The 230,686-nt window shown below is 48.4% G+C and carries 205 protein-coding genes, 2 pseudogenes and 2 riboswitches (2 of these 209 only partly in view); of the genes and pseudogenes, 158 read left to right on the plus strand and 49 right to left on the minus strand.

Features of this window, described 5'->3' with window-relative positions; all coding sequences use genetic code 11:
* The 4 genes from GCU39_RS01065 to GCU39_RS31295 form a co-directional block, all read left to right on the plus strand.
* Positions 1 to 30, plus strand: the 3' portion of a protein-coding gene (locus GCU39_RS01065; RefSeq protein WP_152391803.1) for an iron-containing alcohol dehydrogenase. The gene continues 1,134 nt to the left of window position 1, outside the view; 30 of the gene's 1,164 nt are visible here — the last part of the coding sequence; its start codon lies off the left edge, out of view; its stop codon occupies positions 28 to 30.
* Positions 31 to 182: 152 nt separating this feature from the next.
* Entirely contained in the window at positions 183 to 701 is a 519-nt protein-coding gene (locus tag GCU39_RS01070; protein ID WP_152391804.1) for an NfeD family membrane protein, read from the plus strand.
* Between the two features lie 15 nt (positions 702 to 716).
* Positions 717 to 2,282 (plus strand): flotillin lipid rafts scaffold protein FloT, encoded by a 1,566-nt coding sequence (locus GCU39_RS01075; protein WP_152391805.1) that lies wholly within the window; start codon positions 717 to 719, stop codon positions 2,280 to 2,282.
* 42 nt (positions 2,283 to 2,324) lie between these two features.
* Positions 2,325 to 2,462 carry a hypothetical protein gene (locus GCU39_RS31295; protein WP_193726717.1) on the plus strand — a complete coding sequence of 46 codons (138 nt, stop codon included), beginning with the start codon at positions 2,325 to 2,327 and terminating at the stop codon, positions 2,460 to 2,462.
* Between the two features lie 419 nt (positions 2,463 to 2,881).
* Here the strand turns inward: GCU39_RS31295 and GCU39_RS01080 are convergent, their stop codons facing one another.
* A complete protein-coding gene (locus GCU39_RS01080) occupies positions 2,882 to 4,105 on the minus strand; it encodes an MFS transporter (RefSeq protein WP_227793402.1) in 1,224 nt (407 codons plus the stop codon).
* A 190-nt stretch (positions 4,106 to 4,295) separates the two neighbouring features.
* Here GCU39_RS01080 and iolD point away from each other — a divergent pair, with 190 nt between their 5' ends.
* From iolD to GCU39_RS01145, 13 genes are all read left to right on the plus strand, one after another.
* Positions 4,296 to 6,161 carry a 3D-(3,5/4)-trihydroxycyclohexane-1,2-dione acylhydrolase (decyclizing) gene (iolD, locus tag GCU39_RS01085; RefSeq protein ID WP_152391806.1) on the plus strand — a complete coding sequence of 622 codons (1,866 nt, stop codon included), beginning with the start codon at positions 4,296 to 4,298 and terminating at the stop codon, positions 6,159 to 6,161.
* A gap of 17 nt (positions 6,162 to 6,178) precedes the next feature.
* Positions 6,179 to 7,024: a 5-deoxy-glucuronate isomerase gene (gene iolB, locus GCU39_RS01090; RefSeq protein ID WP_152391807.1), complete on the plus strand. Its 846-nt coding sequence runs from the start codon at positions 6,179 to 6,181 to the stop codon at positions 7,022 to 7,024.
* Positions 6,999 to 8,000 carry a 5-dehydro-2-deoxygluconokinase gene (gene iolC / locus GCU39_RS01095; protein WP_152391808.1) on the plus strand — a complete coding sequence of 334 codons (1,002 nt, stop codon included), beginning with the start codon at positions 6,999 to 7,001 and terminating at the stop codon, positions 7,998 to 8,000. Before iolB ends, iolC begins: the two co-directional genes overlap by 26 nt.
* A gap of 14 nt (positions 8,001 to 8,014) precedes the next feature.
* Positions 8,015 to 8,725, plus strand: a complete 711-nt coding sequence (locus GCU39_RS01100; protein WP_152391809.1) for a glycerophosphodiester phosphodiesterase — start codon at positions 8,015 to 8,017, stop codon at positions 8,723 to 8,725.
* 256 nt (positions 8,726 to 8,981) lie between these two features.
* On the plus strand, positions 8,982 to 9,929 hold the full coding sequence (locus GCU39_RS01105; RefSeq protein WP_152391810.1) for an ABC transporter permease: 948 nt from the start codon (positions 8,982 to 8,984) through the stop codon (positions 9,927 to 9,929).
* 45 nt (positions 9,930 to 9,974) lie between these two features.
* A complete protein-coding gene (locus tag GCU39_RS01110; RefSeq protein ID WP_152391811.1) occupies positions 9,975 to 11,723 on the plus strand; it encodes an extracellular solute-binding protein in 1,749 nt (582 codons plus the stop codon).
* Positions 11,724 to 11,819: 96 nt separating this feature from the next.
* On the plus strand, positions 11,820 to 12,728 hold the full coding sequence (locus GCU39_RS01115) for a carbohydrate ABC transporter permease (protein WP_152391812.1): 909 nt from the start codon (positions 11,820 to 11,822) through the stop codon (positions 12,726 to 12,728).
* A 25-nt stretch (positions 12,729 to 12,753) separates the two neighbouring features.
* On the plus strand, positions 12,754 to 13,644 hold the full coding sequence (locus tag GCU39_RS01120) for a CehA/McbA family metallohydrolase (protein ID WP_152391813.1): 891 nt from the start codon (positions 12,754 to 12,756) through the stop codon (positions 13,642 to 13,644).
* A gap of 12 nt (positions 13,645 to 13,656) precedes the next feature.
* Positions 13,657 to 14,667 carry a LacI family DNA-binding transcriptional regulator gene (locus GCU39_RS01125; RefSeq protein ID WP_152391814.1) on the plus strand — a complete coding sequence of 337 codons (1,011 nt, stop codon included), beginning with the start codon at positions 13,657 to 13,659 and terminating at the stop codon, positions 14,665 to 14,667.
* 45 nt (positions 14,668 to 14,712) lie between these two features.
* Complete coding sequence (locus GCU39_RS01130) at positions 14,713 to 15,666, plus strand: carbohydrate kinase family protein (protein ID WP_152391815.1); 954 nt, start codon at positions 14,713 to 14,715, stop codon at positions 15,664 to 15,666.
* On the plus strand, positions 15,663 to 17,153 hold the full coding sequence (locus GCU39_RS01135) for a leucyl aminopeptidase family protein (protein WP_152391816.1): 1,491 nt from the start codon (positions 15,663 to 15,665) through the stop codon (positions 17,151 to 17,153). The genes GCU39_RS01130 and GCU39_RS01135 overlap by 4 nt, the downstream gene beginning before the upstream one ends.
* Entirely contained in the window at positions 17,134 to 18,105 is a 972-nt protein-coding gene (locus tag GCU39_RS01140) for an aldo/keto reductase (RefSeq protein ID WP_152397033.1), read from the plus strand. Before GCU39_RS01135 ends, GCU39_RS01140 begins: the two co-directional genes overlap by 20 nt.
* Positions 18,095 to 18,856 (plus strand): sugar phosphate isomerase/epimerase family protein, encoded by a 762-nt coding sequence (locus tag GCU39_RS01145; RefSeq protein WP_152391817.1) that lies wholly within the window; start codon positions 18,095 to 18,097, stop codon positions 18,854 to 18,856. The genes GCU39_RS01140 and GCU39_RS01145 overlap by 11 nt, the downstream gene beginning before the upstream one ends.
* A 59-nt stretch (positions 18,857 to 18,915) precedes the next feature.
* Here the strand turns inward: GCU39_RS01145 and GCU39_RS01150 are convergent, their stop codons facing one another.
* Together GCU39_RS01150 and GCU39_RS01155 are read right to left on the minus strand one after the other, a co-directional pair.
* The gene (locus GCU39_RS01150) at positions 18,916 to 19,368 is read right to left on the minus strand and encodes a DUF441 domain-containing protein (protein WP_152397034.1); all 453 of its coding nucleotides are present in this window, start codon (positions 19,366 to 19,368) and stop codon (positions 18,916 to 18,918) included.
* Positions 19,369 to 19,491: 123 nt separating this feature from the next.
* Entirely contained in the window at positions 19,492 to 20,334 is an 843-nt protein-coding gene (locus GCU39_RS01155; RefSeq protein WP_152391818.1) for a helix-turn-helix domain-containing protein, read from the minus strand.
* Positions 20,335 to 20,464: 130 nt separating this feature from the next.
* Here GCU39_RS01155 and GCU39_RS01160 point away from each other — a divergent pair, with 130 nt between their 5' ends.
* The 3 genes from GCU39_RS01160 to GCU39_RS01170 are packed head-to-tail and all read left to right on the plus strand — an operon-like array spanning position 20,465 to position 23,352.
* Positions 20,465 to 21,223 (plus strand): sugar phosphate isomerase/epimerase family protein, encoded by a 759-nt coding sequence (locus GCU39_RS01160; protein WP_152391819.1) that lies wholly within the window; start codon positions 20,465 to 20,467, stop codon positions 21,221 to 21,223.
* Between the two features lie 53 nt (positions 21,224 to 21,276).
* Entirely contained in the window at positions 21,277 to 22,362 is a 1,086-nt protein-coding gene (locus GCU39_RS01165) for a Gfo/Idh/MocA family protein (RefSeq protein ID WP_152391820.1), read from the plus strand.
* A gap of 21 nt (positions 22,363 to 22,383) precedes the next feature.
* Positions 22,384 to 23,352, plus strand: coding sequence for a sugar phosphate isomerase/epimerase family protein (locus GCU39_RS01170; RefSeq protein ID WP_152391821.1), 969 nt, complete (start codon positions 22,384 to 22,386; stop codon positions 23,350 to 23,352).
* Between the two features lie 116 nt (positions 23,353 to 23,468).
* Here GCU39_RS01170 and GCU39_RS01175 read toward each other — a convergent pair whose 3' ends face one another.
* Positions 23,469 to 24,560, minus strand: coding sequence for a M24 family metallopeptidase (locus GCU39_RS01175; protein WP_152391822.1), 1,092 nt, complete (start codon positions 24,558 to 24,560; stop codon positions 23,469 to 23,471).
* A gap of 187 nt (positions 24,561 to 24,747) precedes the next feature.
* Here GCU39_RS01175 and GCU39_RS01180 point away from each other — a divergent pair, with 187 nt between their 5' ends.
* Both GCU39_RS01180 and GCU39_RS01185 read left to right on the plus strand, forming a co-directional pair.
* Complete coding sequence (locus GCU39_RS01180) at positions 24,748 to 25,494, plus strand: sugar isomerase domain-containing protein (protein WP_152391823.1); 747 nt, start codon at positions 24,748 to 24,750, stop codon at positions 25,492 to 25,494.
* A gap of 453 nt (positions 25,495 to 25,947) precedes the next feature.
* Entirely contained in the window at positions 25,948 to 26,316 is a 369-nt protein-coding gene (locus GCU39_RS01185) for a VOC family protein (RefSeq protein WP_265333528.1), read from the plus strand.
* Between the two features lie 93 nt (positions 26,317 to 26,409).
* Here the strand turns inward: GCU39_RS01185 and GCU39_RS01190 are convergent, their stop codons facing one another.
* The 4 genes from GCU39_RS01190 to GCU39_RS01205 form a co-directional block, all read right to left on the minus strand.
* Positions 26,410 to 26,652, minus strand: coding sequence for a hypothetical protein (locus GCU39_RS01190; RefSeq protein ID WP_152391825.1), 243 nt, complete (start codon positions 26,650 to 26,652; stop codon positions 26,410 to 26,412).
* A 24-nt stretch (positions 26,653 to 26,676) separates the two neighbouring features.
* A complete protein-coding gene (locus tag GCU39_RS01195) occupies positions 26,677 to 28,107 on the minus strand; it encodes a hypothetical protein (RefSeq protein WP_407671624.1) in 1,431 nt (476 codons plus the stop codon).
* 135 nt (positions 28,108 to 28,242) lie between these two features.
* A complete protein-coding gene (gene queF, locus GCU39_RS01200; RefSeq protein WP_152391827.1) occupies positions 28,243 to 28,746 on the minus strand; it encodes a preQ(1) synthase in 504 nt (167 codons plus the stop codon).
* On the minus strand, positions 28,730 to 29,422 hold the full coding sequence (locus GCU39_RS01205) for a queuosine precursor transporter (protein WP_152391828.1): 693 nt from the start codon (positions 29,420 to 29,422) through the stop codon (positions 28,730 to 28,732). Before GCU39_RS01205 ends, queF begins: the two co-directional genes overlap by 17 nt.
* A gap of 319 nt (positions 29,423 to 29,741) precedes the next feature.
* Here GCU39_RS01205 and GCU39_RS01210 point away from each other — a divergent pair, with 319 nt between their 5' ends.
* Genes GCU39_RS01210 through GCU39_RS01225 form a run of 4 tightly spaced genes read left to right on the plus strand, consistent with a single transcriptional unit; the run spans position 29,742 to position 33,450 of the window.
* Positions 29,742 to 30,473: a (Fe-S)-binding protein gene (locus GCU39_RS01210; RefSeq protein WP_152391829.1), complete on the plus strand. Its 732-nt coding sequence runs from the start codon at positions 29,742 to 29,744 to the stop codon at positions 30,471 to 30,473.
* Positions 30,470 to 31,981 carry a LutB/LldF family L-lactate oxidation iron-sulfur protein gene (locus tag GCU39_RS01215; protein WP_152391830.1) on the plus strand — a complete coding sequence of 504 codons (1,512 nt, stop codon included), beginning with the start codon at positions 30,470 to 30,472 and terminating at the stop codon, positions 31,979 to 31,981. The genes GCU39_RS01210 and GCU39_RS01215 overlap by 4 nt, the downstream gene beginning before the upstream one ends.
* Positions 31,974 to 32,699, plus strand: a complete 726-nt coding sequence (locus GCU39_RS01220; protein WP_152391831.1) for a LutC/YkgG family protein — start codon at positions 31,974 to 31,976, stop codon at positions 32,697 to 32,699. The genes GCU39_RS01215 and GCU39_RS01220 overlap by 8 nt, the downstream gene beginning before the upstream one ends.
* Before the next feature lie 43 nt (positions 32,700 to 32,742).
* A complete protein-coding gene (locus GCU39_RS01225) occupies positions 32,743 to 33,450 on the plus strand; it encodes a FadR/GntR family transcriptional regulator (protein WP_152397035.1) in 708 nt (235 codons plus the stop codon).
* Between the two features lie 88 nt (positions 33,451 to 33,538).
* On the opposite strand, the gene GCU39_RS01230 is transcribed toward GCU39_RS01225, so the two are convergent.
* Positions 33,539 to 34,465 (minus strand): AraC family transcriptional regulator, encoded by a 927-nt coding sequence (locus tag GCU39_RS01230; protein WP_152391832.1) that lies wholly within the window; start codon positions 34,463 to 34,465, stop codon positions 33,539 to 33,541.
* Between the two features lie 168 nt (positions 34,466 to 34,633).
* On the opposite strand from GCU39_RS01230, the gene GCU39_RS01235 reads away from it, so the two are divergent.
* Both GCU39_RS01235 and GCU39_RS01240 read left to right on the plus strand, forming a co-directional pair.
* A complete protein-coding gene (locus GCU39_RS01235; protein WP_152391833.1) occupies positions 34,634 to 35,788 on the plus strand; it encodes a Gfo/Idh/MocA family protein in 1,155 nt (384 codons plus the stop codon).
* 32 nt (positions 35,789 to 35,820) lie between these two features.
* A complete protein-coding gene (locus GCU39_RS01240; protein ID WP_152391834.1) occupies positions 35,821 to 37,494 on the plus strand; it encodes a DUF4091 domain-containing protein in 1,674 nt (557 codons plus the stop codon).
* 61 nt (positions 37,495 to 37,555) lie between these two features.
* Here GCU39_RS01240 and GCU39_RS01245 read toward each other — a convergent pair whose 3' ends face one another.
* Complete coding sequence (locus GCU39_RS01245) at positions 37,556 to 38,419, minus strand: glycoside hydrolase family 43 protein (protein ID WP_152391835.1); 864 nt, start codon at positions 38,417 to 38,419, stop codon at positions 37,556 to 37,558.
* Between the two features lie 222 nt (positions 38,420 to 38,641).
* Here GCU39_RS01245 and GCU39_RS01250 point away from each other — a divergent pair, with 222 nt between their 5' ends.
* From GCU39_RS01250 to GCU39_RS01365, 25 genes are all read left to right on the plus strand, one after another.
* Positions 38,642 to 40,138, plus strand: a complete 1,497-nt coding sequence (locus GCU39_RS01250) for a methyl-accepting chemotaxis protein (RefSeq protein WP_152391836.1) — start codon at positions 38,642 to 38,644, stop codon at positions 40,136 to 40,138.
* 121 nt (positions 40,139 to 40,259) lie between these two features.
* Complete coding sequence (locus GCU39_RS01255; RefSeq protein ID WP_193726951.1) at positions 40,260 to 40,778, plus strand: DinB family protein; 519 nt, start codon at positions 40,260 to 40,262, stop codon at positions 40,776 to 40,778.
* A 202-nt stretch (positions 40,779 to 40,980) separates the two neighbouring features.
* A complete protein-coding gene (locus tag GCU39_RS01260; RefSeq protein WP_152391838.1) occupies positions 40,981 to 41,586 on the plus strand; it encodes an Ntn hydrolase family protein in 606 nt (201 codons plus the stop codon).
* A 495-nt stretch (positions 41,587 to 42,081) separates the two neighbouring features.
* Complete coding sequence (locus GCU39_RS01265; protein WP_152391839.1) at positions 42,082 to 43,035, plus strand: hypothetical protein; 954 nt, start codon at positions 42,082 to 42,084, stop codon at positions 43,033 to 43,035.
* Between the two features lie 79 nt (positions 43,036 to 43,114).
* Positions 43,115 to 43,366: a hypothetical protein gene (locus tag GCU39_RS01270; RefSeq protein ID WP_152391840.1), complete on the plus strand. Its 252-nt coding sequence runs from the start codon at positions 43,115 to 43,117 to the stop codon at positions 43,364 to 43,366.
* A gap of 118 nt (positions 43,367 to 43,484) precedes the next feature.
* Positions 43,485 to 43,811, plus strand: a complete 327-nt coding sequence (locus tag GCU39_RS01275; protein ID WP_152391841.1) for a hypothetical protein — start codon at positions 43,485 to 43,487, stop codon at positions 43,809 to 43,811.
* 69 nt (positions 43,812 to 43,880) lie between these two features.
* Positions 43,881 to 43,976: a competence inhibitor ComI gene (comI, locus tag GCU39_RS31710; protein WP_019639195.1), complete on the plus strand. Its 96-nt coding sequence runs from the start codon at positions 43,881 to 43,883 to the stop codon at positions 43,974 to 43,976.
* A gap of 329 nt (positions 43,977 to 44,305) precedes the next feature.
* Positions 44,306 to 44,938: a lysozyme inhibitor LprI family protein gene (locus GCU39_RS01280; RefSeq protein ID WP_152391842.1), complete on the plus strand. Its 633-nt coding sequence runs from the start codon at positions 44,306 to 44,308 to the stop codon at positions 44,936 to 44,938.
* 77 nt (positions 44,939 to 45,015) lie between these two features.
* Entirely contained in the window at positions 45,016 to 45,531 is a 516-nt protein-coding gene (locus GCU39_RS01285) for a hypothetical protein (RefSeq protein WP_152391843.1), read from the plus strand.
* A gap of 82 nt (positions 45,532 to 45,613) precedes the next feature.
* A complete protein-coding gene (locus GCU39_RS01290; RefSeq protein ID WP_152391844.1) occupies positions 45,614 to 46,009 on the plus strand; it encodes a VOC family protein in 396 nt (131 codons plus the stop codon).
* Positions 46,010 to 46,058: 49 nt separating this feature from the next.
* Positions 46,059 to 46,412 carry an acylphosphatase gene (locus GCU39_RS01295; RefSeq protein ID WP_152391845.1) on the plus strand — a complete coding sequence of 118 codons (354 nt, stop codon included), beginning with the start codon at positions 46,059 to 46,061 and terminating at the stop codon, positions 46,410 to 46,412.
* Positions 46,413 to 46,489: 77 nt separating this feature from the next.
* Positions 46,490 to 46,939 (plus strand): GNAT family N-acetyltransferase, encoded by a 450-nt coding sequence (locus tag GCU39_RS01300; RefSeq protein WP_152391846.1) that lies wholly within the window; start codon positions 46,490 to 46,492, stop codon positions 46,937 to 46,939.
* Between the two features lie 32 nt (positions 46,940 to 46,971).
* Positions 46,972 to 47,721, plus strand: a complete 750-nt coding sequence (locus tag GCU39_RS01305; RefSeq protein WP_227793593.1) for a class I SAM-dependent methyltransferase — start codon at positions 46,972 to 46,974, stop codon at positions 47,719 to 47,721.
* A 36-nt stretch (positions 47,722 to 47,757) separates the two neighbouring features.
* Positions 47,758 to 48,375, plus strand: coding sequence for an HAD family hydrolase (locus GCU39_RS01310; RefSeq protein ID WP_152391848.1), 618 nt, complete (start codon positions 47,758 to 47,760; stop codon positions 48,373 to 48,375).
* 46 nt (positions 48,376 to 48,421) lie between these two features.
* The gene (locus GCU39_RS01315; protein WP_152391849.1) at positions 48,422 to 48,856 is read left to right on the plus strand and encodes a hypothetical protein; all 435 of its coding nucleotides are present in this window, start codon (positions 48,422 to 48,424) and stop codon (positions 48,854 to 48,856) included.
* A gap of 38 nt (positions 48,857 to 48,894) precedes the next feature.
* Positions 48,895 to 49,419: a GrpB family protein gene (locus tag GCU39_RS01320; protein ID WP_152391850.1), complete on the plus strand. Its 525-nt coding sequence runs from the start codon at positions 48,895 to 48,897 to the stop codon at positions 49,417 to 49,419.
* A gap of 16 nt (positions 49,420 to 49,435) precedes the next feature.
* A complete protein-coding gene (gene fosB / locus GCU39_RS01325; protein WP_152391851.1) occupies positions 49,436 to 49,855 on the plus strand; it encodes a metallothiol transferase FosB in 420 nt (139 codons plus the stop codon).
* Between the two features lie 130 nt (positions 49,856 to 49,985).
* Positions 49,986 to 50,369 (plus strand): VOC family protein, encoded by a 384-nt coding sequence (locus tag GCU39_RS01330; RefSeq protein ID WP_152391852.1) that lies wholly within the window; start codon positions 49,986 to 49,988, stop codon positions 50,367 to 50,369.
* A gap of 237 nt (positions 50,370 to 50,606) precedes the next feature.
* Positions 50,607 to 51,176 (plus strand): GNAT family N-acetyltransferase, encoded by a 570-nt coding sequence (locus tag GCU39_RS01335; RefSeq protein ID WP_152391853.1) that lies wholly within the window; start codon positions 50,607 to 50,609, stop codon positions 51,174 to 51,176.
* 33 nt (positions 51,177 to 51,209) lie between these two features.
* A complete protein-coding gene (locus tag GCU39_RS01340) occupies positions 51,210 to 51,773 on the plus strand; it encodes a YdcF family protein (RefSeq protein ID WP_152391854.1) in 564 nt (187 codons plus the stop codon).
* A gap of 41 nt (positions 51,774 to 51,814) precedes the next feature.
* Positions 51,815 to 52,270 carry an 8-oxo-dGTP diphosphatase gene (locus tag GCU39_RS01345; protein WP_152391855.1) on the plus strand — a complete coding sequence of 152 codons (456 nt, stop codon included), beginning with the start codon at positions 51,815 to 51,817 and terminating at the stop codon, positions 52,268 to 52,270.
* Between the two features lie 49 nt (positions 52,271 to 52,319).
* Complete coding sequence (locus GCU39_RS01350) at positions 52,320 to 52,862, plus strand: GNAT family N-acetyltransferase (RefSeq protein ID WP_152391856.1); 543 nt, start codon at positions 52,320 to 52,322, stop codon at positions 52,860 to 52,862.
* Between the two features lie 77 nt (positions 52,863 to 52,939).
* Positions 52,940 to 53,398, plus strand: a complete 459-nt coding sequence (locus tag GCU39_RS01355) for a putative immunity protein (RefSeq protein WP_152391857.1) — start codon at positions 52,940 to 52,942, stop codon at positions 53,396 to 53,398.
* Between the two features lie 64 nt (positions 53,399 to 53,462).
* Complete coding sequence (locus tag GCU39_RS01360; protein WP_152391858.1) at positions 53,463 to 54,071, plus strand: dienelactone hydrolase family protein; 609 nt, start codon at positions 53,463 to 53,465, stop codon at positions 54,069 to 54,071.
* Complete coding sequence (locus GCU39_RS01365; RefSeq protein ID WP_152391859.1) at positions 54,052 to 55,101, plus strand: hypothetical protein; 1,050 nt, start codon at positions 54,052 to 54,054, stop codon at positions 55,099 to 55,101. Before GCU39_RS01360 ends, GCU39_RS01365 begins: the two co-directional genes overlap by 20 nt.
* 83 nt (positions 55,102 to 55,184) lie before the next feature.
* Here the strand turns inward: GCU39_RS01365 and GCU39_RS01370 are convergent, their stop codons facing one another.
* The 4 genes from GCU39_RS01370 to GCU39_RS01385 form a co-directional block, all read right to left on the minus strand.
* Positions 55,185 to 55,961: a sporulation protein gene (locus GCU39_RS01370; protein WP_152391860.1), complete on the minus strand. Its 777-nt coding sequence runs from the start codon at positions 55,959 to 55,961 to the stop codon at positions 55,185 to 55,187.
* Positions 55,962 to 56,122: 161 nt separating this feature from the next.
* Positions 56,123 to 56,878, minus strand: a complete 756-nt coding sequence (locus GCU39_RS31300) for a hypothetical protein (RefSeq protein ID WP_193726719.1) — start codon at positions 56,876 to 56,878, stop codon at positions 56,123 to 56,125.
* Positions 56,879 to 57,109: 231 nt separating this feature from the next.
* Positions 57,110 to 58,249 (minus strand): glycosyltransferase family 4 protein, encoded by a 1,140-nt coding sequence (locus GCU39_RS01380; protein WP_152391861.1) that lies wholly within the window; start codon positions 58,247 to 58,249, stop codon positions 57,110 to 57,112.
* Between the two features lie 104 nt (positions 58,250 to 58,353).
* Positions 58,354 to 60,165, minus strand: a complete 1,812-nt coding sequence (locus GCU39_RS01385; protein WP_152391862.1) for a CotS family spore coat protein — start codon at positions 60,163 to 60,165, stop codon at positions 58,354 to 58,356.
* Between the two features lie 287 nt (positions 60,166 to 60,452).
* Between GCU39_RS01385 and GCU39_RS01390 the strand changes: the two genes are divergently transcribed.
* The 9 genes from GCU39_RS01390 to GCU39_RS32175 all read left to right on the plus strand — a co-directional run bounded on the left by GCU39_RS01390 (position 60,453) and on the right by GCU39_RS32175 (position 68,399).
* Positions 60,453 to 61,412, plus strand: a complete 960-nt coding sequence (locus GCU39_RS01390; protein ID WP_152391863.1) for a sugar phosphate nucleotidyltransferase — start codon at positions 60,453 to 60,455, stop codon at positions 61,410 to 61,412.
* A gap of 12 nt (positions 61,413 to 61,424) precedes the next feature.
* The gene (locus tag GCU39_RS01395) at positions 61,425 to 62,717 is read left to right on the plus strand and encodes a UDP-glucose dehydrogenase family protein (RefSeq protein WP_152391864.1); all 1,293 of its coding nucleotides are present in this window, start codon (positions 61,425 to 61,427) and stop codon (positions 62,715 to 62,717) included.
* Positions 62,718 to 62,723: 6 nt separating this feature from the next.
* A complete protein-coding gene (locus GCU39_RS01400) occupies positions 62,724 to 63,671 on the plus strand; it encodes an NAD-dependent epimerase/dehydratase family protein (RefSeq protein WP_152391865.1) in 948 nt (315 codons plus the stop codon).
* 180 nt (positions 63,672 to 63,851) lie between these two features.
* A complete protein-coding gene (locus tag GCU39_RS01405) occupies positions 63,852 to 64,460 on the plus strand; it encodes a class I SAM-dependent methyltransferase (RefSeq protein ID WP_152391866.1) in 609 nt (202 codons plus the stop codon).
* Between the two features lie 311 nt (positions 64,461 to 64,771).
* The gene (locus GCU39_RS01410; protein ID WP_152391867.1) at positions 64,772 to 65,038 is read left to right on the plus strand and encodes a CD3324 family protein; all 267 of its coding nucleotides are present in this window, start codon (positions 64,772 to 64,774) and stop codon (positions 65,036 to 65,038) included.
* Between the two features lie 172 nt (positions 65,039 to 65,210).
* Positions 65,211 to 66,257: a phosphotransferase enzyme family protein gene (locus GCU39_RS01415; protein ID WP_152391868.1), complete on the plus strand. Its 1,047-nt coding sequence runs from the start codon at positions 65,211 to 65,213 to the stop codon at positions 66,255 to 66,257.
* A gap of 20 nt (positions 66,258 to 66,277) precedes the next feature.
* Positions 66,278 to 67,255: a GNAT family N-acetyltransferase gene (locus GCU39_RS01420; RefSeq protein ID WP_152391869.1), complete on the plus strand. Its 978-nt coding sequence runs from the start codon at positions 66,278 to 66,280 to the stop codon at positions 67,253 to 67,255.
* 251 nt (positions 67,256 to 67,506) lie between these two features.
* Positions 67,507 to 67,902, plus strand: a complete 396-nt coding sequence (locus tag GCU39_RS32170) for a GerAB/ArcD/ProY family transporter (protein WP_193726720.1) — start codon at positions 67,507 to 67,509, stop codon at positions 67,900 to 67,902.
* On the plus strand, positions 67,899 to 68,399 hold the full coding sequence (locus tag GCU39_RS32175) for a GerAB/ArcD/ProY family transporter (RefSeq protein ID WP_152391871.1): 501 nt from the start codon (positions 67,899 to 67,901) through the stop codon (positions 68,397 to 68,399). Before GCU39_RS32170 ends, GCU39_RS32175 begins: the two co-directional genes overlap by 4 nt.
* On the opposite strand, the gene GCU39_RS01435 is transcribed toward GCU39_RS32175, so the two are convergent.
* Positions 68,396 to 68,611: a hypothetical protein gene (locus GCU39_RS01435; protein ID WP_152391872.1), complete on the minus strand. Its 216-nt coding sequence runs from the start codon at positions 68,609 to 68,611 to the stop codon at positions 68,396 to 68,398. The two genes, GCU39_RS32175 and GCU39_RS01435, sit on opposite strands and share 4 nt — an antisense overlap.
* 268 nt (positions 68,612 to 68,879) lie before the next feature.
* Between GCU39_RS01435 and GCU39_RS01440 the strand changes: the two genes are divergently transcribed.
* The 22 genes from GCU39_RS01440 (at position 68,880) to GCU39_RS01535 (ending at position 80,665) form a co-directional block, all read left to right on the plus strand.
* Entirely contained in the window at positions 68,880 to 69,113 is a 234-nt protein-coding gene (locus tag GCU39_RS01440) for a hypothetical protein (RefSeq protein WP_152391873.1), read from the plus strand.
* A gap of 39 nt (positions 69,114 to 69,152) precedes the next feature.
* Positions 69,153 to 69,539, plus strand: coding sequence for a hypothetical protein (locus tag GCU39_RS01445; protein ID WP_152391874.1), 387 nt, complete (start codon positions 69,153 to 69,155; stop codon positions 69,537 to 69,539).
* Between the two features lie 27 nt (positions 69,540 to 69,566).
* Entirely contained in the window at positions 69,567 to 70,019 is a 453-nt protein-coding gene (locus GCU39_RS01450) for an NUDIX hydrolase (RefSeq protein ID WP_152391875.1), read from the plus strand.
* Between the two features lie 98 nt (positions 70,020 to 70,117).
* Entirely contained in the window at positions 70,118 to 70,645 is a 528-nt protein-coding gene (locus GCU39_RS01455; RefSeq protein ID WP_152391876.1) for a DNA topology modulation protein, read from the plus strand.
* A gap of 45 nt (positions 70,646 to 70,690) precedes the next feature.
* Positions 70,691 to 71,275, plus strand: a complete 585-nt coding sequence (locus GCU39_RS01460) for an O-methyltransferase (RefSeq protein WP_152391877.1) — start codon at positions 70,691 to 70,693, stop codon at positions 71,273 to 71,275.
* Positions 71,276 to 71,329: 54 nt separating this feature from the next.
* A complete protein-coding gene (yqeK, locus tag GCU39_RS01465; protein ID WP_152391878.1) occupies positions 71,330 to 71,968 on the plus strand; it encodes a bis(5'-nucleosyl)-tetraphosphatase (symmetrical) YqeK in 639 nt (212 codons plus the stop codon).
* Positions 71,965 to 72,888 (plus strand): NUDIX hydrolase, encoded by a 924-nt coding sequence (locus GCU39_RS31305; protein WP_193726721.1) that lies wholly within the window; start codon positions 71,965 to 71,967, stop codon positions 72,886 to 72,888. Before yqeK ends, GCU39_RS31305 begins: the two co-directional genes overlap by 4 nt.
* Before the next feature lie 15 nt (positions 72,889 to 72,903).
* Positions 72,904 to 73,521 carry an NUDIX hydrolase gene (locus GCU39_RS01475; protein ID WP_152391879.1) on the plus strand — a complete coding sequence of 206 codons (618 nt, stop codon included), beginning with the start codon at positions 72,904 to 72,906 and terminating at the stop codon, positions 73,519 to 73,521.
* 45 nt (positions 73,522 to 73,566) lie between these two features.
* The gene (locus tag GCU39_RS31310) at positions 73,567 to 73,707 is read left to right on the plus strand and encodes a hypothetical protein (RefSeq protein WP_193726722.1); all 141 of its coding nucleotides are present in this window, start codon (positions 73,567 to 73,569) and stop codon (positions 73,705 to 73,707) included.
* 21 nt (positions 73,708 to 73,728) lie between these two features.
* Positions 73,729 to 74,265, plus strand: a complete 537-nt coding sequence (locus GCU39_RS01480) for a YfiT family bacillithiol transferase (RefSeq protein WP_152391880.1) — start codon at positions 73,729 to 73,731, stop codon at positions 74,263 to 74,265.
* A gap of 63 nt (positions 74,266 to 74,328) precedes the next feature.
* Complete coding sequence (locus GCU39_RS01485) at positions 74,329 to 74,856, plus strand: cysteine hydrolase family protein (protein WP_152391881.1); 528 nt, start codon at positions 74,329 to 74,331, stop codon at positions 74,854 to 74,856.
* 30 nt (positions 74,857 to 74,886) lie between these two features.
* Positions 74,887 to 75,393 carry a GNAT family N-acetyltransferase gene (locus GCU39_RS01490; RefSeq protein WP_152391882.1) on the plus strand — a complete coding sequence of 169 codons (507 nt, stop codon included), beginning with the start codon at positions 74,887 to 74,889 and terminating at the stop codon, positions 75,391 to 75,393.
* Between the two features lie 34 nt (positions 75,394 to 75,427).
* Positions 75,428 to 75,583, plus strand: a complete 156-nt coding sequence (locus tag GCU39_RS31315; protein ID WP_193726723.1) for a hypothetical protein — start codon at positions 75,428 to 75,430, stop codon at positions 75,581 to 75,583.
* A complete protein-coding gene (locus GCU39_RS01495) occupies positions 75,573 to 76,001 on the plus strand; it encodes an NUDIX domain-containing protein (RefSeq protein ID WP_152391883.1) in 429 nt (142 codons plus the stop codon). The genes GCU39_RS31315 and GCU39_RS01495 overlap by 11 nt, the downstream gene beginning before the upstream one ends.
* Positions 76,002 to 76,018: 17 nt before the next feature.
* Positions 76,019 to 76,228: a helix-hairpin-helix domain-containing protein gene (locus tag GCU39_RS01500; protein WP_152391884.1), complete on the plus strand. Its 210-nt coding sequence runs from the start codon at positions 76,019 to 76,021 to the stop codon at positions 76,226 to 76,228.
* A 21-nt stretch (positions 76,229 to 76,249) separates the two neighbouring features.
* On the plus strand, positions 76,250 to 76,849 hold the full coding sequence (locus tag GCU39_RS01505) for a GNAT family N-acetyltransferase (RefSeq protein ID WP_152391885.1): 600 nt from the start codon (positions 76,250 to 76,252) through the stop codon (positions 76,847 to 76,849).
* Positions 76,846 to 77,049: a cupin domain-containing protein gene (locus tag GCU39_RS01510; RefSeq protein WP_152391886.1), complete on the plus strand. Its 204-nt coding sequence runs from the start codon at positions 76,846 to 76,848 to the stop codon at positions 77,047 to 77,049. The genes GCU39_RS01505 and GCU39_RS01510 overlap by 4 nt, the downstream gene beginning before the upstream one ends.
* Positions 77,050 to 77,154: 105 nt before the next feature.
* Positions 77,155 to 77,871: a hypothetical protein gene (locus GCU39_RS01515; protein WP_152391887.1), complete on the plus strand. Its 717-nt coding sequence runs from the start codon at positions 77,155 to 77,157 to the stop codon at positions 77,869 to 77,871.
* 35 nt (positions 77,872 to 77,906) lie between these two features.
* Positions 77,907 to 78,554 carry an HD domain-containing protein gene (locus GCU39_RS01520; RefSeq protein WP_152391888.1) on the plus strand — a complete coding sequence of 216 codons (648 nt, stop codon included), beginning with the start codon at positions 77,907 to 77,909 and terminating at the stop codon, positions 78,552 to 78,554.
* The gene (locus tag GCU39_RS01525) at positions 78,544 to 79,551 is read left to right on the plus strand and encodes a phosphotransferase enzyme family protein (RefSeq protein WP_152391889.1); all 1,008 of its coding nucleotides are present in this window, start codon (positions 78,544 to 78,546) and stop codon (positions 79,549 to 79,551) included. The genes GCU39_RS01520 and GCU39_RS01525 overlap by 11 nt, the downstream gene beginning before the upstream one ends.
* Before the next feature lie 58 nt (positions 79,552 to 79,609).
* The gene (locus tag GCU39_RS01530; protein ID WP_193726724.1) at positions 79,610 to 80,089 is read left to right on the plus strand and encodes a DinB family protein; all 480 of its coding nucleotides are present in this window, start codon (positions 79,610 to 79,612) and stop codon (positions 80,087 to 80,089) included.
* 9 nt (positions 80,090 to 80,098) lie between these two features.
* A complete protein-coding gene (locus GCU39_RS01535; RefSeq protein ID WP_227793403.1) occupies positions 80,099 to 80,665 on the plus strand; it encodes a histidine phosphatase family protein in 567 nt (188 codons plus the stop codon).
* A gap of 67 nt (positions 80,666 to 80,732) precedes the next feature.
* On the opposite strand, the gene GCU39_RS01540 is transcribed toward GCU39_RS01535, so the two are convergent.
* The 3 genes from GCU39_RS01540 to GCU39_RS01550 form a co-directional block, all read right to left on the minus strand.
* Positions 80,733 to 81,479 carry an amino acid ABC transporter ATP-binding protein gene (locus GCU39_RS01540; RefSeq protein WP_152397037.1) on the minus strand — a complete coding sequence of 249 codons (747 nt, stop codon included), beginning with the start codon at positions 81,477 to 81,479 and terminating at the stop codon, positions 80,733 to 80,735.
* A gap of 16 nt (positions 81,480 to 81,495) precedes the next feature.
* A complete protein-coding gene (locus GCU39_RS01545; protein ID WP_152391891.1) occupies positions 81,496 to 82,155 on the minus strand; it encodes an amino acid ABC transporter permease in 660 nt (219 codons plus the stop codon).
* 97 nt (positions 82,156 to 82,252) lie between these two features.
* Entirely contained in the window at positions 82,253 to 83,020 is a 768-nt protein-coding gene (locus tag GCU39_RS01550; protein ID WP_152391892.1) for an amino acid ABC transporter substrate-binding protein, read from the minus strand.
* 650 nt (positions 83,021 to 83,670) lie between these two features.
* Between GCU39_RS01550 and GCU39_RS01555 the strand changes: the two genes are divergently transcribed.
* Positions 83,671 to 84,732: an AI-2E family transporter gene (locus GCU39_RS01555; protein ID WP_152391893.1), complete on the plus strand. Its 1,062-nt coding sequence runs from the start codon at positions 83,671 to 83,673 to the stop codon at positions 84,730 to 84,732.
* Between the two features lie 309 nt (positions 84,733 to 85,041).
* Here GCU39_RS01555 and GCU39_RS01560 read toward each other — a convergent pair whose 3' ends face one another.
* Together GCU39_RS01560 and GCU39_RS01565 are read right to left on the minus strand one after the other, a co-directional pair.
* Complete coding sequence (locus tag GCU39_RS01560; RefSeq protein ID WP_152391894.1) at positions 85,042 to 86,790, minus strand: SulP family inorganic anion transporter; 1,749 nt, start codon at positions 86,788 to 86,790, stop codon at positions 85,042 to 85,044.
* Positions 86,791 to 86,971: 181 nt separating this feature from the next.
* Positions 86,972 to 87,298: an ArsR/SmtB family transcription factor gene (locus GCU39_RS01565; RefSeq protein WP_152391895.1), complete on the minus strand. Its 327-nt coding sequence runs from the start codon at positions 87,296 to 87,298 to the stop codon at positions 86,972 to 86,974.
* Between the two features lie 109 nt (positions 87,299 to 87,407).
* Here GCU39_RS01565 and GCU39_RS01570 point away from each other — a divergent pair, with 109 nt between their 5' ends.
* The 12 genes from GCU39_RS01570 to GCU39_RS01615 all read left to right on the plus strand — a co-directional run bounded on the left by GCU39_RS01570 (position 87,408) and on the right by GCU39_RS01615 (position 102,906).
* Positions 87,408 to 87,965, plus strand: coding sequence for an SLOG family protein (locus GCU39_RS01570; protein ID WP_152391896.1), 558 nt, complete (start codon positions 87,408 to 87,410; stop codon positions 87,963 to 87,965).
* Positions 87,966 to 88,101: 136 nt separating this feature from the next.
* The gene (locus tag GCU39_RS01575; protein ID WP_152391897.1) at positions 88,102 to 89,652 is read left to right on the plus strand and encodes a helix-turn-helix domain-containing protein; all 1,551 of its coding nucleotides are present in this window, start codon (positions 88,102 to 88,104) and stop codon (positions 89,650 to 89,652) included.
* Positions 89,649 to 91,352, plus strand: a complete 1,704-nt coding sequence (locus tag GCU39_RS01580; protein WP_152391898.1) for a sensor histidine kinase — start codon at positions 89,649 to 89,651, stop codon at positions 91,350 to 91,352. Before GCU39_RS01575 ends, GCU39_RS01580 begins: the two co-directional genes overlap by 4 nt.
* A gap of 205 nt (positions 91,353 to 91,557) precedes the next feature.
* Positions 91,558 to 92,487, plus strand: coding sequence for an ABC transporter permease (locus GCU39_RS01585; protein ID WP_227793404.1), 930 nt, complete (start codon positions 91,558 to 91,560; stop codon positions 92,485 to 92,487).
* 30 nt (positions 92,488 to 92,517) lie between these two features.
* The gene (locus GCU39_RS01590) at positions 92,518 to 93,414 is read left to right on the plus strand and encodes a carbohydrate ABC transporter permease (RefSeq protein WP_152391900.1); all 897 of its coding nucleotides are present in this window, start codon (positions 92,518 to 92,520) and stop codon (positions 93,412 to 93,414) included.
* 38 nt (positions 93,415 to 93,452) lie between these two features.
* A complete protein-coding gene (locus GCU39_RS01595) occupies positions 93,453 to 95,039 on the plus strand; it encodes an extracellular solute-binding protein (RefSeq protein WP_152391901.1) in 1,587 nt (528 codons plus the stop codon).
* A gap of 46 nt (positions 95,040 to 95,085) precedes the next feature.
* A complete protein-coding gene (locus GCU39_RS01600; RefSeq protein ID WP_193726725.1) occupies positions 95,086 to 97,518 on the plus strand; it encodes a hypothetical protein in 2,433 nt (810 codons plus the stop codon).
* Between the two features lie 108 nt (positions 97,519 to 97,626).
* Positions 97,627 to 97,773 carry a hypothetical protein gene (locus tag GCU39_RS31320; RefSeq protein WP_193726726.1) on the plus strand — a complete coding sequence of 49 codons (147 nt, stop codon included), beginning with the start codon at positions 97,627 to 97,629 and terminating at the stop codon, positions 97,771 to 97,773.
* Positions 97,774 to 97,779: 6 nt separating this feature from the next.
* Positions 97,780 to 99,915, plus strand: a complete 2,136-nt coding sequence (locus tag GCU39_RS01605; protein ID WP_152391903.1) for an alpha-galactosidase — start codon at positions 97,780 to 97,782, stop codon at positions 99,913 to 99,915.
* Positions 99,916 to 100,098: 183 nt separating this feature from the next.
* Complete coding sequence (locus tag GCU39_RS32180; RefSeq protein WP_265333438.1) at positions 100,099 to 100,227, plus strand: hypothetical protein; 129 nt, start codon at positions 100,099 to 100,101, stop codon at positions 100,225 to 100,227.
* 42 nt (positions 100,228 to 100,269) lie between these two features.
* Entirely contained in the window at positions 100,270 to 100,761 is a 492-nt protein-coding gene (locus GCU39_RS01610; RefSeq protein ID WP_227793405.1) for a type 2 periplasmic-binding domain-containing protein, read from the plus strand.
* A gap of 39 nt (positions 100,762 to 100,800) precedes the next feature.
* Positions 100,801 to 102,906 (plus strand): alpha-galactosidase, encoded by a 2,106-nt coding sequence (locus GCU39_RS01615; RefSeq protein WP_152391904.1) that lies wholly within the window; start codon positions 100,801 to 100,803, stop codon positions 102,904 to 102,906.
* 37 nt (positions 102,907 to 102,943) lie between these two features.
* On the opposite strand, the gene GCU39_RS01620 is transcribed toward GCU39_RS01615, so the two are convergent.
* Positions 102,944 to 103,837 (minus strand): AraC family transcriptional regulator, encoded by an 894-nt coding sequence (locus tag GCU39_RS01620; protein ID WP_152391905.1) that lies wholly within the window; start codon positions 103,835 to 103,837, stop codon positions 102,944 to 102,946.
* 164 nt (positions 103,838 to 104,001) lie between these two features.
* Between GCU39_RS01620 and GCU39_RS01625 the strand changes: the two genes are divergently transcribed.
* Entirely contained in the window at positions 104,002 to 107,331 is a 3,330-nt protein-coding gene (locus GCU39_RS01625) for a DUF5107 domain-containing protein (protein WP_152391906.1), read from the plus strand.
* Between the two features lie 15 nt (positions 107,332 to 107,346).
* Positions 107,347 to 108,288, plus strand: a complete 942-nt coding sequence (locus GCU39_RS01630; RefSeq protein ID WP_152391907.1) for an aldose epimerase family protein — start codon at positions 107,347 to 107,349, stop codon at positions 108,286 to 108,288.
* Positions 108,289 to 108,820: 532 nt separating this feature from the next.
* On the opposite strand, the gene GCU39_RS01635 is transcribed toward GCU39_RS01630, so the two are convergent.
* The 4 genes from GCU39_RS01635 to GCU39_RS01645 all read right to left on the minus strand — a co-directional run bounded on the left by GCU39_RS01635 (position 108,821) and on the right by GCU39_RS01645 (position 113,389).
* Positions 108,821 to 110,992, minus strand: a complete 2,172-nt coding sequence (locus GCU39_RS01635) for a hypothetical protein (RefSeq protein ID WP_152391908.1) — start codon at positions 110,990 to 110,992, stop codon at positions 108,821 to 108,823.
* Between the two features lie 363 nt (positions 110,993 to 111,355).
* Positions 111,356 to 111,571 carry a hypothetical protein gene (locus GCU39_RS01640; RefSeq protein ID WP_152391909.1) on the minus strand — a complete coding sequence of 72 codons (216 nt, stop codon included), beginning with the start codon at positions 111,569 to 111,571 and terminating at the stop codon, positions 111,356 to 111,358.
* Positions 111,571 to 111,726: a hypothetical protein gene (locus GCU39_RS31325; RefSeq protein ID WP_193726727.1), complete on the minus strand. Its 156-nt coding sequence runs from the start codon at positions 111,724 to 111,726 to the stop codon at positions 111,571 to 111,573. The genes GCU39_RS01640 and GCU39_RS31325 overlap by 1 nt, the downstream gene beginning before the upstream one ends.
* Before the next feature lie 778 nt (positions 111,727 to 112,504).
* Positions 112,505 to 113,389 (minus strand): AraC family transcriptional regulator, encoded by an 885-nt coding sequence (locus GCU39_RS01645; RefSeq protein WP_152391910.1) that lies wholly within the window; start codon positions 113,387 to 113,389, stop codon positions 112,505 to 112,507.
* A gap of 214 nt (positions 113,390 to 113,603) precedes the next feature.
* Here GCU39_RS01645 and GCU39_RS01650 point away from each other — a divergent pair, with 214 nt between their 5' ends.
* Together GCU39_RS01650 and GCU39_RS01655 are read left to right on the plus strand one after the other, a co-directional pair.
* Positions 113,604 to 114,335, plus strand: a complete 732-nt coding sequence (locus GCU39_RS01650) for a ThuA domain-containing protein (protein WP_152391911.1) — start codon at positions 113,604 to 113,606, stop codon at positions 114,333 to 114,335.
* 279 nt (positions 114,336 to 114,614) lie between these two features.
* A complete protein-coding gene (locus GCU39_RS01655) occupies positions 114,615 to 115,805 on the plus strand; it encodes a Gfo/Idh/MocA family protein (protein ID WP_152391912.1) in 1,191 nt (396 codons plus the stop codon).
* Between the two features lie 117 nt (positions 115,806 to 115,922).
* Here the strand turns inward: GCU39_RS01655 and GCU39_RS01660 are convergent, their stop codons facing one another.
* On the minus strand, positions 115,923 to 116,654 hold the full coding sequence (locus GCU39_RS01660) for a helix-turn-helix transcriptional regulator (RefSeq protein ID WP_265333439.1): 732 nt from the start codon (positions 116,652 to 116,654) through the stop codon (positions 115,923 to 115,925).
* A 182-nt stretch (positions 116,655 to 116,836) separates the two neighbouring features.
* Between GCU39_RS01660 and GCU39_RS01665 the strand changes: the two genes are divergently transcribed.
* From GCU39_RS01665 to sigK (GCU39_RS01740), 16 genes are all read left to right on the plus strand, one after another.
* Positions 116,837 to 117,955 carry a BMP family ABC transporter substrate-binding protein gene (locus GCU39_RS01665; protein WP_152391913.1) on the plus strand — a complete coding sequence of 373 codons (1,119 nt, stop codon included), beginning with the start codon at positions 116,837 to 116,839 and terminating at the stop codon, positions 117,953 to 117,955.
* Positions 117,956 to 118,035: 80 nt separating this feature from the next.
* Entirely contained in the window at positions 118,036 to 119,592 is a 1,557-nt protein-coding gene (locus tag GCU39_RS01670) for an ABC transporter ATP-binding protein (protein ID WP_152391914.1), read from the plus strand.
* On the plus strand, positions 119,585 to 120,634 hold the full coding sequence (locus tag GCU39_RS01675; protein ID WP_152391915.1) for an ABC transporter permease: 1,050 nt from the start codon (positions 119,585 to 119,587) through the stop codon (positions 120,632 to 120,634). The genes GCU39_RS01670 and GCU39_RS01675 overlap by 8 nt, the downstream gene beginning before the upstream one ends.
* Positions 120,627 to 121,571, plus strand: coding sequence for an ABC transporter permease (locus tag GCU39_RS01680; protein WP_152391916.1), 945 nt, complete (start codon positions 120,627 to 120,629; stop codon positions 121,569 to 121,571). Before GCU39_RS01675 ends, GCU39_RS01680 begins: the two co-directional genes overlap by 8 nt.
* Complete coding sequence (add, locus tag GCU39_RS01685) at positions 121,568 to 122,605, plus strand: adenosine deaminase (protein WP_152391917.1); 1,038 nt, start codon at positions 121,568 to 121,570, stop codon at positions 122,603 to 122,605. Before GCU39_RS01680 ends, add (GCU39_RS01685) begins: the two co-directional genes overlap by 4 nt.
* Before the next feature lie 23 nt (positions 122,606 to 122,628).
* Positions 122,629 to 123,549, plus strand: coding sequence for a nucleoside hydrolase (locus GCU39_RS01690; RefSeq protein ID WP_227793406.1), 921 nt, complete (start codon positions 122,629 to 122,631; stop codon positions 123,547 to 123,549).
* Positions 123,546 to 124,484, plus strand: a complete 939-nt coding sequence (gene rbsK / locus GCU39_RS01695; protein ID WP_152391918.1) for a ribokinase — start codon at positions 123,546 to 123,548, stop codon at positions 124,482 to 124,484. Before GCU39_RS01690 ends, rbsK begins: the two co-directional genes overlap by 4 nt.
* 326 nt (positions 124,485 to 124,810) lie before the next feature.
* Positions 124,811 to 126,037, plus strand: a complete 1,227-nt coding sequence (locus GCU39_RS01700; protein ID WP_152391919.1) for an MFS transporter — start codon at positions 124,811 to 124,813, stop codon at positions 126,035 to 126,037.
* 165 nt (positions 126,038 to 126,202) lie between these two features.
* Positions 126,203 to 127,120, plus strand: a complete 918-nt coding sequence (locus GCU39_RS01705) for a TetR/AcrR family transcriptional regulator (RefSeq protein WP_227793408.1) — start codon at positions 126,203 to 126,205, stop codon at positions 127,118 to 127,120.
* A 106-nt stretch (positions 127,121 to 127,226) separates the two neighbouring features.
* Complete coding sequence (locus tag GCU39_RS01710) at positions 127,227 to 128,303, plus strand: lactonase family protein (protein ID WP_152391920.1); 1,077 nt, start codon at positions 127,227 to 127,229, stop codon at positions 128,301 to 128,303.
* Positions 128,304 to 128,767: 464 nt separating this feature from the next.
* Positions 128,768 to 129,469, plus strand: a complete 702-nt coding sequence (gene sigK / locus GCU39_RS01715; RefSeq protein WP_018757275.1) for an RNA polymerase sporulation sigma factor SigK — start codon at positions 128,768 to 128,770, stop codon at positions 129,467 to 129,469.
* A gap of 142 nt (positions 129,470 to 129,611) precedes the next feature.
* Complete coding sequence (locus GCU39_RS01720; RefSeq protein WP_152391921.1) at positions 129,612 to 129,791, plus strand: hypothetical protein; 180 nt, start codon at positions 129,612 to 129,614, stop codon at positions 129,789 to 129,791.
* Positions 129,784 to 130,389: an ATPase gene (locus GCU39_RS01725; RefSeq protein ID WP_152391922.1), complete on the plus strand. Its 606-nt coding sequence runs from the start codon at positions 129,784 to 129,786 to the stop codon at positions 130,387 to 130,389. Before GCU39_RS01720 ends, GCU39_RS01725 begins: the two co-directional genes overlap by 8 nt.
* Before the next feature lie 370 nt (positions 130,390 to 130,759).
* Entirely contained in the window at positions 130,760 to 130,942 is a 183-nt protein-coding gene (locus GCU39_RS01730) for a hypothetical protein (protein ID WP_152391923.1), read from the plus strand.
* A 354-nt stretch (positions 130,943 to 131,296) separates the two neighbouring features.
* Positions 131,297 to 132,973, plus strand: coding sequence for a restriction endonuclease (locus GCU39_RS01735; RefSeq protein WP_152391924.1), 1,677 nt, complete (start codon positions 131,297 to 131,299; stop codon positions 132,971 to 132,973).
* A 57-nt stretch (positions 132,974 to 133,030) separates the two neighbouring features.
* On the plus strand, positions 133,031 to 133,561 hold the full coding sequence (gene sigK, locus GCU39_RS01740; RefSeq protein WP_152391925.1) for an RNA polymerase sporulation sigma factor SigK: 531 nt from the start codon (positions 133,031 to 133,033) through the stop codon (positions 133,559 to 133,561).
* Positions 133,562 to 134,013: 452 nt separating this feature from the next.
* Here the strand turns inward: sigK (GCU39_RS01740) and GCU39_RS01745 are convergent, their stop codons facing one another.
* Positions 134,014 to 134,400 (minus strand): YmaF family protein, encoded by a 387-nt coding sequence (locus GCU39_RS01745; RefSeq protein WP_152391926.1) that lies wholly within the window; start codon positions 134,398 to 134,400, stop codon positions 134,014 to 134,016.
* Between the two features lie 684 nt (positions 134,401 to 135,084).
* Here GCU39_RS01745 and GCU39_RS01750 point away from each other — a divergent pair.
* The 12 genes from GCU39_RS01750 to GCU39_RS01805 all read left to right on the plus strand — a co-directional run bounded on the left by GCU39_RS01750 (position 135,085) and on the right by GCU39_RS01805 (position 163,021).
* On the plus strand, positions 135,085 to 138,975 hold the full coding sequence (locus GCU39_RS01750) for a X2-like carbohydrate binding domain-containing protein (protein ID WP_152391927.1): 3,891 nt from the start codon (positions 135,085 to 135,087) through the stop codon (positions 138,973 to 138,975).
* Positions 138,976 to 139,372: 397 nt separating this feature from the next.
* Entirely contained in the window at positions 139,373 to 141,619 is a 2,247-nt protein-coding gene (locus GCU39_RS01755; protein ID WP_227793409.1) for a helix-turn-helix domain-containing protein, read from the plus strand.
* Between the two features lie 362 nt (positions 141,620 to 141,981).
* Positions 141,982 to 142,836 (plus strand): ABC transporter permease, encoded by an 855-nt coding sequence (locus GCU39_RS01760; RefSeq protein WP_152397041.1) that lies wholly within the window; start codon positions 141,982 to 141,984, stop codon positions 142,834 to 142,836.
* A gap of 15 nt (positions 142,837 to 142,851) precedes the next feature.
* Positions 142,852 to 143,751, plus strand: a complete 900-nt coding sequence (locus tag GCU39_RS01765) for a carbohydrate ABC transporter permease (protein WP_152391929.1) — start codon at positions 142,852 to 142,854, stop codon at positions 143,749 to 143,751.
* Positions 143,752 to 143,846: 95 nt separating this feature from the next.
* Entirely contained in the window at positions 143,847 to 145,511 is a 1,665-nt protein-coding gene (locus tag GCU39_RS01770; RefSeq protein WP_152391930.1) for an extracellular solute-binding protein, read from the plus strand.
* A gap of 109 nt (positions 145,512 to 145,620) precedes the next feature.
* Positions 145,621 to 146,757: an SGNH/GDSL hydrolase family protein gene (locus tag GCU39_RS01775; RefSeq protein WP_152391931.1), complete on the plus strand. Its 1,137-nt coding sequence runs from the start codon at positions 145,621 to 145,623 to the stop codon at positions 146,755 to 146,757.
* A 168-nt stretch (positions 146,758 to 146,925) separates the two neighbouring features.
* Entirely contained in the window at positions 146,926 to 148,527 is a 1,602-nt protein-coding gene (locus tag GCU39_RS01780; protein ID WP_152391932.1) for a right-handed parallel beta-helix repeat-containing protein, read from the plus strand.
* A 63-nt stretch (positions 148,528 to 148,590) separates the two neighbouring features.
* Entirely contained in the window at positions 148,591 to 150,969 is a 2,379-nt protein-coding gene (locus GCU39_RS01785; RefSeq protein ID WP_152391933.1) for a glycoside hydrolase family 95 protein, read from the plus strand.
* Positions 150,970 to 151,372: 403 nt separating this feature from the next.
* Positions 151,373 to 153,421, plus strand: a complete 2,049-nt coding sequence (locus GCU39_RS01790; protein ID WP_152391934.1) for an alpha-galactosidase — start codon at positions 151,373 to 151,375, stop codon at positions 153,419 to 153,421.
* Between the two features lie 120 nt (positions 153,422 to 153,541).
* Positions 153,542 to 155,887, plus strand: coding sequence for a glycoside hydrolase family 95 protein (locus tag GCU39_RS01795; protein WP_152391935.1), 2,346 nt, complete (start codon positions 153,542 to 153,544; stop codon positions 155,885 to 155,887).
* Positions 155,888 to 155,980: 93 nt separating this feature from the next.
* Positions 155,981 to 157,732, plus strand: coding sequence for a response regulator (locus GCU39_RS01800; protein ID WP_227793411.1), 1,752 nt, complete (start codon positions 155,981 to 155,983; stop codon positions 157,730 to 157,732).
* Between the two features lie 438 nt (positions 157,733 to 158,170).
* Positions 158,171 to 163,021, plus strand: a complete 4,851-nt coding sequence (locus tag GCU39_RS01805; protein ID WP_152391936.1) for an S-layer homology domain-containing protein — start codon at positions 158,171 to 158,173, stop codon at positions 163,019 to 163,021.
* Between the two features lie 231 nt (positions 163,022 to 163,252).
* Here GCU39_RS01805 and GCU39_RS01810 read toward each other — a convergent pair whose 3' ends face one another.
* Positions 163,253 to 165,004: a sensor histidine kinase gene (locus GCU39_RS01810; protein ID WP_152391937.1), complete on the minus strand. Its 1,752-nt coding sequence runs from the start codon at positions 165,002 to 165,004 to the stop codon at positions 163,253 to 163,255.
* A gap of 229 nt (positions 165,005 to 165,233) precedes the next feature.
* Between GCU39_RS01810 and GCU39_RS01815 the strand changes: the two genes are divergently transcribed.
* From GCU39_RS01815 to GCU39_RS32440, 4 genes and pseudogenes are all read left to right on the plus strand, one after another.
* On the plus strand, positions 165,234 to 166,190 hold the full coding sequence (locus GCU39_RS01815) for an ABC transporter permease (protein ID WP_152391938.1): 957 nt from the start codon (positions 165,234 to 165,236) through the stop codon (positions 166,188 to 166,190).
* A gap of 26 nt (positions 166,191 to 166,216) precedes the next feature.
* The gene (locus GCU39_RS01820; protein WP_152391939.1) at positions 166,217 to 167,107 is read left to right on the plus strand and encodes a carbohydrate ABC transporter permease; all 891 of its coding nucleotides are present in this window, start codon (positions 166,217 to 166,219) and stop codon (positions 167,105 to 167,107) included.
* Positions 167,108 to 167,236: 129 nt separating this feature from the next.
* A complete protein-coding gene (locus tag GCU39_RS01825) occupies positions 167,237 to 168,856 on the plus strand; it encodes an extracellular solute-binding protein (protein ID WP_227793412.1) in 1,620 nt (539 codons plus the stop codon).
* Between the two features lie 237 nt (positions 168,857 to 169,093).
* Positions 169,094 to 169,177: pseudogene (locus tag GCU39_RS32440) on the plus strand (flagellar biosynthesis protein FliA); the annotation flags it as partial.
* Between the two features lie 211 nt (positions 169,178 to 169,388).
* Here the strand turns inward: GCU39_RS32440 and GCU39_RS01835 are convergent.
* The 4 genes from GCU39_RS01835 to GCU39_RS01850 all read right to left on the minus strand — a co-directional run bounded on the left by GCU39_RS01835 (position 169,389) and on the right by GCU39_RS01850 (position 174,050).
* Entirely contained in the window at positions 169,389 to 169,781 is a 393-nt protein-coding gene (locus GCU39_RS01835) for a carboxymuconolactone decarboxylase family protein (RefSeq protein WP_152391940.1), read from the minus strand.
* Between the two features lie 2 nt (positions 169,782 to 169,783).
* Positions 169,784 to 171,412, minus strand: coding sequence for a thiamine pyrophosphate-binding protein (locus GCU39_RS01840; protein WP_152391941.1), 1,629 nt, complete (start codon positions 171,410 to 171,412; stop codon positions 169,784 to 169,786).
* 17 nt (positions 171,413 to 171,429) lie between these two features.
* Positions 171,430 to 173,712, minus strand: a complete 2,283-nt coding sequence (locus GCU39_RS01845) for an EAL domain-containing protein (protein WP_321575617.1) — start codon at positions 173,710 to 173,712, stop codon at positions 171,430 to 171,432.
* Positions 173,713 to 173,903: 191 nt separating this feature from the next.
* The gene (locus tag GCU39_RS01850) at positions 173,904 to 174,050 is read right to left on the minus strand and encodes a helix-turn-helix domain-containing protein (RefSeq protein ID WP_227793595.1); all 147 of its coding nucleotides are present in this window, start codon (positions 174,048 to 174,050) and stop codon (positions 173,904 to 173,906) included.
* 151 nt (positions 174,051 to 174,201) lie between these two features.
* On the opposite strand from GCU39_RS01850, the pseudogene GCU39_RS31720 reads away from it, so the two are divergent.
* The 9 genes and pseudogenes from GCU39_RS31720 to GCU39_RS01900 all read left to right on the plus strand — a co-directional run.
* Positions 174,202 to 174,276, plus strand: a pseudogene (locus tag GCU39_RS31720) (bifunctional 2-keto-4-hydroxyglutarate aldolase/2-keto-3-deoxy-6-phosphogluconate aldolase); the annotation flags it as partial.
* A 228-nt stretch (positions 174,277 to 174,504) separates the two neighbouring features.
* Positions 174,505 to 174,723, plus strand: coding sequence for a hypothetical protein (locus GCU39_RS01865; RefSeq protein ID WP_152391943.1), 219 nt, complete (start codon positions 174,505 to 174,507; stop codon positions 174,721 to 174,723).
* Between the two features lie 377 nt (positions 174,724 to 175,100).
* On the plus strand, positions 175,101 to 176,624 hold the full coding sequence (locus GCU39_RS01870) for an extracellular solute-binding protein (protein ID WP_152391944.1): 1,524 nt from the start codon (positions 175,101 to 175,103) through the stop codon (positions 176,622 to 176,624).
* Positions 176,621 to 178,498 carry a cache domain-containing sensor histidine kinase gene (locus GCU39_RS01875; protein WP_152391945.1) on the plus strand — a complete coding sequence of 626 codons (1,878 nt, stop codon included), beginning with the start codon at positions 176,621 to 176,623 and terminating at the stop codon, positions 178,496 to 178,498. The genes GCU39_RS01870 and GCU39_RS01875 overlap by 4 nt, the downstream gene beginning before the upstream one ends.
* On the plus strand, positions 178,495 to 180,105 hold the full coding sequence (locus tag GCU39_RS01880) for a response regulator (protein WP_152391946.1): 1,611 nt from the start codon (positions 178,495 to 178,497) through the stop codon (positions 180,103 to 180,105). Before GCU39_RS01875 ends, GCU39_RS01880 begins: the two co-directional genes overlap by 4 nt.
* A gap of 206 nt (positions 180,106 to 180,311) precedes the next feature.
* Positions 180,312 to 181,271 carry an ABC transporter permease gene (locus tag GCU39_RS01885; protein WP_152391947.1) on the plus strand — a complete coding sequence of 320 codons (960 nt, stop codon included), beginning with the start codon at positions 180,312 to 180,314 and terminating at the stop codon, positions 181,269 to 181,271.
* A gap of 14 nt (positions 181,272 to 181,285) precedes the next feature.
* Positions 181,286 to 182,209 (plus strand): carbohydrate ABC transporter permease, encoded by a 924-nt coding sequence (locus tag GCU39_RS01890; protein WP_152391948.1) that lies wholly within the window; start codon positions 181,286 to 181,288, stop codon positions 182,207 to 182,209.
* Between the two features lie 349 nt (positions 182,210 to 182,558).
* Entirely contained in the window at positions 182,559 to 184,049 is a 1,491-nt protein-coding gene (locus tag GCU39_RS01895; RefSeq protein ID WP_152391949.1) for an extracellular solute-binding protein, read from the plus strand.
* A 74-nt stretch (positions 184,050 to 184,123) separates the two neighbouring features.
* Positions 184,124 to 188,773, plus strand: coding sequence for an S-layer homology domain-containing protein (locus GCU39_RS01900; RefSeq protein ID WP_152391950.1), 4,650 nt, complete (start codon positions 184,124 to 184,126; stop codon positions 188,771 to 188,773).
* A 132-nt stretch (positions 188,774 to 188,905) separates the two neighbouring features.
* Here the strand turns inward: GCU39_RS01900 and GCU39_RS01905 are convergent, their stop codons facing one another.
* Complete coding sequence (locus GCU39_RS01905) at positions 188,906 to 190,480, minus strand: FAD-dependent oxidoreductase (protein ID WP_152391951.1); 1,575 nt, start codon at positions 190,478 to 190,480, stop codon at positions 188,906 to 188,908.
* Positions 190,481 to 190,732: 252 nt separating this feature from the next.
* Positions 190,733 to 190,831, plus strand: a riboswitch (purine riboswitch).
* Between the two features lie 68 nt (positions 190,832 to 190,899).
* Between GCU39_RS01905 and add (GCU39_RS01910) the strand changes: the two genes are divergently transcribed.
* Complete coding sequence (gene add, locus GCU39_RS01910; protein ID WP_152391952.1) at positions 190,900 to 191,892, plus strand: adenosine deaminase; 993 nt, start codon at positions 190,900 to 190,902, stop codon at positions 191,890 to 191,892.
* A 92-nt stretch (positions 191,893 to 191,984) separates the two neighbouring features.
* Here add (GCU39_RS01910) and GCU39_RS01915 read toward each other — a convergent pair whose 3' ends face one another.
* The 11 genes from GCU39_RS01915 to GCU39_RS01965 all read right to left on the minus strand — a co-directional run bounded on the left by GCU39_RS01915 (position 191,985) and on the right by GCU39_RS01965 (position 202,400).
* Entirely contained in the window at positions 191,985 to 193,763 is a 1,779-nt protein-coding gene (locus GCU39_RS01915) for a stalk domain-containing protein (protein WP_152391953.1), read from the minus strand.
* 77 nt (positions 193,764 to 193,840) lie between these two features.
* The gene (locus GCU39_RS01920; protein ID WP_321575618.1) at positions 193,841 to 194,167 is read right to left on the minus strand and encodes an EamA family transporter; all 327 of its coding nucleotides are present in this window, start codon (positions 194,165 to 194,167) and stop codon (positions 193,841 to 193,843) included.
* Between the two features lie 19 nt (positions 194,168 to 194,186).
* Positions 194,187 to 194,591 carry a DUF2304 domain-containing protein gene (locus tag GCU39_RS01925; RefSeq protein ID WP_152391955.1) on the minus strand — a complete coding sequence of 135 codons (405 nt, stop codon included), beginning with the start codon at positions 194,589 to 194,591 and terminating at the stop codon, positions 194,187 to 194,189.
* Positions 194,581 to 195,333, minus strand: a complete 753-nt coding sequence (locus GCU39_RS01930; RefSeq protein ID WP_152391956.1) for a glycosyltransferase family 2 protein — start codon at positions 195,331 to 195,333, stop codon at positions 194,581 to 194,583. Before GCU39_RS01930 ends, GCU39_RS01925 begins: the two co-directional genes overlap by 11 nt.
* Complete coding sequence (locus tag GCU39_RS01935) at positions 195,317 to 196,597, minus strand: ArnT family glycosyltransferase (RefSeq protein WP_152391957.1); 1,281 nt, start codon at positions 196,595 to 196,597, stop codon at positions 195,317 to 195,319. Before GCU39_RS01935 ends, GCU39_RS01930 begins: the two co-directional genes overlap by 17 nt.
* Positions 196,598 to 196,847: 250 nt before the next feature.
* Positions 196,848 to 198,083, minus strand: a complete 1,236-nt coding sequence (locus tag GCU39_RS01940) for a sensor histidine kinase (protein ID WP_152391958.1) — start codon at positions 198,081 to 198,083, stop codon at positions 196,848 to 196,850.
* A gap of 5 nt (positions 198,084 to 198,088) precedes the next feature.
* Positions 198,089 to 198,796 carry a response regulator transcription factor gene (locus tag GCU39_RS01945; RefSeq protein WP_152391959.1) on the minus strand — a complete coding sequence of 236 codons (708 nt, stop codon included), beginning with the start codon at positions 198,794 to 198,796 and terminating at the stop codon, positions 198,089 to 198,091.
* A 173-nt stretch (positions 198,797 to 198,969) separates the two neighbouring features.
* On the minus strand, positions 198,970 to 199,149 hold the full coding sequence (locus GCU39_RS01950; RefSeq protein WP_152391960.1) for a DUF6903 family protein: 180 nt from the start codon (positions 199,147 to 199,149) through the stop codon (positions 198,970 to 198,972).
* Between the two features lie 9 nt (positions 199,150 to 199,158).
* Positions 199,159 to 200,049, minus strand: coding sequence for a carbohydrate ABC transporter permease (locus GCU39_RS01955; protein ID WP_152391961.1), 891 nt, complete (start codon positions 200,047 to 200,049; stop codon positions 199,159 to 199,161).
* A 12-nt stretch (positions 200,050 to 200,061) separates the two neighbouring features.
* Positions 200,062 to 200,955 carry a carbohydrate ABC transporter permease gene (locus tag GCU39_RS01960; RefSeq protein WP_152391962.1) on the minus strand — a complete coding sequence of 298 codons (894 nt, stop codon included), beginning with the start codon at positions 200,953 to 200,955 and terminating at the stop codon, positions 200,062 to 200,064.
* Positions 200,956 to 201,047: 92 nt separating this feature from the next.
* A complete protein-coding gene (locus GCU39_RS01965) occupies positions 201,048 to 202,400 on the minus strand; it encodes a carbohydrate ABC transporter substrate-binding protein (RefSeq protein ID WP_152391963.1) in 1,353 nt (450 codons plus the stop codon).
* Between the two features lie 261 nt (positions 202,401 to 202,661).
* Here GCU39_RS01965 and GCU39_RS01970 point away from each other — a divergent pair, with 261 nt between their 5' ends.
* On the plus strand, positions 202,662 to 204,095 hold the full coding sequence (locus GCU39_RS01970; RefSeq protein WP_152391964.1) for a carbohydrate ABC transporter substrate-binding protein: 1,434 nt from the start codon (positions 202,662 to 202,664) through the stop codon (positions 204,093 to 204,095).
* 23 nt (positions 204,096 to 204,118) lie between these two features.
* On the opposite strand, the gene GCU39_RS01975 is transcribed toward GCU39_RS01970, so the two are convergent.
* Entirely contained in the window at positions 204,119 to 205,726 is a 1,608-nt protein-coding gene (locus tag GCU39_RS01975; RefSeq protein ID WP_152391965.1) for a response regulator transcription factor, read from the minus strand.
* Between the two features lie 23 nt (positions 205,727 to 205,749).
* Positions 205,750 to 207,486: a sensor histidine kinase gene (locus GCU39_RS01980; RefSeq protein ID WP_193726729.1), complete on the minus strand. Its 1,737-nt coding sequence runs from the start codon at positions 207,484 to 207,486 to the stop codon at positions 205,750 to 205,752.
* Positions 207,487 to 207,666: 180 nt separating this feature from the next.
* Positions 207,667 to 207,765, plus strand: a riboswitch (purine riboswitch).
* 135 nt (positions 207,766 to 207,900) lie between these two features.
* Here GCU39_RS01980 and GCU39_RS01985 point away from each other — a divergent pair.
* Both GCU39_RS01985 and GCU39_RS01990 read left to right on the plus strand, forming a co-directional pair.
* Entirely contained in the window at positions 207,901 to 210,159 is a 2,259-nt protein-coding gene (locus GCU39_RS01985) for a 5'-nucleotidase C-terminal domain-containing protein (protein WP_152391967.1), read from the plus strand.
* 196 nt (positions 210,160 to 210,355) lie between these two features.
* Positions 210,356 to 212,980 carry a glycoside hydrolase family 3 protein gene (locus GCU39_RS01990; RefSeq protein ID WP_152391968.1) on the plus strand — a complete coding sequence of 875 codons (2,625 nt, stop codon included), beginning with the start codon at positions 210,356 to 210,358 and terminating at the stop codon, positions 212,978 to 212,980.
* Positions 212,981 to 213,173: 193 nt separating this feature from the next.
* On the opposite strand, the gene GCU39_RS01995 is transcribed toward GCU39_RS01990, so the two are convergent.
* Entirely contained in the window at positions 213,174 to 214,688 is a 1,515-nt protein-coding gene (locus GCU39_RS01995; RefSeq protein ID WP_152391969.1) for a thiol-activated cytolysin family protein, read from the minus strand.
* Positions 214,689 to 215,054: 366 nt separating this feature from the next.
* Between GCU39_RS01995 and GCU39_RS02000 the strand changes: the two genes are divergently transcribed.
* The 8 genes from GCU39_RS02000 to GCU39_RS02035 are packed head-to-tail and all read left to right on the plus strand — an operon-like array spanning position 215,055 to position 225,503.
* Entirely contained in the window at positions 215,055 to 215,930 is an 876-nt protein-coding gene (locus GCU39_RS02000; RefSeq protein ID WP_152391970.1) for a MurR/RpiR family transcriptional regulator, read from the plus strand.
* Positions 215,931 to 215,943: 13 nt separating this feature from the next.
* Complete coding sequence (locus GCU39_RS02005; RefSeq protein ID WP_152391971.1) at positions 215,944 to 216,621, plus strand: N-acetylmannosamine-6-phosphate 2-epimerase; 678 nt, start codon at positions 215,944 to 215,946, stop codon at positions 216,619 to 216,621.
* 26 nt (positions 216,622 to 216,647) lie between these two features.
* Positions 216,648 to 217,622: an N-acetylglucosamine kinase gene (locus GCU39_RS02010; RefSeq protein WP_152391972.1), complete on the plus strand. Its 975-nt coding sequence runs from the start codon at positions 216,648 to 216,650 to the stop codon at positions 217,620 to 217,622.
* The gene (locus tag GCU39_RS02015) at positions 217,619 to 218,365 is read left to right on the plus strand and encodes a sugar isomerase domain-containing protein (RefSeq protein WP_152391973.1); all 747 of its coding nucleotides are present in this window, start codon (positions 217,619 to 217,621) and stop codon (positions 218,363 to 218,365) included. The genes GCU39_RS02010 and GCU39_RS02015 overlap by 4 nt, the downstream gene beginning before the upstream one ends.
* A gap of 33 nt (positions 218,366 to 218,398) precedes the next feature.
* Positions 218,399 to 219,766 (plus strand): ABC transporter substrate-binding protein, encoded by a 1,368-nt coding sequence (locus GCU39_RS02020; RefSeq protein WP_152391974.1) that lies wholly within the window; start codon positions 218,399 to 218,401, stop codon positions 219,764 to 219,766.
* A 59-nt stretch (positions 219,767 to 219,825) separates the two neighbouring features.
* Positions 219,826 to 220,743: a carbohydrate ABC transporter permease gene (locus GCU39_RS02025; protein ID WP_152391975.1), complete on the plus strand. Its 918-nt coding sequence runs from the start codon at positions 219,826 to 219,828 to the stop codon at positions 220,741 to 220,743.
* Between the two features lie 14 nt (positions 220,744 to 220,757).
* Entirely contained in the window at positions 220,758 to 221,594 is an 837-nt protein-coding gene (locus tag GCU39_RS02030) for a carbohydrate ABC transporter permease (protein ID WP_152391976.1), read from the plus strand.
* A gap of 12 nt (positions 221,595 to 221,606) precedes the next feature.
* Positions 221,607 to 225,503, plus strand: a complete 3,897-nt coding sequence (locus GCU39_RS02035; RefSeq protein ID WP_152391977.1) for an S-layer homology domain-containing protein — start codon at positions 221,607 to 221,609, stop codon at positions 225,501 to 225,503.
* Between the two features lie 62 nt (positions 225,504 to 225,565).
* Here the strand turns inward: GCU39_RS02035 and GCU39_RS02040 are convergent, their stop codons facing one another.
* Positions 225,566 to 226,486, minus strand: a complete 921-nt coding sequence (locus tag GCU39_RS02040) for an AraC family transcriptional regulator (RefSeq protein ID WP_152391978.1) — start codon at positions 226,484 to 226,486, stop codon at positions 225,566 to 225,568.
* 123 nt (positions 226,487 to 226,609) lie between these two features.
* Here GCU39_RS02040 and GCU39_RS02045 point away from each other — a divergent pair, with 123 nt between their 5' ends.
* Positions 226,610 to 227,506 carry a sugar phosphate isomerase/epimerase family protein gene (locus tag GCU39_RS02045; RefSeq protein WP_152391979.1) on the plus strand — a complete coding sequence of 299 codons (897 nt, stop codon included), beginning with the start codon at positions 226,610 to 226,612 and terminating at the stop codon, positions 227,504 to 227,506.
* 18 nt (positions 227,507 to 227,524) lie between these two features.
* Complete coding sequence (locus GCU39_RS02050; RefSeq protein ID WP_152391980.1) at positions 227,525 to 228,550, plus strand: Gfo/Idh/MocA family protein; 1,026 nt, start codon at positions 227,525 to 227,527, stop codon at positions 228,548 to 228,550.
* Positions 228,551 to 228,613: 63 nt separating this feature from the next.
* On the opposite strand, the gene GCU39_RS02055 is transcribed toward GCU39_RS02050, so the two are convergent.
* Positions 228,614 to 229,357: a phytanoyl-CoA dioxygenase family protein gene (locus GCU39_RS02055; protein ID WP_152391981.1), complete on the minus strand. Its 744-nt coding sequence runs from the start codon at positions 229,355 to 229,357 to the stop codon at positions 228,614 to 228,616.
* A gap of 155 nt (positions 229,358 to 229,512) precedes the next feature.
* On the opposite strand from GCU39_RS02055, the gene GCU39_RS02060 reads away from it, so the two are divergent.
* Positions 229,513 to 230,316 (plus strand): AraC family transcriptional regulator, encoded by an 804-nt coding sequence (locus tag GCU39_RS02060; RefSeq protein WP_152391982.1) that lies wholly within the window; start codon positions 229,513 to 229,515, stop codon positions 230,314 to 230,316.
* Between the two features lie 76 nt (positions 230,317 to 230,392).
* Positions 230,393 to 230,686 carry the 5' portion of a Gfo/Idh/MocA family protein gene (locus tag GCU39_RS02065; RefSeq protein ID WP_152391983.1) on the plus strand. It continues 696 nt past the right edge of the window, so 294 of the gene's 990 nt are visible here — the first part of the coding sequence; it begins with the start codon at positions 230,393 to 230,395; the stop codon falls past the right edge of the window.

Genomic DNA, 230,686 nt, shown 5'->3' on the forward strand with positions numbered 1-230,686 from the left:
GTGCTTGCGATTTACCGCGCATCTTTGTAGGATCGTGTGAGCTTGTCAGGAAATGAAGAGATGAAGACGCAGTGCACGGGGGTGTCCCCGTGCACTGCGTTTTTTCACATTTTATGAAACAATTTCCTATTATTTGCGTAATACATATATATCGGATCCGATCCGGATGAAGGAGGTGTGAAATGGTCGCATTTTATTGGGGCTGTCTAGCATTTGGCGCGTTATTTGCACTCATAAGTGTTGTCTTGGGGGATATTCTTAGCAGTGCGTTTGATGGCTTGCTTGACTTCTTATCGATTGACTTCTTACAGCCGATGGTGATCGCTACGGCGATAACGACCCTTGGTGGTGCGGGAATTCTACTCACGAAGTATTCAACATTTTCGGCTCTAATCTGTCTAGGATTGGCTATCGTGATCGCATTATTGTTAGCGGTTGCCGTATTCTTCGCATATGTGAAGCCGATGCAGAACAGTGAGAATTCAACAGGTTTCTCGATTCAAGATTTACAGGGTAAGATCGGTCAAGTCACAGTCGCCATCCCATCCAGCGGATTTGGTGAAGTATTAGTCCGAATCGGAGCAGGGCATACGAATCAGATTGCAGCGAGCTTCGATGCGGTGAACATTGCGGATGGCAGCCAGGTGGTTGTGGTCGAAATCCGTGAAGGTGTTGCTTATGTATCCCCACTAACCCTCTAAGATAGGAGAGATTACATGTCAGAAATTCCAGATTTCCTCGTCATTCCAGGTATTGTGATTGCTGTCATTATTGTTCTTGGTCTAGCTTTCTGGGCGCGTTACAAAACGGTAGGTCCGGACAAAGCCATGCTCGTTACAGGTTCTTTTCTAGGCGGTGGGTCTACGATCTCGGTGGATGAATCCGGCCGCAAAATCAAAATCGTTCGCGGCGGCGGCGCATTTATTTGGCCGATTTTCCAACAGTCTCAATACATATCCTTACTCTCGCATAAGCTCGATGTCTCCACACCGGAAGTCTATACCGAGCAAGGGGTTCCGGTCATTGCAGACGGGGTTGCGATTATTAAAGTCGGCGGTACGGTCGAAGACGTAGCGACGGCAGCGGAGCAGTTCATCGGCAAGCCGATTGAAGCGTTGAAAGGTGAAGCGCAAGAGGTGCTCGAAGGCCATCTGCGTGCGATCCTTGGTTCGATGACGGTCGAAGAGGTATATCGTAACCGCGATAAGTTCGCACAGGAAGTGCAGGGCGTCGCGGCGCGTGATTTGAAGAAGATGGGTCTGCAGATCGTGTCGTTCACCATTAAGGATGTACGCGATAAGCAAGGGTACCTGGATGCGCTAGGGAAACCTAGAATTGCAGCGGTGAAGCGGGATGCGGAGATCGCTGAAGCGGAAGCGGTCAGGGATGCGCGGATTCAGAAAGCAAAAGCTGAAGAAGAAGGACAGAAAGCCGAGCTTATTCGGGATACAAATATTGCGGAAGCCGGGAAAGAAAAAGAGCTGAAAGTGGCATCCTTTAAGAAGGAGCAGGATACAGCGAAGGCGGAGGCCGACCAAGCGTATCAGATTCAAGAAGCCAAAGCGAAGCAGCTGATGGTAGAGGAGCAGATGAAAGTCGAGCTCGTGCGGAAAGATCGAGAAATCGATCTGCAAGAGAAGGAAATCCTCGTTCGGCAGAAGCAATATGATGCAGAAGTGAAGAAGAAAGCCGATGCCGATAAATATGCGGTAGAACAAGCGGCGGAAGCGGATAAGGCGCGTAAAATGCGTGAAGCGGAGGCGTTGCAGTATTCGATCGAGGCGCAAGCGAAGGCGAATGCCGAGCAGAAGCGTCTGGAAGGGTTGGCAATTGCGGATGCGGAACGTGCGAAAGGTACAGCGGATGCTGAAGTAATTCGTCTTCGCGGTCTTGCTGAGGCGGAAGCAAAAGAGAAGCTGGCAGAAGCGTTCCAAAAATTCGGTGAGGCGGCTGTCCTCGATATAATCGTGAAAATGCTCCCTGAGCTCGCTGGTAAAATCGCTGAGCCGATCTCGTCGATCGATAAGCTTACGGTTGTGGATACGGGGAATGGCGATGGCGCTGCACGTGTGAGCAACTATGTGACGCAGCTGATGGCGACTGCGCCGGAAATGCTCAAGAGCGTATCCGGCATTGATGTGGAATCACTCATCAAAGGCATGACCTCGAAGGTTGGTCAACAGAAGGTATCGAATGAAATCGCCGCGACGTCATCAGCACCAGATGCTCTAGCTGCACTGGTTGCCGGGCAGAAGCCAAAAGTGCAAGAATCGAATGAGTAATTCCTGGATGAATTGACATCCTATGGTGAGGAGGTGATTTCCTTGCCACATAACAAATCGCAGAAAATCAACAATCAGAACAACAAGTCGCGCATGAAGGAAGAAGCCGTGACACCAAGCACAGAGAAGACGTCTCATCGTTCCCCGAGCTTGAACAACATATCCAAGCAGGACTCTTAAATGAACAGAGCCATCTCCAACGGGAGATGGCTTTGTTGTGTTTGGTGAGGTGGGCGGCGTAGAGTGCGTATGCGGAGGCGTGAGCGAGAAATGATGTGTGTAGGCGGAACTGTCGCACGTTGCGGAAGGTGGGCGAGATCATGGGCCGCCGCCCCCCGTCTTACGAATCGTGGAACGCTTATTTAGGCGAAAATGCGAATATTTTTGCGCTAACGAATCGTAGCATCGCTATTCGTGCTCATTTGTACGAAATCAGATGATTTGAGAGCAAATAGCGTTCGTGAAGTTCGTTAGAAAATAAAATCGCTTTATTTCGAGCAAATAAGGCTTGCTGGGTTCGTTAGCGAGGCGCGGGTTGATGAGGTTGAGCTGCGAACTATACGCTGTGTTCGGCTATCGAGTCGCCCCGTTTGCCCATGTCACGAGCGCTTTCCCGCAAGACGTTTCTGTCTATCCTTCGTATTCCAAGCGAGCACGGTGCTGACGAGCAAAATTGCGATCAGAAGATACACAGCGGGGAGCCAAGAGGCGCCGTCACCCTTGATCCATTGCATCGCCGCGATGACGAGTACGCCGCCCAGATTGCCAGCCAGCATCATCAGCCCCGTCGCTTCGCCGGCATGCTGCTCCCCTGCAATCTCTTCGGTCATCGACAGGAGCAGAGCGTACCCCGGCAGGAACATGAAGCCAAGGAAGCCGCTGACCAATAGCAGGGCCCCCATGTTCCCTGTTGTACATAGCGGATACGTCAGCAGCAGCGCTACCGCGCAGCAGACAATGAGCAAGGGCTTGCGCCGTCGATAGCGATCCGAGAGGGCGGGAATGATCGCAGCGCCGATCATCCCGCAGATAATGAGCATGCCGCCGACGAGTCCGGCTTGTTCCGCGTCCACGCCATACGGCTTCAAGATCGGCTCGAGCCAAGACGTAACGCCGTTGAAGAAGCCGAGCGCGAGGAAGGCGATGATGCAGACGAGCAGCAGCTGCCGATTGCGAAGCAGCGGGAGAAGGTCTCTCCAGCGCACGGCACTCACCGCTTGCTGTTGATTCCCCTTAGGATTCGGATGCGCGACGAGCCAGAAGAAGAACGCAGCCAATACCGTGAGCCCAGCGAAGATGATCATCGCAACTTGCAGATTCGTTGCTGTCACGAGGATCGGCGTAGCAGCGAGCGCGATTGCCATGCCTGCGAACATGCCTACCGTTCCGAGTCCCGTCGCCATGGCTTGGCGATCGCGCGGGAACCAGTCTGCGACCAGCTTGGTGATCCCATTCATGACATACGGCTGACCGATCGCAATACCAATATGCCCGATGACGAGGAAGATGAACTGCTGGTCGAATACCCGAACGCAGGCGAAGATCGCCATCAGCCATCCACCGAGTCCAACCCCGAATCGATAGCCCCTTCGGTCGATGATAATCCCCGCATGAACAGATAAGAGAACATAGAGCAGCGGGAAAACCATTAATAATAAGTTCATGCTGTCTTCCGATACGTGGTAGCGTTCCTCCAGCGTCGTGATGAGCGGCGCGAAGTTCAGCCACAGCAACTGACTCATGCCGGCTAGCAGTGTGAAGCTGAGCAGAACCGTCCAACGATTGGTGATAGTTCGCCCTCCCTGATGATCCCCTCGTTTCAAAACGCATTCCTCCTTCGATACGAGATTCGCGCACAATGCTATACACGCACGATTATATTAATTTTTCCGATGGCTTATTCCTCGCGTGGACCAACATTCTCTCATAGCCTGCTAGAATTCGGCATATAAGATGGGAGCGGGTTGTTTCATACTAGCCCAGTTCAATCATCGAACGAAAGGGTGAAGTGCGATGAGTGTGCTTCGATTAACGATGGCACAGGCGTTGCTCAAGTTCCTCGATCAGCAGTACGTGGAGCGCGACGGGCAAGAGAGGAAATTTGTAAGAGGCGTGATGGGCATCTTCGGTCACGGGAACGTGCTTGGCCTAGGCGAGGCGTTAGAGCAGGAGGTGAGAGATCTTCAATTCATCCAAGGCAAAAATGAGCAAGGCATGGCGCATGCCGCGATCGCCTATGCGAAGCAGAAGAATCGGCTCGAAATCTTCGCTTGTACATCATCCATTGGCCCGGGTGCGTTGAACATGGTGACGGCTGCGGCGACGGCAACGGTGAATCGGATTCCGGTGCTGCTGCTACCAGGGGATATCTTTGCTTGCCGGCAACCAGATCCCGTGCTGCAGCAGATTGAGCATCCAATGGACTACACGATATCGGCGAACGATGCATTCAAGCCGGTCAGCAAGTATTGGGATCGGATCACGCGGCCGGAGCAATTGATGAGCGCAATGATGCAGGCCATGCGCGTGTTGACCGACCCCGCGGAGACAGGAGCCGTTACGATCTGCTTGCCGCAGGATGTACAGACGGAAGCTTACGACTATCCGGAGCATTTTTTCGCAAAAAGAGTGCACGTGGTCGATCGGACGCCGCCAAGCCGAACGGCTTGCGATAAGGCAGTGCAAGTCATCGCGCGGAAAAAGAAGCCGATGATCATCGCAGGCGGCGGTGTTCACTACGCTGAGGCTTATCAGCCATTGTTGCAATTCGCGGAGAGCTTCGGCATTCCGATCGCCGAGACACAAGCCGGTAAAAGCGCCGTTCCATGGCACCATCCGCTCTACCTTGGTGGGATTGGAACGACGGGATCGCTGGCTGCGAATCGATATGCGAAGGAAGCGGATGTCATCATCTGTGTCGGAACACGATTAGGCGATTTCGCGACGGCGTCCAAGTCAGCATTTCAGCATCCAGACGTGGAATGGGTGCATCTTAATATCAACAATTTCGACGCAGATAAGATACATGGCGTCAAAGTGGTAGCCGATGCGGCAGAAGCGCTGACAGCTCTTACTGTATCTCTTACCTCTATCGGCTACGAGGCTGCTTGCGATATGACTGCGTTATCGGACCTAAAAGAGGAATGGGAGCGGGAAGTAGACCGCCTCTATGCACAGGAATTGACACAAGGCCTATCCCAGACGCGAGTACTCGGTGAGATCAACCGATTCATGGACGGCAGCGAAGTGATCGTAGCGGCGGCAGGCAGTCTGCCGGGAGATTTGCATCGATTATGGCGCGCCGAACGTCCAAAATCCTATCATATGGAATACGGCTTCTCCTGTATGGGGTATGAAGTCGCAGGTGCGTTCGGGGCGAAGCTGGCGGCGCCGGATCAAGAGGTGTATGCCATCATCGGTGACGGCAGTTATCTCATGCTCCATTCGGAGCTCGTGACGAGTCTGCAAGAAGGCGTGAAGATAACCGTAATTCTGTTGGACAATCACGGATTCCAGTGCATTCACAATTTGCAGAAGGAGCACGGCAGCGATGGATTCGGCAATGAGTTCCGGTATCGGAACAACGAGACAGGCAGGCTCACGGGCGATTACGTAGCGATTGATTACGCTGCCCATGCAAGAAGTATGGGTGTTGCAGCATACAGTGCCGAGAATATCGATCAGCTGAGGGAAGCGCTCCAACAAGCCAAGCAAGAGAAGCGATCAACCCTCATCGCGGTTCAAGTGGTGCCGGGCACAAACTCAGGCGGCTATGAATCGTGGTGGAGAGTCGATGTGCCGGAGGTTTCGTCGAGCGAGAAGGTCCAGCACGCACACCAACTGATGCGAGAAAGAACGGATCGCGCATTAAAAATCTAAGGAGAGGGGCAAATGACATGCCTAATTTACTCCAACGAGGCAGCCAGCCAAATGCCTCAGGGAATACGTTGACGATTACACCGCAGTCGGCGGGCTGGCAGTATGTCGGATTTCAAGTTTATCAGCTAAGCGCGGAGCAGACTTTGAGCCAAGAGACCGGGGAGAACGAGATATGTATTGTCGTGTTGAGCGGCATCGCGAATGTCCTTACACGGGAGCAGCAATACCACCGGATCGGCCGCCGGATGAGCGTGTTTGAGCAGATTCCGCCTTATGCCGTCTATGTGCCGGCAAGCGATCTGGTTCAGTTTGAAGCGTTGACGGAGCTCGTCATCGCGATTTGTTCTGCGCCTGCCGAAGGAAGATTGCCAGCACGCCTGATTACCCCGGATCAGATTGGAGTTGAAGCGAGAGGGAATGGGACGACGGCACGCACGATCCATAATATTCTACCGGAGCAGGAGGAAGCGGAACGATTGCTCGTCGTCGAAGTGTTCACCCCGGCCGGACACTGGTCCAGCTATCCGCCGCATAAGCATGATCAGGATCGTCTGCCCTACGAATCGCAGCTGGAGGAGACGTATTATTACAACATTGCGCCAGTCGATGGGTTCGCCATACAGCGCGTATACACAGACGATCTGTCGCTCAATGAGACCCTCGTCGTGCATGATGGCGATGCAGTCTTGGTGCCGCGCGGGTATCACCCGGTTGCAGCGCCCCCGGGGTATGACGTCTATTATTTGAATGTGATGGCGGGGCCAGTACGTACTTGGAGGTTCCATAATGATCCGAAGCATGCATGGCTCATGAAACCTAGCAAGGAGGTGCCGACGAATGCGTCTAATATCATTCCAGAATGACAGATCGCTGGATATGATCGGCTTAGGTCGATTGTGCATCGACTTGAATGCGAACGAGATTCACCGTCCGCTGGAGGAGACGGTCACCTTCACGAAATATGTCGGGGGTTCACCGGCGAACATTACGATTGCGATGGCGCGGCTCGGGATGAATACCGGATTTATCGGCAAAGTCTCGGATGATGCCCATGGACGTTTTATCGTCCACTATTTGCAGAAGAACAAGATAAACACCGACGGTATTACCGTGGATCAGACCGGCGCCGTGACGGGGCTGGCCTTTACCGAGATTAAGTCGCCGACGGACTGCAGCATCCTCATGTATCGTGACCATGCAGCAGATTTGAAGCTGGCGCCAGCGGATGTGAGCGAAGCGTATATTCGTGAGGCCAAAGCCTTGCTCGTCTCCGGGACCGCGCTGGCGCAGAGTCCTTCGCGCGAAGCGGTGTTCAAGGCGATCCACTTCGCCCAGAAGCACGACGTCGTCATCATCTTCGATATCGATTACCGTCCCTACACGTGGACTTCGAAGGAGGAGACGGGGATCTATTACCGGCTTGTTGCGGAGAAATCGAATGTCATCATCGGCGGACGCGATGAATTTGACCTGATCGAAGCACTCGATGGCCCGCTGCGCCAAGATGACCAAGCGACTGCAAACCAGTGGTTCGAACATCAAGCGCAGATCGTCGTCGTCAAACGGGGGGGAGACGGTTCCATCGCATGGACTGCAGACGGGGACGTGTCGGAAGGCGTCGTCTTCCCAGCGCAGGTGTTCAAGACGTTCGGCGCAGGCGATTCCTTCGCTGGTGCGTTTATCTACGGTCTGATGCAAGGCTGGGACATCGGCCGATGCCAGCAGTTCGGCAGCGCAGCTGCTTCGATCGTCGTATCGAGCCACAGTTGTTCCGATGCGATGCCGACGGCGGAGCAGATTCAAGCCCGCATTGATCGCTATATGCAGCAGGGAATATAAGGGGGAGAAGCGATATGAGTCAATCAACATTTTTGATAGCAGCGCATACTGGCTCGGGCAGTGCACCGGACAACACGATGGCATCCTTCTTGGAAGGCATTCGCTGCGGTGCCGATATTGTCGAAGTCGATGTTCGTGCGACGAAGGACGGCATGGCGATATTGCTTCATGATGATTCACCGCTGCTTCAGGCGTATTCTTACGAGCAGTTGAACACGCCGGCGATACGTATGCAGCTGGATGCCATCTATGCTCACCATGAGATCGTCCGGCTGGAAGAGATCTTTGCCATAGCAAAGCAGTATCCGGTGCGATTGAATCTGGATCTGAAGGACCAGCGCAGCCTGGAGCCGGCTTTTGCCGCGATCGAGCGCGCGCAAGCTTTTGACCGCGTATATTTGACAGGTTGTACAGAAGGGATGACCCAGCGCCACCCGCAACTTGGCGTGTTGATGAATACGCCGGATTTTTTGACAGAGGAAGAAGTGGAGAATTATGACGTATTTGCTGATGAGATCTGTGCGAGAGCACGGGAGGAAGGGTACACGGGGCTGAACATGGCATTCTACACCTGCCGAGAGGCAATGGTGGAACGCGCGCATGCGTGTGGGCTCGTGGTCTGGGTGTATACGGTGAACGACCCTTACGAGATGGCGGAATATATCGCCATGGGCGTCGATGCGATCACGACGAGGAACGTCTCTTCACTGCTAGGCCTCAAATGAAGGCGCTTTAAATTTTTTTCGTCAAATATGGTATCGATTCCAGAAAAACTGAATATGGCTTAATAAGCAGGTTGTTTGGCCTCCAAACACCTCAAGAGATGTTGTCCTTACAAAACATTAAGTCATACTTGACGCTGCGTTAATACTTCGTCGGTATCATTAGCATCAAACCGCACGGAAGGAGTTGAACTGGCAGGCTTCGAATCAGGCCCATTGTATACCATCCACTAACTCATGAGAAGGTGATTGATCATCCATGGAGACACACGTGACCCCATCGGTTAACACTTCGAAGAGATCCAGACTATGGCGTAACATCCTACTGCACAAGTACCTCTACCTCATGCTGCTGCCTTGCCTCGTATTTTTTATAATATTTTCCTACATTCCGATGACCGGCATCATACTGGCATTCAAAGAATACAAGTTCAACGCGGGGATCCTCGGAAGCCCATGGGCGGGCTTCAAATATTTCGAACGGTTCTTCAATGACTATCAGAGCGGCATGCTCATCAAGAACACCCTCATTATCTCCTGCATGAAGCTCTTCATCGGTCTGCCGTTCCCCATCCTTCTCGCGCTGATGTTCAACGAAGTGAAGAACCGCTACTTCCGCAATATCGCACAGAGCATCTCGTATTTGCCTCATTTCTTATCCTGGGTCGTCGTTGTCGGATTGACGCAGCGCCTCTTGGCACCGGATAACGGCCTATTGAATCAGATCGTCGGTTTCTTCGGCGGCGACAGCAGCGTCTTCTACATGATGGAACCCCATTATTTCTACCAAATCATGTTCGGCAGTCACATCTGGAAGTCCGTCGGGTGGGATTCGATTATCTATCTGGCAGCGATTGCAGGCGTGAACCCGGATATGTATGAAGCGGCGAAAATGGATGGGGCGAGCAGAACCCGCGAAATATGGCATATCACACTTCCTTCGATCCAGCCAACCATTCTCATTCTGTTTATTTTATCACTCGGAAATATCTTATCTGCGGGGTTCGATCAACTGTATCTCTTGCGAACACCGGGGAACATGCATCTAGCCGAGATTCTGGATACGTACGTCATTCGGGTCGGACTGCAAGGCGGGCAATATGGATATGCGACAGCCGTCGGTCTTATGCAAGGGTTGATCGGATTAATACTCGTCGTAGCAGCAAATCGGATTTCTAAGAAGGTATCAGACACGTCATTATGGTAGCGATTCCAGACGGAAGACTAAACCAATGAAAAGAGGGATGATGAAATGCTTAGAAAGAACACATGGGTTCGCTTGCTAACGATTCCGCTCATCTTGACGCTGCTCCTCGCGGGTTGTACGGGGAATGACAAAGGCACGGACAACAAGACGGCACAACCTGAAAGCAACCAGACGGATCAAGGAACGAATAACGGATCAACCGACAGCGGCAAACCTGCGACATGGATCGCGGACCGCAAGGTGAAAGGGCTTGTCTTCATGGGTACGGACGATTACACGGAAGATATGAACCCGGAGATCAAGGCGAAGTTGAAGGAACTGACAGGTATTGACCTTGAGGTTGAGATTATGGTCGCGGACCACTCCATCGACGGGCTCATCGCGGGGCTGGCCTCGAATGACCTACCGGATTTCATTACGTTCTACCTGAACAACAGCGGACGTCCGGAAATGCCCGTCATTTTAAAAGCAGCCCGGGAAGAGATGTTCACGGATCTGGCGCCGCTGATGAAGGATACGAAGGTGTACAGCAAATATTTGCAGGACGACTATCTGCCGCTCGATACGAGATACGGGGTTATGTTCCGGCCTGAATTCAACGGCTCGACGTATTTCATCCATATGAACGTCGCTCGGCAAGGCGGTTATGCGACGCGGAAATATGCGGGCGGACCGTACATTCGTAAAGATATCGCGGATGCGCTCGGCGTAGATCCTCGTACGATCAATACAACGGAGAAGCTATATGAGCTGGCGAAGAAGATCAAGGCCGGCAACTTCAAGGATAACAACGGCAAAGATGTCGTGCCGATCGGGCCGAACTATTGGGGTGGGCAAGAGATCGGCGTCCTCTTCAATGATCTGGAATGGGGCAGCGACGACCAACGGATCAAGAAGGATGCTTCCGGCACCATTTTGCATGAGAGCCAGACTCCGTATGCGCTTAAAAAAGTGGAGTACATCCAAAAGCTGCTCAAGGAAAAGCTTATCCATCCGGAGTTCTTCACCATGGACGAAAGCCGTGCAACGGAAGGGGCATTGAACGGAACATGGGCGATTATCGGCAATGCGCACAACTACCAAGAATTTAACCGCGATATGCATTACTTGCCGCTAGGACCAATCGACTTCGTCGATCGTCCGTATCAGATGCAGGTGGATTTCAAATCCGGTTATTCCGGCTGGGCGATTCCAACCACGACAAAGAATCCAGAAGACATTATGAAGTTGGCGGATTTCCTGGCAAGCCGCGAAGGCAAGCTGCTATGGCAGTATGGACTCGAAGGTCGCGATTATACGCTGGATGCGAAGGGCAATCCGCTTGCGAAGAAGGAAGTTATCGATCTGAAAGTCAGCAATCCGGAAGAAGCCAAGAAGCTGGGATTCGCTGGCGTAGGCAACTCGTGGGGTGAACTGCTCGGTGGTACGGATACCGATCGGATGGCGGACTTCGGAGAGATGGAGTACGGCGATGCTGTTGCGCCTGAAGTGAACGCTGGAGCGCTCAAGATTGCCGATTACTGGGGTTGGGAAGAGAAGCGCAAGAACGCTAAGATCGTCGACGGCTATACCCCGCTGTCCTTCATCGGCGAGTTCGAGCACGGCACTGAATTGAAGGCAGCGTTTGAAAATTACGATGACAGTCTCATTCGGGCGTACTATGCGAAGAACATGGACGAAGCGAAGAAAATCCTCGATTCAGCCTCCAAACAACTAGAAGCAACTGGCTTACAGCAATTTTTGGAATTGCTCAAGACCAAAGATGCGGATCCGAAGACACATGTGAAGTTATAATCCATTTGGCAGCTAAAGGGGTCGGCTTGAACCCGTTTCTAATGCACCGAACCGGCCCCATTCTTTTCACCTCTCAAGTAAAGGAGGAGACCGAGGTTGAGGACGTTCTACAAGACATCCTTCGGGGAAAAAGTATTCAAAGTCTTGATCTATCTATGCATCACGGCACTGTGTCTATCGATTATCCTTCCTTTCTTAAACATATTGGCCCTGTCCTTCAATGCGGGAAAAGACGCGGAGCGCGGCGGAATCTACTTCTGGCCGCGGGTCTGGTCGCTTCAAAACTTCGCGGAGGTGCTGACCTCCGCCAATATGCTCTCTGCGTTCGGTATTTCGCTGTTCCGGACGATCCTCGGAACGCTGGCGAGCGTATTCCTGACCGCACTGGCGGCCTATACCCTGAAGAGCAAGACGATGCCGGGCGTGCGATTCTTCACGATCCTCATCTTCTTCACGATGCTGTTCAGCGGCGGCATTATTCCCTATTACATGCTGCTGAAATCCTTGCATTTGACGAATACGATCTGGGTGTATGTGATCCCTTCGCTGTATAGCGCATGGAACCTGATCATCATGCGGACGTTCTTTCAGCAAATCCACGTTAGTCTAGAGGAGTCGGCGCGGATCGACGGGTATAATGATTTCTCAATTTTCATGCGGGTCATCATGCCGCTGAGCAAACCAGTCATCGCGGTCATTACGCTCTTCAATGCTGTCGGCCATTGGAATGATTGGTTCACGGGCGCCTTCTACGTCAGATCGGGCGATCTTCGGCCGCTCTCTACCCTGTTGCAAGAAATGCTAACGCGGGCGGAAGCGATGCGGAGCAAGCTGGAATCGGCTGCGGGGACGACGCAATATGAGATGCTCGACAAGATGCAAGTCACGGGCGATTCGATGAAAATGGCGACGATTATTATCGTGGTTGCGCCGATTATTCTCATTTATCCGTTCATTCAGAAGTATTTTGCGCAAGGCGTGATGATTGGTTCGATCAAGGAATAGGAACAAGGCAGAGGAGGGGAACGGCATGCGGATTGACAATCCATACGATAAGCCTGGCAAGTGGCTGCGGGGCAGCTTCCACAATCATACGAACAACAGCGACGGGTGGTTCCCGCTCGAGACGGTCTACAAGATGTATGCGGATTATGACTTTCTCGCCATATCCGATCATGACAAGATGACGAATCTGGATGCGCCATGCCGTATTCCTACCGTCTTCGAGGCGATTGAAGTGAGCAGTACGAAGCCGCATATGCTGCTCGTTCAGCCGCCGCATACGATCCTGGAAGGTTATAGCAACGAATTTACGATCGAAAATTACCAGCGGCTCGCGGATGCAGCGCTCAATCATGGCGGGATTTGCGTACTGGTGCACCCGAATCGGTACTTCTCGAACTTCTGGACGCTCGAAGACATGCTGCAGATGGAGCGGTATACCGGCGTGGAGATCTATAACGGGGATGGTAATGTGGAATACGATATCGCTTTTGACAAATGGGATGCGCTGCTCTCGGCGGGACGCAAAGTATGGGGCTTCGGCAATGACGACTCCCATGTCTATGGGCAAGAAAAACAGGCGTGGAATATGGTGCTCGCCGAAGAGCATTCGCATGAGGGGATTCTGTCGGCTATTCGGCGCGGCAGCTTCTACGTATCGACGGGTTATGGGTTCGAATCGATTCGGGTGGAAGGTCATAAGGTGATCATCGAGCTGAGATCGAACAACCTCCTTGATCGAATGTATAAATACGTTACGTTGTTCGGAAAACACGGCCGAGTGCTGCACGAAGCGACAGGACGAATCCATCGCGTCGAATACCAGTGTCAAGGCGATGAAGGATATGTGCGGGTTAGCGCTTATATTGAGGGAGGGTATGCGGCGTTCTCCCAGCCCCTATTTATTATGAAGGATTAGGATGAGGATGACATGAGTGTGAAGATCAAAGATGTTGCGCTTCGGGCAGGGGTATCCACGACGACGGTCTCGCGGGTGCTGAACGGGGAGAAGTACGTGAAGGACGAATTGAAACGGCGGGTCACTGCTGCAATTGATGAGCTGGGGTATGCGCCAAGTCATATCGCACGCAGCTTGGTTCGCAACAAGACGGATTTGATCGGCGTCATCGTGCCGGATCTCACGTCCAGCTTTTACTCGACGATCCTGAGCTCTATTGAGCAGACGGCTGCTTCGAATGGCTACAACCTGCTCGTATGCAATATTAGCGAAGATATTGAGAAGGAAATGAAGTATTTGAAAATTTTTAAGGAGATGCGGGTAGAAGGTATCATCATCATGCACGAGAAGATCAATGAAGAGATTCGCGGGTTCATTAACGGTCTGCAGATTCCAGTCATCTTCTCCAGCGTGAAGCCGATGGACCAGTCCTTCATCTCGGTCATCGTCGACGATTATACGGCTGCGTATGACGCGACACGGTATCTGATCGAGCTTGGTCATGAGCGGATTGCATTCATTGGCGGCGATATGCGGGACATTACGTCGGGGCAGAACCGGTATGTTGGCTATTGCAACGCCCTGAGGGACCATGGGCTCAAGATTGTCCATGACCGGATTCGATTTGGTGATTATAAGGTGCAGAGTGGCTACGAGCGTATGGGCGAGCTGTTGCGACACGAGCAACGGCCGACGGCCGTGTTCGCAGTGAGTGACGATATGGCGATCGGCGCGGTCAACTGCATTATCGATCATGGCATGCGTGTGCCGGACGATATTTCGGTCATGGGCTTCGACGGAAGCCAGATGACGGAGCTGGTTCGGCCAAGAATTACGTCGATGGAACAACCGATTCATCAGATGGGGGTCGTGACCGTCGAGACGTTACTCCAGCTCATTCGAGGCGAGATCGAACAGGATGAAGATATCATCTTAGGCCATCGATTGGAAGTTCGAGATAGCTGCAGACAGCGATCGAATTGATGGGAGCGTATCGTTTCGGCAGGAAGGGACGAGGAGAGGGAGCAGTTGAAGACATATGATGCTTTGGTCATTGGTGACGCGAACGTGGATTTGGTCGTGGTGGGATGCAACGCCCTGCCGCTTCCCGGACAAGAAATATTCGTAGAGGACATGTCGCTGCATGTCGGCGGCGGCGCGGCAATATTCGGCCTAACCCTTGCCAAGCTGGGCAAGGCGGTCGCTTTCAAAGGCGTTGTAGGGCAAGATTACTACGGCCAATATGTTCTGGATCAATTCCGACAGGCTGGTATTGATACCAGCTACGTGAAACGGAGTGATCTGGGTGCGACAGGACTATCGATTGCGATTAATCCGGAGCGGGACCGCTCCTTTATTTCATACGCAGGGACGAATGCGGAATTGCAAATCGATCCATTCATCGATCTGGATGCGGTGCCAGCAAGACACGTACATCTGACGGGGTATCGCGGGAGTCGGAACCATACGCAATTCATGCGCATCGTACGAAGGCTGAAGGAATCGGGCGTCACAGTGTCTCTCGACGTCGGATGGGATGATACCGGGGAATGGTATCCGGGGGTATTCGATCTGATGGAGGAGATCGACGTATTCTTCATGAACGAGACGGAGGCTTTGCATTATACGGGGTGTACAGTGATGGAAGAGAGTATTGAACAGCTGCGGGAGCGACGGAAAAACGTTGTGGTGAAACAGGGAGCTGGAGGCGCAACGGCCATTATCAACGGCACGGTGACGCATCAAGCTGGGTATGCCGTGAACGTCGTGGATACGACGGGGGCGGGGGATTCTTTTAACGCGGGATATATCGATGGGTACCTGAGTGGTCTATCTGTGGAGGAATGCCTTGCGTACGGCAATGCTTGCGGCGCGCTGTCGGTTCAGGATTATGGAGGCAGTACGGGAGCGGTGGACCTTCCTCGGCTCACCACATTTATCGAGGCGCATCGTGTCATAGATAACGGAGGGAATGCGAAATGACGGGAATCATCGGGCGGTCGGAGGACGCGAAAGTGTTGATTCTGCCGATCAGTAAGGAGGACGTCGCGAATGGGTGCGTGTCGGTAGGAGTAGGTTCGGTCTCGTTATCGCTTCGTCCGTCAGCAGGTGATCCGGATTCGCTTACTTGGGTGAGCGGTCCGCCGGGGGGACCTAGCATGCTGTTCGTTGGACTCGGCGAACGGGCGCGCGTGAATGCGGAATGTATACGGAAAGCCGCAGGGCATGCAGGAAGAGCATTGATACGCGATCAGTTGGCCGCGGTGCAAGTTTCTTTCGAATGGCTGGCGGTGATGCCATTGAAGGCCTGTGAAGCAGCAGGGGCTTGGATGGAAGGATGGACGCTTGGGACTTATGCTTTTGAGCGGTACAAAGCGACGGTGAAGGAGCGGGTTGTTCCTCCGGTGTATTTGGACATTGAAGGAACGTTCGAGGCGGAGGAGCAGGTGCGGCTCGCGCGTATTCGTGCGGAAGGGACAATGCTCGCGCGCGACCTCGCAAATGAACCGCCAAATGCGCTGCGTCCGGAGACGTTCGCAAGGCGAGTGCAGAAGCATTTTGCCGATACGCTCGTACGGGTTGAGGTACTACCGGCGAGCAGTTTGGAGCTGCAAGGGATGGTTGGGGTGCTCGCCGTCGGGCGCGGGAGCGTGCATCCGCCGGTGATGATCAAACTGACGTATTGCACTGACCCGGCACAGCCGCTCATTGCCCTGGTCGGGAAAGGCATTACCTTCGATACGGGCGGGATCTCGCTCAAGAAAGATTACAACATTAGCGACATGCGGATGGATATGGCCGGCGGGGCGGCTGTGGTCGGCGCGATGGAGATCTTGTCACGCAGCGACGCTTCGGTGAATGTCGTTGCCTTGATTCCGGCGGCGGAGAACATGCCAGGCGGCAATGCGTTAATGCCGGGCGAAATCTTGACGTATGCGAACGGATTGACGGTACAAGTCGGCAATACCGATGCCGAAGGGCGGCTGGTGCTTGCGGATGCGCTCCTCTATGCCCATCGTCTTGGTGCGGCGGAAGTCACGGATATCGCGACGTTGACCTATTCCTGTACAGGGGCGCTGGGCTCGAAGTACGCCGGCGTCTTTGGTGATCAGCATCTGGTGGATGCGATAAGGGAGGCTGGTGAACGCGTAGGGGAGAAGGTGTGGCAGCTGCCGTTAGCCGAAGAGTATGACAGATACTTGGACAGTGATTGCGCGGATCTATGCAACGTGAGCAGTGTTCCAGAAGCGGGGGCGATTACCGCAGCGTTGTTCTTGCGAAGGTTCGTCCACCCGTCGATGAAGTGGGTGCATCTCGACATGGCAGGTCTGAAGGAAGTTTCGTCGGCCGCGGGGTACCACGCGCCAGGAGCGACGGGATATGGGACGCGCATGCTCGCGGAATGGGTGATGCGTCGTGCAACGTTGCATGCGGGAAGGAGAAGGTGTGATGAAGACGATTGCGATTGAAGCGATGTTGGAAGGCCGTCCTATCAGGCATCTCGTCGCTCAATTGATTATGGGATCAGGCAATTTCTTGCGGCGAGATGATGCTGAGCACATTGATCTGATGTTCGATACCTTCCTTCGCGTAGGCGGCAATCTGATCGATACGGCGCATCAATATGGGCGCTGTGAGCGCAAGATCGGCGAGTGGATTGATCGCTCCGGTAGACGCAGCGAATTGAAGATCCTCACGAAGGGAGCTCATCATGACGATGGGGAGCCTGGGCCGCGCGTGAATCCAAAGGCGATCACGAAGGATCTGCTCGAGAGCTTGGAACGCCTCCGGACCGATCATGTGGAACTCTACGCGCTGCATCGTGATGATCCATCGGTTGAAGTTGCCCCGATTATGGAGGTCTTGAATGAACATCTAGAAGCCGGACGCATCCATGCTATAGGCGCATCGAATTGGACGCATGAGCGGATCCAGGAGGCGAATGACTATGCGGCTACGCATGGACTCATCGGGTTCACGTTCAACAGCCCGAACCTGAGCTTAGCCAAATGCCGGGTCCCACGCTGGGAAGGCTGCGTCTCGGCTGGCCGCGACATGTGCGAGTGGCATACGCGTAACCAGCTGCCGTTGTTGTCTTGGTCCTCGCAGGCAGGCGGGTTTTTCACGGGCCGCTTCACGCCGGATGTGCAGGACGATGCCGAGATGGTGAAAGTGTACTATACGAAGGACAATTGGGAGCGGTATGCGCGAGCGGATCAGCTCGCGCAGGGGAAAGGCGTCAGCCGGATGCAGATTGCGCTCTCCTACGTGCTGCATCAACCGTTTCCGACGGCGGCGCTGGTTGGGATGGAGACGGTGGACGAAGTGTTGTCTTCCGCTGCGGGGCTTATGGTGACGTTAACGGAGCACGAAGTTCGATGGCTGGATTTGCTCAAAGGAGGCGAAGGGGATGCGGAATAAGTTCGCTGCGCAGTTATTTACGCTGCGAGAAGCTTGCAAGCAAGATTTCTACGGAACGTTGCGTACGCTGAAGGATATAGGCTGGCTTGCGGTGCAGATTGACGGATTACACGGTTATCCGGCTGAAGAGATCGCTTCAGTGCTGAGGGAGACGGGGTTGTCCGTAGCGGGGATGCACGTTAGTCTCGCGCGAATGAATCATGAACTGGAGGCGGTGATCCGCGAAGCGGAGTTGTTCGCGACACCTTACATCTACTGCAATTCGGTTCCGGGTGCGTTACAGAACGAAGAAGGGTATCGACAATTGAAACGGGAACTGCTGACGGTAGCGGGGAAGGTTCACGAGAAGGGTCTTTATATCGGACATCACAATCATGACTTCGAATTCCATACGGTTGTCGACGGGAAGGCAGCAATGGATTATGTGTTGGATCCGGAAGAGCAAGGAGCCTTGCTGCCGGAATTCGATACGTACTGGATTCAGAAGGCGGGTCTTGATCCGCTTACCTATATTTCAACGTACGCAGGTCGACGGCTCCCAATTTTGCATTTCAAAGATATGACTTCGGATGAGCGGCAATATTTTACGGAAATTGGCGCGGGATGCATCGATTTCGAACCCATTCTCACATGGGGCGAGGCGAATGGCGTCGAATATTACGCGATCGAACAGGATTATTGCCCGGGTAATCCTTTTGACAGCTTGGCACAGTCGTTAGATTATTTGTTGCGGCTTACGCGCGGGAAATAAAATGCATAGCGCCCCTCACGCGGATGAGGGGCGCTATATTGGCGCATGCAGAGCTTAAGCTACATTTTGCCGATTAATAAAGATAAGATTCCTGCGGCAATGAGCGGTCCGACAGGAACGCCGCCGAAGATCGCTACGCCGAGTACGGTTCCGATGAGCAGGCCTGCGACAAGCGTAGGCTGGTTGCCCATTAGTGTGACGCCGCGTCCGCCAAGGTAGGAGACGAGAACCCCAATTAGGATCGCGAGGATCGACTTCCAATTCAGGAAGGAATGGAGCATCGTGTCGAGGCTCATCTTGCCGCTCGCAATCGGAGCCATGACGCCGATCGTTAAGATGATGATCCCGATCGTGAGGCCGTATTTCTCTATCCATGGGAAAATTTGGTCCATATGCGTAACACGCAATAGCAGCAGAACGACCATGGCTATCGTGACGGTAGAGTTGCCGCTGAATAGACCGAGCGCCGCGAATAGCAATAAGATTAGGGAAGGTGTGTCAATGTTGGCCATCATATGAATTCCTCTTTCTCTTGTTGCAATTGACTTATGATAAGTCAATAAGTTGGATTATTGTTCCTCTCACGATAGCATATTCGCCCGCGAATTCAAAATGAACGGCGCCATACCGCAGAGTTATTTGAGTGTATTCAGTTCGCGGTATTCGCTTGGGCTAAGGCCTGTCCGCGTCTTGAAGGTCCGGTGGAAATACGTATAGCTCTGGAATCCGCACAGCTCGGCGATCTGCTCGAGCGTCATTTTGCTGAATTCGATCCGTTCCCTGGCGGTCGAGATTCGCACCTCGATGGCGTAGTCCATGATCGTCTGTCCGAAAACCTCTTTGAATAGGTGCCCTGCACGAGATACACTGAGCTTTGCATGATCCGCAACGTCCTGCAATGTGATCGATTCGGCGGCATGCTGTTCGATGTAGTCTTTCATATGGTTGCAGATCGGAACGTATTTGGATTTGGCGATCGAGACGTTGGATTCTTCCAACAGACGGTCGAGCATCAAAAAGAAAGATTTGGTGAAATACTGCACAATTTCTTCCATTGAATCATGAAAGCGGCGCTTCTCCTGAATCATCTGACGCCAGAGCGTGATGAGACGATCATCCAATCGAATCCTTGTCTTCGGCTTGCGCTCGCGTTGGTTCCACCACTCTTCCACCCAGCTGCCGCGAATCATGAGGAAGTAGTCCATGCTATTGATCTTCGGCAGAACCTCGTTCGAGGCTGGGTGCTGGAATCCGATCTTGAGCTCATAGATATCGCCTTCTCGATACAGGAGGAGGTCGCCGGGTTCGACTAACTCGAAATGATCATTCACCCATACGTGTGCTGAACCTTCGGTCTGAAGACGAATCAGGTAGTGCGGCAGACGGCTGCGTTCCCGGTTATCATAGGGTCGATAATGTTTGGCGTAGTCCACGAGCAATACTTCGAGCGTGCCTTCGCTTGTTTCGGTAACAGTCATTTTTCATCATCCTTTATGATTAAGTGTAGCAAAATAGTTCAGGATTAGGTCATATCATTCATTCCCATTATATCGATAATTTGACTAGAATAGAAGCGTAGGAAAACCTTTTCATAGGAGTTGGATTGCAATGATGAAGATTGGGCTACAGTTATATACGTTACGTGAGGAGACAAGTCGTGATTTTGTAGGAACTTTGCGTAAAGTTGCAGAAATCGGCTATGAAGGTGTCGAATTTGCAGGGTATGGCGGCATGGCTGCCGAAGAGTTAAAGGCATTGTTAGATGAATTGAACCTTGTGTCGATCGGTGCGCATGTGGGCTTGGATCGCGTTCGCAATCATTTGGATGAAGAGATCGCCTTCCATAAGGTTCTTGGAAGTGAATATATTGCTTGCCCGTACTTGTCCGCTGAGGAGCGTGGGTCGCTTAGTTCTTTGATGGAAATTACGAAGATTTTCAAAGACGCAACCCGCAAGTGTGCGGAGCATGGTCTTCAATTTGGTTATCATAATCATGATTTTGAATTCACGGAGCAAATCGGGAATAAGACGGTGTTCGATTCGATCTTCGAATTAACCGCTCCCGCGCCGATGTTCGTTGAACTTGACGCTTGCTGGGTTCACCATGCAGGGTTTGATCCGTCCGAATATATGATGAAATATGCCGGCCGCGTGCCTCTCGTTCATTTGAAAGATTTGGTGACGAACGAGGATGGCTCCGCGAAGACGGTGATTCTCGGAACAGGCGAGATGGAACTGGATGAAGTGATCGCGACGGCGAAGCTGACTGGTGTCGAATGGTTGATCGTTGAACAGGATATGTGCCAGATTGACCCGATCGAGAGCGTAACGCAGAGCATGCAATGGGCGCGTGCGCACCGCAAATAAGGTTGTTCTTTTCTTTTTATATATAACTATTAATCTATTGGAGGAATTGGATCATGTCTAAAATTTACCGTATTGCAATTATCGGCTGTGGTGGGATCGCGAACGGCAAACATATGCCAAGTCTTAAAAAATTGAAAAATATCGAGATGGTAGCTTTCTGCGATATCATTCCTGAGCGTGCAGAAAAAGCGGCAAAAGAGTATGGTTCTGAGGATGCGAAAGTCTATACCGACTACAATGAAGTATTCGCGGACAAAACAATCGACGTCGTACACGTATGTACGCCAAATGATTCCCATGCTGAGATTTCGATCGCGGCGATGGAAGCAGACAAACACGTTATGTGTGAGAAGCCAATGGCAAAGACCGCTGCTGATGCGCGCCGTATGGTTGAAGTTGCGAAATCGACTGGCAAAAAGCTTACAGTGGGATACAACAACCGTTTCCGTACAGACAGCCGTTATTTGAAAGAAGTATGTGAAGCAGGAGACCTAGGTGAAATTTACTTTGCGAAGGCTCACGCGATTCGTCGTCGTGCAGTACCAACGTGGGGCGTATTCTTGGATGAAGAGAAACAAGGCGGCGGACCACTTATCGATATCGGTACACATGCGCTTGACTTGACACTATGGATGATGAACAACTACAAGCCAAAAGCAGTTCTTGGTACTGCATTCCATAAACTATCGAGCCGTGAAAATGCAGCTAACGCATGGGGCCCATGGGATCCATCGAAATTTACTGTAGAAGATTCCGCATTCGGGATGATCACGATGGAGAATGGTGCAACGATTATGCTCGAGTCCAGCTGGGCACTTAACGTAGTGAAATCCGGTGAGGCAATCTGTACGCTATGCGGAACAGAGGGCGGCGCTGACATGTGGGATGGTCTTACAATTAACGGCGAGAAACACAGCAAATTGTATGATCAGAAGATCCAACTTGGCGCAAGCGGCGTAGCGTTCTATGATGGCGCTTCGGAAGATGCTCCAGATGTGGAAATGCGTCTATGGATCGATGCAATCGAGCAGGATAAAGATCCTGTCGTAACGGCTGAGCAAGCTTGCGTGGTATCCGAGATTCTTGAAGCGATCTATGAGTCTTCCAAAACAGGCAAAGCGATCTACTTCAACAACTAATCAGCAAAGGAGCTTATCACGATGAAATTAGGCGTATTCGCTGTATTATTTGCTCAAAAGCCGCTTGAAGAAGCGCTTGACTATATTCAAAGCAAAGGCTTGCAAGCCGTCGAGATCGGTACAGGAGGCTACCCGGGGAACAGTCACTGCAAACCGGAAGAGCTGCTCGCTGACGCGGGCAAACTAAAAGCGTTCAAGCAAGCATTCGATTCCCGTGGGTTAACGATCAGTGCGCTTAGCTGCCATGGCAATGCATTGCATCCGCAGAAGGATATCGCAAAGCCGTTCCATGATGATTTCATGCGCACGGTCGAGCTTGCGGAGCGTCTAGAAGTGCCTGTAGTGAACGGATTCTCTGGCTGCCCTGGCGATCATGAGGGTGCGAAGTATCCGAACTGGCCGGTTGCGCCTTGGCCGGGAGACTACCAAGAAATTCTCGACTGGCAATGGTCGAACAAAGTAATTCCTTATTGGACAGAGACAGGGAAATACGCTTCAGACCGTGGCGTCAAAATCGCGCTGGAATTGCACGGCGGATTCTCCGTGCACACACCTGCGAACCTGCTTCGCCTTCGTGAAGCGGTTGGTGAAGTGATCGGCGCGAACCTGGATCCGAGCCATATGTGGTGGCAAGGTATTGATCCGGTGCAAGCGATCCATATCTTGGGCCGCGAGAACGCAATTCACCACTTCCATGCGAAAGACACGTCGATCGATCCGATCAACGTGAACAAACATGGTGTGACGGATATGCAATCCTATGCGCTAATGCTGGATCGTGCTTGGCAGTTCCGTACGGTAGGTTATGGTCATGACATGAAGGTATGGGCGGACATCATGAGTGCGCTTCGCCTTGTGGGCTATGACTATGTCGTAAGTATTGAACACGAAGATGGCTTGATGTCGGTGGATGAGGGCTTCACGAAAGCCGTCGAGAACTTGAATCAAGTCTTGATTAGAGAGCCGTTAGGCGAAATGTGGTGGGTGTAAGACCTTAACCTGACCCGTCGAAGCATAAAGAAAAGCCCCGTTCTCCCCATCGATACGATGGGAGGAGCGGGGCTCTTTGGCGTGCTATTGAATAAAGATGAACGACGGTTTCGTGTCTATCCGCCGATGACCGTTAGTTCTTTCGGATAGGTCGTCAGAATTTCGATGCCGTCTGCCGTCACGACGACATCGTCTTCGATCCGGACGCCGCCGCGGTTAGGCAGGTAAATGCCTGGTTCAATCGTGAAAACGACGCCTTCCTGTAGCAGGTCTTCGTTGTTCGCGTGAACGCCAGGATATTCGTGTACATCCATACCGAGGCCATGACCGAGGCGGTGCATGAAGTACGGGCCATAGCCTTTGTCTTCGATCACTTGACGCGCAGCGCGGTCAATGGAGGCGTAGGTCACGCCTGGACGTACGGCTGCAATCGCCGCGAGATTCGCTTGCAGCGTCGTATTGTAGATCTCCTTCAGTTGATCATCAATCTCGCCTACAGCGAACGTTCGCGTAATGTCGGATGCGTAGCCGTTGGCATAGACGCCAAGGTCGAACAGCAGCAGCTCGTTCGCTTGGATCTTGCGCGTGCCTGGGTTACCATGCGGCAATGCAGATTTCTCACCTGCGAGCACCATCGTATCGAAGGAAGGACCTTCGGCGCCGAGCTTCTTCATCTGATACTCGAGCTCTGCCACGAGTTCGATCTCGGTCACGCCGATTTTCACTTGGCTGACTACGTTATGCAGTGCAGCTTCAACGAGTCGTACCGCTTCCTTCATCCGAGTAATCTCATCTGCGGACTTGCGCATGCGCAAGCTGCGGAGCATGTCACCTGCATCGATATACGTATTCGCTTGGACAACGGCGCTCAAGGCTTCGTAACGAACAACCGACAGGTGTTCCTTCTCGATACCTAGCGATTGGATCGAGGCAGGTAGGTGCTGCTTCAAGATCGCGTACGGGTTGTCCGTATCCGTGTGTGTCGCAATACGCTTCACGGAGGAAGATTGTGATGCAGCTTCTTCATCTAGCGCTGGCACGATAAGCACAGGCTCTTGTTCGGTCGAGACGATCAAGCCGAGGAAGCGTTCGTGCGGATCGCATGCGAAGCCCGTGAAGTAGTAGACATGCTTTGGTTCCGTAATTAATAGGGTGGACATGCCACTTGTTTGCATTAGTTTATAGAGTTGCTCGATGCGGTTCACCATCGTGGATTTCATCCTTTCGCTAACTAGAGTTTCTATATAGCGACGATACCACTTTTTGCGCGGGAATGCCAATGAAGTTGGTTGGATAAAATTTTCTAATATATTTAAGAGTAAAATGAGAACTTCTCCCATACATATAAATAGGAAGAGTAGAACAAATCTATTGATTTGAGGGAGGGGTTATGCAATGAAATTAGGTGCTAATGTCATCATGGGCACGATCTTGGAGGTCGTGCAGCAAATGCAAGAGACACAAGTTAAGGCGATTCAAGAAGCTTCGAAGCTATTAGAAGAACGGCTGCGGCAAGGCGGCATTATCCACGTGTTCGGGGCGGGGCATTCGCGGGCCTTCGGCATGGAGATGTGTGGCCGAGCAGGCGGGCTCGTCCCGATGAAGCTGGTCGCGCTAGAGGATATTGCACTGGTAGAAGGAACGCCAGGCATTAACCTGACGGAGCTCGAACGGTCGCCGGAGACGGCGCATCGTTTGATGGACATTCACCAAGTGCAGGGTGAGGATGCGTTCATCATTGTATCGAACTCGGGGCGGAATGGATCGGCTGTCGAGTTGGCCACGATCTGCAGGGAACGCGGACTGCCGATCATTGCCGTCACTTCGCTGCAGCATTCGACGAATACGGATAGCAGGCATCCGTGTGGCAAGAAGCTGTATGAGTTGGCCGATATCGTTATCGATAACTGCTGTCCATACGGGGATGTGCTGCTGGAGATCCCGAACATGGCGGAGCGTACGGGCTCGGCTTCGTCGATCGTTGGGGGCTTGATCGCGCAAGCGTTGACGAATGAGATCATCCGTCTCTCGGTGGAGCACGGGGAGCTGCCTCCTGTCTATCGCAGCGCGAACTTAGATGGCGGGGATGAGCATAATCGGCAGATTGTAGCACGGTACGCGCATCGCAATATTACATATTAAATGGGTAAGAGCCTTTCCTTCGGGAGAGGCTCTTTTTTCATCGTAGTTATTTCGCTCATTCTGGAGCTCTTCATTCAAATAGCTGCTTTTTTGCAGTTATTTTGCGTACGCGCACTGCTTTCGCACCTATTTAACTGTCTTTTATCAGTTAAATTCACGCATTCGAGTCACTCCTAGCCCAATAACTGCATTTTTGCAGTTATTTTGCTCAAGTGCATCGTTTCATTCCTATTTAACTGACTTTTTGCAGTTATTTCGCTCACCCGAGCCAATTTCCAGCCAAATAACTGCTTTTAGCAGTTATTCAACCCGCGCACACATTCCCCCATCACCACTTATGCGCAAGCCCGGTATGGTGTACACTTGAAATAGGTACATTACAACCATCTATTCTATGGAATTAAGGAGAGGATCCAATTGTCGCAGAATAAGTCAAAGGTTACTCCATTTTTGATGTTTCAAGGACAAGCCGAAGAAGCGATCAACTTGTATACGTCGACGTTCGACCAGTCTGAGCTAATCCATATCGTGCGCTATGGTCCAGAGGGACCGGGAGCTGAAGGAAGCGTGATGAAGGCTTCGTTCTCGTTGCACGGACAGGTGTTCATGGCGATTGACAGCAATATTCAGCATAACTTCACCTTCACCCCGTCGATCTCGATGTATGTCACATGCGACACGGAGGAAGAAATCGATCGCGTGTATGAGGTGCTATCGGAAGGTGGAAGTGTCATGATGCCGATGCAAGCGTATCCGTTCAGCAAGAAGTTCACGTGGTTCGCGGACCGGTTCGGCGTATCCTGGCAATTGAGCTTGGCGTAAAGGCGGCAGGTCTTCGCCTCCGAAATCGCGCCAAGCAACAACAAAACCCTGTTGATTCCAGTCAGGAACAACAGGGTTTCTTCATATTATCCATTAATACATCGACTGATGCCACGAACCGGCAGGCCATGCACAACCTGGGAAGGGATGGACCGCTTGAATCTGACTGAGCGGGTAATGCTTTGTGGCGAATTGCGTGTGGTAGAGATATTCCATCAGGTAGATATCGTCGTGCTGAACGCTGCACAGGACGCCGGTGACGCCCGTACCGTCCATCATGGAGACACCGACGGGCTTGCCGATCAGTCCATATAGGCTTTGAGCGGACACAGGCATGACAGCTTACACCTCCAATCGCGATTAGATGAGGAACATGGCGACGATCGTCGTCACGACGAGGCCGATGATCACAGGCTTCAGATTGCGCCGCGCAAGTTCGAACGGGCTGATGCCGCAGATCGCTGCTGCCGGGATTAACGCCCACGGGATAATCGTACCGCCGCCAACCCAGATGGCTGCGATCTGACCGAGCGCGGTTAAGGTTGCGACGCCGCTCTGAATGGCCGTGCCGAAGAGGCTCGCGATGGAGCCGGCGAGCGATATGCCGGAGAATCCCGAACCGTCGAGACCGGTAATCGCACCGACCGTCGTTAAGGTTGCGGCGCTGACGGCCGTATTGACGGGTACGGTATGTGCAAGGGCGAGACCGAGATCATTCACGATGCCGTGGGAGCCCGCAGGAAGCGTCTTGCCGAAGACTTCAATGAAAGCGCTGTCACCCAAATAGAAGAATGCGGCAATCGGGATCACCGGACCGAAGACGCGGAACCCGAATAAGAAGCCGTCGACCATGTCTGTTGTCGATTGCTCTAGACCTCGGTTGCCGTGGGCGAAGAGGCAAATGAGCAGCAGGAGTAAGAGTGCAGTACCACCGATGAGCGCTGTGGCATCGCCGCCTTGGAGCTTGAAATAGATCATGGCAGCGACATCGGTGAGGAAGAAGAGCGGGACGAGAATCGCGAACACGATGCGCGTATTCCGAGGCATGAGCGAAGGAGAGGAACTCTCCGAAGGGGGGACAGTACCGTCGTCGCCGCTAGTCGACGTAGCGGAACCAACGCTCGCGAGTCCGGTCGAGAAGGTGAGCGTTCCTCGCTTCATATCACGGCGCAGGAACCAGAAGGCGGCCACGGTGGTGACGAAGCCCATCACCAAGACGAGCGGCACGCTGGCGGAGACAACGTCGCCGACCGGAATCCCTGCGGCGTCTGCGGTGAGCTTCGGGGCGGCTTGGATGATGAAGTCGCTTGACAGTGCAATCCCATGGCCGAACAGGTTCATCGAGACGGCTACGCCAAGCGCTGGCAGCCCGGCACGAATCGCGACAGGGAGCAGGACGGCGCCGATCAGCGCTACCGCTGGCGAAGGCCAGAAGAACCAGGAGATGATCATCATGACGATCCCGATCGTCCAATAGGCGAGGCTGGGCGTCCGGATGAGCTTCGTGAACGGACTCACCATCATCTCATTGATGCCGGTTCGCGCGAGCACACGGCTTAAGGCGACGATGACAGAGATGATCAGGATGGTACCGAGCAACTCTTTTAACGCATAGATGAAGCTAGAGAAGATGCCGCTGACCGATGCCGTGAGTGATCCGGTTGCGACGAGGCCTAGCACGAAGATGCCTGCGATGCAGAGCAGCGTCGTGTCTCTTTTGCGCACCATGAACCCGATGATAAGCACGATGCAGGCCACATAAATCCAGTGCAGAGCTGATAATTGAACCATAATTACCCCTCCAGTAAGCCTAACAGATTGACTTGCTATACAGTATGCGCTCGCCTAGAATGGGTGCGACCGTGTGCATGTCCGTGCATAAAAAAACCTCCACCCTTCGCAAGCGAAGAATAGAGGTTCGAATCCTTAGCGGTTATCGATCTTCTCTGGATACATGTCATGTTGGAATAGACGCTGGCGCGCGACCTCTTCCCAAGCCGTCCCTGGCTTGCCATAGTTGCAATAGGGATCGATGCTGATGCCGCCTCGCGGGGTGAATTTACCCCACACTTCAATATATTTAGGCTTCATTAGTGCAATGAGGTCATCCATGATCGTATTGACGCAGGTCTCATGGAAATCGCCATGATTACGATAGGAGAACAGGTATAGCTTCAACGACTTGCTCTCGACCATTAATACGTCCGGCACATAGCTGATATAAATCGTTGCAAAGTCTGGCTGGCCCGTCATCGGGCACAGGCTCGTGAACTCCGGACAATTGAACTTGACGAAATAGTCGCGGTCCTGTTTCTTGTTCTCGAACGTCTCTAGTAGCTTCGGATCATATTCATACGTATATTCGGTGTTCTGATTCCCGAGTAAAGTTAATCCTTCGATCGATTGCTGTGCATTATGCTGCGTGGTCATGATGAATTCCCTCCTGTATTGAATTGCTGCGTGCCCATGCGACGAGTGCATAGACGAGCGGTGTTAGAATGATGCATAGGACAATCTTGATCCCATATTCTGTGCCGATGATTTTGCCGATTTCGCTGCCTGGCACACGTCCGATGAATGCGATACACGTGAAAATCGCCGTATCGATCAACTGACTCACCATCGTGCTGACGTTGTTGCGCAGCCAGAGATGCCGTCCATGCGTCCGCTTCCGAAGACCGAGGAACATATAAATGTCCAAGTTCTGCGAGATCGCATAGGCTATCACGGAGGCGAGGACGATGCGAGGTACGCCGAGCAGCACCGTCTCAAAGGCTGCTTGCCCTTCATAGAATGCGGCTCCCGGCAATTTCACGGCAATCGTGAACAGCGTGACCATGATGACATTGGCGGCCAGTCCGAGCCAGACCATGCGCTGGGCGACATGTTTGCCCCAGACTTCGGAGACCGTGTCGGCAATGACATACGTAAAGGGATAGAACAGGATGGCGACCGTCGCGGAGGTGAAGCCGAAGGTGACGATCTTGGTCGCGACGATATTGGCTATCATCACGCAGCAGATAAAGAGGCCTGACAACAGCAGCAGCTTTTTCGAGCTGGGGTCGACAGGAATGAACGGGGGTAATGCTTGTTTTTTCTGTGGCATACTTGTGCCCTCCTAGTTTTGTTTTAACAGAGGCGGAGATTGCGAACTCTGTCTTATGAGATTACGGCTTGCCGAGTCGGCAGCCTGAAACATTATAGCATGGCACCCCGCATCGGTCGAGCGATAAAAATTAGTAGAATCCCATTGACGCCGCGGCGGCGACGGGCTTATCATGAAGGAAAAGGTATGATTTTCCTCACACCTTTGGGTGCGAGCCAAGAAGAGCTTAGCGTGATGGCGTTAAGTTGTTTTTATCCCTAACATGTCTGACAACCTGACAATAAGATGAATAATGATCACAATCAAAGAGGTGTAGAAGATGAAGGTTTCTTTGTTTATTACCTGCTTAAGCGATGCCATTTACCCGCGTGTTGGTGAAGCAATGGTTCGATTGCTGGCGAGGTACGGTGTGCAAGTGGAGTTCCCGAAGGCGCAGACGTGTTGCGGACAGCCGGCGTTCAACAGCGGATATTGGGAGGAAGCGCGAGAGTCTGCGAGAACACTGCTGGCGGCATTTGAGGACAGCGATTTCGTCATCTCGCCATCCGGTTCTTGTACCGGAATGATCCAGCACTATTATCCGAAGTTGTTCGAGCACGACCCCGTGATGCTGCAGAAGGCGAAGCAGTTGCAGGAGAAGACGTACGAATTCACGCAATTTCTGGTACAGGTGCTCGGCGTCAAGGATGTCGGCGCGGTATTCCCGCATAAAGTCACGTATCATCCGTCCTGTCACGGCAGTCGGTTATTAGGCATCAAGGAGGAGCCGATGACGCTGATGGAGCATGTCCAAGGCATGGAATTGATACCGCTTCCATTTGCGGAGGATTGCTGTGGATTCGGCGGAACGTTTGCGGTGAAAATGTCCGAGATCTCAGCTGCCATGGTATCGGAGAAAGCGCAGCATGTGCTCGAGACGGAAGCGGAAGTGCTCGTCGGACTTGATATGGGCTGCATGATGAATATTTCCGGCAATCTGATGTATCAGGGCAAGCCGATTCGTGTGATGCATCTGGCCGAATTGCTATATGAAGGGGTGAAGCAGGCATGAGTCACGGACAGCAGGCAGGGACGGTGAAGGAGCGTTCGCATATTGCGCTGAACAATGAATTCCTGCGCAAAGCTGTGAAGTTCACGACAGAGCGGCTTCGGAATGGAAAGAAGAAGGCGACGGCGGAACATGGCAACTGGGAAGAGTGGCGGGAACGCGGGCGGCAAATTCGGCTCCATACAATAGCGCATTTGGATTATTATCTGAACCAATTCGTTGAAAATGCGAGAGCGAACGGCGTTCATGTGCACTTCGCTGCGGATGGAAAGGAAGCGGTCGAGCTGTCGATGAAGATTGCCGCTTCGAAGCAAGCGCGCTCGGTTGTGAAGTCGAAATCGATGGTCTCGGAGGAACTGCATATCAATGCGGCGCTGGAGAACATGGGGATCGAAGCGGTCGAGACCGACCTCGGCGAATATATTATTCAGCTTGCGGGGGAGACACCATCGCATATTATCATCCCAGCGATTCACAAGAACCGCTATCAAATCGCGGAGCTGCTCTCGAAGGAAGCTGGTGAGACACTGCCGGCTGACACGTCCATCCTCGCGGGCTTCGTTCGTCGGAAATTAAGAGAGAAGTTCCTCGATGCGGAGATCGGCATGACGGGCTGCAACTTCGCGATTGCGGAGACGGGATCGATGGTTCTCTTCGAAAATGAGGGCAATGCGCGTATGGTCTCGACGGTGCCAAAGACGCAGATTACACTGATGGGGATGGAGCGGATCATCCCGACTTTCGCGGATCTTGAAGTCATGGCGACGCTGCTGCCGCGTTCGGCGACTGGGCAGAAGCTGACGGTGTACATGTCGGCGATTTCCGGCCCGAAGCGGTCAGCGGATGCGGACGGACCAGACGAGATGCATATCATTATCGTGGATAATGGGCGGTCACTCCAGCTTGGGGATCCCGAATTCCAAGAGCTGCTTAACTGTATTCGCTGCGGCGCTTGTCTGAATGCGTGCCCGGTCTATCGTCACATTGGCGGTCATGCCTACGGCGGCACATACAGCGGACCGATCGGAGCGGTACTGACGCCGGCATTGCAGAGCAATGTCGCGGAGTGGGACGATATCGCGAATGCGTCGAGCCTCTGCGGGGCGTGTTATGAAGCATGTCCGGTCAAGATTCCGCTGCACGACATGCTCGTCTATTTGCGTAATCGCAAGGTAGAGAAGGGCTATGGGCAGACGGCGGAGAAAATCGGCATGAAAGGCTTCGCGGCGATCATGTCCAATTCCAAGCGGATGCGCAGCGTGATTAAGATGGGGCAGATCGGGCAAAAGTTGGTTGCTCGCCAAGGGATGATCAAGACGAAGATTGGCCCGTTAAAGGGATGGAATAGCGTACGTCATCTACCGAGCTTGCCGAACCAGTCTTTCCGTGAACGGTGGGAGACGCTGGAGCAAGAGGTGCAGGCTTCTAACCCGTCGATGAGCGACGAGGTTCGCGAGCGGATGGAGCAGGCGTTAGAACAGCGGAAGAACGGAGGAAGACATCATGGCTGATCAAGAATTGTCACTGCTCGAGCAGTTAGAGAAGGAATCGCGGGCGAAACAGGTGGAATTCATCGGCGGCATCGCGGCGAAGCTGGGACGCAAGGAAATTGCGCAGAAGCCTGTGCATCCATTCCGCGGCGCGCCGGATTTCTGGACCCAGCTGAACTGGTCGAAGGAAGAGAAGATCGAGCGGTTCATGGACAACTGGCAGAGTGTTGGCGGTCATACCGCACGCTTCCAGACGATGGAGGAAGCAAAGCAGTTCATTGTAGAGCGGGCGACTGAGCTCGGCGCACGCCATGTGATTCGACAGAATCAACCGACGCTGAATGAACTTGGGCTGGAAGAGGCGCTGCCGACAGCCGAGGTCCGCGTCTGGAACAGCGAACCTGCGGCGAATTGGCGAGCCCATGCGGCAGGCGCAGATATCGGGATCGCGGTCGTGGATCATGCGATTGCATATACGGGGACGATTACCGTATTGTCTTCGCCGGAGCAAGGGCGCTCTGTCACGCTGCTGCCAACGGTGATGATGGCGATCATTCCCGTCGAGCGGCTTAAGACACGGATGGGCGAAGTGATGGAGCGAATCGACGGCATGCGTAGAGAGGACTTGCCTGCGGGGATTCACTTTATTACGGGACCTAGCCGTTCCTCGGATATCGAGAATGACCTGACGATCGGTGTCCATGGTCCGGGGATTGTCTATGCGCTAATTGTAGGGTAATCTAGGACGTGGATAGGTTGTACGATTGGAGCGGATGGAAGGCATGGAAATTACGCGATTGGCCAAACGGAATCACTATGAAGAAATTATCGAGCAGCTGAAACGGCTGATCTTGGACGGTCGTGTGAAGGTCGGCGAGAAGCTGCCGTCGACGAAGGAGCTGTCGGAGCGGTTCGGCGTCGGACGTTCCACGATGCGCGAAGCCCTAAGCGCGCTTAAGGCGATGGGACTCATCGAGATTCGGCAGGGCGGCGGCTGTACGGTCATCTCCTCATCCGTGATGGAGATCGAAATGCCGGAATTAAGTTCGCTGCGGATGAATCGCAGTACCGTGCTCGAGCTGATCGAGGCACGGAAGGCGCTCGAGGTCTCGAACGCGGCGCTAGCGGCCGAGAAGGCGACGGATGAGGATAAACGGAAGCTGCGGGCGATTGTTGCGGAAATGGAGCAGACGATCGGTGATGACCAGGCGGGAGAACGGACAGATCTGGAATTTCATCTGATGTTGGCACAGGCGACGCATAACTCGGTTCTGCTGCGATTGTTCGAGTCGATTGCGGAGCAAATGGAGCGGGCGATCCAACAGACGCGGCGGGTGGAACTCTATGCGAATCGATCGGTCTCAGCTCGGCTCTATGAGGAGCATCTCTCGATCTGTGAGGCGATCCAGCAAGGGCAGCCAGCGGAGGCGGAACAGGCGATGCGAGCGCATCTCCAGCATGTCGAGAGCATTCTGACGAAATATATTTAAGCTAAAACATAGAAATGACGTACCTCTACACCGCGTGATGGCGGAGTGAGCCGTACGTCATTTTTTTGCATTCATTTATAACAATCTGTTAGTTGCGAATTCTTGCCTTCACCGTTCTCGCATATTCCGTCGGGCTCATGCGTGTCTTCTTCTTGAAGCTTTTTGAGAAATAATGAACGCTGCTGAATCCAAGTCGTGTGGCGATCTCTGTCATGTTAGCGGTCTCTTCACGCATGATCATTTTGGCATGCTCCATTCGCAGGTGCATCATGTATTCCATCACCGTATGGCCTGTCTGCTGCTTGAAGAGGTCCTTCAGCCGCGTCTTCGAGATGAGGAACCTCTGGCTAAGCGATTCAAGCGAATGCATATCAGCGAGATGCTCTTCCAGGTAGAACGTAATTCGTTTGACGAGATCGTCACTAATGTTCTCCCGGGCTGCAGAGGACAGCGACTTGGGCGATACAGGCTGAGCAATCAGATGTTTGCGCAGAAGTCGAATCAGAAACGCCTCTAGATAACACTTGATGAGCTGCTCTCCGCCAATCGGCGCGTTGGCCTGACGGATGATCGGGTGACCGCAAGGGATTTGGAACGCCTGGCGTCCTTCCTCAACGATCATCGCGAGTAGATTTCGTTCCTCGTTCGCGAGCGAGATGACTTGATCCTCGAAATGCTTCATTGCTTCAGAATGGCAATCGAAGGTCATGACAATCAGGTTCGGTGCTTTGCCTTGGAGCGCGCAGAAGCTGTGGTATTCATTCGGTTTGTGAAAAATAATCTCGCCTTGCGCAAGCGTATGGGTGGTATGATCCACCGTCACGTTCACCGTACCGCGATCGACATAGAGAAACTCCCAGAAATCATGGCGCTCTCCGGTAAATTCATAGTCTTTGCTGAATTCAAAATAATGGAACGTAATCAAATTATGAATTTCAATGAGCTGCTGCAGCGTGGTGCGGGTAAAGACATATTCTTCGACCGGCCGGGTCTCGGGTTGTTCGTCGGTGCTCATGTCGGAAGGACTCCTTTCCGTGAAATTCGCGTTAGCTTGTTTATCTATTATATCAATTCTCCCCTTCGAAAAGTACCAAAAAACGGGCTTCGAGGACAAAGAATCCTGCGCAGCTTGGACTTATACTAGAGTTGCATTGAGCGGATAGAACGAGGAGGTTTTTAACATATGAAACTGGGTGTTATTGGCTATGGAAGCCGGATAAGTTATGTCATATCGGAAATGATCAATCAAGATGCGCGGTGCCATATTGCGGCGATCGTCGACGTGCGCAAGGATGAGATTCGTCAGACATTGGCCGAACAAGGAAATACGGACGTACGGTTCTATGATACGGCGGAAGAAATGCTGGCATCTGAAACGTTGGATGGCGTGGTGATTGGTACGCGTTGTTCGCTCCATACGGAGATGGCGGTTAAGGTACTCGCGACAGGACTGCCATTATATCTGGAGAAGCCGGTCTCGACGACCATGGAGGATCTCTATCGGCTCAAAGCGGCATATGAGGCATCGAGCTCGCAGGTGATCGTTTCTTTCCCGCTGCGTCATTCGGAGATCGTGAAGCAGGTGAAGGAGATCATCAACTCGGGCAAACTTGGCACGATCGAGCATGTCCAAGCGGTGAACAACGTGCCTTACGGCAACGTCTATTTTCAGAACTGGTACCGCGACGAGGAAGAGACGGGCGGATTATTCCTCCAGAAAGCGACGCATGACCTGGATTACCTCAATGACGTGCTTCAGTTGAAGCCGGTGAGCGTGTGCGCGATGACGTCGAAACAGATTTTCAAAGGAACGAAGCCGGCCGGCCTCAAATGCAAAGATTGCGAAGAGAACCGGACTTGTGCGGAGAGTACGGCATTCAAGACCGATGGTACGGAGCTGTGGGAGTATTGCGCCTTCGCGGAGGATACAGGCAATGAGGATTCGGGCAGCTGTATCGTACGGTACGAGACGGGCATGCATCTGACGTATTCACAGAACTTCTTCGCACGGCGCGGAGCGCAAGCACGCGGGGCCAGGTTCCTGGGCTACAAAGGCACGGTCGAGTTCGATTTCTACACCGGCATCGTCAAAGTCCACATGCACCATACCCCACGGGTGGAGACTTATGATTTCTCGCTCGGCGGCGGGCATTTTGGCGGAGATACGGATTTGGCAAAAAATTTCGTCGAGCTGATGCAAGGGACGGCGGAATCCCGGTATTCGCTTGAGGACGGGCTACTTAGCGCATTGATGTGCCTCAAGGCGAGAGAATCGGCGATGACGGATACGTTCCAATCGCTGGCGTGGAGCGATGTTCAGGAAGCAGTGTACGTTTAGAAAAATACAGACGAGAGAAGGGATCGAACGATATGGAACAATCCAATCTTTTTCAATCGATAACATTGCACGCATTAACCAAAGTATTCGCGGACGAGAAACCGCTTGGTGAGGCCTATACCCAAGGTTCGGCGCTAAATGGGGAGACATTCGCTTTCCAAGTGGCCTATACGTCAGAACGCTTGCTCAAAAATTTGAAAGTCGAAGTCGAATCGTCGATCGGACTGCCTGTCCATGTGAGAGCGGTAGGGTTAGTGCCTTCGGAAATGCCTTGCTATTTCGACCATGATGCAGACGTGCTCCGGACGACGGCTGGATTGTACCCTGACCCATTGTACGAATTGGAAAATACCCCAGTTCATGCGCTGCCAGATCAGTGGCGTTCGCTCTGGATTCATGTGGATCTGGACGAGACAGTGCAGCCGGGCGATCATGAGGTGAAGGTAACGATCACATCGGTGGAAGGGGAGCTGCTCGCGACGAATACGTTCGTGCTGAATGTCATTCCAGCGCAGCTGCCGAAGCAGCGGCTAATCCATACGGAATGGTTCCATACGGATTGCATTGCGACGCAATATGGTGTGGATGTGTTCAGTGAAGCGCATTGGGCGCTGCTCGAGAAGTTCATCGGAACGGCCGTAAAGCATGGCATGAACATGATTCTAACGCCGTTATTCACGCCGCCGCTTGATACGGCGATTGGTGGACAACGTCCAACGGTTCAGTTGGTCGATGTGGAAGTGCTGGGGGACGGGGCGTATTCCTTCGGCTTCGATCGATTGACGCGTTGGGTAGCGATGTGCCGGAACGTGGGCGTGGAATATTTCGAATTCTCGCACTTGTTCACGCAGTGGGGGGCGAAGCATGCACCGAAGATCATCGCCAAGGTGAACGGCGCGGAACAGCAAATTTTCGGCTGGAATACGATCTCGACATCTGCGGAATATCGCAGCTTCATTGATCAGTTCTTGCCGGCATTGGATGCCTACATTCAGGTCAATGGGCTGAGCGGGCAAAGCTGGTTCCATATCTCGGATGAGCCGAGTCAGGATCATCTAGAGACGTATATGGCCGCAAGCGAAATGGTGCGGAAGCATCTATCTGCTTACCCGATTATGGATGCATTGTCATCGCTGGAGTTCTACGAGCAGGGACTCGTGCAGCGTCCGATTCCAGCGAACGACCATATTGAACCGTTCCTCCGTGCTGAGGTACCGGATCTCTGGACCTACTATTGCTGCTCGCAGGATGACCAAGTCTCGAATCGTTATTTCAATATGCCTTCGGCGCGCAACCGCGTGCTGGGCTTCCAATTGTATAAGTTCGGTCTGCAAGGGTTCCTGCATTGGGGATATAACTTCTGGTATACCCAGTATTCATTGGATCAGCAGATCGATCCTTATCGGACGACGGATGCCGGTTGCGCGTTCCCGTCAGGCGACGCTTACCTGGTCTACCCAGGTGAAGCGGGACCGGTTGAGTCGGTTCGCTTGGAAGTGCTGCATCAAGGATTGCAGGATTTGCGCGCTCTAGAGCTGCTAGAGTCCTGGATCGGCAAAGCCAAGACGGTTGCGTTGATCGAAGAAGGACTTGCGACGCCGATCACGTTCTCGGAATACCCGCGCGGTAATGGTGAATGGCTCTTAGCTGCAAGGGAGCGAATTAATCAAGCGATTGCGGAACATTGCTGTCTGACGAATGGATAGATAGAGTAAAACCTGCCGAGCGAGGACTCGGCAGGTTTTTTTGTGTGCTGCTTCTAGGGGACTATTTGATCTCTAGAGATTCGGCAGACTCTTCGACGCGTAGAATGGTCGGTCGCTCATTTGGTTGATGGTTCGGCGCATGGATAGCGAGCAGCAGATTGTTATACCAATCGCGGAATAACATGCCGTGTCCGCCATCTTCGACAGCGAGCGGCAGTTCCTCTTGTACCCAAGGGCCTATAATTCTACCGCTCACGGAACGTGCAATTCCCGTTGTGAAGCCTTGTTCGCCTTGACTAGACCAGAGCAAGAGCAGGCGGCCGTTATCCATGCGATGGAGGAAAGGACCGTCCGTTACGAAGCCTCCGTCGGTGTTCGGTTTCACCCATGGCGCTTCGGAGGCGCGGAACAATAATTGCGGCTCGCTAACGATGCGGTCGAGGGTATCGGCTAACTTGGCTGCGTAGACCTCTCCATCCGTCACTTGCAGCCAGTCCCGGCAGAAGACAAGCCAAGGCGTGCCGTCGTTTTCCATGTAGAGGGTACCGTCCAGGCATTCCCAGGCTTTGGGTGTGATCGGGCCTAGACTGTGCTGCTCGAAGGGTCCTAACGGATGATTCGCGACGAGCACTTGAACTGCACGTGACATGCCTTTCGCTTTGAATGAGGCGAACATATAGAATCGGTCTTGGACATGGTGCACTTCGGGAGCCCAATAGTGATCGGACCAGAATCCCGGATCAGGTCGGAATACGGGGATAGGTCCTTCCCAATTTAATAAATCGCAGCTGCGGTATACGTCAAATCCATCGGGCTTACCATCCCAAGCAGTGGTGCCTTGGGTGCCATACATATAATAAGTATTCTCCATCGGAACAGGAAGAATAAAGGGGTCTCGGAAGTGAATATCGGTTAAGCGTATCAAAAAATAATCCTCCTTCGAATCATTTACTCTAGCAAATAGATTAGCACGAATTGGTATAATGCTCCAGAGGAATGAAGCTGCGAAGGATGAAATTATAGCGAAAAATGAAATTTTATGTCATATCTTGTCTGTAAATCGCATGCCATGTATACTTTGGATAGGTTTGCCAAGGACTTGCGTCCTATTGCTATAGCCTGAGAACATTTGCATTGGGGGAGAATCATGTTAAGCGTTAAAAATATCATACAGCGGAAATTAGATCACCTGTCCTTGCACGAGCAGGATATGGTTCGCCGTAATTCGGTCGTGTTCGCTGCGCTCGTATTTATTGCCTTTATGGCCTTAAGCGGTGGATTGATTACCGGGCTAAGCTCGAGTGGCATTTTGGTTCCGGTGATCATTCAAGTGCTACTTGCGGTCGTGTTCGGGTATTTGCATTTTACGAGTCGATGGATTCCGCAATTGCGTTATCTGGCGGTGGGTGGATCGATCCTCACGAATGCGATTGTCGTTACGACGACAGATGCGATCTCGAATAATCTATCGATCTATCTCATGCTGGTGCTCACCGTGATCTACATGGATCTAAAGCTGATCTTAACCAGTATTGTCGTGGGACTTGGGATGACGATTTACGTCTTCTATGGACACTCGCTATCGGAAGAGATGCATATGCTTGCGCCAGGATTCATCATCTACTACGTGATTATTTCGGGTCTTCTCTTCGCGCTGCTGCGGGTGTCGAATCATATGTCGCGCGGCGAAGCGCGTGCGAAGCAGGAGACGGATGAGCTGCTGCATCAGCAGAAGGAGCAGAAGGAGTCGCTGATCGGCAATGTGCGAGAGGTTCGCTCCCATATGGCGATGATCTCGGCGGCAAGCGATGAGAATATGACTTCGTTCGGAGAGATGAGCGTTGCTTTCCAAGAGATTTCCAAAGGCTCCATGGAACAAGTCGATGCGACACTCGCGATTAACCAAGAGCTGCAAGGGATGAACGAACTTGTTCGTGAGATGACGGCATCGCTTCAGACCTTGACGGGGACGACGAAACATTCGGCCGAGTTATCGAATGAAGGCTCGGTAAAGATGGACTCGCTCTCGCATACGATGCAAGATTTCAAGGACGTGATCGATACGATCGCACAGGAAATCTCGCAACTCGTAGTACGTCTTGAAGAGACGAATCGCTTCAGTACGACGATCCAAGAGATTGCGAACCAGACGAATTTACTCTCACTGAATGCGAGTATTGAAGCAGCGCGCGCAGGAGAGCAGGGACGAGGTTTTGCCGTCGTTGCAGGGGAGATTCGCAAATTGGCTGAGCTGACGACGTCGGCGGCCGTGCAGATCTCGCAGCAGTTGCAAGTTTTCTTCAAGCAATCGGAGCAGATGTTATCTAGCATGAACCGCGCTGCCGAGCAGATGGGAAGAAGCCAATCCGTAACGGAAGAGATGAAGGATACGTTCACGTCGATCGCCGCTTCCATTACGCAATTGAATCAGTTATCGGATGACTATGCCGTCGTGATGGATAAGGTCAACAACTCTTCGGATCGGATCACCGATTCGACCGCGCAGCTGTCTTCAATCAGTGAGCAGTCTTCTGCGACGCTGCAGCAGCTGTCAGCATCGATCGATACGCTGCTCGGGAATAACAAGTTAGGGCTAGATCGGATGAAGGATGCGGAGCGAGAGCTGGGTAAGATCGTATCATAAGGTTTTAATTGTACATAACTTTAAATGTAGAACGTAAAATCTCTGATCCTCGCTCGCGAGGGTTAGAGATTTTTGGTATGAAGACGTGCTATAATCTGGAATAAAAAGGAGAGTGGTTATGATGATAACGAAACCGCAGACGACGGAGTATGGAGAACATTTTTCAACCTATGTACGCTTGGTCCCAGAAGGGGATATTCGCGAGATGCTGACCGCGCAGCTGCAGGCGACGACGGATTTGTTCGCGAATCTATCAGACGAGCAAGGGAACTTCCGGTACGCAGAAGGCAAATGGACGGTGAAGGAAGTGCTCGGGCACATCGCGGATACGGAGCGCGTCATGGCGTATCGCTTACTGACCGTCGCGAGAGGGGATAAGACCCCGCTGCCGGGATTTGATGAGAACGTGTTCGTCGAAGGCGCGAACTTTGCTGCGATGCCGATGTCCGAGTTGATCGAGGACTACCAGGCTGTCCGCCGTGCGACGTTGACGCTGCTGCGCGGACTTACTGACGAAGCGTTGCTGAGAATGGGGATTTCCAATCAATTGACCATCTCCGCACGAGCGTTGGTACACATCATCGTTGGGCACGAATTGCATCATCTGAACGTGTTGAAGGAGAAATACGGGATTCAATAAGCACTATATAGGCGGATAGGCGTGCGCCAAAAGCATCGGAGCGTGCCAAGTTCTTAGGAACTTGGTGCGCTTTTTTTCATGTTCATAGGAGAGAAGGCTTGGTATAATTGTTGGAAGGGTTGTTGAATTATGGATGTGGATGTCGGAATAGCTCGTCGGTTGAGGGATTTTCAGAACCAAAATGCAAAGGTGGAATTTTTACATGAGTTTTTTATCTACAGTGGTAACAGAAAATTATCTTACAGTTATGGCAGATCGAAGAGCAACACAACTTCTTCCTGATGGATCTTACGGAGATATTCTTGATGAAGATGCTAATAAAATAATTGAAGTGTCTAAATATTCATTTCTCTCTTTTGTAGGTGCCGTTGAGACTGCTCAATCATTTATGCAAGTCACTAAATTTGAAGAAACAATTTTTACTAGACGTGGAATTATTAATGAAGCCAAGTTACAAGCTTGGCATTTAGAGAACCAGGAAATACTTCAACAAGTACCAAGCTCATTCCAACTCATCTTTGGTGGCTTAACTACGCGCGATACGTACAAGGTATATTCCTTAGATAGCAAGGAGGGATCACTTAGTTTCATTGAAAGGGAAGTTGGGAAACTCAATTACACGTTATACCCAAGTTCTTTCTTCAAGAAAGAAGAACTAGCCGCTGAATGGTTTGAGGATCTAGTCAATAGTAGCACTATAAATTCACTAGAGGATATGATACGAATACAAGCATTACTTAATGATAAAATTGCTGCTCATGACAGATCAGTAAACACAAAAAAAACAATATTTACTATTAACTTTTAGAAAACTAGCTTATTGAATAGATTTACAATTAAAGTAATAACCGAAAATAAGGATATAATTAATATATTTTAGTACAAAGGAACATATTATTTGGTGCTATTTTAATAACTTGCTCTGGTCCGGCGAAGTGCTAGATCAATTAATAGACATTTATAAAGAGCGCTATCTTGCCTTAGAAAGTATCGTAACATGTGCAATAAAATCAGATGAAAAAAATTTAATCAAATATACACATTGGAAAGTTTAATTTAAAGGAATTTATAAAGCAAATTGAAAGATGGAAGCAGAGAAATGGTGTGAATTAAGCAACGAATGCAGGGACATCTTATAACATAATGTTCACGCATCGGTCATACGCTCTCGGTCCTGCACAAGAAGTTAAGAGAAGTAGGAAGCAGTCGGACACCCAGCATTTCGCTGGGTGTCGTGAATACAGAGACGTTAAATTAAAGTCAAAGAGCATAGATAAGATAGAATCCATTAGAGGTGATTATATTGAGTGAACCTAAAATTCCAGAAGCTTATAGTATTGAATTCGAAGATATTATAGATGCTGAAAAAGCATATGAACTTTATTGGGATGGTGAGATAAGTGATAAAAGAGCCTTTGAATGTAAAAATGAAAATTGTGAAGCTCTTATAACCTGCGCTAATATAGATAAAGAGCGTGTTCTAATGAAGAAAAAGCCTTATTTCTTATTAGTTGGAGAACACACTTGTACCCCCGTAAGTAAAATAGAGGAGAATAAGGTATTAGTTTCGGATGAGCACGCTGAAAGCAGGAAGTATATAGATGATGGGAATGATATCTTATTAACAATTGAAGAAAGAAAAGAAAAGGAAAACAGAGAGAAGCAAATTAAAACTGCTGATATTGACAATGCTGATAGAAAAAGAAAGAAAAAATCAGAGAGTTCATCTAAAGGGAAAAGATATTCGGAGTATAAAACAATTGCTCCAATTGTTTCTAAATATTTGAATTATTCAGATAATAATTTGCTGCATACGAAAAAAATAATTACAAATAGCGAAAAAATATTGTACGGAGACTTTTTTGTCGAATTGGATGGTTATAATTGTGATTACTTTATAAATGATAGTCGTATTTATTTTGGTGACGGTGTTGTTAAAAGAGCACCCAAGGACCCCAATGAATATATAGTTGAGTTTAATAATGTAAATTTCAGAGGATTAGTTAGGCGTCCATCAATTTATATAGGTAGTAGTTTGCTTGATGATAAGTCACGAAAAATCAATTGGAGTAAGAAGTTGAAATTATACTCAGAAAATGATATAGAAATCAAAGTTTTTGTTTATGGTAAATTAAAGTTAAAAGAAAAATTATACTATGAAGAAGATAAAAAGACGATAAAGAATAAATATTATAGTATAAATATTTTTCTTGACAAAAATGATTTGAGGTTTTGGGATATTAGAGAAGTTGAATAATTGATTCATTAATTTGTAAACTGTACTTAGACCTTCAGATAACACAGTAGTTCCCGCCATTTTACGGATGGAAGTGAACATGCCACAACTAAATCAAGGAGAGATTAAAGTTGAATACAATGTGGATGTCTCTTCAAGTCAAATGCCAGTTATAAGAGACTTTCTTTATCATTACGATAGCTATAAAGAGCTTCGTCCATTAAGTAATGGAGCAGATCCATCTAAATCATTTATTGACTACATATTAACACTCAATACCTTCAAGTATCGAATCAATGGTGTATGGTTTTTGGTAGTGAAAAGACTAACCCACCTCATTGGAAATACATAGTATTGAATGACAGTGATCGAATTGAAATTATCAGCAAAGCAAAGATGGATGAAGCCACTTGGACGAAATATTGGAGAGAGGTTACTAGCTTTCGCAATAGCCATTCAGCGCACAAGAGTTGAACTACTTAGAAATAGTACCTTATCTAGATAAAGCTTACAACCTTGCACTTGTTTATAATGAATGGATTAGAGAATTTATATATCCAGATATTTTAGAAGATCCATTACTTATAGATTTGGTATCCGAGTACAGAATAATGGCCAAAGAACTTATTGAAAAAGTTAAGAGTGTATTTTGGGAGCTCAGGAAGTGTAGCACACATAATATTCACGCATCGGGGCCCTCGGTCCGGCAGAGGAATTACGGGGAAGCTGAAGCAATAGAAATGTCCGACAACCGATTCAGCATAAAACAATATAGGAACGCTTGTACGCAGGTTTAAATAAAGGTAAAATATAACTACAATTGAATCTTGGGTGGGCATGGTTTCCCTTCGGGAGGAGGTGAAGCCATGGAAGTGAAAGATGCATTAACGATCATGTTCCTCTTTGGAACGTTCATTCTTGCTCTTTTAACATACATCAATAATAACAACAAGAGAAAGTAAAAACCCACCCAAAGGTTGAGGCCAGAGGTGGGTTTTGTTCCTATACGACTTAGAAGGGAATAAACCATCCAAGCCAATTGTACTGACCAAGTGTTCGCAGCACTTGGTCTTTATTACATATATAATAACACAATGAAATAAATGTATCAAAGCGTGAAATAAAATTCACAGGAAGTGATAAGCGGAGAAGTGAATTAGCGAACAACCTACGAGGCTAAGCTTCGGAAACGGCGCATTCGCGCCTTAAGCCTATCGGGTTCGTAGATACAAGAACGTTATGCGCGATTACGCTAGATAATAAATATTTCAACTAATAAGGGAGTTGCAGGATGAAAATCACAAAATTACTTTTAGTACTAGCCATTATAATCTTAATTACTGCTTGCCGAAATGAGGTAGCTGAAAAATCAGCATATAACACAGATATAACATCCAAGAATGATGATAAACGAGTTTCCTCTCAGATCCAATCAACATCCTTTCCTGAGGTCAAAAACCAAAATGACTCAGATACGATTTTTGGTTCATATGACATTTCTAATGAATTTTCAGAATTGATGAATTCAAATCCAATTGATAAAGATTATGATAAAGAATTTAATGAATTCGACAATTCAACCGAGTTCTCAACAACAGGATGGATTCAATTTGAAGCAAAATATGAAGATATTTGGGATAAAGAGTTAAATTGGATTTATAATAAATTGCTATCTAAATTGAACACAAAACAAAAAAAGTTACTCATTGAAGCTCAAAAGGGTTGGTTACAGAATCATTTAAAAGAAACAGAATTTATGGTAAGTACATTTCAAGATGATTCAGAATATAACATTGGTTCACAAGGGCTAGTGAACATTGAAATAGCAATCAAGAATAGATTAAGAGATCGAACCATACAACTGTATGAATATTTTTTTATGCTAGGTGGGGAAACGGAATTTTTATATAAAGGCAAGAGTTAGGATGAAAGTAACTAAGAAAGGACTTTATCGTGAAGGGTAGATATTTCAGAAATGAGCATCACTAATTCGATCATAAAGTGGCTATTGGTGGTAGAAAGGTTGGAAATGAAGTGGTTGTGTACTGGATAAGTTTATTGTTATTCACCTCACTCGGAGGTTTTATTTTCTGGATTCTTCTCTACAAAATCGTATGGGAAACTTGGAGAACGCGAAAAACTAATCCACGGAAAAAGAGAATCAAAAAGGTAATCAAGCGGACATTCTTCGGCAAAGTAAAACATGTCCTCGGTATCGGATTATCTTATGTTTTCATGATCGTTATATTTATTGGTATACCTTTCTTCTGTTTCTACCAGGCAGTTCCAACTTGGTTAGACCTACCTGCTGTACTTACAGGTAACTATGCTGAGGTGACAGGTCATATAACGAACAGTACCACGGTTGAGATGTCAGGTAAGTCATGGGGTTACCCATACTATGCTTATATTGATGGAGAATTCTATAATTCTCTAGTATCACTGGATTCTTTTGAGGATCAAATGATTACTGTGAATTATCTACCTCACACGAAAGTAATTGTGGACATGCCGTAACTACGCTTAGCCTATTTTATATGAAGTATGTGAAGGGAACCATGTATTGAAAGTTTGAAAATGAGGGAGGCAATATTAAACCATGAAAAGCCCTATTATGAGCCGGGTAGATACTATTTTTATACATGTAACAAATCTAAAGGAATCTGTAAAATGGTATTCAACACTCTTGGGAATCGAATTCAATGAGGATAATCCATGTGAAGGTCCGATTCATACTTTTCCTATGGGTGAGAATAGACCTGGACTGACATTAGACAATCATTGTTTTGATGAAGAAGAATATAAATTTAATCCATCCAATCAGCCATTATTTAATCTAAGCACGGAAGATATCGATGAAGCTTATGAATTTGTTAAGCGTATGGGAGCAGAGTTTGTGACAGAAATTGCGAGGTACCCGGATCTATCTGATTTTTCTTTCAAAGACCCTGATGGGAACATTTTGATGATCTGTTCATGTATAACGGAGAATTAGTACTGATCTCGAGTTCGTAGATAGAACAAGGGAGGAGACTTGTGAAGGGATGAGTGTTTTTAAGAAATTAAGAAATGATTATGTAATCTGGCATGCCAATCGTATAAAGCTTCCAGATGTTACATCGAACGTTACTGTCAGAAAAAAAGTGATTTTTGCTGGTAGGGTACAAAAGGTAGGATTTCGCTTAGAAGTACATCGTCTTGCTCAAAGAATGGGATTAACGGGCTGGGTAAGAAATTTGGAAGATGGAAGTGTTGAAGCAGAAATACAAGGAGAGGCGTTGTATATTGATTTTTTGGTAAATTGTATGAAGTCATTGAAACGAGCCTGTGTAAAGAATATGACGCTAGTAGAGCTGCCTAATCGAGAGGGAGAGGAAGACTTTACGATATTGAAATAAAGGATTGCATTACTAATACATACATAAGAAAGCTAATAATTAACACAATGTATACCCAGTTCATGGAGGTGTGTTTCATGTTAACACTAGAACGTGCAATAGCAAATGATGCGCATAAGCTTACTGAGATACAGAAGGCTAGCTTCGACGAGGAGTCAAAACAATTTAATAATAGCGAAGCTGGTGGTCCGTCAGGATATGATTCTATAAGCTTTCAAGCAGAGATGATGCAAATTTGCGAATATTTCAAGGTGCTTTTTCATGGAGAAATTATAGGAGGAGCCTTAATATTTATCGAAAACAACCAAGTACATAATCTAGGAAGAATTTTTATTGACCCTAAGTATCAGAATCAAGGTTTAGGTATGAAGGTCATGAAAGAAATTGAACGTAGCTTCCCGAATAGTACGAAATGGTGGCTTGATACACCTAGCTGGAGTGTCAAGAATCATCACTTCTATACAAAATGCGGATTTACTAAGGTTGGAGAAGAAGGCGACCTATATATTTTTGAGAAGATTTTATAGCTAGTGAGAAAGGGATGAGGGAATTGAAAAATATGACATATGAAAAAGCTTTGTTATATGATCAATATCGGCTGCCGTACTCCAAAGAGGCATGCACTTTTATTATCCATGCAGCAAATGCAAGTCAGGGGAATGTGGCAGATATTGGGGCAGGTACCGGACTCCTAACTCGACACTTTGTCGGAAATGTACGGAAGATCTATGCCATCGAACCTGAGCAGGAAATGCGAAGAGTTGCTTGTGAGATGATTGGATCAAGAGATGATATCGAATATATAGATGGTACAGCAGAGAATACGCAATTACCAGATCGGTCTGTTGATTTAATCGTTGTAGCAAATGCGTATCACAGATTCGAACCAGAGCATACGATTCAAGAGTTTAAGAGAATTATGAGACCTGGTGCTATGTTAGCTATATTTTCATATCATGATGATACTGGATTTTTAAGCGACACGATGGAAATATGCAGAGAAGGCGCTTATAGGAACAGACTTAGTAACACAAGACACACAAAACCAGTAACTTATTTCTATGGAGAGGCAGCGCCAAGCAGGTATGTTTTTCAACAAGAACATGAAGAATCATGGGAAGAATACTGGGGAGCTGTCGTATCAGGTATGGAATCACCGAATGAGAGTGAAGCATGGTTCGAGGAATTCAAAGAGGCACATCACAAGAGATTCAGGGGATTGGAAAGGAATGGAGTAATCAAGGTGAATTACAGTACAGAAGTATGGTTGGGCAAACCGGAATACAAAGATGTTAGAGGCCAAGCGTAACGGAAAAAATGAGCACGTAAAAGCAAAGGAGAAACTATGTACAAGACGATTATTTTTGATGTTGATGGAACGCTTATTAATACAGAACAAGCAGTTCTCCATTCGCTGCAGAAGATGCTTCACGTAGACTATAACAAATCCGTGGAATTAGATGACCTAACTTTTGTGCTGGGCATTCCCGGCTCAAGGTCTTTACCTCAGTTAGGAATTTCAGATATCGATAAAGCCAATGAGCGTTGGAATTATTTTATGAAAGATTATTTTAATACCATTGAGGTGTTTGAAGGAATATTCGACCTAGTCAATCATTTACGGGACAAAAACATCAATCAAGGCATCGTTACCTCGAAGACGAAAGAGGAGCTGAAGTGTGATTTCGAACCGTTTGGACTGATGCCGTATTTAACGCATATTGTCTGTGCAGATGATACGGAATTCCATAAGCCGCATCCTGAACCATTGTTGAAGTTTCTGGAGATCGCCGATGCTAAAGCTGAACAGTCAATCTATATCGGGGATACCGTGTATGATTACGAATGTGCTAGAGATGCGGGAGTCGACTTTGCGTTAGCGCTGTGGGGTTGTAAGAATCATCAGAACATCGAGGCGAAATACAAATTGGAGACACCGTTAGATCTTATTAAATTCATCTGAAGATTACAGGATTTCGCCATGATGTGATGCTAGGGGGCATGATCCGGTGAAAGGTGTTATTGGAGTCTTGGCAATATACATCGTATATATTATTGCAGGCCTGTTAATGGGTTCGTGGCCTTTGAAGTATAGCAAGGCGAGTGGCGATGTTATTATATTTATAGTTACTAATTCTATTTTGTTTGTAATTCTGTACTTCTCTGCGAGGATCATTAATAAGTATAAAGGCCGGATTGGTGTATTCGTGCTTATTCTTTGGATGATCATTTCCACAGCTTACGGGATTTTTCAGATGGAGCGGGATTTTGATTTATACATATCAGGGCACTGGAACAATTGGTTTCGATGGGACTTTCTCTTATGGGAAATTGCTGTACCGCTTTACGTAGGCATACCGCAGTTGATTTATATTTTTACGCATTATTTCATTCGGGCGATTATTGAGGCGCTGAATCATCATAAGGTGGAAAGCTCATCGTGATTTGAAAGACTCACCAATCCCCAAAAAAGGAGACCCCCATGCTCGGACTACCCAAAGGACAGGTATTCATCATCCCATGGACAGAACAATGGATAGTGGCTTACGAAGCGGAGAGCCGTATTATTCGAGACACACTGCAAGCGTTTCATGTCACGGTCCATCATATTGGCAGTACGGCAATTCGAGGCCTCAGCGCCAAACCGATTATTGATATCGCGATCGAAATTGATCATTTTGAGGATAGTTCATTATGTGCGGCGAAGCTGGAGGAACTCGGATATCGATATCTCGGTACGAACATCCTGCCGGAGAGACATTATTTGAACAAAGGCGAACCAAGGACGCATCAGATCCATATGTACGAGAAAGACAATCGTTACTTGAAGGATCAGCTGTTATTTAGGAATTATTTGAACGTGCATGAGGAAGCTCGGACAGCCTATCAAGACCTTAAGATGCAGCTGTCGGAAAAATACAAGTCAGACAAACACGCTTATGCCGACGCGAAAACGGCGTTTGTTCGTGACATTCTTGCGATAGCAAGGAACAAGGAAGAACGGTAAAGGATGTTGAGTACCCATGCAAATCCAAGGCATTAACCATTTTTGTTTCTCGGTATCTGACCTCGACCAATCCATTGCATTTTATGAGCGCGTATTTGACGCCAAGCTGCTAGTCACAGGCAGAACGCTGGCTTACTTTGAACTGAATGGCTTGTGGATTGCCTTAAATGAAGAGAAAGATACCCCAAGACCTCCCTTGAGTACATATACGCATATCGCGTTTACGGTTTTGGAGGAAGAGTTCGATCATTGGGTGGATCGGCTGGTTCAACTCAACGTTCATATTTTACCCGGCAGGACAAGGGATGAACGGGACCGAAAATCTGTTTATTTCACGGACCCGGATGGACACAAATTCGAGTTTCATACCGGTGGGCTTAACGACAGATTGGCGTACTATCGCCAGGATAAGAAACATATGGAGTTTCAGGATTGAAAATTATATCCTTCCCAAAGGAATCTGCAATGCAGGTTCCTTTTACTATAAGCATTCACGGCTTGACTTGGTTGAATTTAGCATCCAAGATAATAAAAGTAAGAGATTTACATAGAAAGTAGGGATTCTGATGGGCAAAGGCTTCTCTCACTGCCTGCAAATCTTTCCGACGCCGGATCTTCATAAAACCACCGCATATTATGAGACACTTGGATTCCGAGCGGTCTACTATCTCGAATCCTCTGAGCCGCATGTCTGTCTCTATCGGGATGCGATCGAAATCGTGCTGACGAAATCGAAGCAGGAGACGATTGTGCCGAATCGCGTGATGCACGGTTATGGGTATGACGGTTATTTTATTGCGGAGAAGCAACGGGAATTGGAGCAAGAATTTATGCATTTAGGCATCAACATTGTTCGTTCACTCGGGACGACGGATTATAACAATCGTGAATTCGTGTTCGATGACGTGGATGGCCGGTGGATTGCGGTGGGCAATAAGAATGGGACTTAAGATTGATCCTACATAGCGAGGTGAATACCGTGGAAGCGAAGATGGTAACACTCCCCCTTTTTCATGTCATTGGATTTAGGGTTATGAAGAGTGGATTCCTGCATCAGGTTGCGAACCGAAGAATTATGATTTTGAAGTCTGGGATGATCGCTACGCACCAGATAGTCCGGACAATAAGATCGATATATTCATAGCTTTGAAATGATAGATAAACAACAGAAAGGAACATGAACCACCATGCAACCGATCCATTACTTCACCGAGATTAAATCGCTAGTACAGGTTACCGCGGAAGAGATATTGTCATTAGGCGATTTTGGATACATATCCAACCAGAAATACGAAGTGAAAAAAGAGGAGTCCTTGCAATCCTGCGCGATCATGCTCCAACTCGTTGATCTTGACGAGCCCTATGTGAAGCAAGATTTGATCGAAGCAGATGACTTGAATCGTTATCAAGATCTCATCAAGCAAGGGTATTCGTTAGGGCTCTACGTCGATCACAAGCTCATCGCGCTGGCGATTGCGGAGGCTCAGACATGGAACAATACGCTCCTGCTATGGTATTTGCATGTTCACGAGGATCATAGAAGGCAGAGATACGGGCACGCCCTGCTAAGTAAAATGATTGAACTCGCACAGGGGAGCGGCTTCCGTGCACTTACGCTGGAGGCGCAGAATACGAATGTTCCGGCTATTCATTTCTACAAATCACTTGGATTTGAGATCGAAGGGATCGATCTATCGCTCTATAACTTAGGCGAAGACAATGAAGAGGTCGCTCTTTTTCTCAGAAAGAAGTTCTGAGTCAGAGATCCGAGCCAAGGGGAGGGAAGAACGATGTATCCTTTTGATTGTATTACGGATTTCATGTTTTTCGAGACGAGGATCGAGCCCGCGGATCTGATCCTAATTCCTGGCGGCAGTCATCCTCAGCTCATGGAACGGGCTGCGGAACTATATCATCAAGGCTTGGCACCTTATCTATTACCATCTGGAGGTGCAACCGCGCATGTCACCACAACGGAATGGGCGTTCCTGCGAGATGTCGGATTACAGTTAGGTGTTCCAGAGCAAGCGATTTTGCGGGAGGACCAAGCAAGGAATACGTTCGATAATGCAAGATTTTCATGGCAAGTCATCCAAGAGCACGGTTTGCAGCCCAAGAAGGTCATCTTAGTCTGTAAATCTTACCACGCAAGGCGCGCCTTACTGACTTACCAGACGGTGTTCCCAATGGATGTTACGATCTGCGTGAGTCCCGTTACCGACAAAACAGGCATCACCAAAGAGAACTGGTTCTTGGAAGATTCCACAATTAGAATCGTGATGAATGAGCTCACGAAGGTGGGGCGGTATTTTGCCCATCATATTCCGAACTGGGTTAATTCGAAGCGTGAATAACGTTATTCCACCACGTCAAAACACAAAAGGAAGTACTATGAATGTCTAACGTTGAAATGACGAACATGTGCATGATTTATGATCCAGAGACGAACAAAGTCCTTGTACAGGAGCGAATCAAATCATGGAAAGGCATTGCCTTTCCGGGAGGACATATCGAGGACGGGGAGAGCATTATCGATTCTACGATCCGGGAGATCCATGAGGAGACGGGATTAACAATATCGAATCTGGAGCTGTGCGGAATCGTCTATTGGTATAACGATGCGACGGGCGATAAATATCTCGTGTTCAGCTATCGCACCCAAGTATTCAGCGGTCAGTTATTGGACGAGACAGAGGAAGGCCGTCTTTTCTGGGTGGACAAGGATGAACTGGCTTCTCTTCCGCTTGCAGAGGGTTTGAAGGAGCGTCTGCCGCTGTTTTTAGAGAACCAATATTCCGAAGGCTTCGGAATCTGGAATGAGCATCGGAAGACGGAAATGAAATGGCAGTAGAATGAATTTTTTATTTTAATTCGATTAACGCGAAAGCGAGGAGACAATCATGGATTTTCCGATTTTGGAGACCAGACGATTAAAGCTTAGACAACTGCGGCTGGATGACGCACCTGATCTGTACGATTATTTCTCTCAAGATAAAGTAACGACGTACTACGATTTAGATCGCTTCACGGAGCTGAAGCAAGCCGAGGATCTCATCCAAATGTGGATCGATAATTTCGACAGCCAGCGGAGCATTCGGTGGGGGATTACCCTGAAATCGGAAGATCGCGTGATTGGCACTTGCGGTTTTCACAAATGGTCGCAGAAGCACCATCGAGCGGAGATCGGCTACGAATTATCTCCTGCATACTGGCGTCAAGGGTATATGGGTGAAGTTGTGGATGCGGTCGTTCGTTATGGATTTCATGGGTTTGACTTGCATCGGATTGAAGCGCAAATTTTTCAAGCCAATATTGGTTCGAGAAAAGTGCTAGAGAAGATCGGGTTCCAAGAAGAAGGCGTATTACAGGACTACTTCTATCTGAAAGATCAATATGTGGATGCTGTTATTTTCGCGATGTGTAAGAGTGGAAAATGGGCATAAGAAACGCCGTAAGCGCATTAATTATTCAGGATAGCATTAGCGAAATACCGTCGACAGCGTAAGGAGGTAGCGAGAGTATGGAGCGGGTCAAATTTAGGGATTCGAAGCGGAGTAAAGCGATAGCGGATCTGGCAAAACAGACGGATCATCGGCTGCTTGCACGTTGGGCGACAGATTGCGCGGAGCATGTCCTTTCACTATTCGAGGCGCATTGCCCGGGGGACAACCGACCTCGTGAAGCGATTGAAGCTGGCCGGGCTTGGGTTCGCGGCGAGATCCCAATGGTCGAGGCTCGTGCTGCTGCATTCGCGTCTCATACCGCGGCGCGGGATATCGAGCACCCTGCAGCCTGCGCCGCAGCGCGTGCCGCGGGTCATGCATCAGCTACCGCACATGTTGCGGGCCATGCCGTTCATGCTGCTACGTATGCGGCCAAGGCAGCCGCGTATGCCGCTGATGATCCTTCAGAGACGAGCAGCAGCATCGCCAAGGAACGGGATTGGCAGTACCAACGATTGCTCGATCTACAACAATAGGCGCCACCGCTGCTCTTCGATATGATGATTTAAACGGAGAAGAATGGAGATTTCTATCTTGAACATGAACAAGCCAAATAACACACTCGTCATCCTCCTTCACGAAATTTACGGGGTCAACGATCATATGCAATATTACCGGGATCAATGGCTCCAAGAAGGCGTGGACGTGCTTACCCCGGATTTACTGCATGGTCGCGTGTTTTCTTATGCGCAAGACGAACAAGCATACCAATACTTCGTGAACGAGATTGGATTCGAACAGGCAGCGGAGGAAGTGAGGAAAATCATACTTACTCATCGGGCGAACTATGACCGAATCTTCCTGATGGGCTTCAGCATTGGCGCGACCTTGGCTTGGATGAACAGTGCTAGCGGAGTCGACGGTATGATTGGATTCTATGGTTCGAGAATACGGAATTACGCAGATCTTGTGCCGGGATGCCAGGCCCTATTGTTCTTTGCGAGCCAAGAGAAATCCTTCGACGTGTCGGCTTTAGCGGACCAACTGCACGGCAAGACGAACACAATAACCGAGGTGATCCAAGGCGAACATGGCTTCATGAACCCGTTCCACCACGCGTATCTACCTGATGAATCGAAGCAATGCATGATGAAGAGCATGAATTATATTCTTGAGGAGGTAGCAGCCATTGGGGTCAATCCATCATAAAGCAGTGTTAGACAATTATCATTTTAGCGGCTTAGAGGCATCACAGATTGGAGCACTTCTGTCAGCCCTTAGGTACTACAATGTTCCAGTTACGGCATCTTGGATATATGGTATGACAGGGATGGCTTTTCTTCTCGTGCATGATCACGATTTCAAGAAGCCGAATGCAGGACCGCCGGAACCGCAGATTTTCAAGCTGGCGCGCAACCTGGGGTTGGAGATTGAAGGGATTCATACCTATGCTGAGAACGAGTCATTCAGAACATTACAGCAAGAGATGTGGCAACATGCACAGACCGCGATTCATAAGGGCTATCCTGTGTTTGCCAAAAACCTCGATATTCGCAATCAAACCTCCCTCGTCTATGGCGTGGATGCAGAGGGATATTACACGCATTCATGGCATTGCGGCGAAGGGCATGAGAACTGGGATGACGTCATTCCATGGCATCGACTCGGACAAGCGTATTGCCCATGTCGATACTGCCTTACAAGAAGGGAGACGTCGGGTTACATCGAGGAAGAACGAGGATTGATTTCTTTACATGCCGCGAAATTCATCCAACCAGCCGAACCTTTGGCGGCGCTAAGAGATGCTCTTCACTTCGTCCTAAGCTTGAATCAGCAAGGCGTCTTACATTGGCAGCACCACACGTACTATATTGGCGAACAAGCTTACGAGGGCTGGATTCAAGCGCTTGAACGAGATGAGATTACGAAGTATGAATTTAGTCTTACCATCGAACCACTAGCGGATGCAAGAAAGCATGCCGTGAGTTTCATCAGCGAATGGAGGGATCTAGGGTTAGGTCTTTCTTCAGAATTGCTTGATGCAGCGGTGGAGAAGTATGCCAAGATTGCAGCGAGCTATCAACGTTTGGTGCAGAAATACCCTTATGAGCAGCCGAGTGAATTCATGACAGCTACAGAGCGACTAGCATGTGTCGACATCCTACGATCTCTGCTGCATGATGAGAAACAGGCGCTAGACATCCTCGTATTGCTATATGAACAGATTCAAGCACGTTGATACGATCTTTCAGCCCATTCGATACGAGTATGAGATAGAGAAAGACAGTCGATCCCACGTGGGACTGACTGTCTTCGGAATCGTTATCGTGCTTGCTGCTGAATAATGGCAGCGAGCTCTTGTGCTATAACTTGTGGACCTTGATCAAGTTCAGTCTCCGTGAAATAGACGCGGACGAGACGCTCATCCATATCGAGGGCTTGCTCGAACAGCCCCGTAAGACCGCGTGCTTTGCGATCGATTTCGATCAATACATTAACGCCGTTATGATCGACTTTCATAATAAGTTCGAGCTCTTTCACGCGATTAGCGAAGGACGAACCAGGCAAGAATTCGAATTCCTGCACGAACGGCACGCCGCGGCCCAGTCTGGAGTGGTATTCGCACGAGGAAGAACGGAAGCGGAATCCAAGCGATTGCACGGCTTGGAATATGACATCCATATAAGGATGCGGACGCACTTCAATTCCGTCGTTATCGGTTGGATCAATGGCCACATCAATATCTAGTCCTGTATGCAGCCATACGGGCTGGCCGTTATAGGTGACAGGCGTTTCGAGCGGTAGCGGGAATGAGAAAGGAATCTCCATAGTCTCACCGCCTCGAATCGTCATCTTTCCTGATACATTAAATTTGGCAAGGGAATAGTGTTCTGTTACCTTGTTATCCCCGGATTCACGCACATAACGTGTCATTAATTGCAGGTAAATTCGATCGATCTCTTGATCCACCTGTCCTCCCGTGACGCGTACAACGCCGCGAACATCCTCACCTGGTACATAAGACACCTCCTCTAGCAGTGTGTCTACTTCTGCGGCACCGATACCGACCTTTGCTAACATTTTATTAAAAAAAGACATGTGGAAAAGCCCTCCCTTTACAACTTGAAATATGATACATACGCATGCGAAAGTAAGGGGTTTCATTTTTGCGAAATACTTCTTTATGTATGTGGCTTTAATTAGGAAAAGCCGCAGGATTACGGTTGAATCCCAGCGGCTGAATCCTCTTAATCCTTTGTTTACTGATCTTCATCTTCTTCATACTCGTCATCATAACCATCTTCGTCGTCTTCGGAATCTTCTTCTTCATCAACTTCTTCAACTTCTTCTGCTTCAACTTCTTCTTCTTCTAAATTTTCATCTTCCGAATCTTCTTCATCTTCTTCATCATCGTCTTCCGAATCTTCTTCATCTTCTTCATCATCGTCTTCCGAATCTTCTTCATCCTCAAGTCCAAGGCCAATCTTGTATTTTTCGTCTTCATGCGTCTCAAGAGATACCTCTACAACGTTATCCCAATCAACTTGATCTAACCATCCTAAAATGGATGCTTCTACACTTCCTTCAGGATCGGCTTCAAGTGCATCATCAAGTTTATACTTTACGACTTCTCCACCTTCGTACTCTACTTCAATTTCATCAATGGTATCCAGACCATAGTGATACAAACCTGCTTTAACTGTTTCATATGTGCTCATATTTTTCACTTTCCCTCTCTGCTTCGCATTATTTGGATGATGACTTATGAGATTTAGATCAATTACATACACGGTACAATCGAAAAGTTCAACTCTTACTTCTTCTGCTGTTTTCCAATGAATATCAGCCAACCAAGTGGACAGAGACTCTTTTTTCTTCAATGCAGAATCGGCTAGAAAGAGATCATCAGATGTATATGTTGAGGTCTGTCCGTTTTCATATGCGACATCAATTGCATCAATTATATCGATACCATTGCTATATAGATCAGCTCTCACTTTGTCCAATATCTGCAATCGATAACTTACCTCCTCTCGGTTAGAAGGTTGAAACTCTATGAAGTTTCACTCTATTCTATGAAACGTTCTCCAATTTGATTGGGTAGTTGGATGAAGATCATTAGTGGAAGTTTTTCTAAGGCGTATGCTGCAGGAGATTAACTTGTTCAGATTATAGAAATTATAAGTTTTCGGGGCCCCCGCAAAGTACCTGAATCAGCTTCGAAGCGAAATCCCCCCTTTGTGGGGTTATGTTCCCCATACAGACAATATATCTTGCGCAACGCGTTGCCAATGGAATCGTTGTTCGGTTAAGCGTCTGCCCCTTAGGCCCATCTTACGGGAATTTTCCATATTGGACAGCATATTGTTCAGCTTTTCGGCGTATTCCAATGGATCTTCTGGATTCGAAATTAATAGTCCATTGTCATTGATGATAATCTCGGGGTTTCCTCCTCTTGCGGTTGTGATAAAAGGCAGGCCAGCGGCCATCGCTTCATAATGAACACGGGCGAGCGGCTCATCCCAGATGGAGGTGCACACGAATACATCTGCAGCACAGAACCAACGGTGAATATCATGGGCATCAATGTAGCCCGTTGTTATGACAGGCAAAGTAGAACGTTCCGCCAGTGCGCGTACATAACCTATATAATCACTCACCCGATGGTCGCTATACCACGCTCCGCCTACGACGACAAGGCAAGCATCCGGATGGCGGAGATGGGACATCGCGCGCACCAGAACATGAGGCCCTTTATTACGAGACAGACGTCCGACGAACAGAATGATTTTTTTGGATTGTAGTTGATATTGGTCGCGGATTTCTTGCCGGCTTTGCCGTGCAGTATTGGATTCAATCCAGGGAGCGAAGCGATCCAAATCTACAGCGGAGTAAATGGTGCGAAGCTTAGGTTTTGCCTCGGGAAAATAACGTTCGATCTCTTGGCCAATATAATTGCTGATCGTGATAATCGTCTCCGTATGCGCAATAACAGCGCGGCCTTCCTCGGTAGTTAATTTGGTAGGATTGAACATATCATTGTGCATGCTCAGGATAATTCGTGCATTAGCGGCGACACCTCTCACAGGCAGAACCATACGCGGACGATTAAAAATGTGAATGAGGTCATAGTTCTGTCCACTTGTAGAAATAAAATGGATTACGCCTTCGAGATATAACTCAAACATCCCGTCAGAAGGGACACGAACATAGCGAACCCCGCCCACGGATTCATCCGAAAGAAGCGTAGGATCTGATTTGCCAATAATGGTGACTTGGTGATGCTCACTCAATTGCTTGGTAACTCCGCCGATATAGGTTTGAATGGCACCGCCTCTAATATTTGGAACAGGGAGCTTCTCCGTACATATCAAAAGAACATTCACGGAATTAATCCTCCTTTCAAACTCCTAATGGAGTGCTTAGATATGTGACGGTGATTGGATGGAAAGCTAACAAGCAGCTACGGTATACATCCATGGATGCTGTTCTACCGTCTTCGGAAGTAGAAAGGTACACGTTCTGAAAGATACTCTCGATACTCTTGATGCGCTCGTTGTACAGGATAGAACGTTTGCTGCTGAGAATACTCGAGTGAATCTGGGGTGTTATTTTCCGGTTCCGGTGCAGTAGGTTCAGGAGCTGTTTCAACATTTTTAGGCGTATTGGACGCAAAGTTAGGTGGAAGAATATAATCTTTTCGTTCTTTTTGTTTTGTGACCTTTTTAGATTGAGGTGGAGTAGGTACATCTTTAGCTGCAGTAACAGGTTCAAGGACTTTCTTGTCAATGTTTTGAGGTGATTTAGAAATAAATTTCTTTTCAGGAGCTTGAGCGAAGACAGGTGGGGTAGGAATCTCCTTCGATGCAACAGGTTCAAGGACTTTCTTGTCAATGTTTTGAGGTGACTTGGAAATAAATTTCTTTTCAGGAGCTTGAGCGAAGACTGGTGGGGTAGAAGGCTCCTTCGATGCAACAGGCTCAACGACTTTACGATCAACGGCTGCAGGAGGATTATATGTCGCTGCAGGAGTAGGGGTAAGAATAGGAGCAGGACCAGGAGCACGAGCAGGAGCAGGAGCAGGAATAGAAGCTGGAGTAGGAGTAGGCATTTTAGGTTTAGAAGGCTTCGTGAGAACAGGCGGGATAGGGAGATCCGCGATTGCAACAGGTTCAACAACATAGTTGCCAGCAGGATACAGGTCAATATCCTTCCAGAGTTCTTCCAGGACCTGCCACTTCGTATTTTCTGTTGCCAGAACGCGCTGTAAGATTGGTTCAAGATCGACGTTCAAGAAGTTAACCGTATCGAATACGACCTCTTTGATATGCTTATAAAATTCATTAGGAAATGCCATATCGATCGATAAGATCTCGAACATTTCACGAGTGAGCGGATTGCCCTGATGATAAGCAGCAATCATGCTGCGAATCCAAGTAATATCCCAAGTACCCATGTCATCCATCGTACTTGTCATCAGCTTGCGCAGATCGCGAAATGGTAAATCATAAGCTACACCGTCCAAATCGATGACCCAAATTCCCTCGGGTCCCATTTGTCCGTTGGACCAACCATAATCTTGATGCGCAAGTCCCCAATAAGCGTCTCCCATCGCTATCATCTTCGCATAACTCGATTGATTCAAGCGTTCAAGGGCGTCCTTCGCTTGTCGTTCGAACTCATCCACAACTTGCAGCAAGGGGCCGCTTCCAGCGGCATCCGGGTATGCCTGCGCAATATCACGGAACCAACCGATTTTGGCGATGATCTTCTGATAGTATTTGGTCCATCCCGTTAAACGGGATGACTTGGCTGCGCCTGGAGGCGACGTATATCCCTTCGTATGGTGGTGAAACTCACCAAGTCCAAGGCAGAGTGCAGAAGCTCCTTCGAGATCAATTTTTGACGCTTGCTGCAAGGTATCGATCCAATCTGTCACAATCCACAATTTTCCGCCTGCTTCAATATATAACTCGTTGTTCTTCGTCGGGATGAGTGCTGGTACACGTGCACCTTTCTCAACCAAATATTGCTGGGCACCGACACTGAATAAACTGCGTTGCGGAAGCCGGTGGAGCACTTTAAGACTACGCGGCCCTTTATCTGTATCAATACGCCAGATCGCTCCCCCTTTATCAGGCTTAGAGGTAATGAGGACCATGCTTGATACATACATATCGTAGTTCATCATGACTTGATAGGCTAGTTCCTCTAATTCTGGTGGAACATATTGTTCTAGAACCGTTCCGGTTGATATGACATCGACGTGATGATCCCAAGGTACAACCTGATATTGATCCAATGAAGTCCCTCCATTCTAGTACATTAAATCCAATTGAATTTTCAAATTCAACGGTTTACTGATCGTTGATAGGTCTGTCTTCTATGGGCTAGAAGCTAGTGTCCCTATTGGTTCAATCTATTATATGTCACGTTTTTTCATTTGTTTGGGTAGAGGGAGGAAATACTTTGAAAAACCTGTGTACATACGTATATTTTCCTATCAACCCATAACTGCCCTACCTATTTCCAAGGGAAAATCATATTTTAATGCATACCGATGAAACCAAAAGACAAGGAGCGGAAAATATGAAGGGACTCATTGTTTGCGCAGGCAGAGGTACTAGACTACAACCATTCTCATATCTAACCTCCAAGGTATTGCTCCCCGTAGCTAACAAACCTCTTATCTTCTACAGTTTGGAGAAATTAAAATCCCTGGGGATTACCGAAATTGGTATCGTGATTCAACCCGCTCAGAAGCTATTGTTCGAAGAGCAGGTAGGCGACGGTATAGATCGGGGCGTTCATATCACGTATCTTTTCCAAGAGATGCCGCTAGGCATCGCAGATGCGGTGAAGCAATCCGAAACATTTATCGGATCCGATTCATTTATTCTCCTATTAGGGGATAATCTGATCTCCCAATCGTTATCCGTACTGAAGGATTCGATTCTGGTGGATCATTATGATGGAGCCTTGCTGTTGGGAAAGGTAGAGAATCCGCATGAATACGGCATTGCTGAGATTGAGGAACAGCGAATCATTGGATTGGAGGAGAAGCCGCTTCAGCCGAAGTCCAATTTGGCTATTGTGGGGGCCTATGCCTTCACAGCACAGATTTTTAAGGCAATCGATGCGATAACACCGTCTCGCAGAGGGGAATATGAAATTACGGATGCGATTCAGTATCTTATTCAACATGGCTATTCCATTTCTTACGATATTACGACTTCTCCCCATACCGATGTAGGAACGCCTGGGCGCTGGCTCGAGGCGAATCGTTGGATGCTCCAGACCATGCCTGTAGAAAAGACAACAACAATGAACGAATCGTATGAAGGCAGCATTCTAAAATCGCCAGTCTTGATTGATCCAAGCAGTACATTATTGAATTGTGATATTGGTCCATATGTTGTGATCGGTCCTGGCGTTGTGCTGGAGAACTGTAAGATTGAAGATAGCATCATCCTGGAAGGTGTAAATTTGCGTAATCGCACATTGAAGGGTTCTATTGTCAGTATTCATCATGCTGTGCCACCAATTTAGGGGGAGAGGAACGTGAACATATTAGTTGTAGGTGTAGGATATGTAGGGACAACGACAGCATTATTATTTGCAGAGCTTGGCTATAAGATTACCGGCTTCGACACGGACATTCACAAGATTCAAGCGTTGAAGGAGGGGAATCTGCCTTTTTTCGAACCAGGTTTGGATACCCTATTGAATAAACATGTTCAACAAGGAAGCCTCTCCTTCACCACAGATCCCGTTCAAGCGATTCGCGAGCATCAAGTCATTTTTATATGTGTAGGTACACCTTCGCAAGCTGATGGAAGCACAGACTTAACCTATGTTCAAAATGTATCAGAGACGATCGGGTCTTATATGGAATCATATAAACTTATCGTGATAAAGAGCACAGTTCCTATCGGAACCCATAAAAAGGTATCTGAGTGGGTGACAGATGCGCAGCATGAACATTTACCGTTTGACGTCGTAATGAATCCTGAGTTCTTAAGGGAAGGAAACGCGGTATATGATTGCTTTCACCCGGAACGGATTGTGATAGGCAGTGATTCTGCGATTGCAGCTGGGCAGGTAAGTTTGCTGTATCACTCTATAGATTGCCCTCTTGTGATGACAAATCCAGCAACGGCAGAAATGATCAAGTATGCGTCGAACGCTTTTCTTGCAACGAAGATATCTTATATGAATGAATTAGCAAGATTATGTGATCAGGTCGATGTATCGATCAGTACGGTAGCACAAGGTATGGGACTCGATTCTCGCATAAGCAGATCGTTTCTAAAGGCGGGCATTGGCTATGGCGGATCATGCTTCCCGAAGGATGTGTTCTCCTTGCTGCATACGGCGAAAGATTATGGCATCGATCTCAATCTAATACGAAGTGTCGTAGAGGTGAATAACACGCAATGTCAATATTTTATGAAGCGGATAAGAAGGAAGTTAGGGATTCTAAGAGGTAAGAGAATCGCGATTCTCGGATTGTCTTTCAAGCCTGGGACAGATGATATGAGAGAAGCGCCAGCATTTACGATGATGAAGGGGCTGCTAGAATGTGGTTCGTACCTGAAGGTTCATGATCCCGTTGCTAAGCTGCCTGATGGATGGAAGACGCATGCGATTAAGCAATATGACTCCGTAGAAGAGACGCTTCGAAGCGCACATGCGGTCATTCTATGTACAGAATGGTCTGAATATGTTGAAGGCGATTGGGATGCATGGAGGCAGCTGTTGAAGTTTCCTTATCTTTTTGATGGTCGCAATGTACTGGATCGTTCGCAGCTGGAATCACGGGGATGGGACTATAACGGGATAGGAAATGGGTGATAGCAAATGAGTCGAATACTAGTAACGGGTGCAGCGGGCTTTATTGGCTCTCATCTATGCGAGGAGCTGCTGCTGGATGAGTCGAATCAAGTCATCGGGATAGATGCTTTTATCGATTTTACAACACCAACATGGATGCGCAGACGTAACATAGGTTCTCTGTTAGATCATCTGCGATTTGAATGGGTTGACAGTAATCTCCTCACCGTCTCATGGGATGAATTGCTTACTAGAGTAGATATTATTTATCATTTGGCAGGCATGCCTGGCGTAAGATCAAGCTGGGGGCCTGACTTCGTGCAGTATGCCACTCACAATATTGTGGCAACGCAGAGATTGCTCGAAGCTTGTAAGAGATATCCTCTTCAGCGATTTATATTTGCTTCTACCTCCTCCGTATACGGTGAGAAGACAGGTAGAGTCGACGAGCAGGCTACCATGCTTCCCTTATCTCCCTATGGCATTAGTAAATTAACTTGTGAACATCTGTGCCGTGTGTACGGGGATGCAGGAATTCCTGTGGTCGTGCTGCGGTTTTTCACAGTATATGGTCCGAGACAACGACCGGATATGGCGTTTCATCGGTTTATCAAGCAGATGTTAGATAGACAGCCGATTACCTTGTATGGAGATGGAACGCAGTCGAGAGATTTCACCTATGTCTTGGATTGTGTGAGAGCTGTCGCTGCTGTTGCTCATGCGAATGGCGTGGTAGGAGAAACGATCAATATAGGCGGTAAAGAACGTGCCTCCATTAATGAATGTATTGCCTTGTTGGAGGAATTGTTCGAACAAAAGGCTCAGATCGAAGTGGTCCGTAATACCTTCGGAGAACCCACAAGTACTTGGGCAGATGTATCGAAGGCTGAGAAGCTCTTAGGCTATTCGCCAACCGTTGATCTCAAGACAGGGCTCTCCATGGAAATTCAATATTTACGAGAATTGTATCAATAACAGCAAACAGGATTTCATCATGTGAAATGAACTCAGACCCGAAAAATGAACACCTTGAACAGTGAACATCTTTCGGGATCTTACGTCCATGATGACAAGGAATTCACCCGATGATCCAGAACTATATTATATACATACGGGACAATGGATCACGATGACTGGCATCGCGGAGGGATATTCATGGACAAGGACAAGCTTATACATAAGTTCGATAGACAGGCAGGGGTGTACGATAGAAGAAGACAGAAATCATCAGACAGAACGTGGCGGGAACCCCTGGTATCCTGCGCTTACGGAAAAGTTCTAGAGATTTCAGTCGGAGCGGGCGCCAATTTCCCGTTCTACCCCAAGGACGTGGAAGTCACCGCAGTGGATTTCAGCAACGAAATGCTTCTAGCCGCGCAGCGGGGCGCTGCGGATCATCGTTTACAGGTTACATTTCTGCAATCAGATGTCGAGTCGCTTGCCTTCCCAGCGAATACGTTCGATACGATTGTGTCGACGTTATCGTTCTGCGGTTACGAGAATCCATTGCAGGTACTCGCTTCACTCAAGGAATGGTGCAAGCCTAATGGACAGATCCTCCTTATGGAGCATGGCAGGAGCTCGAGCCCAATCATCCGGCCCTTGCAGCACATCATCAATCCGATGTTCCGTCGCATGGTAGGCTGTCATGTAAACCGCGATATTATGGGGATGGTTCAGCAAGCAGGTCTTCACATCGAACGGGAAGAGCATCACTGGCTCGATATGATTCATCGGGTATGGGCACGTCCTAATAAATCGTAAACGAAAGATCCTGGTCTTGCAGTTTTGTAGCGATTTCATGAAATCATATCCTTGTTAGGAAGAAATATGTTATAGTTAAGGGAATTTATGGTTGATTCAAGATCAACATGTGTATAAGGAGGGTTGGAATATGAGCGCAAAGAGATTAATAATCGGCTCCACGCAAGTCTATATGACGAACAACGGCGGTTGTTTGTGTGGAGCTGTAAATTAATAACCGTCATTCTTTGATGCATAAACGTATGGTCATGTTCGTCATATAGACTTTGCTACCTTAAAAAGCACGAATAATTTTAAGGAGTAGAGCGAATATGAAATATATCAATGCAGATGTTGTCCTTCCGGACCACTTATTGAAGGAATTACAGCAATATGTGCCGGGGGGGATGTTATATGTTCCTAAGCCTGCAGGGCTTCGCAAGAAATGGGGCGAAAAATCGGGGAGCAGATTGTATCTCAGTCGCAGAAACGATGAGATTCGTCAGAAATTCTCGGTTGGTACGTCGATCGATCAGCTATCAGATCAATTTTGTCTGTCCTATGATAGCATTAAGAAAATTGTATACTCAAAAAAGTAGTTCATAAGAGGAGTCACATTGGATGGGTTATGCTAATGTGGCTTTTTTGTTTGGTATCCATGTTAGGGTTGTTTTGTGCATAGAACAGTTTGAACTGTTTCCGGCCTATGATCGTCAGCAACCCCTTATATATAATCAGAGATATGCCAGATTTAATTGTTGGGGGTACGACATGCAAGATTTTTTTCAAATGGACACGGAGGAGAAACGTACGAACCTATTAGCAAGGGCGAGGCAAGCCGCGTTGTCTGCTATGGAGCAGTATGATCTCACGTCGGAACAGATGACATTCATTCAATTATCGGATTCGATTACGTATCAAATAGAAACTTCGTCTGGAGAGACGTATCTGCTCCGCATCCATGCGGATCAATGGAAGAAGGAAGAGCTGCGCTCTGAGTTACTATTGCTCCAATACTTGAGCCATGATGCCGGAATGACGGTGCCAACGGGCGTGGCGAGTCGGGATGGCTCCTGTATCTTGGAGGTTGCTGCGGAAGAGGGATATCGCAATCCCTGCGTCACCCTGATGCGCTGGGTGGAGGGAGAAGGTCTTAACGAGATGCAAGATGAGGACGCGTACGAATTGGGTGTCATGGCGGGTAATCTGCATGCGGCTGTGGCACAATTCAATCCTCCGGGTCACTTTGTACGGCCGTCACTCGGAATTGAGAGTTTTCGAGAGGAAGTGGCTCGGCTGGCGCAATACTATGATCGATTTCTCTCGGAATCTGCTTGGGAGATGTACCAGTTGGCTGCGAATCAGATTCTAGCTTCCCTCGCAGAGATGACCAGGACGAATGATAACTATGGTCTGATCCATGGTGATTTACATACCGGCAATATCATGTTCCATGAGGGGACACCTTATCCGATCGACTTTGGCCGGTGCAGCTATGGGTATTATCTGTATGATGTTGCAAGCACGATTCTAGGCTTGGTTCCGAAGCAGCGTGCCATGTTCATGCAGGGGTATCTGAAGGTGAGAAGCTTAACGGAGGAGGACCTTCAGCATCTGGAGACGTTTTTCGTGATGGTGTTGATCGGGAATTATTCGCATCACGCTGCCAACCCGGCAGAACGAAGCAATCTCATCGATGAACAGCCCTATGCGCAAGCGATTATTCGAGCTTTTTTACGCGTCGAGCCGTTCTTGTTCCAAGTTATTAAGCCTGTCGAGATCGAGTGCGGATCGGTCCCTAAGACGATTATTCAATAGCCACGAGAAGGAGAATGTGCATGGAAATTGTGATTCGACGAATGGTTGTACCGGATGATTATGAAGACGTTGCGAGATTGATAAATGTCATTGCCTCAGAAGTGGTGACGGCGCAAGACTTGGCGGATGAGGATGCGCGCATTCCCGCAGTGGGGTCGCTGAGTCGGGATGAGGAAGGACGCCTAACCGGACATGATCGGCCACGCTGGATCGCGAAAGACGGCGAGGGGAGAACGATTGGATATGCGCATGCTTGGCGTGCGCCGTGGTCTTCGCCAGGCGTATTATATGAGCAAGTCATCGTTGACCCGAATGCGCGCCATCAAGGTGTGGGGCGTGCGCTTTTTGATGTCGTCATGGCCTATACGTCGGAGGTGCGGGCGGATCGTGTGATCGTTGACCTGAGGGATGACGATCCGGTATCCTTGGCGTTTGCGACCAAACGGGGCTTCAAGCAAGAGCGGCATTTGTTCGAGTCCTGTATCGAATTAGCCAATCTGGATCGTGAATCATTAGATTACCCTGCTTTCGCTAACGATTCCTTCCAAATGATGTCGCTCGCAGACAGACCGGGTGAGGCGATGGAACAACAATTGTATGAGCTGTATCGAGCAACGCATGAAGATATTCCGGGCTTTGAAGGGGAATATATGTGGTACAGTGAATGGCGCAAATGGACCCTCGACAAAGAGGACTTCGAGAGGTCATTGGCTTTGTTGGTACTGGATGGTGATCGACCGATTGGTGTTGTGCAGCTGACGGCAAATCCTGAATCGGAGAGCTTGTACAACAGCTTTACCGGCGTCGATGCCGCATATCGTGGGCAAGGAATCGCTAGGGCACTCAAGATTCAATCGATTCGCGAAGCGATAAAGCGGGGGTACCGTTATATCCGTACGAATAATGATTCGCTCAACGCGCCGATGCTAAGGATTAACCGAAGTTTAGGCTACCAACCGGTTCCCGGGTATTATATGATGACACGCAACATCGAGTAGATGCGGTACGGACGATATATTGCGCTCGCAATAGAGGAGCAAGCAGGGGAAGCCCTATGTCTTTCATAAGGAAAGGCAGGGGCTTTTTCGTTTGCGGGAGATGCATAATTTTTCATTTAAAAATGCATAATACTGGGAAAAGTGTTCGGGAGGAGCAAGGCTGGTGGAAGGGCTGCAACAGGGGAATTATGGAGAACTTCTTGTTCACTTAGACCAAAATATGCAAGAGATTCAGAACAGGAAGCGCTTTGGTGTTCCCGCTCAATTTGGATGCCAAAGAAGCAGGATGGATTTCGAAGCTGTTAGGCATGGCGGCAGCTTTGATATTTTACGCCGTGTTTTGTTATATCGCCCGAGACAAACCTCGCCAGCCGTTTACAGTCGTCATCGAAGGTATTATTGGGAAAGTGCCGGGGAAAATTCTAGCCTCTCTATATACGTTATTTTTCATCTACCAAGCCTCGCGGCAGTTTAATGATTTTGCTCTGTTGATGAGCGTATCGGTATTCGATCAGACGCCGATTATTATGATCCATGCGATGATGGTCGTCGCCATCGGTTACGTGCTGGCCCTTGGGATTGTAGTGTTAGCTCGGACAGGGGAAATCTTTTATGTGGTGATGATGAGCATGATTGTGCTTAGTTGACGCCTTTCCTGAAGGAGCACGGCTCCTTACTGCGTACGGGGATCATCAGTTTAATTTTCAGCGGATTGATATTGGCATGGATTACGGCTTTGAATGTTTCCGTGCTGGGCGTGGATATTTTGAGGCAATCGTTTTTCCCTTTTCTGATGTCAATCGGCGAAGTTAATATATCCAATTTCATTCAACGGTTGGATGTGATCGCGGTGATGATGCTGATTATTGGTGTTTTTTTCAAAGCAAGCATCTTCTATGCGGCTTCAGCTGTCGCAGTCTATCGCTTGTTCCATATGACGAGCTTTCGCAAGGCGATCCTCCTCGTAGGAACAATTATTTTCTTATCCGCGCTTGTGATAAGTCCGAATTCTTCGCATCATTTGCAAGAAGGTCTCATCTCCGATCAATGGATCATTTACTTGCCCTTTGAGATTACGATTCCAGTCTTGCTCGGAGGATGGGTGTGGTTGCGGAACAAATTCAATCGCGAACGCAGCACTTAAGACTTGGTACGCTTCTTATTTGTTCCTAGAACGTAGAGAATGATGACCAATGTCAGTCCAAAAAGCCATAGAATGATTGGATGAATAATTTGAATCTTTCTGAGGATCATCTGAACATCATCGTACATCGATACGCCGAGAGGCATATCGAGTACGAGATCGAATAATAGGCTTCCTGCAAGTAGTGCTGTGAATATCGCGATGTTCTTCATGGGTTCTCTCCTTCGCGTATAGCGTATGCATTTAGTTGTATACGAGATGGGATGAACTTATTCTCCGATTCATAAGCATCATTATTGTTGAAATGCTACTGCACCTTAAGGAAATTTAGGATTTGTTCCCGTAGTTGGGGATTTCAGCCATATGGTATAATATTCCTTAAGATGAACATGATGCGAATTCAGGCATACCCCACATCACATGTGGGTTTATTTTTTATTATTCGGTATTCGATGGATATAAGGGTTGGGAGTGTCCGACATGAGTCATGTAGATAAACGGAATCGATTGGATGAGGAAGTATTCACGTACAGACATACGAAGGATAACAAAGTGTTGATCTATTGGATGGGGAAGCAAGTAACGGTCCTATCGGGAAAGCACAGCGAGAAGTTTCTGTCAAGAATCGCAAACGCCGAGTTTAAGGAAGCTCAGTTGATCATGGCGAAGGCAACCGGGAATTTCAAGCGTGGGAATGAGAAGGACAACAAATAGGCACTAAGCTAGCATATCAACCTATTTCGAGGTGAACGCATGAAAATCAGGATGAAGACATGGAAGCATTACATGCTCTTTATTGCTACAGCTGTCGGTTTGATTTTTCTAATCTCCTATGGCATTAGCTCGTATTATGACTTCCAATATGAGACCGTGACTTTTACAGCGGGGCTTATCGTGCTGCTGGCTGGCTTGTATGGCATGATGGAGGGGAGGTCCTTCGGGAATCATATGGTCGTGCCGGGGAACGTATCTAGCGCGATGCAGGCAACGATCGAACTGGAGCGGGAATTGCAAGAGATCAAACGCCAAGGTCCGTACCGATATGCAGTAGAGAATAGAATCATGAAATTTCGAAGCGTGCCGTTCGCACTTGTTCTCTCGGGGGTGATTAGCTTTGGGATTACTTATTTTATCGCATAGCAAGTGGTTGGGGAGGGAGGGCATCAAGTGAGTCATTCATGGCTAGACACGGTTGAAGTTGATCATGGCATGCTGAAGTACGTCATTATCATTGCACGATATCATGGGAGGGTCATCCTGATAAGACACCGAGAACGAACGGTCTGGGAACTTCCTGGCGGCAAAATTGAATCTGGAGAGACGCCGATCGAAGCCGCGGGCAGAGAACTGTTCGAAGAGAGCGGTGCGGTGGATTTCGGAATTTCTCCCATTGGGATCTATGAAATGGATGGCAGCTATGGGATGGTATTCTACGCCGAGGTCGATACGCTGGGAGAGCTACCTGAATCAGAGATCGCCGAGATTCGCTTGAGCGATGATTTACCGGTAGGATTGAATTACGGTCATATCTACTACGATATCTACGCCAAATGGCTAGAGCTGCGTGGGGATCGATCGTGGACGTTTACGAGATTTAATAGGATTGAGACGAAGGTATAAAGTAACGATAGATTACGCACGACCATGTTGAAAACTCGCCTTGCATCACCCTAGATGAGCTCGGACGGGTTTTGTTTATTAAGGGAAGGTTGAAACGCATGAATCGCATCCTTATTATTGGGTCCCCAGGCTCGGGGAAATCGACATTCTCCCAAGTCGTTGGGGATATTTTATCTCTGCCTGTCATCCATCTGGACCGCTACTATTGGAAGCCGAATTGGGTCTCGACACCGAAGGAGGAGTGGGAGCAGTTCCTCATGGATATAGCCGGGCAAGATCAATGGATTATAGATGGTAATTACAATGGCACGCTCGACCTCAGGCTCCGATATGCGGATACGGTTATTTTCCTGGATATGCCGCGATTGTTATGTATCTATCGGATTCTTAAGAGACGTATCCAATACCATGGGAAGACGAGACCAGATTTGAATGAAGCATGTCCTGAACGATTGGATGGATCATTTTTTCGTTGGGTCTGGAACTATAACAAGCATACAAGGCAGCAAGTGCTGCAGCGGTTAGAACAGCTGGATCCGAATAAGCGGGTGTTCGTACTTAAGAGTCGTAGAGAAGTAAGCGCGTTCATAGACCAGCTAACGTATGATCGCGAGAAGCGGAACTAACAACGAGTACATAGAGAGGAATATATACGAAGCGGAGGGATTACAATGGAAGATCACACGAATATCCATTTGCCAATAGCAACATCAATTCTGATTCAAAAAGCAGCAGAGGTCGGCTTTACGGCTTCATGCGACGTACTCACGGGCAGTTTTCTGCGTATGCTCGCAGCATCTCAGCAACATGCTAATATTCTTGAATTAGGCACGGGTGTAGGCTTCTCGACCGCATGGATTCTGGAAGGGATGGATCGAGAGAGCCGACTAACGACGGTTGAGATGGATGAAGCATGCGCCGCCATTGCGCGTGAGATATTAGGAGTTGATCCGCGTGCGACCTTCGTGACTATGGATGGCGGGCAATTCATCGAACAGCATGCGAAGGAGCAGTATCATGTGATTTTCGCAGATACGTGGCCCGGAAAGTTCTATTTGATCGAGGAAGTGCTGAACATGGTGGCTCCTGGCGGATTGTATATCATTGAAGATCTGAATCCGCAGCCGAACTGGCCGGAAGGACACGGCGCGAAGGTTGAAGAGCTGATCGCGTATTTAGAGACGAGGGACGACTTCTTTATGAGCAAAATGAACTGGTCCACCGGATTGATTCTTATGACGAGGAAACATGGATGATGACCAAAGAGATCTAACATCGGTTAGCCAAATACGGTGCAAAGGAGAGTAAGTATGAACTTTGTATTGCTGCCTTTTATCGAAGGGTTACATTTTACTGGGGATTTATTGCAAGATATCACGCATTTTTTTCAGATGAACGATGACCTCAGAACGTTAGAGCATACCTTGCAAGTCGCGGCTGAAGCCGAGCGTATTGCCAAGCTGTATGGCGTAGATTCAGAGAAGGTCATTCAAGCCGCGCTTCTTCACGATATTAGCAATGTGATTCCGATCTCTGCCATGTTAGATGCAGCAGAGGGATTGGAGCTAGAAATTCTCGATGACGAGCGAAAATATAATCGCAGTGTGCATCAGAAACTATCTAGCTGTATGGCGCGTGAGCTTTTCGGCGTGACGGACTCGGAGATTTTGGCTGCGATCGAGAGTCATACGACACATCAAGCGAATGCTAGTGTTGTAGCGAAAATATTGTTTGTCTCTGATAAAATTTCATGGAATCTACCAGGGGATCATCCGCACCTCGTAGAAATGAGACGGCATGTCGATGCCCATGACATGGATCGAGCGATATTAGTTTACTTGAACCAGATCTGGGAGCAGCGGCATAAGCTGAAGCTTGTACATCCTTGGTTAATCGAAGCGAGGGAAGAGCTGCTAGGGAAAATCACTGACCACAAGGAGACCCTATGAAGCTAATAAAAGAAATTTACCCCCATGGCAATAACTCGCCAAATTCAGAAATATCGTACCGCGTTCGGAAAGCAGCTAGAGCGATCGTATGGAATGATACGAAAAAAATGGCACTTCTGTATGTGTCATCGGACGGTTATTATAAGCTTCCGGGCGGAGGAATTGAAGCAGGAGAGAGCTATGAGGATGCGCTTAGGCGTGAGGTATTAGAAGAAGTTGGTGTTCAAATTGAGATTCTGCAAGAGCTGGGGCATACAATCGAGTACCGGGATCATATTCAGCAGCTTCAATTATCTTATGGCTATATCACGCAAGTACAGGGTGAGAATGGACAACCTGCATTTACGGCATTAGAGCAGGATCAGGGCTTTACGCTGCTCTGGGTGTCAATCGAAGAAGCTGCTCGCCTTATGAAAGAGAACATCCTGAATCATTACGTTGGTCAGTTTATTGTTGCGCGGGATTTGGCATTTATTGAAGAAGTCCTAATGTATCATTATGCTTATGGTGGTATTGTGTTCAATGAAGAAGGACAGGTTCTGATGCGGAGCCCAAGTGGTCATTGGGGTGGGTATGTCTGGACATTTGCCAAAGGCGGAGCCGATCCGAGTGATCGAACGCCTGAAGAGATCGCGCTGCGAGAAGTGCTGGAAGAGACGGGGTACGTGTGCACCATAATTACGCAAATTCCGGGGGAGTACGTATCGGATACATGCACAACTAAGTATTTTTTGATGAAGCCAACTGGAGCAATAACAGATTATGATTTCGAGACACAAGCGGTTGAATGGTGTGATCCGAGCGAAGCGTTTCGGCGAATTCAACGAACGAGTTCGTTGAAAGGCATTGAACGAGATACACAAGCATTGCAAAGCGCAATAGAGACATCGCTACGGCATACCGTAACCGCTCCAGAGTAGAAGAGGAGGTTCAACATGCAATTGAAATGGTTAGAATGGGCGAAGCAGATCCAAGCCATTAGTCAGAATGGGCTGGCTTATTCCAAAGACATCTACGATATCGAACGATTCGAACAATTACGAGACTTAAGTATAGAGATCATGCGTGAATACACAGATTTGGATTCGGAACAGATTCGATCGCTATTTGCAAATGAGACCGGATATGCGACGCCGAAGGTAGATGTTCGCGGTGTTGTTTTTCGAAATAATCAGATTCTGTTGGTAAGAGAGCGTCTCGATGGGGCATGGGCCCTGCCAGGGGGATGGGCAGACGTTGGTCTATCACCCAAAGAAGTCGTAGTCAAAGAAATCCGGGAAGAGTCGGGATTCGAAGTAGAAGCCGTTCGTCTCTTAGGCGTGATCGATAAGAAGTTTCATCCTCATCCGCCTTCACCCTTCCACGTCTACAAATTCTTTATTCTTTGCGACATCATCGGTGGCGAGGCCCAAGAGGGGATGGAGACGCTGCAGGTTGAATTTTTTGATGAGGCCTTTTTACCGCAGCTATCAACAGAACGCAATACAGAGCAGCAGGTACGAAGATTGTTCGAATACCTGCGTAATCCGGAGCTTGATGTATTTTGCGATTAATCGGGTTGATTGTTGAAGTATATTTATGAAAACGGGGTATGAACAATGACTTTTTCATGGGGATTAACAATCATTCAGCTATTATGGTTCGTATTCATCGGAATTGCTATTTATTTGTTGATCCTTCTCATTCAACTCGCCCGTAGAGGGATTAAAGCACTAGATAAATACAATGGAGATCGATAAATCAATAAGGAGAATCTATCTATGGAAAATCGCGTTCCTGACCTCATACGATTCCCCATCGGTTCGTTTGAACCGCACGTAAGCATGACAGATGAAGAGCGTATCCAGGTCATTCATCAGATTCCCGAGATCAGTCGTCGATTGAGAGCAATCATAGAGGAGCTAACCCCAGATCAATTTGATACATCCTATAGGCAGGGCGGCTGGACGATTCGGCAGATCGTTCACCATCTCGCAGATAACGATATGAACGCCTATATTCGATTTAAGCGGGCATTGACGGAAGATGAACCGATGGCGAATACGTACCGAGAAGATCAGTGGGCGGAACTCCCTGATTACCAAGCAACCCCGATCGAAGACTCGATTGCCTTATTAGAGCTGCTTCATCGGCGGTTCTACGTGCTAGTATGGGAAATGAAGCCTGAAGCGTTTAGACGAAAGCTTCGCACCGTCGTAGTAGGAAGCATCACGCTAGATATTGCACTCCAACGGTTTATATGGCATAACCGCCATCATCTCGCGCAGATCGAATCGGTACGATCAAATATTAACTAGACAGTACGAGTACGGTTCAGAAAAGCATGTTCCCCATAGATCCTATTCAGAGGTGAATCATTGATGAGCACATCGAATCAAGCACTCATTATCATTGATGTACAGCAAGCCATGTTCGATCCGGCAGCACCAGTCTATCAAGGGGATGCACTGCTGGAGAAATTACAGGGATTAATTGTTCAAGCGCGGTCTAATCATATTCCGATCGTCTATGTACAGCATGAAGAGGAAGAAGGGCCCTTAGTACGCGACACGCCGAGTTGGGTGATTCACCCGGCGATTGCGCCGGAAGCGGGAGACGTTGTCGTTCACAAAAGCACTCCCGATTCCTTCTATCAGACAACGCTGCAGCATGAGCTAAGAAAGCGGAACATTCATGAGACGATCCTAGTCGGAATCCAGACCGAACTCTGTGTAGATACGACGTGCCGAGCGGCTCGTAGTCTTGGTTTTCAAGTCACATTAGTGCAAGATGCGCACAGTACGTTCGATTCTGCCGATCTGAAGGCAGAACAAATCATTCAACATCATAACCAAGTGTTGCAGTCGTTCGCGAGCTTGAAGAATGCTAATGAGATTACTTTTAAATGATAGATATGAAGCAGGAAAGTAGGGAGATCAATGAATATTCAGTGCAGAAGGATCCATAAGGGCGACCCGGCGATCATCTCGCGTGCATTCGCAGAGCAAGGCTGGAACAAGCCGCAAAGCTTATACGAGCGTTATGTAGAAGAGCATCGGAAGGGAGAGCGCGTTACGATCATCACCGAAGTGGACGGAGCTTTTGCGGGATATGTGAATGTGCTATGGCATTCTGGTTATCCGTCTTTTCATGAACAGGGGATTCCGGAGATTAATGATTTTAATGTACTCATTCAATATCGCCGTCAAGGGATTGGGTCCATATTAATGGATGAAGCAGAAGCTGTTATTCGGGAGAGATCGGCTGTCGCAGGCATTGGCGTGGGATTATTCTCCGACTACGGGAATGCTCAGATCCTGTATGCGAAGCGCGGCTATGTGCCAGACGGGAAAGGCATATACAGTGCTGACCGATACGTGGGCTATGGGGATATGGTCCGCATTGACGATGATATTGCGCTCTATTTAACGAAAGCATTGCGTTAGGTGGTGCTACTGTCGAAGAGAGGTGGACAAGGAGATGCAGATCCGATTAGCCTCAGCGAAGGATATCGATGGAATCGCTCATGTTCATGTCGCAAGTTGGCAGACGACATATCCGGGAATTATCGCGGATTCGGTGCTATCAATCAGATACATTTCGGGTCTACAAGGAGTACCATATTATGAAGATTAGAAATTCTGTTAAGGCCATTATTATACAAGACAATAAATTGCTCGTAACGAAGCTAGAGGACGAAGATGGCATATATTATTTGTTGCCTGGGGGAGGCCAGGAAGCGGGAGAGAAGATGCATGACACCGTGATCCGTGAATGCATGGAGGAGACAGGCTATATCGTAGAAGTGCAAGGGCTGATGTTCATCCGAGAGTGTTTTCTCGTTGCCGGTACGCACCGCGTTGAGATGATGTTTCGATGTCAAATCATTGGTGAGACGCAGAGGACGATTATGGATCAGAACCAGCTAGGAATCGAATGGATCGATATGGATCGGATAGAGGATAAACCGTTATTTCCAGCAGAGCTTCGGACACGAATCAAGCTGTCGCATGTGAACGTAGAACAGCCGATCTATTTGGGTGAAATGCAGTAACAAATGGAGGAATTACGATGAATAAGAAGCTTACTAGTCCAAATGATATCCCTAGCGGATTATCGCAACCGGCACTACGTGCCCTTGCCCATGCCGGGTTAACGAATTTAGAACAGATCTCCAAGCTAACTTTGCAAGAATTTAAGAACTTGCATGGGATTGGACCTACGGCGGTGAAGCCGATTGTAGAAGCTATGGAAGCGAAAGGTCTCTTTTTCTCGAAGTAGTCTGTGAAGGAGTATAGGTTGATGGATCAGATAAAGCCAATCATTAATTTCTCTGGGCCTAAGGTTAGTTTAGGTCCTCTAAGTCGTGAATATGTTCACCTCTATTATCAGTGGAATAACAACTTTATCATTAACCGGACGACAGCCAGCATGCGACCCGTTACGTATGAGGAGCAATACGAGGCATTTGAACAATATAGCAAAAATAATAATTTTATATTCTTTACGATATTTGATCGTGCGACACTGGTGCCCATTGGCCTGACGTATCTATCTAGCATAGCTGACCGTAATGCGGAATATAGCGTTGTGATTGGCGAAGCCGACTTCCATGGCAAAGGCTACGGCACAGAAGTCACGCAGCTCATGCTAGAGTATGCCTTCAAAATTCTCGGTTTACATAATGTCATGTTGACCGTCTATGCCTATAATTCAGCAGGAATACGAGCATATGAAAAGGCAGGGTTTCGTGAATATGGGAGACGGCGAGAAGTGAAATTCTATCAAGGCAGACTGTGGGATCAGGTTCTAATGGACTGCCTATCAACAGAGTATACCGATCGTCTCGTTGCAGAGTTCCATGATGATGATGAAGACCGGACACCAGGAGGGCAACTATGAAAATAAGCAAAACGAACGCAGATCACTACCTGGTGAATGGAGAATTATTTCAATTAGATCCGCAAGAGGGGATTGAGGTTCCGCCGCATATCCCGCATCAAATTTTCAATCGATCCAATGCAGATATGGAGTTTCTTGTCATTTCGCAACCGACAAGCGCGGGGGATCGGGTCGTTGTTGAAGGAAGTTCTGAGTACTAGTACATACAAATATTCGTTGCATTTCTGAAACCCATATTATAATATATGGAAAATCCAGGGTACTTATCGACGCTGGGCGTATACGATCCTAAGGAGGAGAGCCGAATGACATCCTTCGAGTTGGACAATCAAATGCGGAGCATGAACTTGTTAGAGACAGCATGGCGAGCCTATACTCAGAATTTCTGGAAAATATTGATCATCATCCTGATTGTTGCTGTGCCTGTTGAGGCGCTAATCTTTGTGATCGAAGCCCCTATACCAGAAAATGCCTACGGCCCTCTGATTCTAATCAATTTATTATCAAGTGCAATCCTAACGATCATCCCGGCAGCAATCATTAGTATGATATTCCTGAAGATCGAACATGGCGAAGAGATTGGGATCGGAGCAGCATTTCGCAGAGGACGTAAATATTGGTTCAAGCTTATGCTCTATATGATCATTGTGAGAATCATGACAAGTATAGGCTTACTGTTGCTTATTATTCCTGGGATCGTCATTGGGACACGCATGCTCTTCGTTCAGTATGTCATCATGCTGGAGGGAACTTACGGCAACAATCCGATCGGGCGAAGCAACGACATGGTTAAGGGAAGGACTGGGCAATTTTTCCTTATCGCGGCAGGCATTGGACTTGCTCAAATGGGATGTAATTATCTGTTCCAAACATATGTCCATCTTGACTCATGGCTGCTGAATTTAGTGACTGGCATGCTCTCGGAGCTCTTCTTCGAGTTTATGACGGTGTTATTTTTCATTGCTTATCTCTATATTCGAAAATACGAAAATCCTGAGCGAATCATTACATTTGATGAATAGAACAAGTAAACAAGTAACTTCAAAGGGGGTGGCACATGCCCAGGAGGAAAGAACATATTATCGAACTCGCCGAGCAATTCGCCCGAGAGTTCTTGACGTCGGATCCGAGTGGACATGATTGGTGGCATGTTCATCGCGTTCGCAGCTTAGCGCTTGAGATCGCGGAGCGCGAGCATGCGGATGCCTACATCTGTGAGTTGGCAGCGCTGCTGCACGATGTGGCGGATGTGAAGCTGAATGCATCGAAGCAGGAGGGCTTGGATCGTGTACGAATTTGGCTGGAGGATGTAGAAGAAGACCCAGCTGTTATTTCGCACGTCATGGATATTATTGCGAACATGTCTTACAACGAAGGGCGTAATGCACCACTAACCACAATTGAAGGTCAAGTCGTGCAGGATGCAGATCGTCTTGATGCGATCGGCGCGGTAGGCATCGCTAGGACCTTTGCTTACGCGGGGTCGCGAGGACATCTCATGCATGAGCCGGGGGACCAGCGAACGAACACGAAGACAGCGATCGCCCATTTTTACGAGAAATTGTTGAAGTTACAAGGATTAATGAATACGGATTATGCCAGAACATTGGCAGCTGCAAGACATCAGTTCATGGAGACGTTCTTGCAGCAATTCCATGCGGAGTGGCCAGAAGTTAAGGAGGTATACAGGACAGATGATTCCTGAGATTAGTGCATTATATACAGATCAGATATTACATGAAGCAGCCCGCCGATATGGTGCGAGACCGGAAGAGGTTCGGTCGCTTGGCGGGTTCGAGAGTTTTGTCTACGAATTTACGAAGAACGGCGTGGACTATGTTCTCAAAATCACACATACGATACGTCGGAGCGTGAACTACATTCGCGGGGAGATCGAATGGGTGAACTTTTTGGACGATCAAGGAATCAAAGGCAGCCGCGTCGTTCCATCCGAGCAAGGCCTTCTCATTGAAGAGATTGAAGCAGAGGAAGGCGCCTTTCTCGCGATTGCCTACGTCAAGGCACGCGGATCCGCCATCACGGCAGAGGTGTGGGATGAGCCGTTATTCGAGCAATGGGGCGCGATGCTCGGTCGAATGCACCGGCATACGAAGGCGTATGAAGTCAGTTCTCCGTTGATTAAGCGTCAGGCGTGGGATGAGGAGGAACAACTGCGCGCAGACAAATATTTGCCGGCAGACGATCCGGTCATTGCCATTGTAGAAGAACGGCTGAATCATCTGCGTTCGCTACCCGTCACGCGAGATACGTACGGACTGCTGCATACCGATTTGCACCAGAAAAATTTCTTCCTCGAGAATGGCGACATATATCCTTTTGATTTTGACGATTGCGGTTATACGTATTTCGTCAATGATATCGGTATTACATTGTATTATGCGATGCGATATGCGCCTAGGAAGTATGATGACGTAACCACATATGCACGCAGGTTTTTCCGTACTTTTATGAAGGGATATCTCCGAGAAAATACAATCACGGCCCTGGAGATCGCGTACATTCAAGATTTTATCAAGCTGCGCCATCTGCTGCTGTATATCGTATTCAATCAAGTCGGCATCCTCTCGAGGGAAACGGAGGAACAGCAGCAGAAATTGCTGCAGCATCAACGCGAAGTTATCTCCGAGGAGCCGCTGGTACCGCTTGATTTCGTTGCGGAGTTCCGTTCTATGCAGGTGTAAACATAGTGCAGCGCAGCCGCTACGCTAGAAATATAATAATACGATGGGGGTATGGGCTATGGAGCATTACGTATTCAATCAATTGCGTTTCGTCCGTCAGACGTTGTTAACAGTTGTGGATGGGGTTACCGAAGAAACGGCTCACCGTGTTCCAGACGGATTCCGGAATACGATCCATTGGAATCTAGGACATATTTATGTCGTATTCGAACGGTTTGCATTCCAATTCATTGGACTGCCGATGCAGCTTCCAGAAGGATTCAAAGAGCAGTTCGAGAATGGCACGTCCCCACTCACTCGGCCGGAATCGGTAAGTGTCCCGAGTCTTGAGGAATTGAAGAGCCTATTGGCACAGCAGAACGATCGGGTGCAAGCAGCACTAGAGCATCGTCTGCAGGAGCCGATCGATCCGCCCTATACAACGTCGGCAGGGATGTTGCTCGGATCGCCAGAGCAATTTCTAACTTTTAATCTATATCATGAAGGCATGCATCTGAATGCGATCAAACAATACAAGGCTATATTATCTCGGGTCTAGGTGAACGCCATGCGAACAAATATTTACTTGGTGAGGCACGCGGAATCGCCTTTTCGATACGGTGAAGAGCGAGAACGAGGGATTTCCGAAGCAGGGGCTCAGGCAGCAAAGCGGGTGGCAGACCTCCTACGGATGGAAGGCATTGACGTCGTGGTCACCAGTCCTTACGCAAGGGCGCTTCTCACGGTTCAGCCGTTGGCAGAACAGCTCAAGCTGCCGATTCACTCATATGAAGGCTTGCATGAACGTTTCGTCGAAGGGGATCATCAGGTGTCTTGGGAAGCGAAAAAACAGGCGGTCAAGAAGTCTTTCGAGGATCCGGACTATGCGATGGATGGCGGGGAGTCGACGAGGGAGGCGCAGCAGCGAGTTATTCCGATCCTAATGGATCTCCTCGATACATACCACGGCAAACGGATCGTGATCGGTACGCATGGCAATATCATGACGGTCATGATGAATTATTATGATCAGAGCTATGGGTATGATTTCTGGGAACAGACGACGATGCCGGATATATATCGGATGACTTTCGAAGGAAATCAGCTTCTGCAAATCGTACGATTATGGAATTGAAGCGATACAATTAAACAAGACCTCTCCAGCGGATCATTGAATCCATAGGGGAGGTCTTGTCATGTTATTACGTATAACTGCTGCTCAAGAATGTACGTGTGCGTTCGGATTGCGGGTTCGTGAACAACTGCTCTGGTGTGCCTTGTTCGATGATGTCCCCGCCGTCCATGAACAAGACGCGATCCGCAACTTCTCGTGCGAAGCCCATTTCATGCGTGACGACGATCATCGTCATTCGCTCTTCTGCAAGCTGCTTCATGACTTGCAGCACCTCGCCTGTCAATTCCGGGTCCAAGGCGGAGGTCGGCTCGTCGAAGAGCAGAATGTCCGGGTTCATCATCAGTGCTCGGGCGATTGCGACACGCTGCTTCTGCCCGCCGGAGAGCTGTGACGGGTAGGCGTTCGCGCGGTCCGAGAGACCGACCTTGGCGAGGAGCGCCGTGCTTCTGCGGCGCACGTCTGCTGTCGACTCGCGCTTAACCTGTAGCGGAGCAAGCTCGAGATTCTGCGTTACCGTCATATGCGGGAACAGGTTAAAATGCTGAAACACCATCCCCATCCGGGAAGTGATGTCGCGGATTTCTTGCGCCTTCACATACGCTCCTTGCTGGACAAGCGGCTTGCCTCCGATTCGTATGCTTCCGCCTTGCACTTCTTCGAGATGGATAAGGCTGCGCAGCATCGTACTCTTGCCTGATCCTGAAGGCCCAATGACAGCAATCACTTCATTTGAGTTCACGTCAAAAGAGATTTTCTTTAACACTTCAACCATACCATAGGATTTCTTCAACTCGGATACTTCGATCATTCCCATATTCGCCATTCCTTTATTAATCAAATTTCAATCGGCGCTCCAGCCATTTGAAGAAGAGGGTCAGTAAGAGCGTCATCAATAAATAAATAATCCCTGCGTAGATGTAAGGCATTAAGGTGAAATCGCGATTCACCGCCGTCTGTGCAAAATGCAGCAGCTCCGGCACAGCAACCGCATAGAGCAGCGCGGTATCCTTCACGAGCGTAATCGATTCGTTCGATACGGCGGGCAGCGCGATTCGGAACATTTGCGGAAGAATAATCCGAATCAGCGTCTGTCTACGGTTCATACCGAGTACTTGCGCAGCTTCATACTGCCCTTTGTCAATCGCGAGCAAGCCGCCGCGGAAGATCTCCGCATAATAAGCCGCATAGTTCAGAATGAAGCCAAGGCAAGCGGCGACGAATCGATCCAGTACCAAATATTGGCCTATGCCTGGAATCATCGGGAGTCCGAAGCAGATGACTAATAATTGCAAGAGCAGCGGCGTACCGCGCATGAGGTAGATATAGATGCCAGCTAGACGCGAGAGCAGCTTTACGCGGCTATTTACGGCCAATGTCAGTAAGAAACCTAGCGGGATCGAGACGATAATGGCGATGAAAAATAATAATACCGTCATCTGCGCGCCTTCCAGCAGCGGTTTGATAATTTTGATGAAATAATCAGATGTCATAGCGTACATTCCTCTCCGGTGTTACTGATGTTCTATGTCACGGAAACAAAACAGGCTTTCCCGAAGAAAGCCAGCTTGTCCATTTGATATCATTTGCCTACTTGAGGACTTTATCCTCGCCGAACCATTTGTTCGAGATTTTCGCAGCCGTACCGTCTTGATTTAGTTGATCAAGCGCACCCTGCAGCTGTTTAAGCAGCTCATCATTGCCTTTTTTCACGCCAACCCCATATTCTTCAGGTGCAAGTGATTCATCTAGCAGCTTGAAGCTGTCTTTTTCCTTCGCCATGTAGTATTTCATGACGACCTCATCGATGACGACCGCATCGACGCGTCCGGACTTCAGGTCACTTAAGGCGAGTACGTTGTCTGCAAATTCCGTAACGGTCTTAACACGCTCATGAATCGGGTTCGCAGCCAGCGCATCCGCCGCAGATGAGAGCGTCTGAAGTCCAACCACTTTGCCGTCGAGATCAGCAAGCTTCGTAATCGGAGAATTGGCTAGCGTCACGACGACCTGTGCATTTTTGAGGTATGGCTTGGTGAAGAGCACTTTTTCTTTACGTTCATCGGTAATGGTATAGCCGTTCCAGATCAAGTCGATTCGACCGCTGCTCAATTCCGATTCTTTCGTCTGCCAGTCGATCGGTTGGAATTTGACCTTCTTGCCCATCTTTTCTACAGCGGCTGTCGCATAATCAATATCAAAGCCGACGAGCTCGTTGTTCTCATCTCGGAAGCCAAGCGGAGCGAACTTATCATCGATGCCGATGACGATCGTATCTTGGTCCGAAGCGCCGGAACAGCCAGTCAGAATAGCGAATAATGTAACGAATACGAGTCCAATGATTGCGGTACGTTTCATGAAGTATAACCACCTTTATCTAATATAAAACACTTTAGTGTGTTACCACGTTATCAGAATCCTATGATAGCATACTAAAGCAAAATCTGTCGACCGCTGCTTGAAATATTATTTGTCGAACCACGATATTGGAATTATTTGTATATAAAAGTTGGAGGACTGTGTTACATTTAAAAAAAGATCAAAGAAAATTTAAAGGAGTTGAAGGGATATGGTTCATGGGTTTCGTCAAAGAAGTATTGCCGAGGAAATTCATTGCGAAACCAGCACGGAAGCGTGGATTAATGAATGTTTTAGCGGCATCGTACCGATATATAGGATGTACAGCTTTCCCGTGATTGCAACGTACGGTGTAGTCACTTCGCGATTGATCCTAGGTGGATCAGCCTAATTTCTGCCGTTTTATTTTACATGACAGATCGTTTATTACGTGAGCTCGTAGAACGTCAATTATGTGGTTTTACGCCATCCTAAGCCTGTTGATTCCGCTTGCAGTATAGTTAGGCTTCATGTCCAACGTCGGGGTTCAGGGTTAATTGACGAGCAGGATTGGCAATTAATTGTTGGAACGGAATGGCTGTAAATGCGTATAGGTATGATATGTGTCAAAAATCATAAGATAGAGATAAGTGTCGGGCAGGAGTGAATGCATGGTTAATTTCTTTCGAAGCAATGGGTTTAAGCGGGTTATTATTCTAATCGGGATCGCTCTTGCACTTTATTTGATGCAGAGTATGATCAATCTTATTCTGATCACGTTCATCTTTACCTTCTTGATGAATCAACTCTCCACGATTACGACAAAAGGGATCAGGCGTATCGTTCCCATCAATGAGAAAGCCGTGATTGTCACGCTTTACCTCCTCTTAGTCGCCGGGATCGTGGCCGTCATCTACAAGTATTTGCCGATCGTCACCCAACAGATTACGCAGTTGATTGATATCATTACCGGGTTCAATCTCGATCCGAATGATAATGAGATCGCGAGGTATTTGGCTCCAACGTTTGAGAAGATTGAACTTGATAAGTATCTGGGGCAAGGTTTTGATCTCATTCTCAAAAATATTACGAACATCGGTAAGATTAGCATGCAGGTGTTCATGGCTATGATCTTGAGTTTGTTCATTCTCCTCGAGAAGAAGCGTATTGCGGAATTTACATCGAAATTCAAAGACAGTAAGATCGGTCCATTCTACGATGAGCTGGCGTACTTCTGCAAGAAATTCGTTCGCTCTTTCGGTAAAGTAATCGAAGCGCAATTCGTGATTGCCGTCGTGAACTGCGTATTGTCTGTCATTGCCTTGTGGATCATGGGCTTCCCGCAATTGATTGCACTCGGTATTATGATCTTCCTGCTCGGATTGATTCCTGTCGCAGGGGTCGTCATTTCATTGATTCCGCTCTCTATTATTGCTTACAGTATCGGCGGATTAATGTATATTATCTATATTCTGATCATCATTGCGATCCTACATGCGATCGAAGCGTATTTCTTAAATCCGAAGCTGATGTCAGCGAAGACGGATCTTCCGATTTTCTACACGTTCATCGTATTGATCTTCTCGGAACATTTCCTTGGCGTATGGGGATTGATTATCGGGATTCCGATCTTCATGTTCCTTCTCGATATCCTAGAAGTCACCTCTTCACCAGAGGATGAGCTGTATAAGCAAGCTTCTGCACAAAAGAAACAAGATAAACGAATCGAATAACGCATCCAAATAAAAATGGAATCATCGCTCTTGTACGCGTGATTCCATTTTTGTTTATGTTTGTTCTGTTGTTTGGCGAGTGCTTCGTGAAGTGTTGGCGTGGTACGCACGATAGGTTGAATCCCGTTCCATGTTCCTCTGCTGCGGGCAGGATCATATTTTCCTTCCCGGATTGCTTTGTCTCTGCATTTTCTCGATTTCGTTGCTCCCATGGTTAGTAGAGCCTCCTTGATTGTTGATTTCACTATCACCTATTGTACGCAGAAAAGCGATATAAGTTGCAATCAAGGGTTTTTGCATGGAAGGATGCTAGTCACACTGCGCTTTCTCCATCACATGCTGCGAATGAGAAGGGAGTGCTAACTTAGCGCATTCTCGGAATGCGAAATGCTCACATCCTAGGCACTTGTTGTAATTCAGCTGGCTTAATCCGAAGGCAATCGCTTCTCCGGTATGGTCGAAGAAGTGCTCTGCACCGATCTGCTCGTCGAGTCCAGTTTTACTTAGATACATGCGTGGCTGATGCCGCAGGCCTGAGATCAGCACGATCACGCCGGAATTGTGGCAGTGCCTGACGATCTTGGACAGGATGGCCTCACCGGTTGCATCGATGAAAGGGACGCGGCCCATACGGAGCAGCACGATTCTCGGATGCAAGTGCATCGTATCGAGAATGGATCGTTCGAACGGATCGGCCGCACCGAAAAATAGCGGACCTTCGATCGAATAGATGCTGATTTGGGGACAATCATGCCCCGCTTTAACCATATACGGCTTGACTTTCTGATTCTTCATCGAGGGATCGGGTAGCACTTTCGTAACCGTAAGCATATCCCGCATTCGTTTCATGAAAATGAGGACGGCGAGGACCAAACCGACTTCTACCGCTGTTGTCAGGTTCGTGAACACCGTTAGAAGAAACGTAACGACCAGGATGATCGAATCACTCGATTTCGTTCGTAGGATATGGAGAAATTCCTTTCGCTCACTCATATTCCATGCTACAACCATGAGAATCGGCGCCATACTGGCGAGCGGAATCGAAGAAGCCAGCGGTGCAAGCAGGACTAAGACCAGTAGAACAACAACCCCGTGAACCATGCCTGAGACAGGGGAGGCAGCGCCGTTCTTAATGTTCGTCGCTGTGCGGGCAATCGCACCGGTTGCAGGAATTCCTCCGAAGAGTGGTGCCACGATGTTGGCGATTCCTTGCCCGATCAGCTCTCGGTTGCTATGATGCCTGCTTCCGGTCATGCCATCGGCGACGACGGCAGACAACAGCGATTCAATGCCTCCTAGCATTGCGATTACGAATGCAGCTGGAAGAAGCTGAATGATCGTATCCAGTGTAACATGCGGTAAGGTGAGCGTAGGCAGCGTGCTCGGAATTGCACCGTAGGTTGAGCCGATTGTCGCTACCTTTCCATTGAACAGCCATGACGCAGCAATACTCGAACAGAGGAGTCCGATGAGAGAAGCTGGGATGTTCGGGAAACGTCTAGGAAGCCAGAGTAAGATGGCCAGACAGAAGACGGCCGTCAGGATACTATACATATTCCAAGTTGGGAGATGGACCGCGATTTCCTTCATATTCAGCCAGAAGTATTCATGGCTTTTCATTTCCCGCAGTCCCATGAAGTTCGCGATTTGGCCGGAAAAGATGATGACGGCGATTCCGGAGGTAAACCCGATCGTTACTGGCCTTGGAATGAATTGGACGAGAACCCCTAGCCTGAAGATCCCCATCAATACGAGAATAACCCCTGCCATGATCCCGGCGAGGAGCAGCTTTTCGAATCCAAATTGTAATACGATACCTAATAGAATCGGAACGAAGGCGCCGGTAGGTCCGCCGATCTGGAATTTGGACCCGCCGAACAATGAGATCAGGAAACCCGCCACGATCGTTGTATAAATGCCATATTGAGGTTTCACGCCGGAAGCGATCGCGAACGACATCGCAAGCGGAATGGCGACGACACCGACGATCAGACCTGCAATGAGATCCCGGCGTAACGCGAGCCAATTGTATCCTTCAAATCTACCTGACCATTTCATAAGAACCCTTCTTTTTTCATAAGTTTCATATATTTGATTATTTGAATATATGGGGAATATACACCCGTCATTCCGTATTTGTCAATCGACATTTGCGCACAGGTCGTCCGGCGTCAGAGCATTCACTCCATAAAAAAACAAGGCATCTTCCCGGCTGGAAGTCCCTTGTTTTCGAATGGCTTTATTCGTTCCGTATGTTCTCCAGCAGCGAGATCGCATCCACCAGATGATTATCGAAGATCTGTTTGGCAACGCCAAGCAGGTCTTTGATGAGCGGATCACGAAGCGAATAGATGACGGAAGTTCCCTCTTTGGTTCCGCTAACGACATTCTTGTTGCGAAGCACGGCCAATTGCTGGGATACGGCCGAACCGTCACTTCCTAATATCGTCTGCAGTTCATTGACGGTGCGCTCTCCATCGGACAATACCTCTAGGATACGAATGCGCATGGGATGCGCCAGCGCTTTGAAGAAATCGGCTTTGAATTGCTGAATGTCAAGATTCATGGATCTATTCCCCTTAATATTTGAAGCTTTGAACATTTTCGACTATCATACCACATATAAGAAGTCCTTTGTAAAACAACCTATGCGAATGAATAAGAAGGAGCCATGTATGAAAAATCTGCTAGTCACAGGGTACCGCGCGCATGAGCTGCAAATTTTTAACCAAAAGCATGCCTTGATCAAGTATATTCAGAAAGCGATCGAGAATCGGCTGAGACCGTTGCTCGACGAAGGGCTGGAATGGATGATTACGCCAGGGCAATACGGGGTGGACCTGTGGGCCGTCGAAGTCGGCATCGCGCTCAAGGCGGAATATCCGAATTTCAGAATATCGATTATGACGGCTTACGCGAATCCGGATGAGAAGTGGAAAGAGGACAAGCAGGAGTATTACCAGAAGCTGCTGCGAGGCGTAGATTACTTCGCATCGGTAAGCAAGGAGCCTTATAGCGGGGGCTGGCAGCTTCGTGCAAGGGACGATCTGCTCTTTCGTAAGACCGACGGCATTCTGATGTTCTACGATGAAGAAGTGGCGGAAGGCAGCCCGAAATTCTATAAGGAGCGCGCAGTAAAGAAGCAGATGAATGAAGATTACCGGATCATCGGCATCTCTTCGGAGGAAATCCAGAATATTGCGGAAGAGGAGAATCTCAGGTACATCGATTGATGCACGTGAGATTCTCTTTTTTTTGCAAGGGTAATCGATGTCGGTGCGGGGAGGCACCGTTAGTCTTCAACTTTTTTCCGGTTTGTGGTAGATTCATTTTGTGGAAATGAATCCTGGTGGAAGGCGGTGAGGTACGATGTTAAAAATGCTTGTCGTCGATGATGATAAGTTCGAACGGGATGGAGTGAAGTTTCTCGTCGATAAATACGGATTGAATTTGGAGATCTTTGAAGCTGACAGCGGGGAAAGCGCCCTCTTATTTATCGAAGGCCATGAGATTGACATCTTGCTCTCCGACATCAGGATGAATGGGATGGACGGATTACAGCTTGCAGAGAAGGTTCGTGAGCTTGGTAAACCTATTAAAATGATGTTTATGAGCGCCTATGGTGAGTTCGAATATGCACGAAGGGCAATTGATTTGAAGGCGATTCATTATATTTTAAAGCCAGTAGAGGTTAGTGAATTTATTAAGAGTATGACCGAGGTCATCCGGCTATGCGAGGAAGCTCAGAAATTGAAGGTTCAGCAGGAAAGGCTGGAAGTGGTTTATTTGAACGAAGTCAGATACGAAAAGCAGAAGCAATTGACCGACATCATATTCAACAAGACCGATGTGACGGAGATAGAACTAGATCTGAAGGTGCCTTTCAGTGGGGATGGTCGTTATCCTTATATGCGGATGCTGATGCTGGATTCTCGTAAGCGCTTTTTTGATCGGCTTGATTTTGACTTCGACAGGCAGCTCGGGGAATTAATACATCGGAACGTCGATTTTATTCATTTAAATGAATTCCAAGGATTGTTGCTCTTGGCAACCTTACCCGATGAACCGTTGGAAGCTATAACGGAGCTCGGCCAGCGTTTAATCCAGATATTCAAAGAGTTGTTCGGAAGCGATATCTGTGTTGTCGTCAGCAAGTTGGTGGACGATGCGAATCAGCTCTACCAAGAATTTCATGAGATGGAAACGATGCTGGAAAATAAATTTTTTTTCGATGAGGGTACGGTATTGCTGGCAAACCGCAAGTCATATGTTGTGAGTGATATGACTGCAGTCGTGAATGATGTGCTAAAGGAGTTAATGCAGAATATCAAGCACAACCGATATGATATCGCGCAGCTGCATGTCGAGCAATTATTTGACGTTTTGCAAAACAGAGAGCATTTTACAGTTACCTATGTCAAATATGTGTGCACCGAAATTGTCAAAACCATATTCAATGCCCCTGAGAAAAGGGATAGCGATAGATTCAAGCTGAATTTGGAAGAAATATATAAAACAGTGAAGCTGAGTGATTTACGAGAATTAGTATTGCGCATTTTGAAGGTCAACGAGTCTTACAGCGAAACCAATGTCGAAGCGCTGCCCAGAGCGATCGAAGAAGTCGTCCGAATGATCGAGAGCGAATATCAGACAGACTTGTCGCTCGAGTTATTGGCGAAGCGGGTTTATTTATCGCCTAGTTATTTGAGCCACTTATTCAAGAAGCAGAAAGGAATAAGTATTAATAAGTATATGACCTTGCATCGAATGGAAAAGGCGAAGGAGCTGCTTATCACAACAAACCGTAAAATTATCGATATCGGACAAGATGTTGGTTATAGTAACTTTCCATACTTCAGCTCGTTATTCAAAAATCATTTCGGGCGAACGCCTTCTCAATTCAGAGAAGAGACATCATGATGAGACAGCTGGTTTACGGACTGTTTAATCGTTTGAGGTTTAATCAGAAGCTATTTCTGTCCTACTTAATCGTTATTATCATCCCAATTATGGTACTTGGGATATATGCGTACAATCAATCCAAGGAAATGCTCAATCTGCAGGGGTTGCAGGGGATCGATAAGAATGTGAACACGGTTACGGAGAGCATAGACAAATCGATTGAACGCTATAACCATATGGTTCGATCGATTGTATACAATAAGATGTTTCAGAAGATCGTAACGAATGATTATATCGATTTAGTCAATCTTTCGCGAGATTTGAAATATTACTTAGATCCATACTTCATCATGTTGATGAACCTTGACAAGGATATTCAGAAAGTAACCTTTTACACACAAAGCAGAGTACCGGAATTCGGTGATTCCGTCGTTTCGTACAAACGGGTTGCTGAAGAACCTTGGTATCACGAAGCGATGAAGGGCATCGATCCACTGTGGCAATATGAAGATAACACGCTGTTCGTAACCTATAAATTCCCGAGCATGATCAAGGAATCCAACGCTAATTTCGTCTACATGCGAATTGATGAGGGCAGCTTCTTTAGGAATATTACCGATCTAGCGCAAGAGTATGGTGTTATCATCTCGGACAGTAATAACCGGATTGTCTACGCGAATCAAAGTGCTATGTTGACCGCAGTTGATTCCAAGGAAATCATACAACTCCATGAGGGAACGATAAACGTCGGTCAGACCAAAATGATTCTTGTTAAGAAGAAGATTCCGCAGGCAAATTGGACGATCTATTGTTTCATTCCTACAGCGCATTTGTCCACGAACGCGGGTTCAATCATTAATGCGACATTCATCGTAATCCTTTCTTGCATTGTCAGCTTGTTGATCATTATTTCGATCTTTTCCAAGACGTTTATCAAACGAATATTCTCACTCAATGCGATTATGAAGCGGGTTGAATGGGGTGAATTGGATATACAGGTGCGGAGTGAGTCCAGGGATGAAATCGGAGAACTGACCAATCGGTTTGGTAAGATGCTGGGCAGACTTAATGAGCAGATCGATGAATCCTACCGAAGTAAAATTATTCAGAAGGAAGCGGAGCTTAAAGCACTGCAATCGCAGATCAACCCTCATTTCCTATACAATACCCTCTCGTTTATTAATTGGAAGGCCATCAAAAACGATGCGCCTGAAATTAGTCACGTGGTGACATCGATGTCGAAATTTTACCGGACAGCACTTAATAAAGGCGACAATATTATTACAGTCCGCGATGAATTGGAGAATATCAAATCATATATTGAGATCATTCAGGTGATGGGCGAGTATAGTTTTGATGTCGAGTATACGATCAACGATGAGGTTTACGATTATTCAACCATTAATCTCATTCTTCAACCGCTTGTAGAAAATGCGATCAAACATGGCATCAAACAAAAGGAGACGGGGAAGGGCCTTCTGCATGTTAGAGCCTGGTTAGAAAAAGGGACGGTCAATTTTGCGATCGAAGACAACGGTCCAGGGATGGAACAAGAAACGATCGATATGCTTCTAACGATGCAATCAGCCGGCTATGGTCTCAAGAATGTCAACGAGCGGCTGAAGCTGCGATTCGGAGCTAAATACGGCATCTCGGTCCAGAGCCGACTTGGAGTTGGTACCGTGTTGACCCTCGTTATTCCGCAAAATTTTGAGTAGTTGCGCATCATGAATAACATCATTTCGATATTCAATTTCACCCGCCGGTTAGCCGGACGGGTTTTTTTAACTTCGTAAAAAACTGAATCATTTCTAAAATATTTGATAATTAAATAGTAAGTTCTCTATGATATAGTTTGATTGTCAATAAGGAAGCGCTTACAGAAAGGAGGAGAATGGGGCGATGAACAACCAAATGGTGTCAATGAGCTCGAGACGTGCACGTAGCGTAGAAAAGAAAAAGAAGATCAAGCAGTACCGTGTGTTGTTGATCATGTTAATACCAGCGATGATCTACTACATTATTTTTCATTATCTCCCGATGTATGGCGTGCTGTTGGCATTCAAAGATTTTAAAATTACAGAGGGCATTTTAGGTAGTCCTTGGGCAGGGCTTCGTCATTTCGAGAAGATTATGAACGACACCTACTTTTTTACGGTATTGAAAAATACGATTATTATCAGTTTATACAAGCTAGTGTTTGGTTTTCCAGTACCCATCATTTTCGCGTTGTTGCTGAGTGAAATTTCCAATGTGAAATTTAAGAAGATGGTACAGACGGTATCGTATTTACCGCATTTTATATCGTGGGTTGTCCTGGCGGGGATTTTCTTTACCTTATTTTCACTAGATGGTCCGATCAACGGCATTGTCAAAATGTTTGGCGGCGATCCGATGTTATTCTTGGCGGACGATCGATACTTCCGAACCATCCTGGTGGTGACGAGTATTTTCCAAGGCTTTGGTTGGGGTTCGATTATCTACTTCGCAGCCATTTCGAGCATTGATCCACAGTTGTACGAAGCGGCAGTACTTGACGGAGCAAGCCGGTTCAAACGGATGGTCTATATATCGATCCCGATGCTTGCCCCCGTTATCGCGATTATGTTGATTTTATCCATGTCCGGTATACTGGATGCGGGATTCGATCAAATCTTCAATATGTATAATGTCAAAGTCTATAATGTCTCGGATATTATCGATACCTATGTGTACCGTAAAGGCTTAATTGAGATGAACTATAGTTATGCGACGGCCGTTGGGTTGTTCAAATCCGTGGTAGCATTGATCCTGATCGTGATTGTGAATCAGACGGTCAAATGGATTGGCGGCAAGGAGCATGCCATATGGTAGCTTGGCCTGGTTGGACGAAGGAGTGAGAAGATGATTAACGTAAAAAAATCAACGGGTGACAAAATTATCGATGGCTTTCTATATCTCATTCTGCTAGGTATTGTCGTGATCACGTTGTACCCCTTCTGGACGCAGGTCATTATTTCATTAGACGGTGGAGGAGCTGACAGTGCTGCCTATTCATCAGGGATCATATTGCTCCCGACGCAGTTCTCGTTCGAGAGCTATAAGTTGGCTTTCAAGTTCGATGCGCTCTGGCTCGGATATTGGAATACGATTCTGCGGACAATGCTCGGTGTTATCCTGTCTATATTTTTCACATCGATTACGGCTTACCCGTTAGCTAAAAGAGATTTGCCCTTCAATCGAACGTTTACAAGCTTCGTTTTGTTCACGATGTTATTTGCCGGGGGCACGATTCCTTCCTACTTGCTAATCAAAGAACTGCAATTGCTGAATACGATTTGGTCGCTTGTTATTCCAGGGATGATTAGTGCGTTTAACGTGTTGATTATGCGCAACTTCTTCCGGTCGATTCCTGAAGAACTGGAAGACTCGGCTCGGGTGGATGGGGCAGGTTATGTGCGAATATTTACGCAGATCGTCATCCCGATCTCGAAGCCGGTGCTTGCGACGATTGCCTTATGGGTAGGCGTAGGTCACTGGAATGCATGGTTTGACAGCTTGATCTACATTTCAGATCCGAATAAACAAGTGCTGCAAATTGTATTGCGGAAAATTATTATTCAGAACAGCATGGCGGACATCAACAGCGTCATTCAAAATATCGGAAAAACAACGGAGTTTTCAGGAAGACAGCTGCAGGCTACAGTGGTCATGTTCTCGATTATACCGATGCTCATCGTCTATCCGTTCATTCAGAAGTATTTTGTCAAAGGCGTTATGGTGGGTGCAGTAAAAGGGTAAACCCCTATTTTCATTTCAAATTAGAGAGGGATGGTCGAATGTTGAAAAAGCGCGTAATGTCTGGTTTGTTATCGGCAGTCATGTTGACGTCAGTCTTGGCGGGATGTGCATCATCCGAGAATGAGAAGAAACAATCGGAAGGGAACGGAGACGCACCACAATCCAAAATGAAATTGACGTTCTGGAATTTGGATGAAAATCAAACGGATCATTCGGTCGGTCTAGATGCCATAAAAAAGAAGTTCAATGTTGATCTGGATTTTACCGCAACCTCTAGGGAAGCTATGAAAGAGAAGTTGAACCTTCTCATTTCCTCGGGTGAGATTCCGGATTGGTGGAAAGAGCCGTCGTTCACCGAATATGATAAATTCCTCGAACAAGGCGTTGCAGCAGAAATTCCGCAAGCGTTAATTGAACAGAATATGCCGAAATATATGGCATGGCTCAAACGCTTTCTTGGCGATGACCCCTTTAAGTATATAAGAAGAGATGGAAAAATTTACGGATTACCTGTGATCTGGGATATAGGGATCGATGGGATTCAGCTCGCGTTCCGGGAAGATTGGTTGAAAAAAGTAGGGATTACGAAAACGCCGGAAACGCTAGAAGAGATGGAAGCTGCTCTGACGAAATTCCGAAACGATGATCCTGACGGGAATGGCCAGAAAGATACGTATGGCATGACTGCAGCGGGCGAAAATATCGAAAGCTTGTTCAGCTCTGTCTTTGGTGCATTCGACGCCTATCCGAATATATTCCGCGAGAAAGATGGTAAAGTCGTTCGTGGGGAAATTGAACCAGGCGCGAAGCAAGCGCTTGAGGTTTTAAACCGTTGGTATAAAAACGAATTGATTGACCCTGAGTTTGTCGTCAATAAGGGCTCGAACGTGGAAGATAAAGTCCTTACAGATAAAATCGGAGCTGTTGAGTTTTACTGGTGGTCATTTTTACCGGGGAATGCATTCCTAGGTGGAGAACAGTGGTACGACAAGTTGGCGAAGAAGCATCCAGGCTTTAACTTTGCAACCGTAGGCGGCATAAAGGGGCCGGATGGCAAATACGGCATATCGCAATACAACCCAGCCTATGCTTCTGGCGTCATGTTCGGCAAGCAGCTGGAAAATGATCATGACAAAATGATCAAATACATGCAAATCTTCGAAGCGACGCAATTCGATCCGGAAATCTATGAAAAAATGAACTTTGGAGAGAAAGGCGTTCACTGGAATAAGAGCGAGAAAGGAACGATTGAATTCATCCCGCCGTATACCGACGAGAAGGAACGCAAAAAAATTGGGATTGGAAGTTTCTCGATGGCTGGATCGTTCAATGATTACGATTTCCAAACAGCTTATACATCCGATGAAAACATGCGTCAATTAGCGAAAGATACCCGTGCTAAGGGGACGAGAAATATTGATATTTTAGCACCATTCAACAAGCCAATCTACAATGAAACACAAGATAAGTTGAATCAGTATACGCTGCAGACGTTTATCGATTTTATTACGGGTCGCAAGCCTCTGAGCGAATTTGATAGTTTTGTAGATGAATGGAGAAAAATGGGTGGAGATAAAGTGATAGACGAAGCACAAAAAGTTTATGATGAAAATTTGAAAAAGTAATCATAGGTATGGATCGCAGGGATTGGGGGATGGAACAGCTATGTACATGATTCAAGCTGGAGCTTTGACGATACACTTGAACGAAAAAGGTCAAATCATCGATTTGAATGATAGCAGCAATCATCATTATGCATCGTCAACATATACGAGCGCACTTATTCACACGGTTCATGAAGGGCGAGTGGAAGCACCTGCGAAAGTATCGTATCATCCGACAGAGTGTCTATTCACTTTCGAATTTACTGAAAGCGGTACGATTGTCGATGTGCTCGTGGAGGAAAGGTCACAGTATGCGACCTTTGAGATCCAAAGGATTACAGGTGATCAAGTGGACGCGATCCTGTGGGGGCCTTACCTGACGACAGTTACGGATTCGATCGGCGAATCGGTTGGCGTCGTGCATAACGGACAGTTCGCGATTGGTCTTCAGGCTTTGAACATTAAGACGATTGGCGGCTGGCCGATCGAGCTTGATCGATTGGAGGGTGTGCAGCAGAGTTATTCGGATAACCGGAACAATAAACCTGATCCTGACAACCATCAAGTATCGGACAATAAGTTCGAATATCATGTCTGCGCAGCGTGGCCGACGAGTGATGGAAGCATGCTGCAAGGCTATGCTCGAAATCGGTCGACAAGCGCACGTCGTCCCGCATGGAACTTACCGCTTGTGGATGTCGCATCCATACGCGGGGAAGATGCTGCAATCGTTGGATCACGCATTGCCTTATTCGGCTGCGAAGTTCAGCAAGTACTTGAGACAATCGAAGCAATTGAGCTTGGGGAAGGGTTGCCTCACCCGATGATCGAAGGAAAATGGGGCAAAGTATCCCCTGCAGCGAATCAATCCTATTTGATTACGGATTTCTCCGAAACTACGATCGTCGAAGCAGTACGTTATACCAAAATGGCCGGTCTAAAATATGTGTATCATCCCGATCCATTCAGCACGTGGGGACATTTCACACTAAAACCGAAGAGCTTCCCGAATGGAGACGAAGGATTAAAGTCAGCTGTCGCCTTGGCGGAAAGCGAGGGCGTTCATGTCGGCATTCATACCCTGACGAACTTTACGACTCGAAATGATGCGTATGTAACGCCAACGCCGGACGAAAGATTGCAATTGGCGGGCACGTCGCGGTTAGTTGCAACCGTGGAATTAGATGCAGATTGGATTGAGGTCGACGACCCGGCACCGTTTCAGGCGAAATTGTTCCGACAGACGGCACAACTCGGAAGTGAGCACATTGAATATCACGCTGTGACAGACAGTGCGCCTTGGAGACTGACTGGCGTTAAGCGGGGTGCCAATGGCACAACTGTTGCAGTGCATGAAGCAGGTACTACAATAGGTCGGCTGTGGGATCATCCGTACGATGTATTCTTCCCGAACATCGAACTGCAAGACGAATATTGCACACGGATCAGCGAGCTGTTCACGAAAACAGGGTTGAAGCAAATATCTTTCGATGGTCTGGAAGGCTGCTATGCAACAGGACATGATGATTACGGCGTGAATCGATTTGTGAAAATGTGTTATGACGGCTGGGGCGAGGAAGTCATTAATGATGCGAGCATTGTCGTTCCGAACTATTTGTGGCATGTATTCACAAGATTTAATTGGGGCGAGCCTTGGGGGGCTGCAACACGGGAGGGGCAGCTCGAATGGCGGCTTACGAACCAACGATATTTCGCGAGGAACTTCATTCCGTCGATGCTGGGCTGGTTCCTTGTTCGCTCGGCCTCGGATCAGTTCGAAGCGACAGCGCTCGACGAAATCGAATGGGTATTATCCAAGGCAGCAGGATTTAAGGCAGGCTTTGCAATCGTAGCCGATATGGCTGTGTTACAGCGTAACGGCAACATTTCATCGTTATTTGCGGCGGTGCGCGAGTGGGAGAGAGCGAGACAAGTGGGCGCGTTCACAGCAGAACAGCGGGAACGGCTGAAGAATCCGAAAGGCGATTGGCATTTGGAAGCTGTCGGTGAGGACGATTGGAGATTATATCCGGTTCATCTTTCGAAGCCACTCGTATGTAATCCGGCGGAACTGCAACCCGGTCAACCAGGGGGGGCGGACTGGTCATATTTTAACCGACATGCGGCTCAATCCCTAAAGTTCACGCTTCGTGTCATTCCATCGTATGGGAACGATGAAGCTTCTATTATTCGACCTACGTTCTATACGAACGGCGAATATATGACATTCGATACGGAAGTCTTCGCGAACCAATATCTTGTATGCGATAGCAGCAACAGCGGCAAAGTTTACGATCAGAACTGGAATCTACTGAAAACTGTAGCGGCTTCTGCCGATGCCCCAATCTTGCGGACGGGTGGGCAACAGCTATCTTTCAGCTGCAAGTTCGAAGGCGATCCGAAGCCTTTGGTCAGCGTCAAAGTGACGACTTGGGGCGAATGCGAAGAAGTAATCGTTGGAAGGCGACAAATGCATTGTCCGAATGAAGTTTCCCAATAAAAAAGAAGATTTGATAAACCGGGTCCCTATCGCCTGGATACTTAAAAAAGTGTCCAGGTGTGGGGGCCTTTCATTAGCGACAATTCGAGGATTGATCCCACAAATATCATGTTGCACCAAGGAAAACATCAGGCCTGCGTAGAATTCAGTACGCAACAGATGAGGGATGCTTACTTGGCGATTAGGATGCAAGACAATGATCAAGGTGCGATCCTTGATCAACTGACGATTGACATTACTCAGGAGAAGGGATGAATCACGATGTCGAGTACACAGTGGAATGCGATTTGCCCGAAATTGCCCGTTCAGGGTCCGGTAACCGAGGATTGGCTCGTGAATCCGGCGCCGTATCAAGCTGAGGTCTATCAAGGAGAGCATGAGCATGAACTCATCATGACGAATGGTCTCATTCGCCGCACATGGCGTCTTACACCCAACGCGGCGACGGTCGCATTCGACAACTTGATGACGCAGGAGACGCTTATTCGCGGCGTGAAACCAGAGGCCATGCTGTGGTTGAATGGCACGGAAATATCCGTAGGCGGTCTCGTCGGACAGCCGGACTATGCGTATTTGCAGAAGGAATGGGTGGATGGCTTAACGGCGGACCCGAATGCGTTTCAATTTACAAGCTACGAGGTCGGCGTGACGAAAGAGCGGTTCGCGTGGAAGCGGGTTTCCTATTCTTCGCAGAAAGCCGCCTGGCCGCCGCCTGGCGCGGCGCTGGATTTGCATTTCGCATCTTCGGAAGCGAAGTACGCGGGGCTCCGAGTGACCGTTCATTATGAAATGTATGACGGCATTCCCCTCATGGGCAAATGGCTCTCGATTCATAATGGCAGCGGCGAGCGCGTGAAGCTGGACACCTTCAAGAGTGAGATGCTGGCTGTGGTAGAGTGGGATTCGCCGGTGGAGACGCCGGACCGCTGGGAATACCCGAATCTGCATGTCGAGAGCGACTATGCGTTCCAAGGCATGGCACAGCGCAAGGCGAATCGGACGACGTACTGGGTGACGGATCCGCAGTATACGACGCAGATCAACTATGACTGCCAGACGCCAGCGCTGCTTGAGAGCAGGCCGCCGATCGGTCCGGATGCCTGGATTGAAGTTGGCGAAAGGTTCGAGACGTTCCGGACGTTCGAGCTGATTCAGGATAGTACGGATCGGGAGCGTAAAGGGCTTGCGCAGCGACAGATGTACCGCATCTTGGCACCTTGGACGATGGAGAACCCGATCTATCTGCATGTGAAGAGCATGGATCCCGTGGTGATTCTCGAGGCGATCGACCAATGTGCGGAAGTCGGGTTCGAGATGGTGATTCTGTCCTTCGGCAGCGGGCTCGATATGGAGAATGAAGATCCGGCGTATATCGCAGGCCTGCGTGAACTTGCCGATTATGCGCACTGCCGCGGGATCGCCATTGGAGGCTACTCTTTGCTCGCAAGCCGTTCCATTAGTCCGGAACACGATGTCGTCAATCCGAACGGAGCGTACTATGTGCATTCTCCATGTCTCGAGAGCAAGTGGGGACAGGATTATTTCCGCAAACTGGAGACGTTCTTCGAGCAGACGGGCTTCGATATTCTGGAGCATGACGGATCGTATCCAGGGGATATTTGCGAATCGACCGAACATCCGGGACATCACGGACGCGAAGACTCCCAGTGGAAGCAATGGACGCGGATTTCGCAGTTCTATCAGTGGTGCCGAAGCCGCGGCGTGTACCTGAATGTACCGGACTGGTACTTCTTGACCGGGTCGAACAAGGCGGGGATGGGCTACCGTGAAGTGAACTGGGCGCTGCCAAGAGAAAGACAGATCGTGCTGGCGCGTCAGAACATTTACGATGGCACGTGGGAGAAGACGCCGAGTATGGGCTGGATGTTCGTGCCGCTCACGGAATACCATGGCGGTGGACCAGAGTCGACCTTGGAGCCGCTATCCGAGCATCTGGACGACTACAGCGCCCATATGATGAACAACTTCACTGCAGGGGTACAGGCGAGTTACCGCGGCTTCCGCTTATACGATACCGAAGAGACAAAGCAGGTTGTCAAGCATTGGGTCGATTTCTACAAGCAATATCGTGCGATTCTCGAATCGGACATCATTCACGTGCGAAGACCGTCTGGCCGCGACATTGATATCATGCTGCATGTGAATCCGGCGCTTGAGCAGAAGGGCATGGCGTTCGTCTATAACCCGCTTGATCAAGAGGTGAGCCAGACGATCGAGCTGCCGCTGTACTATACGGGATTGACGGAGCTTGCCTGCGTGCGAGAGCAGGGCGGCGAGGGTGCGGTCTACGCCTTGGACCGAGCATATCGCATTCAAGTCCAGGTGAAGGTCGCGGCGAAATCCTATACATGGTTTGTGATCGAGGAAGTGGAGTAGCAGAGAAAAATAAGCTGGCATAAAGGGAGGAAGTCCTGTTCATGCCAACTTTTTTCATGCCGGCTGAAACTTCGGCACATTGCGTTATCCATCGGGACATTGTTGCATGGAGTGAACGTGAGGTCTCCCTTATACTGATCGTAGGTAGGGCTAATCTAGCTACATAAGGAGGTAGACAATCGCATGAAATGCAGCAAGGAACAAACCGTACGATGGAGCAGTGAAGCAGCCGATGCTTATGTTGCGGATAACGGACGTATTTGGATTAAGGTCGACTTGGAGCGTGGCATATATGCTTGGGCGATCAGGTGATTGAAGATGCATTCGGCCGGGGCATTCATTGGACGATTCGGCATGAGTCTTCTACGATCCCGACGCTGGAGCAAAAGATTGGGACATGAAGGATGGGAAGCACGTTCCACGCCAAGAAGTGCTGATGCGTTTACGAAGGATTGGAATGAAGCTTCCAAGACGACAGGCATTCGCAAATGGACATGGATGATCAAGAACGGTCCAGGTTCGGACGGCACGCCTTACGATCTGATCGGACGCTACAAATCGGATCCAACGACGGATCTAGCGATCAAGAACTTGGCGGATACGGCTTACGATACGGCGCCTTACGACAATCTGGGTCCTGCAGGCGGTACGCCGGAAGCGATCATGGAGCAGAAGGTGGGCGAGACGATCAACAAGTATTATCTCAAAATGGCGCTCGCGCCGACAGAACAGCAAGTCACGGATATGTACAACCAGATGATGAAGGAAGTAGAAGCCGCAGGACTTGCAAAGCTTGAGAAGGTCTATAACGAGAACTATCAGGCGCGAGTGGAATTGTGGAAGTAAAGTGACATCACGAAATCATGGAGAGCAGGTGGATAGCTAGTGATTCAATATCAAGAACAGCATCGCATTTTCGCAATTCAGACCCAAGGATCTTCTTATGTATTCGGCATCAACGCGAAAGGAATTCTGCAGCATATGTATTGGGGCGCACCTGTAGACGTGGATGATTGCATTCCATTGCTTACGAACCGGTTCCATAGCTCCTTTGATATGGAGCTGGAACGGGAGATCGAAGAATACAACTTCTGGGGAGGACTCGTCTACAGCGAGCCTTCCTTGAAGGTGAACTGGCCCGATGGCGTACGCGACCTTTGCATGGATTATGCCGGACATCAGATTGTACAGCAGGATGGCAAAGAAACGTTGATCCTGACGATGAAGGACCGCGTCTATCCACTTGAGGTGCATTTGACGTATGCGGTTATCCCGGAATTTGATCTTATCGAGCGTTCTGCGCGCATCGTCAATACGGGTGAGCATGACATCGTCCTAGAGAGCATACAATCTGCGGCGTGGAGCCTTCCGACTTTACCCGATTATCGGTTAACGCATGTCACGGGTAAATGGTCGGGAGAATTCCAATTACGCAATACCGTCTTATCGGAAGGGAAAAAGGTACTTGAATCCCGCAGAGGCTTCACGGACGGCCATGCGAATCCATGGTTCGCCGTAGATGGCGGACAAGCAACGGAAGAACGAGGAAAAGTCTGGTTCGGTGCGCTGGCATGGAGCGGCAACTGGAAGATCACCGCGGAGAAATCATCATTCAACCAAGTTCGGGTAACCGGCGGAATCAATGATTTTGATAGTGAATGGATGCTTGGTCCGGGGGAGAGCTTCGAAACGCCGATGTTCGTCGGCGGGTATACGGAAGGCGGATTCGGCGAGATGAGCCGGCATCTCCATCATTATCAATACCAATATATTATTCCGAGCCAAGAGCCGCGGAAGGTATTGTATAACTCTTGGGAAGCGACTTATTTCGATGTGAATGCGAAGGATCAGATGGCGCTAGCTGAACGTGCAGCGAAGCTAGGCGTAGAGTTATTCGTCGTCGATGATGGCTGGTTCGGCGCACGGAACCATGATCGTGCGGGGCTCGGAGATTGGTTCGTGAATCAGGAGAAGTTCCCGAACGGATTGAATGAACTGATCGATAAGGTGCATGCGCTCGGTATGAAATTCGGGATCTGGGTTGAGCCGGAGTCCGTCAATCCGGACAGCGAGCTGTATCGTCAGCATCCGGATTGGGTGTATCACTTCCCAACACGAGGCCGGACGGAGCTGCGCAATCAGCTGCTGCTCAATATCTCGAAGCCGGAAGTGAAACAGTATATTCTAACGTTCATGATTGATTTGTTATCGAAGCATGATATTACGTTCATTAAATGGGATATGAACCGTACGATTACGGAGCCGGGCATGAAGGATCATCCGATCTACCGGCAGAAGGAAGTATGGATTCGTCATACGCAGACGCTCTATGAGATCTGGGCGGAACTACGCGAGAGGTTCCCGCATGTTGCCTTTGAGACATGCGCTGGCGGGGGCTCGCGCATTGACCTAGGTATCCTGCGTTATGCGGATCAATCATGGCCGAGCGATAACACAGATGCATTCGATCGTCTGAGCATTCAGGAAGGATTCTCGTATGTGTATCCACCGAAACTCATGACTTGTTGGGTGACGGAATCTCCGAGCGGCATGAATAAGCGAGTGACTTCGCTGGCGTATCGGTTCCATAGCGCCATGATGGGGACACTCGGAATCGGCTCGAACCTGAACGAATGGAGCGATGAGCTGATTGAGCAATCGGCTGCTTTCGTACAGCAGTACAAAGACATTCGTCCGGTCATTCAATACGGGCAGCAATATCGGCTGCCGGCGTTGAAGCAACAAGGCGTTACGGCTGTGCAATACGTGAGCCTGGACGGCTCGGAGAGCGTCCTCTTCGGGTTCCTGCATTCCCAGCGTCTCGGAGAACCGCTGCCGCGTCTTCGCCTGCAAGGGCTGCAAGCCGATCAATCCTACCGGATCGATCAGCTCGAAGCCACATGGACGGGCCGGGCGCTGATGAATATTGGCATCGAGCTGCCACTGCGCGGCGATTTCGATAGTCTGATGTACCGTATACAGCGAGTCTAAGCTGGAATTATCATAGATTTTTTCTTCGTTAGGGAAGTTATCCCTTCCGCGTATCTCGGTATGTGGAAGGGGACTTCCCTATTATTTTTTTGAAAATGCGAGAGAAGTAGTAAGGGTCCTGGAAGCTGAGCTGATGGCTGATTTCCTTGATGCTCTGATCTGTCAGATCAAGATATTGGCACGCCCGCTGGATCTTGAGCCGCAGAAAGTAATCGATGGGCGAGTAGCCCGTCGCTTCCTTGAACCGTACCGAATAATGAGGCACAGACAGCTTCGCTTGCTCTGCCAGCTCTTGCAGCGTAATCTGCTGCTCGATATGCGCGCTCATATATCGCAGGGATTCCTCCATATCTTGTTGGTTCTGCCGTGACTTCGGGACTCTCAGCTGCTGCTGTGAGAAGCGAATAATTGCAGCGAGATGGCAGGCCAATTGCGAGACATAAATAATATGATTTAACGAGTATCCTTTCTCTAGCAGTTCATAGGATTCATGGAATAGCGCAATGATTTGCGTCGATTTCTCGACCGAAACTTGCGATGGCGCTGAGAATGGATCGATTCCATCGAAGAACGCAGGCGCATGCTCGCCACGCAGATGAAACCAATAAATAGTCCATGGATGGGATTCGGATGACCCGTAGGCATGGGGCGTATTCGCCGGAATGACGACGATCGATCCTTTATGCATGGGATGCAGTTTATTCTGATTGAACCGAACCCAGCCTTCACCAGCGATGCAATACATGACAATGTAGGATGGGCTGCCTTCGGGACGCTCGCGATAGTGATGCAGCGCTTGTGGGAAGTAGCCGATGTCAGTGATATACAGCGACCGGATCAGCGGATGCGCTGCATATTCCGCCAGAATATGTTCCGGCAGAACGATTAATTTTTGCGACTGGAAGCCGTCTTGTTTTTTGATCGTATCCATGCTTCTACTATGCTTATTCCTATCCGGAATGTCAATTCGGATAACGAGTATAAAATCATAATATAATCCATCATTATCCTGTTATCGTGAATGGTGTTCGCAGCCGGAAGCTCGTAAGATGGGGGTATCAACAGACAACGAGTATCTTAGGAGGTTGACAGACCATGACAACGTTAGTCGAGCATGTGAAAGTATGGGAAGAGACGGTGGACATCCCGACGTATGAAGTAGGGGAGCCAGACAAAAATCCGATGTTCCTCGAGAAGCGGGTCTATCAAGGGAGCTCGGGCCGGGTCTATCCGAATCCGGTCATCGACAAAATTTACGATGATAAAGTGATGAAGCCGTATCAAGTGGTGTTCCTCGAGAACGAATACGTTCAGATTCAGATCATGCCGCAAGTTGGGGGCCGCGTCTACCGCGCGATCGACAAGACGAATCAATATGATTTCGTCTATCACAACCAAGTGATTAAGCCCGCATTGGTCGGCCTGACGGGTCCTTGGATCTCGGGCGGCATCGAGTTCAACTGGCCGCAGCATCATCGCCCGAATACGTTCGGTCCGGTGGAATATCGCATCGAGGAGAATGCGGACGGGAGCAAGACGGTATGGGTCGGCGAAATCGACCGGATGTACGGGACGAAGGTGACGACCGGATTTACACTGCATCCTGGCAAGGCGTATCTTGAGATCCACGCGCAAATGTACAACCGCACATCCGAGCCGCAGACCTTCCTCTGGTGGGCCAATCCTGCGGTAGCTGTTCATGATCATACGCAATCGGTCTTCCCGCCGGATGTGCATGCGGTATTTGATCATGGCAAACGCGACGTATCGAAATTCCCGATAGCGACGGGAACGTACTATAAGATGGATTATTCCGAAGGGGTCGACATCTCCAAATATTCGAACATCCCTGTGCCGACTTCGTACATGGCGTACCATTCCGACTACAATTTTGTCGGCGGTTACGATCACAGTCTTGAGGCAGGCATTCTACACATTGCGAATAAGCATGTCTCGCCGGGCAAAAAGCAATGGACTTGGGGAAATGGTGAGTTCGGACAGGCATGGGATCGCAACTTGACGGACGAGGACGGCCCGTATATTGAATTGATGACCGGTGTATACACCGATAATCAGCCGGACTTCACATGGCTTCAGCCGTATGAAGAGAAGAGCTTCAAGCAATATTTCATGCCTTACAAGCGCGTTGGCATGGTGAAGAATGCGTCCATCGATGCTGCGGTGAATTTGGAAGTGGCGGGGCAGTCGATCACGGCTCATGCCTATGCGACATCGGTCTTCGAGGATGCGCACGTTCGGCTTAGCAGCGCACGGGTCACGTACGTTGACAAGACGATAACTCTGTCGCCGACGTCAACCTTCACCATCACGGTGGAGTTGGATCCGGAAGATCGCGAGGAAGATCTCGTGCTAGCGGTATTCACGGCAAGCGGAAGAGAACTCATCTCGTATCAGCCAAGGCCAAAGAAAGTCGAACAGACGCCGGATCCGGCCAAGGCCATCGGTGAACCGGAGGAATTAACCAATACGGAAGCGCTCTATCTCGCAGGGCTGCATCTGGAGCAGTATCGTCATGCGACGTATGAGCCGGATGCCTACTATCTGGAAGGGCTTCGTCGTGACCCGGGAGATATTCGACTCAACAACGCCTATGGCCAGTTGCTATTACGGCGAGGACTGCTTGAACAGAGTGAAGCTTATTTTAGGAAGGCGATCGAGACGTTGACGCGGCATAATGCCAGACCGTATGACAGCGAGCCTTTCTATAACCTCGGGAAAACACTCAAGCTGCAAGGGCGGCTTGACGAAGCCTTTGGCGCATTCTACAAATCGGTGTGGTCGGCAGCGTGGCAGGCGGCAGGATACTTTGCACTTGCGCAAATTGCCTGCGAGAAAGAGGCGTATGAGGAAGCGTTGGAATTGCTGGAGCGTTCATTATGCATGCAAATGCGGAACTATAAAGCCCGCAATCTGAGGAGCTTAGTGTTACGTAAGCTGAACCGACTCGAAGAAGCAGCACAGTATACGGAGGAGACCATCGCATTGGATCCGATCGAGTTCGGATCTCGGAATGAACGAATTCTGATCTATGAACAGGCTGGCGATGCAGTGAATGCGGCGAAATGTTTCGAAGCGTTGGAAGGACTGATGCGAGGCAATGCCCATAGCTATATTGCGCTGGCACAAGATTACGCCGATGCTGGGCAATATGTGGACGCGCTTGCTGTGCTCGATCGTATTGCTTCACGCTCGGCGGGTCACGTGTACCCGATGATTCACTACTACCAAGGGTTCTACAGCATGAAGCTTGGACGTGCCGATGATTGTGACGCTTTCTATCAGCAGGCTGAGGCGTCGGATCCAACCTATTGCTTCCCGAACACCGTGCAGGATTACATCATGCTGAAGCATGCAGCTAATGCACGTGAGAACGATTCGAAGGCCCCGTATTATCTCGGCAATTTGCTCTATGACAAGAAGCGTCACGGGGAAGCCGTTGCTTATTGGGAGCGGTCCATACAGCTGAATGATGAATTCGCTACGGCGCATCGCAATCTTGCGCTTGCCTACTTCAACAAACGAGGGAGTGCGGCGGCTGCGTTAGAATCGTTGGAGAGAGCATTCACGTTGAATACCGCGGATGCACGCGTCTATTATGAGCTGGATCAGCTCTACAAGAAGCTTGCGTATACACCAGAACAGCGACTAAGTATGATGGAGAAGTATATCGCCTTGGTTCAAATGCGCGATGATCTCTATCTGGAATATATTACGCTCTACAATTTACAGGGCCGTCATGAGGAAGCGATCGGGCTGATCTTGAATCGGCATTTCCATCCATGGGAAGGCGGCGAAGGGAAAGTTCCGGCTCAATATGTTACGGCCCGCGTGGAATGGGCGAAGAAGCTGCTGCAAGAGGGACGAAGCCAAGAGGCGATCGATCAATTGCTGCTGGCGAAGCAATATCCGCTGAACATTAACGAAGGCAAGTTGGAAGGTGCGCAGGAGAACAATATTCATTACTATTTAGGGTTCGCGCATCAACAGCTGGGAGAACAAGATATCGCTCAGCAGTATTTGGAGCTCGCTTCGAGAGGGTTGGATGAGCCGACGAGCGCGATTTATTATAACGACCAACCGCCGCACATGATTTTCTATCAAGGGGTTGCTTGGCGGCAATTGGGGAATGAGAGAGCGGCGCGCAGCCGATTCAACAAATTGATCGACTTCGGTGAGCAGCATCTATTCATCGAGCAGAAAATCGACTATTTTGCCGTCTCGCTGCCAGATTTTCTCGTGTTCGAAGAAGATTTGAACAAGAAGAACCGTATCCATTGTCATTATATGATAGGGCTCGGCCATCTGGGGCTCGGCAATCAAGAGGAAGCGAAGAAGAACTTCCAGCAAGCGCTGGCACTCGATCCGATCCATCAAGGCGCGATGATTCATCTGGCGCTGGTGTAGAGAGGAGATGTCTGCATGATACATTGGGAACGAGGTGAGCAGCTGTCGGATCATGACGTATGGGTTGGACGCGATGCTTGGATAGAGATCAAGGTCGTACCTGCACTCGGCAGCAAAATGATATCGCTCAAGCACCTCCGGACAGGAAGAGAGTGGTTATCGGAAGCCGAGGGTCCACTCGGGAATAAGGGATACGCGACATCATTTGCGGACAGCGACGGCAGTGGTTGGGACGAGATGTTCCCGACGATCAACGCTTGCGCTTATCCTGAACACCCTTGGCAGGGGACGGAAATGACGGACCACGGCGAGGTGTGGTCCATCCCATGGCAGGCGGAGGCCGAAGGCGAACGATTCAGCTGCCATGTGCATGGCGTACGTCTGCCATACCGGCTGAGCAAATCGTATTCGTTCACCGACGATCATCGTTTGCGGATCGATTACACGGTGTCCAACGCGAGCCCGTTCCCGCTCTCGTTCTTGTGGGCAGCGCATCCGTTGTTCGCCGCCCATGAAGGGATGGAGATTATTGTTCCCTCTGGGCTGGACGACATCGTCGTCTCTTACTCCGAACAGGAGAGGCTTGGACGGATGGGCGATGTGCGAAGTTGGCTGATGCCATTCGAGGATCGGCCGGAGATTCGATTGGACCGCGTTGAATCGGTTGATGCCGGTACGGCGGAGAAGTATTATTTCCGAGGCGAGCTGCCGGAAGGGCGAGCGGGTCTTCACGATCCGAACACATGCGAGTCGCTTACGATGTATTTTCCGGTGGAACAAGTGCCGTATCTTGCGGTTTGGGCGAATTACGGAGGATATCAAGGGGGATATCACGTTGCGCTGGAGCCCGCGACCGGATTCTTGGACGACTTGTCCTACGCGATGAAGCAAGGAGCGGCAGCCATTGTGGAAGCGGGAAGCCGGTATCATTGGTATCTGGAGATTGAGTTAACATGAAGAAGAGGCCCGGAAAGGTGGCAAGCTGGATGTAAGCAGCTTGTCGCCCGACCGGGTCTTTTGTGGTGTACAACAAGAAGTATTTATGAGGTTTCTGGTGTTTTATGAATTGATTCCCCGAGGAGTGACGTCACGGACAAGTGCTAGGGAGGGCGCTATCGTGGAGTTCATCCACCATAGAAGCATATTTTCGCGTGCATTCTGTTCTATGTTGGATTCATGCAGGATAGGAGGCCGTATTCACTCCTTAGCTGTTTCATAGCTTGAAAGTTACTGCGCAGATCCATCATAGCTGGATCCTGGCGTTCATTCAGGTGCTCTATCCTGCTAATTTTCCATGATAGCTTGAACGGAGAGGGTGTACCCCTTATTCCTTACTTGCGCCCATGAAAGAAGGAAGGGATATGCATGAGCCCGGTTTCCACTTGCGAATGGATGCTTCGTCTAAGGACGAAAGCTAAATAAGCTGACGCTGATGGAAGTCCGACGCCAGCTTATTTATGCTTCATTTCCACATATATGATATATGTTTCTAATTGCTTGGTATACCAGTGAGTACAGTAGCACCATCGCCAACAATAATAAATTTACTTCCGTCCCAAATCACTTTTCGTAAACTGCTCTTAGTTGGAAGCTTTACGATGGTCCAGTTACTGCCATTCATAGACATCCATAGGGCGGTATTTCCATAATTCTCACTTTTAGAACTTTCCGTTAAGTCACTTGTAGCAAGGATAAGTTTGCCATTTGTGGCGATGGAGGTTACTTTTTTAACATTAATTTTATCTTCCTCTTTACCTAATAAGTTCCCTTTGGTCCACTTGGACCCATCGGTAGACGTGTACAGTTGATCGTAATTAAAATCGATATATTTGCCGAAGGCTGAAATTGTAGCTTCATTTTTTCCTTGATAGCTTGTTTTCTTCCAGGATTGACCACCATCGGTGGAAACTTCATAGGTATAAACGTCTTTATAATACATATCTTTTTCGGCTTTGAAAGGAATACCGAGCTGCGTTTTTCCATTCGTGAGAATCTGTTGGTACGGATATTTATTTGTCGTATCTTGTGCAAGTGAAGCAGCATCATTGTTATTAGCTGACTCAAGGTTAATTTTCCAGATTTCATTTTTGGGTTTACTGCCAACGAATGCATTATTCATGATGGCATAGTCCTTGAAGGATCCTGACGGCATATCGATGACCTTATATTGTCCTGCTTGGCTAGAATAACGCAGCTGCTCATTACACATGAAACAAGAAGTGTAACGATTCATAATCCAAAAACCGTTATCTGAGGCGATCACATCGTAATTGATTTCTTTTGCCCCATTAGCAAAGAAAGCGTCTTTATTTTGATAGGAGTTCCATTGCAAACCATCACGAGACTCGATAATGGAATTCATATTTCCAACAGCCACATATCGTCCATTGGCATAAGCAACGCTATTCAAATTACTTGCGATGGGTTCTTTTCTTCCCGTCCAAGATTTGGGATCGATTGATGTGTAAATGGAACCGAATTCCCCGACCGCAATCGCCGTTGATCCATCCCAATAGACGGATTTATTGTTGACCCCAGGCTGAATAGATCCGTAGTACAATATTTTATCTTGTCCAAAGTTTAGCCCGTAGATAGCGTTGGTATGACTGTTAATTGCTAGAAACTGCTTGCCATCCCAGTATAATTGATTCAGGGAGCTGATCGATTTCGTTAGCGTATCAGCTGGTGTCACACCATCAGCAGCACTGATACCCCTATTTTTTGATTCGGTCCATTGAATTCCATTGGTTGATGTGTAAATATGTGCTTTTAGATTATCTTCTGGGATGATATGGGATTGTACTCCGGTTGTTGCAACGAACATTTTCCCATTGTATGCAATGTCCGTAATGGTATAGCCTTTTACGGAATCATACTTTTTGTTATCGAACATCCAGGTTGGACGAGTCCATTTTACTAAATCTTTTGAAACGAAGACGCCAGTATAGTTGTTTTCTCCGGCATCATCTCGTGCACCAAAGAAGATATAATATTGATTATTCGCGTATAAGATTTTGAAGCCGGGTCCATAGATATCTTTCAGAGTGGTTGTGCTCCATTTCACGCCGTCTAAGGAAGTTAAGAGCATTGCACGTCCAATGGTAGAGAAATATCCTTGATCATAGAACTTTACCTTTGTATTCAGGGTCCCAACAGCAATGAATTTGCTTCCATTCCAGATCACGTCATTCAGCACGACGTCTGCTGACGTTAATGATCGATTGGGATTTCCTTTATAATTTTTACTTCGAAAATCGGCTTCGACCAGTTCTCCTTCTTTCACATTAATGTGGATAGAAGAGCTTGACCATGAGTGTCCATCATTTGAAGTGATAATTGCTCCATGGCTGCCTACAGCAACAAATTTTGAACCATTCGTTGTAACAGCATAGAAATCGCCGAGTGTTGGAGAAGCTTTTCGTGTCCAGTCCTCTAGATTCGTTGATGAGAAAATTGCACCATCGTCGCCAACAGCTACATACGTTGCTTGTTTATTTTTCACGACATCTCGCAAATGGGTTGCTTGGATTTCTTTGTTGATACTCCAGTTAAGGGGAGCACTCGTCGGTGTTACCGCGTAGGCGGCGCCATGATGGTTAGGGAGAACGAGTAGGAAGCAGACTGCCAATACCAATATTGTAATTCGTTTGAAAACGTTCATTCCATAATCTCCATTTCGTTTGTAATGTAAATAAGTGGATGTTCTGAAAATCATTATTCGACATTTTCCTTCATTTTCCTGCAAGTGAAATTGAGTCGAATGAATTGAACTAAACGAAAGGAATTACATGAAGTGATAAGAATTCAAGCCATGAAACAAGCAGCAACCGTCGAAGCTATCCGCGGTTGTCGCTTGTTAACGTTAAATATTATCCCACGCGAACGGTTCGCTCTCCACCTATAAGCACCCCACTCACCAATGAGCATGGGCATCGCAAGACGTTGACTAGTGGCATGCTGACCGAAGATGAAGTCGACACGTTCGCTGCTCGCCGCATGGACGTAGTTGGAGTCGGTAACCAAGTCATAGCTGTGAGGTGCATAGGTTTGCTGTGCGTCCCGGCGATCGAAGTGATCCAGCACCGGCGTAATCGAGCTGGCTACGCCCATAATTGGTCTCGATGAACTGAATCCCCTCAGGGCCGACTTCACGAAGTGCGGCTCCGGTCTTGCGGTAGAATGGGATAGCAGATCTCGTTCGAACTAGGCTTGAGCCAATTGCGTCGCGTTCATCATTCATCACCCTGCTGAAGGCTTCGGGATCCGACCATTGCTGCAGCAGCTCGTCCAGATCAAGCCGCCGACCAGTTTGTCAGCGAGGAGCTCGGCATAAGCGATAAACATGGGGGTGACAATCTCACGAACATCTGAGCCGATAAAGGGCTCGTTCATCATATCGTAGCCGATCAGGTTAGGTTCTCTGTGAAGCTGCTTCGCGGCATATTTCCATGCGCTGATATAATAATCCTCGATGCTGATGCCGTCCGGTGACGGTGAATTGTTCCAGAAGTGATCGAATGCAATCTGGAAGGCGAAAGCAAACAGATAAGCATCACTCCATAAATCCGTCTTCTCATACGTATGTCCCCCGGTTAGCGTGGCCCAAGCAGGAGCGCCATCCGAGAATAGCAGTCTGCCAAAAATAGGAATTTATACTTCGACTTTATTTTCAGGTTAAGAATTAAGAACGAAATATGAAGCAGGGCTATACCGCTCGGACATGGCTCAAGTCGGATGGACTTAAGGAAATCGAGCTAGGTTATGAGTAATCAGACGGATAGTTGGAGCTAACGCTCACGCCAGGGACGGCCGTATCGATCTTCCCTGTGGAGGAGGATGTACGTTGAGTTCAGTAGCGTCAGACAAAACGAAGGACATAAGACCCAGTTATTGACATTGGGGAGCATGGGGAAGGCTAGCAGGTCTTGAATGAGGAAATTGAAATACAGCAGATTTGAAAAGCGGCAGCTGTCATCCGTCGAAGAGTGAGCAGCTGTTTTTTATTGTAAATATAAGAAGGTAATATTAGTGCGCCCAAAATAACTGCTAAAAAGCAGTTATTTAGCCCGCAGAAGCGCCGTGCGCCCGAAATAACTGCTAAAAAGCAGTTATTGAGCCCGCAGAAGCGCCACGCGCCCGAAATAACTGCTAATAAGCAGTTATTGATTACTACTCAGATTTCGCGCTCCCCTTTATATTCGCTTGGTGACATGCCTACATATTTTTTGAATACTTTGCTGAAATAATAAGGATCCTCAAGCCCCACCTGATACCCTACCTCGCCGATGCTCAGATGTGTCGCATCCAGTAGTTCCTTCGCGTGATTGATCCGCACTTGGTTGATATATTTCGTAATCGTATGCCCCGTCACTTGACTAAAGACCCGATTCATATAATCGAAGTTGCAGCCGAAGGATTGTTCGATGTCCGTGCCGGTGATCTTACGTGCATAATTGAGATGGATGTAATCCAGCAAGGCGTTGAGCGTGATTAACGATTTGGTGTTCTTCTGACGGTTGCTCTGCAGCGCCGTCATCAAATATTCGCGCGAAATCTCGATGAACAGCTCGGATACGCGCATGGCTGTCAGCGTTCGGTTGTAGGAGCGCCCGTGATAGAGCTGGACCATCTCGTTCAAGACATGGTAGAAATGCTGCAGCCGCGAACTCGAAGCCAATCCGACGTACTTCGGCAGATAGCAGATGGAAGGTTCGACCGGGACTGCACCCCCGCTTTCCTCGAGTAGTACACGTCTTGCAAGGGCATGCAGGTCTTCCGGGTGAGTCGGCGCGATGGCGGGATGCGTCAGATGAATATAGTAATAGTCGCAAGCATGTTTCGCGGTACCCTCATGTTCGAGATTCGGCTCCAGCATGAAGACGTCGCCTTTTTTCAGAATATACTGTACGCCGTTCTCTTGAATATGCATCTCGCCGCTCTTCATGAAGTAGAGGATATATTCGTTCACATTGCGTCTGAAATGAAGCCATGGCGTCTTATACGATACGTAACCGACAAGTTTGATCGTGGGCAGTACGCCCATAGGAATTGCGAGCATCGATAATCTCCTTCGATATGTCAAAAGTCGCTTTTGTACAAATGTGTCTTAATCCGACATTCTCAATTATACTACCAGAGCCTATACTAGGGTAGAAATTTCAAAGCCGTAAGCTATCTAATGAAAAATATGGTTGCATTCAAAATGCACTAGACGGAACCCTGCAATCTTGTGCAGAGGGACGCTGGATCACACTACCTTAGGAGGAACAATTATGGCACACATTCAAGTTACGGTATGGAACGAGTATCGACATGAACGTCACAATGACGTGGTGGCAGGTATTTACCCGCAAGGCATTCATGAGGCGATTGCTGGTTATTTGCGTAAAGAGGACACATTCGAAGTGAAGACGGCTGTTCTAGATGACCCAGATCACGGCTTGAGCGACGAGACGCTAGCGAACACGGATGTCCTCATCTGGTGGGGCCATATCGCTCACCATGAAGTGCGCGACGACATTGTCGAGAAAGTCCGCAGCCGCGTGCTGGAGGGCATGGGATTGATCGTGCTTCACTCCGGTCACGCCTCCAAAATTTTCGACCGTCTGCTCGGAACGAAAACGGCAGAATTGAAATGGCGCGAGGTCGGCGAGAAGGAACGGATCTGGGTGATTGAACCGGGTCATCCGATTGCTGAAGGATTGGGCGAATACATTGAAATCCAGCAGGAAGAAATGTACGGAGAGCGCTTCGAAATTCCGGCGCCGGACGAGCTTGTCTTCATCTCTTGGTTCGAAGGCGGGGAAGTATTCCGCAGTGGCTGCTGCTACCGTCGTGGACGCGGCAAAATCTTCTACTTCCGCCCAGGTCACGAGACGTATCCGACTTATCATCAGCCGGATGTCATGAAAGTAATTTCGAATGCGGTTCGATGGGCGGCACCGATCCAAGGTTCTGCCGTGCGATACGGAAATGTGGAACCGATCGAAAACATTGGAAAATAAACAGCGTACTCCAAGCGCATTGCAATGATGAAAAGGCTGTGATCTGAGGATCACGGCCTTTTTGGTGTCCTGGTGGGTGAAGTCGAACTAACGACAATAATGACCGATTATGTCATTATTGTCGATTTTTTTGTTCATTTTATCGATAAAAACGAAAATTTTTATGACGAAACGGAAGGAATGAGGGGTGGTCATCAGGAATATTTTAGAGGATGAAGCAGAGACCTAAGGGTCAGGCGGCCTTTGGGCATAATCATGAAGGCGATGGAGGAGATCAGCATGAAGTCGAAAATGAAAATCGGCGTGATTGGATTAGGCGGACGCGGCATCGGGATGATGCAATTGATGCTGCATATGGATGATATCGAGGTTGTTGCGGTCTGTGATCTGTATGAAGATCGCTGCGAGCAGGCGGCGAAGATCGTGGAGCAGTCGGGACAACCGTGTCCGGTGACGACGAAGGACTATACAGAGATTGTGGAAATGTCGTCGGTAGACGCAATCGTGGTCACGACCTCGTGGGCGGACCATGTCCATGTGGCAGTTGCTGCGATGGAACATGGCAAATATGTGGCCTGTGAAGTTGGCGGCGCGTATTCGATTCAAGAATGCTGGAAATTGGTCGAGACCTATGAGCGCACCAAGGTGCCAGTCATGATGCTGGAGAACTGCTGCTATGGCCGTACGGAATTGATGCTCCTCCATATGGTGCAGCAGGGCGTACTCGGAGAGATCGTCCACTGTACGGGCGGTTACATGCACGATTTGCGGTATGAGATCGCCTATGGCAAGGAGAACCGCCATTATCGATTAGACAACTACATCCATCGCAACTGTGATAATTATCCGACGCATCAGCTCGGACCCATCGCCCGTATTCTCGATATCAACCATGGCAACCGGATGGTATCGCTCGTCTCCGTGGCGTCGAAGTCGGCAGGGCTTCACGAATATGTGAAGAACGTGAAGCAGGACGAGGAGCTCGCGAAGGTGAACTTCCTGCAGGGCGACATTGTGACGACGACAATTAAATGTGCTCGCGGCGAGACGATCACATTGACGCTGGATACGACGCTTCCAAGATACTATTCAAGAAACTTTTCCGTCCGAGGAACGAAGGGGATGTACACGGAGGATAACGATTCGTTGTTCATTGAAGGCGTACATAACGAGTTTGAGGTTGATTGGAGAAGCCAATGGGGCAATATCGAGCAATATCGTGAGCAATATGACCATCCGATCTGGGCGGCGTATCAGAAAGAAGGCGTCAAGCAGGGCCATGGCGGTATGGACTGGCTTGTGCTTCGTGACTTCTTCGATAGCGTGCGGGAGCGTACACAAACGCCGATCGATGTCTACGACATGGCAAGCTGGATGAGCATTTCGGCGCTGAGCGAGCAGTCCATCGTTACGGGCGGTCAGGCGGTTGCAATCCCGGATTTCACGAACGGCAAGTGGATTAAGAAATAGCATCATTCGTTAACAAATAAGAGACGAACCCTGGCTCATCGATGGATGGGATCAGCATTAGGTTCGTCTCTTTTTTTATGAACTAGAAGAGTCATTGCAGTAAGCATAAGCTTCTTCTTAAATCTTCCTTCGCTGCCGGAACGCCTTGGCCGTCGTCCCCGTCTCTCGCTTGAACATGCTGCAAAATTGGGCTTCGCTTGAAAATCCGGATGTCAGCGCAATTTCGGAGATTTGCTCATTCGTTTCGTACAACATCAGCTTCGCATATTCTATACGTTTCTTGAAGATATACTGCAGCGGCGCTATGTCGTACTTTTCCTTGAATAGATGCCTGAAGCGATCATAGCTGTATCCTGACATCTTGGCGAGCGACTCGATCGATATTTTCTGCCGGTAATGCTCGTCTATGAAATTTCGAACATATTGCAGCTGATTGAGGGACGATTCCTCAGATTTATTCGTTGCGACCAATCGCTCGATCTGAATGATGAGTTCGTCCGTCATTAAGTTGAGCATCTCGGCGTAAGACTGCCTTTTCTCCGCAAACTCTTCGTTCATTCGTAAGACCAGCTGCCTGATCCTGTCCTCGTCATCCTGAATAACGGCGTTAAGGTTCCGTAAGGCGTCGCTGTCGCAATGAAATCCGATGAATAGAACATGCCCGTCCGAATCGTGTCTCTCATCGTGGACCGTTCCCGGCGAAATGACGGCAAAGCGGTTATCGCTGAAAGGAAACCGTTTGGACCCAATACGCGATTCGCCTGATCCGCCAAAATAATATACAAATTCATAGCAATCGTGATGATGCGGTGGAATATATCGATTCTTCTCCCTCGTGGAATAGAACATAAAGTCTAGTGAGCTCATCATCGCACTCCCCCATCCTAGCCATATCCTATAATAATGTTGACCGAATTCGGATAAAATAATGCACGCCATTTTGTTACGATTGTAACACAACGGCAGCCGAATAATAAATTCTATGGCCGTCGGTAGATTCAAGTATACATCTAGAAAAGAGGGATCGGTCAATGAAAAAGGCAATAAGTATGCTCGTGTTATTGATTATGGTTTTTGTAACCGCTTGCTCCAAAACAGCACCTGGGGACAATACGGGTTCAAACGCCGAATCTGCAAATAACGGCAAAGACGCTTATAAAGTTGTCTTGCTTATTCCAGGAACGCTTGGCGACAAATCATTCTTCGACGCTGCAAATCGCGGGCTGACGAAAGTGAAAGAAGAGCTTGGCGCAGAGACGAAGGTCATCGAAATGGGTGCGGATCAGACGAAATGGGAGCCGACCTTCAATGACGTGGCATCCCAGGATTGGGACGTTATCATTTCCGGTGGATCGCAAATTACAGAGCTGATGAACGCAACGGCTGAGCGTTATGCGGATAAGAAATTCATTAACTATGATACGGATATGAATGAAGTGGCATCCAATGTCTATGCGGTGTCGTATGCAACCAACGAGGTGTCTTTCCTAGCGGGAGCCGTGTCCGCACTTGTATCAACTTCGACAGATATGCCGCAAGCGAATCCAGATAAAAAAATCGGCTTCGTCGGTGGAATGGATATCCCGGGCATCAATGCCTTCTTGGTCGGTTACATCGAAGGGGCGAAATACGTTGTGCCAGACATTAAAGTCGCAATTTCATATGCAGGAGATTTTGCGAATCCAGGGAAAGGGAAAGAGCTGTCGCTGCTGCAATACCGCTCCGGCGTTGACATGATTTTTAACGTTGCCGGCGGTACAGGCCTTGGCGTATTCGACGCGGCGAAGGATCAGAAGAAATACGCCGTGGGCGTCGATTCCGACCAGTCCGCGATGATGCAAGGGACAGATCAAGAAAAAGCGGATCTCATTCTGACTTCGGCGATCAAGAAAATCGATGAAGTTATTTTCAAAGCGGTAAAGGAAGCAAAAGAAGGCAAACTAGCAACAGGAAGTCTCGATGTGGTTGGCTTAGAGCAAAATGGCGTAGGGCTTGCGGAGAATGACGTCTACAAGAGTCTGCCAGAGAAGATTAGAACACAAATCGAGGATTTGAAGAAAAAGCTTGCCTCGGGCGAGATCAAGGTCAGCAATGCCATGGGCATGGATACGGCTAAGATCGAGGAGCTACGCCGTTCCGTGAAGCCATAATCCAATTATGTACAGGGGGTTCTGCAGTTCGGGACCCCTCTCTCATGTCTACAATGCTATATGAAAGGAGACATCACGTCATGGAGTCTACTCCGTTACTGGAAATGCGTAACATTACGAAGGTTTATCCGAACGGCGTCGTCGCCAATGCCAACGTGAATTTTTCGCTGAACAAAGGAGAAATTCATGCGATCGTAGGTGAGAACGGCGCAGGCAAGTCGACGCTCATGAAGATGATATTCGGTTTGGAAGAACCAAGCGAAGGGGAAATGTTGCTCGCAGGTCAGAAGGTGCGTTTTCAGTCGCCTCAGGACGCGATCGATCATGGCATCGGCATGGTGCACCAGCACTTCATGCTCGTTCCGTCGTTCACGGTGGTGCAGAATATTATCCTTGGCATGGAGCCTAAAAAGGGGCTAGGCATTCATTATAAAGAAGCTGTACGGCTGACAGAGGAGCTGTCCAAGAAATACAATCTCGCGATCGATCCTCTTGCCAAAGTAGAGGATTTGTCTGTCGGGATGAAGCAGAAGGTCGAAATTCTGAAGGTGCTCATTCGCGGCGCCAAAATATTGATTCTTGATGAACCAACGGCCGTATTGACGCCGCAGGAGACGGAGGAACTCTTCCGGGAGTTGAAGGGGCTTAAGCGCGAAGGACATACGATTGTGTTCATCTCCCACAAGCTGAAGGAAGTGAAAGAAATATGTGATCGGATTACAATCATGCGCGCAGGCAAAACGGAGGGCGTTCACGAGACGGCACTTGTATCTGAACAGGAGATTTCGCGGTTGATGGTGGGACGGGACGTCGTATTGAAATATAACAAAGGAGACCGCAAACCTGGCGCCCCGGTTCTTAGGGTAGAGAATCTCTCCTACGCGAACGAGGATGGCAAACCGCTGCTGCGTAACATCGGGTTTACGATTCGCGAAGGCGAAATCATCGGGATTGCCGGCGTAGAAGGCAATGGACAATCGGAGCTGGTCGGTGCACTGACAGGCAGCTTGCCCGGTGCGCAAGGCACCGTAGCCGTCGGTGAGCAGGCGGTTCTCGGACATAAGATCAAGCAAATTCGCGATTACGGCGTATCGTATATCCCGGAAGACCGCATGCGTCAAGGGGTCGCAAAGGATGCCAGCATCTCGGACAACCTCATGTCGATGTTCTATCGGATGAAAGCCTGGAATAAGGGACTCACGCTTAACAAGAAGAAGATTCTCAAGTTCTCGGAAGAGCAAATAGAACGTTACAAAGTTCGGTGCAAAGGTCCAGCGCAAGAGATTGGCATGCTGTCCGGCGGGAATATGCAGAAAGTCGTCGTGGCACGGGAATGCGAGGCGGAGCCGAAGCTGCTCATCGCGGAGCAACCGACGCGCGGCGTGGATATCGGGGCAGCCCAGCTGATCCATCAAAGGCTGCTGGAGATGCGGGAGGACGGCTGCGCGATTTTGCTCTTGTCGGCCGACTTGAACGAGATTCTAGAAGTAAGCGACAGCCTGCTCGTCATGTACAACGGACAATTTGTCGCCTATTACCCCGATGTGAAGCAAGTCACGGAAGAAGATCTGGGATTTGCCATGTTAGGTATCAAAGTACAGAGCGAGGCCGAAGTAAGGAGGGCTATCCATGTTTAAGGCATCCCAATTTGAGAAAATACGCACGGTTGCAGTCATACTCATCTCTCTGCTCCTTACCTTTTTCATTATTGCGATATTCAGTAAGGATCCGCTCGGAACGATTCTGATCTTCTTGTTCGAGCCGATCAATTCGCTATCGCATATCGGAAATGTGATTGAAATGTCGATTCCGTTAATGTTCACCGGATTATCCGTCGTGCTGCTGTTCCGGACGAATTTGTTCAACCTCGGGGCGGAGGGGCTCTTCTATTTCTCTGGGATCGTCGCATCGACAATTGCGATCCATGCGACGCTGAACAGCTGGCTGCATCCTGGCGTCGCGATTTTAGCAGGTGCGTTAACCGGTGCGGTGTTATCGGCGATACCGGGTTATTTTAAGGCGAAATGGAATGTGAATGAGCTCGTCTCTTCGTTAATGTTCAATAGTATTCTGTTTGGTGTCGGGTTGTATTTGTTGAACTACAAGCTGCGGGATACGCAAGCCTTCATCAATGCATCGTATAAGTTCCAGAAGACGGCTTTGCTCGACAATATCATCCCTGGGACGCGCATTCATACGGGGCTGATTATCGCGCTCCTTTGCATTTTTGCCGTGTATTATTACATGTACAAGACCAAGTGGGGCTACGAGCTTCGCATGACGGGCTCGAACCGTTCCTTTGCCGAATATTCCGGCATCAATACGACCAAAGTTATTATTACCGTACATCTATTGGCTGGTTTCTTGGCCGGCATGGGCGGTTCGGTCGAGGTGCTCGGCATGTATAGCCGGTTCCAATGGACATCGCTTCCGGGATACGGGATGGACGGCGCACTGGTCGCGCTGCTGGCGAAGAATAATCCGCTATCCGTTATCGGCGCAGCCCTATTCCTGGCTTATATCCGAATTGGAGCTGACTTGATGGCCCGGATGTCCGATGTTCCCGCGGAGATGATCTCAATCGTTCAAGCGGTGATCATACTGCTCATTTCTGCAGAGCAATTCCTGAAATTCTGGAAGACGCGAATGCTCTTGAAGGAGGCGGGCGTACGTGAATAACTTCGTTCATATCCTGTTCTCGACGGACTTCGCATTCTCCGTTCTTCGCGTGATGACGCCAATCTTGTTCGCCGCGTTAGGTGCGTTGATCTCGAACAAGGCAGGCATCGTGAATATCGGTTTGGAGGGGACGATGCTCGTCTCCGCATTAACCGGCGTGATTGTGAGTGCATATACGGGAAGCGCTTGGCTAGGATTGCTGCTTGCCATTGTTGCTGGCGTCTTGATAGCGGCGCTGCTCGGATTCTTTACCTTGAAGTTCAAGACCCACATCATCTTGGGCGGGATCGCGGTCAATATGTTCGCATCAGGCGGTACGGTATTTATTCTCTACTTGGTGAGCGGGGATAAAGGAGCTTCCACATCGCTGAAGAGCGGCGTCCTGCCGTCCATTCATATTCCGATCCTACAGGATATTCCGGTGCTCGGACCGATTTTGTCCGGTCACAATGTGCTGACGTATGTATCGCTGCTGTGCGTTGCCGGCTTATATTATATGCTGGCTAAAACACCGCTCGGCTTGCAGATTCGCTCCGTTGGGGAGAACCCGCAGGCTGCGCAGTCAGTAGGCGTGCGGGTGAATCGAGTTCAGTTCATTTCCCTGCTGATCAGCGGATTCTTTGCGGCGCTTGGCGGCGCCTACATGTCGATGGGGTATTTGTCGCTCTTCACCCGCGACATGACTGCTGGCCGTGGCTGGATCGGGATCGCAGCGGAAGCGGTCGGCCGCAGCACGACGATCGGGACTTTTTTGTCCTCGATGTTGTTCGGGGCGGCGGATGCGCTCGCGAACGCGCTGCAGGTCTTTAAGATTCCGGCTGAGCTCGTCGGCACGACGCCTTATGTTGTCACTGTGATCGGCCTCGTCGTCTATGCGGTGACCGAAGTAAAAATGAAGAAACGCAAATTGACGAAATCGAAGGAGAAGCGGGCATGAAGATGAAGAGCGCGATCGAATCGTTGCCTAAAGTCGAGCTGCACTATCACTTGGATGGTGGCTTGCGCCCATTTACTGTAAGAGCGTTGGCATCCGAGGCCGGCATCGCCCTCCCGGAGCAGGAGGAGCAGCTGCTGTGGATGCTGCGCGTCACTGACCATTGTGCGAGTCTGTTCGAATATTTAGAGAAGTTCCAGCTGCCGGCTGCACTTCTTCAGACGGCAGCGAACCTGGAACGAGTCGCCTATGAAGCGGTCGAAGACGCTGCGAAGGGGAATGTCAAATATATCGAGATTCGGTTCGCTCCGCAATTGCATGTGGAGCAAGGGTTGACGCTGGCGGAGACGGTGTCGGCGGTATTAACCGGCATGAGAGCCGGAGAGCAAGCGACCGGAACGATTGCGCGTCTGATCTTAATCTGTCTCCGCAATCATTCGATCGAGCTCAACTGGCAGGTGCTCGAGCAGGCTAGTGCGTTCTACGGTCAAGGGGTTGTAGGCATGGATCTGGCCGGCGACGAAGCCGGTTTCCCGCCGGAGCTTCATCAGGCGGTCTTTGAGGAGGCCCATCGACGGGGCATTCCGATCACCATCCATGCCGGGGAAGCGGCAGGGGCGGAGAACATTCGGACGAGCATCGCTTGCCTGCATGCCAGCAGAATCGGGCATGGCGTCCGTTTGGAGCAAGACCCAGCCCTCGTGGAAGTGGTCCGTGAGCAGCGGATTGCGCTGGAGATGTGTTTGACAAGCAACATTCAAACGAAGGCATCGCCATCATGGGATGCGCATCCGGTTCGTCGGTATTACGATCAAGATCTGACAGTCACGGTCAATACGGACAACGCGACTGTCTCGAATACGACGCTGAATATGGAATACGAGCGGCTAATGCATTATCACGATTTCCGCATCGATGAGCTGAAGCGGATGAACGCTAACGCGATCGAAGTATGTTTCGCGGAAGAGGAAGTCAAAAGGAAACTGATGCGAGAATTTTTCGCTAATCCAGATCAAGAGCACAAAGATACAGAATGAGTCATGGGGAGAGGGTGGATCGAATGGAAAAGATGAAACGCATCATCATCGATACCGATATCGGAAGCGATATCGACGATGCCTTGGCGATCGCGCTTGCGCTGCGTTCGCCGGAGTTGAAATTGGAAGGCGTGACGACGGTGTACGGCAACGCGGACCTGCGCGCCAAGATGGTAGCGAAGATGCTGCAGTTGTCGGACAAGACGGACGTCCCCGTAATGGCTGGGCTGGACAATTCGCTGCTCGGCAACCGTCCGATCTGGATGGCCGGTCATGAGGGCGATGGGCTATTGGAGGAAGGCGAGACGCTCGCCTATGATGCCCGCCATGCCGTCGATTTTATTATTGATACCGTCATGCGCCATCCAGGCGAAATTACGCTGATTCCGATCGGACCGCTGACCAATATTGCGACGAGCTTGATTCGCGAACCGAGAGTCGCGCAGAACGTGAAAGAAATCGTGCTGATGGGCGGCGTGACCCGCTTAGGCGATAACGGCGCAGACCTGCGGGTTGTGGAGCATAATATCGCCTGCGATCCAGAAGCAGCATCAGTCGTCTTCGGCAGCGGTGCGCCGATCGTGATGGTTGGACTGGACGTGACGTTGAAGGTACAGATTACGGAGAAGGAGCGGCAAGAATTGATTCGTTCCAATGATCCGCTGAATCTGAAGCTTGCGGATATGATGGGTCGCTGGTTCGATTTCGTGAAGGAAGAGCACACCTTCATGCATGACCCGCTGACAGTGTCTTTGCTGATTGATCGCAGTCTCGTGAAGACGAAGAAGATGAGTGTGCAGATCGAATACGACCATCGGCCAAGAACGGGACAGACGGTGGCGTCTTTCACGGAGGATGCGAACGTGGACGTATGTCTCGACGTGGATTCGGATCGTCTCGTGCAGCTTCTGATGAGCCGTCTCCTAAGCGGTGTTGCATCATGAGCGCGAAGCGAGAGCAAGGAAAAGTCGTCGTCGTCGGAAGCTTGAACATGGATATCGTCGTGCAGACAGCACGGTTCCCGGAGAGCGGCGAGACGTTGTTCGGGCAAGAGGTTCATTTCATTCCCGGAGGCAAGGGTGCGAACCAAGCGGTGGCATGCGCCCGCCTCGGGCATGAGACCGTGATGCTCGGCGCCGTAGGTGAGGACAGCTTCGGTCAGAGTCTGCTCGGGTCCTTGCAGGAGAGCGGTGTGCGCACCGAGCATATGAAGCAGACGAACGAAGCGGCGACAGGCATCGCCTCGATAACGCTGACGCCGGACGACAACACGATTGTCGTCGTGCCGGGCGCGAACGGTTCACTCACGGCCGAAGACGTTCGCGCGTGGAGCAGCGTGATCGCGGAAGCGTCGATCGTGCTCGTGCAGCTCGAGATTCCGATGGAAGCCGTCGCGGCGGCTGTCGATGCCGCGCATCAGTACGGCATTCCGGTCATCCTTAATCCAGCGCCGGCCTGCGACATACCGGAGGATATCCTTCGCAAGGTCCGCTATATTACGCCGAATCAGTCCGAAATGCGGGCGATCACCGGCATCGACCCGAGGGATGCGGGCCTGGAGCAAGCGATGGACGCGCTGCTGGCGCGCGGTCCCGAGGTCGTCGTAGCGACATTAGGCAGCCAAGGTGCCGCATGGAAGCAGCAGGGCGGCAGCTTGCAGTATCTGCCAGCACATCGTCTGGATGTCGTCGATACGACGGGTGCGGGTGATGCATTCAATGCTGGGCTTGCGTGTGCGTTGTCCATGAATGGGGAGATCAGGGCAAGCGTCAAGTACGCCATTGCCGTCTCGGCGCTTGCCGTGACGAAGTTCGGTGCGCAGGACGGTATGCCTCGGCAAGAGGAAGTCGAGCGGTTCTTATTACAATCGACGAGATGATTGAGCATAGACATGGCCAAGTTTGCACCGTAGCGAACTTGGCTTTTTTGTCTATGCGGTTGATAGATTTGTAGATTCGGTCAGCTTATCATGCATTGTATTCACGCTTAATCAATATTCTCGTCAGCACTCGAAGTGTAGGATAACAAACTGAACCAATCGAACAACCGCAGTCCGGATTCCAGGGCTGCTTTTTTGTTTGTGATCATAACAAATGTGGGCGGTGAGCTAACATTTGACAGACGAGAGAATGGTAGAGTACCATGGAAAATGACTTTATGGTCATTATAAGAACTTTATGGTTCTGAGAAAAGGAGATGGGGAGATTGTCAGTACCAAAAAAAGGATCTGGTTCACTCATGATTCTAATGATGAACATGTTTATCGCCATGGTTGGGATGGGATTGATAATCCCGATTATGCCAAAGTATGTAATAGAGTTTGGCGTAACAGGCCAAGCCATGGGTTATCTCGTAGCGGCATTCGGGTTGACTCAATTTCTGTTCTCGCCTATCGCAGGCGAGCTGTCGGATAAGTACGGCAGGAAATTGCTTATTGTAGCCGGGATGGGGCTGTTTACGATCTCGCAGCTTTTGTTCGGCGTTGCTACAGATTTGTGGTTGCTTTATGTTTCCCGTTTATTGGGTGGCATGTCGGCTGCATTGATGACCCCGCCCATGATGGCGTATGTAGCAGATATCACGACGGAAGAGAAGCGTGGCAAAGGACTCGGGATGTTGATGGCTTCCATGACGCTTGGCGTTGTCATTGGTCCTGGGATCGGGGGGTTTTTAGCGGATTACGGGATTCGTGTACCCTTTTATTGTGCGACTGCACTCGCGGGCATTTCTACAATCGTGTCGATGCTGTTCCTACCGGAATCATTGTCGGCAGAAGAACGTGCACGTGCAAGAAGCAGCACACAGAAGCGCGATAATCTGCTCCGTCAGCTTGTTGCTTCAACGAAGGCGCCTTACTTCATGCTGCTCATACTCGTGTTCGCCTTATCGTTTGGATTACAGAACTTCGAAGCGATCTTTGGCCTGTACGTCGATGTGAAGCATGGATTTACGCCGAAAGACATTTCGCTCATGATTACGTTAGGTGCGCTTATCGGTGTCATCTGCCAAGCTGTTCTTATTGAACGATTGCTTCAACGGTTCGGTGAGAAGAAATTGCTGCTCTCGATGTTTATCTTGTCCGGAGTTAGTATGATTGCGATGCTGTTCGTGTCTAATTATTTCCTCATTTTCGTCGTGAGTATGCTGTTCTTCATTGCGACTTCCATTGTGAGGCCAGCAATTAATACGCTGCTATCGAAAATGGCCGGAAATGAGCAAGGATTCGTGGCCGGCATGAATAATGCATATATGAGTTTAGGCAATATTATCGGTCCATCGATCGCGGGTATTTTGTTCGACGTCCATATTCAAATTCCATATGCTTTTGGAGCCGTTATTTTGTTCATTAGTGCAGCCATGTTCACCATGTGGGGGAAAAATTCGTCCCGCTCGTCATCGGCTCAGCAGACCAGGCACTCACGGTCATCGTAATCTATGTCTCTACGCAATTGTCGAATCCATTTTGCCATGTACTGTACGTGGTTGCGGCTAACATTTGCTTTTGTTATCATGAGAGAAAGGTAAGTGGTTTTCTCATGTTATAGAGAACTTGGTGGTCATAATGAGAACCATAGTGATTTTTGCGTAGGGGGCAGCATGATGGAAGAACAAATGCCAGAGAAGAAGAAGCAGATCATGCTCTCAGCGATGAAATTGTTCGCAACGAAGGGGTTCTCGCATACGACGATGCAGGAGGTAGCCTCTTTCTGCAAAATGTCGAAAGGAAGCGTCTATCAGTACTATAGTTCCAAAGATGAGTTGCTGCTGAATATTTTCATGTATCAATCCAAGTTGTTGGAAGATCGCATGCAATTGATAGAACGGGCAGGCGACCTTCATCCACGAGAACGGCTAATACGTAAAATCGAAGTGTATCTTAGTATATGGAACGAACATCCTGAATTTATTAAAATGCAAATGCGTGACAATGCGGATCATGTCCATAAGGATATTCGTGATTTTATGTTCAATATGAGCAAGTTGAATATCGAGATGCTGGTCGAAAGTCTGCGAGATCTATATGGGCAGGAATTCGAGCCTTATCTGATGGATGGCGCATCCCTGCTGAGCAGCTTGGTTTTCACCTATATGTGCCTTAAATTATTCGATAACATTCCGATTCAGATCGAGAAGATCAGCGAGTATATTATCGATATCATGGATTACGCGGCAGAGGGAATGATGAAGCATCGACCAAGTCCATTGCTGAATACGCGAATGTTCTCCTTCTTGGAGAGAGATGAAGCAAAGACGAAGATCGTGCATCCCCTCGTCCTCGTGAAGCAGATGCGAGAGGCCGTGGAGACCACTTCGATTGCGATGACGAATAAGCAAGATGTCATGGACTCTATCCTTGTTTTGGAAGAGGAATTGCTCCAGGTGCAGCCTCGCAAAGTCATCCTATTAGGGATGTTGTTGAATATTAAAGAAGTTGCGGTTTTGAGTGCATTGTATGAGCAGTTATGCCTTGCTATGGATTCTACATTTCGATATCCCTCAGGCACTTTCCGTTAAGCATGTCGCGGGAAGTGCTTGGTGTATTGATTTTCCTCCTGGTTCAAGTGTAAAGTTATGTAACAGTACCATACATATTATCGATGTACCGAAGGAGGTTACCGCAATGGAACCACGCATGCTTGTATTCGTAGGATCCTATGCCGAAGCAGATGCTCCCGGCGTATATGTGTATTCATTTGACGAAAAGTCTGGCGCGTTGACTAAACTTAATGAAGCGTCGGGATTGAAAAATCCGACCTATGTAAACGTAGATATGGATCATCAGCGGTTCTATGCCATTGCCGAGGGCGCAACGGAAGAAGGCAAGAAGTTCGGAGAGGTCGTCAGCTTCTCGATCGATGCAGTGAATGGCAAGCTGCAGGCGTTGAACCGCGCGAAGTCGCTGGATGCTCCACAATGCCATATTCAGCGGGATCAGCATAGCCGCTATCTGATCGTATCCAGCTATCACGGGGGAAGCGTCGGATTAGTCGCGCTGGAAGCGGACGGACAAGTCGGAGCGCAGCTCGACGTACAGCAGCACCACGGTCACGGGCCGCATCCGAATCAGAATCAACCGCATGTGCATTCGGCTTTTTTTAGCCCGGACGAGCGTTACCTCTATGTATCCGATCTAGGCATTGACCGTGTGAAATGCTATACGATCGATGCTGATCGTCAAGTGCTCGTGCCGCAAGGAGAAGCAGCGGTTCCGGCAGGTTCGGGTCCGCGGCATTTGACATTCCATCCGAATGGCAAATTCGCTTATGTGATTAACGAGCTTAGTTCCTCCGTGAGCGTCTTCGCATATCATTCGGAGTTAGGCGAGCTAAGCTTGATCGAGACCGTGTCTACGCTGCCGGATGATTACAGCGGCGAGAATGGCTGCGCGGAGATCGCCATTTCGACCGATGGGCGCTACCTGTACGGATCGAACCGTGGTCATGACAGCATCGTCGTGTACGAAGTCAATGCCGAATCCGGCACGTTGAAGGTGATCCAGCATGTCTCGACCGAGGGTCGTCACCCGCGCCATTTTGCACTAACGCCAGGTGGGCAATATGTGCTCGCAGCGAATCGCGACACGAACAACATTGCCGTATTCCGCGTCGATGCATCGACAGGGAAGCTGAACTTCACGGGGCAGTCCGTTGAAGTGTCTAAGCCGGTATGTGTTCAGCCTGTGTATTGCAAGGTGTAGCGCAAGAGAAGGTAGCGCAGCGGTAAGTTGCAGACGGTGTTATAGAAGAGGAAGGCCAAGTTCGCCAAGTGCGGGCTTGGCTTTTTCATTGTTCGGGCGCTCCGGCGGGCCGCGATGTTCTAACGAATCGTATGGACGCTATTTGAGCAAATATGGGGTGATTTTCACACTAACGAACCCCAGCGGCGTTATTGTGCTCAGAACGGACAATGTTGTGCAGTTTTGATGGGAATAGCGCTCGTGGAGTTCCTTAGAATATTTTTAGGTCGTTTTTAGGCTAAATAAGGTTGCTGGGATTCGTTAGCTGTTTGCGAAGTCTAATTTCGTGCTGCAGGTTTGCGACACAGGGAGCACAGAAGGATACTATTTTCCCGCGTACAGGCACAGATAGGCTTTCGCCCACATAGAATGTAACGATCTCAGTCATTCGGATAGAGACCGTGCACGTCTTAGGAGGTGGAGTAATGCTTGGATTTTTGTCAACGATCGCGATGTTCATTAAGCAGCTTTCTCTGTTGGTATCCTATGTTAAAAATAACGCGTTCCCCCAACCATTAACCGAAGAGGAAGAGATGAAGCACCTGCAGCAGATGGCGGAGGGCAACGCATATTCGCGGAATATGCTCGTGGAACATAATTTACGATTGGTCGCGCACATCGTCAAAAAATTCGATAACACCGGCGAAGACCTTGAGGATCTGATCTCGATCGGTACCATTGGTCTGATCAAGGCCATCGAGAGCTTCCAACCGAATAAAGGCACGAAATTAGCGACATTCGCGGCTCGTTGTATCGAGAACGAAATACTTATGCATTTACGTAGTTTGAAGAAGACACGTAAGGATGTATCCCTGCATGATCCGATCGGCACGGATAAAGAGGGAAATGAAATTACGCTAATCGATATTCTCGGCTCCGAAGCCGACGACGTTGTGGAGAAGGTGCAATTGAAGATCGAGAAGTCGAAGATCTACCAGAATCTTGAGATCCTGGACGATCGGGAGAAAGAGGTCGTCGTAGGCCGCTTCGGGCTCGAAGCCGGCGGCGAGGAGCGGACGCAGCGGGAGATTGCGAAGGAGCTCGGCATCTCGCGGAGTTATGTTTCGCGGATCGAGAAGCGGGCGCTCATGAAGCTGTATCATGAGTTTTATAAGGCTAAGCGGTGATGATTATAAAAACCTGGATGTGAGAGGTCTCTCATTTCTAGGTTTTTGTGTTGAATGAAGAAATGAGTCAGTAGTTTAATTATTAATCACGCTTTTAATATGCTATACTCAAACTACAAGTTGAATCAAGGCGGTGACATCCATGATGAATCGTATGCAGGATTTATCTAAACTAATTCGATTAACGGGCGATCGCGCAAAATTAGATGCGAAAGTCAATGGAACATATATTGTGTATAAAACCACGGATGGTCAAATCGTTAGAGAATATGCTACAGGTGAGATTGTGCGGATGAGTAAGCAGGAGCTACATCATGAGTGATGTGAATGCTACTATGTTTGTTTTTGCTGGCAATAATGGAAGTGGAAAGAGTACCATTCGAAACTTAATTGTTGATAAACTTGGCGTAAGCATCAATATTGATCCTGATGCGCTAGCACGCAAAATTGACAATATGAATCCTGAAAAGCGAAAAGTATCTGCAGGCAAAGAAGCGATAAGATTAGTTAGAGAATGTATTCGTAATAAGTGGGACTTTACCGTCGAAACAACTTTAGCAGGTGGGAACGTAATCCGACAGATGTTAGAAGCGAAGAGTCATGGTTTTGAGATCATCATGTTCTATGTAGGACTAGGGGATGTTCAACTTAATATTGAGCGAGTTGCTACGCGTGTGAAGAACGGTGGTCATCATATCGATACGGAAGATATTATTCGGCGTGATGTTACGAGTATGAAAAATCTTCTGTCGAATTTATTCTTTATCGATCATTTAGTCGTCATCGATAATAGTAAAGCTGATGGTGAAATTATTATTGAAGCTGATACGAGTGCGATAAAGTATTATGTTGATGAATTGCCTGAATGGGTGCAAGTTATTGAAAGATCCTTATTAATGCGGAATAACCTAAAAGAGTAAACTAACTCGAGTATGTTGTTGAAGTTAGTTTATTTTTTTGACATCGCTTCGTGTTCACATGAAGAGTTTTCAGCCGAATATAGGCACGAAACTTGCGGGCGCTGATGACACTTTATCGTTTTATTAGGCGAAGCGGTGAAAAGCAATCAAGGGCAAATAGCCTGTAATCATGAGAGATAAGCCTCTCATGATTACAGGCTATTTGCGTTGTGACATTATGACTCAAGGGGAGCGTATTAATCATATTCAATGCTATTCGATACTGTGTGGATGACAAAAGCAGGAAATCATCGTATGTATACTTGCTTTTTAGTATACTTTTATACGTAGGTTGAAAAATAATTATTCGCATCATCCATGGGAGGATTCCGTGAATTATTTTGAAGACACGATTTCGTTTATTCGCCAGCATATTTTAAGAAAAGATGAGCAGATAGATATGAACCATGTCATTCGTGATTCTTCGCTTATCGATATAGATGTTGTAAAAAGAACAGCACGAACGATCCGTAGAGTTGGTATCATTACAATGGCACGTGACGGGTCTCTTTAGGATGGACAAGCTTCAGATCAGGCGTTGCTACAATAGACCGTAGGGAAGATTGACAAACCTTTGACTGGCTTCAGAAAAGGTGGATTTTGTTATAGGAGTAGTAAAAAGATAAACTCCTCGGTCTCTGTTAGTCTCATTGTATTAGTAGCAAAGTTCTAAGTGCGACTAATTTCGACGACATTCGACACTAAGTGTCTGGTATTATGGGTTCATACTACCATACATGGAGGCATTGTTATGGATGGAATTATTGAAATCAAGAGTATTAATCAAATTAATTTGATGATCCATTCTTTGATTCGTTAAAGGAGCATTACCCAGGCTTTGAGTAAGAGAGATTAGGAGGGTTATAATATGGCAAGAGGCTTTGTGAGTACATTAAATAAGATTGCTAAAGAGGCAGCCAAAGCACAACGTGCTGCAGAACGATCAAGAAATGCAGCAATTCGCGAGCAAGAAAGAAACTTACGGCTACACAGACAATATGAGAGACAGCTCGAGCGTGATAATGAACGTGCTCTTAAGCAGGCGATTCGGGATCAAAAAATATATGAAAAAGAGCAAAAAGCTGCATACATTGAAAGTCGAAAAGAAGAAACAAATGATTTTAATGAAGAAGTGGCATATCGCTTTAACGAATTTAAAACAATTATTAGCGAAACTCTTAGAGTGGATGATAATATTTCCTTTGATTCGTTGTATAAACGAGAAGAATTTCCTCCATTTGTTGTACCTTCATTAAAGCCTTTGCCTGATAACCCTGTTCCAGTAAGGGAAACATTTTTCGCGGGAGTCTCTGAAGAAGCCTCGTTTATGGAAAAGGTAATCGGACTTGGAAAAAAAGCTCGACTAAAATCAATTCAAGTTGCAGAAGAAGCATTTAACAATGCTATGCATCATCATCAGTCCATAATACTCCAGATTGAGGAAATTAAAAAAGAAAATGAAATTGAGCTGAATACTGCGAAAAAAACATATGAAGAAGAAAAGAGAAAATTTTATGATGAGATTGAAGTACATAATATCTCAATAGATGAATTCAAGAGTGCGTATTTCAATGGAGATAAAGAAGCTGTTGAAGCATATTGCAATATGGTACTTGAACGATCGAGTTACAGCGACATTTTTCCGCAGGTATTCAATCTCTTTTACATACATGAAAGTAAAGAATTATTGGTGGAGTACGAGTTACCGAATGTAACGGTAGTGCCGGAATATAAAGAATATAAATATACACAAAGTCGGGACGAGATAAAAGGTATAGCTTTTAAAGCTAAAGATATAACCGAAATTTACTCCTCGCTAGTTGCGTCAATTGCACTTCGAACATTACATGAACTTTTTGAAGCTGATCAGAGCAGCAATCTTAATTCAGTTGTTTTCAACGGGGTAGTTTCTACAGTGGATCTTGGCACGGGCCTTGATATTAGGCCATGTCTTTTGACGATTCAGACACAAAAAGAAGAGTTTATGAAATTTGACCTCAGCAGGGTTGATGTGCTTGCATGTGTGAAAGGACTTAAAGCACAACTTTCGCCTACAATTACAGAACTTACACCAGTGAAACCTATTGTGGATTTAGACATGTATGACCGACGTTTCGTTGATGAACGAGATATGCTTTCAAGCCTCGATGACAGGCCAAATTTACTTGAAATGGATCCATTTGACTTTGAACATCTGGTGTGTAACATATTTGCAAAAATGGGATTAGAATCAAAACTCACACGATCCAGCAAGGATGGAGGCGTTGATGTAATTGCATTCGATCCTCGTCCAGTGTTCGGTGGTAAGTATGTTATCCAAGCTAAGCGCTATAAGAATACTGTGGAAGTAGCTGCTGTTCGAGATTTGTACGGGACGATGATGAATGAAAACGCATCTAAGGGCATCTTGGTTACAACCTCAACATACGGTCCTGATGCCCGAAGTTTCGCTAAGGATAAGCCTATTGAATTAATTGATGGACGTGTGTTATTGCACATGCTAGAGGAGCAAGGAGTACAAGCGAAAATCATATTTAATAAGTAATGTTGTTGGAGAAACATTGAGTTTGGCGATGTTTCTCCATTTTTTTGATTAGCAGTAATTACATCGTTTCGTGTTCACAACCTCAAAAAATTCGATAACACCGGCGAAGACCTTGAGGATCTGATCTCGATCGGTACCATTGGTCTGATCAAGGCCATCGAGAGCTTCCAGCCGAATAAAGGCACGAAATTAGCGACATTCGCGGCTCGTTGTATCGAGAACGAAATACTTATGCATTTACGTAGTCTGAAGAAGACGCGAAAAGACGTCTCCCTGCATGATCCGATCGGCACGGATAAAGAGGGAAATGAAATTACGCTAATCGATATTCTCGGCTCCGAAGCCGACGACGTTGTGGAGAAGGTGCAGCTGAAGATCGAAAAGTCGAAAATCTACCAAAACCTTGAGATTCTGGATGATCGGGAGAAAGAGGTCGTCGTTGGCCGCTTCGGGCTTGAAGCCGGCGGCGAGGAACGCACGCAGCGGGAGATTGCGAAGGAGCTCGGCATCTCGCGGAGTTATGTTTCGCGGATCGAGAAGCGGGCGCTCATGAAGCTGTACCATGAGTTTTATAAGGCGAAGCGGTGAAAAATATTAAAAAACTAATGCAGGCATGCCAGATATGAAGTGACCCCTTTATGGTAGACACGTAATTTTAAACAACCGGGCAGCGGATTCAGCTGCGGTGATCTTAGAGCGGCCCTCTTCTTGTAGCTATGCTTGAACATGAAGATAGGCTTAAGCAATTGAAGAGCGAAAACCATCTAAATTACTCAAGAATATAGAACCGGCGCCATATCATGGTCGGTTCTTTTTTGATGCGTCGTGATTATAAAGTTATGGATTGGCAGCGGCTTTAAGCTAACGGGCAGGATAGTGTGATTGATGAAACGAAGTTAGTAAAGCTTATTTCTTCAGTAAGTAGGGTTTGCGACATCATATGGAAATGAAACAGCGGCTCAATAGGACTTGAAAATAAGTCTTAGACAGCCGCTGCTTTTATTAAGCTATCATACCCGTTCGGTTAAGTTAAAAGCAAGCTAAGTTTCATTGCCTGTTGCTCCTTTATAATGATGTGTATGTGGCCTCATGCCATTTACAGTCGTAAAACCTTCAAAGTAATGTATGTGTCCACCACCCGGAACATCTACTGCTGGACCTGTAACCCCTTGAATAACATGAGTGTGAGATTGATTTACTGAAGTTACTGTGTGATAACGATGAACATGTGGGACACCAGTTGGTGCTGGCTCAGTAACGCCTACATATTGATGAACGTGTCCATCATTATAAGAGGTCACTCCTGAAAATGGGTGAACGTGATAAACAGGATGCCCGTCCCAAGAAGTAATATATAGACCATGGGAATGTTCATTCCCAGAGTCTCCAGAGTGAAATACAAATCCTGTAACTGGGATCTTTTCCAAGATAGCAACTCCTTTTTTAATATATTCGGAATCAAATTATGTCAAATAACCCATATGCGCCCTAGGCGTTCGCTCATTTTCTATCCGTAGATATAAAAAAGAAGCCAACAAATCAATTATCATTTGATTTGCTGTTTTTTTATTATGCTTACTAACTATTTAATTGAACATTTTGAATAGGTGTTCCATTTAGCACTTACGAACAAAGGAGGGACTTTACGGATACTCTGTTTTCATCCAGGAACTGATCAAGTAGTGGATAGGTTTGTGATTGGCTTGAAGGAGTTTGAAACCTCGCTTCCGCTGTCTATAGTATAAGGAACATGCCTGAAACGGCAAAAAGTGATGGATTTCATTATGCGAATATATGAGTTAATAAAAACAACAGCTCAAAGGCAACTTTGAACTGCTATTTTTATATATTCACACATGCTGCCGTAAGCAAAGCAATAGAAGTCCGGGTAAAAATAGAGGAGAGGGCGGAATCGTTCTGCACATAATCTCCTGTTTTATTAATTTTAAGGAAAAATGTCCCTTCTAGGGCAGGTTTGCCCCCCCATGATCTGGATATTTGTACGCCAAAATACCGAATTGTACCTACCCTGGCCATCAGGCATCCACTATGCTTTTAGCGTAAGGAAAGCGCTGTCAATTGACCAATGATATAAGGGGGTATGAAGTATTTTGAACGTTATTGGAAAAAGGTTGTTAATGGGTTTATTGGTATTCATTCTGGTTGCAGCACAGTTTGGCTTTACGGGAACAACCGGCCAAGTGGCCTATGCCAAAAATGCAGATTTGGCAGAGAAACCTTACATGGGTTGGAGTACCTACAGTATGCAGGTATACGATCCATCGACCAAGTGGACATCGGCAGAGGTGATAAAGAAACAATCGGATGCAATGCGTGACACGCTTCAGCCCTATGGCTACAATTACATTAATATTGATGCTGGCTGGAATGGGGATATGGATCAGTACGGCAGACCGATTCCGAATAAGGAGCTGTATTCGAACGGATTCCAGGAGGTTATCGATTATGTCCATAACAATGGGCAGAAGATTGGAATCTATCTGATTCCGGGGCTATCTATTGAAGCTTACAATAAAAATCTGGAGGTCTACGGAACGGGCGGACAATGCCGGATGCAGGATATGACGCACAAGCCGCTCACAATTATGGATTACTGGAATTCCTATACGTATAAAATTGATTTCACCAATCCATGTGCACAGAAGTATATCGATTCCATCGCGGATATGCTGGGTGAGTGGGGCATCAACTTTGTCAAATTTGACAGTGTTACCCCGGGGTCAGGCATTAACGACCTGAGCCGCGACGCCCGAGGGGATGTTGAAGCTTGGTCTAAGGCTCTTGGCAGAAACAACATCTGGTACGAGCTGTCCTGGGCGCTGGATCACAACTACGCGGACTTCTGGAAAGAACATGCCAATGGCTGGCGTATCCACTGGGATGTGGAATCTTACGATAGCAGTAAAGGTTTAACCGAATGGAATAATATCGCCCGTTTGTTCCCGGAAGCAGCCATCTGGTGGCGTGATGCGGGTCCTGGCGGCTGGAATGATTTTGACACATTGAATGTGGGCAATGGGGCTGTTGATGGTCTCACGAAGGATGAGCGGCAGTCAGCAATGACGTTCTGGGCCATCTCTGCGGTACCGATTTATATTGGAAATGACATGACCAACCTGGATAGCTACGGATTGCAGCTGCTTACCAATAAAGAGGTGATCGCAGTCAATCAGATGGGTCGTCCGGCTCATCCAGTATCCATCGACACGAAGCAGCAGGTCTGGTATGCCAATAATGGAGACGGCACGTATAACGTGGCTTTGTTCAATCTGGGCAGCCGGAGTGCTGAAGTGAAGGTTAATTGGAGCGATATCGGTCTGGATGGTCCGGCTTCCGTTCGTGATCTGTGGAGTCATTCAGAACTTGGAGCCTTTGATAAGGGATTCAGTGGCGGTTTGCTCGAGCCGCATGCTTCGCGGATGTTGAAAGTGACAGCGCAGAGCGGCACTTCCGCCGTGAATGATGACGATACCGGGATACGTTATACAGGAAGTTGGCAGCGCAATGGCGGCAAAGAGCAAAGTGATGCGGATCAGGATTACAGTGTAATGATAAAAGATTCTTCTGGTACTGGTTCAGCTAATACTACGCCGCAAAGTGAACAGAATTCTGCTGCCAATACGGTGGCACCGGATGCTGCAACCGTAACAAATGTCGTCTACGTCAACAATGATGATAGCCGAATCGTTTATACCGGTTTGTGGAACAAAAGCACAGATCGGGGGATGGGCGACTATGGGGATGATGTGCATTTTACGCAGGGTGATGGCGATTCCTTCGAATTAACCTTTACAGGCACAGGAATTGACCTACTAACAGAGAAGCATGAATCCCAAGGGGATATGATCATCACACTTGACGATGTTGCGCAGCAGACAGCAAGCGCTTATACTAACGGGCCAAGAGAAGTGCAGAAGGTGCTGTACAGTGCCTCCGGGCTGACCAACGGCACACATACCCTAAAAGTAGCAAAGGGATCGTCTGGCCAGTTCATGCTGCTGGATGCTCTGAGAGTGACTACAGAGACTCCTACCGGGGGACAGAACAGTACCATTGATCCTGCTTCTGCCAGCTTTGATAAAGCTATAGAACAGCAGAAGGATGTGGCGGCGAACCTGATCCTGAACGGCAACACGCTGACCGGGGTGGAACATGACGGTCAGGCGCTAACTGAAGACGATTATGCGGTGGGAAGCGGTAAATTGGTTATCAAGAAGGAATATTTGGCCCGTCAGACATCCGGCACGCTGAAGCTGAGTGTGATCTTCAGTTCGGGTAACCCGCAATACTTGACGATTGAAATTAGCGATTCGACAGGTGTGCGTTATGTCTTGATCAACAATGACGAGCCAGGTATCGTCTATAATGGCTCCTGGTCGCGCAGTTCGGGAAGAGGCATGGGCGATTACAAGGACGATGTGCAGTATGCGGAGAAAGATGGTGATTTCTTCGAATACACCTTTAGAGGTACCGGTATCCAGTTGTTTACTGAGAAGCACGAATCCCAAGGCGATATGGATATCTATATTGACGGTCAATTCAAGGAAACGGTAAGCGCTCACCTGAACAGCGGGCGTTTGGCACAACAGAAGCTGTACAGTATCTCAGGACTGACGGAAGGGCGCCACGCACTAAAAGCGGTCAAGAAATCAGGCCAATTCATGCTGCTGGATATGCTGAAAGTGGAAATTCCAGATCTGATTCAGCCTGTCTTGGCTACCTTTGATAAAGGTGATCCTGCACAGGGCGATCTTGAAGTTTCTTTGCTGCAGCAGCCGGATATCTTCAGCGGCATTACAAGCGGATCGTATCAATTGGTTCCAGGTACCGATTACACCGTTGACGGCAATCGAGTGACGCTGAAGAAGGCCTATCTGGCGGCACAGAAGACGGGCACACTGAATCTGAGCTTCAGCTTCGGTGGTGATTATCATAACGATGTTCATTATACGGAAGCAAATGGTGATTCCTTTACATTAACATTCAAAGGCACCGGCATTCGAATGATCACACCTACAGGACCACAGCAGGGCGAAGTGGATATCTATGTGGATGGTCAGTTGAAGGAGACCGGGAATGCCCATAATCCGAGCCGGAAGATTCGACAGGAGATTTTTAGAATTACCGGTCTGGAGAGCGGTACTCATACATTAAAGGCGGTTAAAAAATCGGGAGAGCTGATGTTTACAGACCAATTGATCTTCACGGTAGCAACGCCTGGCGGGCCGACAACACCAACCGGACCATCACAGCCTACAGATCCGTCAGGCCCTTCGGGCCCGTCGACTCCGGTAACGCAGCCGATAGCGACGCCTGCTCCAACTGCAGTACCTAGCCCATCGCCTTCACCAACTCCAGAGGTGAAGAATGATGAAGTGCTGCATCACACGGCATATATTAAGGGATATCCTGGCGGATTGTTCAAGCCGGATGCCAAGCTTACCCGGGCTGAGATGGCTACACTGCTTGCTAACTCTACTGATCGTGACGCTGCAGGGCCGGATGTAACGTTCACTGATGTGCCGTCAAGCTACTGGGGCGCAGCAGCCATCGGCAAATCTGCCAGGCTGGGGCTGATGAAAGGCTATCAGGACGGCACCTTCAAGCCAAACCAGCCGTTGACCCGGGCTGAAATGGCTAGTTTGATTGCTGCTTTGGGTCCCAAATCCGTTACTCTTGGACACGGCTTCATAGACATCGGCGGCCATTGGGCAAAGAATGCCATTCTGAAGGCACAGGGTGCGGGAATTCTGAGCGGCTATCAGGACCGTACCTTCCGTCCAAATGCCCAATTAACACGGGCCGAAGCTGTAACTGTATTCAACAGAGTGCTTGGTAGAGGGCCGCTTACCGGCGTACCTCAGCTGCATTGGATCGATGTTCCATCATCGCACTGGGCATTTGGCAATATTGAAGAAGCTTCGACGGATCATGTGGCGAAGCGGGGGCTCGCTGGAGAAGAGTGGACAGAACAAGAATGAAAGCAGTAATGAGGGCAGTTTAGAGAAGAAGGGGCCGTACAATGGCCCCTTCTTTATGAATGTACAAGGGGCGATACATAAGACTGAAAGGCCAATGGTAGAAGTTTTGGCCTCGATTATTGACGATTCCTGCAGCTCAGGGACAGGAATCGCGAGACACTGGAAAGAGCAAGAATCGGAATTAACGATAAAAAGCAGTGATTACAAGACCTTATCGCTGCTTTTTATGGTATTCCGACAGACCGTAGTATCAAGGAATGCATGGTATAGTAAAAACTTGACTACACAGGAAAATGTTATAATCTATGACTATGATAGCGCTACCATTACCACCCGAGGAGAGGATCTACCTATGCTTAAATACTCTAATGTCTTTAGGAAATTCTTGATCTCCTATGTGGTTATTTTGATAATTCCCAGCATTGGCGGATATATTTCTTATCTGACATCAGTCTCTGTAACCCAGTCGATCTCAATCGAGAACAGCGTGACCCAGCTTCAGAAGAGCCAGGAGATTTTGGAGCGCCGTATGGCGGAAGTGGAGGGGTTTACCCGTCAGCTTGCGGTCAATCAGGAATTGAATGTTCTGATGAACGAGCGGGACAATGATACGAATGTATATGGAATCTGGAGAGCGATGCGCAATGTACTGACGTTCGGACAGACCAACGATTTTTTACAAAATTATTATATCTATCTTTCCAATTACAACCTGATACTGACACCGGGATCATCCTACAGGCCAGATCATTACTATGCCAATTTTCATTACAGTGGTTTATCCTTTGAGCAATGGAAAAAAGAGGTCTTGGACAAAACACACCGGAGTGACATCAAGCCACTTAGCGCCTTTGTCAGCCGAGGATTCGATACCTCTGTCATCACGTATATGCAATCACTCCCGCTGGACAGCTTCAACGATTCTTCGCCGGCCGTTGCTGTTGTGATTATTGATGAGAAAATAATTGCCAATCTGCTGTCCAGCTTGACTGAGCGTTACGGTGGCTGGGTGCATATCAGCGATGCGGATGGATATACCATTGTGCTGCAAGGAAGCGAAGAGGCAAAGATGAGGAAGATGGCTGAAGATACGGAGTTCGACAAGAACAAAGTCAGTCAGTTTTACGAGGATGATCTCGTCATTACCACCCGTTCGACGACCAATGGCTGGGTGTACCGTGCCGGAATTCCCCGGTATGTACTGCTTAAGAATGCGAACAAGATCAAGGAAATGAGCTGGCTGATTACCGGCAGCACGATGCTGATCGGTCTGATTGCGGGACTGTTTCTTGCTTATCGCAACAGCGCGCCAATTAACCGCCTGCTCAGCGTCATGAAAGAACAATTCGGCAAGGAAGAGGGGACGACAAAGAACGAATTCGACTTCTTAAGCGGGAACATTTCCGATATGCTGACCAAGAACAAGCTGCTTGAATCAGAGCTTGATAGGCAGCTTCCACTGATCCGGGACGCGTTCTTGAAACGGCTCATTGCCGGGGAATTCAAGTCGCGCGATGAGATCCTGTCTGCCGCAAAGCAAGGGGATATCAGTCTGCAGCAAGGTACCGGTTACGTCGGAATACTGCAGATCAGCGGCTATGCCGGGATGGACAGTGTAGAAATTCTGAACGAGCTAAATGCTTCCCGTTTGCTGCTCAAGCAGGCTTTGGCGGAGCTTGATGTGAATGCAGTCGTGACCGATAGTGATTCCGATAAAGTAGTGGTGCTATTTTTCTCTACAGCGGAAGATAACGGGATGGATCATGAGGTTGAAGGGATTACCTGTACTATAGAGAATTTGGCACAGTATGTGTTTGGTGAATACCGAATCACAATCCAGGCTGGCGTTGGCGACCGTTTCGCGTCTGTAACGGACGTTAGTCTGTCTTTTGACCAGGCGAAGCAGGCGCTAGAGTATGCCGTCTATATGAATAAAAAGGGAATGGTGTGGAACCGTGAAGTTCAGACCGAGACCACGACCTATTATTACCCGCTCGATTCAGAGCAGCGTCTGATCAGTACCATCCGAGCTGGTGAACTGGAGGAGGCCAAACGGATCGTTCATGCCATCATTCAGCAGAATATGGAGCAGCGGGAATTGTCCATTGAAATGAAGCACCAGCTGGTTGGCGAGATGAAAGGGACATTCCTCAAGCTACTGGACCAAAAAGCATTCACGGAATATTCGTTTATTGAAAATGTCAAACGACGGGTCATCGATATCGGTTCGTCAGAACCGCTGGAGGCGATTCAAGCCGAATTTTACAGCATTATGGAAGAGCTCTGCGGACTGATTGCGAGCAAGAAGAAGGATACGCATATCCAGATAGTCAAGCAGATCAAGGAGTATACGGCACAAATGTACACTGACTCCGAGTTGACCCTGTACCGGGTTGCTGAATATGTTGAACGTCCCGAGAAATATATCTCTCAGCTGTTTAAGGAGGTCACTGGCGTCAATTTCTCTGATCATTTGGTGAAGGTAAGAATGGACCAGGCTGAAATTTTGTTAAAAGAAAGCGGATTTACGGTGGACGAGATCGCAGCACGGGTGGGCTATAACAGCTCACACTCATTCCGGCGTGCCTTTAAGCGTTTGATCGGCGTTTCACCAAGCTCCTACAGACAATCTGCCAGCGAATAAACTATTCAGCGGCTGAGGCTGTGCGATCCCAGGTTCGGGACCGTACAGCCCTTTTTCATAGGCTGTAGCCCCTAAATACGGAAAAATGGCTGTACACCGCCATTTTGTGCCCCTAAAAACAGGTGAAGTGTACGCTAGAACGCCGAATTGTACCTATCCTTGAGTCCGAAAAATCTACTATGATCAAGGCGGGAAAGCGCTATCAAATCAAACCATACACAAAAGAAGCAGTTTTTAGGGGGGAGATTACTCTGGAAAAAGAAATCATCTTAAATCAACCGTCGCTAGCGAAGAGAAAGGAAACGGGTTTCTTGTACAATGCCCGCAAGAGTATCAATAAGTACTGGCAGCTATATCTGCTGGTGATTCCGCCCTTGTTGTTTTTCCTCGTCTTTAAGTATTATCCGATGCTTAATGCGGTGCTTGCTTTTAAGGACTACAACGTAATCAAGGGGATCTGGGAGAGTCCTTGGGTCGGCTTCAAGAATTTTGAGCTGTTCTTCGAAAATCCATTATTCTGGACACTTGTAAAGAACACAATCATGCTGAGCGGATATCTACTGCTGGCAGGATTTCCGATTCCGATCCTTCTGGCATTAATGATTAATGAGGTCCGCAACACCAAATTCAAGAAATTCTTTCAGCTTGTATCGTTTGCACCTTATTTCATCTCTACGGTCGTCATGGTATCGATCATCATGTTATTCCTGGCACCGCGGCTGGGCTTTGCCAATATCGCTCTGAATTTCTTCGGCTTCCATTCCGTGAATTTCCTGGGCGAGCCAGGGATGTTCCGTTCAATCTATGTCTGGTCTGATATTTGGCAAACTGCGGGGTACAGCGCCGTGATATATTTGGCAGCGCTTGCAGGTATTGATCCTACGTTGTATGAAGCGGCCAAGATAGACGGGGCGTCACGTTTTCAAAAAATCCGACATGTCGACTTGCCGGGAATTATGCCCACCATTGTGATCATCTTGATATTGAACGTTGGTAATGTAATGGCACTTGGCTTTGAAAAAGTCTATCTGCTTCAGAACCCGCTTAACCTTGCCAATTCCGAGATCATAGCAACCTATGTGTACCGGGTCGGACTGCTGAATGCCAACTATAGCTTTGCAACAGCAGTCGGATTGTTCAACTCGGTAATCAACTTGGTTCTACTGCTGACCGTGAACGGTCTGGCGAAGCGAATTACCAACAACAGCATCTGGTAGGAAAGGAGCACACCTATGGCAATAGCAGTTCAAAAGAAGATTAAAGAATCCGCAGGAGACCGTGCATTTCTGATCACAATTCATATTGTGCTGATTCTTGTAGCGATCGCGGTTATTTATCCGCTTATCTTCATTCTCAGCAGTTCAATCAGTAGTCCGGCAGCCGTTACGTCTGGCAAAGTGTGGCTCTGGCCTGTAGATATTTCCTTTAAGGGCTTCAAGGTACTGTTCAATACGTCAGAGATTATTACCGGCTACGCCAACTCTATTTTCTATACCGCGGCCGGAACGATCATCAGTGTGATTCTGACGATCATGATTGCATATCCGCTGTCCCGTAAAGGTTTCTTCGGACGGAATACGCTGATGATGATGATTACCTTCACGATGATCTTCAGCGGTGGACTGATCCCCACTTATATGGTAGTCAAACAGCTTCATCTGATTGATACTCGCTGGGCGCTGCTAATCCCGAACGCCATTTGGGTCTGGCAGGTCATTATCGCCCGCTCGTTCTTCCAATCCTCTATTCCGGAAGAGCTTTTGGAAGCCAGCGAAATTGACGGCTGCAGCGATCTGCGCTTCATCTGGAGTGTGGTCATCCCGCTGTCAAAACCGATCATTGCTGTACTCGTGCTCATGTATGCAGTAGGCCAGTGGAATGCGTATTTTGATGCTTTGATTTATTTGAAATCTGCAGACCTCTTCCCGCTTCAGCTTGTCCTGCGAAGTATCATCATCCAGAACAATAGCTCGGGCAACATGGACGCAGCGGCGATGGTAGAGCGTCAGCAGCTTGCCGAATTGTTGAAATATGCCTTGATTGTAGTCGCTACATTGCCTGTACTTGTAATCTATCCGTTCGTACAGCGCTATTTCGTGCAAGGGATGCTGGTCGGGTCTGTAAAGGGCTGATCCAGTATCAACTTCACCTGAGAGGGGGGATGCGGGCAGCTTTAGAACATGCGTTCAAGCCTCACCTGCAAAACTATAAAAGGGAGTGATCAGATTTGAAGAAGAGCATGGTAACATTATTAATGCTGGTTATGATATTCACGGTTGTGCTTAGCGGATGCGCAAGTAAAAATATAGATAACGCATCCAGCGGTCAGACCGGGAATGCAGGTTCCGAAGGTTCCGGCAAGCCGGTGAACATTAGCGTGTTTTCTGTTCAGGAATCCGGGATTGATATCCCAACTAACAAATTTACTCAATTTGTTTCAGAGAAATTCAATATCAAATTCAACTGGCAGATCAACCCTTCAGACGGGGCCAAAGAAAAACGCCAAATCTCGCTTGCGAGCGGCGACTACCCGGATGCCTACATGCTGACCCACTATATCGACCAGTTCTCCCAGGCAGATCTGCTGAAATACGGTAAGCAAGGCGTACTTCTCCCGCTGAATGATCTGATTGATAAGTATGGTCCAAATATCAAAGCAGCGATGGAAAATTATCCTGCAATGAAAACATTTAATACAGCACCGGACGGCAATATTTATGGTCTTGGCGCCTTTACAGAATGTTTCCACTGTTCCTACCCGAACAAGATGTGGATCAATACCGAATGGCTGAAGAAGCTGAACCTGGAAATGCCAAAAACAACCGAAGAATTCAAGCAAGTGCTGGAAGCCTTTAAAAGCGAAGATCCGAACGGCAATGGCAAGGCTGATGAAGTACCGCTGAGCGGTTCTACTGAAGATTTCGGCGTACGGATTATTCCATTCCTGATGAACGCTTTCGTCTACGACGATGACCGCAACTATCTGAATCTGGTTGCTGGAAAAGTACAATCCGCAGCAATCTCGCCAGAATGGAAAGAAGGATTGACTTACATCAAGTCCTTGTTCGATGCAGGGCTGATCGACCCAGGTGCCTTTACACAGAACGCAGAAGCGTTCAAGAAAATCGGTGAAAATGCCGGTGCAGAAATTCTTGGCGCAGGCGCAGGGATGCACCCGGCGATCTTCATCAACATTGATCCAGGCAACACCCGTTCCGCTCATTACAATCCGGTACCGCCGCTTACTGGACCGAACGGAATCTCTTATGCAACTCATGACGCTGGCGGTGTAGCTCCAGGCGCGAAGTTTGTCATTACGAACAAAGCCAGCGAAGAAGCACAAATCGCACTGATTAAAATGGTTGACTACATGTTCACCCCAGAAGGACAAACGAATGCAGGAAGCGGTATGAAAGGCATTGACTGGACAGATCCGGAACCGGGCGATGTTGCACTTGGCAAAGATGTGAAGCCGGTGGTGAAGTCCATCCCGATGAAGGAAGGCGAAGCACCGCGTAATGCAGGCTGGAGCGGTATGGGTCACTTCTTTATGCCGAAGGATTACCGTGATACGTTTGTTCAAGCAACAGATATCTATGCTTCCAACGGTTATGAACGCAGATTGTATGATGCGACGCTGCTCTACCAAGGCCATGAGCCAAAAGACATCTTCCCAATCTGGTCAATCTGGATCGATCCTGCCGAGATTGATGAAGCCAGCTTATTGCAAACGAACCTCAGAAACTATATCGAGCAGAATGAGCTGCAATTTATCACCGGCAACAAGGATATTAACAAGGATTGGGATGATTATGTAAAAGGTCTGGAGAACCTGAAGCTTGATCGTTACCTGGAAATTTTACAAAAAGCGTATGACAATACGAAAAAATAATAATTGAAATCATATTCAGGTGCTGTATGATAGACCCGGCACCTGATTTCTTTCATTTCCGGGAAATCAGGCCCAATTCGATCAAGAGAAATGGACGGAGGAAGAGTTCATGTCGGAGGAGAAACACTGTAATCATCACTTTATCGTCCCGCGCCGGGGACTGCCAGGAATCAATGGGAAACTTGGGAATCAATCGCATGTAACCGTAGCCTTTTTAGGTGGCTCCATTACTGAAGGAGCAGGCGCTTCTGAGGCAGATACGCATAGCTGGCGAGCACTCACCGGGAAATATCTGCAGGAACGTTTTCCGAACAAGGCATTCACTTTTATCAACGCCGGGGTCGGAGGAACGAACTCCACGCTGGGCGCACACCGGCTGCAGGAGCATGTGCTTCTGCAAGGAGGGATTGACCTGATGTTCGTTGAATTCAGCGTCAATGACAACGAAAGTGACCGGGAAGAATCCATCCGGGGCATGGAGGGAATTGTGCGGCAAATGGGACGGCTCTCTCCGGAGACGGATCTGTGTTTCCTCTACACGGCAGCGGAGAAAAATCTGTCGGGCAGCAATCCGTTTAACATTGCCGTGCACGAAGAAGTGGCGGAGCATTATGGAGTTCCGTCCGTCAACTTCGCAGGCCGGGTCTATAAAGAGACCACGGCGGGACGGATGGAGTGGATGGCTCTTGCGCCGGATGGCTATCATCCCAATGATGATGGGCATGCGCTTTATGCGGGTTATTTGCGGGAGTACCTGGACGCAGAACTGATTCCAGGTGCTTCGGCTGCTGCCCAGTCATCTGATATCCTTGGCCTCCCGGCGCTAGAAGAACACAATTACGAATACGGCAGCCTGTTAAGCTTCCGCACAGGACACGGTGAGGAGTTCGAACTGCGCAAGCTGGCTGCCGATGACCCGCTGATGAACTGGCGCTTCGATACCGAACATCTGTATACAGACAGTCTGGAGGCAGAATACAGTTACACGGTCACCGGCCAACAAGCAGGTCTGCTTCTGCTGTACGGCCCGGATAGCGGGATTTTTGAATATTCTGTTAATGGCAGCCCTTACACTGCTGTTAACCTCTTTGACGAATGGTGTCCTATGGCTTTTCGCCCCATTATCGCTATGTTCCCCGTGCAGGAGCAGCGCCAGGAAATAGCGGTAAAGGTGCGGATTACGGGTCAAAAGGATGAACAGAGCCAGGGCACCAGTTTGCGAATTATGAAATTACTTTGCAGTTGATAAACAGAAAAAGAGAGTTTATATCACCTCTTATTAAGCAGTTACAATGTTTGAAAGGCGGGGTTACTCATTAACTCGAAAGAAAAAGGAGCCGCAGCTTCTCCAACCATTCTCTGGCTTACCGATTTCGGTGCCCGTCCGGATTCGGAGCAGGATACGCAGACAGCTATGGCTGCCGCTCTTCAGGCTGCTGCCAACATTTCCGGTCCAGTTATATTGGATTGCCCGAAGGGAACCTATCATTTCTACCCGGATAAAGCCATTCGGGAGCCCTATAACATTACGAATACTGCCAGTGAAGAAGAGAACCGTGATGTGACCAAGACGATAGGTCTATTGCTGAAAGACCAGAATCAGGTGACGCTGGAGGGTAATGGTTCTTTATTTATTTTTCATGGCAAACAGACGATGATTCTGCTGGATGGCTGCAGACATGTCGAGATCCGCAATCTGCATACCGACTACTATAGGCCGACCGTAACTGAAATGACGATTACTGCTGTTGGCAGTCAGTGCTTTGATACGGAGATTCATCCTGACTCACGTTATGTGATCAGAGACGGTCGACTGGTCTGGATCGGTGAGGGCTGGAGCTTTTCAGAAGGTCCGACGCAGACCTATGATCCCGTGCGGAATACGACCTGGCGGATGGAAAACTGGCTGGAACGGGCGCTTCGGGTAGAAGAACTGGAACCGATGAAGCTTCGCCTGCACTTTGATTTCCAGCCTGAGGCGGTCGTCGGACAGGTGCAGCAGAGTCGGGATGGTATTCGGGATCAGGTCGGCGTATTTATTACGCGGAGCTCGGGCATTACCTTCACGGATGTTGGCCTGCACTTCCTCCATGGTCTTGGTGTGGTAGGTCAGTTCAGCGAGAACCTGACGTTCCGCCGGATCAATCTGTCGCCGCGTCCGGAGACAGGACGAACCGTTGCAGGGTTTGCTGATTTCGTGCACATGTCCGGCTGCCGGGGCAAGATCACCGTGGCGGACTGCTATTTTGCCGGGTCGCATGATGATCCCGTTAATGTCCACGGCACCTATCTGCGGATTGTGGAGCAGCCAGCGGACAATGTCATCAAGGTGCGCTTTATGCACCCGCAGACGTATGGCTTCTTGGCCTTTCATCCTGGAGACGACATTGATTTTGTCCGATCCGAAGCGCTGACTACCTATGCCTCTAACCAAGTAACAGATGTGCAAATGGTCAGTCCGCGTGAGCTGCTGCTGACGCTTGCTCAACCGGTGCCAGAAGATATCGGCAACCACGATGTGATCGAGAACGTCACTTGGACGCCGGAGGTTGAAGTGGTGAACAATCATTTCGCTCGCGTACCTACCCGCGGCGTCCTCTTAACAACCCGCCGCAAAGCTGTCATTGCGAACAATACGTTTGAGCGAATGCATATGAACGCCGTTCTTATCGCGGTTGACGCCGAGTCCTGGTATGAATCGGGCCGGGTTGATGATGTGACGATTACCGGTAACCGCTTTATCGAATGTGGCAACGGTGAACATCCGGTCATTTTCATTGCTCCAGAGAATACAGAGATTGATGAGCATAACCCTGTCCATCGGCAGGTGGTTATCGAGAATAACGTCTTTGAGATGCAGGGGAAGAACCCGGTACTAAGTGCCAAGAGCACCTCGGGGCTGGTCTTAAGAGATAATAAGATTGCGGGCGTTGGACAAACGGACGGTTATGAAGAGAAGTTTGCCTTCCACGTGTGCAGTGAAGTGGAGCTTAATAACAACACGTTTACTGCTTAATCATTCCTTTTTCAAATTCAAGACTGGATACGTTACTGAAAGATTGATATGGGGAGAGAGCGCATGAAACTTCAATTCAACAAACCTGCAAGCGTATGGACTGAAGGTCTGCCTATCGGCAACGGCCGTTTGGGTGGGATGATCTTTGGTGGAGTGGAACAGGAGAAAATCAGTCTGAACGAAGACACCTTATGGTCGGGATATCCGAAGGACGGAAACAATCCTGGCGCGAAGGATGTGCTGCCGAAGGTTCGACAGCTGATCGAAGAAGAGCGTTATGTGGAAGCCGACACGCTGACCAGACAAATGCTTGGGCCGTACACCCAGTCGTTCCTGCCTTTTGGCGATCTGCTGTTGCGCTTTGAGCACGGAGCTGTGTATCAAGGCTACCGGCGTTCGCTAGATATCGAGAATGCTGTTCATCATCTGGAATACAAGATTGGCAATGTTACTTATACACGTGAAATGTTTGCCTCGCACCCGGATCAGGTACTAGCCATTCGTCTGACTGCAAGCGCTCCTGGCGCACTGAATGTGCATGCCAAACTGGACAGTCCGCTGCGTCACAGCCTGTCTGCACAGGGCGATAGCTTCGTGATGGCAGGACATGCACCGGAGCATGTAGATCCGAGCTATTTCACAACGGACAACCCGATTCGATACGGGGAGCCAGGGAATACGAAAGGAATGGCGTTTAATGGTCGCATCGCTGCTGAGAGCACAGATGGTCATGTAACCGTTGATGACACAGGCTTACATATTCTTGGTGCAACCACGGCGGTCCTATACTTCAGCGCAGCTACCAGTTTCAATGGCTATGACAAAATCCCGGGTCTTGAAGGAAAAGATGCTTCCGCTATCGCAGAAGCTTACCTGACAGGTGCGGCTGCTAAGGCCTACGGCACCTTGCGTGAAGCCCATGTTGCAGATTATCGTTCGCTGTTTGACCGCGTGAAGCTGAACCTTGGCTCACCGCTGGCTCCGCCTGACATGTCTACCGATGAGCGGATCACGACGTATGCCGCGAAGGACCCTGGTCTGGTCGAACTGCTTTTCCACTATGGACGTTATCTCTTAATTGCAAGTTCCCGTCCTGGTACACAGGCGGCTAATCTTCAAGGAATCTGGAATGCGTTAACGCGACCGCCTTGGAGCAGTAACTATACGCTCAATATCAATACGGAAATGAACTATTGGCCCGCTGAAATCTGCAACCTGTCGGAATGTCATGAGCCGCTGCTGGATATGATCGGCAATCTAGCGATAACCGGTGCTGAGACCGCACGGGTCAATTACGGCACTCGCGGCTGGGTGGCGCATCATAATGCCGATCTTTGGGCACATGCAGCTCCGGCGGGCGATTATGGCGATGGCGATCCAGGCTGGGCGTACTGGCCGATGGGCGGCATCTGGCTGACACAGCATGTCTGGGAGCATTTTGCATTCACTGGAGATGTGGATTATTTGCGGGAGAAGGGATATCCGATTCTTCGCGAAGCGGCACTGTTCGCACTGGATTGGCTGATTGATGACGGCAGCGGCAGACTGGTGACCTCGCCTTCCACCTCACCGGAGCACAAGTTCCGCATACCGGATGGCGTAGCGGCAGTGAGCCCGAGTTCCACGATGGACATCTCGCTGATCTGGGAGCTGTTCACGAACGTTATCGAGGCCTCGACGAAGCTGGAAACAGACGAAGAACTGCGCGCTGAGCTAGCGGCAGCCCGTGAACGTCTGCTGCCGCTACAGATCGGCAAGTATGGCCAACTGCAGGAATGGTATAAGGACTTCGAGGATGAGGATGTCTACCACCGTCATACATCGCACCTGGTAGGTGTCTACCCGGGACGGCAGTTGTCGGAAGAAGAGACGCCGGAGCTCTTCGCAGCGGCGAAGACTTCGCTCGAGCGGCGCGGCGACGAGAGTACCGGCTGGAGCCTCGGCTGGAGAGTCGCTCTGTGGGGCCGCTTCCGGGACGGCAACCGTTCGCTGCGTCTGCTTGCGAACATGCTGCGGCTCGTGAAGGACGGCGAATCAGAGGAGTACAACCATGGTGGCGTATACGCCAACTTGCTCGGGGCACATCCGCCGTTCCAGATTGACGGCAACTTCGCCGCTTCTGCCGGCATTGCCGAGATGCTGCTGCAATCGCATCGTCCGTACCTGGAACTGCTTCCTGCATTGCCGGATGAGTGGCAGGACGGCAGCATAGAGGGCTTACGCGCTCGCGGTGGCTTTGAAGTGAACCTGGTCTGGAAGGCTGGACGACTCGTGGAAGCCACTATTACGTCACTATTAGGTACTCCTTGTACGATTCGCACGAAGGAAGCACTGCTGGTGAGCGAGGAAGGCCGGGAAGTTCAGACTAGCCGGACCGTAGAAGAGATCGTGAGTTTCGCCACCGAGGCTGGCAAGACTTATAAGCTGACTCTTGGGACGTAATACTAGACATTCCTCCGGATTTCAACCGTAAGAATCGGTGATCATCAAAGATATCTGGCAACAGCGAATGAAATTCCATACTTTCACCGGAGTGACGCCGAGCCTATGTTAGTTTCATAAAGTTCATTTTTATACAGCAATTAAGTTCAGCGGCAGGGGAGAGTCAGACGACGCATCTCTGCCGCTTTTTTATTCTCTTGGACTGCACAGGGATTGCTGCTTAGAAGAATGATCAGGAGAGTGGAGAGGGCCTTTTGTAAGATGTGTTAAATCGCGGTATGGATCGGAAGATCGTTGCATAGAAAACGCTTTATCGTGTCTTTATAATGAGGGCAGAACGGGCTATCAAGCGATAAGATCGTCCTGTACAAGATCCAGCATGCAAACCAAAGGAGGCATAATAATGCTAACTAACGATACAACCCTACACGTAGAACGGAAGAATGAGACACTCCTGCAAGCAAGCAACGGCCTGGTAATTCTGATCATTGATCTGGAGAAAGGGGAGGCTTCCGTAACTTCCGGCGTTTCACAGATGAATGGCATCCGCAGCGCGATCCGCTGGCAAGGCCGGGAATATAATACAGAGCTTTACAAGGTTCATCAGCTCCAAAAACAGCGTGAGATTGAGCAAGAAGGCTTCGGCAAAGGGATCGAGTTGATCATTCGGCACGAATCGCCATCTTTGCCGCAACTGGAACAGCACTTTTATATCTACGAAGCTTCACCGTATGTACTGGTACAAGTCGTTGCAGTAGGCGACGAGAGCTTGAAAGCGAATCGTATGGCAGTTGTTCAGACCCGGTCAGTGACTGTGGGCGGAGCAGACGGGCAGCAAGAAGAGTTAAGCGTTCTGCGCGTCCCTTTTGACAATGACAAATGGGTTAGATATACGGTGGTACAGCCGCCGCTAGATACAGAGAGCTATGAGGTGACGGCACTGTTCGCACCGGAGAGCCGCCGCGGCATTATTCTGGGTTCCGTTACCCATAAGGTCTGGAAGACCGGGATTCGTATCAAAAGCGAAGTTAGCGGTCAGCTTCAGGAGCTCGACCTTTATGGCGGTGCGGTAAGCGAACTGACTCGTGATTTCCAGCCGCACGGGTATGTGAAAGGTCCGAGAATCGAATCTCCGCTGGTGTTCATCGGATTCTACGATGATTATCGCGAAGGGCTGGAAGCTTACGGCCTGGCAAATACCTGGATTGAAGCACCGCTGGCCTGGGAGGGCGGCGTTCCGGTCGGCTGGAACAGCTGGTCTGCTGCGATGGCGGAGCTGAATTATGATCTGTACACCTCTACCACGGATTTTCTGAAAAATGAAGTACAGCCGCTTGGCTTCCAGAACGAAGATACAGTGTACATCAACTTTGACGCTTTCTGGGACAACTTCACGCCAGAAGAAATGAAGGATGCGCTGGAGCGAGTCCGGAAGAACGGCCACAGACCAGGAACGTACTGGACACCGTTTGCGTTCTGGGGAGGGCCGGACCACTTCGACAATCCGGTTGAAGGCACAGACGGGAAATATACCTACCGCGATATTCTGCTAAGAGACAGCGAGGGCGAAATTCTGCCTGACGTCGATGGTGGTCTGGCTATTGATCCGACGCATCCAGCCAACCTGCAGCGGACGGACTGGTTCATGAACAAGTTCATCACCGAGGGCTTCGAGTACATCAAGCTGGATTTCCTGGCTCACGGTGCATTGGAAGGGCAGCATCATAACCCGGAGATCACAACAGGGATTGCAGCTTACCATTACGGCATGACCTATTTGCAGCAAAAGCTCACACCGGAAGCTGTCGGTCGGCCGTTCTTCGTTAACTTGTCCATTGCCCCGCTATTCCCGTATTCGTTTGCTCACAGCCGCCGGATTTCCTGCGATGTCTTCGGCAAGCTGCAGGATACGGAGTACATGCTGAACTCGCTAACACATGGCTGGTGGATGAGCAATACGCTATACCGCTATAATGACCCTGACCACTCAGTCATTTACAAGAGCTTCAACCAGGAGGCTACAGGCTGGCATGAAGGTCGCTCCCGTCTTACAGCTTCTGTCATTTCCGGTACGGTGCTGCTGCTCGGGGACGACTTCCGCAAGGCAGAGGCCGCTGAACGGGCCAAAGCATGGCTGGGCAACAAGGAAGTTATGGACGTTGCTCGCTTGGGAAAAACCTTCCGTCCGCTAGAGGGCGGACTTGGTAAAGGCGCTTCCGACGTGTTCGTGCTGAACGTTCCGGAAAAGAATGCCTTTTACTTGGCTATTTTCAACTTCGATCTTGAACAGGCTGCACAGAAATCCGTCTCGCTGGTTCGTGCCGGTCTGGACGCTGAAGCCCAGTATGTGCTGAACGACCTGTGGGAAGGAATCGAAGGAGCAACGTCTGGTGTACTCGATATTACATTGGAGCCGGCAGAATCGAAGATTTTCAGATTGACGGTAAAATAGCATTTTTGTACCTTAAATTGGATAAATCCGATGCTAGGGCGTAAGACGGAACGAATCAAACGCCCGGGCTATGTCATTCATAACGAAGAAGTGATGTCTGTTCATAGGAGGATACAGGGAGTGCAGAATTTTAAACTATGGTATTCCACACCGGCAGATGGCTGGGCTGAGGGACTGCCGCTGGGGAACGGAAGAATTGGGGCAGTCGTTATGGCCGCCCCGCACCGTGAAGTATGGAACATGACAGAGGCCACTTACTGGTCAGGCCAGACCGATCCGGAGCTGCAGCCAATTGTAGGAAAAGCCGTACTGGAGGAGATTCGGCAGCCCTTTTTCGCTGGTGATTACAAGACCGGCGATCGACTAGCTAAGCAGTATTTGCAGCCGCAAAAAGGGAATTTCGGGACGAATCTCGCGCTGTGCGAGGTGGTCATCGACTGGAACGGGCAGCGGCGAGGCGCAGCCAGAGTCGAAGCGGACATTCCTTCAGCTGGCAGCTTCCGGCGTGAGCTGGATTTGACCACTGCGGTGGCCTTGGCGGTGACTTCGCAGAGCGCTACAGCTGTGCATCGCGAGGTTTTTGCTTCTCATGCTGACGATGTGGTGGTTTCACGGGTATGGAGCGATACGCCAGGCGGCGTATCCTTCACCGTCTGTCTGAAAGGTGGAACGGAGTCTTTCCAGGCGACCGTATTGGATAACAACACGTTAGAATTCAAGGGGCAGGCCATTGAACGTGTGCATAGTAATGGGGCCTGCGGTGTATGGGCACACGGTCTGCTCAAGGTTGAGGTATCTGGTGGTGCAGTCCACGGGGAGAACGGGAGCTTGACCGTTACTGGAGCAAATGCTGCCCGGATATATTTTACGGTAAGCACAGATTACCGGCGAACAGATGACAGCTGGCAAACAGAGAGCCGCCTTACGATGGAGCGGGCCTTATCCAAAGATTACGCTGCGTTAAAAGAAAGCCATATCGCGGATTATCGCAGTCAGTATGATAAGGTAAGTCTTGATCTTGGAACGACCGGTAAAGCCGAGCTTCCTACCGACCTCCGGATTAAGCTTCTGGAGCAAGGTGGAATCGACGATCCGCAATTGTTCGCTTTATTCCTGCAATACGGGCGTTACCTGACCATAGCCGGCTCGCGCAGTGATTCTCCGCTGCCGCTGCATCTGCAAGGCATCTGGAATGACGGCGAAGCATGCCGGATGGGCTGGAGTTGTGACTATCATCTTGATGTCAATACGGAAATGAATTATTACCCTACAGAGGTGATCAACCTTGGGGACAGTCATTTGCCGCTGATGCGATATGTGGAAGACTTGGCTGGGGCGGGAAGATCCACCGCGCGCAATCTGTACGGCAGCGAAGGCTGGGTAGCGCATGTGTTCTCCAATGTCTGGGGCTTCACCCTGCCGGGCTGGGACACTTCATGGGGGCTGAATGTAACAGGCGGACTGTGGCTGGCTACGCATCTAATTCAGCACTATGAATACAGTCTGGACCGGAACTTTCTGGAGCGGCAGGCTTATCCGGTGCTGATAGAAGCAGCGCTCTTCTATCTGGACTATATGACGATTCATCCCCGGTACGACTGGCTGGTTACCGGTCCTTCGAACTCGCCGGAGAATCATTTCTATCCTGGCGACCCAGAAGAAGGCGGGCAGCAGCTGTCGATGGGATCAACAATGGATCAAATGCTGGTACGCGAACTGTTTGAATTCTGCCTGAAATCGGCGGAATTGCTGGATATAGACGAAGCGCTAAGGGAGAAGCTGCGGGAAGCAATTGACAACCTGCCGCCGCTGCAAATCGGCCGGAAAGGACAGCTTCAGGAATGGCTGGAGGACTATACGGAAGGTCAGCCGGAGCACCGTCATTTGTCTCATCTGTATGCCTTGTATCCAGGCAGTGAGATTACACCGGATCAGACCCCAGAGCTCAGTGCAGCCGTCCGGGTGACGCTGGAGAACCGGATGTTGCAGGATGATTTGGAGGATGTGGAATTCACTGCCGCACTCTTCGGACTTGGCTTTGCCAGACTGCATGACGGAGAGAAGGCCTACAGACATATTTCCCATCTGATTGGGGGGCTGTGCTTCGATAATCTGTTCACTTACTCCAAATCGGGGATTGCGGGTGCAGAAAGCAATATCTTCGTCATCGATGGCAATTTTGGAGGCACAGCGGTTATCGCGGAAATGCTGCTTCAAAGCCATGGCGGAGAGATTCATCTATTGCCGGCGCTGCCGCTTGCTTGGGACACCGGGTCTGTAACCGGACTGCGGGCTAAAGGCAATGCGGAGGTGGACATTACCTGGGCGGAAGGCCAATTGACCTCGGCCAAAATTACGCTTTATTCACCAGGCACCGTTACCGTCCGTTGGGGCGGGAAGCGCACCGAATTGCAGGGCGAAGCGGGTAAAAGCTACTGTTTCAACAGCCAACTAGAGCTGCTATAATCAGTGAGCGGGGGCGTATAAGCCTTCGCTTTCTTTATATACTCTGCAGCGATGATCCCGACATCCCCTGCTGATCTGGACAAATAACGATTCATGCTTGAAGATGACATTCATTTATTTGAGGATTTTGCAAAAATCCAAGGAGCGGCTTTCAATCAGCAATATATAAAGCGAAACGGTTTAGTTCGTCTATTTGTACCCGGGAGCGGATGGGATCGAATTTTGCAAAATCCTGATTTAGAGCATGGTTGGGCTAAGGGAAAAGAACAAAATAGAGGAACATATAACAAAGGAGGGGCTCGGATGTATAGTATATTTTTGGTAGATGACGAGGAACTCGAGATGGAGATGCTTAGAGACCATGTCCGCTGGGAAGAGATGGGACTTTATGTTGTAGGAACAGCCAGCAACGGGATGGAGGCGCTGGAGAAGATCGAGGCCACCGAGCCTGATATTGTGCTTACGGATGTGCAGATGCCGATGATGAACGGGATTGAGCTGGCTCAACATATCCACGATCGTTTTGACTGGATTCAAGTGATGTTCTTGACCGGTCACGATGAGTTTCATTATGTCAAATCCGCCCTTAACGTAGGAGCCGTCGGCTACTTGTTAAAACCACTTGATTTAAATGAAATTGAAAGCGTTATCGTGAAGGTGAAGCAGCTTTGTGAGGAAGTGCGCATGAAGCTCCGTTCTATAGAAGCGGCCAAGGCCAACCTCTTTAAAGAGCTCTCGCATGAAAAAGATAGGGAACGCACCGCTGCACTGGTTGCTAGCTTCAGCCGGCTGACCCGTCTGCCAGAGACCTCCCGCTATGCACTGGCTTTGTTCAGTGTCGATCCCAAGGAAGCTCAGAACGAACAGGATAGTCTGGAGGATTGGCTGGGCCGGCTGATCACCTTCCTGACTTCTTTTTTTAAGTTGAAAAATCTCGAGCCGATCTTTGTTCCTTTTAAAGAAGGAGAAATAGGGGTATTCATGGCCGCATCACAGCAGCCGGGCCACTATGCCTGGGAGGATCTGGCCGAAGGTATTCGCGGCGCACTCGATTTTACTGTTACGGCCGCGGTAGGCATGCAGGAAACCGATTTATCACACATCCATGACCTGTATGGGCAGAGTCGTGTTATTTTAAATGAACGTTTTTATGAGGGAACTGGCAAGGTTATTCATGCGGAGGCTGTACGGAATCAATTCTATAGCGAGCATGTGCCGCCTTTTGCTGCCAAAGAATGGTTTGAGGCTATTAACCGTCTGGATTTTGAGCAGGCTGCGCAGCGTCTGCACCGCCAAATGGAAGGGCTTGCAACCTTACGGGTCAAGAAGAAGGTGATTTCCGATTGGGCGATCGATCTTATTGATGAGCTGCTGGAACAGCTGCACAAGCCGGCTACGGAAGGGTTCAAGCGGGCGGAGCTGTATTATTCCATCTATAATGCACTGACCTTACACGAAATTGAAGACTTGATTTTGAAGATGGCTGGAGAAGCTGTGAGCATGCTGGGCGAACGGTTCATGGACAAAAACGAGAAGCTGGTACATAAAGTCCGTACCGTCATCGACCAGAATTATGATCAGCCGATCACGATCAACAGCTTGTCAGAGCAGGTGTATCTGTCTCCGAACTATTTGCGGTCCCTGTTCAAGGAGAAGACTGGCATGACTATTCACGATTATATGACCCGCATCCGTCTGGGCAAAGCGAAGGAACTGCTCGCCGATGGCTCGCTGAAAATTCAGGATATCGCCCAGCGGGTAGGGTATGAGAGCACGTCCTATTTCATTTCGCTTTTTGTAAAAAATGAAGGGGTCACGCCCAACGAATATCGTAAAAATCTGTAGCGGTGCCGTGGCGGCTCGCTGCTCTGAGCTGAAATGTAAGGCGTTTTCCTCTATGAATAGTAAGAATACGGTATAGATAATTCATCGTTAGCTTTTTAAAATTAGGCATGTATTACAACTCAATACAAGAGAGGGTCTGGCACCCGCAGCAGCCTAGAGGTTTTGCTTCTTCTAGATCCGATAGCGCTTTCATATTGTGCAGCATGATTACACCTTAACAAGGAAGGAGGGTCTTGGATAGCGTTCTTTGGAAGACGATTACATCCAGGGAACAGGTTAGGGAATGGCGTTTTATCGACTTTTGGAAGCAATGCCATAAGTAGAATATAGCGAGTGGCGCTAACGAGTTTTTTCAAAATGTATTGAGTAAAGCTCCAGAGCAGTTAATGATTGCGCCCCCAGTCTTACTAAGACAAGATCACCTAACGGAGGGATGTTATGCTTAGGCAAGTGATGAAAAAAGGGTTTTTGCTCCTCATCATCTTCTGTCTCGTGACTGCTGGCGGCACCCAGTTCGCGAGAGTAGCTTATGCCGATGATACGATCAATACTTACGAAGCTGAAGACTCAGGCAATACACTTTCAAAAAATGCTTCCGTCTATGACAGCGCGGCCGCTTCCGGCGGCAAGAAAGTCGGAGGCATGTATCAAGGCAGCTCCATTCGGTTCAACAATGTTACTGTAAGCCAGACTGGCAATTATAAAATCACAGTGTACTACATTTCGGGCGATCAACGCTCATTCAATATCAGTACCAATGGTGGCGACAAGCAGTATGAATCACCGCCTAAGACTCCAGACTGGGAGACGGTAGGTACCTATGACGTAACGCTTCCGCTGAATGCAGGTGTAAATACGATCTTGATTGATGATAACGACTGGTATGCTCCCGACATTGATAAGATCGTCATTCGTGGTATGGACGGTAGTCAGGAACCGGGTGGCGGTCATGGCGGGGATTGGAAGAGCAAACTCCGCGGAACCGTGATCGAGGCAGAAGCCACTGAGAATGAATTGGGCGGAAAGGCCAAACGTGCGGACAGCAGCATCAGCTCCGGGGGGCAAAAAGTCGCCGATCTGTACCAAGGCAGCTCCCTGAAGTTCCCGAATGTGAAGGCTCCGGCTGACGGAACGCATATCATTCGCATCTCTTATATTTCCGGTGATCAACGCCCGGTGTACATGCAGGTGAATAATGGATCGGATGATCTGATCGATCTACCGAAGACTGCCAATTGGAACACGGTAGGAACGTATGATGTGGAGGTTGAACTCCATGCCGGTACGAACACCATCACGTTCTCCGATCATGACTGGTATTCTCCGGATATGGACAAAATCGAGGTTATTCCGTTCAAACTCAGCTATGAGGCGGAATCTGCTGCAAATACGCCGACTGGCGAAGCGCGTGTTGCGGATAGCACTAATGCATCCGGAGGCAAGAAAGTAGGCTATCTCAATCACGGCAGCTCCTTGACCTTCAACGGAATTAAGGCGCCGCTGACTGGAGATTACAAGATTACGGTTGCTTATTTTTCCGGAGATCCGCGCAGCTTTTATGTTAGCGCAAACGGCGGTGAACCGCAGTATTACTCTCCGCCGAAGACAGCGGATTGGGAAACCGTAGGCACATATGAACTAATCCTGCCGCTGAACGAAGGCGATAACTCGATCACGTTCTCGGACGGCAACTCGTATTCGCCGGATTTGGACCGCATTATTGTAGAACCGGCTATGGATTCAGAGCCTGGCACGCCGGGGGAAGAAGATGACAATCTTGGTACACCAGGATCTTCGCAAAGCTACGGAGCCATCACGGTTACCGAATATACTTACGGTCAATTGGTATCGGGTGGACAATATGAAGTAGCTTTTAACACCAAGACTGGACTTATCGGCTATTCGCTGGGTCAGGGCCTGAAGCTGAAAGCTATCTACAGCAGCATTAAACTGAACGATACTCTGGTAGATAGCAAAGGCTATGAGAGCCATGTCATTGCCGGAGCGCCGACAGCCATTGAAGACGGTTTTGGTAAAGGGATTGAAGTTACTTTTGTTCATACCTCGGCTGGTAAACCGACAATGAAGCAGAGCTACAAGTTCTATGACAACAAGACATACTTCCTGACCGCATTGAATGTTGAAAGCGATTCCGTAATCAAAACCAACTACATGGCTCCAATTGCCTTAAAGCGGACGGGTGGCCTGGATATCGGTGCCAGCAGTGATAACCGTGTACTGACGGTACCGTTTGACAATGATGCTTGGATTCGATACAAAACCCAGAACATGAACCGTTCGGATACGAGTTATGAAATGACAACGGTGTTCAACAATACAACTCGCGTCGGGCTGGTGCTTGGTTCTGTAACACATGATACCTGGAAGACAGGAATCGATTGGAAAGGTTCCTCTAACCGTATCAACGAACTGGTCGTGTATGGCGGTGCAGCTAGCGATGTTACCCGTGATACTCAGCCTCATGGCAGCCTGACCGGTACGAATCTGTCCTCGCCGACCATTATGGTGGGCGGATTCAGTGATTACCGTACAGGACTTGAAGAATACGGCAGAGCGAATGCTGTTATCGCACCTCCGCTGGAACTGAATCCGGAGCTGCCACAAGGCGTACCGGTGGGCTGGAACAGCTGGGGAGCTTATGAAAGCTCACTGTCCTATCAAGACGTAGTGGATGTCTCGAATTTCTTCAAGGATAACTTGAAGAAGTTCAACAATAACGGCAATGTGTTCATTAATATGGATTCCTATTGGGATAATCTGAACGATCAGCAGCTTGCCGATGTGGTCTCGGTGATCAAGGGCAACGGGCAGCATGCCGGCATCTACTGGGCGCCGTTTGTATATTGGGGCAATAATATGGACCAGGTGGTAGACGGTACCGACGGGAAGTACAAGTACGGGGATATTGTCCTGAAGGATGCTAACGGCAAGCCGCTGCCGACGCTGGACGGCGCATATCCACTGGATGTGACCCATCCGGGAACGAAGCTGCGTATGAATTACTTCCTGGACAAATTTAAACGCCTGGGTTTCACCTTTATCAAGCTGGACTTCCTGACCCATGGCGCTTTGGAAGGACAACACTATGATCCAAATGTAACTACAGGCATTCAGGCGTATAACGAGGGAATGCGTTATGTTAAAGACCGGATCGACGGCAAGATGTTCATCAGCGAATCAATCGCGCCGATTTTTCCAAGCCAATATGCACACAGCAGACGAATTTCCTGTGATACGTATGGCAGAATCAATGAGACAGAATACATGCTTAATTCGTTAACTTATGGCTTCTGGCAAAATGGCACGATCTACACGTACACCGACCCGGATCACCTGGCGCTGAGCCGCGCTGCTACACTGACAGAGGCTCGCAGCCGGATGAACTCCGGTGTGATCTCCGGAACCGTGCTGCTGGATTCCGATAATGTGAACGATCCGAAGGCACAAGAGTACATGACCGCTCTGTATAACAACACAGATGTGCTTGATGTAGCCCTGAAAGGCAAAGCGTTCAAGCCGCTTGAAGGCAATACTAACGCTAATGCTGCGGATACGTTTGTTCTGAAGGACGGTAACGATTACTACCTGGCTGTATTCAACTACAGTGGCAATGCTTCCGTGAACAAGACGGTGGATCTGGCTCGTGCTGGACTGGACCCTTCTGTAACCTACATGGTGAAGGACCTGTGGACAGGTGAAACTTCGACTGCGATCGGTTCTTGGACTGCTGCGTTGGAAGCTGCGGATTCCAAGCTGGTCAAACTGACAACCGCTCCTAAGCAAGCGGCGGGTGTCTCACTCGATAAGAAGGAGCTGACGTTGGCTGTTGGTGAAACCGGCAAGCTGATTGCAACGGTAACACCACAAGATGCAGCGAACAAAGCTGTAACCTGGAGTTCCAGCGACACATCAGTAGCCGCTGTAACCTATGGTGTAACTGGAGAGGCAATCTACGGCAACATTACTGCTGTGAAACCGGGCAAGGCTGTAATTACAGTTGAAACGGTGGATGGAGGCTTCAAAGCGTCCGCAGAGATTACAGTCAAGGCTGCGGATGAGAGTCCAGGAACGCCAGAAAATCCAGGGACACCTGAGAATCCAATAAATTCGGGTAATAACAACAATAACGGCAACAGCGCAGGAAGCAATGCGCCAAGCCCTGCCGGTACACTGAATGTAACACTTGATATGCTGAAGGTGGACAGCGCTGCTGGTAAGGCGGTTGTTGAACTCAAGGCCGACACCAAGGTTGTGCAGCTGTCTGCGGCAGCTCTGCGCCAGCTTGGCGACCAATCTCTGGAACTCAAATCCGACAAGCTGTCCGTACAATTGCCGGCTGCTGTGATCAAGCAGCTGCAGAATAAGCTGCCGGAAGGTCAGCGCGGGGACAGCACGATCTCGCTACAAATGGTTCCGCTTGCTGGCAAGTCTGATGAAGTCGTTGCAGCGGCAGCAGGAGCGACCCATGCAAAGGTTAGCCTGAAAGGCGAGGTTTACGAGTTCAGTCTGTCCGTGACGTCCAAAGAAGGCGTAACGGAGAAGCTGGCTGTGTTTGATTCGCCGATTACGCTGAGCCTTAAGCCGGCAGATGGTTTCGATGCCAAATTAGGCGGCATCTACTACATTGCCGATAATGGCAAGCTAGAGTATGTCCCTGCAGAATATAGCGGCGGTGTATTGACCGCCCAAATCAGCCATTTCAGCAAATATGCTGTGCTGGAACTGAATCGCACCTTTGTGGATGTGCGAGCTAATCACTGGGCTAACGCAGTGATCAAGGAGTTGTCGGCAAAGCTGCTAGTTCAAGGCACTAGCGGTGATAAGTTTGAACCGGACCGGGCGATAACTCGTGCGGAGTTCACCTCCATGCTGGTTCATTCTTTGGGACTGACTGCAACGGATACTACAAGCTTTACAGATGTAGCATCAGGCGCATGGTATGCCGAGCCGATCGCGGTGGCTTACAAAGCCGGAATCGTGAGCGGACGCAGCGCGAGCATGTTCGAGCCTTCCGCCAAGATAACGCGTGAGGAAATCACGGTGATGTTGATGAAGGCCTATGAACTGAAGAACGGCAAGGTTCATGCGCCTGCTGCAGAATCAGGATTCACAGATATGAACCTGGTGTCGGATTGGGCAGCAGCTTCCGTGAATGAGGCGGCAACACTTGGCTTAATTCAAGGCCAAAGTCAAGGACAGTTTGCGCCTAAAGAGATTGCTTCCCGTGCGGAAGCCGCTCAAGTGATCTACAATTTGATTTTGAAATAGGCTCTGCGGTTGGAGTAATTGCTGCGAGTATGATAACAAAGGAGCTGTCTCAAAAGCGGATAGAATCACTGAGGGGACAGCTTGCTTGATGAAAAAGCGAACGGAAAACGAAGAAATGGCGGTGCTAAGGAGAATATCCTTGCACCGCCATTTCTGCATTGTAGGCGAATTGTCACTTTTCTGAATTAGAATTTAAGGTGCAAAAATGCTGTTAATTTCGTCTGCAGTGACCTACACCATTTTTTGCGGCAAACGAATTTGAACGGTGGTGCCTATGCCGAGCCGGCTATAAATGTTCACTCCATAATACTCGCCAAATTTCAGCTTGATCCGGCGATTCACGTTCGAAATCCCGTAGCCCCGACCCGGTTTCTCCTCCAGCAGCGACTCCAGCGTTTCCGGTCTCATGCCCATCCCATCATCAATAACGGACAAGATGATGTCGTTCTCCTGGGTGTTTCCTTTAATATGAATATTCAGCGGGCTCTCCTGCGTCCAAATGGCATGAATGACTGCATTTTCAATAAAAGGCTGCAGGGTCAGCTTGACTGTCGAGTAGGGCAGGATCGCTTCATCTATCGAGTAAGTGATATTCAGTTGGCCCTTGAAGCGGATAAGCTGAATGGCATTGTAGCTCTGCGTCAACCTGATTTCTTCGTTAATCGTTAGGATGCTTTTCCCTTTATTGAGCGAGATCCGGTAGAACTTGGCCAAATGCAGCACCATATCCTGAATGCGCGTATCACTATGCTTGGCCGCCAGTGACGAGATGGAGCCGAGCGTATTGTATAGAAAATGTGGGTTGATCTGCGCCTGCAGAAGGTCGAGCTCTGCCTCTTTGCCGAGCAGCTCCTTGTGATACACCTCGTTGATCAAATTGTTCAGCCTCGCCGTCATCTGTTTGAAGGCAAAATGGAGCTGGCCAATCTCATCGCTGCCGAACTGCTCTTCCTTGGTCGTAAAATTCCCCCGTTCAATCTGCCGGACCATGCGAATTAACGTACGGATACGTTTGCTGAACATGGAAGCAGTAATGAAGATCAGCAGCAGCGCTACGCCGATGAAGGAGAGGGAGATTTTGATAATCAGATTGGATAGTGAGGTGGCGTCCTTGATAATGCTCTCGTAAGGGAAAATGGACACCGTCTTCCAGCCATTCTTCAGCGTATTATAGACCGCAAACGCCTTAACCCCTTTGTAGGTCGTATCAAACCGCCCCGATGGTATTTTCTCGAATTGATGATCCAACAGCTCCGGCAGGCTGGCATTCAATAATTGCTTATCAGCAGCTGATAGTATAATCCCCTTGTCATTCATGATGAAGATATCTTTGCCGCCGGCTTCTTTCTCCATTAGCGAGTAAATGACTGACTCAGAAATCCGAAAGACGAGAACACCATAAGGATACTGGTTGCGGTTGTTGTTCAGCAGCCGGGCCAGGGTGAACATGGCGGGACTGTCTTTCGTCTGTGGTGAAGAGAGATAAATGATGTTCCCATGAGATTGCAGTAGTTGCTTATACAGTTCACTATGCTCCACCTCTGGTATTACCGGTCTTATATAGTAGTTGTCCTTCGGCAGAGAAGGATTGTCAGAATAGATGAATACGCTATCAAAATCGGGATAGGCAGCCATCACCGTATCGAACCGGTTGCCGATGTATTTATAGACATCCAGATAAGAGGGATCATCCTGATACTCACTGGTCAAGTAATTGGTCAGCCGGTTGTCGAGATAGATAGAAGCGGAGATATGCTCATAGCTATCCAGCTTATTCTCCAGGTTCTTGTTAATCTGGGCGGTGGAATTCATCATATTAATGTAGATTTGATCCGTCAGCTTCGACTTCGTCAGTTCATAGGAGAAGTAGACTAGCAGCATCATCGGAAGGATGGTAACCAGTACGAAGACGAAGAAGAGCTTGGCGCGGAAGCTCAGGTCAATAAAAGGCATGTAGATATATTTTCTGAATAATTGTAGCATGATGAAAGCCCTTTCTTTATCTGGAGTTTCATAGCATAGCCTAGTTCATCATAGCAGACAACATACCAGAATCCAAGACTGGAATAGCTCAAAACATCTTTAAAAAGCGGTATCTTTCGGAGGATTCAAGTATAGAAAGGGACCTGGCACGGATTTAATATAAATGTATCAGATGTTGATTCGATTTGCCGCTAGGCACGCTGCTGTATAGAACAAGGGAGGGTATTTGATGCAGAAAGCAAGCGCTATCAAAGCAACAGGGGGTAGCAGTCTGTTTAGCAGACTCCGAGAGCAAAAATGGTTATTTTTACTAATGCTGCCCGCCTTTATTGCGACATTGCTATTTTCTTATGGTCCTATGTTCGGATTGTATATGGCGTTTACGAACTATCAGCCGGGCGGAGGAACATTCTTTGAGCAGTTCTTCCATGCTGAATTCGTAGGTTTTAAATGGTTTGAGTACTTCTTTACAACAGGCGATTTCTACCGCGTAATGCGGAATACACTTGCAACCAGTTTGCTGACATTGTTCTTCGGCTTCCCGGCACCGATCTTGCTGGCGCTGATGCTGAATGAAGCGAGACAAGGATTCTTCAAACGATTCGTGCAAACGGTTTCTTACCTACCGCACTTTATCTCCTGGGTTATCGCGGCGAACATTGTTATCACACTGCTGGCTTCCGACGGTATGCTGAACAACCTGCTGGTCCTGCTGGGTATTGTAAAAGAGCCGGTAGCGTTCTTGCAGAACGGTCCGCTCTTCTGGTGGATTATCGCACTATCTAACATGTGGAAAGAGATGGGCTTTAGCGCCATCATGTATCTCGCAGCGATTTCGGCGATCAACCCTGAGCTTTATGAAGCAGCTAAGGTAGACGGTGCCAGCCGTTTCCGGCAAATGTGGCACATCACGCTGCCAGCCCTGCGCCCAACGATTGTAATTCTGGGGATTCTGGCTGTCGGCGGCATTTTGAATGCAGGCTTTGAACAGCAGTACTTGCTGCAAAATAACACCGTGCTTGAATACTCCGAAGTTATCGATATCTATGCATACAAATACGGTCTGCAAAACAGCATGTTCTCTTATGGGGCTGCCGTAGGGATGTTCAAATCCGTTGTCGCCTTCATCCTAGTCGTGATTGTGAATCGGATTTCCAGAAAAGTGAACGACCAGGCGTTGTTCTAATACAAAAATCGAGAGGAGCGCTTGTGATGCTTTTAAATAGATTCGGGGATCATATTTTTAAACTTTTTGTATATCTCTTTTTGATCATCATCTTGTTGGTCACTTTCCTGCCGTTCTGGAACATTCTTGTTCTTTCATTAAATAGTGCGGAGGACACGGTTCGCGGAGGTGTCTATTTTTGGCCAAGAGCGCTGACCTTTGACAGCTATAATCAGATTTTCAAAGATAGCGAGATTTTGAGCGGGCTTTGGGTAACCGTCAAACGTACAATTATCGGCGCACCGTTGTCGGTAATGGTCATCACGATGCTGGCCTATCCGCTCAGCCGACGCAACTTGGTTGGACGCAAGGGCTGGAACCTATACTTTGTCTTCACAATGTATTTCGGCGGTGGTCTGATTCCGTACTACATGGTACTCAAGGCGCTGCACATGATCGATACCTTCTCGGTTTTCATTCTGCCAAGTTTGATGAACGTCTTCTATATGATTATTGTCCGTACCTTCATGGAAGGCCTGCCCAACGAGATTGAAGAGTCGGCAAAAGTGGATGGCGCGAGCGACCTGACGATTTTCTTCCGGATCGTGCTGCCACTGACCACACCGGTACTTGCTACGGTCGGACTCTTTCAGGCTATCGGCCACTGGAACTCCTGGTTTGACTCTTATGCGTTTACATATCGTTCGGACCTGAAGACACTTCAGGCAGTGCTGGTAAAAATCTTGAGTCAGTTCCAGACCGGCGGTATGATCTCACAGACGCAAATGCTGGCGAACTCGGCGAAACGGAATGCGGTCTCTAGTGATACGATTCGGATGGCGGCAACCATGGTTGCTACACTGCCTATCGTTCTGGTTTATCCATTCTTGCAAAAGTACTTTGTTAAAGGGATGACACTGGGTGCTGTTAAGAGTTGATATAGTTAAGTAAATAGAAGGCCGTCGGATGAGTGTCCAGCGGTCTACCCTGAAAGGGGGTGAGCGGGGAAATCTGCTCGGTTGCTGAATGAACTAGATAAGTTACTTACTCATATGGGAGGAATTAGGGTGTCTATTGTAAAGAAAAACAAATGGTTGAACGTAAGTGTTACTGCTGCACTGGCTGTTGGACTTTTAGCTGGATGCGCTTCCAAAGATGAAAAAGGGAGTAATAACCAATCGGCCGGAGACGATACAACAAAAGGGCCGATTACACTGACTTGGTTCGACGCCAATACCAAAGGTGAGCCGTTCACTGATGCAGTAGCGCAAGAAATTACGAAGAAAACTGGAGTTCAGGTTTCCATTCAGCAGCCTACCGGTAACCCTACAGAGAAACTGAGCCTGATGCTGGCTAGTGGTGACTATCCTGACGTCGTGCTGATGAGTCGTGGAGACGCTTCCTTGGATAAATACATCAATAGCGGTGCGTTCATTCCACTGGATGATCTGATTGAGAAGTTCGGACCAGATTTGAAAGCGATGTACGGTGATACACTGACCAAAACCCGCTATAAAGATGGAAAGAACTACTATCTGGCTAACTGGTACGGTCTGGACAGCGACCCTGTATTCGGGATGCTGATGAGACAGAACCTGCTGGAGGAGCTGGCTCCAGACAAAGCTGACGGAAGCAAGCCGCTCACCACGGATGAATTCGAAACGCTGCTGAAGAGCTTCAAAGAGAAACATAAACAAATCGACGGTAAAGAGACTGTGCCAATGACCATGAACGGTGAGAACATGGGCGCAATCCTGGGTACCTTCAAAGGCATGTGGGGCCTGAAGACTTACTATGATAACAACGGCACATTGCAATATGATGTTAAAGACCCTAAATACCGCGAGATGATTTTGTACGTAAACCGTCTGTACAGAGAAGGGCTGATTGAGAAAGAATTTGCGATCAGCAAAACACAAACTTGGATTCAAAAGCTGACCACGGGTACAGTATTTGCTACTCCGGCTGCGTATTGGGACCCAGGTAACGCGAACGGCGCGCTGAAGAAAGACGGCGGCGAGAAAAATCAGTTCTACCCGTATAAAGTTGTAGCTCCAGGCGTTGACCCTGCTCATACTACCTTTGGACCAAGAAGCTCTCTGGGATGGGATGCTATTGCGATTACGAAGAACAACAAACATCCTGAAGAAACGATGAAACTGTTCAACTACCTGGCTAGCGACGAAGGACAACACTTGCTGCTGTGGGGTAAAGAAGGTGAGCAGTACAAGATGGAAGACGGCAAGAGAGTACCAGATCCTGCGTTCCTACAAAGCTTCAAGGATAACTGGGATGATACAGTGAAGAAGAGCGGCGTTCGTAAATGGCTGTGGTTCGTCAAGAACGGTCTGGATCCAAACGGCCAGCCTTACGACATGGCAGTTAAATACAAACGTAGTGAAGTCGACAACTTGGCCCTTAAGAGCCTTGGTGATTCCGTATGGGATACTGCACCTTATGATAACCTGAACCCAGATGGCGGTACACCTGAAGCACTGACTGCTCAAAAGGTTAAAGACATCATGGACCAAAGCATTACTCGTGTTATCATTGCACCAAACGAAGCAGAAGCTAATGCTACCTTCGACAAAATGCTGGATGATATGAAAAAAGCAGGCGATGAGAAAGTAGAAGAAATCATCAACCAGAAGTATAAAGAGCGTGTGGAATTGTGGGGCAATAAATAAGACCTATTCCTGATTTGATAAATAACCCGTAAGACGGCAGGGCAGGGACTCACTCCTACCAGCTTTTTCATATCTCTTGATAGCTTCACCAAAGATTAATTTTCGCAGCAGGTTGAAATGTTATTCGGCAAATACGTGATGCAAAAGAAAAGAATATGGATTTGAGACCATCATTTTTTATGCTGGACTATAAAACCGAGCTCTGTAAGGACACAGTGTTCGGTTTGTTTTCTTTGGCTGACATCGTTTCGTGTTCACATCGTCAAAAAAATTGATAACGCTGGCGAAGACCTTGAGGATCTGATCTCGATCGGTACCATTGATCGAGAAGCGGTTGCTCATGAAGCTGTACCATGAGTTTTATAAGGCGAAGCGGTAGACATATATTAATTTAAAGGCAGACACGTCATTTTAAACAAACTGTAGGGGCATGAATTCGGTCTTGTAGCGGATTCATGCTTTTAATTTTGACTTGAGTAGAAAAAAGGGAAGAACCCTTCATAAGGGTTCTTCCGGAATTGTAGCAAAGTGCTTAGCCCTCTACCTGAATACCTCTTTGCTCAAATACAGTCATGACCTGTACCATCGCACTGCATGCTTTTGGAAACCCAACATAAGCGGCACAATGAATCACGAGTTCAATGATTTCTTTTGGACTCATCCCCACATTGAGCGCTGCGTTAATATGAAATCCCATTTGCTCAAAAGCGCCCTGTGAAATTAATGCAGTCAGCGTGATGGTTTCTCTTTGTTTATAATCTAATATTTCTCTGGAGTAGATTTCCCCAAAACCAAATGAAACTAGAAAATCTGCAAAATCGGGATAGAATTTATGGAAGGATTCGATGGCTTTTAAACCTTGTTCACCAACCATCTCATTTAGAACTTCCATTCCCTTGTTATAATGATCTGAATTTCTACTCATATTTATCCCCTCTTCGTTGTTGGTGGAATCTCTAACGGATCAACCATTGCTTCAATAACGACTGTTCTATTGGCAACTTTAGCATGTTCTATCGCATTTTCGAGTTCCTCAGCATCGAAACATTTGAAAGAAAGAGCCCCCATGGATTCAGCAAACTTTTGAACATCTAACATGGTTTGATAGACAGTTCCTACAGCTTTTCCTAAGTGCAAAGTCATTCCTGTATCAACCATATCGATTTTCCCATTATTGAAAACGATAAAAATGACATTCGCTTCGTAGTTAACAGCAGTAGAAATTTCAGTTCCATGCATAAACGTGCATCCGTCCCCGGTTAAGCAGACGATTTTAGCTTTGGGATTTGAAAGCTTGGCTCCAATCGAATACCCTATGGCATGGCCCATGGTACCGAACACATCATCAAAATAAAAAGTACCGGGCATCTTAATATCATAATGTTTTATCGCATAAAACGTATGACTCCCATCATCGCCGAAAATGATCGTATCTTCATCCAACGTTGCGTTCATCACTTTAACAGCTTCAACGGCTGACATTGGAGATTTCATTTCCATGGGAGGTTCTATTAGTTTATGATCATCCATATGAAGGGTCATTTTATTAATTTCTTTGTAATTCAGTTTTTCAAATAACGCATTTAGATTCGTTTTAATATCGCCAACAATAGGTAATGTTTCAACCTGAATCGTTTTACCTATGAAAGTTTGGTCCATATCAAAATGAATGACGGTTTTGGGATAATTGGAGGGTGTTAGACCGGCAACGGACATATCGGAAAGTTTAGTCCCAATGACGATCATCAAATCTAAACCGGATTCAACGTATGCGCTAGACGCCTCAGTCCCTCCAAGACCGTAAGCCCCCAATGACAAATGGTGATTACTCTCAAATGCGCCCTTTCCTCCTGGCGTGGTCATGACTGGAATATCGAAAATCTCGGCTAACATTTTCACTTCGCGATAGGCCCTGCTCGAATGTACCCCTTTGCCTACAAAAATAACTTTTCTACCAGGACGGTTTATTAAGTTCTTACACTGATCTAAGTTTGGAGCAATCGGATAAATAACCTCCGGTAAGTCCATTTCAAACTCAGGTATATGTTCAGCTAACACGTCTGCAGCGATGGATAGATGCACCGGACCTTTAACTCCGGAGTAGGCTTTCTCTATAGCATGCTGAAAATAAGACTTAAACGTATCCGCTCTTTCCACTCTGGCGCTATACTTGGTCACAGGTTCAAACATTTTAACAACATCTGTTCCAAACATCGTTGAATCTTGGCCTATCGCTTTACCTGAATCTTGGATCGATGGATGACCGGTAATAAATAAAACAGGTAGATGAGATGCTTTTGCTTGACCGGCAGACGTTAACAGATTTGTGGCACCTGGGCCCGATGTTCCAATCACAACGGCTAATTGATTACTCATTAAGGCATAACCAGCTGCCTCGAATCCAGCGCCCGACTCATGCTTCGATAATACAAACTCAATACCGTTATGATGTAAATCAAGAATGAGTGGAGTGACTGGTTTGCCGGGTATGCCAAATATATGATTAACGCCCCATTTTTTGAAATGGATTGCTAATATCTCAGAAATTCTTTTCATTTTTACCATCCATTTCGCTATAGAAATTGATTTTTAATATCGTCATTCAGTTGATAAAACGACTTTTCAAAATCATCGACAGAAAGAGGTTTACTAAAATAATATCCTTGAACCGTATCGCATTTCTTCAATTGTAAGAAATTAAGTTGATCTTTGGTTTCTACACCCTCTGCGACAACAACTAAATTTAAATTGTGTGCCATTGAAATAATGGTGCTAACAATATTTAAATCATTTTTATTGAACATGATATCTCTGACAAAAGACTTGTCTATTTTCAACGTATGAATAGGGAACTTCTTCAGATAATTCAAAGAGCTGTACCCCGTCCCGAAATCATCAATACTTATCCTTACGCCTAAAGCGTTTAATTGACCTAAAACGTTTATCGCACGCTCAACATCCATGGTCATCGTCTCCGTAATTTCTAGCTCTAAATCATTCGGATCCATGCCAGTTTCAATTAAGGTATTGGAAATGACTTCAACTAAGTTATCCTTTAAAAATTGCTGAGAAGAAAGATTAACCGCTATTCTGAATTTAGGAAGTCCCATGTCAAGCCACCGTTTACTTTGATTACATACCTCACGTAATACCCATTCACCCACTTGAGAAATTAATCCGCTGTCTTCTAGGATTGGAATAAATGCATCCGGTGCTACAATGCCATATTGCGGACTATTCCATCTTAGGAGTGCCTCCACGCCAATGATTTCCTTTGTTATTAAGTCAACTTGTGGTTGATAGTACACAATAAACTCTTTATTGTCTAAAGCCTCTCTTAATGAGACTTCCAATGATAGTTTATCTTTTTCCTTCGCATTGGACTTCATGTTTGAATCGAATAGGGTATAATTATTTCTTCCCTTTGATTTCGACTTGTACATGGCATTATCTGCGTATACCATGAACGTTTCAGCATCCGTCCCGTCATTGGGATAGATGGCTATGCCGATACTCGCAGTGACATGGAACTTGGAATCATTGATGGTGAAGGGAGTGTCAAATAAGTCAATAATTCGCTTGCCTGTAGAAGCCACTTCTTTTTGCCCATTGAGGCCATGAAATAGGAAAATAAATTCATCTCCGCCCATTCTAAATACTTTTCCAGTGTCACCTAGGAAATGTACCAGTCTAGAGGAAACTTGCTTAAGTAAATTATCGCCATTGGAATGTCCAAAAGCATCGTTAATCGTCTTAAAGTGGTCTAAATCCAGGAACATGAGTACCAAATCAATATGATTGCCAGAGGTTAGAGATGAAGAAATATGATGATTTAAGGTTTCATGAAGTGAGCGTCTATTGGGTAATGATGTTAATTCATCGTGATAGGCCAAATAATTGTGCCGTTCTTCATTTAAATAACGTTCTGTAATATCTCGAAGTTGAGAGTATGAACCAATAAAATTATTTGTTTCATCATAGATGGGTTGAGCGTCGAATAAACAGACTACTTTTTGATAATCTACGGTTTGTAAAATCATTTGGACATTATCAAAACTCATTTTGTTATGTATGACTTGTTTCATGTGACTACTTACGAGACATTCCGGGTTTTGTTGGCTTCGATCAACGATGTTGATACCCTTGTGAATATGAAATGATTCAGCTACAAAATCGTTAACGGAATTAATGATGCCATCAGCATTTGTAATGATAATGCCATTTCTATTTTTATTAACGATGATCTGATTTAACATATTTAACTTTCGATTCTGTTTTCGAAGTAAAAGCTCTCTTTCAATAGAGTCTACTACGGTAGATAACATGGTTAAGAAAAATGGATTATGCAATTCAGTTGCAGTCATAATACATATACTTCCTAGTAAATTGTTGTTATCTGTATAATGAAAGGCAGCCCCATAGCATGCTGAGTCATGAAGGATTGTATGATAATGATTTGAGCCTATAAGTTGAACTGGATGGCCTTGTTGAAGAGATAAGCTGATGACATTCGTACCCATATCTTCATGCGTAAATTGTGCGCCTACTTGTATACCTAATTGTTGAATTGTAATTTTGATGGTTTCATCGCCAACGATATGCAGCAAATATCCATTTTCGTCCGATATGACAATAAGTACAGGTGTTCCGCTTAACGAGTCTAAAATCTTCTTGGAGAAAAAATCAACAACAGATAAAATTTCACTGTACGTGTTTCTTTTCTGGAGCAATTCTTGTTCTGACATTGAACGTTTTGGTTTTCTAATTTCATTTGGATCCATACCAGCTTCGATACATTTCCGCTTAGACTGGGCAATATAGTCCTCTTCATGAATCAGTTCTTTGATTTTAATCACCCCCATTAAATTAGCTTTCTATATAAAGATACCCCGGACATAACGAATTTGTGAGTGAATGTAGAATCTATTTCTTGTCATCATATCTTCCATGATTATTCGACAAAAAAGGACAGTACCCTGCAACACGAAATGTAAAATTTCAGGACTTTAGTAATGTGTTCGCCAACACTTTGGGTATAATCCGGTACCTAGGTTGATCTCCCGTATTGGCCGGGAGAAATGCCGGTTATATTTTGAATGTACGAATAAAAATTGGCATAGTCATTGAAGCCTGACAAATGACAGGTCTCGGAAACCGTATGACCCGTGGATAATAGTTGCTTGGCCTGAGCCACCCGTTTCAATAAAAGTGGTGGATACCGTAGGCGCGGGAGATGGATTTTGCGTTGGATTTATCGTGGTGTCGTACACGGAGTCGCTTGTGGAAGCGGTTCTCGTCTTGGTAATGTAATCGGATCAATGGTCAACCAGATGGAAGGCGATTAGGAGCAAGCCATTCGAGGTGGAATTAAGATCATTGAGATTACGATGACGGTGGCGTTTGCGTTACAAGCAATAGAGGCGTGAAATGGCTAAACAGCGCTTGGCGACGATGTCGGTTTATACGGCGCAGCGGCTTTTGCCGCTAGCAGTACATTTCTTCTTTTATTTTCATACGGATATTATTTGTCTGTATTCGTTAGATCATTCAAACAAATGTCTGTTTAACTATACCCTTATTCTTCCTTGTATGACTTAGAGTCCTACAAGCTATATTATTTTTGTTAACTATGAATGGAGGTCATCAAAATGGCACAACAAATTGATACAAATTCATTGAAAAGGGCAGAAGCAGTCACGTCTATCGCGAAAGACCTGATTACACAAGCGATTGAGCAATCTTCTTCCAATCAAATTCTTTGTGAAGAAGCTCTAAAACAAGCTTCAAACGAAATTAAACAAGCTCAAACGATGATCAGTCAAGTGCAATCGACGTTTCAAACAGACAAAGCTCAGCAAGCAAAGTAAGTAACATTTAGATAATAATTGAGTTGAGATTATCTCAACTCTTTTTCATTCTGGCCCCTTTTTCACAAATATCCTCATAATGTATCCATTATCTTTAGTAATATTCACCATCCAAGTAGATTTGTACTGGATTGATAGAAAATAACAAAAGGAGGGAGCTTAGGCATCCCTCCTTTTGTTATTTTAAGAGTTTTCTCCATCATGATAATCGGCTATTCGAGACTTAGGGACAGCCTCCTCTTTGCATGCTCTATGAAAAATAGGAAAAATTTTGAAACAGATTGACGCATATATGATAAACTGTTGATTTAGCAAAAGCAAAACACAACTCCATGATTGTTTGTAGATTTTGAGCAGCAAGGGAGGGATTAGAGCGCATGAGGAGCAAATTACGATTCGGTTCGACAATTATTGTAACCGCTTTCTTATTTATCGCGGGATGTAATGTTCCAGCTAGTGAGAAGAACAGGGAGGCGCAGCACAAAGGCGCAGCCAAGTCTATCGGCATTGTTATTTCTAATCTGGGGATGACGTTTCCTGCCGGAATGGACGAGAACGACAACCGCTACCTGAGCTATATTGAGGCGCAAACGGGACTGGATATTAAGATTACGACACCCCCTACGGAAGTATACGACGAGAAGCTCGATGTGATCATGTCCTCCGGGAATCTGCCTGATATGCTCCATGTGTACAAGGCGGTATGGTTTGGCAATTATGCGAAGCAAGGGGCTTTTCAGCCGCTTGACGATCTGATTGATCAATACGGACCCCATCTGAAAGAAAAAATCCCTGCTGAGGCGTGGGATCGGGTCAGATATGGCGGAAAAATATACGCCATTCCCAGCTTGAACGAAGTTAGCGGCGTTGAACTGATGTATGGTAGAAAAGACTGGCTTGACCGTCTTGGGCTGCAGCCACCCGAGACGCTGGAGGAATACCATGAGGTCATTCGCGCATTTGCGCAGGACGACCCCGATGGCAATGGCATCGACGATACGATCGGTCTGGCCTTGATGATTGATCTTGGACGGTCCTCCCCGTTTTTCGGTGCTTTCGGAACGCAGCTGGATACGTGGCTTGAACGGGATGGCAAGCTGGTCAACGGCAGCATTTTGCCGGAAACGAGACAAGCGCTGGCTTATCTAGCCGGCTTATATGAGGAAGGCTTGCTGGACCGCGAGTTTCCGCTCAATTTGCAGAACAACCTTTTCGAAAAAATCCAGGACGGCAAAGTTGGACTGTTCTCGGCCACCTGGTATGATACCCGCGGCCCCATTGCGGCGAACAAACAGAAGGATCCGAAGGCCGAATGGATCGCTCTTCCGTATCCCACCGGACCTGACGGGCAAAAGGGAGTGTACGAAACAGATATGATCCGCGGTTATAATGTGATCCCGGTCGGCTCTCCTAACGCGAAGGAAGTCATTCAGTTCCTCGATTTTATCGCGAGCGATTATAAAAACTTGAAGCTTGGCTTTGAGAACGAAATATGGAAATGGGAGAACGGCAGGATGGTGACGGATTTCCAGAAGCACGACGAGCAGCTGTACAGGGGCATTTATCAGTCGCTGGTGGATGTGCCGGATCCTGTGCTGTCCAAGGAACGGCTGGATTCCTTGGGGGACTTTCATTTATACGACAATCTGGAGATGATACGCCAAAATGTGATCCACAACGCGTTCTACGGCATTCCCACGCCGGCCATGAGCAAATACGACAAAAAGCTGAGAGAGCTTCAGAGCATTTTTACGAATATCATTTTAGGGATTGAGCCGATCGAGTCGTTTGACCGTTATGTGGAACAGTGGAAGCGGGAAGGCGGGGATGAAATGACGAGAGAGGTGAATCGATGGTTTGAGCGCAGTGGACGGCAAATGGTCAGGGGGGAAGGAGGATGATTAACGTATTTCGCAGGGTAACGGACCGCTTTGCCAGTAACATCCAGACCAGGCTGACCGGTTATTTTCTGCTTATTCTCCTGCCGCTCGTTCTCATCAGCTTGTTTGCGGTAGAACGTTCAAGGGATATTTTATACGAGCAGGCCGTGAAAAGAACGGAGGTAGCGCTGTCTTCGGCGATGAACCACTTTGATCTGGCGCTGCAAAATGTGGAGGAGATCTCCACGCTGATCTCAGCGGACCCGAACCTGAATGAGCTATTGAACAAGAACGGAGCGGATTTCTCGCCAAAATCGATCGTTGATTTCTCCAACGTGCTTCAGCAGCTGTCGAACTCGGTCTCAGTCAACCGATTTGTATCGCAAATCTCGGTGTACCACCAAGCCACGCACATGTTCATCTCGACTCATTTCGGCGGCCGCAAGCTGACATCGGAGCCTGAACAGGAATGGCTGGTGGAATCCGCCCGGAATAACGGGACAGGGATTTCGTACGTCATGGCCGATTATCCGGTATCGGACGCCCGGACGTTCGGCAAGCTGACGGGAACGGACAGCGTTTCTTTGATCCGTTCCATGGATCTATACAATATGGACCGTAAGTCCAATTTGCTCGTGGTTACCTTTAACCGAAGCAAGCTGCTTAACATTCTGAAGACGCTGCTTCCGTCGGAGAACAGTCGGGTATCGCTGTTCAATGATCGAGGGGAAGTTATCGTCGAGACGGGGAAGGCCGCAGTAAGCGGAGCTCCTTCTTCCAAGGATATGGAGGTATCGATGAACTCCGAATATTCCTCCTGGCGGCTCGAACTCGTTCAGCCGAAAAGCGAGCTTTACCGGGAGACCGATCAGCTCCGGCTGTTCACTTTTACGATTATTGGAATCAGCGTCCTGCTTGCTTTTATTATCTCTTGGGTTGTGTACAGCGGAATCGCTTCCCCAGTGCTCAAGCTGTCGCGCGGGATGAGGTCCCTGAGCAGCGGTGAAATGAACGTCCACGTGGAGACCCGAAGGAAGGATGAGTTCGGCTTCTTGATCCAGTCCTTTAACCGCATGGTATCCGTACAAAAGCATTTGATTGAAGACCATTACGAGCAGCAGCTCCGGCTCACGACAACGGAACTGAAATTTCTGCAATCCCAGATCAATCCGCATTTCTTGTATAACACGCTGGATTCCATCTATTGGGCAGCCAAAAATTATGAGGCGGACGAGATCAGTGAGATGGTGATGAACCTGTCGAAGTTTTTCCGTCTCAGCTTGGATAAGGGAAGGCAGGTATTTACTGTTGAAGAGAGCATGACCCACCTGCACTATTATATTCGGATCCAGCAGCTGCGTTTTCTGGACAGCTTTGAAGTAGAGTATCGGATTTCCGATGACACGAGAGCACTTCCGATCCTGAAGCTGCTGCTTCAGCCGCTCGTGGAAAATGCAATTTTGCACGGGCTGGAGGGGAAGGAGAGCGGAGGAAGGCTCATCGTGTCTAGTTGGATGGAACAGAACTGCGTGGTGATCTCTGTGCAGAATAACGGCCCAGGAATCGAGGAGGAGCGTCTGTCCTATATCCGGAGCGAGCTCGGGCGGATGAGGTCCCGGAGCTTTCCGTCCCTGTCGCAGGATGAGGAGAACATCAAGGATTTGTTCGGTCTGCGGAATGTCTTTACACGAATGAGGCTGTACTACGGGGAAGAGGTGGACTTGACGATCGAGAGCATGCCCGGGACCGGAACGATTGTTGCGATTCGAATCCCCTTGAATCCGGCAGGCAGCGGCAGCATGGAGACGGATGCGGTGCTTGTTCCACGGCAGAGACCGGAGATCCAAGATCGAAGTCGTACAGATGACCCCTATGAAGGAGGGCGGGAAGTTTGAATTTAATTATTGTGGAAGACGAGCCCAGGCTCCGAAATTCGCTAGCGTACAATATCCCCTGGGAAGACCACGGGATTGAGGTGGTTGGACTCGCGGCAAACGGGGTTGAGGCGCTTCAGTTGGCGGAACGCAAAATGCCGGATTTGATGCTGATCGACGTTCAGATGCCGGAAATGGATGGCTTGACCTTGATTGCCCGGCTCAAGGAAAAGCAGGTCGGTAAGCGGTTTATGAAGATGATCATTTTAAGCGGCCATGACAATTTCGAATTTGCCCAGCAGGCGATGGAGCATGGGGTGTCCCGTTATTTGTTAAAGCCTGCCGGGGAGGAGGTCATCCTGCAGGCGGTGCTTGAAGCACGTGATGGGCTCCGGGAGGATTTAGAGCAGTGGAGAGGGAAGGCGGAGCTTGAGCGGAAGTGGAAGGACCATATGCCGAGCCTTCAGAACGACTTCATTCTGAATTGGGTGAGCGGCAAATACGACGAAAGGGAGATACTGAATCGGAGCACCGAGCTGTATATGGGCTTGGAAAAGGATACGAAGCTGGCCGCAGTCGTCTTAGACTTGGATCCCGTTCCGGAACATGACGCCAGGTTTGGTCCGAACGACCGTGAGCTGCTGCGGTTTACGATTCGGTGTCTGGCCGGGGAACTGCTGTCGAATTCCTCCTGCTGGGTATGCACGGACCCGGATTCGGACGTACTTCTTGTGTTTAGGGCGGAGCCCGAACAAAATACGCAGGAATTCATGCTGCACATCAATGCGTCCGTCGTCAAGCTGCTCTCGCATGCGAAGGAAATTTTGAAGCTGACGGCGAGCGCCGGCATTTGCGGCAGGGCGGGAAGGATCGAGGAGCTGCCGCAGCTATATTCGGAAGCCTGTAGAGCCCTCCAGGAAAGAGTCGTGTACGGGCCAGATATCGCCATTCCTTACCGGGAAGAAGAAAGAGGGAACAGGCCTGAAATTTCCGTACAGTTGCATTTAGAAAAAATGCTGGAGATTGCGCTGGAGACGGCGCATGAGGCTAAAGCGGCCGAGGCCGTGGAGGGCCTGTGGCAGGAGCTATTCGCGCGTACCGGGACATCGCAGCAGTTCCAGGAGGGCGTCATGTATATGAACAGCTTGTTCATTCGGATCATGGTCAAGCAGGGCTGGAGCATCCGGGAGGTGATCGGCGAGGACTGGGCATTTATGCAGAACATCCAACTCCTGAACACGAAATCGCAGACACGATCTTGGCTGGAAAGAACTGTAGGGCGTATCACAGATTATATGAAGGGACAGCGTAAGAGCAGCAGTCACCAGATCGTCCAAAAAATAGCGAGCCTCATTGAGCAGGAAATCGATCAGGATATTACGCTGCATACCGTGGCCGATCGGTTGTACGTCAATTCCTCCTATCTGAGCCGGCTCTTCAAGCAGGAGATGGGGATGGCTTTTTCGGCTTACGTGCTCGAGCAGAAAATGGAGAGGGCCAAGCGGGTCCTGCAGGACGGGCAAAAAGTGTACGATGCCGCAAGGCAGACGGGCTACCGTGATGTCAGTTATTTTACAAAGGTGTTCCGCAAGTACTGGGGCGTCAATCCGGGGGAGTTCAAACCGTAGAGAAGGCTCGTTGGAGAATATTTAATCAATTGAAGCAAAGGCATCCTCCGGTTGTTCGCCAACTGGAAGGGATGCCTTTTTAGCATTCGCCAAAGGAGCATCAAATTACCACAAACAGTAATGATTGTCGCCTACCGGGCTTTTTAGCCTCGCATTACAATTTTAAATATCGAAGTTAGAGCTCATTCATCAGAGGGGGGAATTGCATGAAGCTAGGATCGAAGAAACTGCCCGTAGCCGGGCCATACCGCCGAGGATATTTTCCCTCGCTGTGGCGCGATATCTGGAAGGAATGGGATTTGTACTTGCTGCTGGTTCCGGGGGTTCTGTTTATTTTGCTGTTTAAGTACACACCCATGTACGGCATTACGATCGCGTTTAAGGATTTCAACATATTTACCGGCTTTGCGGATAGCCCCTGGGTCGGATGGAAGCATTTTGAGAAGCTGTTTACCTCACCGGACTTTGCGCGGGTATTCCAAAATACCGTCATCATCAGCCTGCTGAAAATCCTCATTCTGTTCCCGCTGCCGATCATCGTGGCGCTGATGCTGAACGAGATGAAAAACATGATCATCAAGCGCTCGGTACAGACCGTCATTTACCTGCCGCACTTTCTATCCTGGGTCATCGTAAGCGGCCTGTTCATCGATCTGTTGTCCACGAACGGCGGTCTGGTGAACAAGCTGCTGGTATCGCTCAACCTGGAGCCGGTCGCTTTCTTCCTCGATAACAGCGTGTTCCGAAGCGTGCTGGTCACCTCGGCTGGATGGAAGGAAACCGGATGGAGCACGATCGTGTACCTTGCTGCTTTTAGCATGGTTGATCCCACCCTCTACGAGGCGGCCAAAATCGACGGAGCAGGCAAATGGAAACAATTGTGGCATATTACGCTTCCCGGCATCGCTCCGATCATCATTCTCATGTTCATCTTGCGTCTCGGAAGCATTCTGGAAGCGGGAACCGAGCAAATTCTGGTCATGTACAACCCGGTGGTGTATAAAGTTTCAGATGTCATCGGCACGTATGTATATCGACAGGGTCTTGGCAATCAGGATTATAGCTTCACGACGGCGGTCGGGCTCTTCGAAGCTGTGATCTCGTTCACGCTGGTCATTGTCGGCAACGCGCTCAGCAAAAAATACCTGCAACGGGGAATCTGGTAAAGGAGGGGAGCACGATGAGACAGGATCTTGATTTAAAAACCATTTCAGCAAGTGCAGGGGTTAACGCCATCAAACCTTCCACGGGTGAGAAAGTATTTACCGTATTCAATTACTTTGTTTTCATTCTGATCGGGATTACGACCTTGGTTCCTTTTATTAATTTATTGGCAAAATCCCTCAGCAGCGAGGATGCGGTGGTGTCTGGGCGTGTCGGGCTATTCCCGGTCGGCATTCAATTTGAGACCTACAAATACGTACTACAGGATTCCTTGTTCCTGACTTCTCTGAAGACGTCTGTGCTGCTGACCGTGATCGGAACGGGGCTTAGCCTGATCATGACCACGATAACCGCCTATCCCCTCTCCAAGATCCGGCTGCGCGGGCGCAAATGGCTGCTGCTTATGTTCGTGTTCACGATGCTGTTCAGCGGCGGTTTGATTCCAACGTATCTCCTCATGCACAACCTGAATCTGGTCAACACGTTCGCGGTTTTATTTCTACCTGCAATGGTAAACGTTTTCAATATGCTGATCATCAAAAATTACTTCGAGGGGCTGCCGGACTCGCTGGAGGAATCCGGTAAGCTGGACGGCGCGGGAAATATTCGGATTTTGATTCATATCATGCTTCCGCTTTCCCTACCGGTACTCGCCACGATCGCGCTGTTTTTTGCAGTTGCCTTCTGGAACGATTATTTTACCTCCATGATTTATATTACCGATCCGGATCTTAAGCCGCTCCAATTGTATCTGAAGGAGTTGATCGTTTCTTCCAGCGGAGATTTTCTGAAAAATAACGTGGATCTGGCCATCAACATGACCCCGCAATCGATTCAAGCGTCGTCCATTTTGCTCGCGACCATCCCGATTCTGCTCGTGTATCCGTTCCTGCAGAAATATTTCGTCAAGGGCGTACTGGTCGGCTCGGTCAAGGGTTGAAGAGGGCAAAGATCATTCCATAAAGGCGGTGATGCCCTCTATTAAAGGTAGTTCAAAAAGTCAACATTTGATCACGAAGTAATACAAGAAGCATAATCGACATCGAATCTTGCGATCACCTTCGAAGAGTATATGCTTACGGAGTATGTTTCCTTTGGAAACATTTCAGGTACTCATTTAGGTTTAGCCTAAACTCCGTTCCTCCTACAAGTTTTTCGAAGAAAAACTCGCTACGGAAGCTTGGCTTCAGGTTCTCGCAACCTTCTCGGTGCTGAAATGCCCACTTTTTGAACACGCATTATTATAAGGGTTCGGCGTAACGGTTATCCCATTCCAAGGAGGTTAACGTATGAGAAAAAGAATAACAATGGTTGTCGCGTTACTGGGTCTGAGTCTAGCGGTGTCCGGCTGCGGCGGAGGAGCTTCAAAGTCGGAGTCGCCAGGAGCCTCTTCAGAGGGGGCGAACGGAGGAGACGGTAAGAAAGAGATCCGCATGATCATGCAGTACGGTTTGTTTGATCCAGCCAAGGAGTATATCAGCCAGTACATTAACGAGAAGACGGGATACAACGTCAAGTACGAAATGCTGCCGGCGGAAAATGGGAATGAGAAGCTGAATCTGCTCATGGCCAACAAAGAAAGCTTTGATGTAATGAAGCTGAATTCCGAGCAGTTCTACAATCTCGCGACGTCGGGCGCGCTGGAGCCGATCGATGATCTTCTTGCCGCTCACGGCAATTACATCAATCAGGCGATCAAACCGGAATCGTGGGGCAGTGCGACCATCGACGGCAAGAAGTACGCCATTCCGGAGACGGGGACGGGCGCGACCGTCGGCGAGGAGTTGGTCGTACGCCAGGATTGGCTGGATGAGCTGGGCCTGTCGATTCCGACCACGACGGATGAATTGTACAATGTGCTGAAAACGATCAAGGAAAAGAAAAACATCGTCCCGCTAACTGGCAGTAAGGACTCCATCTATGGCGATATCGCGGCGACGTTCGGTTTGCTTACCGACTGGAAAGAGGTTGACGGCAAGCTGATGCACAAGGCCGAGCTTCCAGAAATGAAAGAAACCCTGGCCTTTATGAACAAATTGTATAAGGAAGGGCTGCTGGATACGGAAATGCCGATCAACACGGCGCAAAAAGCGATAGAGAAATTTACAACCGGCAAGGCGGCCGTCTACAAGCTGGCCTGGTGGAACGCGGGCAGCACGATGTCCGCGCTGAAGCAGAACTTCCCGGATGCCAAAGTAACGGTTATCCCTTATTTGAAAGGGAAAGATGGTAAAGCTGTCACCGGTGTAGACACGAAAACCAACTGGTTCATTGCCATACCGAAAGCCTCCAAAAACAAGGAAGAGGCGATGAAATTCCTGAATGCGAAGCTGGAGCCGGAGACGTTTAAAGGTCTCGCCATCGGTCAGGAAGGCGTTCACCATGAGGTGAAGGACGGCAAATATTATCCGATTCTTCCTAAATTCAATGAAGATTTGGGCAATGCCAGTGCGTTCATTACCGGCGTTGACGAGGAGAAGTATCCGATTTATTGGCAGGCCCGTGTTCGGAAGGATCCGGTGCTTCAGAATTATTTTGAAACGTTCCAGAAAAATGCCGAGGGCATTATCGTGATTGACCCGATGTCCGTTGCGCCGCCGATTGATGCCATTTCGAGAAATACGCTGAAGCTCAGAACGCTGCTCGATGATAACGTACTGAAATTCATCAGCGGTTCCGAGCCTTTGGAGAACTACGATACGTTCCTGGAGCAATGGCGCGCGGAAGGCGGAGATGATATGGTGAAGGCCGCTAATGCGTGGTATCAGTCGAAAAAATAAAAAGAAGTCATCCAAGCAGCTTGCATTCGCGGCTGCTTTTTTCCTAAAAATATGTCGTGAAAGGCGGTTATGTTATGAGGTTAAATGTCCGAAGACGTATGGCCGTTCTGCTGAGTTTGGTCCTGATCATCTCTTCAGTAACCTTGGGAGCTCCCGCGGCAGTTGTGGCTGCTTTCGATACGGGAGGCAGCGAAATTACGTCTGCGGCCGCAACCGACCCCGTAAGCCTTGTTTCGAAGGATGAAGGCTTCATCCTGGAACTGACGGATATCAACCCCGGGGAGGAGGCGTTGTCTCAAAAACCGGGTTATCTGGCTTTATTCACGTATGGTGCCCGGGTGACGAGTGCCGTGTACGCGAATGATGATGTGCTTATCCGGGAGCAGAACGTTGCCCTTATGGTGGATGCCGCCGGCGTGGTGCAGGAAAAACATGGGCCGGAAAGCGACCCGCCGAATGTATGGGATCCGGAGGAACAGGTCAAGATTCCGGAAGGTGGTTATATCGTTCTGGCTAGCGACGGCTCGTGGGACGATTCCGGATATCGAAAGCCGCTGTTCCAGCATTATGAAGTCGGGGATCGGATTGCGCTGCTACGCGGCGGCGTCGAAGTGACAGCGGCGGATTTTCTGACGCAGACCCCGGAGCCCGAACCTGTGGAGAAACCCGAGCTTATGCTTATTACCCCGCCCGACACGACTGTAACTATCCCGCTGGTGGAGGTATCTGGGTACGTGAAAAACTACATGGAGGGCAAATCGATGCGCGTTACGGTTGATGATAAGGAGGTCCCCCTTACGGCCAGCGGAAGCTTCAAGCTGAATGTTTACCTGCAGCCAGGTTCGAACACGGTGACGGTCCGGCTGTGGGATGGCGAAATCGAGCAGGCTTCGGTTACGCTGAATGTCGTTTACGATACGTCGGGCCAAACGGAGGATTACATTGAGGTGGAGGCCGCGCCGACCGATATTACGATCGGTATTAAGGGGCCGCGCAAAAAGCTGGACTTTATCGACAAAGACGTCACCGGAATCGATAATATGATTGCTTTATACACCCGCGATTTCGCTGCTTCGCTGCTTGTGCCGAGGTATAACGTGGCGGTATTGGTAGATGGCAACAACCGGGTCGTTCAGATGGTCAATCCGTCTGTGGGCGGTAAGCCTCCGGTCTGGACGGGACCGACGGAGCTGGCGATCCCGGAGGACGGGTATGTGCTCATGGCCCAGGACAACAGTTACACGGGCAATGACATCAAGCGTTTCCTGGCTGAAAAATTCAAGGTTGGCGACATGATCAAGCTGCGTAAGAACGGGGAGGTCGTCGCTGTTCAGGATTTGAGAAGCGGTAATGGCTTTATTGCCAGGCTGAAGCTTGAAAATCCGCCGATGTACACGGTTACCGATCCCCAGACGGAGATTAAGGGGATGATTGAAAATATCGATGATCCGTCGGCCATCGAGCTTACGGTGAATGACGCGGTGGTTCCTTTTGCACCTGACGGTTCCTTCTCCTATTCGGCTCAGCTCCAATCTGGAACGAATTATGTGGATGTTAAGGTTTTGAAGCGCGGCACGCAACAGGATGCGAGGAGTCTTGTGATATTCAACCGTCCCGGATTGTCAACGCAGAAGGATGTTATTTTGTGGGTGGATCAGGCGTCAAACGCGAGAAGATTCCAATCCACCGACCAAGTGCGGGATTTTCTGAAGCAGGCGAAGCAAGCTGGTGTCACTTCCATCGTGCTGGACGTCAAGGGCGTGGAGGGCTTTGTCTCCTATAAGAAGAACGATTTGACCGGACGGCCTTATGTGAGCGAGATCAAGGCGCAGCAAAAAGCCGGAGCCAATCCCAATTTGGATTTGCTGCAGGAATTCATTACGCACGGCCACACGCTCGGCCTGAAAATCCATGCGGCGATTAATGATTTTGCGGAAGGGTCCATTGCTTATCAAGAATTTGCCGTCTTGAACGATCATTTGGACTGGGAGGAACGGGTTCATGTTGCTGAGAACAACGGAGAGATTAAGCGCCTTCGGGAAAGCGCCAAGCAGGGATTAGTCGCCTTCGTCAATCCTTCGAACGATGAAGTCCGGCAGTATCAGCTCGACACGTTTGAAGAAATTATCAAAAACTATCAGGTTGACGGCGTCGTCCACGATCGGGGACGTTATGACAACGAGGGGGCCGATTTTAGCGACGAAACGAGGGCCAAATTCGAGCAGTTTCTTCAGGTAAGAGGCAAACAGCTGGTAAATTGGCCGAACGACATTTTCTACTACGATCAATCGGTTCGCGTGTATGGACCGCTGATTCAGGACTGGTGGGAGTTCCGCTCGGCTACGATCCAGAGCTTTTTCGGGGAAGTCAAAAGCCTCGTTGATTCTTATGAAGCTTCCTCCGGAAGAAGTATTCAGGTATCCTCTTACGTTGGCTCTTGGTATGAGACGTATTATTTGAATGGCGTGAACTGGGGCAGCAAAAACTTCCGTTTCGATTCCCGGCTGGGGATGCCTGATGAATCGGTGTATACGCCGGCTTATTACGATACGGGGTATATTGAATATTTGGACTTTCTGATGATCGGTGCCTATCAGACCACGAGCAGCGAGGTTAAAAAGTACATTACCCTCGGCAATATCGTGACCAACGGGGAAATTCCGCTATACGCGGGCATCGCCTTGAATAATGTGCAGGAACCGGCCGTGCAGCGCGAAGTGTTTCAGGCCGGACTTGTCAGCACGAATGGTCTGATGATGTTCGACGCTTCGCAGGTGAATTGGCCCTTGATTACGGCATCGCTTCAGGATAAGGATTGGGTCAAAGACTATCAGCTCGGCACGAGCCTTCCGGGAAATCCGAACGGCTTCCTGGAAGGGGATTTTTATAACGTCAATCGGGTAGAGGGCAACATGAACGTGATGACCGACGCTTTCGGATATTCCACGGGAACGAATCATTTCGGCGTGGAGGTGGTTGTGAACGCCTCCGGGGAAGTAACGCATGTGGCTAACCGGGAGCAGGCGATCCGGTGGAACTGGGGGACGCCGGAGGAGAATAATAGCGTTATTCCGCAGGGCGGCTTTGTCATCTCCACGATCGATCCTTCTGGCGTACGCACCAAACGTCAGCTGGTGGCGAATGCTTACCATACAGGAGACCAGGTTCGTTCCGCCGTGCTTAGCGGACTGCAGGACGATGAAGGGAAGCAGGTTGCGGACAACCAGGTAAAGGTCGAGGGGCGCGCGGAAGTGCTCGGTCCCGGCAAGGTGGAGGTGCGGTTTAACGGCCAGAAGGCGGACGTGAAGTCGAACGGGGAATTTTCGGCCGTCATCCCGCTGTCTCCTGGAGCCAATGCGATAACGTTTGAAGTATATGTGGATGGGCTGAAAACCAACGGCAAGACGATCGAGATCACGCGGACGACGGGCGGGGACAACAGCGGTGGACCGGGAAGTCCCGCAAATCCAGGAAATCCTGGAAAACCATCTGCTCCCGAACGGATCAAGATGGCCAAAGAGACCGGGACGGATGGACGTATGGTTGTCCGCGCCGATGTCCAGCTTGAGACGATGATGCAGGAGCTGGAGCAGTTAGTGAAAGAAAACGCGAAGAAGCCTGAGCTTCTATACGCGATAAAAGAAGCTTCGGACAGGGTGGAGTTGAGCTTGCCCGCCGGCGGACTGCATACGGCGCTGCAGAAACTCCCCGCCGGAACGATCGTCTTGGAGACGCCAGCTGGGCGCCTAGATTTGCCGATCGCCACTGTAAAGGCGGAAATAATGGCGGCACCGGATGCCGAGGTGTTGGTGATCGCCCTTGGCAGGCTTCCCGATGCCGAGGCGTCTGCGTTAAAGACGAGGTTGTCCAAGGAGGACGCGGCAAAGCTGCTATCCTCCGTCAAGGTGAACTTTGCGCTAAGAACAGGACAGAAATTGGAGGCGTTGCCCCGGTTCAAGCAAGGATATGCCGTGCTGACGCTGTCGGTAAATGGCACCGATAAAGCTGGGCATGTTGGGGCCTATAGGTATATGCACCCACAGGATCAGCTTGTTTTTAACCCGGCCGTCATGTCGGGGTCCCAAGAAGGAAGTTTTGCCAAGCTAAGACTGCAGACCGGTGGAATATTGGCGGTTGTGCAGAAAGATAAGAGGTTCCAGGATCTGAAGGAGGATCACTGGGCTGCTCGGGCGATCGAAGAGCTGGCCTCGAAGGGATTGGTTCAAGGCGTAAGCGGGGAAGTATTCGCCCCGAACCGGCCGGTGACCCGGGCGGAGTTCACATCCCTGCTCGTTCGGGCGCTCGGGCTGAACGAAACGGCGGCGACAGCGTCCGCATATCGCGATGTGAGCGGGGACGAATGGTATGCCGGCGCGGTCACGGCAGCAGCAGCGTCAGGGCTCGTTAACGGCTATCAGGACGGCGCGTTCCGCCCGAACGAGAGCATTACGCGGGAGCAGATGAGTCTTCTGCTGGTACGCGCCATGGCGCTTGCGGGGGGCAGGCTGGATACGGGAGGCGAATCCCCAGTTAGTCTAGAGCAGTTTAACGATGCCGAAGCCATTGCCTCCTGGTCCAAGTCGGCCGTTGCCGCGGTGGTGAACGCCGGGCTCATGCAAGGGCGTTCCTCCGGTTATTTCGCTCCGTACGCCCCTTCGTCAAGAGCCGAATCGGTCGTGGTGCTGAAGCGGATGCTGCAGCTTCTCGGATATATGAACGGCTAGACATAATCCAAGCTTTCATATCCGGTGTTTATGATCGCCATAGAATCCCATGCTTCATGACGAACTCAAAGAGGCATTCCCCGGGTCTTTTCGGACTAGGGGAATGCCTCTTTTTGCCGTTAGTACAGCTATTCAAACCGAGTGAATGGACGGCCACGTGAGCTCGATGCCCGCTTGGCTGAGCCGCCGCTGAAAATCGACCAGCTCGGTCTTGTTGTTCCGCACGGCGGAAGGAATAAGCCCGCGGTCGAGACAGTAGCTCGCACAGTATCCCGCGGCTTCTCCGATGTTCCACTCCACGGGATGGAGACGGTAGCAGCCGTTCGTAATATGGGTGACCCCGATATTTTTGCAGGCGGCCAGCATATTCGTGATCCGTTTCGGGACAAGGCTGCCGAGCGGAATTTGGAAGGGCACGGAGGAGATGTCGATGTAAGGCTGGCCGCCGGTGCTCGGATGCAGATCGATGCGGTAGCAGCCGATGCCCACCGAATCGTGGAACGTCTCCGCTCGTCCGTCTGGACGGCAGTCGGTGGCTACATGCTGCTCAAGCACCGTAAATTCCGCTTGAATCCGTCTGGATTCGCGGATATACGGATACATTGCCAGTCCGTCTCTTGTGCCGACGACATCTGGGCGAAGGCGAAGGCCGGGATAGCCCTGTCCCCCGTCCCGACGGGGAGCCTCCGTCTGAAGCCAATAGAGCAGGGAGAGGCTCAACTGCTGTGCTCCATACAGATGGCGATTTCGTTCTTCTTCGCTTACGTCGATGACCGGTCCGAGCCAGTAATCGTTCTGCGGCCAGTTCACGAGCGTGACAGGGCTGTCGAACAGTCCATCCCGGAACAGGGAGGGATTCAAAATTTGGCGGTATTCGTATAGCGAAAACTTCCCGAAGCCGGGAAACAGCTCGTAGGAGACAGGCTCCATCGTTGACGGTTTGACACCGGTCAGGCTGAGCAGATGATCTGGCCAAAACGCCGGCTTGTAGTCGCGCCAAAAGGAATACTGCTCCGGTTTGTCGATTGTGTGATCTTCACCTTGTGCATAATCCAGCGCATAACACCAGGTAAAGCCCTGCATATCCATTGGCTGTGCCTCCCCTACCACGGCATGCGGCTCACCTGTCTGGCTTTGGGACTCTGCTCCTGTTATGTATTCGATGCCTGCTGCGGGAAGAAGGTCGCCGCATTCCGTGGCATCCAGGTAAAAAGGCGCGATGAGCTCAGTCAAATCACCGGTGACGCTGCATTGCATGGTGACGCTCACGATCCGGTCACCGGACGTTTCGGCCCGCAGCAGTTTATGCCGGTACAAAATCATCAAACGTCCGCTGTGGATGTAGGGCGCCAGCATTCGCTCCAGCACGGCCAGCGCTGCGCGTGGCTCATGGCAAAGTCTGCTGACGATGCCGCCGCCGGGGTTCAGCGGAACAGTGCCTCGCCCGTTATCCTTTAAAGGAAAAAAGGTTCTGTAGTATTGGCGCACGCCATCCCGGAACGCTCGATAGCTTGCCGTGCAGCCGAACGATTCGATCCATGGGTGCTCATCGGGTGGCACCGCTTGGCTGGTCAGCTGACCACCGATCCATTCGGTCTCTTCCGTCATAATCACTCTTTTTCCGGATTTGGCCGCCGCGAGCGCCGCGGCCGTACCGCCGGTTCCGCCTCCGACAATGATGATATCGGCATGCATTTCTTTACGCATCTGAACAACCTTCCTTTCACTGCAACTTTCTTTGACTAATATGGCGGCCAGAAGGCAGCCATCTCTAGTTTAAGAGCTACAGCGGCGGAACAGTACGGTCCAGCGGTGACCTTTTATGGTAATTTGATGCGGAGTTGGTATAAAAACCACCGTAATACACCTGAACGGGTACTGTGAATGTAAGGGTTTCCTATATCTGGAGTCAGGCGCCATATTGACAATCTAAACTTTTTTTATTATCCTTTTTAAAAAATTATGAATTCAATAGAATGTCGTATAACTCCAATAATATGGTTTGGAGGTCTCTACCAGGAACCGAAATTCCTGATTACGAAGAAAGTACAAGCTTTGTATTTTCTCCGTAGTCAGGAATTTTTTTCTGGTTTTTTTTGTAAAAACATATTTTCAGGAGGTCAAAAATGAACTTTTTAGCATTGCCAAAAATTGAACTTCACTGTCATTTGGATGGCAGCCTTAGGGGCGAAACGATTATCGATATTGCTCAGAAGGATGGTATTCCGTTACCCACTTTTGATAAGGATGAACTGCAAAAGGAACTGATTGCTCCGTTAGAATGTGAATCCCTTGATGAGTATTTAAAAAGATTTTCTCTTCCTAATTTGGTCATGCAGTCCAAGGAGAACTTAAGAAGAATTACTTTTGAGCTATTTGAGGATGCAACAAGGGAAAATGTGAAATATTTAGAAGTCAGATTTGCCCCGTTACTTCACACATTAAAAGGTCTTGATGTAGAAGAAGTTATTCAATCGGTTATAGAGGGGATGAGGGAAGCTGAACGCTGTTACGAAATAAAGGGAAATATCATCCTGTCTTGCATGAGGACGATGTCCGTAGAAAGCGCATTTGAGGTGGTTGAAAAGGGTAAAAAGTTCCTTGGAAAAGGTGTAGTAGCAATTGACCTATGTGCATCAGAAGAAGAAGGTTTTTGTGAAAGATTCATAGATCCAATCGCATTAGCCAAACAATATGGCTACAGGGTCACGATTCATGCCGGTGAAACGGGAATTGGTAAAAATGTTCTAGAAGCTGTTGAACTGTTGGGTGCTGAAAGAATAGGACACGGCGTATTTATTAAAGAATGCGCTGAGGCTTATAAGATCGTGAAAGAAAGACAGGTAGTGCTTGAAATGTGTCCAACAAGTAATGTCCAAACGAAAGCTGTTCAACATTATTCTGAACATCCGATTTATCAGTTTCATAAAGATGGAATTAAAGTGACAATAAATACGGATAACAGAACAGTATCAGATACTACAATGGCAAAAGAAATTCAATTCGTTGACAAAGAATTTATTCTAAGCGAAGAAGATTACCGGCAGATTTATGTAAATAGTGTAGAAGCATCCTTTGCCGACCCAGAAACGAAAGAATGGTGCATGGCACAATATTAATAGAAAATTAGGCGAAGCGGTGAGAGATAGATTCATCTAATACAGTCATGCCGGAAAAGCCCGTCAAAGCATATCGCTCTGACGGGCTCTTTTTATTTCTCAGAGATGGGCATAAAAAATAGGGCAAACGGCAAATTGCTGCCGGAGGCAGGGGATAGCCAGATTTCGACTTTCTCCTCCTGGTCTTTGGTACGGTACAACACCGTGGCACTTTGCTGGGATCCGCTAGACTTAATATCGACGACTTGCTGGTTGACCCTTGCTGAACCAAAGTATCTTCCGCCTCGAGGGTTAAAGGCGATCAGCGTATTTGGCGAGACGTGATTCAAAGTGATTTTGTAGAGCACGCCGTAATTGCCTGAATTAATAGCAACGGTGTTAAGGATCCCGTCCATCCCCTCCTGAAAACGATCTCTTGCGTTATCGGTGAGCGGCAGACGTTCCGGCTTTTGTCCAATGATCCCATCATAGGTGAACACTCGGGTTGAATCTGCAAACGTTCCGCGGACGATCGCCTCGTTCGGGTTCAAATTAGGCAGGGAGGGCATAGCCGCGATGGGGTCTTGATCCGCCCGGACCATCAACATGGTGTATTCGATCGGCCCATCGCTCGTCAGATCGGCGTTCATCGATATAATATCTCCAGGAGCAGCAACAGCAGCTCCCAGTTGAGGGAAGATCGCCACGCTCTGACCTGGTTCAATTTGTTGGTTCGACCGTTCATTACCGGTTAGGGTAGACTGCAAATACCTTGCGCCAGCCATCCGTCCAGTCACTTCAGGATGTGGAGACGGACCTGCTAAGCCTGCACTTTCAATCTGGATCGAGACGGCCGTGTCATTCCGATTGGTGGCAATCAAGTAAAATCGCGCCTTGGTATTCAAGCTGTTTTTGTGATGAGCCATCAGGCGGGTCGGTCCGGAAATGGTGTCCCGATACAGAATGCCTTCCTGATTGACGGATTCAGGTCCGCTGGTGCGGAATAAAATATAGGGCTCGGTCGTGTAAGTATACGGCAGTGCATCAAAAGATAACACCATCTCATTAATAGCGATCGAACTGCCTGGTGGAGCGATGCGCTTACCGTATTCTTCCCTGCTGTACAATACCTCGGATGTCACCTCAATCTGCTTGGTATAGGTCGAGGACAGCCCGTGCTTGTCTTTCACCGTGAGCTTGATTTCGACTATGCCGGCTTCGAAAAAGACAGGTTCGTTGTTCACCCATTCCCGGCTAGTAATCGCGTTCTCGTCATCGGTACTCTCGTCATAGATCGCTACTGGTTCACCGATCCGATACTGTTCCTTATCTGTTCGAAAATAAGCTGTTGGAGGTTCGTTCGGCGGTATTTCCGTATCGGTACTGGAACCTGAGTCCGTATTCGGGCTAACGGGGGACAGGTTGATTCGATCTCCGTCGAGCTTATAAGGGATCGCAAAGGCGGCTGTCAGCGAGGTGAGCGGGACCATCAGGACGCCTTTGTCTTCGTAGGCCTCGCCGCTCATCGTTTTCTGGCTTCCGTTGACATCGAATGTCTTCGTATGTACCCGGTACCGGGCCTCAATACTGTCTGTGGCTGCGCTTACGATTTTGGTGGTGGCATCGTAGGTGATCTTATAATTCAAGAAGCCGGCGAGAGAACGGAGACTTACATACGTTACGCCTTTCTTCACGATCGTAGAGCTGCTTAAGGTTTGCATGGTTCCGTTACTCTGGATCCGGTTGCTGTTAAGATAGAGTACGGTGATGGTTGCATTTGGAACTGCCAGCGATGCAGACTCCGTCTGAGCGGTTTCTGCGAATGCAGAAGGTGCTCCAGAAGAGGCTAACAAAATCGAGGCGGTGAGCAGAATGGCTTTTTGCAATTTCATGTAAGTGATTAACTCCTTTATAGATGGTAATAGGGTGAAAAATATTATGATGCCTTAAGCGTATCTTGCGTTGGACGTCATTTGGCGGCAATAATGGCCGCGCCCAGAACGATGACGGCGGCCCCGATCCAGCGGTTCAGCGGTACGCTCTCGCCGAAGACATACCAGGCGGCAAAAATGCCGATCGCATAAGCCAGACTTTGTAAAGGATAGGCCAGACTCAAAGGCAGACGGGACAGCACGACAAGCCACAGTCCCGTGGCCAAGGCGTAAAGCGCAATTCCGAGCAGGATCAATGGCGAGAACAAGACCGAAAAGAGATTTCCGAAGTGGATGCCCCCAGCTTGCTGCAGGCCGATTTTCCAAGCGATCTGCCCCGCAACAAGGAGAATGATATTGAGCATAAGCATCGAGTACGCCATGTCAACGAATCACCTCTGTCATCTGGACGTGAGAGGGAGCCTGCGCCGGTTGAACAGACAGGGCCTCGAGCTCTTTGATCCGCTGCTCCTGAAGCCCCAGCGTCTGGGTCAGAATAATAACCCGGTGCGTAAGGGAGGAGACGGCCATCGTCAGATGGAGCAGAATGAACAGCACGGCCACCACGCAGAGAAAATACAGCAAGGATGGCGGATAATAGATATGAATCCACTGCGCAACGATGTCGAGCAAGGACGGGAATAGAGACAGCACCATCATGACCGTGCTCATCAGCAGCCAGAGAAGCGCATATTGCTCTCGCAGTTTGCGCTTCCGAATTAATACTAGAATCGTGCCAGCGAACGCCAGGCTGATGCAAAAACTAATAAGGTAAATATTAAGATTCATAGCGATTTTCCCACGCTTTCCTTTTCATCGTCTTCATGAGCAGGACGGACAGGATGACCTTGGACATGTAGTACACCGATTTAAGCGACGATATGCTCGACACGCCGCCCTGGCGCTCATGCATGACGACCGGGATTTCGGCAAAGGACAGCTCCCGGTTATAGAGCAGCATCAGTGCCTCCACTTCGGGATAATCGGTCGGGTACTCCCGGGCGAAGAGGGAGATGGCTCGTCTTCCGCACAGACGGTAGCCCGAAGTAGGATCCGTTACAGTCCTTCCGGTCAATCGGGTCAGGAGGGTCGACAGGATACCGATCCCCATTTTGCGGGCAAAGGTGGACTGAAAGCCTTCCTTCGTGATAAACCGGGAGCCGATCACCATGTCGGCATTGGTATCGAACATGGCGAACAGAAGCCGGCCCAGATCGGACGGGCTATGTTGTCCGTCGCCATCAATTTGCACAGCATAATCGTAATGATGCTCCGCTGCATAGCGGTATCCGGTCTGAACGGCACCGCCGATACCCAAATTGCAGGTGAGGTCGATGACGTTGACCCCGGCGGCCCTAGCAATTGTGCTGGTCGCGTCGCTGGACCCGTCGTTGATGACAAGAACGTCTGCGTAAGGCGTTTCCCGGCGAAGCTGGTCGATGACCTGTGCGATGCCCTCGGCTTCGTTATAGGCAGGTACGATGACGAGCACCTTAAGAGATTGATTATGAGTTTCAGCTTGGTTCGACATGAGAAACGTCTCCTTTCTGTGAGCGGGTTGATGATGGGGTTAATTTCATCCATATGGAGCGGAGGATCGCCGCAGCGATCACCGCATCCATCATGATAATCAGCGGCATAACGGTATAGTTGTAGCGGTACTCAGGCACGAATGCCAGACGGGTGACCGTCATGACGACGACGATCAGCATGAGCAGCGTCAAAGGCTGCTTCCATCTTCGTAACGCTGCGATGAAGGCAATCGGGCAGAACCAGACAAGCGCCACATGCAGCAGGCTGCCCAGCGGACTCGGAAGCACGCGGTATAGCGGGCCGTGGCCGCTGCCGAAGTACATATTGGAATAAATGTACTTGAGCTTTCCGACGGTGTACCACTTCACAAATTCCCAGGTATGCTGCGTAAAACCGATTTTCAGCCGCTCTTTGGCGACTTCCATCTGGGTTTTGCCATGGCGGTCCACTAGGCCGTCTTCGTAGTTTTTGTCCGGGTAGGTGCCAGCCGCAAAAGGATTCACCTGAGTCGAAGCGACAACCACCTCATGCAGGGAGACGATATTACGAATCACCCATGGCGAGAGGACAATGGCGGTTCCGATGCAGGTGAATAGCAGCAGCTTTAGCGTGATACGATGTTCTTTTTTCCAGAGAAAATGAAATATGTACACCGGTACAATTAAGATCAGAAACTCTGGCCGGGTCAGTACCAACAGACCCATGATGCTTCCGCTAAGGAGAGCGAGCGTCCGTGTCTTGTTCTCAAAGGCCGCCAATTGCAAGCGAATATAGAGCATTAGGAAGAAGCAAGCCAGCGTCTCCGTGAGAATGGCTCCGTTGCTCCAGACAAAAGGCGGATATACGCTGCAGATCAGCAGTACGATGATGGCTGCCTTCGTTCCGGCTAGCTTGCGCGTGATCGTGTACGTCAGCCATAGCGTGACCAGACTCAGGATGAACTGGATATATCGGATGTGTGGGAACGGGTCATGGTTCTGATAATCGACCAGTTTGTACACCGCTGCCATGAACAGAGGGTATCCCGGGGTAACCTGAGCATTCGGCTCGGTGTCTTTATAAGCGTAAATCCCTTTTTCCAGCAGTTGTCGGACCATCACGTCGTAGTTTTTGGTGTCGTGTGAGACATGGTGGTTCACTGAGACCAGGAAATCGAGCCGCAAATACGTTGCCAGCGTGAAGATGAGTAAGATCAATAGGACGAGCAGCGTTTTTTTATAAGTGGGTGAAGCCTTGGACCTTCTTGAGCTCCTTGTGTACATTCGAGATTCGTACTCCTTCCTTCATAGACATTCAACGTATCGGGATGATTCGTCCGATGCCGATGTCTTTATCTGTATCCAAGAGTACCGGAGACATCTTAACGGGCGACTACCCAAATGCTTAACAAATACTTAAGTATTTAGTGGGTTTTGGTAATTTTTAATCGGACGGATAGCGGCAAGCGTGAACACAAAAAAGCTCCCGCCTAGTGGCTGGAGCTTTCATTGCATGCTTCAATGATGGTACGTTTCAATTTAATGGCGACGGGACTGCAGCGGGAAACCGGGTTTCAAATACCGTTTGTTTGGTAGAGCTCTCTACGGAGATTTGACCTCCGTGCACCTCGATAATACTCTTGGTGATCGCCAGTCCGAGCCCCGTGCCGCCGGTCGATTTGGAACGGGATTTTTCGACGCGGTAGAAGCGATCGAATATAAACGGAAGGTCCTGTTTCGGAATCGGTTCTCCGTAGTTGCAGATGCGCGCGCTGACGTGCCCGTTCTCCTGAACAATATATAAGTCGATATACTTGCCGCTGGTTCCGTATTTAATCGCATTGGAAATTAGATTTTCATATGCACGCACCAAGTGATCCCCATCGGCTCGTATCGTCACAGGCTGTTCCGGAGCGTGAATTTGAAGTGTCATGCCCGCCTTCTCCAAGCTGGGAACGAATTCTTCGGCCAGCTGTTTGAAGAACCCGCCCACATCAAGCTCTTCCAGATGAAGGGGCATGCCGTTGTTGATACGGGTGTACTCGAAGAGATCGTCGACGAGCTTTTTAAGAGTGAGTGATTTTTCATAAGCGATATTCATGTAATAGCGTAACTCCACCTCATCGGTATAACGATCCTTATCGATGATCTCCAGGAAACCAAGAATGGTGGTGAGGGGGGTCCGCAGATCATGGGAAACGCCTGTAATCAAGTCGTTTTTCGTCTTCTCGGCATTACGTTCTTCTTGAATGGAACGGTCGAGCTGTTCGCTCATCGCGTTGATGTTGTCCGCAATCCGGCCGAGCTCATGGTTCTCCCTGACCGGGATTTGATAATCGAAATGTCCCTTGGCGATTTCGGTTAACCCGTAATGGATTTCTTCAAGATACGAGTGTATCTGTTCGGACAAGCTGTTGATATTCTCAGCGATCGTACCAAGTTCATCGGTTGTTTTTACATCCGTGGAAGCGTGAAGCCTGCCGCTCGCCATATCCTCCAGAACAGCGCCAAGTTCCTTGGCATTCCGTACGAACGGCCGAGTGGCGTATACGTAGAGAAGCACAAAAAAGCTTAAGCCTAATACCACGGCCGTGGGCTGGGAACCGATATGGTTGATCACCCATATGAGGGGCCGGTTATAAGGGGGATAATTAATCAAATAGGTAACGAGGAGCCTGCCGAGCAGGACGAACAGCAGCGTAAGTCCGAAACAAGCGACGATGACTGCAAGGAACTTCCAGCGTATGCCGATGGATATCTTGGTCTTCATGGCAGCTACACCTCCTTCGTCGATTTCATTTTATAGCCGATGCCCCAGACGGTTTTTATGAAATCGGGGTGCTGGGAATCCTTCTCGATTTTTTCACGGAGTTTGCGAATATGGACCATGACCGTGTTTTTCGATTCCATGAATGGCTCGTTCCATACTTCCTCATAAATTTTGTCCATGCTGAGCACGATTCCTTGATTAAAGGCGAGCAGTTTCAAAATATCAAACTCACGGGGCGTCAGCTTCACCTCTTGATCATCTACCGTTACGGTATGCGTGGCGGTGTTTATTACCAAGTCGTCGATGATGATTTCATTTTCTGCGGGCTTGCTGCGGTAGTTTAACAGCTTGTACCGGCGAATTTGGGATTTGACCCGGGCGACCAGCTCCAGCGGATTGAACGGCTTGGTGACATAGTCGTCAGCACCGATGCTGAGGCCAGAAATTTTGTCGATATCCTGGCTTTTCGCCGATAGCATAATGATCGGGGTATTGTTCTCCTCGCGGATTTTCATGCACGCCTCAATCCCGTCCATTTTGGGCATCATGACATCGAGAATGATCAGATCCACTGGATTGCTGCGCAGGACGTCCAAGGCTTCCAGGCCGTTCGCCGCTTTATATAGAACGTATCCTTCATTTTTTAGATAAATTTCGATCAGTTTAATGATTTCTTTCTCATCATCAACGAGAAGAATGGCTTCTCTGGACATGCTGTATTTACACCTCTTTGAATGATATAAGAACTAAGCGTTAGCTATACATAGGATTATACACCAAAACCCTTAACAGGTAGGTTATGAAATCCTTAACATTCACTTAAGTTCCATAGGAATGAAAAAAAGGAAAGGATGGATACCTTCCATGGCTATCCATCCTTTCCTTTTTATTTGTATTTGCGATTATAGATCCACAGTAGGCCAATCAACATCGCGAGTCCTAAGAGCATGAGTCCAAGCCCGGAAGCGCCGATATTTTTCTGACCGATGACGACGAACGCGATTGCGGCAATAAAAATGATCAACATGAACACTTTGCGTAACGAGTTTATGAATGAATCGCTCATAATATCACCTTAACCTTTCAGCCCGCCCATGGTCATGCCTTGGGTAAGCTTCTTTTGTACGAGAATATAAAGAATAAGGGTTGGCAGCATGACAAGTACGAGGCCTGCATACATCTGGCCATACTGGACAGCAGATTTTTGCGCTGCCATCAGATTCATGAGGCCGACGGGCAGAGTTCTCAGTCCCGGCTTGGTCAATAGCGTCATGGAAATGATATATTCGTTCCAGAAGGAAAGGAAATTGAACAAGATTACGGTTACAATGCTCGGTTTAGCCATCGGCATAATGATTTGCACCATCGTTCGGAAATAGCCGGCACCGTCTACCGAAGCCGCTTCTTCGTATTCCTTAGGCAACGACTTGAAATATCCCGACAGAAGGTAGATGGTGAACGGCAGCGCCATCGCGGCGTACACCAACGCCAGCATAAACAAATTATTCAGGAAAAAAGGATGTCCGATGATGCTGCGCATCGCTTTATCTCCGTTGTTGAGCATGAGAAAGATCGGTACGACAATATAGTTCACATTAATGAACAATCCAGCCATGAACAGCATGTTCCAGAAAGCATTCCCTTTAAATTTGAACCTTGATAGAACATAGGCTGCCGGCAAGGCAATGACGAGAAGCAGACCAAGCGCGATTACCGTGACGATAACGGAGTTGAGCATGTAGCTGCCCATTTGTGCTTTTTGCCATGCATCCGCAAAGTTGGTCAGATAGATCCCTTCTGGAAATGTCCATGGATTGCCGTAAAATTCAGCATCTTGTTTAATCGAGGCAATGAATACCCAAGCTACCGGGACGATAATGAGGATCGCAAGTGTAATCAGCAGCAAGTAGATGAAGGCTTTATAGAACTTGCCTCCCGTCTTCCGTGTATGGTTGTCTGTCTTCATTTTGTCCCCTCCTTAATATTCCAGATGCTCTCGTCTGGTAACTGCGTTCAGGATTGCCGCAAGCGCAAAGGAGAACAGGAACACCACGACACCGATTGCCATGCCGTAACCATACGAGGAATTCGTATAGGCTTCCTTGTACATGTAACTCAGGATGACCTCGGTCGCGCCGTCCGGACCGCCACCTGTCATCGCCGTTACGAACAAGAAGCTCATATTAATCGTGCTGATGATGAAAAAGGTTAGCGTCGTGCGGATATTCGTCCAGATGAGTGGAATCGTGATATTGAAAAATTGATGCATCCGACTTGCGCCCTCGAGCCCAGCCGATTCATATAAGCTTTCCGGGATGTTAGCCATGCTTGCCATGTACATGACCATGTAATAACCGATGGCTTGCCAGATCATCGCGCCTGCGAGACTGAAAATAACAATTTTCTGATTTCCAAGCCAGAGGGTCGGTTCTGATCCGGCTCCACGGAATAGATTGAGGAATGCGTTCAACAGTCCGCTGTTCGGATCATAAATCGCCGAGAAGATGGCGCTAATCACGACAACCGATAGAATGTTCGGAATGTAAAACACGATTCGGAACATATTTTGTCCCTTCAGCTTCTCGCGTGTCAGCATGGACGCAAATACAAGGGCGAAGGCGAATGTCACGACGGACACGATGACGATCAGCAGGATGCTGTTTTGAAATGCTTGATAAAATTTATCGCTGTGAAAAAGTTTGGTGAAATTTTGCATTCCCACAAAGGTTTTGTCATCTGTGTAACCACCCCACTTGTACAATGACATACGGAACACGTCAATCGTCGGGATAATTAGAAAGATGACAAACAGGATTACAGCGGGTGTAAGACAAAAGAAGATAAATCTTCCTTTTCCTTTGTTGTATTTCATTGTCTTAACTCCTTCCTAAGGTAAAAATAATGGTGGGTAGCCTTGCTTCCCACCATTATTTTTTGGGATGAACCTTATCTAGCAGCGCGTAATTATTTTTTCAAAGCCTGGCGTAATGCGTCGCTTGCTTTCGTAATGGCTTCAACCCATTGCTGCTCGGTTTTAGCGCCAGTAACAAGGGAATCCACGGTACCGAACACCGCATCGGAAATGTTGACGCCTTCGACAGGATCCGTTGTAGCGAACGCGCCCATTGCGGCTTTGGCACCGTTATCATAAATGCTGTAGAAGAGCTTGTTATCGCCATCCAGCTTGCCGGACATCCCCTTGATTGGTTGAACAGCGCCGACTTTGGCAAAAATCGCGGCAGCTTCGTCCGAGTAGAGGTATGCGATAAATTGCTTAGCAAGATCGGCATTTTCCGCTTTGGCTGGAACCCAAATTTGCTCAAAGAAGGTGTAGGAGTAACGGTCACCGCCATCTTTGACAGCAGGCAGCGAAGTGAATCCCCATTTGAAGCCGTCAGCACGAGGGGCTTTCCCCATTTCTCCGACAACCCAAGTGCCGTTAGGCATGAAGAGTGCTTTATTATCAAGAATGAGCTGTTGGTTCTTCGTAAAGTTATCTTTGTTGCCATTCGCCGGTACGGTCTTCTCCGTATACGTAGCAAGCTTAGCGATCGTGTCGAACACTTGGGTCGCTTCAGGGGATTGCCATACGCCTTCGGTGTAATTCATCGCTTTGGTGAAGAACTCCGGACCGCCTGCTTCATTTAGCAGCGCATAGAAGAATGCATCGAAATAACCCGTTGTCGGATAAGAGAATAAGGAAATGCCTTCAGCCTTCGCTTTGTCGCCTAGAGCCCACATTTCGTCCCACGTTTTAGGAACTTCCCATCCCTTTTGCTCAAATAAGCCTGCATTATAGAATAGACCACAAGGACTATAGAACATAGGCATCAGGAAAGTCTTGCCATCGCCATAAGGGTTCGTAATCGTTGTGTCCGTAAAGCCTGGAATAAGCTTGTCCTTCACGGTAACGCTTTCATTTGGGACCGTCATGGAGAGGACATCCGAAAGATCCGTAAGGTTATTATCTTTGATGAAGGTTTCGGTGAGCCCCTTAGGCTGGCCAACCGCTAGATGAATAATATCCGGGAAATCGCCTGATTTCATGCCAGGTCCAATCAAATCTTCGATATTCTTATCGATCGTCATATCGACCTTAACGCCAGGGTTGTTCTTCTCAAATGCTGCGGCAACTTCTTTCCATATATCCGTACCGTAAGCGGTTTCCAAAGCAGCGAATTTTAAAGTACGCGTCTCGCCGCTCGAAGACGTTGAATCACCCGAGGCTGTGCTCGCGTTACTATCCGTACTACCGCCACAACCCGCTAGACCCAGTGTCAATGATGCCGTAAGTACAAGACCGAGAATTTTTTTCATGTTAACCCTCCTAATGTTTTGTCTGTATTTGACTTCTCGGAGATTAGATTACGCATCCGAATAATCGATTTCAATAGATTTGCATGATGTGGATAGGATCGTCCATAGAGATGCACAAATTATCTATAAGAGCGATAGGAAGGAGGGGGAAAAGCTAAAATTGTACATAGATCCAGCTTGATTCGCCATGTACGTTTGCGGAATAGATGTTTATAGTAGTAATGTTAGAGATATGCTGGATACGGATTAGGAGTGGGCTTCATGCGGAAAAGGGTTGGCTTATTATTAGTCATGATTCTTATAATGGGGTTGATTGGATTAAGTAAATATTTCATTTCAATGCATGACCGGCCAGCACCCACAACCGATTCTTTAGCCGATTTTAATAATAAGGAATTAAGCATTGCCGTATTTCAAGGCGGATATGGTCCTGAATATTGGGAAGAAGTTATCGCGATGTTTGAGAAAGCTTATCCGGGCGTGAAAGTCAATTTGACGATCAGTCCTCGAATCGCCGATGTCATCAGGCCACAGTTAGTCGCGGGTAACCCGCCCGATTTTTTAGCGATTATGGATACGGAGCAAAGTGGGCTAATCGACTCCTTAGTGAAGGAAAAAGCTTTGTTAGACATTACGGATGTTTTTGAGAGCAAAGCATTGGACAAGAACCAGCTGCTGAAGGATATGGTTCTTCCAGGCATGTTGGAGAGCACCAGATTTTCCCCTTACCAAGACGGAAGAATCTATATGGCGCCATTTAATGCCGGGCCGATGGGGTTGATTTACAATAAAAATTTGTTTCGGGAAAAAGGGTGGAAGCTGCCGGAAACATGGGATGAATTCTTCGCATTGGAGAAGGAATTGAAGAAGGAAGAGAATGATGTTGTCGATGAGCATGGCAACAAGAAGAAGAGGGCCTTATTCACCTATCAAGGCATTTATCCCAATTACCTGGAGGAAATCATGTATCCATCCATTGCGAATGCGGGGGGCATGGACCATCTTAAACGCATTTTCGCCTATGAACCGGGTTCTTTCAAGACAAAAGAGGTAAAGAAGGTGCTCGATACATTCGCCAAGATTGGTACGAAAGGTTATTTAATGAACGGTACGGTAGCCTTGAACCATACGCAGTCACAGACCGATATGATGCTGGGGAAAGCTGTATTTATTGTCAATGCAACCTGGATGGAGAATGAAATGAAGAATTCGCCTCGAGAACCGGGCTTTGAATTCGGCATGATACCCGTTCCTGTATTTAATAAAGGGGATCAACGATATATTCTTACAAGCTACGAGCAATTTTCGATCCCAGCAAGGGCCAAAAATCCGGAGCTTGCCAAGACATTCCTGAAATTTCTGTACACCGATGCCTCCGTTAAACTATTTGCTGAGAAATCGAATGGGGTATATGCGCTTAAGGATGCCAAAGAGCTTTCCAAACCTTATTTATCGCCGGGCGTATATGAAATGTTCAGCGCGTATGATGGCGCAACGACGATTCTGCAAGATTGGAAGGCGCTTCCGAAGGGTTCGGATATCGATATGAAGACAGAATTGTTCAAGAAGACGATGACTCCGATCATGACGGGGAAGATGACGACGGATGAATGGATGGATAATGTCGAGAAGGTCTTTCGAAAAGCGCAAGCTGAGATGGCAGCTGGAAAACAAGAAGTGTCCCCCACGTCATAGTGACACAGGGGACGCTTTTTTATTTAGCTATTTCTTTTGGACTCGAATTGTCTAGGTTTATATTCGGAAGGCGAAATGCCGAAATGCTTCTTGAATAATCGGTTGAAGTAGAATTGATCGCTAATCCCGACCATAGCGGAGATCTCCTTCATATAATTGCTGCCCTGCATAATTAGCTCTGCGGCTTTATTCATTCTTACATTGTTGATATAGGTAATCAGGCTCGTCCCGACTTGTTCCTTAAACACGCGGCACAAATAATTTTCGCTGAAATTCACATGATCCGCGATCATTTCGAGCGTAATTTTATCTTGATAATGCGATTCGATATAATGAATAACGTCTTGTACTTCTTTTTTTAATATTGGCAGGGTGGAGACTTCCGACGATAAAGTTAAGCATTCGAACGCTTGCCATGTGGCTGTCAATAGCGCATCCATTGTCTTGCATTTGGCTATTTTTTTTCGATGGTGTTCATATTGTTCTGCGTCATGGACTTGAATTCTGCTCTCGCTTAATGGAATATAATCGAGGCACTTCATCATAAATTCTTTGACGGTATCCGGGTGAATTTGGTTACGCTTACATTTCTCAGCCAATGACTCAAGCTTATTTTTGATCGAATCTTTGCCATCCTTATGCCACTGCTGAATGATGGATATCGAGTAATCCACGTAGTTTGTTTGCCCCATCTCTAACGCAAATTTGATTACGCTTACATCAATCGCATGAAGATGATCATAAAAATTGATATTTAAGGCGTCCGTACATGCCCAATATTTCCGTCTTGCTTCATCATAGCCAACAATTTCTTGCGTATAGACAATAATCGGCTCTAATGAAATATACATTTCGATTAATTTGCGAATTTTGTTCATGAAATCGATCGGTTCCATCCGATGATTCTTTAGCTGCTGCGTGGAAATCAACGCAATAATACTGTTGGCTTCAACTTGAAATACCTCGATATCGTTGACCGTCTCAATGAGGTTGAGGATCGTATTCTCTATAAATGCAGCCGAAATATCGCTTTTTGCACGATGATCATCGGAAGGGTCCAAATCAAACGTGATATAGAACAGATAACAGGGGGTATCCCTTAAATGCAGTGCGATTTGTTTGTTTTGCAGAAAATGATTGATATCATAATACGTATCCGTAAAGTAATCTTTTAAAACGGAATTCTTGACGCTCTTCAGGTTGTTGCGCAGAAATTGGTCCTTCGCTTCTTGTTCTTGCAGGGTATGCTGCTCTTCTTGAAGAAGACTGGCTGTCTGTCGAAGCTGTGCGATCAGGTCATCCGTTTTGATGCTAATTTTGAGAATATAATCGACAGCGCCAAGCAGCAAGGCTTCACGCACAAGTTCATAATCCCCAAAGTTACTCGCTACAATAACCTTTCCTTTATAATTTTGCGCGTTGAGCTCTCTCATGAATTGAAGACCATCCATATTCGGCATTTTGAGATCCGTAATGATGATGTCTGGATGTAATTTGGCCACCAAATTCAAAGCCTCTTTCCCGTCAGATGCCGTTCCGCAGATCGGAAACCCGAGCTCATCCCAATTGATCATCGTTCGAAGGGCGATTTTAACAATCGGTTCATCATCGACTAGCAGCACATTAAACATTGTGAAGACCCCCTTGCCACCGTTTACTCTCGTCTAGGAATGATTATTTTGCAACAGGTACCTTTACCTATAGCACTAGAAATAAATAAGCCATATTCTTCTCCATAATAAAGCTTAATGCGTTCATTCACGTTCATGATCCCGATACCGGATAGTTTTTTATGATTATCATGTGCGTTATGAATGAGGCTTGTATCGAACCCTTTGCCATTGTCACTGATTTCAATATGAATCCATTGATCGACTTGCTGAACTTTGATTATTATCTCGATGGATTTGCCGTGATCGGATAAGCCATGAATAATCGCATTCTCAGCCACAGGCTGTAGAATCAATTTGGGGATGCGGCAGTTGACCAGTTCCTCGTCGATCTCATATTCAAATTGAAAGCTATCGGCATATCGGATTTTTTGTATTTCAAAATAATGAGTTAGATTATGGATCTCCTGTCCAATCGTAATTTCTTCATCTTGATCCAAGATCGTGCTGTGAAGCAATTCAGATAAAGAGCTAATGCCGTTGCTTAATACCGGAACCTGGTTAATGATGGCAAGCCAGCGCAACGTATTCAATGTATTAAATAGAAAGTGCGGATTGATCTGAGATTGAAGCATCTGAAGCTCGAGCTCACGCTTGCGCTTTTGATCTAGTTTCTGATTATGCATCAGTTTTTCGATTTCATCAACCATACTATTGATTTTGCGAGAGAGCACGCCCATTTCATCTTCATGCTGGTCTTGAATGCGATTCGAGAATTCGCCGTTTGAAATCTGATTGCTAAAGGCGATAATTTTCTTAATCGGTTTTACGATACTGTTGTTCATGAAATAAATGATGACGATACAGAAAATAACGATCATCATGCTGATCATGGTTATGCTGGTGGTAATCCTATTCGTCTCTGAATTAATGTACGAATACGGCATCATCGATACGAGATACCAGCCGATTTGCTCATTATAGATATAAGAAATTTGTTGATAGTTATGATTGACCTGCCCAGAAAATGAATGGCTGCCCTGTGCTTGCTGTTCCTTAATCTGATTGATAAGTTCGGGGTCTACATAAGATCCTCCGAGTGTAATCTCCTTGTCGCTCGCTGATAAAACGGTTCCATCGCGTCCCATGATCATGAGTTTCGAGCCGGTTCCCAAATCGACGCTAGATAGAATGTTTTTCGTGAATAGATCGTTACTGATGAAGACAAAGGCATATCCGATCTGGACTGAACTGTCATTCAGGGCATGTATTTTTCTTCCCAGAACAATGGTGTCATACGACCTTACGGTTTTGACGTAGGTCAGACCATCGTAAGGGGCATTCTTATCGACATCTTTTATTGCTTTCTCTAAGGCTTGACTACTGATGGTCTCGAATCCTAGTTCATAAAATAGATGATGGCTCGAATCCACGATACTTACGTTCACCACGTGAGATGGAAAGATCGTCCTGAATATGTCATCCATTGCTGCTTCTTTGGCATTCTCATCGACTTCTTGATGCGCAGCTCCTTTGGACAGGTTCTCTTGAACAAATTCATTCGTCGAGATTGATCCACAGAGATATTGATAGTTCTGGAGCTCGGCAAGTAAATTTTTATTGACTAAGGTAACGGCCTGATAGGTAGATTTGCTAAGTTTATCGCTAATGGATTCCGAGTAAATCTGATAAGCATAATATCCAAGGAAGATGATGGGAATAACGGAAACGACGATGAAGGTTCCGATGAGTCGATACTGGATTTTAAATTTACGTAACATAGAATAGCCCCTTCGATTTGCTAAGTTCATACTACCATAGGATGCGTCGATCGCCTGTACATCTTATTTTAATTGGATAGGATCGTCCATACATTGCATAATATCGTCTATCGGGTCATGGGCATCATCGAAATGATATATTGACAATCTATACTATTTTTATTATCCTTTAAAAACGCTAATGAATTTCATATCCATTTTCGTATAACTCCAATAATATGGTTTGGAGGTCTCTACCAGGAACCGAAATTCCTGATTACGAAGAAAGTACAAGCTTTGTATTTTCTCCGTAATTAGGAATTTTTTTTGTTTCAACGGACATGCGGATTAGCCGTATAACGTTCGTATGCCGTCGGTACTTGCTGATGGAATGCGATCTTTATATAAAATTTACATAAAAGGAGAACGAACTGCATGAAGAAATTTGCTCCAAAGCGTTATGTCGGACTGTTGCTCACATTCATGTTATGTGCCACGGCTCTCATCACGCCTCTCTCCGGTAACAATGTTCAAGCCGCAGAGGCTGAACCGGACACAACCATAACACTACTCGGCACGTCGGATATCCATGGAAGATTTATGCCTTGGGATTATGCGCTCGACGGTCCGAACAAGACGGGCAGCTTGACGCAGCTGTACACGATTGTCAAAAAGGTCCGTGAAGAGAATCCGAATACGATATTGCTGGATGCAGGAGACATGATACAAGATAACTCGGCAGAGTTGTTTAATGATCAACCGAAGTCTCCGATGATGGTAGCGATGAATGAGATGAACTATGACGCATGGGTCATGGGGAATCACGAGTTCAATTTCGGGCTGGATGTGCTAGAGAAAATCTCCTCGCAATTTAAGGGGCAGCCTTTAGTTGGAAACGTTCTCAAAGAGAATGGCGACCGATACATGCCGGCTTATACCATTATTGAGAAGGCTGGGGTCAAAGTTGGCATTATCGGTATGAATACACCGATGATTACGGAGTTTGAAAAGGGAACCGACCACTTAGACGGCATTATCGTGAAGGATCCTGTGGAAGAAACAAAAAAAGCGATCGCTGAGCTAAAAGGCAAGGTTGATGTCATTGTTGGTCTCATGCATATGGGACTCGATAATGAGAATGGAAAACCAGGTACCGGCGTAACGGATATCGCGAATGCGAATCCCGAACTAACTGCTATTTTCGCCGGACATATGCATACCTTGGTTGAATCGAAAACGGTGAACGGCGTGCTGATCTCTGAACCGAATAAATATGGATCGCATATTTCGCGTATCGACCTGAAGTTCACGAAACAAGGGGATAAAGTGGTACTGAAAGACAAACAAGCCACGGCTCTGGCAGTAAAATCCCCAGACGGTTCGTTTGAGGAATCAGATAGCGGGCTAGAGGGCATTTTACAGCCATTCCACGAGTTTGCGCGTGCGGATGCGAATACCGTTGTCGCTGAACTGAAGGGAACCAACCTTGTCCCATCCAATGAAATCAAAGGCATTCCTGCCGTTCAAATTCAAGAGACGCCGTTATCGGACTTCTTCAGCGAAGTGATGCTCCACTACAGCAAGGCCGATGTCGTCGCGCATCAGATTGATAATGATAAGGCGAAACTAGATGTTGGGCCGATCAAGAAAAAAGATATTGCTTACAATTATCAATACGCGCTTGGCGAAGTGACGGTGTACCAAGTAACAGGTAAGGACTTAAAAGACTATATGGAATGGGCCGTAGGTTATTTTAACTCGACGCGTCCAGGCGATGTAACGGTCAGCTTCGATTCTAAGCGACGTGCCTCGAAATACAGCACCAATGATTTCTTTGGCGGCGTATCTTATGACATTGATTTGTCCGAGCCTTATGGCAGCAGGATTAAGAACCTGAAGTATGCGAATGGCACTTTCGTGAAGGCAGACGATACGCTGAAGCTTGGTATGAACGCCTACCGCATGGAGGCGCTGAGAGCGAAAGGCGGCGCGCTGGAAGGTAGAACATTCAAGCAGCTCTGGTCTTCCAAAGATGCTACGGCCTATGGTGAAGATAAGGGTACCATTCGCAATCTCTCGATCGCTTATTTGAAAGATGTCAAAAAGGGCGTATACGAACCAACGATCCGTCATAACTGGAAAGTAACGGGCGTCGATACGACGGCACCAGCACGCGCAGATGTTGTGGAGCTAATCAATGATGGTATTCTATCGGTTCCAACAACGGAAGATGGCAAATATACCAATATCGCTTCCATTAACATTCTAGATGCGGTAACACAAGAAGAAATCACTGCGCTCTCTACCAAAGCGAATGTAGACCAAGCGTTGTTCTCTGGTGTAAAAACCAAAGGCGATTTCTATCAAAAGCTGAATCAAGCGAGAAAAGTTTCGAATGTTGTGGTTGAAGAACAACCTAAACCTAGCAAACCTGTCGTCGTTGAAGAGCCAGCTACACCAGAACAAGTTACACCTGTACAAGAGCCTACGGGTAAAACAGAGAAACTAGCTAAAGTGACAGCTCATTTCTTGAATGTACGGGCTAACGCCTCATCCACAGCAAAAATTTATACAGCCGTACCTAAGGGTACCGTCTTGAAGGTATTAAGCACCAATAAGTATGGATGGGTGAAGATTAACTTGAACGGCAAAGAAGCCTATGTGTATGGACAATATGTAAACATGTTGCCTTAATTCTAGCTGTATCGTGCTCGACCCAAAAGCCAGCAAATTTCCTTTGATCAGGGGTTTGCTGGTTTTTATTTGCGAAAAAATAAATTCGATCAACTTTGTTTATTCGATAGACAAAGTGTTCTGGTGAACGTATAATGGTACCGAAATCATTAAAAGAAAGCGTCAAGCACTCAGAAAGCTAAAAAGGAGATCGCAAATGAGCACAAGAACAGACTTACAACATTACCCTTATATGAATGCAAGCTTGCCGATTGAAGAAAGAGTTGCGGACCTATTATCGAGAATGTCGCTGGAAGAAAAGGTAAGACAGCTTGATATTTATTCGGGCAACGAAATTTCCGATTCCGTCGAAAGCCTTAATGCAGATGCGCTGAACTATGAAAAAATGGAAAAGGTATCTGCCGGCATTGGCATCGGATGCATCCAAAACCGAAACTCCAAAGCAGAGACAGCCAATAAAATTCAGGAATATATCATCCAAAATACAAAATGGGGGATTCCGGTACTCTTCAGCGAAGAGGGACTTCACGGGTTTGGATGGAGAGGCTGTACCGTGCTCCCTCAGCAGGTTGCGCTTGCATCAACATTTGAGCCTGAACTCGGATATAAACAAGCGAGAGTCATCGCTTCGGAGGCGCGCAGCTTTGGTATCCATGAGGTTTGGGCACCTGTTCTCGATCTAGCTAGGGAAATTCGATGGGGACGCGTGGAAGAAGGATACGGAGAAGATCCCTATCTAGGGTCTTTGTTTGCGGAGAGTATGGTAAGAGGGCTTCAGACGGATGATCTCACAAGAGCCGATGCCGTGGTGTCGGAACCCAAACACTTCACAGGATACGGTGCGCCAAGGGGAGGGCACAATTGCGCTCCGGCCATGATGGGGCATCATGACAATGCATCATTCTGTCTGCCTGTATTTGAGGCTGCGTTCCAAGCGGGTGCCATGAATACCATGTGTTCCTATAACTCCATTGACGGCACACCTGTGGCTGCTGACCATTCGCTACTAACTGGTGTACTCCGTGACCAGTGGGGCATGAAGGGCTTCGTCAGAGCGGACATGACGGCAGTCTCCATGCTGCATACCTGTCACTATGTGGCCGAGAGCAAACGGGAAGCGATCAAGATGGGGCTTGAAGCTGGCGTGGATATGCAGCTTTACGACTTTCCGCATGATATCTACCAGGATAACATTATTGACCTTGTCCGATCAGGCGAGGTGGACGAGAAGGTTGTAGACACAGCTGCAGGACGCGTCCTTACCGTTAAATTTGCCGTAGGGCTCTTTGAAAATCCATATACGGATATTGAACTTTCTGAGAAAGTTGTCCACTGTGAAGAGCACGTGCAGACGGCGCTCGAAGTTGCAAGAAAGTCGATCACTCTGTTAAAAAACAGCAAAAATATGCTTCCTCTTAAAAAAGACATCGGTAAGATTGCAGTAATCGGACCAAGCGCCGACGTTCCCCGTTACGGAGATTACAGCAGCCCTGTCGTGCCTGAGCATGCGGTTACGCTTCTGCAAGGTATCAAGAACATCGTTTCGGACAAGACCGAAGTGATCTATGCCAAAGGCTGCGAGATTCTGGAGTCCGACCTTATGCCGATTCCGGACAGATGGCTTAAGGACCATGCCGGAAACGACGGGCTTTTGGGTGAGTACTTTAATTCTCTTTCTTTTGAGGGAGAACCTGCTTGCGTACGAAATGATCGGCAGATCCACTTCAACTGGATTTATACCAAGCCTGCTGACGGCGTTAACGCAGATAACTTTACCGTTCGCTGGACAGGCAAAATAAAACCGGACGCTACCGTGGATGGTTACATTGGACTCAGCAGCATGGACAGCATGCGCCTATGGATAGACGGCAAGATGCTTGTGGACGGTTGGGGAGAGCATGACGCCAATCAGATGGTGGCGTTCCAATTCGTCCAAGGCGAGGAGTACGACGTGAAGGTTGAATATCTCAACGATTCTCGTGGCGTAAGGGTTATCCTCGGTTACAGTCTTGGTAATAACGATATGGATGCAGCAGTGAAGGCGGCACAAGAGGCGGATGTTGCCATCGTTGCGGTGGGTGACAACGAGCAGACCTCTGGAGAGAACCTGGATCGCGCGGACCTGAATCTTCCGGGAAGACAACTAGAACTCGTGAAGAAAATTTATGAGACCGGAACACCTGTTGTTCTTGTGCTCCAAAACGGACGTCCGATGTCGATCACATGGGAGGCAGAGCATCTGCATGCGATTGTAGAGGCATGGTTTGTTGGCGAGCAGGGCGGTAATGCCATGGCAGAGGTGATTTTCGGAGATGTCAATCCTGCAGGCCGCATTCCGATGTCTTTCCCGAGATCGGTAGGTCAGCTGCCTGTATTCTATAATCGCAGACCGTTCTATGGACATAAATATGTTGAAATGGACTGGCTTCCGTTGTACCCATTCGGATATGGCCTGAGTTACACGACATTTGCTTATTCGGATCTTGATATTTCCGCGCAGGAAATTGCTCCGGATGGAGAAGTGAATGTATCGTTTAACGTAACCAATACGGGAACTGTTGCAGGGGAGGAAGTTGCCCAGCTCTATATCCGAGATGAATTCAGCAGCACGGTCAGACCGTGCAAGGAGCTCGCGGGCTTTAAGCGAATTCGCCTTGAACCAGGCGAAACCAAGCGCATCACGCTGACACTGGGGTATCGACAACTCCGGACACTGACGAGAACCTATGAATGGGTTGTGGAACCGGGTAAATTCGAGGTGATGGTCGGGCCGAACTCGGACGAGGCTCCGTTGACAGGAGCGTTTTACGTTCGGAAATAAATTTGTAAGAGTTAAAAGACGAAGCGATGAATAATAGAAGGTATAATACAGGCGCGCCAGATATTGGACGTCTGTATTTTTATGTTGAAATGTAGGATGTGGAGGATAGGTCATCTCCTGCGTAATTTGCATGAAATATGCTAAAAGGGCCGCCTCTCAGTCATTCGTATGACTGTAGAGGCGGCCCTTGCGATTAAGATTCGAGACTGACCGATGCTCCAGGGTATAACGTCGTTCCCCAGATTGATACTTTGATATTGCTCGATAATGGCATGTTGATCTCGTTGACTACGGTTCTCCACCAATCCCATGCAAGACCCGTGCATTCTCGCGCTACGATGGTGATGTTTTTGGCGTTAGGCGGAAGTGGAATCTCCGTCGAGTAATGCGCCGTTTTATCGCGACCATTGTCTTTCCACGTTTGATGCGTAATGGTTTCTTGTCCATTCGCATCATATGTGAATTCATCCCAGGATACGTCGAACTGCGCTACGTACGCACCGCTGTGATTCAGCGTAATTTTACCTTTCGAATATTCCGTTGATTTGGTCTCTATATAATCTGTATTGTTGTGAACAGCAGCAATGGCATTGTCTTTCAAGAAGACGCTTGTATATGAAATTGGGTATGCTGGATTTCTACTGCTAAATTGTGCATTATCTTTAATGACACTTAGGATCATATTGAAGTCTTTCGTAACGACTTGATTATGTGTCTGTGCGTCGCCGCCTAACACAACAGCCGTGAATGAACTTTCATCATAAATATCTTTGTACTGCCCGCTGCTGCTCGCTTGAATGTTCGGATTGCTCAGCAATGCTTTGAATGCTGCTTGGACATCACTGCTCTTTGAAGTTGTCTCCAATTTGACGTAAATGGTTCTGCCATAAGCCACATTGGTGACCATTAGCGGCGGAGCCTCGTTGCTTACCCCTTTACGGGCCAATTCTGCAAACGTTACGCTGTCATCAAAGAGATCCGATGGATTGTTTGGAAGCGCCGCACTTACCGTATAGAAAATTTGCTTGTAAGCTGCGACCATCACTTTCTTCTCACCGCTTGCTACCGCGTTAAAGTCGATGCCGAGTGTATTGTTCAGCACTTGTGCGTTCACATTCAATGCGGATGCAATTTGGTTCTTACTATAGACCATCGATTCCGCATACTGCAATCTTGCAGGCAAGGTATGTGTATCCGAATACTTCTCAATCCAGGTCGACACGAGCTGATCAACGGCACCCGATACTTGGCTATAATTCGGATTCTCCACTAGCAGCGTATTCTCATTTTTCAACCCGGGTAGATCAATACTGATATTTAATGGTTTTCTTGCAGCCATAACCAGACTAGGCTGATTATTCGCGAAATCCTCATTGGCAAGCTGTATCGCGCCGGGATACGAACGGTTCATAATTGAATCTACAATGGAAATATCGATCGGAGACGTAGTGAGCGATTTCTTGTCCCGTTCAATAACAATATATTTACCGCTCGACAGGATACCTTCTTTTGGAACAAAACTATTGATTTGATCGCCATTGACAGCTAATACGTCATAACGATTATAATTCAGGCCTGCGATTCCATCATCGATATCATTCGGCATGCCGGCTGCAGCGAATGATATGCCTGAGTTTGAGAAAACGCTTACACTAATGAATAGGCAACCGAGCCATTTCATGAGTTTTCTGTTGTTTAGCGTTGTCATAAAAATTCCCCCTCCTTTTGGTAAAGCAGTAGGATCCTACACTATATATATCGTTCATTTTGTGCCGAATTGTTAGAAAAACGCGATAACGAAAGGGTGGGTAATATTGCCATACAGGCGGACTTAAAAGTCTCTTGTTCATGAATCAACCGTTAGAGCGTGAGGTTAGGTAATTGGAAAAGCTGTCTCCGGTACTTTACTGGTGGCAGCTTCTTTATGTTTCGTTGCGAATACTGAAACAAGCAAATATAACTATTAAGAATAAAATATTTATTCTCTATAAATTTATGAAAAAAATATTCTTGCTAAGCATTTAGGCGGGTGCTATACTGATCTCAACATAAGCCCGAAGGAGGAATAGCAGCAATGAGCGATACATTGCCACCTGTTCAGGATCGAACAGGAGAAGGACTCACATTATTTGCAATGATTCAGAATGCTTATGATAGCTTCAGCGTCACGGAAAAACGGATTGCCGATTTGATTCTCAATTCGCCCGAGACGATTATTTATAACACAGTGACTCAAGTCGCCGAAGGTCTGGAGGTAGCGCAATCTACCGTGACGAGATTCTGCCGGACGATCGATTTGCGCGGCTATCAAGAACTCAAAATCCGCTTGGCTCAAGAGCTGGAGCGCAGACAGCCAGCGATGCCGGAGCAAGAAGCGCAGAGCCTTCCCGGACAACTCGCGAATAATGCGGCGAACAGTATCTTAGATGCAGCCATGCATATCGAGGAGTCCGTGTTCGAATCAGCGGTAGCGGCCATTCTGGGCGCGCGAAAGATACATATTTTCGGTCTTGGGGAATCGGGCCCGATGGCTCAGCTGCTGAAGATCAAATTGCTGGGGCTTGGCCTCATGGTCGATGCGCAAGTCGATGTCCATCTGCAGATGATTGCGGCAGCGCATCTGGATTCGGGCGATGTGGCGATCGGGATCTCGCAGCAGGGCAGCACGAAGGATATCGTTGCCGCCATGCAAGCGGCACGCAAGTCTGGGGCGAAGACCATTGGCATCACAGGGCATGGGAAAGCGCCGATTACGGAGGTCTCGGATATTAGTCTCGTCTGCATGAATCGCGGGCTGAGCAATATCGTGGAGAGCTTCAAGAGTAAGGCATCGATGCTGTACGTCATTGAGTTGTTAAGCATCAGTTTGACATTGAAAATGACCGATCAGTCGCTGGAGATCAAAAAATTGTGGAAGACGACCGATTCAATTCTCGACAAATTGTATTAAGGAGTGTAGCTGCATGATCGCATCGATAAAAAATAAAATTATCGTATCCTGTCAGGCATGGCCTGGAACACCATTCTATGGTGATCCGAGGCTAATGCGGGCGATGGCTGAAAGCGCTTTACTGGGCGGCGCTGGAGGCATTCGAGCGAATGGCGCCGACGATGTTCGCGAGATTAAGACGACGGTCGATCTGCCGGTGATCGGCATTAATAAACTGCCTGATCGGTACGGCGTCCGCATCATTACGCCGGACTTCGAGAGCGCTCGTGTACTGGCAGAAGCAGGCGCTGATATAGTCGCGCTGGATGCCACCTTTCAGGCGAGAGGAGATGAAGCCGAACTGCAGCAACTGATTCACGAGATTCAATCCCGTTTATCCCTTCCGGTTATGGCGGATATCTCAAATCTAGAAGAAGCCATACGGGCTGAACGACTCGGCGCTGATGTCGTCGCGACGACCATGGCGGGCTATACCTCCTATACGGAGCAAGATAAAACAGAAGGACCTGATTTCGAATTGATTACTCGCATCGCCCGGCAGGTTAAGTTACCTGTCATCGGTGAAGGTCGGTTTGCACTTCCGTCCGATGCTCACGAGGCGATTACGGTTCGCGGTGCTCACAGTGTCGTTGTCGGCACATCGATTACAGCGCCGTGGGAGATAACGGCGAGGTTCGTCAGAGCGATTTAATGGGGATGTAGGGGAGGAAATGATTCATGCTTCTACTTGGAATCGACGGAGGGCAGACGTCTACGAAATCCTGCCTGTATGATCATGAGAACGGCATTTGTCTATTCGCCAGCGGACCGCCGATCGATCATATGCTGACGTTCAATGGGCAGGTCAAAACCAAACAAGCTATCCAGCAGTCGCTACAAGCGCTGCTCGTGCAAGCGAAGCTGATCCGCAAAGTCGATATGGCGTTTGCCAGCATCAGCGGCGTGCATAAAGAGCATGAGGAATTAATCAAAAGTTGGATAGCCGAATGCGTTCAAGTGGATGCCTGCATGATCGAAGGCGATGTCAAAGCCAATCTGTCAGGTGCTTCGAACGGGAAGAACGACGGGGTGTTAATTATTGCGGGAGGTGGTAGCATAGGATATTACTTCGAAGGAAGGCGGGAGTTCGTTGCCGGCGGTTACGGTCATATTTTGGGGGATGAAGGGAGCGCTTATTGGATCGGACTTCAATCGATTAAAGCTGGAATTCGAGACAGTGAATCGCGCGGCCCGAAGACGGTACTCGGCAAGCAAATTCTTGATCATTTCGGCGAAGAATCGTTCTGGGGAATCAAAAAACGAATTCACGCAGACAAAATTCAAAGAAGCCATATGGCGCAGTTGTCGCTGCTCGTGGAGCGGGCAGCGGCCGATGGGGATGAAGTTGCACAGGACATTCTGCAGCGGGCAGGAGAAGAACTTGGCGGACTGGCCGTATCCGTACTGCAACAGGCAAAGGCATATGACAGCACGCTGAGGTTGGATCATGTCTATATGACCGGCGGTGTCGTTCATTCCGAACGGGTCGTCGCCAGCCTGAAGGACACGGTTCATCGCTATAATGCAGCTGTACGTATTTCCAAGCCGCAATATCCGCCTGTCGTTGGGGCGTTGATCCTATCGGCGCAAGCGCTTCAGGTCCGCATGGATATGTCGATCGTAAATCTGGCATTGCAAGGAGACGAGATATGAGCATTGGAGCGAATGAAATATTCAGAGCCATGACGTCGATCATCGAGCAATTAGAACGTACACAAATGGGCAATGTGAGTAAGGCTGCTGAAGAGATGTTTCAAAGTTTGTTAAAAGGGGGGATCGTGCATATCTTCGGTGCGGGGCATTCGCGCGCATTCGGTATGGAGATGTGCGGCAGAGCTGGAGGACTGGCGCCAATGAAGCTGGTCGGTCTGGAGGATATCGCTGCATTAGCAGGGACGACGGGCATTAATCTAGTAGAGTTAGAGAGGGATCCGTATACGGCTCACCGATTGATGGAAATGCATGCGGTTCAGCCCGAGGATGCCTTCGTCATCGTATCGAATTCCGGCAGGAACGGCGCATCGAATGAGCTTGCACTGGAGTGTCAACGCAGGGGCATTCCGGTGATTGTCGTGACCTCGCTGGATCATTCGCAGCATACAGACAGTCGTCATCCGAGCGGCAAGAAGCTCTATGAGATCGCAGACGTTGTCATTGATAATTGCTGTCCATATGGCGATGTACTATTAGACATTCCAGGTCTGACAGAAAAAACAGGCTCGGCCTCCAGTGTTGCGGGCGCGATGATCGCACAATCGCTAACCGCAGAAATCATTGCGCGCTTTGTCCAAGCGGATCGCACTCCGCCGGTATTCATTAGCGCCAATGTGGATGGAGGCGACGAGCATAATCGAGCCATCGTCCAACAATATGGACATCGACAAATCACTTATTAGACTCATCGTATCATAATTGAGGAGGCCAATACAATGAAGCAGCATAACCGTGTGACATGGCGGATATTCATCATATCCATCATCCTATTGATTGGTTTGACGGGCTGTGGCGGGAACTCCAAAGATATGACTTCCAATGAGAAACCAACGAAAGAGAACACGTCGCAAGAGAATGCGAATACGACTAACGATACGAAGGACGTTAAGCTTGTGTTTTGGCATTATTTGAATGACCGTCATGACTTATTGAAAGAAATGGCAGCGGACTTTGAACAGAAAACGGGGATCCAAGTCGATATCCAACTATTCGGCGGCGACGGCTTTAAGCAAAAGATCATGGCATCGGCACAAAATAACGCATTGCCGGATGTGATGACCTTCGCTGGCGGTGCCGGAGATCTGGGGCAGCTCGTCGAGTCGGGCAACGTCATGGAACTTAGCGATATGAAAGATATATTCAGCAAGTTTCCTAGCACCATTTTGAAAACGTTTTCTTACGATGAAGGTAATATTTTTGGCGTGAAAAAATTAGGCACTTATGCGATCCCAATGGATACGAACAATATCCAGTTCGTCTACAACACCAAGCTGTTCGAAAAAGCAGGCATCACTTCCGCGCCAACGACATGGGAGGAGCTGCTCGCTGATGTCGATAAGCTCAAAGCGGCAGGCATCGTTCCGTTCGCAACAGGCATTGGCTCATGGGTGGCCGGTTCGCTGGCAGCGCCCTATGAGATCGCATATCTAGGCGAAGAGAAGTTAGTGAACGTGAAGAAGGGCCAAGAGCCGCTCATGGATTCAGGTTACCTGAATGTACTGAAGCGATTCGAGGACCTGTACAAACATGGCGCATTCGCGGAAGGTATCGCGACGATGGATTTGCCAACGGCGGAGCAAATGTTCGTCAATGAAGAGGTTGCGATGATCTATGACGGTTCATGGGCTATCGGTGTGTTCAATCAGATGAATCCGAGTTTTACGCAATATGATGTATTCTCGCCGCCAAAACCGGCGGACGCGACGCATGATGTGAAAATACCAGGCGGTATCGGCGTTCCGCTCGTCATCAATCAACACACGCCAAATAAAGAAGCGGCTATGCAATTCGTCAGATTCCTCGTTGAAAAGGAGCAGCAGCAAAAATACGCATCCAAAAGCTTCAATCTGCCTGCCAACATGGAAGCGGCGACATCGGAAGGCGGCATGACGCCGGCCTTGCGCAACTTCTCGCTAGGCATGAACCATATCATCGAGAACGGTGGCACTTACCCGGTTCCAAGCGTGGAGACCGTTCTGCAAAAAGGAATTCAGTTAATTGCCATTGGACAGTCGACACCAGATCAGGTACTAAAGGAAATGGATACGGAGCTGCAAAAGGCATTAAAAGAAAAGAAAGAATAGCCATGCAGGGATCAGCGGCCAGTCAGGCTGTTCGTCCTGCTTAACACAGAGGTGATTCGATGGACGCAAGCAGCTTGCCAAGCACGAAAGGGAAGTCATACGGCAATCGAAAGAAAATCATCATGCGCTATCTTAATTTGGCTTATGTTTTGCCAGCGTTGCTGTTGTTTATCTTATTTTCATTGCTTCCGATCATTCGCACGGTACAATACAGCTTTACGAATTTCAATGGCGTGAATCCAAACTATGATGTTGTCGGCTTCAAGAACTATGCCGCAGCATTAACTGATACGCGGTGGTGGGAAGCGGTAGGCAATGGGGTCATTTTTGCACTGTTGTCGCTTGTATTCATGAATACCATTGCGCTGCTGCTGTCCGTCGCGGCGAACTCGAACATTCGGGGCGGCAAGTTTTACCGTGTCGTATTCTATATCCCGCCGATCCTGTCCGGCATCGTTGTCGGGTACATTTGGAAATGGATTTATGAGCCGAAGGGACTTCTGAACGGTGTGCTGAGGGACATTGGCCTTGACCATTTCACGCATGTATGGCTAGGTTCGATCGACACGGCGCTCTATGCAGTAGCGGTCAGCTCGATGTGGCAAGGGGTCGGAGGCTCGTTCATTTTATTCCTGGCGGGACTCCAAGGCATACCCAAAGACTTGTATGAAGCGGCGAGCATCGACGGCGCGAGCCGGTCTCAGCAATTGCGCTACATTACGATTCCATCGCTGCGCAAGGTATACACGCTGGTCAATATTTTGACGATCCTCGGGGCGCTCGGCATATTCAATCACGTCTATGCGATGACGATGGGGGGACCCGGTTACGCGACAGAGGTACCTGCGCTGCGCATTTATCGTGAAGCCTTTACCAATTCTGATTTCGGCATGGCGAATGCCTTCTCGTTAATATTCGGGATCATGCTGTTTATTTTATCGCTCATCCAATTAAAGCTGTCCCAGAAGAAAGACTAGAGAGGGGATAACGTATGCAGAGTAAAGGCACGTTCTTTTTCAAAGGCATCACTCATTTATCCCTGATCGTGTGGACTGTGATCTCCATTTTTCCGCTTGTGTGGATGGTCTCGACCTCACTGAAGCAGCGGAATGAAATTTTTACGAACCGGAGTCTGATTCCGAACAATGCGTTTAATTTCGAAAACTACAAGGATGCATGGTTTCAGGGCAATTTTAATGTCTATACGTTCAACAGCGTCTTATATTCCGTGATTGTCGTGGTGTGCGTAGTTCTATTCGCATCGCTAGCCTCATACGCCATCGCGAGATTGGATATGGCAGGGAAGAAGGTCATTTTCTTAGGTTTTATGGCTACGTTAATGATCCCGATTCCTGGTGCCTTTATTTCGATCTATCTTGTGGTCAGCAATTTGGGACTCGCGAATACGAGAATCGGCTATATTTTACCGCTCATTGCCGCAGCGCTGCCGGTGTCGATTTTCATCTTAAAAACTTTTTTTGATGAGATGTCGCGCGAACTGGAGGAAGCAGCGATCATTGACGGCGCCACCAGCTTCCAAATCTATTATAGACTCATGCTGCCCATTGCCCGGCCGGCGCTTGCGACGATCGTGATCCTCAATACATTATCGGTGTGGAACGAGTTTATGCTGGCCTTAGTGCTGTTCTCAGAAAATAGGCTGATGCCGATTCAGATGGGCTTATCCGTGTTCGTCGGACAATACACGACGCAGTATGAGCTGTTGATGGCGGCTTCCACGATTATGGTGCTGCCAGTCGTGCTCGTGTATATTGCGATGCAAAAACAATTCATCCAAGGGATAACATCAGGTGCGATAAAAGGCTAAGGAGGAACTTAAATGGTTCATTTAAGAAAAAGAATTGCCTTTATTATTATTGCCATGATGATGATAACGTCAGCCGCTCCCGGTTATGCCCATGCAAACGCTGGCGACGTGGCGGAAGGATATGATGCAGAGAGCGTGGCGAATGATACAAGCGCCAGGTATCAAAAGATTATCGATGCCGAAGCAGAATGGATTGCCAGCCTGCAATTCGACAATGGCGCAATTCCAACGTATAGCAAGGCGATTGATAGCTATAACGGAAAGTACAAGGTCATTCCCTATTTCACGCACATTGCTCTGCTCGGCTTGCTGGAAAAGCCGGAATATGCGAACATCGTGAAAAAATACATGGATTGGTACTTTGCCCATTTGAACGAAGGGAAAGGACCGGATGCACCGGATGGATCGGTCTACGATTATGTCGTAGAGACGGATCGCCAGACGGAGACGCCTACGCTCGATTTCGACTCGACGGATTCTTATGCGTCTACCTTCTTGAACGTGCTGCGCAAATATGCAGAGGTAACAGGGGATACGGCGTATGTCGCAGAGCACAAGGAACAAGTCCTGAAGATCGCTTCGGCGATGCTCTCCACGCAGGAGGCGGATGGTCTAACGTGGGCGAAGCCGACCTATCGAGTGAAGTATTTGATGGACAACACCGAGGTGTATCGAGGACTCATCGATATGGCATGGATCGCTGAGCATATTTTTGGTGACACGGCCGAAGCAGCCAGATTTGAAGCAATCAAAGAGCAGGTTCATACGGCAATTCAATCCGAGCTATGGCTGGAACAAAAAAACATGTATTCGCCAGGGAAGACAGATTCGGGGACACTACTGAATCCGGATTGGCGGACCTTCTATGCCGATGCGACGGCTCAGATCTCCCCGATTTGGGCAGGCGTCATCGCGCCAGACAGCGAGCGGGCGATCCAGTTGTACAATAGCTTCAATGAACATCATCCTGGCTGGCCGACACTTGCGAAGAGCGATGCTTTCCCATGGGCGATCCTCGCCAGTGCGGCAGCGTTGATGGGAGACAAGGTGCGCGTTGATCAATTTTTGCAATCGATTGAAGCTACCTATGTGGATAAAGATCATCCGTGGCCATGGTACGTCATGGAGAGCGGCTTAAGTTTGCTCACAGCTGCCCAAATGCAGAAGCTGCCAGATGTACCGGTTCAATTCGATATGGCCTTGATGGAAGAGGGGACCGTCATCGAAACTCTTCCTTATCAATTGACAGGCACAGCCATTGGCCTGCAGGATATCGAAGTTACATTTATCCATCAGCTGACAGGCGAACAGAAAGTCTTTCATGCCGTACCTGAAGCGGGAACGTGGGGGATAGCGCTGCAAGGGCTGGTCAATGGCGATTATCAGGTCAAAGTAAAAGCCAAGGATCGCTTTAACAACATTTATTTTACACGTGATTTGACCGTCGCCGTCCGTCTTGGGGCTGCAGGGGAAGGCATGGCTAAAGTTACGATCAAGGCAGAACGCGAATTGTTGCGCCGTAACGAGAGCACTTCGATCGTGATTGAAGTTTTCAATAAGGATGGCAAGCAGCTCGATCTGTCGGATGCGCAAATTGCGTATCATATGGATCTACCCAACCTGCTGGTGCAAGAAAGCGCGAATCGCTTTACTTTGCGCGGCTTGCCCCTTGATCCGGCTATTCAGCAGATCAAGCTGTGGGCGTTCGTCACGAGAGGAAATGACGTGCTGAAGACGGATGAGATTGCGATCCGCATTTCTCGCGAGGCGGCTTCAAAGCCGGATGACATATTGGATACGATGTCGGGCTGGCTGTTTGGACGCCAGCTTCCTAATGGAGCTTTGACACTGAATGAACAGCAGAAGGAGATAGATCCGGCTGCATCCAATATCGCTGCGCTAGGTTTCTTGCTAAGGCCGGAGACGATTGAACTCGCTGAGAAATATATCACGAATTATGTGGGCAGTTGGAATTGGGGAGACCGCTTTGGCGTCTATGGTACCAAATATGAAATGAAGCTGAATGAGCAGAGTGGCGAGTGGGTTTCGACAGAGGACTATAAGAGCGCTGCTGCCAGTATCGCTTCCTTTATATCGCTGCAGCGCGCCTATTTTGAGCGAACGGGCAAGTTCGTCATTACCCAGTATCAACTAGATATTCTGACAGGCGGTCTGGGGCTGATGGCTTTGCAGGCTGCTGATGGTCTCATGTGGTCGAAAAAAGATGGGAAGATCAAATCGTTACAGGACAATTTGCTAGTCCTGAAAGGAATGCAGGATAGTGTATGGCTGTTCCGGAATCATTTTAAGGACGAAGGTCCAGCGGCTTACTTCGAGAAGTATATGGAAATGCTGCGTGAAGGGATCAAGTCTAAGCTATGGAATGAAGAGGCGGGGGCATATGCGATGTCAATCGATGCGTCAGGTCAACCGACTCCGGCAGATTGGACGAAGTGGGAGGATGCCGGCGCTCAGCTTACGGCGATTGCTGCAGGAGTTGTTGCTCCAGACAGCAGCGAGGCGGCAGCTCTTTATACGGCATTGAACCAGAGCTTTCCGAAATGGGCTTCAGAGGGCGAGCTGAGCGGCCTACACGGTGTTGCTGCGTATGTCGCGACATTAATGGGCGATGCCGATCGCGCGATGGCTAGCTTGACACGGGTGACGGATACGCTCAAGGCAGGCCACCTGTCAGCCGACTGGGATGTATCGAGTGCGGGTTATGCCATGCTGGCTGCGCATGCCGTCAAGGATCTGGTGAAGTCGGATAAGACGAAGCTGGAAGCCTTGATATCGCAGGCGAATCAATTGTATGCGCAGGCACAGGAGGGGACGTCTGCCGGTTATTACCCCGTCGGATCGAAATCTCGACTCCAGGCGGCGATTACAGCAGCCGAGGCTGTGATGCAGGATGGAGCGGCGATGCAAGAGGCTGTCGATGCAGCCGTTGCAGCTCTTATGCAAGCTGTCGAGACATTCAAGAAGTCCGTCCATGTTGATCAACCGACGAACCCGGGCAATCCAAGTAATCCCAATCATTCATCTACACCTTCAGTTTCAAGCAGCATTGAAAAAGCAGCGCTGAATCAGGTTATCGCTGACGCAAAATCGAAACATGCAACAGCCGTAGAAGGCAGTAGGCCAGGAGAGTATAAAGCTGGGGCGAAGAAGGCTCTGCAAGCTGCGATTGATGCGGCTGTCGCGATCCAGAAGCTAGATAACGCTACGCAACAGCAAGTGAATGAAGCTGCGGCTGCCCTGAAGCGTGCGGTGATTGAATTTATGAAGCAGGTGGTTACCGAAGGAGGCAGTGAGGGGAACAGGAGCAATCAGGGGACGATCGACTTCAAAGACATGCAAGGCCACTGGTCGAATTCCGTTGTAGCCAGAGCGGCATCGCTTGGTATCGTCAAAGGTTTTGCCGACAGCACCTTCCGCCCGGATCAGCAAGTGACGAGAGAGCAGTTCGTATCGATGCTTGCGCGCGCTCTTCAGCTTTCTTCCGCTTCGGTAGCGGGGAGTGGGACTACGTTTAAGGACGATGATCAAATTTCGTCATGGGCTAAATCCGATGTAACAGCAGCAATTGATGCGAAGCTGATTCAAGGATTCCAAGACGGCACGTTCCGTCCGGAGCAGTTGATCACGCGCACGCAGCTCGCCATGCTGGCTGCCCGTGCCGCAGGTCTGGATCCACAATCGGCTAAAGCCACGCAAGTGAACTATGCGGATGTGAACCAAATTCCATCCTGGGCCAAGAAGGATGTTGCGGCCGCAACGGCTGCTCACTTCGTTCAAGGTAAAGCTGCAGACCGATTTGATCCATTGGCAGCAGCAACGAGAGCGGAAGCAGTGAAGGTCATCATGGCGGTGCTCGATTATATGGGTGCGGGGAATAGTAAGAAGTAGAGCGTCTATGAAGCTTTAAAAGTGCCAAAAACACACCGAACAAACCTCGGTGTGTTTTTTCATTACTCCACCTTATCTTCCAGCGACATATGGATGGATTGTTTCCTCCATTGTGATGGCGAGATGCCTCTGCAGCGCTTGAACAGCTTGGTAAAGTAATTCGGATTGCCCAGTCCGACCTGCTCGGCAATTGCGGTAATGGTATGATCACTTTCTCGTAGAAGCCGTTCAGCGGCTTGAATGCGGATGAGATTGATATATTCGACCAGCGTTGAGCCAGTCGTTTTCTTAAACATTTTGCAGAAATGATACGGATTTAAATTGACGATGGCAGCGGCCTTAGATACGGATATTGGTTCAGCGTAATGATCATCGATGTAGCGCAGCAGTTGTTTGAATCGTTCGACATTGCGCGCTTGGCTTTGGGTTGTTGCCGCCAATTGTTGTCTAGGCATAAAATGTCTGGAAAGGCGAGTAAGCAATATGTACATCTGGCTTCTGACGATCAGCTCGTATCCTTGCTGCTTCGTTGCGAATTCATCAATGATTTCTTTAAGAAGGGTACGAATAAGGGCATTGGCCCAATCATCATGGCTAATTTTGATAGGAAAGCGCAAAATCCCTTCTACATAGGGGGCAATAAATAACGAATGCATCGGATCGGATGATTGATGTCTAAATAACGATGCGTTGAAGACGATCGCGTCATAGTCCAGTGAACCGGTACAGGCGCTGTATCCAACATGCAGCGCGCCGGGTGGAACCATGAGGATATCCCCTGGCGCTGTCTCGTAAGGCTGGCTATCAATATGAAAAATGGCTTGTCCGCGGGCCATCCATATGATTTCGAAGTGGTCATGCCAGTGCATATATAGTGCTGGTGCCCCGTGATAAGGTGCATTCATAAAGTTATGAAAAATATTGATCGGATATGAGGGATCGTTGAAATAAGTCTTTTCTCTAAGTTCAAGGGGATAGGTCATCACGATAGCTCCTTAACACAAGATACAACCGAAAAAGCACAAGATTGTATAGAGATTTTATCAAATACCAGCGATAGAATAGGCTTATGTTACACAATATACTCAATTTAGGAGTGATATACAATGCAAGACAGCAAGCACTTTCTACGAATTGGTACCTTGGTTGCAGGACAGGATGCGGTACGTGTTCTTCCGCAAATTTTACCTCACGGTTTTGAATCGATTACGCTAACGTTCTGGCAAACGACTGGTGGGATTGATCTTAAGGAGTTAGCTAAACAGGTGCGTGAAATCGTCGATGCGCATGGGGTTGTGATTTCAGCGTTGAGTGTATTCGGAAATCCGTTAACGGGAGAAGGCGACAGTGCGGACACATTGGCGAGTTGGGAGCGCGCGATTGATCATGCTCATTTATTTGGAGCTGATATTGTAAGCGGGTTTACAGGTCGACTGACGGATCAACCTATCGAGGAATCTTTGCCGCGGTATAAGGAAGTGTTCGGAGAATTAAGCAAACGTGCTGCTGATCGCGGAATACGAATCGCTTTCGAGAACTGCGATATGGGCGGCAACTGGTGGAAGGGGGACTGGAACATTGCGCATAATCCAAAAGCATGGGAGATGATGTTCAACACCGTTCCGAGTGATCATATTGGACTGGAGTGGGAGCCATGTCATCAGATGGTTAGCTTGATCGACCCGATCCCGCAGCTTCGCAAATGGGTAGACAAAGTGTTTCATGTGCATGGAAAGGATGCGACGATCGCTTGGGATATTGTCAAAGAGCATGGGATTCATGGTCCTAAAGCGTTCGTGTGGCATCGTACGCCAGGGTTTGGCGATACCAATTGGACGGATGTTATTTCCATTCTAAGACAAGCTGGTTATCAGGGAACAATCGATATCGAGGGTTGGCATGACCCGGTATATCGCGATGAGCTTGAAATGACGGGACAGGTGCATGCGCTCAATTATTTGAAACAATGTCGAGGCGGCGCGTTTGTGCCGAATCCGGTATAGACGGGAGGCGTTCAGTGTATGACGGAACAACAGCATCGGATCATCGTCGCCGGTTGTGGCGGCATGTCGCATGTATGGATTCAAACCGCGTTGAAACGGAAGGATGCGGTTATTGTCGCGCTGGTTGACGTATTTCCGGACAATGCCCGAAAAATAAAGGACGAGTACGCCCTAAATTGTGAGATATACACGGAACTGGAACCGGCGATTAAGGACACGAATGCGAATCTGGTGATGGATGTTACAATTCCAGATAGTCATTTTGATATTTGTACCACGGCGATGCGAAATGGCTGCAATGTATTGGGTGAGAAGCCGATGGCGGCCAATCTGGAGCAAGCAAAGGAGATTATTAGGGTATCTGAAGCGACGGGCAGAACGTTATCCGTCATGCAGAATCGACGCTATGATGCCAATATTCGTGCACTTCGCGAGATGATTCAATCCGGTACGATTGGCAAGCCCGGGATGGTTAACGCCGATTTCTTTCTTGGACCGCATTTCGGGGGGTTCAGGGAGCTTATGGACAGCCCGTTAATTGTCGATATGGCGATTCATACCTTCGATCAGGCCAGATTTATGCTGGGAGCTGATCCGGTATCGGTCTACTGCCATGAGTTTAATCCCGCAGGGTCTTGGTACCAAGGCAATGCAGCGGCAATCTGTATTTACGAAATGTCGGACGGCTCTGTTTTCTGCTACCGAGGCTCCTGGTGCGCCGAAGGTGCGTCCACCTCATGGGAATCGAACTGGCGGATTACGGGGGAGAAAGGGACGGCGATGTGGGATGGCGTGGGAGCGCCTTACGCGGAAGTCGTTGCCCCAAAGACGTATGCGGGCGAATTTCAGCGTGATCTGATCCGGATGGAGGCACCGTTAACCTGGACGGGACAGCCTGGTCATGCAGGCTGCCTGGATGAGATGTTCCAGGCTCTTGCGCAAGGGCGGCATGCGGAAACGGATTGCCGTGATAACATCCATAGCTTGAAGATGGTGATGGGTGCGATTCAGAGTGCGCGCAGCGGCCAGAAAGTAATCTTGTAACGTGGTATGGAATGTAAAAGGACTACGATTCATAACGTAGTCCTTTTTTTTGCTTACGTATCGCTAATCAAGCGGATACTTCTGCCGAAGATCCTCACGGTGGAGAACATTCGAATCCTCGCGGATGTAGTGGCATACATAAGATCGGCGCCAGCGCTCCTTGCTTCGATTCTTGTTCGAAGAGTGAATGAGTAGCTCGCTGAAAAAGAGAATATCGCCTTTCTCCATGATGACCGGAATTTGACGGCTCGTATCAATACCTTCAGTTTCCTCTGTCCACGATTCATGCTCTTCCAAGTTTTTGACGGCGCCGTGCGGCAGCAGACCAAGCTTATGGGTACCCGGCATGACCCAAAGGCATCCATTCTCTTCGTCAACCGATTCCTCCATCGCGGTCCATGCGGCAATCATCGTCATCGGATCGTTCTTAATGTAGTAATAGTCCTGGTGCGATGCCTGGCCAGGCGATCCCGGTTCCTTATAGAAATACATACTCTGAACGCATACGGCCTCTCTGCCCATCAATTGGGCAAGCCCTCCACGGATAACCGGCAGCTTCATCAATTGACGGGAGAAGCTGTCATGTTTGTGGGGATTGAACAGCCGAACCGCATATTTCTTGTTCTCATCACAAGCCGCCCACTCGGGCATCGGAGATTGATTGCGAATATCATAGATGTGTCCATTAAAGGCATCGATTAAATCGCTGGAACAGCCTCCTTCAAGTAAAAGATAACCATTCTCTCTAAAAAATTCGATTTGTTGCTCGTTGAACGGTGTTGATAACGGAGACTTCGTGGTACTCATTGGGCGTCCTCCTCTGGAAGTGAGCGTTATATTGCTATTCAGCTTACCCTGTATTTGCATACGCAACAATGTCTGCGATTTGCAATTTTGTATCTGTTATTGATATGTTCGTTACATCTGAAAATAATGGAAGTGAATAGAGGTGAACAGGCAACATGCCAATTTTTTCACAATCTTTCCGGCTCGATCAATTGCAATCGGCCTATGCAGGTTCAATTGTGTATCCGCCAGGCGGACGCTATGGGCCTCGCATTCAACAGGATCTTCAACTCGTGATGCTGTACACGGGGGAAATGACGGTTACGATCGATGGCCGACCGCTTCATGTCCAGCCTGGGCATGTTGTGCTGCTGAAGCCGGGTCATGAGGAATCTTTTATTTTCTCGAAAACCGAAGAAACCTGGCATCGCTGGATTTCGGTACACGTTGGAGCACTGCCCGAGGAAATGAAACATGCGTTGTATCAGCTGCCTGAAACCCTGCCTCTAACGGAAGAAATGAACAAACTAGCCGATCTGATGCTCGGCTTGCTGCGGCATGTGCCTTCCAATAACGCAGCGATTCTCAGCCTCGGACTGGCTGCGATCCATCTGTACCCGACGGAGACAAGCCGTCTTCTTCAACAACGGGAGAAACACCCCGCTCTTCATGCTGCGCGAACATGGATTCATGAACACTATGCGGATGAGATTTCGCTTCATCCTTTGGCCGATCATGCAGGTGTTTCGCCAGAGCACTTGATTCGGTTGTTCAAACAGCACGAACAAACAACCCCTATGCAGTTTGTGTGGAGCTATCGTGTGAACCGGGCGGTCGAACTGCTCACGAATACGGGATTGACTGTCTCTGAGATTGCGGAGCGCTGTGGATTCAAAACATCGCATCATTTTGCTCGATTGATTAAACAACACAAAGGACGGACGGCATCGGAAATTCGGCAAGTTTCTTGGAATGGTTGATCCTTCCAGCTGAATGATTTATATTGAGGTTGTACACATCATCCAATCATGTAAATCTTTGAGAGAAGGTGTCCAAATGACCAATCGTCCTTTGCGTTTCGGAGTATTAGGTTGTGCAGGAATTGCTGTTGGGTCCGTCATACCGGGAATCAAGCAATCCACAACGAGTATCGTGCAAGCGATTGCAAGCCGTGATCTGGGCAAAGCGCAAGAAACGGCGAAGAAGATGGAAATTCCTACGGCTTACGGCAGCTATGAAGAATTGCTTGCAGATGCGAGTCTGGATGCGGTATACATTCCGCTGCCGAATCATCTGCACATGGAATGGGCCATTCGCGCGATGGAGGCCGGCAAGCACGTGCTATGCGAG

The sequence above is a fragment of the Paenibacillus guangzhouensis genome (assembly GCF_009363075.1).
Lineage (GTDB): Bacteria > Bacillota > Bacilli > Paenibacillales > Paenibacillaceae > Paenibacillus_K > Paenibacillus_K guangzhouensis.

Excerpts from the sequence above, each read along its gene's own strand:
- GCU39_RS01070 (WP_152391804.1), top strand. The coding sequence starts at position 183 with ATGGTCGCATTTTATTGGGGCTGTCTAGCATTTGGCGCGTTATTTGCA.
- GCU39_RS01075 (WP_152391805.1), top strand. The coding sequence starts at position 717 with ATGTCAGAAATTCCAGATTTCCTCGTCATTCCAGGTATTGTGATTGCT.
- iolD (WP_152391806.1), top strand. The coding sequence starts at position 4,296 with ATGAGTGTGCTTCGATTAACGATGGCACAGGCGTTGCTCAAGTTCCTC.
- iolB (WP_152391807.1), top strand. The coding sequence starts at position 6,179 with ATGCCTAATTTACTCCAACGAGGCAGCCAGCCAAATGCCTCAGGGAAT.
- iolC (WP_152391808.1), top strand. The coding sequence starts at position 6,999 with ATGCGTCTAATATCATTCCAGAATGACAGATCGCTGGATATGATCGGC.
- GCU39_RS01100 (WP_152391809.1), top strand. The coding sequence starts at position 8,015 with ATGAGTCAATCAACATTTTTGATAGCAGCGCATACTGGCTCGGGCAGT.
- GCU39_RS01105 (WP_152391810.1), top strand. The coding sequence starts at position 8,982 with ATGGAGACACACGTGACCCCATCGGTTAACACTTCGAAGAGATCCAGA.
- GCU39_RS01110 (WP_152391811.1), top strand. The coding sequence starts at position 9,975 with ATGCTTAGAAAGAACACATGGGTTCGCTTGCTAACGATTCCGCTCATC.
- GCU39_RS01120 (WP_152391813.1), top strand. The coding sequence starts at position 12,754 with ATGCGGATTGACAATCCATACGATAAGCCTGGCAAGTGGCTGCGGGGC.
- GCU39_RS01125 (WP_152391814.1), top strand. The coding sequence starts at position 13,657 with ATGAGTGTGAAGATCAAAGATGTTGCGCTTCGGGCAGGGGTATCCACG.
- GCU39_RS01135 (WP_152391816.1), top strand. The coding sequence starts at position 15,663 with ATGACGGGAATCATCGGGCGGTCGGAGGACGCGAAAGTGTTGATTCTG.
- GCU39_RS01140 (WP_152397033.1), top strand. The coding sequence starts at position 17,134 with ATGAAGACGATTGCGATTGAAGCGATGTTGGAAGGCCGTCCTATCAGG.
- GCU39_RS01145 (WP_152391817.1), top strand. The coding sequence starts at position 18,095 with ATGCGGAATAAGTTCGCTGCGCAGTTATTTACGCTGCGAGAAGCTTGC.
- GCU39_RS01150 (WP_152397034.1), bottom strand. The coding sequence starts at position 19,368 with ATGGCCAACATTGACACACCTTCCCTAATCTTATTGCTATTCGCGGCG.
- GCU39_RS01155 (WP_152391818.1), bottom strand. The coding sequence starts at position 20,334 with ATGACTGTTACCGAAACAAGCGAAGGCACGCTCGAAGTATTGCTCGTG.
- GCU39_RS01160 (WP_152391819.1), top strand. The coding sequence starts at position 20,465 with ATGATGAAGATTGGGCTACAGTTATATACGTTACGTGAGGAGACAAGT.
- GCU39_RS01165 (WP_152391820.1), top strand. The coding sequence starts at position 21,277 with ATGTCTAAAATTTACCGTATTGCAATTATCGGCTGTGGTGGGATCGCG.
- GCU39_RS01170 (WP_152391821.1), top strand. The coding sequence starts at position 22,384 with ATGAAATTAGGCGTATTCGCTGTATTATTTGCTCAAAAGCCGCTTGAA.
- GCU39_RS01175 (WP_152391822.1), bottom strand. The coding sequence starts at position 24,560 with ATGGTGAACCGCATCGAGCAACTCTATAAACTAATGCAAACAAGTGGC.
- GCU39_RS01180 (WP_152391823.1), top strand. The coding sequence starts at position 24,748 with ATGAAATTAGGTGCTAATGTCATCATGGGCACGATCTTGGAGGTCGTG.
- GCU39_RS01185 (WP_265333528.1), top strand. The coding sequence starts at position 25,948 with ATGTTTCAAGGACAAGCCGAAGAAGCGATCAACTTGTATACGTCGACG.
- GCU39_RS01190 (WP_152391825.1), bottom strand. The coding sequence starts at position 26,652 with ATGCCTGTGTCCGCTCAAAGCCTATATGGACTGATCGGCAAGCCCGTC.
- GCU39_RS01195 (WP_407671624.1), bottom strand. The coding sequence starts at position 28,107 with ATGGTTCAATTATCAGCTCTGCACTGGATTTATGTGGCCTGCATCGTG.
- queF (WP_152391827.1), bottom strand. The coding sequence starts at position 28,746 with ATGACCACGCAGCATAATGCACAGCAATCGATCGAAGGATTAACTTTA.
- GCU39_RS01205 (WP_152391828.1), bottom strand. The coding sequence starts at position 29,422 with ATGCCACAGAAAAAACAAGCATTACCCCCGTTCATTCCTGTCGACCCC.
- GCU39_RS01210 (WP_152391829.1), top strand. The coding sequence starts at position 29,742 with ATGAAGGTTTCTTTGTTTATTACCTGCTTAAGCGATGCCATTTACCCG.
- GCU39_RS01215 (WP_152391830.1), top strand. The coding sequence starts at position 30,470 with ATGAGTCACGGACAGCAGGCAGGGACGGTGAAGGAGCGTTCGCATATT.
- GCU39_RS01220 (WP_152391831.1), top strand. The coding sequence starts at position 31,974 with ATGGCTGATCAAGAATTGTCACTGCTCGAGCAGTTAGAGAAGGAATCG.
- GCU39_RS01225 (WP_152397035.1), top strand. The coding sequence starts at position 32,743 with ATGGAAATTACGCGATTGGCCAAACGGAATCACTATGAAGAAATTATC.
- GCU39_RS01230 (WP_152391832.1), bottom strand. The coding sequence starts at position 34,465 with ATGAGCACCGACGAACAACCCGAGACCCGGCCGGTCGAAGAATATGTC.
- GCU39_RS01235 (WP_152391833.1), top strand. The coding sequence starts at position 34,634 with ATGAAACTGGGTGTTATTGGCTATGGAAGCCGGATAAGTTATGTCATA.
- GCU39_RS01240 (WP_152391834.1), top strand. The coding sequence starts at position 35,821 with ATGGAACAATCCAATCTTTTTCAATCGATAACATTGCACGCATTAACC.
- GCU39_RS01250 (WP_152391836.1), top strand. The coding sequence starts at position 38,642 with ATGTTAAGCGTTAAAAATATCATACAGCGGAAATTAGATCACCTGTCC.
- GCU39_RS01255 (WP_193726951.1), top strand. The coding sequence starts at position 40,260 with ATGATAACGAAACCGCAGACGACGGAGTATGGAGAACATTTTTCAACC.
- GCU39_RS01260 (WP_152391838.1), top strand. The coding sequence starts at position 40,981 with ATGAGTTTTTTATCTACAGTGGTAACAGAAAATTATCTTACAGTTATG.
- GCU39_RS01270 (WP_152391840.1), top strand. The coding sequence starts at position 43,115 with ATGCCACAACTAAATCAAGGAGAGATTAAAGTTGAATACAATGTGGAT.
- comI (WP_019639195.1), top strand. The coding sequence starts at position 43,881 with ATGGAAGTGAAAGATGCATTAACGATCATGTTCCTCTTTGGAACGTTC.
- GCU39_RS01280 (WP_152391842.1), top strand. The coding sequence starts at position 44,306 with ATGAAAATCACAAAATTACTTTTAGTACTAGCCATTATAATCTTAATT.
- GCU39_RS01290 (WP_152391844.1), top strand. The coding sequence starts at position 45,614 with ATGAAAAGCCCTATTATGAGCCGGGTAGATACTATTTTTATACATGTA.
- GCU39_RS01295 (WP_152391845.1), top strand. The coding sequence starts at position 46,059 with ATGAGTGTTTTTAAGAAATTAAGAAATGATTATGTAATCTGGCATGCC.
- GCU39_RS01300 (WP_152391846.1), top strand. The coding sequence starts at position 46,490 with ATGTTAACACTAGAACGTGCAATAGCAAATGATGCGCATAAGCTTACT.
- GCU39_RS01305 (WP_227793593.1), top strand. The coding sequence starts at position 46,972 with ATGACATATGAAAAAGCTTTGTTATATGATCAATATCGGCTGCCGTAC.
- GCU39_RS01310 (WP_152391848.1), top strand. The coding sequence starts at position 47,758 with ATGTACAAGACGATTATTTTTGATGTTGATGGAACGCTTATTAATACA.
- GCU39_RS01320 (WP_152391850.1), top strand. The coding sequence starts at position 48,895 with ATGCTCGGACTACCCAAAGGACAGGTATTCATCATCCCATGGACAGAA.
- fosB (WP_152391851.1), top strand. The coding sequence starts at position 49,436 with ATGCAAATCCAAGGCATTAACCATTTTTGTTTCTCGGTATCTGACCTC.
- GCU39_RS01330 (WP_152391852.1), top strand. The coding sequence starts at position 49,986 with ATGGGCAAAGGCTTCTCTCACTGCCTGCAAATCTTTCCGACGCCGGAT.
- GCU39_RS01335 (WP_152391853.1), top strand. The coding sequence starts at position 50,607 with ATGCAACCGATCCATTACTTCACCGAGATTAAATCGCTAGTACAGGTT.
- GCU39_RS01340 (WP_152391854.1), top strand. The coding sequence starts at position 51,210 with ATGTATCCTTTTGATTGTATTACGGATTTCATGTTTTTCGAGACGAGG.
- GCU39_RS01345 (WP_152391855.1), top strand. The coding sequence starts at position 51,815 with ATGTCTAACGTTGAAATGACGAACATGTGCATGATTTATGATCCAGAG.
- GCU39_RS01350 (WP_152391856.1), top strand. The coding sequence starts at position 52,320 with ATGGATTTTCCGATTTTGGAGACCAGACGATTAAAGCTTAGACAACTG.
- GCU39_RS01355 (WP_152391857.1), top strand. The coding sequence starts at position 52,940 with ATGGAGCGGGTCAAATTTAGGGATTCGAAGCGGAGTAAAGCGATAGCG.
- GCU39_RS01360 (WP_152391858.1), top strand. The coding sequence starts at position 53,463 with ATGAACAAGCCAAATAACACACTCGTCATCCTCCTTCACGAAATTTAC.
- GCU39_RS01370 (WP_152391860.1), bottom strand. The coding sequence starts at position 55,961 with ATGTCTTTTTTTAATAAAATGTTAGCAAAGGTCGGTATCGGTGCCGCA.
- GCU39_RS01390 (WP_152391863.1), top strand. The coding sequence starts at position 60,453 with ATGAAGGGACTCATTGTTTGCGCAGGCAGAGGTACTAGACTACAACCA.
- GCU39_RS01400 (WP_152391865.1), top strand. The coding sequence starts at position 62,724 with ATGAGTCGAATACTAGTAACGGGTGCAGCGGGCTTTATTGGCTCTCAT.
- GCU39_RS01405 (WP_152391866.1), top strand. The coding sequence starts at position 63,852 with ATGGACAAGGACAAGCTTATACATAAGTTCGATAGACAGGCAGGGGTG.
- GCU39_RS01410 (WP_152391867.1), top strand. The coding sequence starts at position 64,772 with ATGAAATATATCAATGCAGATGTTGTCCTTCCGGACCACTTATTGAAG.
- GCU39_RS01415 (WP_152391868.1), top strand. The coding sequence starts at position 65,211 with ATGCAAGATTTTTTTCAAATGGACACGGAGGAGAAACGTACGAACCTA.
- GCU39_RS01420 (WP_152391869.1), top strand. The coding sequence starts at position 66,278 with ATGGAAATTGTGATTCGACGAATGGTTGTACCGGATGATTATGAAGAC.
- GCU39_RS01435 (WP_152391872.1), bottom strand. The coding sequence starts at position 68,611 with ATGAAGAACATCGCGATATTCACAGCACTACTTGCAGGAAGCCTATTA.
- GCU39_RS01440 (WP_152391873.1), top strand. The coding sequence starts at position 68,880 with ATGAGTCATGTAGATAAACGGAATCGATTGGATGAGGAAGTATTCACG.
- GCU39_RS01445 (WP_152391874.1), top strand. The coding sequence starts at position 69,153 with ATGAAAATCAGGATGAAGACATGGAAGCATTACATGCTCTTTATTGCT.
- GCU39_RS01455 (WP_152391876.1), top strand. The coding sequence starts at position 70,118 with ATGAATCGCATCCTTATTATTGGGTCCCCAGGCTCGGGGAAATCGACA.
- GCU39_RS01460 (WP_152391877.1), top strand. The coding sequence starts at position 70,691 with ATGGAAGATCACACGAATATCCATTTGCCAATAGCAACATCAATTCTG.
- yqeK (WP_152391878.1), top strand. The coding sequence starts at position 71,330 with ATGAACTTTGTATTGCTGCCTTTTATCGAAGGGTTACATTTTACTGGG.
- GCU39_RS31305 (WP_193726721.1), top strand. The coding sequence starts at position 71,965 with ATGAAGCTAATAAAAGAAATTTACCCCCATGGCAATAACTCGCCAAAT.
- GCU39_RS01475 (WP_152391879.1), top strand. The coding sequence starts at position 72,904 with ATGCAATTGAAATGGTTAGAATGGGCGAAGCAGATCCAAGCCATTAGT.
- GCU39_RS31310 (WP_193726722.1), top strand. The coding sequence starts at position 73,567 with ATGACTTTTTCATGGGGATTAACAATCATTCAGCTATTATGGTTCGTA.
- GCU39_RS01480 (WP_152391880.1), top strand. The coding sequence starts at position 73,729 with ATGGAAAATCGCGTTCCTGACCTCATACGATTCCCCATCGGTTCGTTT.
- GCU39_RS01485 (WP_152391881.1), top strand. The coding sequence starts at position 74,329 with ATGAGCACATCGAATCAAGCACTCATTATCATTGATGTACAGCAAGCC.
- GCU39_RS01490 (WP_152391882.1), top strand. The coding sequence starts at position 74,887 with ATGAATATTCAGTGCAGAAGGATCCATAAGGGCGACCCGGCGATCATC.
- GCU39_RS31315 (WP_193726723.1), top strand. The coding sequence starts at position 75,428 with ATGCAGATCCGATTAGCCTCAGCGAAGGATATCGATGGAATCGCTCAT.
- GCU39_RS01495 (WP_152391883.1), top strand. The coding sequence starts at position 75,573 with ATGAAGATTAGAAATTCTGTTAAGGCCATTATTATACAAGACAATAAA.
- GCU39_RS01500 (WP_152391884.1), top strand. The coding sequence starts at position 76,019 with ATGAATAAGAAGCTTACTAGTCCAAATGATATCCCTAGCGGATTATCG.
- GCU39_RS01505 (WP_152391885.1), top strand. The coding sequence starts at position 76,250 with ATGGATCAGATAAAGCCAATCATTAATTTCTCTGGGCCTAAGGTTAGT.
- GCU39_RS01510 (WP_152391886.1), top strand. The coding sequence starts at position 76,846 with ATGAAAATAAGCAAAACGAACGCAGATCACTACCTGGTGAATGGAGAA.
- GCU39_RS01515 (WP_152391887.1), top strand. The coding sequence starts at position 77,155 with ATGACATCCTTCGAGTTGGACAATCAAATGCGGAGCATGAACTTGTTA.
- GCU39_RS01520 (WP_152391888.1), top strand. The coding sequence starts at position 77,907 with ATGCCCAGGAGGAAAGAACATATTATCGAACTCGCCGAGCAATTCGCC.
- GCU39_RS01525 (WP_152391889.1), top strand. The coding sequence starts at position 78,544 with ATGATTCCTGAGATTAGTGCATTATATACAGATCAGATATTACATGAA.
- GCU39_RS01530 (WP_193726724.1), top strand. The coding sequence starts at position 79,610 with ATGGAGCATTACGTATTCAATCAATTGCGTTTCGTCCGTCAGACGTTG.
- GCU39_RS01535 (WP_227793403.1), top strand. The coding sequence starts at position 80,099 with ATGCGAACAAATATTTACTTGGTGAGGCACGCGGAATCGCCTTTTCGA.
- GCU39_RS01540 (WP_152397037.1), bottom strand. The coding sequence starts at position 81,479 with ATGGGAATGATCGAAGTATCCGAGTTGAAGAAATCCTATGGTATGGTT.
- GCU39_RS01545 (WP_152391891.1), bottom strand. The coding sequence starts at position 82,155 with ATGACATCTGATTATTTCATCAAAATTATCAAACCGCTGCTGGAAGGC.
- GCU39_RS01550 (WP_152391892.1), bottom strand. The coding sequence starts at position 83,020 with ATGAAACGTACCGCAATCATTGGACTCGTATTCGTTACATTATTCGCT.
- GCU39_RS01555 (WP_152391893.1), top strand. The coding sequence starts at position 83,671 with ATGGTTAATTTCTTTCGAAGCAATGGGTTTAAGCGGGTTATTATTCTA.
- GCU39_RS01560 (WP_152391894.1), bottom strand. The coding sequence starts at position 86,790 with ATGAAATGGTCAGGTAGATTTGAAGGATACAATTGGCTCGCGTTACGC.
- GCU39_RS01565 (WP_152391895.1), bottom strand. The coding sequence starts at position 87,298 with ATGAATCTTGACATTCAGCAATTCAAAGCCGATTTCTTCAAAGCGCTG.
- GCU39_RS01570 (WP_152391896.1), top strand. The coding sequence starts at position 87,408 with ATGAAAAATCTGCTAGTCACAGGGTACCGCGCGCATGAGCTGCAAATT.
- GCU39_RS01575 (WP_152391897.1), top strand. The coding sequence starts at position 88,102 with ATGTTAAAAATGCTTGTCGTCGATGATGATAAGTTCGAACGGGATGGA.
- GCU39_RS01580 (WP_152391898.1), top strand. The coding sequence starts at position 89,649 with ATGATGAGACAGCTGGTTTACGGACTGTTTAATCGTTTGAGGTTTAAT.
- GCU39_RS01585 (WP_227793404.1), top strand. The coding sequence starts at position 91,558 with ATGAGCTCGAGACGTGCACGTAGCGTAGAAAAGAAAAAGAAGATCAAG.
- GCU39_RS01590 (WP_152391900.1), top strand. The coding sequence starts at position 92,518 with ATGATTAACGTAAAAAAATCAACGGGTGACAAAATTATCGATGGCTTT.
- GCU39_RS01595 (WP_152391901.1), top strand. The coding sequence starts at position 93,453 with ATGTTGAAAAAGCGCGTAATGTCTGGTTTGTTATCGGCAGTCATGTTG.
- GCU39_RS01600 (WP_193726725.1), top strand. The coding sequence starts at position 95,086 with ATGATTCAAGCTGGAGCTTTGACGATACACTTGAACGAAAAAGGTCAA.
- GCU39_RS31320 (WP_193726726.1), top strand. The coding sequence starts at position 97,627 with ATGTTGCACCAAGGAAAACATCAGGCCTGCGTAGAATTCAGTACGCAA.
- GCU39_RS01605 (WP_152391903.1), top strand. The coding sequence starts at position 97,780 with ATGTCGAGTACACAGTGGAATGCGATTTGCCCGAAATTGCCCGTTCAG.
- GCU39_RS32180 (WP_265333438.1), top strand. The coding sequence starts at position 100,099 with ATGAAATGCAGCAAGGAACAAACCGTACGATGGAGCAGTGAAGCAGCC.
- GCU39_RS01610 (WP_227793405.1), top strand. The coding sequence starts at position 100,270 with ATGAGTCTTCTACGATCCCGACGCTGGAGCAAAAGATTGGGACATGAA.
- GCU39_RS01620 (WP_152391905.1), bottom strand. The coding sequence starts at position 103,837 with ATGGATACGATCAAAAAACAAGACGGCTTCCAGTCGCAAAAATTAATC.
- GCU39_RS01625 (WP_152391906.1), top strand. The coding sequence starts at position 104,002 with ATGACAACGTTAGTCGAGCATGTGAAAGTATGGGAAGAGACGGTGGAC.
- GCU39_RS01630 (WP_152391907.1), top strand. The coding sequence starts at position 107,347 with ATGATACATTGGGAACGAGGTGAGCAGCTGTCGGATCATGACGTATGG.
- GCU39_RS01635 (WP_152391908.1), bottom strand. The coding sequence starts at position 110,992 with ATGAACGTTTTCAAACGAATTACAATATTGGTATTGGCAGTCTGCTTC.
- GCU39_RS01640 (WP_152391909.1), bottom strand. The coding sequence starts at position 111,571 with ATGAATGATGAACGCGACGCAATTGGCTCAAGCCTAGTTCGAACGAGA.
- GCU39_RS31325 (WP_193726727.1), bottom strand. The coding sequence starts at position 111,726 with ATGATGAACGAGCCCTTTATCGGCTCAGATGTTCGTGAGATTGTCACC.
- GCU39_RS01645 (WP_152391910.1), bottom strand. The coding sequence starts at position 113,389 with ATGCTCGCAATTCCTATGGGCGTACTGCCCACGATCAAACTTGTCGGT.
- GCU39_RS01650 (WP_152391911.1), top strand. The coding sequence starts at position 113,604 with ATGGCACACATTCAAGTTACGGTATGGAACGAGTATCGACATGAACGT.
- GCU39_RS01655 (WP_152391912.1), top strand. The coding sequence starts at position 114,615 with ATGAAGTCGAAAATGAAAATCGGCGTGATTGGATTAGGCGGACGCGGC.
- GCU39_RS01660 (WP_265333439.1), bottom strand. The coding sequence starts at position 116,654 with ATGTTCTATTCCACGAGGGAGAAGAATCGATATATTCCACCGCATCAT.
- GCU39_RS01665 (WP_152391913.1), top strand. The coding sequence starts at position 116,837 with ATGAAAAAGGCAATAAGTATGCTCGTGTTATTGATTATGGTTTTTGTA.
- GCU39_RS01670 (WP_152391914.1), top strand. The coding sequence starts at position 118,036 with ATGGAGTCTACTCCGTTACTGGAAATGCGTAACATTACGAAGGTTTAT.
- GCU39_RS01675 (WP_152391915.1), top strand. The coding sequence starts at position 119,585 with ATGTTTAAGGCATCCCAATTTGAGAAAATACGCACGGTTGCAGTCATA.
- add (WP_152391917.1), top strand. The coding sequence starts at position 121,568 with ATGAAGATGAAGAGCGCGATCGAATCGTTGCCTAAAGTCGAGCTGCAC.
- GCU39_RS01690 (WP_227793406.1), top strand. The coding sequence starts at position 122,629 with ATGGAAAAGATGAAACGCATCATCATCGATACCGATATCGGAAGCGAT.
- rbsK (WP_152391918.1), top strand. The coding sequence starts at position 123,546 with ATGAGCGCGAAGCGAGAGCAAGGAAAAGTCGTCGTCGTCGGAAGCTTG.
- GCU39_RS01705 (WP_227793408.1), top strand. The coding sequence starts at position 126,203 with ATGATGGAAGAACAAATGCCAGAGAAGAAGAAGCAGATCATGCTCTCA.
- GCU39_RS01710 (WP_152391920.1), top strand. The coding sequence starts at position 127,227 with ATGGAACCACGCATGCTTGTATTCGTAGGATCCTATGCCGAAGCAGAT.
- sigK (WP_018757275.1), top strand. The coding sequence starts at position 128,768 with ATGCTTGGATTTTTGTCAACGATCGCGATGTTCATTAAGCAGCTTTCT.
- GCU39_RS01720 (WP_152391921.1), top strand. The coding sequence starts at position 129,612 with ATGATGAATCGTATGCAGGATTTATCTAAACTAATTCGATTAACGGGC.
- GCU39_RS01725 (WP_152391922.1), top strand. The coding sequence starts at position 129,784 with ATGAGTGATGTGAATGCTACTATGTTTGTTTTTGCTGGCAATAATGGA.
- GCU39_RS01735 (WP_152391924.1), top strand. The coding sequence starts at position 131,297 with ATGGCAAGAGGCTTTGTGAGTACATTAAATAAGATTGCTAAAGAGGCA.
- GCU39_RS01765 (WP_152391929.1), top strand. The coding sequence starts at position 142,852 with ATGGCAATAGCAGTTCAAAAGAAGATTAAAGAATCCGCAGGAGACCGT.
- GCU39_RS01775 (WP_152391931.1), top strand. The coding sequence starts at position 145,621 with ATGTCGGAGGAGAAACACTGTAATCATCACTTTATCGTCCCGCGCCGG.
- GCU39_RS01780 (WP_152391932.1), top strand. The coding sequence starts at position 146,926 with ATGGCTGCCGCTCTTCAGGCTGCTGCCAACATTTCCGGTCCAGTTATA.
- GCU39_RS01785 (WP_152391933.1), top strand. The coding sequence starts at position 148,591 with ATGAAACTTCAATTCAACAAACCTGCAAGCGTATGGACTGAAGGTCTG.
- GCU39_RS01790 (WP_152391934.1), top strand. The coding sequence starts at position 151,373 with ATGCTAACTAACGATACAACCCTACACGTAGAACGGAAGAATGAGACA.
- GCU39_RS01800 (WP_227793411.1), top strand. The coding sequence starts at position 155,981 with ATGCTTGAAGATGACATTCATTTATTTGAGGATTTTGCAAAAATCCAA.
- GCU39_RS01805 (WP_152391936.1), top strand. The coding sequence starts at position 158,171 with ATGCTTAGGCAAGTGATGAAAAAAGGGTTTTTGCTCCTCATCATCTTC.
- GCU39_RS01810 (WP_152391937.1), bottom strand. The coding sequence starts at position 165,004 with ATGCTACAATTATTCAGAAAATATATCTACATGCCTTTTATTGACCTG.
- GCU39_RS01815 (WP_152391938.1), top strand. The coding sequence starts at position 165,234 with ATGCAGAAAGCAAGCGCTATCAAAGCAACAGGGGGTAGCAGTCTGTTT.
- GCU39_RS01820 (WP_152391939.1), top strand. The coding sequence starts at position 166,217 with ATGCTTTTAAATAGATTCGGGGATCATATTTTTAAACTTTTTGTATAT.
- GCU39_RS01835 (WP_152391940.1), bottom strand. The coding sequence starts at position 169,781 with ATGAGTAGAAATTCAGATCATTATAACAAGGGAATGGAAGTTCTAAAT.
- GCU39_RS01840 (WP_152391941.1), bottom strand. The coding sequence starts at position 171,412 with ATGAAAAGAATTTCTGAGATATTAGCAATCCATTTCAAAAAATGGGGC.
- GCU39_RS01865 (WP_152391943.1), top strand. The coding sequence starts at position 174,505 with ATGGCACAACAAATTGATACAAATTCATTGAAAAGGGCAGAAGCAGTC.
- GCU39_RS01870 (WP_152391944.1), top strand. The coding sequence starts at position 175,101 with ATGAGGAGCAAATTACGATTCGGTTCGACAATTATTGTAACCGCTTTC.
- GCU39_RS01875 (WP_152391945.1), top strand. The coding sequence starts at position 176,621 with ATGATTAACGTATTTCGCAGGGTAACGGACCGCTTTGCCAGTAACATC.
- GCU39_RS01885 (WP_152391947.1), top strand. The coding sequence starts at position 180,312 with ATGAAGCTAGGATCGAAGAAACTGCCCGTAGCCGGGCCATACCGCCGA.
- GCU39_RS01890 (WP_152391948.1), top strand. The coding sequence starts at position 181,286 with ATGAGACAGGATCTTGATTTAAAAACCATTTCAGCAAGTGCAGGGGTT.
- GCU39_RS01895 (WP_152391949.1), top strand. The coding sequence starts at position 182,559 with ATGAGAAAAAGAATAACAATGGTTGTCGCGTTACTGGGTCTGAGTCTA.
- GCU39_RS01900 (WP_152391950.1), top strand. The coding sequence starts at position 184,124 with ATGAGGTTAAATGTCCGAAGACGTATGGCCGTTCTGCTGAGTTTGGTC.
- GCU39_RS01905 (WP_152391951.1), bottom strand. The coding sequence starts at position 190,480 with ATGCGTAAAGAAATGCATGCCGATATCATCATTGTCGGAGGCGGAACC.
- add (WP_152391952.1), top strand. The coding sequence starts at position 190,900 with ATGAACTTTTTAGCATTGCCAAAAATTGAACTTCACTGTCATTTGGAT.
- GCU39_RS01915 (WP_152391953.1), bottom strand. The coding sequence starts at position 193,763 with ATGAAATTGCAAAAAGCCATTCTGCTCACCGCCTCGATTTTGTTAGCC.
- GCU39_RS01920 (WP_321575618.1), bottom strand. The coding sequence starts at position 194,167 with ATGCTCAATATCATTCTCCTTGTTGCGGGGCAGATCGCTTGGAAAATC.
- GCU39_RS01925 (WP_152391955.1), bottom strand. The coding sequence starts at position 194,591 with ATGAATCTTAATATTTACCTTATTAGTTTTTGCATCAGCCTGGCGTTC.
- GCU39_RS01930 (WP_152391956.1), bottom strand. The coding sequence starts at position 195,333 with ATGTCGAACCAAGCTGAAACTCATAATCAATCTCTTAAGGTGCTCGTC.
- GCU39_RS01935 (WP_152391957.1), bottom strand. The coding sequence starts at position 196,597 with ATGTACACAAGGAGCTCAAGAAGGTCCAAGGCTTCACCCACTTATAAA.
- GCU39_RS01940 (WP_152391958.1), bottom strand. The coding sequence starts at position 198,083 with ATGAAGACCAAGATATCCATCGGCATACGCTGGAAGTTCCTTGCAGTC.
- GCU39_RS01945 (WP_152391959.1), bottom strand. The coding sequence starts at position 198,796 with ATGTCCAGAGAAGCCATTCTTCTCGTTGATGATGAGAAAGAAATCATT.
- GCU39_RS01950 (WP_152391960.1), bottom strand. The coding sequence starts at position 199,149 with ATGAGCGATTCATTCATAAACTCGTTACGCAAAGTGTTCATGTTGATC.
- GCU39_RS01955 (WP_152391961.1), bottom strand. The coding sequence starts at position 200,049 with ATGAAGACAGACAACCATACACGGAAGACGGGAGGCAAGTTCTATAAA.
- GCU39_RS01960 (WP_152391962.1), bottom strand. The coding sequence starts at position 200,955 with ATGAAATACAACAAAGGAAAAGGAAGATTTATCTTCTTTTGTCTTACA.
- GCU39_RS01965 (WP_152391963.1), bottom strand. The coding sequence starts at position 202,400 with ATGAAAAAAATTCTCGGTCTTGTACTTACGGCATCATTGACACTGGGT.
- GCU39_RS01970 (WP_152391964.1), top strand. The coding sequence starts at position 202,662 with ATGCGGAAAAGGGTTGGCTTATTATTAGTCATGATTCTTATAATGGGG.
- GCU39_RS01975 (WP_152391965.1), bottom strand. The coding sequence starts at position 205,726 with ATGTTTAATGTGCTGCTAGTCGATGATGAACCGATTGTTAAAATCGCC.
- GCU39_RS01980 (WP_193726729.1), bottom strand. The coding sequence starts at position 207,486 with ATGTTACGTAAATTTAAAATCCAGTATCGACTCATCGGAACCTTCATC.
- GCU39_RS01985 (WP_152391967.1), top strand. The coding sequence starts at position 207,901 with ATGAAGAAATTTGCTCCAAAGCGTTATGTCGGACTGTTGCTCACATTC.
- GCU39_RS01990 (WP_152391968.1), top strand. The coding sequence starts at position 210,356 with ATGAGCACAAGAACAGACTTACAACATTACCCTTATATGAATGCAAGC.
- GCU39_RS01995 (WP_152391969.1), bottom strand. The coding sequence starts at position 214,688 with ATGACAACGCTAAACAACAGAAAACTCATGAAATGGCTCGGTTGCCTA.
- GCU39_RS02000 (WP_152391970.1), top strand. The coding sequence starts at position 215,055 with ATGAGCGATACATTGCCACCTGTTCAGGATCGAACAGGAGAAGGACTC.
- GCU39_RS02005 (WP_152391971.1), top strand. The coding sequence starts at position 215,944 with ATGATCGCATCGATAAAAAATAAAATTATCGTATCCTGTCAGGCATGG.
- GCU39_RS02010 (WP_152391972.1), top strand. The coding sequence starts at position 216,648 with ATGCTTCTACTTGGAATCGACGGAGGGCAGACGTCTACGAAATCCTGC.
- GCU39_RS02015 (WP_152391973.1), top strand. The coding sequence starts at position 217,619 with ATGAGCATTGGAGCGAATGAAATATTCAGAGCCATGACGTCGATCATC.
- GCU39_RS02020 (WP_152391974.1), top strand. The coding sequence starts at position 218,399 with ATGAAGCAGCATAACCGTGTGACATGGCGGATATTCATCATATCCATC.
- GCU39_RS02025 (WP_152391975.1), top strand. The coding sequence starts at position 219,826 with ATGGACGCAAGCAGCTTGCCAAGCACGAAAGGGAAGTCATACGGCAAT.
- GCU39_RS02030 (WP_152391976.1), top strand. The coding sequence starts at position 220,758 with ATGCAGAGTAAAGGCACGTTCTTTTTCAAAGGCATCACTCATTTATCC.
- GCU39_RS02035 (WP_152391977.1), top strand. The coding sequence starts at position 221,607 with ATGGTTCATTTAAGAAAAAGAATTGCCTTTATTATTATTGCCATGATG.
- GCU39_RS02040 (WP_152391978.1), bottom strand. The coding sequence starts at position 226,486 with ATGACCTATCCCCTTGAACTTAGAGAAAAGACTTATTTCAACGATCCC.
- GCU39_RS02045 (WP_152391979.1), top strand. The coding sequence starts at position 226,610 with ATGCAAGACAGCAAGCACTTTCTACGAATTGGTACCTTGGTTGCAGGA.
- GCU39_RS02050 (WP_152391980.1), top strand. The coding sequence starts at position 227,525 with ATGACGGAACAACAGCATCGGATCATCGTCGCCGGTTGTGGCGGCATG.
- GCU39_RS02055 (WP_152391981.1), bottom strand. The coding sequence starts at position 229,357 with ATGAGTACCACGAAGTCTCCGTTATCAACACCGTTCAACGAGCAACAA.
- GCU39_RS02060 (WP_152391982.1), top strand. The coding sequence starts at position 229,513 with ATGCCAATTTTTTCACAATCTTTCCGGCTCGATCAATTGCAATCGGCC.